At 70.1% G+C, this 227,360-nt stretch carries 204 protein-coding genes, 2 tRNA genes, 1 pseudogene and 1 riboswitch (2 of these 208 running past the window's edge); of the genes and pseudogenes, 115 read left to right on the forward strand and 92 right to left on the reverse strand.

Annotation, left to right across the window (positions count from 1 at the left end):
• The 3 genes in view from ASF28_RS13895 to ASF28_RS13905 are tightly spaced (at most 53 nt apart) and all read left to right on the forward strand, a layout consistent with a single transcriptional unit that may run on beyond the window.
• A protein-coding gene (locus tag ASF28_RS13895; protein WP_056093475.1) for an AMP-binding protein crosses the window boundary here: on the forward strand, positions 1–1,723 show its 3' portion. It extends 221 nt beyond the left edge of the window; 1,723 of the gene's 1,944 nt are visible here — the last part of the coding sequence; its start codon lies off the left edge, out of view; the stop codon is at positions 1,721–1,723.
• Between the two features lie 53 nt (positions 1,724–1,776).
• On the forward strand, positions 1,777–2,895 hold the full coding sequence (locus tag ASF28_RS13900; RefSeq protein ID WP_056093476.1) for an NADH:flavin oxidoreductase/NADH oxidase: 1,119 nt from the start codon (positions 1,777–1,779) through the stop codon (positions 2,893–2,895).
• Positions 2,896–2,897: 2 nt separating this feature from the next.
• Complete coding sequence (locus ASF28_RS13905) at positions 2,898–3,254, forward strand: hypothetical protein (protein ID WP_056093479.1); 357 nt, start codon at positions 2,898–2,900, stop codon at positions 3,252–3,254.
• A gap of 55 nt (positions 3,255–3,309) precedes the next feature.
• Here ASF28_RS13905 and ASF28_RS13910 read toward each other — a convergent pair whose 3' ends face one another.
• The gene (locus tag ASF28_RS13910; RefSeq protein ID WP_056093482.1) at positions 3,310–4,995 is read right to left on the reverse strand and encodes a methyl-accepting chemotaxis protein; all 1,686 of its coding nucleotides are present in this window, start codon (positions 4,993–4,995) and stop codon (positions 3,310–3,312) included.
• A gap of 526 nt (positions 4,996–5,521) precedes the next feature.
• Between ASF28_RS13910 and ASF28_RS13915 the strand changes: the two genes are divergently transcribed.
• The gene (locus ASF28_RS13915) at positions 5,522–6,484 is read left to right on the forward strand and encodes a hypothetical protein (protein ID WP_056093485.1); all 963 of its coding nucleotides are present in this window, start codon (positions 5,522–5,524) and stop codon (positions 6,482–6,484) included.
• A gap of 34 nt (positions 6,485–6,518) precedes the next feature.
• On the opposite strand, the gene ASF28_RS13920 is transcribed toward ASF28_RS13915, so the two are convergent.
• Together ASF28_RS13920 and ASF28_RS13925 are read right to left on the reverse strand one after the other, a co-directional pair.
• Entirely contained in the window at positions 6,519–6,758 is a 240-nt protein-coding gene (locus ASF28_RS13920; protein WP_056093488.1) for a hypothetical protein, read from the reverse strand.
• 105 nt (positions 6,759–6,863) lie between these two features.
• Positions 6,864–8,261, reverse strand: coding sequence for an MFS transporter (locus ASF28_RS13925; protein WP_200912676.1), 1,398 nt, complete (start codon positions 8,259–8,261; stop codon positions 6,864–6,866).
• A 298-nt stretch (positions 8,262–8,559) separates the two neighbouring features.
• Here ASF28_RS13925 and ASF28_RS13930 point away from each other — a divergent pair, with 298 nt between their 5' ends.
• From ASF28_RS13930 to ASF28_RS13940, 3 genes are all read left to right on the forward strand, one after another.
• Positions 8,560–8,847: a hypothetical protein gene (locus ASF28_RS13930; RefSeq protein WP_056093493.1), complete on the forward strand. Its 288-nt coding sequence runs from the start codon at positions 8,560–8,562 to the stop codon at positions 8,845–8,847.
• Between the two features lie 162 nt (positions 8,848–9,009).
• Entirely contained in the window at positions 9,010–10,326 is a 1,317-nt protein-coding gene (locus ASF28_RS13935; protein ID WP_056093495.1) for an MFS transporter, read from the forward strand.
• A 10-nt stretch (positions 10,327–10,336) separates the two neighbouring features.
• On the forward strand, positions 10,337–11,356 hold the full coding sequence (locus tag ASF28_RS13940) for a histone deacetylase family protein (RefSeq protein WP_056093497.1): 1,020 nt from the start codon (positions 10,337–10,339) through the stop codon (positions 11,354–11,356).
• A 25-nt stretch (positions 11,357–11,381) separates the two neighbouring features.
• On the opposite strand, the gene ASF28_RS13945 is transcribed toward ASF28_RS13940, so the two are convergent.
• Genes ASF28_RS13945 through ASF28_RS13965 form a run of 5 tightly spaced genes read right to left on the reverse strand, consistent with a single transcriptional unit; the run spans position 11,382 to position 17,005 of the window.
• Positions 11,382–12,128, reverse strand: a complete 747-nt coding sequence (locus ASF28_RS13945; RefSeq protein WP_056093499.1) for an ABC transporter ATP-binding protein — start codon at positions 12,126–12,128, stop codon at positions 11,382–11,384.
• Positions 12,125–13,111 (reverse strand): FecCD family ABC transporter permease, encoded by a 987-nt coding sequence (locus tag ASF28_RS13950; RefSeq protein ID WP_056093502.1) that lies wholly within the window; start codon positions 13,109–13,111, stop codon positions 12,125–12,127. Before ASF28_RS13950 ends, ASF28_RS13945 begins: the two co-directional genes overlap by 4 nt.
• Positions 13,108–13,989: an ABC transporter substrate-binding protein gene (locus tag ASF28_RS13955; RefSeq protein WP_056093505.1), complete on the reverse strand. Its 882-nt coding sequence runs from the start codon at positions 13,987–13,989 to the stop codon at positions 13,108–13,110. Before ASF28_RS13955 ends, ASF28_RS13950 begins: the two co-directional genes overlap by 4 nt.
• Positions 13,989–16,163, reverse strand: a complete 2,175-nt coding sequence (locus tag ASF28_RS13960; RefSeq protein ID WP_056093507.1) for a TonB-dependent receptor — start codon at positions 16,161–16,163, stop codon at positions 13,989–13,991. Before ASF28_RS13960 ends, ASF28_RS13955 begins: the two co-directional genes overlap by 1 nt.
• Positions 16,163–17,005, reverse strand: a complete 843-nt coding sequence (locus ASF28_RS13965) for a class I SAM-dependent methyltransferase (RefSeq protein WP_056093509.1) — start codon at positions 17,003–17,005, stop codon at positions 16,163–16,165. The genes ASF28_RS13960 and ASF28_RS13965 overlap by 1 nt, the downstream gene beginning before the upstream one ends.
• A 103-nt stretch (positions 17,006–17,108) precedes the next feature.
• Positions 17,109–17,321, reverse strand: a riboswitch (cobalamin riboswitch).
• A gap of 215 nt (positions 17,322–17,536) precedes the next feature.
• Here ASF28_RS13965 and purE point away from each other — a divergent pair.
• From purE to ASF28_RS13995, 6 genes are all read left to right on the forward strand, one after another.
• Positions 17,537–18,034, forward strand: a complete 498-nt coding sequence (purE, locus tag ASF28_RS13970; protein WP_056093512.1) for a 5-(carboxyamino)imidazole ribonucleotide mutase — start codon at positions 17,537–17,539, stop codon at positions 18,032–18,034.
• Positions 18,031–19,140 carry a 5-(carboxyamino)imidazole ribonucleotide synthase gene (locus ASF28_RS13975; RefSeq protein WP_056093515.1) on the forward strand — a complete coding sequence of 370 codons (1,110 nt, stop codon included), beginning with the start codon at positions 18,031–18,033 and terminating at the stop codon, positions 19,138–19,140. The genes purE and ASF28_RS13975 overlap by 4 nt, the downstream gene beginning before the upstream one ends.
• A 19-nt stretch (positions 19,141–19,159) precedes the next feature.
• Positions 19,160–19,594, forward strand: a complete 435-nt coding sequence (locus ASF28_RS13980; protein ID WP_056093518.1) for a GlcG/HbpS family heme-binding protein — start codon at positions 19,160–19,162, stop codon at positions 19,592–19,594.
• A 509-nt stretch (positions 19,595–20,103) separates the two neighbouring features.
• The gene (locus ASF28_RS13985) at positions 20,104–21,702 is read left to right on the forward strand and encodes a peptide ABC transporter substrate-binding protein (protein ID WP_056093520.1); all 1,599 of its coding nucleotides are present in this window, start codon (positions 20,104–20,106) and stop codon (positions 21,700–21,702) included.
• Positions 21,699–22,622: an ABC transporter permease gene (locus ASF28_RS13990; RefSeq protein ID WP_056093522.1), complete on the forward strand. Its 924-nt coding sequence runs from the start codon at positions 21,699–21,701 to the stop codon at positions 22,620–22,622. Before ASF28_RS13985 ends, ASF28_RS13990 begins: the two co-directional genes overlap by 4 nt.
• Entirely contained in the window at positions 22,619–23,710 is a 1,092-nt protein-coding gene (locus ASF28_RS13995; RefSeq protein WP_056093524.1) for an ABC transporter permease, read from the forward strand. Before ASF28_RS13990 ends, ASF28_RS13995 begins: the two co-directional genes overlap by 4 nt.
• On the opposite strand, the gene ASF28_RS14000 is transcribed toward ASF28_RS13995, so the two are convergent.
• Positions 23,694–23,948, reverse strand: coding sequence for a hypothetical protein (locus ASF28_RS14000; protein WP_056093527.1), 255 nt, complete (start codon positions 23,946–23,948; stop codon positions 23,694–23,696). The two genes, ASF28_RS13995 and ASF28_RS14000, sit on opposite strands and share 17 nt — an antisense overlap.
• 123 nt (positions 23,949–24,071) lie before the next feature.
• Here ASF28_RS14000 and ASF28_RS14005 point away from each other — a divergent pair, with 123 nt between their 5' ends.
• Together ASF28_RS14005 and ASF28_RS14010 are read left to right on the forward strand one after the other, a co-directional pair.
• The gene (locus ASF28_RS14005; protein WP_056093529.1) at positions 24,072–25,547 is read left to right on the forward strand and encodes an MFS transporter; all 1,476 of its coding nucleotides are present in this window, start codon (positions 24,072–24,074) and stop codon (positions 25,545–25,547) included.
• A 91-nt stretch (positions 25,548–25,638) separates the two neighbouring features.
• Positions 25,639–25,956: a hypothetical protein gene (locus tag ASF28_RS14010; protein WP_056093533.1), complete on the forward strand. Its 318-nt coding sequence runs from the start codon at positions 25,639–25,641 to the stop codon at positions 25,954–25,956.
• Between the two features lie 3 nt (positions 25,957–25,959).
• On the opposite strand, the gene ASF28_RS14015 is transcribed toward ASF28_RS14010, so the two are convergent.
• A complete protein-coding gene (locus ASF28_RS14015; protein ID WP_056093535.1) occupies positions 25,960–26,433 on the reverse strand; it encodes a nucleoside deaminase in 474 nt (157 codons plus the stop codon).
• Positions 26,434–26,592: 159 nt separating this feature from the next.
• On the opposite strand from ASF28_RS14015, the gene ASF28_RS14020 reads away from it, so the two are divergent.
• From ASF28_RS14020 to rsmD, 3 genes are all read left to right on the forward strand, one after another.
• Entirely contained in the window at positions 26,593–26,796 is a 204-nt protein-coding gene (locus tag ASF28_RS14020; protein WP_056093537.1) for a CsbD family protein, read from the forward strand.
• A gap of 190 nt (positions 26,797–26,986) precedes the next feature.
• The gene (locus ASF28_RS14025) at positions 26,987–29,269 is read left to right on the forward strand and encodes a pseudouridine synthase (RefSeq protein ID WP_244475019.1); all 2,283 of its coding nucleotides are present in this window, start codon (positions 26,987–26,989) and stop codon (positions 29,267–29,269) included.
• Positions 29,266–29,823, forward strand: coding sequence for a 16S rRNA (guanine(966)-N(2))-methyltransferase RsmD (gene rsmD, locus ASF28_RS14030; RefSeq protein ID WP_056093540.1), 558 nt, complete (start codon positions 29,266–29,268; stop codon positions 29,821–29,823). Before ASF28_RS14025 ends, rsmD begins: the two co-directional genes overlap by 4 nt.
• Positions 29,824–29,827: 4 nt before the next feature.
• Here rsmD and mutL read toward each other — a convergent pair whose 3' ends face one another.
• Positions 29,828–31,807, reverse strand: a complete 1,980-nt coding sequence (gene mutL / locus ASF28_RS14035) for a DNA mismatch repair endonuclease MutL (RefSeq protein WP_056093543.1) — start codon at positions 31,805–31,807, stop codon at positions 29,828–29,830.
• Positions 31,808–31,917: 110 nt separating this feature from the next.
• Between mutL and ASF28_RS14040 the strand changes: the two genes are divergently transcribed.
• The gene (locus ASF28_RS14040; protein ID WP_056093545.1) at positions 31,918–33,000 is read left to right on the forward strand and encodes a glycosyltransferase family 61 protein; all 1,083 of its coding nucleotides are present in this window, start codon (positions 31,918–31,920) and stop codon (positions 32,998–33,000) included.
• 2 nt (positions 33,001–33,002) lie between these two features.
• Here the strand turns inward: ASF28_RS14040 and ASF28_RS14045 are convergent, their stop codons facing one another.
• Positions 33,003–34,040, reverse strand: a complete 1,038-nt coding sequence (locus ASF28_RS14045; protein ID WP_056093548.1) for a KpsF/GutQ family sugar-phosphate isomerase — start codon at positions 34,038–34,040, stop codon at positions 33,003–33,005.
• Positions 34,041–34,302: 262 nt separating this feature from the next.
• Between ASF28_RS14045 and ASF28_RS14050 the strand changes: the two genes are divergently transcribed.
• Positions 34,303–36,012, forward strand: coding sequence for an outer membrane beta-barrel protein (locus tag ASF28_RS14050; protein WP_056093549.1), 1,710 nt, complete (start codon positions 34,303–34,305; stop codon positions 36,010–36,012).
• Between the two features lie 54 nt (positions 36,013–36,066).
• Here the strand turns inward: ASF28_RS14050 and ASF28_RS14055 are convergent, their stop codons facing one another.
• The 6 genes from ASF28_RS14055 to ASF28_RS14080 form a co-directional block, all read right to left on the reverse strand.
• Entirely contained in the window at positions 36,067–36,663 is a 597-nt protein-coding gene (locus ASF28_RS14055) for an AprI/Inh family metalloprotease inhibitor (RefSeq protein ID WP_056093552.1), read from the reverse strand.
• A 167-nt stretch (positions 36,664–36,830) separates the two neighbouring features.
• Positions 36,831–38,078, reverse strand: a complete 1,248-nt coding sequence (locus tag ASF28_RS14060; protein ID WP_056093555.1) for a cytochrome P450 — start codon at positions 38,076–38,078, stop codon at positions 36,831–36,833.
• Complete coding sequence (locus tag ASF28_RS14065) at positions 38,075–39,385, reverse strand: NAD(P)/FAD-dependent oxidoreductase (RefSeq protein ID WP_056093560.1); 1,311 nt, start codon at positions 39,383–39,385, stop codon at positions 38,075–38,077. The genes ASF28_RS14060 and ASF28_RS14065 overlap by 4 nt, the downstream gene beginning before the upstream one ends.
• The gene (locus tag ASF28_RS14070) at positions 39,382–39,588 is read right to left on the reverse strand and encodes a ferredoxin (protein ID WP_056094220.1); all 207 of its coding nucleotides are present in this window, start codon (positions 39,586–39,588) and stop codon (positions 39,382–39,384) included. The genes ASF28_RS14065 and ASF28_RS14070 overlap by 4 nt, the downstream gene beginning before the upstream one ends.
• A gap of 117 nt (positions 39,589–39,705) precedes the next feature.
• Positions 39,706–40,188, reverse strand: a complete 483-nt coding sequence (locus ASF28_RS14075; protein WP_443189739.1) for a GNAT family N-acetyltransferase — start codon at positions 40,186–40,188, stop codon at positions 39,706–39,708.
• A gap of 2 nt (positions 40,189–40,190) precedes the next feature.
• Positions 40,191–40,949 (reverse strand): DUF3750 domain-containing protein, encoded by a 759-nt coding sequence (locus tag ASF28_RS14080; protein ID WP_056093566.1) that lies wholly within the window; start codon positions 40,947–40,949, stop codon positions 40,191–40,193.
• Positions 40,950–41,124: 175 nt separating this feature from the next.
• On the opposite strand from ASF28_RS14080, the gene ASF28_RS14085 reads away from it, so the two are divergent.
• The 3 genes from ASF28_RS14085 to ASF28_RS14095 all read left to right on the forward strand — a co-directional run bounded on the left by ASF28_RS14085 (position 41,125) and on the right by ASF28_RS14095 (position 44,269).
• Positions 41,125–43,263 carry a TonB-dependent receptor gene (locus ASF28_RS14085; protein ID WP_056093569.1) on the forward strand — a complete coding sequence of 713 codons (2,139 nt, stop codon included), beginning with the start codon at positions 41,125–41,127 and terminating at the stop codon, positions 43,261–43,263.
• 104 nt (positions 43,264–43,367) lie between these two features.
• On the forward strand, positions 43,368–43,640 hold the full coding sequence (locus ASF28_RS14090; protein WP_056093571.1) for a hypothetical protein: 273 nt from the start codon (positions 43,368–43,370) through the stop codon (positions 43,638–43,640).
• Positions 43,641–43,654: 14 nt separating this feature from the next.
• Positions 43,655–44,269, forward strand: coding sequence for a zeta toxin family protein (locus ASF28_RS14095; protein WP_056093574.1), 615 nt, complete (start codon positions 43,655–43,657; stop codon positions 44,267–44,269).
• A 73-nt stretch (positions 44,270–44,342) separates the two neighbouring features.
• On the opposite strand, the gene ASF28_RS14100 is transcribed toward ASF28_RS14095, so the two are convergent.
• Positions 44,343–44,792: a hypothetical protein gene (locus ASF28_RS14100; protein ID WP_056093577.1), complete on the reverse strand. Its 450-nt coding sequence runs from the start codon at positions 44,790–44,792 to the stop codon at positions 44,343–44,345.
• A gap of 238 nt (positions 44,793–45,030) precedes the next feature.
• Here ASF28_RS14100 and ASF28_RS14105 point away from each other — a divergent pair, with 238 nt between their 5' ends.
• Both ASF28_RS14105 and ASF28_RS14110 read left to right on the forward strand, forming a co-directional pair.
• Positions 45,031–46,206, forward strand: coding sequence for a vWA domain-containing protein (locus ASF28_RS14105; protein WP_056093579.1), 1,176 nt, complete (start codon positions 45,031–45,033; stop codon positions 46,204–46,206).
• Entirely contained in the window at positions 46,203–46,676 is a 474-nt protein-coding gene (locus tag ASF28_RS14110) for a bleomycin resistance protein (protein ID WP_056093582.1), read from the forward strand. Before ASF28_RS14105 ends, ASF28_RS14110 begins: the two co-directional genes overlap by 4 nt.
• On the opposite strand, the gene ASF28_RS14115 is transcribed toward ASF28_RS14110, so the two are convergent.
• Together ASF28_RS14115 and ASF28_RS14120 are read right to left on the reverse strand one after the other, a co-directional pair.
• Positions 46,645–46,965, reverse strand: a complete 321-nt coding sequence (locus ASF28_RS14115) for a 2Fe-2S iron-sulfur cluster-binding protein (protein WP_056093584.1) — start codon at positions 46,963–46,965, stop codon at positions 46,645–46,647. The two genes, ASF28_RS14110 and ASF28_RS14115, sit on opposite strands and share 32 nt — an antisense overlap.
• A 196-nt stretch (positions 46,966–47,161) precedes the next feature.
• On the reverse strand, positions 47,162–47,473 hold the full coding sequence (locus ASF28_RS14120; RefSeq protein WP_056093586.1) for an Hpt domain-containing protein: 312 nt from the start codon (positions 47,471–47,473) through the stop codon (positions 47,162–47,164).
• 286 nt (positions 47,474–47,759) lie between these two features.
• On the opposite strand from ASF28_RS14120, the gene ASF28_RS14125 reads away from it, so the two are divergent.
• Positions 47,760–55,736, forward strand: coding sequence for a hypothetical protein (locus tag ASF28_RS14125; protein WP_056093589.1), 7,977 nt, complete (start codon positions 47,760–47,762; stop codon positions 55,734–55,736).
• A 51-nt stretch (positions 55,737–55,787) separates the two neighbouring features.
• On the opposite strand, the gene ASF28_RS14130 is transcribed toward ASF28_RS14125, so the two are convergent.
• Together ASF28_RS14130 and ASF28_RS14135 are read right to left on the reverse strand one after the other, a co-directional pair.
• Positions 55,788–56,228: a DUF1489 family protein gene (locus tag ASF28_RS14130; protein WP_056093592.1), complete on the reverse strand. Its 441-nt coding sequence runs from the start codon at positions 56,226–56,228 to the stop codon at positions 55,788–55,790.
• 78 nt (positions 56,229–56,306) lie between these two features.
• Positions 56,307–57,317 (reverse strand): hypothetical protein, encoded by a 1,011-nt coding sequence (locus ASF28_RS14135; RefSeq protein WP_056093594.1) that lies wholly within the window; start codon positions 57,315–57,317, stop codon positions 56,307–56,309.
• 154 nt (positions 57,318–57,471) lie between these two features.
• Between ASF28_RS14135 and ASF28_RS14140 the strand changes: the two genes are divergently transcribed.
• The 5 genes from ASF28_RS14140 to ASF28_RS14160 all read left to right on the forward strand — a co-directional run bounded on the left by ASF28_RS14140 (position 57,472) and on the right by ASF28_RS14160 (position 62,561).
• Positions 57,472–58,695 carry an MFS transporter gene (locus tag ASF28_RS14140; protein ID WP_056093596.1) on the forward strand — a complete coding sequence of 408 codons (1,224 nt, stop codon included), beginning with the start codon at positions 57,472–57,474 and terminating at the stop codon, positions 58,693–58,695.
• 46 nt (positions 58,696–58,741) lie between these two features.
• The gene (locus tag ASF28_RS14145) at positions 58,742–59,884 is read left to right on the forward strand and encodes an ABC transporter permease (RefSeq protein ID WP_056093599.1); all 1,143 of its coding nucleotides are present in this window, start codon (positions 58,742–58,744) and stop codon (positions 59,882–59,884) included.
• A 121-nt stretch (positions 59,885–60,005) separates the two neighbouring features.
• Positions 60,006–60,728 carry an ABC transporter ATP-binding protein gene (locus ASF28_RS14150; RefSeq protein WP_244475040.1) on the forward strand — a complete coding sequence of 241 codons (723 nt, stop codon included), beginning with the start codon at positions 60,006–60,008 and terminating at the stop codon, positions 60,726–60,728.
• A gap of 62 nt (positions 60,729–60,790) precedes the next feature.
• On the forward strand, positions 60,791–61,873 hold the full coding sequence (locus ASF28_RS14155; protein ID WP_056093602.1) for an MlaD family protein: 1,083 nt from the start codon (positions 60,791–60,793) through the stop codon (positions 61,871–61,873).
• 103 nt (positions 61,874–61,976) lie between these two features.
• On the forward strand, positions 61,977–62,561 hold the full coding sequence (locus tag ASF28_RS14160) for an ABC-type transport auxiliary lipoprotein family protein (RefSeq protein WP_056093604.1): 585 nt from the start codon (positions 61,977–61,979) through the stop codon (positions 62,559–62,561).
• Between the two features lie 117 nt (positions 62,562–62,678).
• On the opposite strand, the gene ASF28_RS14165 is transcribed toward ASF28_RS14160, so the two are convergent.
• The 3 genes from ASF28_RS14165 to thiE all read right to left on the reverse strand — a co-directional run bounded on the left by ASF28_RS14165 (position 62,679) and on the right by thiE (position 64,974).
• Entirely contained in the window at positions 62,679–63,308 is a 630-nt protein-coding gene (locus ASF28_RS14165) for a helix-turn-helix domain-containing protein (RefSeq protein ID WP_056093608.1), read from the reverse strand.
• A 108-nt stretch (positions 63,309–63,416) separates the two neighbouring features.
• On the reverse strand, positions 63,417–64,223 hold the full coding sequence (thiD, locus tag ASF28_RS14170) for a bifunctional hydroxymethylpyrimidine kinase/phosphomethylpyrimidine kinase (protein ID WP_056093610.1): 807 nt from the start codon (positions 64,221–64,223) through the stop codon (positions 63,417–63,419).
• A gap of 25 nt (positions 64,224–64,248) precedes the next feature.
• Positions 64,249–64,974 carry a thiamine phosphate synthase gene (gene thiE / locus ASF28_RS14175; protein WP_056093613.1) on the reverse strand — a complete coding sequence of 242 codons (726 nt, stop codon included), beginning with the start codon at positions 64,972–64,974 and terminating at the stop codon, positions 64,249–64,251.
• A 112-nt stretch (positions 64,975–65,086) separates the two neighbouring features.
• Here thiE and ASF28_RS14180 point away from each other — a divergent pair, with 112 nt between their 5' ends.
• The 6 genes from ASF28_RS14180 (at position 65,087) to ASF28_RS14205 (ending at position 71,195) form a co-directional block, all read left to right on the forward strand.
• Positions 65,087–65,653 carry a sugar O-acetyltransferase gene (locus ASF28_RS14180; protein ID WP_056093616.1) on the forward strand — a complete coding sequence of 189 codons (567 nt, stop codon included), beginning with the start codon at positions 65,087–65,089 and terminating at the stop codon, positions 65,651–65,653.
• Between the two features lie 101 nt (positions 65,654–65,754).
• Positions 65,755–66,735, forward strand: coding sequence for an NUDIX hydrolase (locus ASF28_RS14185; RefSeq protein WP_056093619.1), 981 nt, complete (start codon positions 65,755–65,757; stop codon positions 66,733–66,735).
• 133 nt (positions 66,736–66,868) lie between these two features.
• Positions 66,869–67,891: a quinolinate synthase NadA gene (nadA, locus tag ASF28_RS14190; RefSeq protein WP_056093622.1), complete on the forward strand. Its 1,023-nt coding sequence runs from the start codon at positions 66,869–66,871 to the stop codon at positions 67,889–67,891.
• Positions 67,888–69,432, forward strand: a complete 1,545-nt coding sequence (locus tag ASF28_RS14195; protein WP_056093623.1) for an L-aspartate oxidase — start codon at positions 67,888–67,890, stop codon at positions 69,430–69,432. Before nadA ends, ASF28_RS14195 begins: the two co-directional genes overlap by 4 nt.
• A 36-nt stretch (positions 69,433–69,468) precedes the next feature.
• Positions 69,469–70,332: a carboxylating nicotinate-nucleotide diphosphorylase gene (nadC, locus tag ASF28_RS14200; protein WP_056093627.1), complete on the forward strand. Its 864-nt coding sequence runs from the start codon at positions 69,469–69,471 to the stop codon at positions 70,330–70,332.
• Positions 70,333–70,526: 194 nt separating this feature from the next.
• Positions 70,527–71,195: a L,D-transpeptidase gene (locus ASF28_RS14205; RefSeq protein WP_056093630.1), complete on the forward strand. Its 669-nt coding sequence runs from the start codon at positions 70,527–70,529 to the stop codon at positions 71,193–71,195.
• Between the two features lie 64 nt (positions 71,196–71,259).
• On the opposite strand, the gene ASF28_RS14210 is transcribed toward ASF28_RS14205, so the two are convergent.
• Positions 71,260–71,604, reverse strand: coding sequence for a DUF6460 domain-containing protein (locus tag ASF28_RS14210; RefSeq protein ID WP_056093633.1), 345 nt, complete (start codon positions 71,602–71,604; stop codon positions 71,260–71,262).
• Between the two features lie 205 nt (positions 71,605–71,809).
• Between ASF28_RS14210 and ASF28_RS14215 the strand changes: the two genes are divergently transcribed.
• From ASF28_RS14215 to pdeM, 3 genes are read left to right on the forward strand one after another with little or no spacing between them, the layout of a single operon-like run.
• Positions 71,810–72,772, forward strand: coding sequence for an alpha/beta hydrolase (locus ASF28_RS14215; protein WP_056094225.1), 963 nt, complete (start codon positions 71,810–71,812; stop codon positions 72,770–72,772).
• Positions 72,769–75,420 carry a ligase-associated DNA damage response DEXH box helicase gene (locus ASF28_RS14220; protein WP_056094228.1) on the forward strand — a complete coding sequence of 884 codons (2,652 nt, stop codon included), beginning with the start codon at positions 72,769–72,771 and terminating at the stop codon, positions 75,418–75,420. Before ASF28_RS14215 ends, ASF28_RS14220 begins: the two co-directional genes overlap by 4 nt.
• 44 nt (positions 75,421–75,464) lie before the next feature.
• A complete protein-coding gene (gene pdeM, locus ASF28_RS14225; protein WP_056093636.1) occupies positions 75,465–76,178 on the forward strand; it encodes a ligase-associated DNA damage response endonuclease PdeM in 714 nt (237 codons plus the stop codon).
• A 23-nt stretch (positions 76,179–76,201) separates the two neighbouring features.
• Here pdeM and ASF28_RS14230 read toward each other — a convergent pair whose 3' ends face one another.
• Positions 76,202–76,639, reverse strand: coding sequence for a DUF3429 domain-containing protein (locus ASF28_RS14230; RefSeq protein WP_056093638.1), 438 nt, complete (start codon positions 76,637–76,639; stop codon positions 76,202–76,204).
• A 155-nt stretch (positions 76,640–76,794) separates the two neighbouring features.
• On the reverse strand, positions 76,795–80,118 hold the full coding sequence (locus ASF28_RS14235) for an SEL1-like repeat protein (protein ID WP_056093641.1): 3,324 nt from the start codon (positions 80,116–80,118) through the stop codon (positions 76,795–76,797).
• A gap of 292 nt (positions 80,119–80,410) precedes the next feature.
• On the opposite strand from ASF28_RS14235, the gene ASF28_RS14240 reads away from it, so the two are divergent.
• From ASF28_RS14240 to ASF28_RS14250, 3 genes are all read left to right on the forward strand, one after another.
• Positions 80,411–82,198: an acyl-CoA dehydrogenase C-terminal domain-containing protein gene (locus ASF28_RS14240; protein ID WP_056093644.1), complete on the forward strand. Its 1,788-nt coding sequence runs from the start codon at positions 80,411–80,413 to the stop codon at positions 82,196–82,198.
• A 160-nt stretch (positions 82,199–82,358) separates the two neighbouring features.
• Positions 82,359–83,567 (forward strand): acetyl-CoA C-acetyltransferase, encoded by a 1,209-nt coding sequence (locus ASF28_RS14245; RefSeq protein WP_056093646.1) that lies wholly within the window; start codon positions 82,359–82,361, stop codon positions 83,565–83,567.
• 107 nt (positions 83,568–83,674) lie between these two features.
• Positions 83,675–84,172, forward strand: a complete 498-nt coding sequence (locus ASF28_RS14250) for a hypothetical protein (RefSeq protein ID WP_056093649.1) — start codon at positions 83,675–83,677, stop codon at positions 84,170–84,172.
• A 92-nt stretch (positions 84,173–84,264) separates the two neighbouring features.
• On the opposite strand, the gene ASF28_RS14255 is transcribed toward ASF28_RS14250, so the two are convergent.
• Positions 84,265–85,053: an EAL domain-containing protein gene (locus ASF28_RS14255; RefSeq protein ID WP_082476586.1), complete on the reverse strand. Its 789-nt coding sequence runs from the start codon at positions 85,051–85,053 to the stop codon at positions 84,265–84,267.
• A 112-nt stretch (positions 85,054–85,165) separates the two neighbouring features.
• Between ASF28_RS14255 and ASF28_RS14260 the strand changes: the two genes are divergently transcribed.
• Positions 85,166–87,370, forward strand: coding sequence for a 3-hydroxyacyl-CoA dehydrogenase NAD-binding domain-containing protein (locus ASF28_RS14260; RefSeq protein ID WP_056093655.1), 2,205 nt, complete (start codon positions 85,166–85,168; stop codon positions 87,368–87,370).
• Positions 87,371–87,434: 64 nt separating this feature from the next.
• Here ASF28_RS14260 and moaB read toward each other — a convergent pair whose 3' ends face one another.
• The 3 genes from moaB to ASF28_RS14275 form a co-directional block, all read right to left on the reverse strand.
• Positions 87,435–87,992, reverse strand: a complete 558-nt coding sequence (gene moaB, locus ASF28_RS14265) for a molybdenum cofactor biosynthesis protein B (protein WP_056093657.1) — start codon at positions 87,990–87,992, stop codon at positions 87,435–87,437.
• A gap of 28 nt (positions 87,993–88,020) precedes the next feature.
• Positions 88,021–88,929: a KPN_02809 family neutral zinc metallopeptidase gene (gene ypfJ, locus ASF28_RS14270; protein WP_056093660.1), complete on the reverse strand. Its 909-nt coding sequence runs from the start codon at positions 88,927–88,929 to the stop codon at positions 88,021–88,023.
• 100 nt (positions 88,930–89,029) lie between these two features.
• Positions 89,030–89,884 (reverse strand): uracil-DNA glycosylase, encoded by an 855-nt coding sequence (locus ASF28_RS14275; protein WP_056093663.1) that lies wholly within the window; start codon positions 89,882–89,884, stop codon positions 89,030–89,032.
• Between the two features lie 211 nt (positions 89,885–90,095).
• Between ASF28_RS14275 and ASF28_RS14280 the strand changes: the two genes are divergently transcribed.
• From ASF28_RS14280 to ASF28_RS14290, 3 genes are all read left to right on the forward strand, one after another.
• Positions 90,096–91,757, forward strand: a complete 1,662-nt coding sequence (locus tag ASF28_RS14280) for an electron transfer flavoprotein-ubiquinone oxidoreductase (protein WP_056093667.1) — start codon at positions 90,096–90,098, stop codon at positions 91,755–91,757.
• Between the two features lie 139 nt (positions 91,758–91,896).
• Positions 91,897–93,738 (forward strand): tetratricopeptide repeat protein, encoded by a 1,842-nt coding sequence (locus tag ASF28_RS14285; RefSeq protein ID WP_056093670.1) that lies wholly within the window; start codon positions 91,897–91,899, stop codon positions 93,736–93,738.
• 80 nt (positions 93,739–93,818) lie between these two features.
• On the forward strand, positions 93,819–94,694 hold the full coding sequence (locus tag ASF28_RS14290) for a 4-(cytidine 5'-diphospho)-2-C-methyl-D-erythritol kinase (RefSeq protein ID WP_056093674.1): 876 nt from the start codon (positions 93,819–93,821) through the stop codon (positions 94,692–94,694).
• A gap of 76 nt (positions 94,695–94,770) precedes the next feature.
• On the opposite strand, the gene ASF28_RS14295 is transcribed toward ASF28_RS14290, so the two are convergent.
• The gene (locus tag ASF28_RS14295) at positions 94,771–95,790 is read right to left on the reverse strand and encodes a polyprenyl synthetase family protein (RefSeq protein ID WP_056093676.1); all 1,020 of its coding nucleotides are present in this window, start codon (positions 95,788–95,790) and stop codon (positions 94,771–94,773) included.
• Positions 95,791–95,981: 191 nt separating this feature from the next.
• Between ASF28_RS14295 and ASF28_RS14300 the strand changes: the two genes are divergently transcribed.
• The 3 genes from ASF28_RS14300 (at position 95,982) to ASF28_RS14310 (ending at position 97,940) form a co-directional block, all read left to right on the forward strand.
• Positions 95,982–96,206 carry a putative signal transducing protein gene (locus ASF28_RS14300; RefSeq protein WP_056093679.1) on the forward strand — a complete coding sequence of 75 codons (225 nt, stop codon included), beginning with the start codon at positions 95,982–95,984 and terminating at the stop codon, positions 96,204–96,206.
• On the forward strand, positions 96,187–96,969 hold the full coding sequence (locus tag ASF28_RS14305) for a tRNA1(Val) (adenine(37)-N6)-methyltransferase (RefSeq protein WP_056093682.1): 783 nt from the start codon (positions 96,187–96,189) through the stop codon (positions 96,967–96,969). Before ASF28_RS14300 ends, ASF28_RS14305 begins: the two co-directional genes overlap by 20 nt.
• Before the next feature lie 95 nt (positions 96,970–97,064).
• Entirely contained in the window at positions 97,065–97,940 is an 876-nt protein-coding gene (locus tag ASF28_RS14310; protein WP_056093685.1) for a S49 family peptidase, read from the forward strand.
• 17 nt (positions 97,941–97,957) lie between these two features.
• On the opposite strand, the gene ASF28_RS14315 is transcribed toward ASF28_RS14310, so the two are convergent.
• On the reverse strand, positions 97,958–98,197 hold the full coding sequence (locus ASF28_RS14315; RefSeq protein ID WP_056093688.1) for a hypothetical protein: 240 nt from the start codon (positions 98,195–98,197) through the stop codon (positions 97,958–97,960).
• A gap of 201 nt (positions 98,198–98,398) precedes the next feature.
• Here ASF28_RS14315 and ASF28_RS14320 point away from each other — a divergent pair, with 201 nt between their 5' ends.
• The 3 genes from ASF28_RS14320 to ASF28_RS14330 all read left to right on the forward strand — a co-directional run bounded on the left by ASF28_RS14320 (position 98,399) and on the right by ASF28_RS14330 (position 102,299).
• A complete protein-coding gene (locus tag ASF28_RS14320; protein ID WP_056093690.1) occupies positions 98,399–99,346 on the forward strand; it encodes a glycine--tRNA ligase subunit alpha in 948 nt (315 codons plus the stop codon).
• Positions 99,347–99,445: 99 nt separating this feature from the next.
• Positions 99,446–101,635: a glycine--tRNA ligase subunit beta gene (glyS, locus tag ASF28_RS14325; protein ID WP_056093693.1), complete on the forward strand. Its 2,190-nt coding sequence runs from the start codon at positions 99,446–99,448 to the stop codon at positions 101,633–101,635.
• 424 nt (positions 101,636–102,059) lie between these two features.
• Positions 102,060–102,299 (forward strand): hypothetical protein, encoded by a 240-nt coding sequence (locus ASF28_RS14330; RefSeq protein WP_056093695.1) that lies wholly within the window; start codon positions 102,060–102,062, stop codon positions 102,297–102,299.
• An 81-nt stretch (positions 102,300–102,380) separates the two neighbouring features.
• Here the strand turns inward: ASF28_RS14330 and ASF28_RS23400 are convergent, their stop codons facing one another.
• Together ASF28_RS23400 and ASF28_RS23405 are read right to left on the reverse strand one after the other, a co-directional pair.
• A complete protein-coding gene (locus ASF28_RS23400) occupies positions 102,381–102,878 on the reverse strand; it encodes a GNAT family N-acetyltransferase (protein WP_244475020.1) in 498 nt (165 codons plus the stop codon).
• The gene (locus ASF28_RS23405) at positions 102,875–104,437 is read right to left on the reverse strand and encodes a glucan biosynthesis protein G (RefSeq protein WP_056093698.1); all 1,563 of its coding nucleotides are present in this window, start codon (positions 104,435–104,437) and stop codon (positions 102,875–102,877) included. The genes ASF28_RS23400 and ASF28_RS23405 overlap by 4 nt, the downstream gene beginning before the upstream one ends.
• Before the next feature lie 671 nt (positions 104,438–105,108).
• Here ASF28_RS23405 and ASF28_RS14345 point away from each other — a divergent pair.
• Positions 105,109–106,275 (forward strand): type III PLP-dependent enzyme, encoded by a 1,167-nt coding sequence (locus tag ASF28_RS14345; protein ID WP_056093701.1) that lies wholly within the window; start codon positions 105,109–105,111, stop codon positions 106,273–106,275.
• Positions 106,276–106,403: 128 nt separating this feature from the next.
• Positions 106,404–106,967 (forward strand): GNAT family N-acetyltransferase, encoded by a 564-nt coding sequence (locus tag ASF28_RS14350; RefSeq protein ID WP_056093704.1) that lies wholly within the window; start codon positions 106,404–106,406, stop codon positions 106,965–106,967.
• Between the two features lie 17 nt (positions 106,968–106,984).
• On the opposite strand, the gene ASF28_RS23010 is transcribed toward ASF28_RS14350, so the two are convergent.
• Complete coding sequence (locus ASF28_RS23010) at positions 106,985–107,155, reverse strand: hypothetical protein (RefSeq protein ID WP_200912677.1); 171 nt, start codon at positions 107,153–107,155, stop codon at positions 106,985–106,987.
• 297 nt (positions 107,156–107,452) lie between these two features.
• Between ASF28_RS23010 and ASF28_RS14355 the strand changes: the two genes are divergently transcribed.
• The 7 genes from ASF28_RS14355 (at position 107,453) to ASF28_RS14385 (ending at position 113,917) form a co-directional block, all read left to right on the forward strand.
• Positions 107,453–108,898 carry a homospermidine synthase gene (locus ASF28_RS14355; RefSeq protein ID WP_056093705.1) on the forward strand — a complete coding sequence of 482 codons (1,446 nt, stop codon included), beginning with the start codon at positions 107,453–107,455 and terminating at the stop codon, positions 108,896–108,898.
• An 80-nt stretch (positions 108,899–108,978) separates the two neighbouring features.
• The gene (locus tag ASF28_RS14360; protein WP_056093707.1) at positions 108,979–109,545 is read left to right on the forward strand and encodes a Uma2 family endonuclease; all 567 of its coding nucleotides are present in this window, start codon (positions 108,979–108,981) and stop codon (positions 109,543–109,545) included.
• A gap of 72 nt (positions 109,546–109,617) precedes the next feature.
• Positions 109,618–110,181, forward strand: a complete 564-nt coding sequence (locus ASF28_RS14365) for a Uma2 family endonuclease (RefSeq protein ID WP_056093710.1) — start codon at positions 109,618–109,620, stop codon at positions 110,179–110,181.
• A 40-nt stretch (positions 110,182–110,221) separates the two neighbouring features.
• Positions 110,222–110,563: a hypothetical protein gene (locus tag ASF28_RS14370; protein WP_056093714.1), complete on the forward strand. Its 342-nt coding sequence runs from the start codon at positions 110,222–110,224 to the stop codon at positions 110,561–110,563.
• A gap of 25 nt (positions 110,564–110,588) precedes the next feature.
• Positions 110,589–111,437, forward strand: coding sequence for a DUF1206 domain-containing protein (locus tag ASF28_RS14375; RefSeq protein WP_056093716.1), 849 nt, complete (start codon positions 110,589–110,591; stop codon positions 111,435–111,437).
• 58 nt (positions 111,438–111,495) lie between these two features.
• Positions 111,496–113,511 (forward strand): SDR family NAD(P)-dependent oxidoreductase, encoded by a 2,016-nt coding sequence (locus ASF28_RS14380; RefSeq protein WP_082476565.1) that lies wholly within the window; start codon positions 111,496–111,498, stop codon positions 113,509–113,511.
• A 70-nt stretch (positions 113,512–113,581) separates the two neighbouring features.
• Complete coding sequence (locus ASF28_RS14385) at positions 113,582–113,917, forward strand: PepSY domain-containing protein (protein WP_244475021.1); 336 nt, start codon at positions 113,582–113,584, stop codon at positions 113,915–113,917.
• 70 nt (positions 113,918–113,987) lie between these two features.
• Here ASF28_RS14385 and ASF28_RS14390 read toward each other — a convergent pair whose 3' ends face one another.
• From ASF28_RS14390 to ASF28_RS14400, 3 genes are all read right to left on the reverse strand, one after another.
• A complete protein-coding gene (locus ASF28_RS14390) occupies positions 113,988–114,914 on the reverse strand; it encodes an NAD-dependent epimerase/dehydratase family protein (RefSeq protein WP_056093719.1) in 927 nt (308 codons plus the stop codon).
• 14 nt (positions 114,915–114,928) lie between these two features.
• A complete protein-coding gene (locus tag ASF28_RS14395; protein ID WP_056093723.1) occupies positions 114,929–115,933 on the reverse strand; it encodes a glycosyl transferase in 1,005 nt (334 codons plus the stop codon).
• A 240-nt stretch (positions 115,934–116,173) separates the two neighbouring features.
• The gene (locus ASF28_RS14400) at positions 116,174–118,219 is read right to left on the reverse strand and encodes a protein meaA (protein ID WP_056093726.1); all 2,046 of its coding nucleotides are present in this window, start codon (positions 118,217–118,219) and stop codon (positions 116,174–116,176) included.
• A 394-nt stretch (positions 118,220–118,613) separates the two neighbouring features.
• Between ASF28_RS14400 and ccrA the strand changes: the two genes are divergently transcribed.
• Positions 118,614–119,894: a crotonyl-CoA carboxylase/reductase gene (gene ccrA, locus ASF28_RS14405; RefSeq protein ID WP_056093729.1), complete on the forward strand. Its 1,281-nt coding sequence runs from the start codon at positions 118,614–118,616 to the stop codon at positions 119,892–119,894.
• An 11-nt stretch (positions 119,895–119,905) separates the two neighbouring features.
• Here the strand turns inward: ccrA and ASF28_RS23015 are convergent, their stop codons facing one another.
• Positions 119,906–120,073, reverse strand: coding sequence for a hypothetical protein (locus ASF28_RS23015; RefSeq protein WP_187272997.1), 168 nt, complete (start codon positions 120,071–120,073; stop codon positions 119,906–119,908).
• Positions 120,074–120,214: 141 nt separating this feature from the next.
• Between ASF28_RS23015 and leuD the strand changes: the two genes are divergently transcribed.
• Positions 120,215–120,817: a 3-isopropylmalate dehydratase small subunit gene (gene leuD, locus ASF28_RS14415; protein ID WP_056093736.1), complete on the forward strand. Its 603-nt coding sequence runs from the start codon at positions 120,215–120,217 to the stop codon at positions 120,815–120,817.
• An 80-nt stretch (positions 120,818–120,897) separates the two neighbouring features.
• Positions 120,898–122,088 (forward strand): lytic murein transglycosylase, encoded by a 1,191-nt coding sequence (locus ASF28_RS14420; protein ID WP_056093738.1) that lies wholly within the window; start codon positions 120,898–120,900, stop codon positions 122,086–122,088.
• Positions 122,089–122,647: 559 nt separating this feature from the next.
• Here ASF28_RS14420 and rplS read toward each other — a convergent pair.
• Complete coding sequence (gene rplS / locus ASF28_RS14425; RefSeq protein ID WP_056093741.1) at positions 122,648–123,103, reverse strand: 50S ribosomal protein L19; 456 nt, start codon at positions 123,101–123,103, stop codon at positions 122,648–122,650.
• 286 nt (positions 123,104–123,389) lie between these two features.
• Here rplS and ASF28_RS14430 point away from each other — a divergent pair, with 286 nt between their 5' ends.
• The 10 genes from ASF28_RS14430 (at position 123,390) to ASF28_RS14475 (ending at position 133,329) form a co-directional block, all read left to right on the forward strand.
• A complete protein-coding gene (locus tag ASF28_RS14430; protein ID WP_056093744.1) occupies positions 123,390–123,956 on the forward strand; it encodes a NifU family protein in 567 nt (188 codons plus the stop codon).
• Positions 123,957–124,143: 187 nt separating this feature from the next.
• Positions 124,144–124,821 (forward strand): tRNA (adenosine(37)-N6)-threonylcarbamoyltransferase complex dimerization subunit type 1 TsaB, encoded by a 678-nt coding sequence (tsaB, locus tag ASF28_RS14435; protein ID WP_056094238.1) that lies wholly within the window; start codon positions 124,144–124,146, stop codon positions 124,819–124,821.
• Positions 124,818–125,339, forward strand: a complete 522-nt coding sequence (locus tag ASF28_RS14440; protein WP_056093747.1) for a GNAT family N-acetyltransferase — start codon at positions 124,818–124,820, stop codon at positions 125,337–125,339. The genes tsaB and ASF28_RS14440 overlap by 4 nt, the downstream gene beginning before the upstream one ends.
• Positions 125,340–125,355: 16 nt before the next feature.
• Positions 125,356–126,231, forward strand: a complete 876-nt coding sequence (locus tag ASF28_RS14445) for a lysophospholipid acyltransferase family protein (protein ID WP_082476566.1) — start codon at positions 125,356–125,358, stop codon at positions 126,229–126,231.
• A gap of 85 nt (positions 126,232–126,316) precedes the next feature.
• Positions 126,317–127,657, forward strand: coding sequence for a tRNA (N6-isopentenyl adenosine(37)-C2)-methylthiotransferase MiaB (gene miaB / locus ASF28_RS14450; RefSeq protein WP_056093750.1), 1,341 nt, complete (start codon positions 126,317–126,319; stop codon positions 127,655–127,657).
• An 81-nt stretch (positions 127,658–127,738) separates the two neighbouring features.
• Positions 127,739–128,809, forward strand: a complete 1,071-nt coding sequence (locus ASF28_RS14455) for a PhoH family protein (RefSeq protein WP_244475041.1) — start codon at positions 127,739–127,741, stop codon at positions 128,807–128,809.
• The gene (gene ybeY, locus ASF28_RS14460) at positions 128,806–129,294 is read left to right on the forward strand and encodes an rRNA maturation RNase YbeY (RefSeq protein WP_056093753.1); all 489 of its coding nucleotides are present in this window, start codon (positions 128,806–128,808) and stop codon (positions 129,292–129,294) included. The genes ASF28_RS14455 and ybeY overlap by 4 nt, the downstream gene beginning before the upstream one ends.
• 36 nt (positions 129,295–129,330) lie before the next feature.
• Positions 129,331–130,440, forward strand: a complete 1,110-nt coding sequence (locus ASF28_RS14465; protein ID WP_056093755.1) for a hemolysin family protein — start codon at positions 129,331–129,333, stop codon at positions 130,438–130,440.
• An 82-nt stretch (positions 130,441–130,522) separates the two neighbouring features.
• Positions 130,523–132,130 (forward strand): apolipoprotein N-acyltransferase, encoded by a 1,608-nt coding sequence (gene lnt / locus ASF28_RS14470; protein ID WP_443189740.1) that lies wholly within the window; start codon positions 130,523–130,525, stop codon positions 132,128–132,130.
• 29 nt (positions 132,131–132,159) lie between these two features.
• Entirely contained in the window at positions 132,160–133,329 is a 1,170-nt protein-coding gene (locus ASF28_RS14475; protein ID WP_244475022.1) for an MFS transporter, read from the forward strand.
• 40 nt (positions 133,330–133,369) lie between these two features.
• Here the strand turns inward: ASF28_RS14475 and ASF28_RS14480 are convergent, their stop codons facing one another.
• Both ASF28_RS14480 and ASF28_RS14485 read right to left on the reverse strand, forming a co-directional pair.
• Positions 133,370–135,346, reverse strand: a complete 1,977-nt coding sequence (locus ASF28_RS14480) for a putative bifunctional diguanylate cyclase/phosphodiesterase (RefSeq protein ID WP_056093761.1) — start codon at positions 135,344–135,346, stop codon at positions 133,370–133,372.
• A gap of 558 nt (positions 135,347–135,904) precedes the next feature.
• Positions 135,905–137,494, reverse strand: coding sequence for a catalase (locus ASF28_RS14485; RefSeq protein WP_056093763.1), 1,590 nt, complete (start codon positions 137,492–137,494; stop codon positions 135,905–135,907).
• A 161-nt stretch (positions 137,495–137,655) separates the two neighbouring features.
• On the opposite strand from ASF28_RS14485, the gene ASF28_RS14490 reads away from it, so the two are divergent.
• The 7 genes from ASF28_RS14490 (at position 137,656) to ASF28_RS14520 (ending at position 145,214) form a co-directional block, all read left to right on the forward strand.
• Entirely contained in the window at positions 137,656–138,630 is a 975-nt protein-coding gene (locus ASF28_RS14490) for a LysR substrate-binding domain-containing protein (RefSeq protein WP_056093766.1), read from the forward strand.
• 39 nt (positions 138,631–138,669) lie between these two features.
• Positions 138,670–139,758 carry an AbrB family transcriptional regulator gene (locus tag ASF28_RS14495; protein WP_056093768.1) on the forward strand — a complete coding sequence of 363 codons (1,089 nt, stop codon included), beginning with the start codon at positions 138,670–138,672 and terminating at the stop codon, positions 139,756–139,758.
• 2 nt (positions 139,759–139,760) lie between these two features.
• Entirely contained in the window at positions 139,761–140,108 is a 348-nt protein-coding gene (locus ASF28_RS14500) for a diacylglycerol kinase (RefSeq protein ID WP_056093771.1), read from the forward strand.
• Between the two features lie 138 nt (positions 140,109–140,246).
• Complete coding sequence (locus ASF28_RS22870; RefSeq protein WP_162240006.1) at positions 140,247–140,522, forward strand: hypothetical protein; 276 nt, start codon at positions 140,247–140,249, stop codon at positions 140,520–140,522.
• Positions 140,522–141,163 carry a Shedu anti-phage system protein SduA domain-containing protein gene (locus ASF28_RS22875; RefSeq protein WP_056093778.1) on the forward strand — a complete coding sequence of 214 codons (642 nt, stop codon included), beginning with the start codon at positions 140,522–140,524 and terminating at the stop codon, positions 141,161–141,163. The genes ASF28_RS22870 and ASF28_RS22875 overlap by 1 nt, the downstream gene beginning before the upstream one ends.
• Positions 141,147–142,817, forward strand: coding sequence for a threonine ammonia-lyase, biosynthetic (gene ilvA, locus ASF28_RS14515; RefSeq protein ID WP_274533128.1), 1,671 nt, complete (start codon positions 141,147–141,149; stop codon positions 142,815–142,817). Before ASF28_RS22875 ends, ilvA begins: the two co-directional genes overlap by 17 nt.
• Before the next feature lie 246 nt (positions 142,818–143,063).
• Positions 143,064–145,214 carry a methyl-accepting chemotaxis protein gene (locus ASF28_RS14520; RefSeq protein WP_056093783.1) on the forward strand — a complete coding sequence of 717 codons (2,151 nt, stop codon included), beginning with the start codon at positions 143,064–143,066 and terminating at the stop codon, positions 145,212–145,214.
• An 81-nt stretch (positions 145,215–145,295) separates the two neighbouring features.
• On the opposite strand, the gene serA is transcribed toward ASF28_RS14520, so the two are convergent.
• From serA to trmD, 3 genes are all read right to left on the reverse strand, one after another.
• Complete coding sequence (gene serA, locus ASF28_RS14525; protein ID WP_056093786.1) at positions 145,296–146,888, reverse strand: phosphoglycerate dehydrogenase; 1,593 nt, start codon at positions 146,886–146,888, stop codon at positions 145,296–145,298.
• 203 nt (positions 146,889–147,091) lie between these two features.
• Positions 147,092–148,258, reverse strand: a complete 1,167-nt coding sequence (locus ASF28_RS14530) for a phosphoserine transaminase (RefSeq protein ID WP_082476587.1) — start codon at positions 148,256–148,258, stop codon at positions 147,092–147,094.
• 173 nt (positions 148,259–148,431) lie between these two features.
• Positions 148,432–149,139, reverse strand: a complete 708-nt coding sequence (gene trmD / locus ASF28_RS14535) for a tRNA (guanosine(37)-N1)-methyltransferase TrmD (RefSeq protein ID WP_244475023.1) — start codon at positions 149,137–149,139, stop codon at positions 148,432–148,434.
• A gap of 115 nt (positions 149,140–149,254) precedes the next feature.
• Between trmD and ASF28_RS14540 the strand changes: the two genes are divergently transcribed.
• On the forward strand, positions 149,255–150,004 hold the full coding sequence (locus ASF28_RS14540; protein ID WP_443189741.1) for a class I SAM-dependent methyltransferase: 750 nt from the start codon (positions 149,255–149,257) through the stop codon (positions 150,002–150,004).
• 69 nt (positions 150,005–150,073) lie between these two features.
• A complete protein-coding gene (locus tag ASF28_RS14545) occupies positions 150,074–150,862 on the forward strand; it encodes a bestrophin-like domain (protein WP_056093794.1) in 789 nt (262 codons plus the stop codon).
• 130 nt (positions 150,863–150,992) lie between these two features.
• Here the strand turns inward: ASF28_RS14545 and ASF28_RS14550 are convergent, their stop codons facing one another.
• The 12 genes from ASF28_RS14550 to ASF28_RS14605 form a co-directional block, all read right to left on the reverse strand.
• The gene (locus ASF28_RS14550; RefSeq protein WP_056093796.1) at positions 150,993–151,907 is read right to left on the reverse strand and encodes a GGDEF domain-containing response regulator; all 915 of its coding nucleotides are present in this window, start codon (positions 151,905–151,907) and stop codon (positions 150,993–150,995) included.
• Positions 151,908–152,585: 678 nt separating this feature from the next.
• Positions 152,586–153,272: a ribosome maturation factor RimM gene (gene rimM, locus ASF28_RS14555; RefSeq protein WP_056093799.1), complete on the reverse strand. Its 687-nt coding sequence runs from the start codon at positions 153,270–153,272 to the stop codon at positions 152,586–152,588.
• Positions 153,273–153,282: 10 nt separating this feature from the next.
• Positions 153,283–153,648 (reverse strand): 30S ribosomal protein S16, encoded by a 366-nt coding sequence (gene rpsP / locus ASF28_RS14560; RefSeq protein ID WP_056093802.1) that lies wholly within the window; start codon positions 153,646–153,648, stop codon positions 153,283–153,285.
• Between the two features lie 5 nt (positions 153,649–153,653).
• Complete coding sequence (locus ASF28_RS14565) at positions 153,654–153,989, reverse strand: chorismate mutase (protein ID WP_187273129.1); 336 nt, start codon at positions 153,987–153,989, stop codon at positions 153,654–153,656.
• Positions 153,986–155,539, reverse strand: a complete 1,554-nt coding sequence (gene ffh, locus ASF28_RS14570) for a signal recognition particle protein (protein ID WP_056093805.1) — start codon at positions 155,537–155,539, stop codon at positions 153,986–153,988. The genes ASF28_RS14565 and ffh overlap by 4 nt, the downstream gene beginning before the upstream one ends.
• 56 nt (positions 155,540–155,595) lie before the next feature.
• Positions 155,596–155,829 (reverse strand): hypothetical protein, encoded by a 234-nt coding sequence (locus ASF28_RS14575; protein WP_056093808.1) that lies wholly within the window; start codon positions 155,827–155,829, stop codon positions 155,596–155,598.
• 613 nt (positions 155,830–156,442) lie between these two features.
• Positions 156,443–157,525, reverse strand: a complete 1,083-nt coding sequence (locus ASF28_RS14580; protein WP_056093812.1) for a class I SAM-dependent methyltransferase — start codon at positions 157,523–157,525, stop codon at positions 156,443–156,445.
• Positions 157,522–158,388 carry a prolipoprotein diacylglyceryl transferase gene (gene lgt / locus ASF28_RS14585; protein WP_056093814.1) on the reverse strand — a complete coding sequence of 289 codons (867 nt, stop codon included), beginning with the start codon at positions 158,386–158,388 and terminating at the stop codon, positions 157,522–157,524. The genes ASF28_RS14580 and lgt overlap by 4 nt, the downstream gene beginning before the upstream one ends.
• Positions 158,389–158,842: 454 nt before the next feature.
• Positions 158,843–159,784, reverse strand: a complete 942-nt coding sequence (locus ASF28_RS14590; protein ID WP_056093817.1) for a VOC family protein — start codon at positions 159,782–159,784, stop codon at positions 158,843–158,845.
• Positions 159,781–160,683 (reverse strand): SMP-30/gluconolactonase/LRE family protein, encoded by a 903-nt coding sequence (locus tag ASF28_RS14595; RefSeq protein ID WP_056093820.1) that lies wholly within the window; start codon positions 160,681–160,683, stop codon positions 159,781–159,783. Before ASF28_RS14595 ends, ASF28_RS14590 begins: the two co-directional genes overlap by 4 nt.
• A gap of 10 nt (positions 160,684–160,693) precedes the next feature.
• A complete protein-coding gene (locus ASF28_RS14600; protein WP_056093824.1) occupies positions 160,694–161,140 on the reverse strand; it encodes a cupin in 447 nt (148 codons plus the stop codon).
• 12 nt (positions 161,141–161,152) lie between these two features.
• On the reverse strand, positions 161,153–161,617 hold the full coding sequence (locus ASF28_RS14605; protein WP_244475024.1) for a DoxX family protein: 465 nt from the start codon (positions 161,615–161,617) through the stop codon (positions 161,153–161,155).
• Between the two features lie 228 nt (positions 161,618–161,845).
• Here ASF28_RS14605 and ASF28_RS14610 point away from each other — a divergent pair, with 228 nt between their 5' ends.
• The 3 genes from ASF28_RS14610 to ASF28_RS23020 all read left to right on the forward strand — a co-directional run bounded on the left by ASF28_RS14610 (position 161,846) and on the right by ASF28_RS23020 (position 166,401).
• Positions 161,846–163,414, forward strand: a complete 1,569-nt coding sequence (locus tag ASF28_RS14610) for a GMC oxidoreductase (RefSeq protein WP_056093826.1) — start codon at positions 161,846–161,848, stop codon at positions 163,412–163,414.
• Between the two features lie 165 nt (positions 163,415–163,579).
• The gene (gene mtnA / locus ASF28_RS14615; RefSeq protein ID WP_056093828.1) at positions 163,580–164,674 is read left to right on the forward strand and encodes an S-methyl-5-thioribose-1-phosphate isomerase; all 1,095 of its coding nucleotides are present in this window, start codon (positions 163,580–163,582) and stop codon (positions 164,672–164,674) included.
• An 896-nt stretch (positions 164,675–165,570) separates the two neighbouring features.
• Positions 165,571–166,401, forward strand: a complete 831-nt coding sequence (locus ASF28_RS23020; RefSeq protein ID WP_200912678.1) for a hypothetical protein — start codon at positions 165,571–165,573, stop codon at positions 166,399–166,401.
• 11 nt (positions 166,402–166,412) lie between these two features.
• Here ASF28_RS23020 and ASF28_RS14620 read toward each other — a convergent pair whose 3' ends face one another.
• The 8 genes from ASF28_RS14620 to ASF28_RS14655 all read right to left on the reverse strand — a co-directional run bounded on the left by ASF28_RS14620 (position 166,413) and on the right by ASF28_RS14655 (position 172,093).
• Positions 166,413–167,408 carry a MaoC family dehydratase gene (locus ASF28_RS14620; RefSeq protein ID WP_056093831.1) on the reverse strand — a complete coding sequence of 332 codons (996 nt, stop codon included), beginning with the start codon at positions 167,406–167,408 and terminating at the stop codon, positions 166,413–166,415.
• A gap of 8 nt (positions 167,409–167,416) precedes the next feature.
• Entirely contained in the window at positions 167,417–168,514 is a 1,098-nt protein-coding gene (gene ychF / locus ASF28_RS14625; protein ID WP_056093832.1) for a redox-regulated ATPase YchF, read from the reverse strand.
• Between the two features lie 20 nt (positions 168,515–168,534).
• Positions 168,535–168,984, reverse strand: a complete 450-nt coding sequence (locus ASF28_RS14630; protein ID WP_056093835.1) for a PIN domain-containing protein — start codon at positions 168,982–168,984, stop codon at positions 168,535–168,537.
• Positions 168,974–169,207, reverse strand: coding sequence for a hypothetical protein (locus ASF28_RS14635; RefSeq protein ID WP_056093838.1), 234 nt, complete (start codon positions 169,205–169,207; stop codon positions 168,974–168,976). Before ASF28_RS14635 ends, ASF28_RS14630 begins: the two co-directional genes overlap by 11 nt.
• A gap of 85 nt (positions 169,208–169,292) precedes the next feature.
• Positions 169,293–169,751, reverse strand: coding sequence for a PIN domain-containing protein (locus tag ASF28_RS14640; RefSeq protein WP_210166745.1), 459 nt, complete (start codon positions 169,749–169,751; stop codon positions 169,293–169,295).
• Positions 169,752–170,016: 265 nt separating this feature from the next.
• On the reverse strand, positions 170,017–170,643 hold the full coding sequence (gene pth, locus ASF28_RS14645; RefSeq protein WP_056093844.1) for an aminoacyl-tRNA hydrolase: 627 nt from the start codon (positions 170,641–170,643) through the stop codon (positions 170,017–170,019).
• A gap of 102 nt (positions 170,644–170,745) precedes the next feature.
• Positions 170,746–171,432, reverse strand: coding sequence for a 50S ribosomal protein L25/general stress protein Ctc (locus tag ASF28_RS14650; RefSeq protein ID WP_056093847.1), 687 nt, complete (start codon positions 171,430–171,432; stop codon positions 170,746–170,748).
• A gap of 172 nt (positions 171,433–171,604) precedes the next feature.
• Positions 171,605–172,093 (reverse strand): pilus assembly protein N-terminal domain-containing protein, encoded by a 489-nt coding sequence (locus ASF28_RS14655; protein ID WP_056093848.1) that lies wholly within the window; start codon positions 172,091–172,093, stop codon positions 171,605–171,607.
• A 393-nt stretch (positions 172,094–172,486) separates the two neighbouring features.
• Between ASF28_RS14655 and ASF28_RS14660 the strand changes: the two genes are divergently transcribed.
• From ASF28_RS14660 to ASF28_RS14700, 9 genes are all read left to right on the forward strand, one after another.
• Entirely contained in the window at positions 172,487–172,660 is a 174-nt protein-coding gene (locus tag ASF28_RS14660; RefSeq protein WP_056093851.1) for a Flp family type IVb pilin, read from the forward strand.
• A gap of 250 nt (positions 172,661–172,910) precedes the next feature.
• Positions 172,911–173,429, forward strand: coding sequence for an A24 family peptidase (locus ASF28_RS14665; RefSeq protein ID WP_056093853.1), 519 nt, complete (start codon positions 172,911–172,913; stop codon positions 173,427–173,429).
• 142 nt (positions 173,430–173,571) lie between these two features.
• Positions 173,572–174,375, forward strand: coding sequence for a Flp pilus assembly protein CpaB (cpaB, locus tag ASF28_RS14670; protein WP_056093856.1), 804 nt, complete (start codon positions 173,572–173,574; stop codon positions 174,373–174,375).
• A 35-nt stretch (positions 174,376–174,410) separates the two neighbouring features.
• On the forward strand, positions 174,411–175,928 hold the full coding sequence (locus ASF28_RS14675; RefSeq protein ID WP_056093858.1) for a type II and III secretion system protein family protein: 1,518 nt from the start codon (positions 174,411–174,413) through the stop codon (positions 175,926–175,928).
• 65 nt (positions 175,929–175,993) lie between these two features.
• Positions 175,994–176,722: a CpaD family pilus assembly protein gene (locus tag ASF28_RS14680; protein ID WP_056093861.1), complete on the forward strand. Its 729-nt coding sequence runs from the start codon at positions 175,994–175,996 to the stop codon at positions 176,720–176,722.
• Between the two features lie 127 nt (positions 176,723–176,849).
• A complete protein-coding gene (locus ASF28_RS14685) occupies positions 176,850–178,094 on the forward strand; it encodes an AAA family ATPase (protein WP_056093865.1) in 1,245 nt (414 codons plus the stop codon).
• A 33-nt stretch (positions 178,095–178,127) separates the two neighbouring features.
• A complete protein-coding gene (locus tag ASF28_RS14690) occupies positions 178,128–179,573 on the forward strand; it encodes a CpaF family protein (protein ID WP_056093868.1) in 1,446 nt (481 codons plus the stop codon).
• A gap of 49 nt (positions 179,574–179,622) precedes the next feature.
• Positions 179,623–180,591: a type II secretion system F family protein gene (locus tag ASF28_RS14695; RefSeq protein WP_056093870.1), complete on the forward strand. Its 969-nt coding sequence runs from the start codon at positions 179,623–179,625 to the stop codon at positions 180,589–180,591.
• Positions 180,592–180,619: 28 nt separating this feature from the next.
• Positions 180,620–181,591, forward strand: a complete 972-nt coding sequence (locus ASF28_RS14700; protein WP_056093873.1) for a type II secretion system F family protein — start codon at positions 180,620–180,622, stop codon at positions 181,589–181,591.
• A gap of 332 nt (positions 181,592–181,923) precedes the next feature.
• Here the strand turns inward: ASF28_RS14700 and denD are convergent, their stop codons facing one another.
• The 5 genes from denD to ASF28_RS14725 all read right to left on the reverse strand — a co-directional run bounded on the left by denD (position 181,924) and on the right by ASF28_RS14725 (position 187,758).
• Positions 181,924–182,877, reverse strand: a complete 954-nt coding sequence (gene denD / locus ASF28_RS14705) for a D-erythronate dehydrogenase (RefSeq protein WP_056093876.1) — start codon at positions 182,875–182,877, stop codon at positions 181,924–181,926.
• Between the two features lie 525 nt (positions 182,878–183,402).
• Positions 183,403–184,659, reverse strand: coding sequence for a 3-oxo-tetronate kinase (gene otnK, locus ASF28_RS14710; protein ID WP_056093880.1), 1,257 nt, complete (start codon positions 184,657–184,659; stop codon positions 183,403–183,405).
• Entirely contained in the window at positions 184,656–185,447 is a 792-nt protein-coding gene (otnI, locus tag ASF28_RS14715; protein ID WP_056093883.1) for a 2-oxo-tetronate isomerase, read from the reverse strand. Before otnI ends, otnK begins: the two co-directional genes overlap by 4 nt.
• Positions 185,448–185,461: 14 nt before the next feature.
• A complete protein-coding gene (gene ltnD, locus ASF28_RS14720) occupies positions 185,462–186,382 on the reverse strand; it encodes an L-threonate dehydrogenase (RefSeq protein ID WP_056093886.1) in 921 nt (306 codons plus the stop codon).
• A 59-nt stretch (positions 186,383–186,441) separates the two neighbouring features.
• Complete coding sequence (locus ASF28_RS14725) at positions 186,442–187,758, reverse strand: MFS transporter (protein ID WP_056093889.1); 1,317 nt, start codon at positions 187,756–187,758, stop codon at positions 186,442–186,444.
• A gap of 189 nt (positions 187,759–187,947) precedes the next feature.
• Here ASF28_RS14725 and ASF28_RS14730 point away from each other — a divergent pair, with 189 nt between their 5' ends.
• The 5 genes from ASF28_RS14730 (at position 187,948) to ASF28_RS14745 (ending at position 194,696) form a co-directional block, all read left to right on the forward strand.
• The gene (locus tag ASF28_RS14730) at positions 187,948–188,958 is read left to right on the forward strand and encodes a LacI family DNA-binding transcriptional regulator (protein WP_056093891.1); all 1,011 of its coding nucleotides are present in this window, start codon (positions 187,948–187,950) and stop codon (positions 188,956–188,958) included.
• A 26-nt stretch (positions 188,959–188,984) separates the two neighbouring features.
• A complete protein-coding gene (otnC, locus tag ASF28_RS14735) occupies positions 188,985–189,644 on the forward strand; it encodes a 3-oxo-tetronate 4-phosphate decarboxylase (protein WP_056093894.1) in 660 nt (219 codons plus the stop codon).
• Positions 189,645–190,165: 521 nt separating this feature from the next.
• A complete protein-coding gene (locus ASF28_RS21900) occupies positions 190,166–190,735 on the forward strand; it encodes a hypothetical protein (protein WP_082476571.1) in 570 nt (189 codons plus the stop codon).
• Positions 190,736–191,071: 336 nt separating this feature from the next.
• Complete coding sequence (locus tag ASF28_RS14740) at positions 191,072–191,776, forward strand: TerC family protein (RefSeq protein ID WP_056093898.1); 705 nt, start codon at positions 191,072–191,074, stop codon at positions 191,774–191,776.
• Complete coding sequence (locus tag ASF28_RS14745) at positions 191,769–194,696, forward strand: PAS domain S-box protein (RefSeq protein WP_056093900.1); 2,928 nt, start codon at positions 191,769–191,771, stop codon at positions 194,694–194,696. The genes ASF28_RS14740 and ASF28_RS14745 overlap by 8 nt, the downstream gene beginning before the upstream one ends.
• Before the next feature lie 4 nt (positions 194,697–194,700).
• Here ASF28_RS14745 and ASF28_RS14750 read toward each other — a convergent pair whose 3' ends face one another.
• The 4 genes from ASF28_RS14750 to ASF28_RS14765 form a co-directional block, all read right to left on the reverse strand.
• Positions 194,701–194,952: a hypothetical protein gene (locus ASF28_RS14750; RefSeq protein WP_056093903.1), complete on the reverse strand. Its 252-nt coding sequence runs from the start codon at positions 194,950–194,952 to the stop codon at positions 194,701–194,703.
• A gap of 97 nt (positions 194,953–195,049) precedes the next feature.
• On the reverse strand, positions 195,050–195,529 hold the full coding sequence (gene rpsI, locus ASF28_RS14755; RefSeq protein ID WP_056093906.1) for a 30S ribosomal protein S9: 480 nt from the start codon (positions 195,527–195,529) through the stop codon (positions 195,050–195,052).
• Between the two features lie 2 nt (positions 195,530–195,531).
• The gene (gene rplM, locus ASF28_RS14760; protein ID WP_056093908.1) at positions 195,532–196,005 is read right to left on the reverse strand and encodes a 50S ribosomal protein L13; all 474 of its coding nucleotides are present in this window, start codon (positions 196,003–196,005) and stop codon (positions 195,532–195,534) included.
• Positions 196,006–196,335: 330 nt separating this feature from the next.
• Positions 196,336–196,776, reverse strand: coding sequence for a PaaI family thioesterase (locus ASF28_RS14765; RefSeq protein ID WP_056093911.1), 441 nt, complete (start codon positions 196,774–196,776; stop codon positions 196,336–196,338).
• Between the two features lie 30 nt (positions 196,777–196,806).
• Here ASF28_RS14765 and ASF28_RS14770 point away from each other — a divergent pair.
• Positions 196,807–197,247, forward strand: a pseudogene (locus ASF28_RS14770) (CoA-binding protein); the annotation flags it as partial.
• A 43-nt stretch (positions 197,248–197,290) separates the two neighbouring features.
• Here ASF28_RS14770 and ASF28_RS22610 read toward each other — a convergent pair.
• The 4 genes from ASF28_RS22610 to ASF28_RS14780 all read right to left on the reverse strand — a co-directional run bounded on the left by ASF28_RS22610 (position 197,291) and on the right by ASF28_RS14780 (position 200,865).
• Positions 197,291–197,836 (reverse strand): hypothetical protein, encoded by a 546-nt coding sequence (locus tag ASF28_RS22610; protein ID WP_157085594.1) that lies wholly within the window; start codon positions 197,834–197,836, stop codon positions 197,291–197,293.
• Positions 197,837–197,842: 6 nt separating this feature from the next.
• A complete protein-coding gene (locus ASF28_RS21910; RefSeq protein WP_200912679.1) occupies positions 197,843–198,766 on the reverse strand; it encodes an AAA family ATPase in 924 nt (307 codons plus the stop codon).
• 44 nt (positions 198,767–198,810) lie between these two features.
• Positions 198,811–200,079 (reverse strand): MFS transporter, encoded by a 1,269-nt coding sequence (locus ASF28_RS14775; RefSeq protein WP_056094255.1) that lies wholly within the window; start codon positions 200,077–200,079, stop codon positions 198,811–198,813.
• A 438-nt stretch (positions 200,080–200,517) separates the two neighbouring features.
• Complete coding sequence (locus tag ASF28_RS14780; protein WP_056093916.1) at positions 200,518–200,865, reverse strand: DUF3140 domain-containing protein; 348 nt, start codon at positions 200,863–200,865, stop codon at positions 200,518–200,520.
• A gap of 228 nt (positions 200,866–201,093) precedes the next feature.
• Here ASF28_RS14780 and ASF28_RS14785 point away from each other — a divergent pair, with 228 nt between their 5' ends.
• The 3 genes from ASF28_RS14785 (at position 201,094) to ASF28_RS14795 (ending at position 204,291) form a co-directional block, all read left to right on the forward strand.
• Positions 201,094–202,374 (forward strand): O-acetylhomoserine aminocarboxypropyltransferase, encoded by a 1,281-nt coding sequence (locus ASF28_RS14785; RefSeq protein WP_056094258.1) that lies wholly within the window; start codon positions 201,094–201,096, stop codon positions 202,372–202,374.
• A gap of 196 nt (positions 202,375–202,570) precedes the next feature.
• The gene (locus ASF28_RS14790) at positions 202,571–202,966 is read left to right on the forward strand and encodes a response regulator (RefSeq protein ID WP_056094261.1); all 396 of its coding nucleotides are present in this window, start codon (positions 202,571–202,573) and stop codon (positions 202,964–202,966) included.
• Positions 202,967–202,995: 29 nt separating this feature from the next.
• On the forward strand, positions 202,996–204,291 hold the full coding sequence (locus tag ASF28_RS14795; protein WP_056093919.1) for an O-acetylhomoserine aminocarboxypropyltransferase/cysteine synthase family protein: 1,296 nt from the start codon (positions 202,996–202,998) through the stop codon (positions 204,289–204,291).
• Between the two features lie 36 nt (positions 204,292–204,327).
• Here ASF28_RS14795 and ASF28_RS14800 read toward each other — a convergent pair whose 3' ends face one another.
• The 3 genes from ASF28_RS14800 to ASF28_RS14810 form a co-directional block, all read right to left on the reverse strand.
• A complete protein-coding gene (locus ASF28_RS14800) occupies positions 204,328–206,643 on the reverse strand; it encodes a putative bifunctional diguanylate cyclase/phosphodiesterase (protein ID WP_056093922.1) in 2,316 nt (771 codons plus the stop codon).
• Between the two features lie 119 nt (positions 206,644–206,762).
• The gene (locus ASF28_RS14805) at positions 206,763–207,500 is read right to left on the reverse strand and encodes an RNA methyltransferase (protein ID WP_056093925.1); all 738 of its coding nucleotides are present in this window, start codon (positions 207,498–207,500) and stop codon (positions 206,763–206,765) included.
• 4 nt (positions 207,501–207,504) lie between these two features.
• Positions 207,505–208,053, reverse strand: coding sequence for a formaldehyde-activating enzyme (locus tag ASF28_RS14810; protein WP_056093928.1), 549 nt, complete (start codon positions 208,051–208,053; stop codon positions 207,505–207,507).
• Between the two features lie 220 nt (positions 208,054–208,273).
• Between ASF28_RS14810 and ASF28_RS14815 the strand changes: the two genes are divergently transcribed.
• Positions 208,274–209,485: an NADP-dependent isocitrate dehydrogenase gene (locus tag ASF28_RS14815; protein ID WP_056093930.1), complete on the forward strand. Its 1,212-nt coding sequence runs from the start codon at positions 208,274–208,276 to the stop codon at positions 209,483–209,485.
• A 38-nt stretch (positions 209,486–209,523) separates the two neighbouring features.
• Here the strand turns inward: ASF28_RS14815 and ASF28_RS14820 are convergent, their stop codons facing one another.
• The 3 genes from ASF28_RS14820 to glgX all read right to left on the reverse strand — a co-directional run bounded on the left by ASF28_RS14820 (position 209,524) and on the right by glgX (position 213,910).
• Entirely contained in the window at positions 209,524–209,835 is a 312-nt protein-coding gene (locus ASF28_RS14820; protein ID WP_056093934.1) for a hypothetical protein, read from the reverse strand.
• A 25-nt stretch (positions 209,836–209,860) separates the two neighbouring features.
• Positions 209,861–211,486 (reverse strand): hybrid sensor histidine kinase/response regulator, encoded by a 1,626-nt coding sequence (locus ASF28_RS14825; protein ID WP_056093936.1) that lies wholly within the window; start codon positions 211,484–211,486, stop codon positions 209,861–209,863.
• Positions 211,487–211,633: 147 nt separating this feature from the next.
• On the reverse strand, positions 211,634–213,910 hold the full coding sequence (glgX, locus tag ASF28_RS14830; protein ID WP_056093939.1) for a glycogen debranching protein GlgX: 2,277 nt from the start codon (positions 213,908–213,910) through the stop codon (positions 211,634–211,636).
• A gap of 264 nt (positions 213,911–214,174) precedes the next feature.
• Here glgX and ASF28_RS14835 point away from each other — a divergent pair, with 264 nt between their 5' ends.
• The 3 genes from ASF28_RS14835 (at position 214,175) to ASF28_RS14845 (ending at position 216,640) form a co-directional block, all read left to right on the forward strand.
• A complete protein-coding gene (locus tag ASF28_RS14835) occupies positions 214,175–214,921 on the forward strand; it encodes an SHOCT domain-containing protein (RefSeq protein ID WP_056093942.1) in 747 nt (248 codons plus the stop codon).
• A 162-nt stretch (positions 214,922–215,083) separates the two neighbouring features.
• On the forward strand, positions 215,084–216,151 hold the full coding sequence (locus tag ASF28_RS14840) for a spore photoproduct lyase family protein (RefSeq protein WP_056093945.1): 1,068 nt from the start codon (positions 215,084–215,086) through the stop codon (positions 216,149–216,151).
• Positions 216,152–216,175: 24 nt separating this feature from the next.
• The gene (locus ASF28_RS14845; protein WP_056093948.1) at positions 216,176–216,640 is read left to right on the forward strand and encodes a nucleoside deaminase; all 465 of its coding nucleotides are present in this window, start codon (positions 216,176–216,178) and stop codon (positions 216,638–216,640) included.
• Between the two features lie 168 nt (positions 216,641–216,808).
• Here the strand turns inward: ASF28_RS14845 and ASF28_RS14850 are convergent, their stop codons facing one another.
• The 3 genes from ASF28_RS14850 to ASF28_RS14860 form a co-directional block, all read right to left on the reverse strand.
• Positions 216,809–217,120, reverse strand: a complete 312-nt coding sequence (locus ASF28_RS14850) for an ETC complex I subunit (RefSeq protein WP_056093951.1) — start codon at positions 217,118–217,120, stop codon at positions 216,809–216,811.
• A 41-nt stretch (positions 217,121–217,161) separates the two neighbouring features.
• A tRNA-Pro gene (locus ASF28_RS14855) sits at positions 217,162–217,238 on the reverse strand.
• Between the two features lie 63 nt (positions 217,239–217,301).
• Positions 217,302–217,535 (reverse strand): hypothetical protein, encoded by a 234-nt coding sequence (locus tag ASF28_RS14860; protein WP_056093955.1) that lies wholly within the window; start codon positions 217,533–217,535, stop codon positions 217,302–217,304.
• Between the two features lie 171 nt (positions 217,536–217,706).
• Between ASF28_RS14860 and ASF28_RS14865 the strand changes: the two genes are divergently transcribed.
• Entirely contained in the window at positions 217,707–218,411 is a 705-nt protein-coding gene (locus tag ASF28_RS14865) for a glutathione binding-like protein (RefSeq protein WP_056093957.1), read from the forward strand.
• Positions 218,412–218,414: 3 nt separating this feature from the next.
• Here the strand turns inward: ASF28_RS14865 and ASF28_RS14870 are convergent, their stop codons facing one another.
• Positions 218,415–219,284 carry an MBL fold metallo-hydrolase gene (locus ASF28_RS14870; protein ID WP_056093960.1) on the reverse strand — a complete coding sequence of 290 codons (870 nt, stop codon included), beginning with the start codon at positions 219,282–219,284 and terminating at the stop codon, positions 218,415–218,417.
• A gap of 104 nt (positions 219,285–219,388) precedes the next feature.
• On the opposite strand from ASF28_RS14870, the gene ASF28_RS14875 reads away from it, so the two are divergent.
• From ASF28_RS14875 to ASF28_RS14895, 5 genes are all read left to right on the forward strand, one after another.
• A complete protein-coding gene (locus ASF28_RS14875; protein ID WP_056093964.1) occupies positions 219,389–220,693 on the forward strand; it encodes a glycosyltransferase family 4 protein in 1,305 nt (434 codons plus the stop codon).
• 29 nt (positions 220,694–220,722) lie between these two features.
• Complete coding sequence (locus ASF28_RS14880; protein ID WP_056093967.1) at positions 220,723–221,046, forward strand: rhodanese-like domain-containing protein; 324 nt, start codon at positions 220,723–220,725, stop codon at positions 221,044–221,046.
• A 135-nt stretch (positions 221,047–221,181) separates the two neighbouring features.
• Positions 221,182–222,318, forward strand: coding sequence for an efflux RND transporter periplasmic adaptor subunit (locus ASF28_RS14885; RefSeq protein ID WP_056093970.1), 1,137 nt, complete (start codon positions 221,182–221,184; stop codon positions 222,316–222,318).
• A 291-nt stretch (positions 222,319–222,609) separates the two neighbouring features.
• Positions 222,610–225,819: an efflux RND transporter permease subunit gene (locus ASF28_RS14890; protein WP_056093973.1), complete on the forward strand. Its 3,210-nt coding sequence runs from the start codon at positions 222,610–222,612 to the stop codon at positions 225,817–225,819.
• Between the two features lie 197 nt (positions 225,820–226,016).
• Positions 226,017–226,093, forward strand: a tRNA-Pro gene (locus ASF28_RS14895).
• A gap of 143 nt (positions 226,094–226,236) precedes the next feature.
• Here ASF28_RS14895 and ASF28_RS14900 read toward each other — a convergent pair.
• A protein-coding gene (locus ASF28_RS14900) for a SpoVR family protein (RefSeq protein WP_056093976.1) crosses the window boundary here: on the reverse strand, positions 226,237–227,360 show its 3' portion. It continues 451 nt past the right edge of the window; the window shows 1,124 of its 1,575 coding nt (coding positions 452–1,575); its start codon lies beyond the right edge, outside the window — the gene reads right to left on this strand; the stop codon is at positions 226,237–226,239.

Below are 227,360 nucleotides of genomic sequence, written 5' to 3' on the forward strand. Positions count from 1 at the left end.
CCACGTCGCGGCCGGCCGGGGCGAACAGGCGGCGATCCGCTACGACTCGCCCGTCACCGGCACCCGGCGCACGATCACGTATGCGGCCCTCCTCGACGAAGTGGCGACCCTGGCCGGGTTGCTCGCCGATCTCGGAGTCGGCCGGGGCGACCGGGTGGTGATCTACATGCCGATGGTGCCCGAGGCCCTGTTCGGCATGCTCGCCTGTGCCCGCCTCGGGGCGGTCCACTCCGTGGTGTTCGGGGGATTCGCCGCCAACGAGCTCGCGATCCGCATCGATGACGCGGCGCCGAAGGTGGTGCTCGCCGCCTCGTGCGGGATCGAGCCGACCCGCGTCGTCGCCTACAAGCCGCTGCTGGACGCTGCCCTGGCGGCGTCCGCGCACAGGCCCGAGGCCTGCCTGATCCTCCAGCGCCCGCAGGCCGAAGCCACCCTGGTGGCGGGGCGCGACCGCGACTGGGCCGAGGCCGTGGCGCGGGCGAAGGCGGCGGGCCGCCGGGCCGGGTGCACGCCCGTGGCCGCCACCGACCCGCTCTACATCCTCTACACCTCCGGCACGACGGGCAAGCCGAAGGGCGTGGTGCGGGACACCGGCGGGTATTGCGTGGCCCTGGCCTGGACCATGCCCAACCTCTACGGCGTCGCCCCCGGCGAGACCTATTTCTGCGCCTCCGACATCGGCTGGGTGGTCGGCCATTCCTACATCGTCTACGGCCCCCTGCTCCACGGCTGCACCACGATCCTGTACGAGGGCAAGCCCGTCGGCACCCCCGATGCCGGCGCCCTGTGGCGGGTGGTCTCCGAGTACGGCGCCGTCTGCCTGTTCACCGCGCCGACGGCCCTGCGCGCCATCAAGAAGGACGATCCCCGCGCCGAACGGGTGGGGGATCACGACCTGTCCGGCTTCCGCAGCCTGTTCCTCGCCGGCGAGCGGGCCGACCCCGATTCCGTCGCCTGGGCCGAGCGGGCCCTTGCCCGCCCGGTCATCGACCATTGGTGGCAGACGGAGACGGGCTGGGCCATCGCGGGCAATCCCCTGGGGCTCGGCCTCCTGCCGGTGAAGCACGGCAGCGCCTGCGTGCCGATGCCGGGCTACGACCTCGCCGTGCTCGACGAGGCGGGAAAGCCCGTGCCCGCCGACACCATGGGGACCATCGCCCTGCGCCTGCCCCTGCCGCCCGGATGCCTGCCGACTCTGTGGGGCTCGGACGCGCGCTTCCGCGCCAGCTACCTCACGACCTATCCGGGCTGGTACGACACCTCGGATGCGGGCGTGGTCGACGCGGACGGCTACGTCACCGTTCTCGGGCGCACGGACGACATCATCAACGTCGCCGGCCACCGCCTGTCCACGGGCGGGATGGAGGCGGTCCTGGCCGGCCACCCGGATGTGGCCGAATGCGCCGTCATCGGCATCCACGACGCCCTGAAGGGCGAGCAGCCCTGCGGCTTCGTGGTGCTCAAATCCGGCGTTTTTCGCGATACCGGCGCTATCGAGGCCGAACTCGTCGCCCTGGTGCGCGAGCGCATCGGCCCCGTCGCCGCCTTCAAGCTGGCGCTCACCGTGGCGCGCCTGCCCAAAACACGGTCCGGCAAGATCCTGCGCGGGACCATGCGGCGCATCGCCGACGGGCAGCCCTGGACGGTGCCGCCGACCATCGACGACGCGGGCGCCCTCGACGAGATCGGCGCCAGCCTGAAGGCGCGGGGCCTGACGCCCTAGCCGGGGCGCGCCGGTTCGGCCAAAAGGGCGGGGATCGCCCGGGAGAGCCACGCATGACCGTCCGCCTGTTCGAGCCCCTGCGCCTCGACGACCTCGAACTTGAGAACCGCATCATCGTGGCGCCCATGTGCCAGTACTCGGCCCATGCGGGCCAGGCCGGCGACTGGCACCTCATGCACCTCGCCCAGATGGCGCAGTCGGGGGCCGGCTTGCTCACCCTGGAGGCGACGGCGGTCTCGCCCGAAGCGCGGATCTCGCCCACCGACCTCGGGCTGTATTCCGACGCGACGGAGCTGGCCCTCGGCCGCGTCCTCGACGCGGTGCGGGCCTACGCCCCCATCCCCATCGCGATCCAGATCAACCATGCCGGGCGCAAGGCCTCGAGCCGCGCCCCCTGGGACGGCGGCGCGCAGATCGACCCCGAGGCCCCCGACGGCTGGCGCACGGAGGCGCCCTCGGCGGTGGCCCACGGCGCCGACGAGGTCCCGCCCCACGCCCTTGATTCGGAGGGGCTGAAGCGCATCCGCGACGGTTTCGTGGCCACGGCCCGCCGGGCGCTCGCCCTCGGCATCGACGGATTCGAGCTGCACGGGGCGCACGGCTACCTCCTGCACCAGTTCCTGTCGCCCCTCTCCAACCGGCGCACGGACCAGTACGGCGGCGATCTCGCCAACCGCATGCGGTTTCCGCTCGAATGCTTCGAGGCCGTGCGCGACGCCGTGCCGGCGGGAAAACCCGTGTGGATGCGCGTCTCGGCCACCGACTGGGTCGAGGGCGGCTGGACCCTCGCGGAAACCGTGGAACTCGCCCACGCCCTCAAGCGCCGGGGCGCCGCCGCCATCCACGTCTCCACGGGCGGCCTCTCGACGGCGCAGCAGATCCCGCTCTCGGCCGGCTATCAGGTGCCGTTCGCCGAACGCATCAAGGCCGAGACCGGGCTGACCACCATCGCGGTCGGCCTGATCACGCAAGCGGCCCACGCCGAATCGATCCTGGCCGAGGGCAAGGCCGACGCCATCTCGCTGGCCCGCGCGTTGCTCTACGACCCGCGCTGGCCCTGGCACGCGGCCGCCGAACTCGGCGGCAAGGTGCGGGCGCCCAAGCAGTATTGGCGCTCCCAGCCGCGCCAATACAAAGATCTGTTTCTCGAGACCCGCCACGGACAGCGCTGAGCATGGACGACGACATCACCACCTTCTCGGTCCAGCGCGTCCGCTACGACGAGGAGAACGGCATCTGCCTCGTCTCCGGCGCCGATGACGAGGAGGAGCCGGCCGGCTACTTCATCATCCAGATCGAGAAGGGCGACCCCGACGGCCCCCTCATCGAGATTTTCGGGGAGGACCTGACCCAGGCCGACGGCGTGGTCGTCCTGGAGATCGGCCTGCGGTCGCTTCAGTTCACCTTCGACCCGAAGAGCCTCATCGGCGCGGAGATGCCGATGGTGCGGATCGAATCGCAGACGGAGATTCCGGAGCGGGCCCGCACGCGGCTGGCCGTGGCCTTCGGGAAGCGCGCCAAACGGGCGTGACGCGCGCTTATCGGGCGGGCGCATCCCCGTTCGCACGGCGATGCGCCCGAAGCCGTCACGCCGCGCGGACGCTGGCGAGGAAACGGGCCACCTCGGCGTCGAGATGCTCGGACTGGCGCGAGAGTTCGGAGGCCGCGCCGAGAACCTGGGCCGCCGCGGCGCCGGTCTCCTCGGCGGCCTGGGCGACGCCCGCCACGTTGCTCGTCACCTCGCCCGTGCCCGTCGCCGCCTGGGCGACGTTGCGAACGATCTCCTGCGTCGCCGCCCCCTGCTCCTCGACGGCCGCCGCGATGGCCGTGGCCGTGCCGCTGATGTCCTGAATCCGGTTGGTGATCCCGTCGATCGCCGCGACCGCCTGACCCGTCGCCGCCTGGATGCGGCCGATCTGGCCGCCGATCTCGTCCGTCGCCCTCGCCGTCTGGTTCGCCAGTTCCTTGACCTCGGCCGCCACCACGGCGAAGCCGCGGCCCGCCTCGCCGGCGCGGGCGGCCTCGATGGTGGCGTTGAGGGCGAGGAGGTTGGTCTGGCTGGCGATCGTCGAGATCAGGCCGACCACGTCGCCGATCCGGCTCGCCGCCTGGGCCAGTTCCTGGACGAGGGCCGCCGTGGCGCCCGCCTCGGTCACCGCGGCCTGCGCCATCTGCGCCGAGCCGCTGACCTGCCGGCCGATCTCCTGCACGGACACGCCCAGCTCTTCCGCGGCGGCCGCGACGGTATTGACGTTCACCGCGGCTTCCTCGGCGGCGGCCGCGACGGTGGTGGATTGCGAGGCGGTCTCCGCCGCCGTCGACGTCATGGTCTGCGCCGTGGCCTGCAGCTCCGTCGCCGAGGACGAGACCATGCCGATGATGCCGCCGACGGCCTGCTCGAACCGATCCGCCATCTGGCGCATGCCGTCCTTGCGCTGCTCTTCGGCGGCGAGGCGGGCCTGCGCCGTCTCGCTCTCGAGTTCGCGCGCGCGGATCATGTTGTCCTTGAACACCTGGACCGCCTGCGCCATGGCGCCGATCTCGTCCTCCCGCGTCCGGTGGGGAACGACGGTGGCGGTGTCGCCCGTCGCCAGGCCGCTCATCGCCCCGGTCATCGCCGTGATAGGACGGGAAATCCGCACGAGGCCGATCAGCATCGCCCCGAGGGCGACCAGGGCCGTCAGGACGATGGACACGATCGCGAGGAACGAGGCGGTGTCGACGGTGGCGACGCTCGCATCCGCGTCCCGCTGCGCGCCCTTGCGGTTCAGGTCGACGTTGCGGGCGAGCATCTCGCCGGCGTCGGAGTAGGTCTTGAGCAGATCGGGGCCGACGAGCTCCGCCAGGGCTTCGGCCTGGCGGCCGGACTCCATCAGGCCGACGAGGTGCTTGCTCGACTGATCGTAGTGGCTCCAGAGTTCGGCGAAGCGTCCGTACAGGGCCCGCTCCTCGGCCGAAGAGATCAGAGGTTCGTAGCGTTTGCGCGCCTCCGCCATGGTGACGGTCGCGGCCTCGTAGAAGCGCCGGTTCTCCATCGACGATTCTGGGCTCGTGGAGGCGGTGATGAGGCGGAACTGCCGAAGGCGCACCTGGCTGGCCGCGGCGTTGATCTCGTTGACCGTCGCGACGGAGGGCAGCCAGTTCGCCGCCACCTCGTTCACGCCGTGCCGGATCGTGGCGAGCTTCGAGATCGAGAGGATGCCCTGGCCCGCGACGATGAGGGCGACGCCCCCGAAGAGAGCGGCGAGGGTGGCTTTGAGGGTGATGCGCATGGGACGATTCGGCGCGTGAGGTGCCGGACGACGTGCCGCGCGCCGGTCGTCCAGGTCAGTGACGGGCGGATTGTCGCCGGCGGTGATGATTTTGGCGTTAACACCCAGGACCTTGGAGTATCCGGGGACTCGCTGCGTCGTCTTGCCGTACGATCGTCGGTACGGCGATGCACCGATCGGTGCGCAGTACGGGTGCATCCTCGACAAATAATCGTTGCGGTCGTGTTTTCGATCTTGGACCGCGAGCCCGCCGTCTCGCGGACGGAGCCGGGAAAGGCCGGCCTTCGACCGAAACGTCATCGGCCCATCCACGGTGTCGCCAGCCCGTATCTGTCGGCATGCGGCGCACCCATCGGAGTGCCGAATGCCCCATACGCTCTCCATAGGATCGAGCGATCCTTCGTTCGACGACATGCGATGCGACCCGAACTGGCGTTTCTGCGAGATGGCTGGCCGAAACCTTCGCGATGTCGTCCTGTAACCTTTGTGCATCAGCCACGGACGGACGCGCGGGCTAGCGTGCGCGATGGCTCAGACCGTCCGCACGCCGCGTCACCGCGCACCCCGACACGCCCGCGCGGCGGTCCTGGGCCTCGTCGTCGGTGCCGCGGCGCTCGCGGGGGCCGCCCGGGCCGAACCCGGACACGACCGGGGGAAGGGTGGCGAACCGGACAAGGTCGATTCCGAGAACCTGTTCGGGTTCACGGAGGGGACCGACACCGGCAAGAAGGGCGAGCAGGAGGTGGTGGTCGATGCCATCGGCCGCTTCAGCAAGCGGCGCGGCGGGCCGGGGGTCTCGGGATACGGCGCCGCGGAGCCCATCGTCAGCTATCAGGTCGATCCCACCGACAATTTCAGCATCGAGCCCGGCCTGCAGTTCGACACGCGGCGGAGCCGCAACATCGCGGGCGTGCCCGACAAGGCGTTCGCCACCGTCAACGGCGGCTCCCTCGAACTGAAGTACCAGGTCCTCAAGCGCACCGACGACCACCCCTTCGGCCTCGCCGTGCAGGCGGAGCCCCTGTATTCGCGGGTGACGCCCATCGAGGGCCGGGGCGCCGACGTGTTCAGCATGGACACCCGCCTCATGGCCGATGCGCGCCTCATCCCCGACAGGCTGTGGGTCGGCGCGAACCTGATCTACGATCCGTCGGTGGCGCGCCTCAAGGGCTCGGGCGAGGTCGATCGATCCTCCACCCTCGCCCTGTCGGGGACGCTGATGGCCCGGATGACCGAGACGCTGTTCCTCGGGCCGGAGATCCGGGCCATGCGGGCCTATGACGGCGCGTTCCTCAAGCGGTTCCTCGGGCACGCCGTGTTCCTCGGACCGGTGCTGCACTGCCAGGTCTCGGAGAAGGGCTTCCTCACGGTGGCCTACGCGGCCCAGATCCTCGGCCACGACCGCGATCCGGCCTTCACCGACCGGGCGTTCAACCTGACCCAGTTCGCCCGCCACAACCTGCGGGTCCGCTTCGGCGTCGAGTTCTGAGCGGGACCGTCGTCACGAGCCTGGGCATCGCCCCTCAAGCGAGGCTCGACGGCGCCTGCCACGCCACGCCGGCATGCTCGCGGATGTCGCCGTCCCGGGCGCCGGTATCCGCGTCGCTGGTCCAGTCGCTCGGCTCGGCCACGTCGATCACCTCGTCGTCGGGATAGGCGGCGGCGAGGAACAGGCGGGCCTCGCCCTCGGCGGCGGCGCGGACGGTCACGAGGGGCCGGGGGCCCTCGGCGGCGCGGATGTTGGCGATGAAGAGCTTCGTCATGTCGGTGTCCTCGGGCGTCGGTGACGGGGCGCCGGCGGGACAACGCGCCGGGGCGCCGGGCGTCCCATAGCGGGCGTCCCATGCCGGGCGTCCTATAGCGGAATCCTACGCGGGGCCGGCCGTCGTCCCGGGGCGAACCGCGAGACGCAAGAAGCTCACGGCGCTGGCGAGGGCGGCGAAGACGCCGCCGAGCCCGAGGGCGAGGGCCGGCCCATGGGCCTCCGTGACGAGGAAGCAGGCGGCCACGAGGGCCGCGCCCATGGTCTGGCCGAGGAGGCGGGAGGTGGCGACGATGCCGCTCGCGCCCCCGGACCGCGCGGCCGGGGCGCTCGTCATGAGGGCGCGCAGGTTCGGGGCCTGGAAGAAGCCGAAGCCGGCGCCGCAGATCGCCATGCGCCAGCCGATATCGATGACGCTCGGGCTCGCCGGCAGAGCCGCCAGCAGGCCCATGCCGACGGCGAGGCCGGCGAGGCCGATGCCGCCGAGCAGGCCCGGCGGATAGCGGTCCGACAGGCGTCCGGCGAGCGGCGCCATCACGGCGACCACGACGGGCCACGGCGTCATCAGGAAGCCGGTCTCGACCTGGCTGCGCCCGAGGGTGTGCTGGAACAGGAAGGGCAGCGAGACGAAGGCGAGGCCCTGGGCCGCGAACGAGCACACCGAGGTCAGGGCCGAGAGGGCGAAGAGCGGTCGCCGCAGCAGGTCGGCGGCGAGCATCGGCGCCGGGTGGCCGGCCTGCCGGCGCAGGAGCAGGGCGAAGCAGGCGAGCGACCCGGCGATCTCCGCCAGGACGTGCCAGAGGGGAGCCTCGTGGGCGGCCTCGCCGAGCCCGAGGACGAGGAGGGCGAAGGCGGCGGCGTTGAGGAACGCGCCCGGCACGTCGAACCGGTGGCCGGAGCGTCCGGTGTCCGGCAGCGCGGTCCAGGCCAGGGCCAGGGCGACGAGGCCGATGGGCACGTTGACGGCGAAGAGCCACGGCCACGGCGCGGCGACGAGGATCAGGGAGGCCACGGTCGGGCCGACCGCGAAGCCGACGCCGACCACGAAGGCGTTGAGCCCGACGCCGCGCCCGAGGCGGTCGGCCGGATAGATGAAGCGGATGAGCGCGATGTTCACCGCCATCAGGGCGCTCGCGCCGACGCCCTGGAGCACGCGGGCCGCCACAAGAGTGGGCAGGGACCAGGTCAGGGCGCAGACGAGGGAGGCCGCCGTGAACAGGACGAAGCCGGCGATGTAGATCCGCTGCTGCCCGACGATCTCCCCGAGGGCCGCGATCGGCAGCAGGGTCGCCACCACGGCGAGCTGATAGGCGTTCACGATCCACACCGAGGCGCCCGGATCGACGCCGAGATCGGCCGCGATGGTCGGCAGGGCGGTGTTGGCGATGGCGGTGTCGAGGGTGGCGAGCGCCACGCCCGTGAGCACCGCCACCATGGCCCGGCCGCGCCGGCCCGGCGGCAAGCCCTGGCCCGACGGACCCGGCGCCGGACTCGCGGGCGACATGCTCGAAGAAGACATTGGCGGGATGAACTCGCAGGCGCTTCAGGGGGAGCCGGACGTCCCTCGCAGGACGCCCGCCGCGCGGGTCGTGCCCGGAGCGGGGACCGGCCGTTTCGTGAGGCCCCCTGAATGCGTCCGCCGCACGGCCCTTGGCAAGCGCGGCGCCCGACCGTGTCGCCAACGGTTCGGGCGGCCCCGGCGAAGGCCGCGCCCCGCCTCCTGCGGTTCGTCCCTCGACCGGCGAACGAAGGCGGGCCGGGGCGCGTTTCCCGTCCATTCTCAGTCGAAACCCGGAGCCTTCATGCGCGCAACGACCTTCGCCCTCACCACCGCCCTGATCCTGTCGCTGACTTCGGCGGCTTTCGCGCAAGGTCCGGCGGATGGCGGCGCCGTGAACAATCCCGGCAGCGTCCAGAGCAACGACGCGAAGGCCGACACGCGGACCACGGGCTCGGCCGCCAACACGGACGCGAATCCCGGCGGCCGCCCGTCCGATCACAACGGCACGGCGCGGACGCTCGGCAAGAACGGCAGCACGAACAGCGGTGCCGGCGGCACGTCCGGATCGACGTCGGCGCCTCGCCCGTAGGCGGCCGGGTCTGGCGGGCGGAGCGGACGCGCCCGCCGCGTCCGGGCCTCGCCACCGGGGCGCCCTCGACGGATGCCGCGCCGTTCGGCAGGATCAGGCGATCGGGGCGAGCGAAGGGGCGCGGCGGCCCCGCGACGTCTCTGTCGGTGAGGATCTGGATCGATGACGGGCGACGGAACGGACATTCATCAGCCGGTGCGGGCCGGCATCGCCGCGTTCGTCGGGACCATGATCGAATGGTACGATTTCTTCATCTACGGAACGGCGGCCGCCCTCGTCTTCGGACGCCTGTTCTTCCCGCAGGTCGACAGCTTCTACGGGACGCTCGCCGCGTTCGGGACCTTCGCGGTGGGGTTCCTGGCGCGGCCCCTCGGCGGGGCGATCTTCGGACATCTCGGCGACCGCGTCGGCCGCAAGAAATCCCTGATCATCACCCTCGTCATGATGGGCGTGTCGACGGTCCTCATCGGCCTGCTGCCGACGCACGCCATGGTGGGCATCTGGGCGCCGATCCTGCTGGTGACCCTCCGGTTCGTCCAGGGCATCGCCGTCGGCGGCGAATGGGGCGGCGCCGTCCTGCTCGCCAGCGAGCACGCCCGCACCGAGGACCGCCGGACGTTCATGGCGTCCTTCGCCCAGCTCGGAAGCCCGGCCGGGCTGATCCTGTCCATGGTGATGTTCAAGTTCGTGACCCTCCTGCCTGAGGCCGATCTGCTGAGCTGGGGCTGGCGCGTGCCGTTCCTGTTCAGCGCCGTCATGCTGGTGGTGGGGTTCGCCATTCGCATGGGCGTGAAGGAATCGCCGGACTTCATCGCCGCGCGGCGGCGGCGCCTTGCCAGCCTGAAGCAGGATCAGGCCCCGCTCCGGGAGATCTTCGCCAACTCCAAGGGGCTGCTGATCGCCGCGATCTGCAGCAACGTCCTCGGCATCGCCGGGTTCTACTTCACCAACACGTTCATGATTTCCTACACCACGAGCTACCTCGGGCTCGCGCGGGGCACGATCATCGACTGCCTGCTCATCGTCTCGATCATGCAGTTCATCATCACGCCGCTCTCGGCCTACATCGCCGAACGGACCTCGGTGATCCGGTTCCTGGTCTGCACCGCCGCGTATTCCATCGTCGCGCCCTACGCCATGTTCACCCTGGTCGAGCAGCGCGACCTCGTCAGCGTCACCCTCGGGATCGGCATCGCCGTGGCGGGCCTCGGGGCGTATTACGCGGTCATCGCCGGCTACGTGAGCGCATCCTTCCCGACGCGGTACCGCTACACGGGGATCTCCATGGCCTATCAGCTCAGCGGCGCGATCTTCGGCGGGCTGACCCCCCTGCTCGGCACCATGCTGGCCCAGAAGGCCGACGGGAACTGGATGCCCCTGGCGATCCTGTTCAGCGTCATCGCGACCATCTCCCTCGTCTCCGTCCTGGCGCTGCACGCCCTGCGCGGCCGGACGGACGCGCGCCTCGAACCCGCCTGAGAGCCGTCCGATGAAGACCTTCTTCCATCGGGACCAGTCCCTGCACGAGCCCCGCACCTACTTCTCACGGGGCGCCATGCGGGCGCCGCAGGAGCTCCCGGCCCGCGCCGCCGCCCTCCTCGCCGCCGCGAGGGGTCTCGGATTCGACGTCGTCGAGCCGGAGGATCGCGGTCTCGCCCCCATCGCCGCCGTCCATGCCCCCGACTACCTCGCCTTCCTCCGGTCGGCCCATGCGGACTGGATCGCTGAAAGCGAGGATTGGGGCGACGAGGTGATGTCGAACATCTTCGTCCAGACCGCGAACCCCGTCGGCATCCTGGCGAAGGCCGCGTGCCACATCGCCGACGGGAGTGCGCCCATCGGGGCGCACACCTACCGGGCCGCCTACGCCTCGGCCCAGTGCGCCGTCGCGGGGGCCGACGCCATCCTGGGGGGCGCGCGGGAGGCCTACGCCCTGTGCCGGCCGCCGGGGCACCACGCCCGGCGCGCCGCCGCCGGGGGCTTCTGCTTCCTCAACAACGCCGCCGTTGCGGCCGAGCGCCTGGCCGGGCGCTTCGCGCGCGTCGCGATCCTCGACACCGACATGCATCACGGCCAGGGCATCCAGGAAATCTTCTACGACCGAAACGACGTCTCCTACGTCTCGATCCACGGCGATCCGACGAACTTCTATCCCGTCGTCGCCGGATACGCCGACGAGACCGGCCGCGGCGACGGTCTCGGCTTCAACCTCAACCTGCCCATGCCGCACGGATCGTCGGAGGACGTGTTCTTCGCACAGCTCGACATCGCCCGCGCGGCCCTCGACCGCTACGCCCCGGACGTCCTGGTCCTGGCGCTCGGGTTCGACATCTACGCCCACGATCCGCAGGCGAAGGTGGCGGTCAGCGCCGCGGGGTTCGAGCGCCTGGGACGGGCCATCGGGGCGATCGGGCTGCCGACCCTGATCGTCCAGGAGGGCGGCTACGCCATCGACAGCCTGTCCGACCTCGCGGGACGGTTTTTTTCGGGGTTTGCCGCCGGCCGATGAGCGCCGCGGCGGGCGAGACGCGGCTTCACCGATCCGGTCGGACGCCGAGGATCGACGCGTCGTCGGGGCCGATGGCGACGCGTCGGAAGCGGACGCCGAAGGTGGCGTCGAGCAGGGGCGAGGTGGCGACCTCATGGGCAGGGCCGTCGAGGACGAGGCGGCCCCGGTCGAGGAGCACGAGCCGGTCGCAATCGCGCACGGCGCGCTCGAGGTCGTGCAGGACGACCACCACCGTGCGGGTGCGGGCATAGGCGGCGAGGCGGCGCAGCAGGTCGATGCGGTGACCGATGTCGAGGCTGGCCCCGGGCTCGTCGGCCAGCAGCACGGGCGGCTCGGCGACGAGCACGGCGGCCAGGAGCGCGCGGGCGCGCTCGCCCCCGGACAGCCGCGACCACGGCCGGTCCATCAGGGCCGCGAGGCCGTGCGCCTCCAGGGCGGCGGGGACCCGCGGGGCCGCACCGGGCGCCCGGCTCGCGCCGAGTTCCACCACCGCCCGCACGGTGTAGTCCCAGGCCGGCTGGAAGCTCTGGGGCAGGTAGCCGATCCGGCGCCCGCGCTCGGCCGCCGGCAGGGCCGCGAGGGCAAGCCCGTCGAGGGTCACCGCACCGGAATCCGGCACGGCGAGGCCGGCGAGGCAGCGCAGGAGGGTCGACTTGCCGGCGCCGTTGGGGCCGATCAGCCCGACGAGGCGGCCGGGCTCGGCCCGGAACGACACGCCGTCGAGGATGCGCGCCGCCCCCACGACGAGGTCATCGGCCGCGAGGACGCTCATGCGCCCATCCGCCGGCGCAGGAGGACGAGGAAGAACGGTCCGCCCGCCGCCGCCGTGATGAGCCCGAGGGGGATTTCCGCCGGGGGCAGGACGGAGCGGGCGAGCCCGTCGCAGACGAGAACGAGGCCGGCGCCGATGCAGGCCGCCACCGGCAGCAGGGCCCGGTGCCGGGGACCGACCCACCAGCGGGCGATGTGGGGGGCGATGAGCCCGACGAAGCCCACGAGGCCGCCATAGGCCACGGCCACGGCGACCACGAAGGCCCCGACGAGGACGGCGCGGCGCAGGAACCGGCCGGTCTCCAGCCCGAAGGCCGCGGCCTGATCGGCGCCGAGGCCGAGGAGGTCGAGGCCGCGGGCGAGGGACAGGCTCGCGGCCAGGGCCATCGCCACGAGGATCGCCAGGAGGCCGAGGCCGGCCCAGGTCGGGGTCTGGATGCCGCCGAGCGTCCAGCTCAGGACCACCTGCAGGCTCACGCTCTCGTCGGACAGGGCCAGCATCAGGAACGATCGCACGGCCCCGAGCATCGCCGCGACGGCGACGCCGGCGAGGAGCAGCCCGGCGGTGTCGCGGGCGCCGTGCGCCACGGCCAGCACCAGCCCGGTCGCGGCCCAGGCCCCGGCGAAGGACAGGCCGCCGAGCGCCAGGCTGGAGGGAAGACCGAGGGGTACGAGAAGGGCGATGGTGGCGCCGATGGCCGCCCCTCCGGCGGAGCCCAGCAGGTAGGGCTCGGCCAGGGGATTGCGGAACACGCCCTGGAAGATCGCCCCGCCGAGGCCAAGGAGCGCGCCGACGAGGCCGGCGGCCAGGATTCGGGGCAGGCGCCACGCGACCAGCAGGCGGGCGCCGAGGTCGGGATCGCCCGCCAGCGCGCGGGCGAGGTCGAGGGGCCCGGCCCAGCGGTGCCCGGCGCAGGCCGCGAAGACGAGGCAGGCCAGAAGCGCCAGGGCGAGGAGGACGGGCCGTCCGATCCCCGCCGTCACGGGGCCTCGGCCGGATGGAGCAGGCCGGCGAGGCGCTCGATCCCCGCGATGGTGCGGGGACCGGGGATCAGGAACTCGGCGCGGGGCACGGCGTGGGCGTGGCCCGTGGTGACGGCGCGCATCCCGGAGAATCCCGGCCGCCCTGCCAGTTCCGCCATCTCGTCCGCCGAACCGGCGAGCAGCAGCACGTCGGGATCGGCGGCGAACACGGCTTCCGGCGAGACCTGGGGCACGCTCCCTCCGGACAGCGCGAAGCAGCCGCCGGCGCGGAGGATGGCATCGCCCGTATAGGTGTCGCGGCGTGCGCTCAGGAGCAGCCCGTTGCCGAGGCGCCCCGTCACCATCACCACCCGCCGGCAGGGACGGGCCGCGACCCGCTCCCGCACGGCCGCGAGGCGGGCGTCGAGACCGGCCGCCAGGGACTCGCCCCGCTCGGGCACGCCGGTGGCGCGTGCCAGCAGGCGCAGGTTCTCCACCACCTCCGCCACGGTGCGGCTCGTCAGCACCAGGGCCGGCACGCCGATCCGCTCCAGGGCGTCGAGGATCTGGTGCACCGCCTGCCGGGCCGGCGTCAGCACGACGAGGTCGGGATCTTGCGCGGCGATGGCCTCGACGGAGAAGCCGAGGCGGCCGCCGACCACCGGCTTGGCGGCTGCCTCCGGCGGGTAGCGGGTGAAGGCGTCGATGCCGACGATGCGCTCTGTGAGGCCGAGGGCCGCGACGAGTTCGGTGTTGGACGAGAAGATCGTGACGATGCGCCGGGGCGGCGCGGGCAGAACCACTGCTCGCCCAAGGGCATCGACCACCCGCACGGGCTCCGCGCCAAGGGGCCCGGCCGCGACCAGCATCGCGAAAAGACCGGTCGCGGCCGCGCGCATCAGAACCGCGCCTGGACGCCGACCTGGAGGTCGCGTCCCGGCGACGAGGTGCCGACGCTGCCGTTGTAGAACCGCAGGTCCGCGAGGGTCGGCGTCTGGCCGGCGATGGCGATGAACAGCGGGTGGTAGTTGGTGTCGAACACGTTGCGGACCTGGGCGAACAGCTTCACGCCGGGCAGGAGGTCGACCTCGCCGCGCAGATTGACGAGGACGAACGGGTCCTTGCGCCAGATGAACTCGCGGTAGGGCTCGGCGGCGGGGACGCGCAGGTTCTCTTCGGTGTTGTACCAGACCGGCCCGTTCAGCACCCCCTGGACCTGGACGGTCCAGGGATAGGGCACGCCGGCCTGGCCGATGCGGGTGCCGAGGGCCAGCTGGTACTGGTAGACGCGCTCGACCCGGTGGGTGTTGGCCGAGGCGACGGTGAGAGAGCCCTCGTCCTTCATGTCGAAGTTGTAGTTGCCGTTGGCAGTGGTCCGCCAGCGCCAGACCTCGGACTCCCAGCCGACGACCTTCAGCATGTCGGTCTCGAACTGCGCCTCCAGGCCCCGGATGACCACGTCGCCGCCGTTGTTGACGTAGTCCGAGGTGTTGGCGTTGGCCGAGCGCGCCCGGGTGATGATCCGGTCGGTGATGGTGTTCTGGAACAGGGCGAGGTCGAGGCGGGCGACGCCGTTGGTGAACGTCGTGCCGATCTCGATCTGCTCGCTGGTCTCGGGCCGGATGTTCGGGTTGCCGAAGATGCGCCCGCCGCCGAGCGTGTTGAAGTCGGCGGCGATCTCCGTGGCCGTCGGCGCGCGGAAGCCCGACGAGGCGCCGATGCGGAACGCGGCCCAGTCGGTGGCCCGGTAGGTGGCGCCGACGGAGTAGGTGGTGGCCTCGTAGGGGCGCGCGCCCGTCACCTGGGCGGCGAGGTACGGCGTCGGGTCGAAGCTCGTGGTGCCGTAGGTCTGGCGCACGCCGGCCCGCAGGGTCACCCGGTCGTCGAACAGGCGCTGGGTGTCCTCGAGGTAGAGGGCGTGGAACTGGTCGGTCTGGTTGTTGTCCTGGGGCGAGACCTGGGCCAGGGGATTGCCCGGCACGCCGACCCGGAACCGGTCCGAGCGCAGGCGGCTGGTCTCCCAGTCCCAGCCGAGCAGGAGGTCGTTGCCCGGCAGCAGGCGGGCGCGCGGCTGAAACCGGGTGCCCTGGATGTCGAGGAATCGGGTGTTGTAATCGGCCGCGGTTCCCGGCGCCGGCAGGTTGGTGCCGCCGCGCTGGACCGGAGAGGCCCACTTGAAGCGGTCCTCGTCGGTGACGCTGTAGGCCTGGGCGAACAGGCTGAAGCGGTCGTCCTCCGTCCGCCCGGTGTAGCTCGCGTCGAACGAGCCGTTGATGCGGTCGTCTTTACTGTAGAGGTTGCCGCCGGAGCCGCGAAAGCCGACGCCGTAGATGCCGTCCGTGCGCAGGCTGAAGTCCAGGCGCTGGTTCGGGTCGATCTGGAGGCCGAGCGCCCCGGTGATGCCCATGCGATTCCACTGGGTGTTGGCCATGCGGCCGCCCCCCGTCCCGGCGAAGTAGTCGTCCCGCTGCGCCCCCGACACACCGAGATAGTAGTCGATGGGCCCGGCCGTGCCGCCGGTCTGGGCGCGGCCCTGTCCGAGGCCCCAGACGCCGCCGATGCCCTCCACCAGGGTGCCGGGCGCCGTGCGGCCGGTCTTCAGGATGACGTTGATGACGCCGCCGATGTTCTGGCTGCCGTAGATCACCGAGGACGGCCCGCGCACGATCTCGATGCGCTCCACGTCGGCGATGGACAGCTTCGACAGGTTGGCGGTGCCGGCGCGCCGGCCGTTCATGAGGACGAGGACCTGGCTCTTGAAGTCCTTGCCCTGTCCGTCCGTGGCGCCGCCGCGGATGTTGATGGAGGTCTGGCCCGGCGTCCATTCCGAGAAGAAGCCCACGGCGTTCTCGGCCAGGAGGTCGGTGATGGATTTGGCCGTCGAGGTCTCGATCATCGCCCGGTCGATGACCTGGACGGTGCCGGCGATCTCGGAGCGCGGCTCGGGCCGGCCGGTGGCGGTGACCACGAGCTGGTCGAGGGTGACCGCCTGCTCGCCCTGCGCTTGGGCGAAGGACACGAGGGCGGTCCCGCCGAGGCAGGCGAGGACGAGGCGGGAGAGGACGCGCACCATCACGAGTGGGTCCTCCACACGAGGACGGCGGAGGTCCGGGCGACGGAGAGGCGATGACCATCGGCGACGGGCACGGCCCGGGCGGCGAGGTGGTCCCGCAACTCGGGTCTACGCGGATCGCCCGGCGGCCAGCCGAGGCGGTCGGCCAGCGAGAGCGCCGTCCGCGCCACGTCGGCGACGACGGCCGTGAAGGTCCAGGCGGTCTCGGCGACGATGGCCGGCCGCTCGGCCGCCGAGAGGCCGCGCAGGACGATGTCGACGCCGGGCGTCTCGTCCTCGCCGTGCCAGGCCTGCGGCAGGCAGCCGGCGAGGCAGATGCCGCGGGGACCGTGCTGGGCCGGGACGACCCAGACCACGCTGCGGCGCGCCCATGTGCGGCAGCGCGCCAGGAAGGCCGCCGGTTCGGTGAGGGGCGCCGGCATGTTGGCGGCGAGCACCGTGTCGGCGCAGGCGGTGGGCAGGCCCGCCGCCTTCCAGCCGCTGCGGACGAGGCGGGGGGCGGGATCGAGGGCCTGCAGACGGCTTTGCATCACGGGGGCGGGCTCGACGACGCTCCAGGCCCGGCCCGGCACCCGCAGGTGCGCACCGAGCTGGCCGCCGCCGGCCCCGATGTCGAGGAGGTCGCCGAGGTTCGGCACGGCGGCGCGGATCAGGGGGGCGACGCGGGCGACGTAGTCGGAGGTGTCGATGCCGGCGGCGTAGCGTTCGAGGGGGTCGACGCCGTCGGGCTCGGGCGAGGCGCCGCCCGATCCCGGCGGCGGCCCATGGTCGAAGCCTTGGGATTCGAAGCCTTGGGATTCATCGAGCCGGTTCGCCCCGGCGGCAGAGAATGGTGTCATCATCGGTCCTTCCCCGAACCTTGCGGGGCTGCCGATGAGGGGGCGCAGGCGCGCGCGGACGGGATGCCGCGCAAGGCATGCAACCCGTCAGGACACCCCGCCCACGAGATACGTTTCAGTCGAGGCAGGTCTCCTGGCTCGCGGGTCGGTGCCATCCGTCTGGTCTTCCCGGTGATGTCTCACCAGTGACGCTGATCGACGGGCGGCTCGCCGCTTACAGTTGCGGGGACAGCTTCGGCCTTGGTGCTCGCGCACCGCACCGAATTCCCTCTTCGCTCACCGTCTTGTGACGGCGAGAACCTTGACTGGCGTTCAAGTGCTGGCGCGGCCCCGTCGATGTCAACGGGCATGACGGGAACGGGATGCGGATAACCGTGATCGAGGGGCGACCGTGGCCGTTGGGCGACGATGGCCCGTGGGCGGTGGAACCGATGGGCCGGCGCCGCCTTGCGGCTCGGACGCGGCGCTTGTATGCGGCTGGATTGGGGAGCCGCGGGCTTCCCGCCCCCTGACTCCGAGAGGGATGGGACGACGATGGCGGGAGCCAATCCGGTCGCGATCATCATGGGCAGCCAGTCCGACTGGGCGACCATGCGCCATGCCGCCGAGACCCTCGACGCCCTCGGCGTCGCCCACACCGACCGCATCGTCTCGGCCCACCGCACGCCCGACCGCCTCGTCGCCTTCGCCAAGGGCGCCAAGGCCGAGGGTTTCCAGGTGGTCATCGCCGGCGCCGGCGGGGCCGCGCACCTGCCCGGCATGACCGCCGCCATGACCCCCCTCCCCGTCCTCGGCGTGCCCGTGGAATCGAAGGCCCTGTCCGGCCAGGACAGCCTGCTGTCCATCGTGCAGATGCCGGCCGGCATCCCCGTCGGTACCCTCGCCATCGGCCGGGCCGGCGCCGTCAACGCGGCGCTCCTGGCCGCCGCCATCCTGGCGCTCACCGATCCGGCCCTCGCCGGCCGCCTCGAAGCCTGGCGCGCCGCGCAGACCGCGAGCGTCGCCGACCATCCGCAAAGCGACCTCCCTTGACCGCCACACCAGAAGTCCAGCCCGGCTCCACCCTCGGTATCGTCGGCGGCGGCCAGCTCGGCCGCATGATCGCCCTGGCGGCCGCCAATTACGGCCTGAAGGTCCACGTCTTCGCCCCCGACGACGACAGCCCGGCCTTCGACGTCTGCGCCATGCGGACCGTGGCGGCCTACGACGACGTCGAAGCCCTGACGCGCTTCGCCGCCGGCGTCGATGTCGTGACCTACGAGTTCGAGAACATCCCGGCCGCCGCCGCCGAGGCGCTCGCCGCCAAGGCCCCCCTCCGCCCCAATGCCGGGGCGCTGGCCACGACGCAGGACCGGCTTGCCGAAAAGACCTTCATCAACGACCTCGGCATCGAGACCGCCCCGTTCCGCATCGTCGATACGCCCGACGACCTCGTGCGGGCCCTCGACGCCATCGGCCGGCCCGCGATCCTGAAGACGAGGCGCTTCGGCTACGACGGCAAGGGCCAGCGCATGATCCGGGCGGAGGGCGACGTCGACGCCGCCGCGATCCTGGCCGAGTTCGACGGCGCCCCCTGCATCCTCGAGGGCTTCGTGCCGTTCGAGGCCGAAATCTCCGTGGTGGCCGCCCGCGGCCCCGACGGGGCGTTCGCCGCCTACGAGCCCTGCGCCAACGAGCACCGCGACCACATCCTCGCCGTCACCCGCGTGCCCGCCCCCGGTATCGCGCCGCAGACCGAGGCCGCCGCCATCGGCATGGCCCGGCGCATCGCCGAGGCTCTGGACTATGTGGGCGTCCTCGCCGTCGAGATGTTCCTGGTGCCGCAGGGCGACGGCCCGGCCCGGGTGGTGGTCAACGAGATCGCCCCGCGCGTCCACAATTCCGGCCACTGGACCATCGAGGGCGCCATCACCTCGCAATTCGCCCAGCATGTCCGCGCCGTCTGCGGCTGGCCGCTCGGCGACCCCGCCCGCGTCGGCGGCATGGCTGTCGAGATGCACAACCTCATCGGCGACGAGGTGTCGGACTGGGCCGGCCTCCTGGCCCAGTCGAGCGCGCACCTGCACCTCTACGGCAAGGGCGAGGCCCGGCCCGGCCGCAAGATGGGCCACGTCACCCGCCTTCTTCCGAAAACCTGATCGTCTCGCGAGTGTCCTCATGACCGACCTCAGCCTTGCCGCCGCCCAGACCCTCGTCGCAAAGGCCCTGGAGGCCGGCCGCGCACACGGCCTGAAGCCCCTCGTGGTGGTGGTGTTCGACGCCCGCGGCGCCCTCAAGGCCCTGGCGGCCGAAGACGGCACGTCCCTGCGCCGAGCCGAGATCGCCATGGGCAAGGCCAACGGCGCCCTGGCCCTGGGCCTCGGCTCGCGCGCCATCGCCAAGCGCGCCGAGGCCGACCCGACCTTCATCGCCGCCGTGAGCCACCTCGTCGGTCCGGCCGCCCTGGTGCCGGTGCCGGGCGGCGTCCTCATCCGCCACGGCGACACGCTGCTCGGCGCCGTCGGCATCTCCGGCGACACCTCCGACAACGACGAACTCTGCGCCGTCGCCGGCATCGAGGCGGCGGGGTTTGTCGCGCAGACCGGCGCCTGAGACCGGCCGGCGATGCGCTCCGTGCCTCGCCGGACGATCCCCATCGAGCGGCCTGAACGTCGCATTCCGACCTGTTGGGGCGAGCGCTGGGCGTCTCTCCTTCTAGGGAGGACGATCGCTGATGAGGATGGCGGTCTACCCTCCGCAGACGCGCACCGTCGAAGGAGCGAAATTCCCGGTGCGCATCCCCTCTCCCCGCGTGCGGGGAGAGGGACGCGTCTCCCCCTCGTCGGGGAGCGCGTCGAGGCGGCAGCCGACGGTGAGGGGGCGCGTCCGGAAGAGTCTCATCCGACGAAGCCCCCTCACCCTCGCTCCGGCTTCGCCTGCGCTTGCCGCAGGCACGACGGGGTGCCTGCGGCCCTCTCCCCGCAGGCGGGGAGAGGGGGATGCGCGCCTGCGGTCCGCGCGACGGGCCGAGGGCTGATGCGAGCGCAATTCTCCATCTGTGACGGCATTACCCGGAAGGATTGGGGACGTGTCGCGCTCCGCCGTGTCTCCGCGAAGGCGGCATGACACCGGCCCCGCACCGCCGCCACTGCCTGGCGGGGCTCGCCGCCGCGGCCCTCGTCCGCCCGGTAGAGGCCGCGCCCGCCGGGCTCTACCGGCGCGGGAACGACGCCGATCCCGGAACCCTCGATCCGCACAGATCCTCGACGGTGGCCGAGGCGCACATCCTGCGCGACCTCTACGAGGGCCTGCTCACCTACGACAATCACGGCCGCATCGTCCCCGGATGCGCCGAGGCCTGGACCGTCTCCGACGACGGCCTGACCTACGGCTTCACCCTGCGCGAAGCCGCGCGCTGGTCGAACGGCGATCCGGTGCTGGCCGCCGACTTCGTGTTCAGCTTGCGCCGCATCCTCGATCCGGCCCTCGGGGCGAAATACGCCGAAATCCTCGCGCCGATCCGCAACGCCGTGTCGGTCAATGCGGGCCATGCCGCGCCCGACACCATCGGAGTCGCGGCGCCCGCCCCCCGCACCCTTGAGATCACCCTGGAGCGGCCGACCCCGTATTTCCTCGAACTCCTCACCCATTCCACCGCCCTGCCGGTCCATCCGGGCACGGTGCGGCGCTTCGGCGACGCCTTCACCCGGCCCGAAAACGGCGTCTCCAACGGCGCCTACCTGCTGCATGAGAGCGTGCCCAACGACCGCGTCACCCTGGCCCGCAACCCGCATTTCCACGCGGCGGCGGACGTCGCGATCCCCCGCGTCGCGTTCCTGCCGACGCCGGACCTCGCCAGTGCCGTGCGCCGCTACGCCGGCGGCGAGATCGATTCGCTGGCCGACCTGCCCGGCGACCAGATGGCCTCCCTCCGGGCGCGGTTCGGCGCGCAGGTGGTGCTCGGACCGTCGCTCGGCCTCTACGCCCTGGCCCTCGACACCCGCCGGGCGCCGTTCGACGATGTCCGGGTCCGCCGCGCCCTGTCCCTGGTCATCGACCGCGAGTTCCTGGCCCAGCGCCTGTGGGGCGAGACCATGGACCCGGCCTATTCCCTGTGCCCGCCCGGCCTCGACCACTACCGGACGCCGCCGGACCTCGCCGGCCGCGACGCCCTGCCCATCGACCGCGAGGACGAAGCCCGCGCGCTTCTCGACGCGGCCGGCTTCGGGCCGGGCAGGAAGCCCCTCGCCATCGAGTACCGCTTCAATGCGAGCGACAACAACCGCAACACGGCGGTGGCCATCGCCGAGATGTGGCGCGGCATCGGCGTCGAGACGCGCTTCACCTACACCGACGCCAAGACCCACTTCGCCTACCTGCGCGACGGCCGACCTTTCGGTGTGGCGCGAATCTCCTGGGTCGCCGACTATTCCGACCCCCAGAACTTCCTGTTCCTGCTCCAGGGCGGCAACGACACCCTCAACCCCGGCCACTACGCCAACCCGGACTACGACGCCCTCATGCGGGACGCCGCCGCCGAGACCGACCTCGCCCGCCGGGCCGACCTGCTGTTCCGGGCCGAGACCATCGTAGTGACGGACCTGCCGTGGATTCCGGTGATGCACACCCGCTCGAAGGCCCTGATCAGCCCGCGCCTCACGGGCTATCACGCGAATCTCCGCAACGCCGCGCCGACGCGCTTCCTGAGGCTGGAGGCGTGATCGGCTTCGTCCTGCGCCGGCTGCTGCAGGCGGTCCCGACCCTGTTTGCCGTGGTGACGATCAGTTTCTTCCTCGTCCGCCTCGCCCCCGGCGGGCCGTTCGACCTGGAGCGCCCCCTGGCCCCGGCCGCCATGGCGGCCCTGCGAAGGACCTACGGCCTCGATCAGTCCCTTCCGGTCCAGTATCTGCGCTACCTCGGCGCCCTGCTGCAGGGCGATTTCGGCCCGTCCTTCTCGTTCCGCGACCTCGGCGTCGCCGAACTCCTCGCCCGCGGCCTGCCCGTCTCCATGACTATCGGCGGCCTCGCCCTCGTGCTGGCACTGATTCTCGGCATCGGCCTCGGCACCGGAGCGGCGCTCCGGCCGGGCGGCGCCCTCGACCGGGTGGTCGGCTTCGGCGCCGGCCTCGGCCTCGCGGTGCCGACCTTCGTCGTCGCGCCCCTGCTCCAGATCGTGTTCGGCCTCGCGCTGGGCTGGCTCCCCATCGCCGGCTGGGAGGGCGGCGCGGCGCGCCACCTCGTCCTGCCGGTCCTGACCCTCGCCCTGCCCCAGGCCGGCATCCTCGCCCGCCTCACCCGGGCGTCCCTGCGCGAGACCCTCGCCCTGCCCCACATCCGGACCCAGCGCGCCATGGGCCTGCCGGCGCACCGCATCGCCCGCCATGCCCTGCGCGCCGCCCTGCTGCCCGTGGTGGCGATCCTCGGCTCCACCGCCGCCGCCCTGCTCACCGGCTCGGTGGTGGTCGAGACCCTGTTCGGCCTTCCCGGCCTCGGGCGCTACTTCGTCGATGGCGCCCTCAACCGCGACTACACCCTGGTGATGGGCACCGTGGTGCTGGTGGGCGTCTTCGTCGTGGTCCTCAACCTCGCCGCCGACGTCGCCTGCGCGTTGCTCGACCCGCGCCTGCGGACCGCCCCATGAGGCGGGTGGTTCAGCGCCTCGTCCGCGACCGGGCCTCCCTGGCCGCCCTCGGGTTCCTCGTCGCCATGGCCCTCGCGTGCCTCGTCGGTCCGAGCCTCACCGGCCATGCGCCGGGGCGGATCTACCCCGACCTCGTCGGCACCGCGCCGGGCCTCGCCGCCCATCCGCGCCCCGAGACGGTGCGGCCGGCCCTGGACCGGCTCGCGTTCCGCATGCGTGTGACGGTGGCGGCCGTCACGTTCCGGGATGGAACGGCGCGCGTGACACTCGACGCGCCGAAGCTCATCGACCCGCGCGTGCTGACCTACCTGCCCCGCTCCGACCTGTTCGGCCCGGCGACGATCCTCGAACGGTCCGAGGACGGACGCCGACTCGTCGTCGCCGCACCCGTGCTGCGACGGTTTTTCTTGCTCGGCACCGACGGCCTCGGGCGGGATCTCCTCACCCGCAGCCTCGTCGCCGGCCGGGTCTCCCTCGCCATCGGCCTCGTCGCCACGGCCGTCGCCCTCGTCATCGGCCTCGTCTACGGGGCCGTGGCGGGCTACGCCGGCGGACGCCTCGACGCCGTGATGATGCGGGCCGTCGACGTGCTCTACGCCCTGCCGTTCGTGTTCTTCGTCATCATGCTGCTGGTGTTCTTCCCCGCCGGCCTCGGCCTCATCCTGGTGGCCATCGGCACCGTCGAATGGCTCGACATGGCCCGCATGGTCCGGGCCCAGACCCTGTCCCTGCGCCGGCGCGACTTCGTCCGGGCCGCCGAGGCCTTCGGCCTGTCCGCCCCGCGCATCCTCGCCCGCCACATCGTGCCCAACACCCTCGGGCCCGTGGCCGTGGCCGCGACCCTGCTGGTGCCGCGGGTGATCCTGCTGGAGAGCTTCCTGTCGTTCCTCGGACTCGGCGTCCAGGAGCCGGAGACGAGCTGGGGCGCCCTCATCGCGGAGGGCGCGCGCGCCCTCGAATCCGCCCCCTGGATGCTCGCTGTCCCGGCGGCCTTCCTCGTGGCGACGCTCCTGGCCCTCAACGTCCTGGGCGATACCCTGGGCAAGGCCCTCGACCCGCGCCGCGACGGCCTCACCGCCCCGCCGTGAGCCCCGGATAGACCACCCGCACGGCGCGCCGCTCCCCCGGCGCTTCGGTCTGCGCATCCGCTCCGTCGCGCGATGCGCGCGGCGGCGTGCCCGTCGATCCCGTCGTGGTCACGTCGGTGGGGCGCAGGCGCCACCACTCGAACCCGGACCGGGCGAGGTCCTCCGCACCGGAGGACCGGGCGGACCCGACGAGAACGAGGGCGGCGAGGAGGGCGGCGAGGCCGGCACGGGAGATCATGGGGGAGGACGCATCCGGAACGAGGATGCCATTTCACCCGGCGGCGATGAAAGCTTGGCGGAACCGTTGGCGACTTCGGCGGATTGCCCACACCTGTCCCCCAATACGCTTAACGAGGTGTCGATGGCGACCAAGGCAGAGACCGCGTCCGGCGCCACGCCGGAGCGCGTGCCCATGGGCACCGTCATCGACACCGACATCGCCGCCCGCCTCGATCGCCTGCCCTGGGGCCGCTTCCACGTCCTCGTCATCGTGGCCCTCGGCATAACCTGGGTCCTCGACGGCCTCGAGGTGACCCTGGCCGGCTCCCTCGTGGGGGCGCTGCGCGCCGCGCCCATGAGCTTCACGGAGTTCGATATCGGCCTCGCGGCGAGCTCCTACCTCGTCGGCGCCGTCGTCGGTGCCCTCGGATTCGGCTGGCTCACCGATCGCATCGGGCGCAAGAAGCTGTTCTTCATCACCCTGGCCCTCTACCTCGCGGCCACCGCCGCCACGGGCCTGTCCTGGAATATCTGGAGCTTCTGCATCTTCCGCTTCCTCACGGGGGCCGGGATCGGCGGCGAGTACACCGCCATCAATTCGACGATCCAGGAGCTCGTCCCCGCCCGCGTGCGCGGCTGGACCGACCTCGTCATCAACGGCTCGTTCTGGATCGGCGCGGCCCTGGGCTCGTTCCTGTCCATCGCCGTCCTGCGTCCCGGCATGATCGACCCGGCCTGGGGCTGGCGCATCGCCTTCTTCGTCGGCGGCGGCATCGGCCTGGTGATCCTTCTTCTACGCACTTGGATCCCCGAGAGCCCGCGCTGGCTCGCCACCCACGGCTACGTGGCCGAGGCCGACCGCGTCGTCACCGGCATCGAGAAGCGCTTCACCGACGAGGGCCTGACGCTGCCGCCCGTCGATCCGAAGAAGCGCATGAAGCTGAAGACCCGCAGCCACACCCCCTTAAGCGAAGTGTTCGGCACCATGCTGGGCGGCCACCGCAAGCAGACTCTCGTCGGCCTCGCCCTGATGGTGGCGCAGGCGTTCTTCTACAACGCCCTGTTCTTCACCTACGCCCTCGTGCTCCAGCGCTTCTACGGCGTGCCGGGCGACCATGTCGGCTGGTACCTGCTGCCCTTCGCCCTCGGCTCCTTCCTCGGTCCGCTGCTCCTGGGGCGCCTGTTCGACACCTGGGGCCGTCGCCAGATGATCGCCTTCACCTACGGCATCTCGGCGGTGCTGCTCACCATCACGGGCTACCTGTTCAAGATCGAGGTGTTCGGCCCCGTCGGCCAGACGGCGGCCTGGATGGTGGTGTTCTTCTTCGCCTCCGCCGCCGCGAGTGCCGCCTACCTCACCGTGGCCGAGACCTTCCCCCTCGAGATCCGGGCGCTCGCCATCGCGGTATTCTATGCCCTCGGCACCGGCATTGGCGGCGTCTCGGGGCCGCTCCTGTTCGGGGCCCTGGTGGAGACGGGGTCCCGCGACAACGTCCTCATCGGCTACGCCATCGGCGCCACGCTCATGGCGGTGGCGGCCATCGTCGGCGGCATCTGGGGGACGGCGGCCGAGGGCAAGTCCCTGGAAGACGTGTCGAAGCCCCTGGCGGCGGCATGACGGCGGGCGGGCGGGTCGAAGCTGCAACCCGAAAGCATTCGACCCGTTGATCCCACGGAAAACCTTGGTTCATCGCAAGAGGACGTCCTTCATGCAGCGCTTCTTCCTGACCTCCGCCGCCCTCGTTCTGGCGACAGGCTCCTTCTCGACGCCGGCGCTGGCCCAGAGCGGCGGCCCCGCCGAGATCCGCCAGCCCGGACCGCCCCGGATCACGACGCCCGGAACCCCGGACACGTCCGTGGTGAAACCGGGCGGCATCGACAATGGCGGCCCCGGTTCCATCGGCTCGGTGGCCCCGGGCGCCACCGGCGCCGAGACCCGCTCGAACAATTCCGGCGCCAGCGGCAATGCCGAGCAGAACGCCAAGCCCATCGGCAACACCGGCGGCGGGGGCGGCGGCGGAAGCTGACGCCTACGTCTCGCGGCGTTCCGCGAAGAACGCCCGCAGCAATCCGGCGGCCTCGGCTTCGCGAAAGCCGCCATACACCTCCGGGGCATGGTGGCAGGTCGGCTGGTTGAACACGCGCGGACCGTGCTCGACCCCGCCGCCCTTGGGGTCGTACGCCCCGAAATACAGGCGACGGATGCGGGCGAACGCGATGGCGCCCGCGCACATGGGGCACGGCTCCAGGGTAACGTAGAGGTCGCAGCCGGTCAGGCGTTCGTCGTGCAGAACCGTGCAAGCCGCGCGGATCGCCAGGATCTCCGCGTGCGCCGTCGGGTCCTTCAGGGCCCGCGGCCGGTTGTGGGCGGTCGCGATGATGCGGCCATCCCGCACCACCACGGCGCCCACGGGGACCTCGCCGGCCAGGGCCGCGCGCCGCGCAGCCTCGAAGGCGCGGCTCAGGGGATCGTCGCTGGCGTCGGGCGGGGCGTGCGTCGGCATCGCTCCGTCCTAGTCGGATCGCCGCCCCCACGACAATCGCCGCCTCCCGGCGCGCCAGGGTGCCGGCCCATTGGGCAGGTTCCGGGGAACCACCCGCGAGGCGTGACCGTTTCATCTGCAACGCGGCCAAGGCCGCCCGTCTCACACGAGGATCTCACGATGAGCAGCACCACCGACAAGATCAAGGGCGTCGCCAACGAGGCCGTCGGCAACATCAAGCAGGGCATCGGCAACGCCACCGACAACGACAAGCTCAAGGCCGAAGGCAAGGCCCAGGAGCTGAAGGGCGAAGCCCAGAAGACGGTGGGCGATGCCAAGGACGGCGTGAAGAGCGCCGCCGATACGGTGAAGAGCAAGCTCTGATCTTCGTGTCCATGACAGGTCGCTGACGCACTTTCCCTCGCGGGACGTCGGCAGACTGTTCGGAAAGGCAGCCTCCGGGCTGCTTTTTTCGTGGCCGCTCCCCCGATGTCTCGGGCGCCATGCGCCGCGAGATGCTGGCTTCGGCGCGGGATATCTCGCAACGGCGCCTCCGCTCTGTTATGGGGCAGGCATGAGCGACAACAACGACGACAAGACGGGCGGGTCCGACGACGCGCCCGCCGCCCCCTCCGTTTCGAATCAGGCCGCCGCGCCCGCCCCCTGGACCCCCGCCACCGATGCCGGGGTACCGGGTCCCACGGCCGAGGAGCAGCCCAAGGTCCGCAAAGCCGCGATGCCGTCGCGCGGGGGGGATGCGCCCCTCCGGCGCAAAGCGGTTCCCCTGCCCAGACCCGTCGCCGAGCGGGCGCCGTCGGAAGCCGGCGAAGCGGACAAGGACGCGTCGGCCCACGAGGGCGACCGGATCGCCAAGGCCATCGCCCGGGCCGGCATCGCCTCGCGCCGCGACGTCGAGGTGATGATCGAGCAGGGCCGCGTGACCCTCAACGGCAAGATCCTGACCTCGCCAGCCATCAACGTGACGGCGGACGACGCGATCACCGTGGACGGCGAGCCCCTGCCCGAGCGCGAGCGCACCCGCCTGTGGATCTACCACAAGCCGCGCGGCCTCGTGACCACGGCCCGCGATCCGGAGGGGCGCCAGACGGTGTTCGAGGCCCTGCCCGAGGATTTGCCCCGGGTGGTGGCCATCGGCCGCCTCGACATCAACACCGAGGGCCTGCTGCTGCTGACCAATGACGGCGGCCTCGCCAAGGTCATCGCCCACCCGGATACGGGCTGGCTGCGGCGCTACCGCGTGCGGGCCCACGGCGACACCAATCAGGCCGAGCTCGACAAGCTGCGCAAGGGCGTCACCATCGACGGGATGGATTACGGCCCCATCGACGCGGTCCTCGACCGTGCGTCGGGCGACAACCTCTGGCTGACGCTCGGCCTGCGCGAGGGCAAGAACCGCGAGGTCAAGCGCATCCTCGAGCATCTCGGCCTCGCCGTGAACCGGCTGATCCGTCTGTCGTTCGGGCCGTTCCAGCTCGGCGACCTCGAGGCCGGGCTGACGGAAGAAATTCGCACCAAGGTGCTGAAAGAGCAGCTCGGGCCCGGCCTATCCGATCAGGCGGGCGTCGATTTCGAGAGCCCCGTGCGCGAGCCCATCGCGCCGTTCGGCTCCCCGAAGCAGCAGGCGAAGCAGCCGGCCCGCAGCGCCTCGGCGGCCCAGCAGCGCGAGCGCCGCGATGGCGACGACGGCGAGGCCCGGCCCGCGCGCGGGTCCGACCGGGGTCCGTCGCGGGGCGGCGACCGCCCCATGTACAAGCCGACGGCCCCCGCCCGGGTGCCCACCGGCGGCAACAGCGCCGGCCCGCGCCGCTCCGTCTGGCGTGCCGAGGAAGAGGCCCCGCAGGAGGACGGTCCACGTCGGGTCAAGATCCCGCGCCGGGGCGCCGATCCGAAGGCTGAGCGTGAGGCCGCCGCCGCGCGCGGCCGCGAGCGCGTCGGCTCCATCGGGACCGGCGACCGCCGCGTTCTCGTGGAGCGCCTGAAGGCGAGCCCGCAGGAGCCGGCGCCCGAGCCGCACCGTCGCGACCGCGGCGCCCGCCGCGACGATGCCAGCGCGGCCGAGCGTCCGGTGCGCACCGTCCGCCAGTCGGATGCCCGCGCCGCGCGCCAGAACGAAGCGGCCGCCCGCCCGAGCGAGGCGGCGCGCCCGCAGCAGCGCCGTTTCGACAACGATGCCCGTCCCCCGCGCCGGGACGACGCGCCGCGTGGTCAGGGCGCGCCGCGCGCCTTCGCGAAGCCGGACGGCGCCGAGCGGCGCGGTCCCCCGCGCGGCGGCGACGAGCGCCCGCGCAGCTTCAAGCCCCGCGACGGCGGTGGCTTCAACGACCGCGCCGAGCGGCCGGCCTTCAACCGCGGCGAACCGCGCGGCGACAAGCCGTCCGGCTTCCGGGGCGACAAGCCCGGCTTCCGGGGCGGCGACGACCGTCCCGGCGGTTTCCGCGCCGGCGGGGGCAAACCCGGTGGCTTCAAGGCGGGCGGCTTCAAGGCAGGTGGTTTCAGGGACGGCGAACGTTCGGGCGGCGGGGATCGCGACATCGGGGCCGAGCGCTCCGGCGCCGATCGCGGCGGCTTCCGCCCCGGCGACAAGCCCGGTGGATTCAAGGCCGGGGGCAAGCCGGGCGGGTTCGGCAAATCCGGGGGATTCGGCAAGCCCGGCGGATTCGGCAAGCCCGGCGGTGGCGGTGGCAAGCCGGGCGGCTTCCAGGACGGTGCAGCCGGTCGGGTCGGTGGCGCCAGGCCCGGCGGGGCCGGCGGTCGCGGCGGCGCGGGTGGCAAGCCCGGCGGTGGCTTCGGCAAGCCCGGCGGCGGCGCGGGCCGTCCGCCGCGCGGCGGCCGGTGAGGATCGTCGGCGGCGACCAGCGCGGTCGCCGCCTCGCCACCCCGAAGACCGACGCCATCCGCCCGACCTCCGACCGCCTGCGCGAGGCCGTGTTCAACGTCCTCGCCCACGCCTATGACGACGCGGCCGTCGGCGCCCGCGTCCTCGATCTCTTCGCCGGCACGGGCGCCCTCAGCTTCGAGGCCCTGTCGCGCGGCGCCGCCTACGCCCTCCTCGTCGACGAGGGGGCCGAGGCACGCGGCCTGATCCGCGAGAACATCGAGGCGTTCGGCGCCGAGGGGCGGACCCGGCTGTTTCGCCGCGACGCCACCCGCCTTGGGCCGGTGGGCACCAGCGGCACCTTCGGCCTCGTGTTCTGCGATCCGCCCTACGGACGCGACCTCGCCCCGGCGGCCCTGGCCTCGGCGGCCTCCGGCGGCTGGCTCGTGCCCGGCGCCCTCGTGGTGGTCGAGGAAACCGCGAGCGTCACCGTCGCGCCGCCGCCGGGTTTCTCGGAGCTGGAGCGCCGGGTCTACGGCGACACGGCCGTCGCGTTCGTTCGCTACACCGGCTGAGCTTTCAGCGCCGGCCGAACAGCCGCTCGATATCGGCAAGCTTCAGGGCGACGAAGGTCGGGCGACCGTGGTTGCACGTACCCGACAGGGGCGTCGCCTCCATCTCGCGCAGGAGCGCGTTCATCTCCTCCGGGCGCAGGCGCCGGCCGGCCCGGATCGAGCCGTGGCAGCTCATGCGCGACAGGATCGCGTCGAGGCGCCGGCTCAGGGGGCCGCCGCCCGCCTCCGGCCCGTCGAGGCTGCCCTCCTCCAGGCCGCTGCCCGCCAGGGCGTCGAGGATGTCGATGACCAGGGTCCGGGTCGAGGCGCCGGCAAGCGCCGCGGGCACCTCGCGCACCAGCACGGCGCCGGTGCCGAAGGCCTCGAGGGTGAGCCCGAGGCGCTCGAGGTCCCCTGCTGCGTCGAGGAGGCGCGCGGCGTCGTCCGGGGCCATCTCGACGACATCGGGAATCAGCAGGCCCTGGCGGGCGATGCCGCCCGCCGCGCGCTCGCGCTTCAGGCGCTCGTAGACGAGGCGCTCGTGCGCCGCGTGCTGATCGACGAGGACGAGGCCGTCGCGGGTCTGGGCGACGATGTAGGTTTCGTGGAGCTGGGCCCGAGCCGCCCCGAGGGGATGGTCGCCGGCCGCCTCGGTTGCGTCGTCTGGAGAACCGCCCTCCTGGCTCGGGTCGGCGTTCTGACGAAAATCGGCGCCGGGCGGGGCGAAATCGTGGGTGAAGGCCGCCTGGGGCGCCTCGTCGAAGCCGCTCCGCGCCGGGGGAAAGCGCCCCGGCGCACCGAACGAGGGCAGGCCGCGCGGCAGGGGCGCCGTAGTCGCGGGCCGCGCGCCCCACCCCGTATGGGCCTGCATCGGCCGGCCCCCGCCCGCCTCCGCGAAAGTATCCGGGACGCCCAGGGGCAAAATCTCTCCCCGCAGGGCGTCCAGGGTCCGGGCAGCGGTGGTGGTCGCCGTGCGGGCGCCGGCCCGGCGCAGGGCCTCGTGGATCGCGCTGACGATGAGGCCGCGCACGAGGGAGGCGTCGCGGAATCGCACTTCGGTCTTCGCCGGGTGGACGTTGACGTCGACGAAGGCTGGATCGCAGGTGATCGACAGGGCGAGCACGGGATGGCGGTCGGAGCTCATGGTGTCGGCATAGGCGCCGCGCACGGCGCCGAGCAGGAGGCGGTCGCGCACGGGCCGGCCGTTCACCGTGAAGTGGATCTGATTGGCGTTGCCCCGGTGATAGCTCGGCAGGCCGACATGGCCCGACAGGGCGAAACCCTCGCGCGCCATGTCGAGGGGCGCCGCATTGGCGCCGAAATCCGGCCCGAGCACTGCCGTCAGGCGTCGGAGCATGGCGGCCGGACCACCCTCGCCCTCGGCCGGGAACACCAGGGGGCTGCCGCCCTCGGACCGCAGGACGAGGCGGATGCCGGGCTCGGCCACGGCGAGGCGCCGGAGGCCATCGGCGATGGCCGCCGTCTCGGCCCGGTCGGATTTGAGGAACTTCAGCCGGGCCGGTGTCGCCGAGAACAGGTCGGCGACCTCGATGCGGGTGCCGCGCGGGCTCGGGGCGGGGCGGACCTCGCCGCGGATACCGGCGTCCACCATCAGGCTGTGGCCGGTCTCGCCGTCCGCCGTGCGGCTCGTGAGGGTCAGGTGCGCCACGGCGCCGATGGACGGCAGGGCCTCGCCGCGAAAGCCGAGGGTGTCGATGCGGGTCAGGTCGCCGCCGGGCAGCTTCGAGGTGGCGTGGCGCTCCACCGCGAGGGTGAGGTCGTCGGCATCCATGCCGGCCCCGTCGTCGACGACGCGGATGAGGCGCCGGCCCCCGCCCTCGACGGTAACCTCGATGCTCCGTGCACCCGCGTCGATGGCATTCTCCACGAGTTCCTTCACGGCCGAGGCCGGCCGTTCCACCACTTCGCCGGCGGCGATGCGATCGACGAGGATCGGATCGAGGCGGCGGACGGGTGCGGGGGGGCGGGATGGCGTGGACGGCATGACCGGACTATACGACCGCCGTCACGTCGCCGGAAGGCGAGGGGCCGGGGTCCGTTCGCGTCATCCCGTCCGCAACGGAATCGGGCCTGCCCCGGGGAACGAGCCGTGTCGTGACCGATCTTCTGGAGCGCTGCCGGGTGGTGTGGGGGCGGACCGACCGCATCGCCGCCCCGCCGGCCCTTCGTGTGGTGACCGACGCGGTCTACCGGCCCGCGACGGACACCGCGCCCTGGTCCGTGACCGGGCCGGACGGCACGCAGCTCGACGGTACGCACCCCGACGGCAATCCCCCGGACGTCGCCGCCGACGACCCGGTGGCGGGTGCGGAGCCGGTCCCGCACCTCTACCTCGGGCCCCTGGCACCCCATTACGGGCATTTTCTCGTCGGTACGCTGGGGCGCCTGTGGCCGCTCCTCGACTGGCACGGCCCGCCGCCGCGCCTACTCTACCGGGGCGACGCAGAGCCCGCCGCCCTGCCCTTCCTCGCTCCGATCCTGTCGGCCTTCGGCCTGACGCCGCGCGACATGGTACGGTTCGACCGTCCGACCCGGATTGCGTACCTCCTGTTGCCGGAGCCGAGCCTCGTGGAGCAGGCCTCCGCCCACGCCGTCCATGCCGACCTGGTGCGGACCATCGGACGCCCGTTCTGGTCAGGCGTGACCGTCGATGGCATCGAACGCCCGGCCTACCTGTCGAAGACGCGTCTCGCCTCCGGCATCTCGCGCCTGCGCAACGAACCGGACCTCGAAGCGGCGCTCGCCCGGCGCGGGGTCGATATCGTCCATCCGGAGGCCCTCGAACTGCCGGACCTGGTGCGGCTGTTCTCGGAGCGCCGGGTGGTGATGGGCACGACTGGATCGGCCTTCCACACCGCGGCCTTCGCCGCGCCCGGCCGGCGCATCCTCGGCCTCAACTGGGCGCGGCACCTCAACGCGAACTTCCCCCTGTTGGACGGCCTCAACGGCACGCAGGGGCGCTACTATCACCCGGCCGGGAGTGATACCGGGCCCGACGACGGCTTCCATTTCGGCTGGTCCGTGCCCGATCCCGAGGGGGTGGCGGAGGAACTGGTGCGTCGGGCTGCGGAGTTCGACGCCCTCGAAGCCTACGACGCCAAGCGGGACGCCGCACGGCGCCGGGCCGAGCGCGGGCCGCTCACGGCCCGGATCGGGCGCTGGCTCGGCCGCCCCTGACGTCAGGCGACTCCGGACCGCAGGAGGTCGTGGTAGTGGACGAGGCCCACGGGACGGCCGTCCTCGATCACCACCAGGGTGGTGATCTTCATGGATTCCTGGATTTCCAGGGCCTTCGCCAGCAGCGTTTCCGGCACCACCGTGCGCGGGGTGCCGCTCATCAGGGCCTCGACGGCGAGGCTGTCGAGGTCGCTGCGGAAGACGTTGCGGCGGAGATCCCCGTCGGTGACGATGCCGGCGAGGCGTCCGTCCGCTTCCACCACCAGCACGGAGCCGAAGCCCTTGGCGTCGATCTCGCGGATGGCTTCGCGCATGGGCGTACCGCGCGCGACCACGGGCAGGCGCTCGCCCGTGTGCATCACCTCGCGCACCTGACGCAGGGACGCGCCGAGGCGGCCGCCCGGATGGTAGATGCCGAATTCCCGGGCCGAGAAACCGCGCGCTTCGAGGAGTGCGACGGCGAGGGCGTCGCCCAGCGCCAGCTGCATCGCCGTCGAGGTGGTGGGGGCGAGGCCGTTGGGACAGGCCTCGCGGGCTTTCGGGAGGGTCAGGCAGACATCCGCCTCCCGTCCCAGGGTCGAGCCCGGATTGGCCGTGATGGCGATGAGGCCGACGCGGTAGCGGCGGGCGTAGCCGATGATGTCGGCGAGCTCCGTGGTCTCGCCCGACCACGACAGCGCCACCACCACGTCCTCGGGCTGGATCATGCCGAGGTCGCCGTGGCTCGCCTCCGCCGGGTGGACGTAGAGGGCCGGGGTCCCCGTGGAGGCGAAGGTGGCGGCGATCTTGCGGCCGATATGGCCCGACTTGCCCATGCCGGTGAGGATCGCCCGGCCCCGGGCGCGGCTGAGATGCGCCACGGCCGCCGTGAAAGCTGCGCCGAGGTCGTTCCCCCCGACACCGCTGGCGATGGCGTCCATGAGGCAGGCGAGGCCGTCCCGCTCGGTTCCGATGGTGCGCAGGGCCGAGGCGACGGCCGGTGTCGGGTCGGAGGCCGTGTCGCGTGCCGCGACGCCCAGGGCCGTGTTCGCTGGAGCCATTCCGCCCCGTCTCCTCGTATGAAGTCGCGCCCGATCGAGCCCGTGTGGAGGGCTCATGGCGCGGGCGATGGTGCGCCTATGGCGCCGGAATGTGGTCGCACGGCGGCCCCGCTCGGTCGGGCCCGCAAGTCCGTTGACGGCGCATTAACCCTGCCGGTTGTAGCGCTCTTAACCATGATCCGCCGCCCGCCGGGCGGTTCGTTCCTCGAGTCCGGGGCGCCCACGGCGCCGCGCCTCCCCTGCGAAGGACAACAGGTCCGTGATGCGTGTGCGGCCGACGGGCGAGTGGCGGAACCGAAGCCTCGGCGGCCTCACCCTGACGGCCGTCCTCCTCCTGCCGGGCGCCGCCGACGCGCAGGTGTCGTTCCAGAGCCAGCGCAGCCAGGCCCCGAGTTTCGGCACCACCGCCCAGGCCGATCCCCTCGCCGACGCGACGGGCGGCGACACCGCGCCGTCGCGCGTCACGGGGAACGGCGCCACGGATACGGGAGCGGGCCTGCCCGCGAGCGGCGACACGTCCGGCGGCGAATCGGGGGCCGGGGCCAGGGCGCCGACCCGCGCGGTCATGGCGTTGCGGACCTCGAGCGCCCCCAACAACCGCGCCCTCGGCCCAATCCTGCGGCGGCGGGCGGCGCCGCTCCGCCGCTCCGGGTCGCCCACGATCCGGGCCACGCGCCAGATCACCCAGGCCTCGCCCACCGACCTGCGGCTGACGCCGATCGTCCGCAGTGCCGTGATCGGCGTCCCCGGGCCGCCCCTGCTGCCGCTCGCCGGCATCCAGACCACGGGGTTCCTGTTCGGCGGCGGCCTGCGCCAGCCCCTGTCCATCGATCAGGCCTACGCGCCCCTCGGGATCAAGGTCGGGACCTTCACCTTCCTGCCGAGCTTCCAGCAGAGCATCGGCTACGACACCAATCCGGAGCAGATCACCCGTGTGGCGGCCAAGCCGTCGATGGTCCTGCGCACGGAAGCGGATCTGGCCTTCCGCAGCGACTGGTCGGCGAGCGAGCTCAGCGGCGAGCTGCGGGGGGCCTATCTCGACTACCCCGACAACCAGGCGGCAAGCCGTCCCAACGGCGCCGGCGTCACCCGCCTCCGGATCGACGCCAACCGCGACACCCGCATCGATGTCGAGGGCCGTTTCGCCGTCGACACCCAGCGCACCGGCACCCCCGACCTCAATGTCGGGGCGGCGACGCGCCCCCTCGTCATGAGCTACGGCACCACCGTGGGCGTCACGCAGGTGTTCAACCGCCTCCAGCTCTCCCTGCGCGGCCTCCTCGACCGTTCGCAGTTCGAGGATGCGCGCCTCGGCGACGGAACCGTGATCGCCCAGGGCGACCGCAACCTGAACCAGTACGGCCTGCAGCTGCGGGCCGGCTACGAGGTTTCGCCGAACATCGTGCCGTTCGTCGATGTCCTGGCCGATACGCGCGTCTACGACGTGCGCGTCGATTCATCCGGCATCCGGCGCGATTCCGACGGACTGACCCTATCGGCGGGGGCCACCATCGCGTTGACCCGGTTCGTCTCGGGCGAGGTCTCGGCCGGCCTGCAGCACCGCACCTACAACGACCCGACCCTGCGCAACCTCACGGCCCCGGTGATGAGCGCGTCCCTGATCTGGACCGCGAGCCCCCTCACCACGGTCCGCCTCAACGCCACGGCGGGTGTCGTCGAGACGTCCGTGCCGGGCTCCAGCGGTGTCCTGACCCAGGCCGTCACCCTGGAGGCCCAGCACGACCTCCTGCGCAACCTCTCGCTCATCGGCGGGATCACCTACGTGACCAGCGACTACGACCGGGTGAACATCTCCGAGCGCGGGTTCTCCGCGACGGCGCGCCTCGATTACCGATTCAACCGCTGGCTCTCCGTGCGCGGCAGCTACATCTATCAGCAGGTCGACAGCTCCGTCGCCACGGCGAGCTTCCGCTCCAACACCTGGCTGCTCGGCCTGCGGGTCAGTCCCTGACGCATCCTCCGCCGGGGCCGGTTCGGCGAGCGAAGATGGGTGCGGTCCCTCCCCTCAGCGCACCATCGCCAGGGACGCGCCGGACTTGGACAGCGCGCCGTCGAGGGCGCCGCCGCCCTGGCGCAGGCGGGCCGTGACGGTGCCGCCGGGCTGGTAGAGGTAGACTTCGCCGTCGCGGTAATCCCAGGCCGTGACCTTGGCGAGGTCCTTGTTCGGGCAGGCGGCGGCATTGGCCTTGTACAGGTCGAGGGCCGGCGCGCTCGACAGGGCGACCCGGCAGGTCGCACCGGTGGCGTCCTTGGCCGTCCAGCTGCCGACCACGGAGGAGCGGCCGGAGGCCACGACCACGGGGGGCGGGGCCGGCGGGGCGATGGCCGCGACGCTCGGCTCGGGGGCGATGACGGGGGTCGCCGGGGCGACGGCGACATCGGCCCCGATCGGCGCGTCCACGGGCGCGGCGGCGACGCCCGGCGGGGGCGCCAGGGGTGCCGAGGTGATGGGGGCCGAGGGCATGGCCGGCACCACATCGAGGGCCGCCTGGGGACCGGGGCCACGGCCGCGGACGGGACCGTCGAGACGCGACGAGGCGCAGGCGCCCAGGCCGGCGGCGAGCGCGAGGAGGGCGACGGTCGTCAGCAGCGGACGCGGCATCTGTGGCAAATCCCGAACACGTCGGGGTCGTGGGCACGACCCTCGTGCGGGCTGCCTCACCGCCAAATGCGATGGCCGCAAGGCAGGGCCGGCCGCGTCCTGGGGATTCCCGTGCGGGCCGGTGACTTTGCGCTCCGGTGTGGCCGGAACGCCGCAAACCGGCCGGATCAGGCCTTTCTGATGCCGTCGACGGACAGGCGCAGGTGCTTGGGGCCGCGCAGGGCCGAACCGGGCCGATACGGCGGCGGATCGGCCTGGAGACGCGGGTTGTCGAGGCGCCGGGCGAGGGCGGTCAGGGCCACCTCCGCCTCGAACCGGGCGAGGGGCGCACCGACGCAGTAATGCAGGCCGCCGCCGAAGCCGAGGTGGCGGATGCCGCCCCGGTCGGGGTCGAAGCGGTCGGGGTCCGTGAACACCGCCGGGTCGCGGTTGCCGGAGGCCAGGAGCAGGATCACGTCCGCGCCTTCGGGAATCGTGACGTCGCCCATGGGGATATCCGCCAGCGCCCGGCGGGTGCGGAACTGGACCGGGGGATCGTAGCGCTGCACCTCTTCGATGAGGCGCGGCGCGAGGAATGGATCGTCGCGCAGGCGGGCGAACTCCACCGGGTGGCGCATCAGCGCCAGCATGGCGTTGGCGATGAGGTTCACGGTGGTCTCGTGGCCGGCCACCAGCATCAGGATCGAGGTGGCGATGAGGTCGTAGTCGCCCATGCGCGGGATGCCCGGCACGCCGTCCACGGCCAGCCCCGACAGCATGTCGTCCTTCGGGTGCCGGCGCTTCTCCTTGATGAGACCGGTCATGTATTCGGAGATGGTCTCGAAGGTCCGGCTGTTCTCCGATCGCTTCTCAGTGTCCGCCATGGTGTCGGGTTCGAGGGCGGTGGCGAGCTGCGTCGCCCAGCCGTGGAACTGCGGCTCGTCCTCCGTCGGAATGCCGAGCAGCTCGCAGATGATGGTTACGGGAAGCGGATAGGCGAGGTCGTCAACGATATCGAAGCTCGTCGAACCAGCGTGCTTGTCCAGGATCTCGTCCACGAGGACGTGCGAGCGCTCGCGCAGCAACTGGACACGCTCTTGCGTGAACTCGTGCATCACCGCCTTGCGCAGGGCGTCGTGATCGGGCGGATCACGAAAAATGAACGGCCGGTGGGTGTCGGTGATCCGGTCGCGGATCGGCTTCACGATCCAGTCCGAGATCGGGTTGCCGGTCTTCGGACGGTCGGCCGGCGGCAGGGTCTCGGAGCTGATGCGCGGGTCGTGCAGCAGGCTGCCGATCGCCGCGTGCGTCGCGGCGACGTAGGTGCCGTCGGACTGGCGGGACACGGGCGTCTCGCGCAGGCGGGCGAAGAGGGGATACGGATCGACGCGGTTGGCCTCGTCCTTGACCTGCTCGAACAGGGTCGCGTCGCTCATCGCTCGTCCTCTTTCGGAAACCCGGGCGGCAGCACCGTCAGGCGGCCCTGGTCCACGGCGCCCCGGATCGGCGGGAACGGCGCGCCCTCCGCCACCATCGCGGCATAGGCCGGCAGCCAGCGCACGGAATCGAACGAGACGGCGGCGACGCAGCGGCCGGCACGGCCGTAGAGGGCGAGGAACCGCCCGGTCTTCGGATCGCCCTGGGCGATGACGAGGGCGTCGGCGCCCTCCGTCAGACCCACCATCTTGAGGGTGATCCCGCCCTGCGACGACCAGAACGCCGGCACCTCGGCATAGGCTCGCGCGATGGAATGACCGGCGAGCAGGCGCCCCGCATGGGCGCCCTGCGCCACCGCGTGGCCCCAATGCTCCAGGGCGACGCGACGTCCGTCGTAGAGGGGATGGGGAAACCGCGCCACGTCGCCGGCGGCCGCGATGGTTCGGTCGGGGCGCCCGTCCGTGTCGAGGACGTGACCGTCCGCGTCGCACTCGACGCCGCCGTCGTCGAAGGCGAGGCCGGAACCGTGGAGCCAACCGGTGTTGCGGACCGCGCCGAGGGCGACGACCACGCACGTCGTCGCGATGGTGCGTCCGTCGGCGAGGCGGGCGCGGACCACGTGGCCGGTGCCGTCATCCTCGAGGGCCTCGACCTTGGCGCCGAAGCGCAGGTCGACGCCGCGTGCCGCGTGCAGGGCCGCGACGACGGAGCCGAGATGGCTGCCGAGCACCCGTTCGAGCACCGTCGAACCGCTCTCGACCAGGGTGACGGGCAGATCGAGATCGCGGCAGGCGGCGGCGACCTCGCAGCCGATGAAGCCGCCACCGATGACGAGCACCCGGCCGGGCTTGGTCGCCAGCGACGCCCGCAGGGCCGCCGCATCGTCGCGACTTCGCAGGGTGTGGACGCCCCCGAGCCGGCCCTCGGCCGCATCCGGCCAGGGCCGCGCCCGCGCGCCGGTGGCGATGAGAAGGCGATCGTAGGCGATGCGCTCGCCGCTCTCCAGGATCACGGCCCGTCCGGACCGGTCGAGACCGGCGGCGGCCGAGCCGAGGCGCCACTCCGCATCGAGGGGTTCGAGGTTCGGCAGGGTTGTGGCCCCGGGTGCGACGCCGCCGGTCAGGACCTGCTTCGACAGGGGCGGCCGGTCGTAGGGCCGGTGCGGCTCCGCGCCGACGACAGTGATGCGACCGGTGAAACCGGCCTTGCGGGCGGCTTCGGCACCGCGCAGGCCGGCGAGCGAGGCGCCGACGACGACGAGGTGGTCGTGAGCGGGGCGGCCATGAGAGGGATGGTCCTGGCTCACGGCCGTCCGTTTCCCGCATCCTCGACCAGGATCGCCTGGACCGGACACGCGACGCGGGCGCGCTCGATGGCGTCGCGCGCCGCCGCCGTCGGGGCGGGATCGTAGTGCAGCGCCTCGGCCCCGTGCAGGACGAAATGGTCCGGCGCCGCGTAGCAGCACTGGGCATAGGCCTGGCAGCGGTTGAGATCGACGGAGACCCGCAACCCGCCGGCGGCGCGCGAAAAATCGGGGCTCGGCGATGGACCGATGCGGTCGGGGTTCGGGTCAGGCATGGAGGCGGAATGTCCGCGGGGTCCCGGCGGTTCCGCACCGCACGCGCGTCACAGGGTCCGGTGCATCACCAGGGCATCGACGAAACCGTGGATTGGATGGCGGAAGGCCCCCGGCAGGCGCCCGACAACCGCGAATCCGAGGCGCTGCCACAGGGCGACGGCGCGGGTATTGGTGGACACGACGAAGTTGAACTGCATGGCGGCGAATCCCGCATCCCGGGCAGTGTCCAGGGCGTGCCGGCCCATGGCTCCGGCGATGCCGCGTCCACCCGCATCCGGATGGGTCATGAACCCGGCATTGGCGACATGGCCGCCGCCGCCGGGCTGGTTCGCCCGCAGCAGGGAGGTGCCCCGTACCACGCCCTCGCTCACGGCCACGAAGACACGGTTGCCCGGTGTGAACCAGTAGGCGAGCATGGCCGCGCGGGTGCCATCGCGGGGCAGCGCGTAGGTCTCGCCCGCGCGGATCGTCGGTTCGAGGACCGCCCACAGGGCGTCGTGATCCTCAGGCTCGGCGGGGCGAATCGTCAAAGTCATGCGGCGATCCCCGTCATGCCGATGCGGCCCCACCCGGGCAGCTTCACCGCCGGCCGGCGCAGGTCGATCCCGGCGACCAGACCGAGAAGATTGACCTCGATGCCCTCGACCCAGCCGAGGGTCACGCCGGCATAGCCGTAAAGGCCGATGCGAAGACCGGTCCCGCTCGGCGTGCGCTCGACGAACCGTCCGGGCGGCGTCCAGTCCTTGCCCAGGGCCGTGGGCGGGAGGGTCGTGGCGATGCCGGGGATGCGGGCCATCACGTGGGCCGCGAAGGTGTTGGAGTTCGGCCCCGGCCAGACCGTGTAGGAGCCGAGCGCCCGGTGCGGATAATCCGCCACCGCAGCCCGCACCGCCGGGATCGCCGCCTCGGCCGAGGCCCCGTCGAGGGTCAGGATGGTCTCGGGCGGGTTGCCGAACCACAGGCCGTCCGCCGCCCAACCGTCCGTCCGCACGGGCAGGCCCCATCCGACGACGTCGTAGCGGGTGTAGCGGGGGGCGCCGGCGGCCTTGACCACGATCCAGCTGTGGTGGGCGAAGATCCCGCGCCAGCGCCCGACCCGCGCCGCATAGACCCGGACGAGGGCCGGATCGTCCGGCTTCGGCCGCGCCAGGAGGCCGGCGCTCGACCAGCTCGGGGCCGCGTCGGCCCGGGCGAGCCACCACAGGGCGTGGGTCCCGAGGGGCAGGAGGAAGCCGAGCAGGACGAGGAGGGCGAGCCCGCGCAGGATCGCCAGGAGGGAGACGGAAATCATCGGATCGGGACTTCGGCACGGCGGGCGGCGCCGGCAAGGCCCGCCGCCCCCGTGCCGGACCGATGCGCCTGCGCAACAGGGCCGCACCATTGACCGGCCGACCGGCCAAGGACCTTGTTACATTATCATGTTTGTCGGATGAAACATTATAACGTCTGTTGGGTGGGGTTCGACGATGCGCGTCGGTTTGGCGAAGGGACTGCTGGCGGGGACGGTCCTGGCCGGGGCCGGAGCGATGTCCGTGGGCGCGCGGGCGCAGGAGGCGGAGGCGACGCTGTCCGAGCTCAGCGTCACCTCGCCGAGTCCCATCGTGCCGTTGCGCGGAAGCGGCGTGGCGAGCGCCCCGGCCGCCGGCATCCTGCCGGTGGCCATCAACACCTTCTCGCCCGTCACCGTGGTCACCGCCGACCAGATCGCCCGTGAGCAGCCGCGCACCCTCGGCGACGCCCTCGCCGACCGTCCGGGCATCTCGGCCTCGACCTACGCGCCCGGCGCCGCGAGCCGTCCGATCATCCGCGGCCTCGACAACAGCCGGGTCCGCATCCAGGAGAACGGCGTCGGCATCCAGGACGTGTCGGAGCTCGGCGAGGACCACGGCGTCCCCATCAACCCGCTGGTCGCCAATCGCATCGAGGTGATCCGGGGACCGGCCTCCCTGCGCTTCGGCTCCCAGGCCATCGGCGGCGTGGTGAGCGCCGAGAACAACCGCGTGCCGACCTTCATCCCCGAGCGCGGCATCTCGGGTTCGGCCACCACGGGGTATTCCACCGTGGACAACGGCCGCCTCGGCGCCGTGACGGTGGATGCGGGCGCGGGCAACGTCGCGGTCCATGCCGACGGATTCAAGACGGCGGCCGACAGCTACGCCACGCCCCTCGGGATTCAGCGCAATTCGGCCAACGAGTCCCAGGGCGGTGCCGTCGGGATGTCGTTCATCGGCGACCGCGGCTTCGTCGGCCTGTCCTACAGCCACTACGACGCGCTCTATCAGATCCCCGGCGGGTCGGCGGCGGAGAACCGCACCCGCCTCGACCCGCGTCAGGATCGCCTGCTGGCCCGCGGCGAGTTCCGCCCCCTCGACGGGCCCATCGCGGCGATCCGGTTCTGGGCGGGCGGCTCGGTCTACCGCCACGACGAGACCGGGATCGGCGAGGACGGACAGGACGGCATCCGGGCCACGTTCAAGAACCGCGAGGCGGAGGCCCGCGTCGAGTTCCAGCACGTCCCGGTCTTCACGGCCCTCGGCACGCTGACGGGCGCCCTCGGCCTGCAGGCCGGCCGCCGCACCCTCGGCACCGCCGGTGAGGCGGGTGGTCTGCTGGCGCCGACGGATTCCCGCAGCAACGCCGTGTACCTCTTCGAAGAACTGGCGGTGGGAGGCGGCCTGCGCCTCCAGGCCGCCGGCCGCATCGAGGGGGACCGCTCCACCGGCACGGCGACGCTGTTTCCCGGCGACTTCCTACCCGTCGAGGGCGAGGACCCGTTCTCCTACGGCCGGCGCCGGCGGTTCGCCCCGAAGAGCATCAGCTTCGGCGCCCTGCAGGATCTGCCCAATGGTTTCGTCGCCAGCCTGAACGGCAGCTTCGTCGAGCGCGCGCCCACGGCCTTCGAGCTGTATTCGCGCGGCGCCCACGACGCGACGGAGACCTTCGAGATCGGCAACGCCGCCCTCAAGAAGGAGCGGGCCCGCACCATCGAGGCCAGCATCCGCCGGGCCGAGGGGCCGCTGCGCCTCGACGCCACCGGCTACTACACCCGCTACACCGGCTTCATCTTCAAGCGGGATACGGGTCTCCGGTGCGGCGACGATTTCGCTTCCTGCGGCAGCGACGACGAGTTGCAGCAGATCGTCTACTCGCAGCGCAACGCCACCTTCTACGGTGCCGAGATCGGCGCGCAGCTCGATCTTCTGCCCGTGGGCAACGGCTGGGCCGGCCTCGACGCGCAGTACGACTTCGTCCGCGCCCAGTTCGACGACGGCACCTTCGTGCCGCGCATCCCGCCTCACCGCGTCGGCGGCGGCCTGTTCGTCCGCGCCGACGGCTGGTTCGCCCGGGTGAACCTGCTCCATGCCTTCGCCCACACGGAGATCGCCCCCATCGAGACGGTGACCCCTGGCTTCGACGACCTGCGCGCCGAGGTCAGCTACACCAAGCCCCTCGACCCCGTGCTGTACGGCGCCTCCGAAGTGACCCTCGGCCTCCAGGGCCGCAACCTCCTGAACGACCAGATCCGCAACTCGGCCTCGTTCAAGAAGGACGAGATCCTCTTGCCGGGCCGCAACGTGCGGGTGTTCCTGACGGCGCGGTTCTGAGGGCGCGCCGGAGGCTGGAGGCATGCAGGCGATGCGACAGGCCCGTCGATGTAGGCGGCTGGCGGCTCCCTTCAAATCTGACTTGGACGTGCTACAGTCTCGCCATGACACGCGCGATCACCGATCTGTCCTGGCACGAACTGAGCGCCATCGCCGAGCATGCCGGTGCGGTCGCGATCGAAAAGGCACATGATGCCGGCCTATCGACCTATGGCCTTCTGGAAGGGCACGCGGTCATCGTGTCGCCGGCCCGGAAGATCCGCTCCCTCGAGCCGGCGGTCCTTGCCGCCGAAGACGCGGCGACTCGGACGAAGGACGCGGCTGCCGGCGCGACGGCTTCTCCGCCAGCCAAACCGTTGCAGAAGTCTCACGCCTGATCGACTGAGCCGGCGTGCCTCAGCCGTTCTTCATCATGGTGGCGGGGCCGAACGGGTCCGGCAAGACGACCCTCACGGATGAATTGCGGCGGCGCGAGATCGATCTCGGCGCCTACATCAATGCCGACGAGATTGCCGGCCGGTTGACGTCTGGATCGGACGACGAGCGGGCCTTGGCAGCCCAGGCGGAAGCCCTCGCCAGGGTCGAGGCCAGCCTTGCTGCCACGCTCAGCTTCACGTTCGAAACCGTCATGTCTCACGTGAGCAAAATCGACATGCTCCGGCGAGCGAGGGCGTCGGGCTTCGACACGCGCCTCTTCTTCGTGAGCACGGAGGATCCGGCGATCAATATCAGTCGCGTCAGGACGCGGGTGGAACTCGGTGGTCATGCGGTGCCGGAGCGGAAGATCATCGACCGGTATGACCGCACGATGCGCCAGTTGCGCGAGGCGGTTCGGAATACCGATTCCGGCGCCCTCTTCGATAACACCAGTCCGATCGCGGTCGAGGGCGAGATCACACAGCCTTTGCAGATGGTAGCTTCGTTTCGGAACGGCACGGCCGGCATCGAATGGACATCTTACGTCAAGACCCTTCCGTATTGGGTGATCAAGTACGCGTCTGACTGATGCAAGCCGGTCATCTCACGCGATCGATTGATCCGGACGTCTCCGCAGGCACGCGCGATGCGGCAGCTCCGCCTCAGAGCAGGCGCCCCTGGCCCTGGTCCGGCATCGTCGGCCGGCTCGCGAAGGCGTCGCGCGCGGGCGGTCGCGGGTCGGGCTCCATTTCGGCCAGCACGTCGGGCGCGTCGGTGTCGTGGGAGACGCTGCAGCGGTAGACGATCTCGTCCGGCGGACCGAGGCCGGTGTCGAGGGGGATCGCGACGGTGTCGTCGGAAAAGCGCCACTTGCGGGTGCCGCGGTCCCAGTAGAGCCAGACCGTCGTCGGATGGCCCTGCACGCCGAACACCGCCGCCTTCTTCGACAGGGCCTGGACCGTGCGGGGGGCGTACATGCCCTTGCGCCGGTAGGCCTCCTGATAGGCGGGCCCCTGCCGTTCGATGAAGGTGTTGCGCACGACCCGGATCGTCGCGCCGGGCTTGGCGAGGAACCGTTTGAAGTCGCTCAACGAGCGCAGGACGAGTGCCATGCCGGTCACCCTCAATGAAGTCGTCGATCGGTCGCTCCGACATCACGTCTGAACTTGTCGAAGAGCCTGCGGGGCAAGTGTTCGATTTCGATGACACCGCCGTCGACGCTCCCCAGGCGAAGGACGGGGATATCAACAGGAATCTCGGGTTATACCCAGGCCATGTCGGATCGCCCGGCATTCCCGCGGCCGTGGCCGGTCCCTTGACCCGGACCGCGTCGTGCCGCGTTGTCGGCCCATGCTGCTTCAGTTCTTCACCGCCCTGCGCGAGGCCAAGGTCCCCGTCACCCTGCGGGAATTCCTCACCCTTCTGGGGGCCCTCGACCGCGACCTCGCCGGCAAGCGCGTGGAGGAGTTCTACCTCCTCGCCCGCACGGCCCTGGTGAAGGACGAGCGCCACCTCGACCGGTTCGATCGGGTGTTCGGCACGGTCTTCAAAGGTCTCGAGACCGTGGGCGAGGCGACGGACCCCTCCGCGATCCCCGAGGAATGGCTGCGCAAACTCGCGGAAAAGTACCTTACCGACGCGGAGAAGGCGGAGCTGAAGGCCCTCGGCTGGGACAGGCTGTTCGAGACCCTGAAACAGCGCCTCGCCGAGCAGAAGGAGCGCCACCAGGGCGGCTCGAAGTGGATCGGCACCGGCGGCACCTCGCCGTTCGGCGCCTACGGCTACAACCCGGAAGGCATCCGCATCGGCCAGGACGGCAACCGCAATTTCCGCGCGGTGAAGGTGTGGGACAAGCGCGAATTCCGGGATCTCGACGACGGCGTCGAGCTCGGGACCCGCAACATGCGGGTGGCCCTGCGGCGCCTGCGCCGCTTCGCCCGCACGGGGGCGGCCGAGGAACTCGACCTCGACGGCACGATCCGGGAAACGGCCGCGAAGGGCTACCTCGACGTGAGGCTGCGGCCCGAGCGGCGCAACGCCGTGAAGGTGCTGCTCTTCCTGGATGTCGGCGGGTCGATGGACTGGCACATCGGTCTTGCCGAAGAGCTGTTCTCGGCGGCCCGGTCCGAGTTCAAGCACGTGGAGCACTACTACTTCCACAACTGCCCCTACGAGGCCGTGTGGAAGGACAATCGCCGCCGCCACGACGAGACCCTGCCCCTGCTGGAGGTGCTGCGGACCTACCCGTCGGACTATCGGGTGGTGATCGTCGGGGACGCCTCCATGAGCCCCTACGAGATCGCGACGCCGGGTGGCTCCGTGGAGCACTGGAACGAAGAATCCGGGGAGGTCTGGCTCGGACGCCTGCTGGAGCGGTTCCCGAAGGCGGTGTGGCTGAACCCCGTCTCCGCCGATCACTGGGGCTACACCCAGTCCATCGCCATGATCCGCCGGATCGTCGGCGGGCGGATGTATCCCCTCACCATCGAGGGCATCGACGCCGCCATGCGCGAACTGGTGCGATGAGCGGCGACCGTCTGCCCGCCGGCGGTTTCGCCGCCCTGGTGCCGGAGCTCGACGTGTTCGATCTCGATCGGAGTCTGGCGTTCTGGCGCGACGGACTCGGCTTCGCCGTGGCCTATGCCCGGCCCGAGGACGGCTTCGTCTACCTGGAGCAGGACGGCGTCCAGGTGATGCTCAACCGGGTCAACGGCAACTGGTCCGTCGGTCCCCTGGAGCCGCCGCTGGGCCGGGGGCTCAATCTGCAGATCACCGTCGCGACCCTCGAACCGGTGCTGGCGGCCCTCGCGGCCCTGGACTGGCCGCTGTTCCGCGACGTCCACGACGCCTGGTACCGCGTCGGCGCCGTGGCGGTCGGCGTCCGTCAGGTCCTGGTGCAGGACCCGGACGGTTATCTCGTCCGTTTCTGCGAGGCCCTGGGAACGCGTGCCCGCGACCCTGCCCTCACCCCTGGCGGGCCGGCGTCGTCACCGTGAGGCCGTCGAGCTCGGGCTTGATGCGGATCTGGCAGCACAGGCGCGAGGTCGTGCGCACATCCGAGGCGAAATCGAGCATGTCCTGCTCCATGTCCTCGGCCGGGCCGACGATGGCGGCCCACGCATCGTCGACGTAGACATGGCAGGTGGCGCAGGCGCAGGCGCCGCCGCATTCGGCATCGATCCCGGGGACGTTGTTGCGGATCGCCGCTTCCATCACGGTCGATCCCACGTCGGCGTCCACGGTCCGGGCCGTGCCGGCATGGTCGACGTAGGTGATCTTGGGCATCGATAAGGGCTCCGGGCTCGTACAACGGGTGTGTGGCCGGTTGTGCGGCGCGAGGTCTGCCTTGAAGGGGCAGGCCCCGGAAAGCAAGCGTTCGCCGCCGCGCGACGGGCATTCCTGCGCTGACGCCGGCAACCCATCCCTTACGCGGGACACGCCGCGCCGTTCCCTCCCGGCCACTGCGGCGGGTTCGCCCCGGTCACCCGTGCGGGATCGCCAGCAGGGTCGCGGCGACGGCGTGCGCCAGGGCGTCCGTGCCCGGCTCTCGGCCGGCGCGCAGGGTGTCCTCCACGGCGGCGCTCGCCGCCGCCACGGAGCCGGCGCCGACCCCGAGGGCCGAGCCCTTCAGGGTGTGGGCGAGGTCCGCCCGCTCGGCCGGGGGCAGGGCCGGATCGCAGATCCCCGGCAGGAGGCGCCGGCATTGACCGGCGAACAGCGCCAGGAGGTCGCGGGCCAGTTCCGCGTCGCCGAAGGTCTGCCGGGCGAGATGGTCGTGATCGATGGGGGGCACGGGTGCTTTTCGGGGGGGCTCGGGGGGCGGTGTCGGGAGGGCCCTATCCACAGGCGCGGCGCCGCCCTTGGTTTGCGTTTAAGCATTGGGGCCCCATGGATAAAGCCGACGGCGGAGAACCGAGCCCCGGGCTTGGTAACCATTCCGTTAAGGTTTTTGCGGCGGACGCGCCGGGTCGGGTATCCGGCCTCCGTGGCGATGTCTAAAGTTCGTTTGGTAAATTGGTAAAATGATCTCCTTCGCCGGGTGCGGCCGATGGCGGAGATCGCGCGTAACGAGGCGTTGCATGGCCACGGAAAAGAAGCTCAAGGACCCGGCGGAGGCAGCTCTGTCGGCGATCGAGCAGGCTCTCAACCTCGACATGCTCACGCCCGACGCGTCCGAATCCCGCGTCGAACCGCGGCTTCCCGATGTCGGCGACGGCGATCCGCTCCTCGATCCGAGCGGCCGCACCCCGCCGCCCCGCCTCGACGAGCCCCTGGCCTCGGACCTGCCGCCGCCGGACCGCGCCCGCCCGCGCCGCGAGGGTGGATTGCTGCCGCCCGACCGCTCCCTGGTCGCCAACGACGACCGCCAGAACATCGGTATCCTGCAGCAGACCCTGCGGGTGCGGCCGTCGCCCCTGCCCTACGCCGTCGCGGCCGTGGTCTCGGCGGTGTGGTTCGCCTGCCTCCTGGGGCTGGCCTGGAGCCAGTCCGGCGGGGACCTGAAGACCTACGTGCAGGGGCTCACGGCCCTGCAATCGGCCGTGGCGGCCACCGCCCTCCTCGGGCCCGTGGTGCTGTTCCTCATCATGGCGATGCTGGCCGTGCGCGCCCAGGAGATGCGCCTCGTCGCCCGCGCCGTCGGCGAGGTCGCCATTCGCCTGGCCGAGCCCGAGAACTTCTCCACCGACGCCGTTCTGACCATGTCGCAGACCGTGCGCCGCGAGGTCGCCGCCGTCGGCGACGGCGTCGAACGGGCCCTCGCCCGGGCCGGCGAGCTCGAGACCCTGGTGCGCGGTGAGATCGCCACCCTGGAGCGCGCCTACTCGGAGAACGAGATCCGCATCCGCTCCCTCGTCGACGAACTCGTCGCCCAGCGCGAGTCCATCGTCGCCAACGCCGAGCGCGTGCGCGGCGCCATCACGGGCTCCCACCAGAACCTGACGCAGGAACTCGACGGCGCCGCCGAGCGCATCGTCGCGGCGATGACCGGTGCGGGCGAGCGCGTCACCGGCGCCCTCGACGCGCGCGGCGAGGCCATCACCACGGCCCTGGGCGACCGGGGCGACGCCATTACCGCGGCCCTCGCCGAGGCGGGCGACCGGGTCGTCGGCCTGGTGACGGACCGGGGTGACGATCTCGTGCAGCGCCTCGCCGCCACCAGCGAAGGCGTGCGCGGCAGCCTGACGGAGGTCGGCACCGCCCTCACCCAGTCCCTGGAGAGCCGCGCCGAGGAGGTGACCCAGGCCTTCGAGCGCACCGGGGGCCTCCTCACCACCACCCTCGCGACCAACGCGGGCGACGTCGCCCGCACCCTCGCCCAGACCGGCGCAGAGGTGATCGAGACCCTCAACCGCGAGGGCAGCGCGGTCCGCAAGACCTTCGAGGACTCCGCCCGCGGACTCGAGAACGCCTTCCTGGCGCGGGGCGGCGAACTAACGGCGCAGTTCTCGACCACCGGCGGCGAGATCACCGCCCGCTTCGCCGAGACCGGCGATGCCCTGCGCGCGCATTTCGCCGCCACGGGCTCGACCCTGACCCAGGACATCGCCACCGTCGGCGGCGGCGTCTCCGACGCCATCGTGGCGCGGGGCCGCGAGGCCGAGGAGCAGCTCGCCCGGGCCGCCGGCGGCGTCATCGAGGATTTCGGCACGCGGACCGATGCCCTTCGCGAAAACCTGATGCGCTCCGTCGAGGAAGCGGCCGCCCTCGTCGATCGCAACGGCGGCGCCCTCGCCGACCGCATCGAGACCGTGACCGGCCGCCTGCACGAAACCATCACGGTCCAGGGCGGCGGCATCGCCGACCTCATCGAAGCCCGTGGCCGCGACGCCCAGGCCGGCTTCGCCCTCACGGCGAGCGGTCTCATCGAGACCCTGGATTCCCGCGCGGAGGCCGTGCGCGAGGGGCTCACCCGCTCCGTCGCCGACATCACCAGCGGCATCGACAGCAGCGGCGGCGCCCTGGCGTCGCGCATCGAGGCCCTGGCCGGCCAGTTGCACGAGACGGTCACGGTCCAGGGCGTCGGCCTCGAAAGCGCCCTCGCCGTCACCGGCGACCGCGTCGGCGGCCTGATCGCCGAGCGGACCCGCGAGGCGACGGCGCAGGTCGATCGGCTCCTGTCCGATCTCGGCCACGCCCTCGAGGCCCGCACCGGGCAGACGGTCTCGACCCTCGAGGCCACCGCCGCGACCCTCGACGGCCAGTTCGGCGCCCGGACCCTGGAGGCGACGGAGACCCTGCGTCGCAGCGCCGAGGAGATCACCGTGGCCCTCGGCGCCTGCGCGGCCGAGGCCGCCCAGTCCCTGCGCCGCTCGTCGGCCGGCGCCACCGGCGAACTCGAAGCCCGCACCGTCGAGGCCGTCGAGATCTTCGAGCGGCGTCTCGCCGCCACCGCGAGCGAGCTGTCGAGCCGCACCGAGCAGGCCGCCGCCCTGCTGCGCCAGCTCGCCGAGGGCGCCGGCGGCGACGTCGCCGACCGCACCGAAGCCTCCGTCGTCGCCCTGCGCCGGACCCTGGAAGAGATCAACGCCGAGCTGGCCGTGCGCGCCGGCGAGGCCGCGGGCGTCATCGACCGCGCGGCGCAGGGGATCGGCGGCGCCCTCGACGCCCGGGTCCGCGACGCCGAGGCGGTCCTCGGCGACCACGGCCGCACCCTCGGCGACCTCATCGCCGCCCACACGAACGACGCCCATGCGCAGCTCGCGACGGCCGGGCGCGACATCGTGCTGGCCATCACGGCGCAGGGCGCCCGGGTCAGCGAAGCCCTCGGCGCGTCCGGAGAGCGCTTCAGCGAGACCACCCGGACACGGGCCGACGCCATCGAGACCGTCTTCACCGATCGCCTCGCCGCGCTTCACGACACCATCGCGCGGGGCGACATCATCGCCGAGCGCATCGCCCGCGATACCACCACCCTCACCCAGGCCGTCGGCGGTCAGCTCGAGGAGATGGATCGGATCATCACCGTGCGCGGCCAGGCCGTCGCCGAGACCATCGGCGAGCGCACCCGCGAGGCCCGCGAGGCCGTCGAGTCCCAGCTCGGCGCCCTCGAGGAGCGCGGCGCGAAGCGCACCGCCGAGATTGGCGAGACCTTCTCGAACCTCGTCACCCATATCGACGGCCAGCTCGGCTCGCGCGCCACGGCGCTCAACGAGGCCCTGATCCTGCGCACGGCGGAGATGGCCCGGATCATGACCGAGGGCGGACGCGACCTCGTCGAGGCCCTCGATTCCCGCGCCGACACCATGGCGCAGGACATCGCGACCCGCAGCCTCAGCCTCGGCGATGCCCTGGGCGCCCGCGCGGCCGAGATCACCGACCGCCTCGACGGCCAGACCCGCGACCTCGCCCTGCGCCTCGACGAGGGCGCCGCCCGCTTCGATACCGGCATCCTGTCCCGCCTGGAGACCATCGGCGTCACCCTCGACGAGCGCAGCCGCCTCATCGACGAGAGCTTCGGCAACCGGGCCCTGGAAGCGATCCGCCTCATCGAGAGCCGGACCCGCGCCGTGGACGAGGATCTCGCCGCCCGCACCCGCGAGCTCGTGGATCTGATCGTCGAGCGCACGGGCGGGGCCAACGCGGCCCTGTCGCAGCAGGCGCAGGGCATCCGCGACGCGTTCTCCGAGCGCGCCGACCACCTCGGCCGCCTCATCGACGAGCGCACCGCCGCCATGGGCAACGAGCTCGACGAGAAGGGCCGCGCCGTGTTCGGCGCCCTCGGCACCCGGATCACCGAGCTCGCCCGCCTGCTCGATTCCGGCAGCAACGCCCTCGGCACCCTGCTGGAGACCCGCGGCGAGACCATCCTGACCCGCCTGCGCGAAGTGGTGGCCGAGGCCGACCGCCTGCTGGGCGAGGGCGAAGGCCGCCTCGGCCGCACCCTCGACGGGCGCACCTCGGACATCAGTTCGCTCTTGGACGAAGGCGTCCGCACGGTCCACCAGCTCCTCGACGACCGCACCGGCGAGATCCGCGCGCTGCTCGACACCCACGCCCAGACCCTCGGCACCAGCTTCGAGGATCGGCTCGCGCCGCTCCAGGACAACCTCGACCTGCGCGGCCGCCGCTTCGTCGAGACCATCGAGGCGAGCCTCGGCAGCGCCGTCGGCGCCGTGGATGACCGCACCCGGGCCCTCGCGGCCCTGTTCGACGAGCGCATCGGCCAGCTCGACGAGGTCGTCGAGCAGCGCGGCACGGGTCTCGCCGAGGCCGTGGAGGCACGCACCCACGCCCTGTCCACCCTGTTCGACGCCCGCATCGGCGAGCTCGACAGCCTCGTCGAGCGCCGCAGCGGCGGTCTCGCCGAAGCCGTGGACGGTGGCGCCCGCAGCCTCGCCGCCCTGTTCGATCACCGCATCGGCCTGCTCGGACAGGTCGTGGAGGGACGCGGCGCCCAGGTCACCGATGCCATCGACGCGCGGACGACCGCCATGGCGACCCTGCTGGACGAGCGTCTCGGCAGCCTCGACGCCCTGGTGGACGGACGTGGCTCGGAGATCGGGCGCGCCCTCGACGAGCGCACCCGCGCCCTGGCTGGCCTGTTCGACGAGCATCTCGGCGGCTTGTCCGCCCTCGTGGACGGTCGCAGCCAGCAGATCGGCCAGGCCCTCGATACCCGCACGGAAACCCTCGCCGCCCTGTTCGACGCGGGCCTCGGTCGCCTCGACGCGGTCGTGGACCGGCACGGCTCGGGCCTTCACGATGCCGTGGAGACGCAGACCCGGGCCCTCGCCACGGCGTTCGACGCCCGCATCGGTCAGCTCCATGCCCTGGTGAACCAGGACGGCGGCGGCTTCGCCACGGCCGTCGAGGAGCGCATCCGGGCCCTGTCCACCCTGTTCGACACCCGCATCGGGGAACTCGACAGTCTCGTCGAGCGCCGGAGCGGCGGTTTCGCCGAGTCCGTGGACGGCCGGGCCCGCAGCCTCGCCGCCCTGTTCGATCACCGCATCGACCTCCTCGGCCAGATCGTCGAGGGACGCGGCGCCCAGGTCACCGATGCCATCGACGCGCGGACCCAGGCCCTCGCGAGCCTCTTCGACGAACGCCTGAAGCACCTCGACGACCTTGTTGAGGGACGCGGCGCCGGCCTCGTCCGGTCCGTGGAGAGCGGGACCGAGGGCCTGCGCGCCCAGTTCGACGCCATGCTCACCGCCATCGACGGGCTCATGGACAGCCGGACCGACGCCCTCGCCGACCGGGTCGACGCGCGCACCAGCGCCCTGACGACCCTGTTCGACGAGCGCCTCCAGGCCCTCGACAGCCTCGTTGAGGGACGCGGCACGCGCCTCGCCGAATCCGTGGACAACCGCACCCAGGGCCTGCGCGTCCTGTTCGACGAGATGCTGACGGCCCTCGACGGGCTCGTCGACAGCCGCGCCGAGACCCTGACCGACCGGGTCGACGCCCGCACCCACGCCCTCGTCGCCCTGTTCGACGAGCGCCTCAAGGTCCTCGACGCACTCGTCGGCGACAGCGCCGGCTCCCTCACGGACCGCGTCGAGGAGCGCACCCGCACCCTCGCCACCCTGTTCGACGAGGGGCTGGCCCGCCTCGACGGGATCGTGGACAGCCGCTCGGGCTCCCTCACCCATCAGGTTGACGCGAAGACGCAGGCCCTCGCCACGGTGTTCGACGAGCGCCTCGGCGCCCTCGACGCCCTCATCTCCGGCCGGGCGGCCGGTCTCGCCCGGACCATCGAGGCCGAGGGTACCGCCCTCACCCAGGCCGTCGATGCCCGCAGCGAGGCCTTCACCAGCCGCATCGACAGCCGGATGAAGGTGTTCGCCTCCCTCGTCGCCTCGCGCGGCGATGCCCTTGCGGCGGCCTTCGACGACCGCCAGGACGCCTACGTCAGCCTCGTCGACGAGCGCAGCGCCGCCATGCTGTCGGCCTTCGACGAGCGCGTCGGCCGTCACGCGGCCCTCGCCGAGGCCCATGCGGCCGCCCTCGCAACGGCCCTCGACCAGCGCAACGAGGCCGTGGCCAGCCTCATCGACGGCCGAAATTCGGCGATGACGGAGGCGTTCGACCGCCGCTCCACGGCGCTCGCCGCCCTGGTCGAGGCCCGCGGCCACTCCCTGGCCCAGCGTCTGGCCGAGAGCGCCGAGACCATCACCCGCGCCATCGAGGAGCGCGGCGGCAGCCTCGTCGAGACCCTCGACGGACGGGGGTCGGACGTGGTCACGGCCATCGCCGCGCAGTCCGAACGCCTGCGTGCCGTGGTCGACGGCCCGGCCGCCGACCTGGTCGAGGCCCTGGCCGAGCGCGGCCATGCCATCGAACGGGCGTTCGCCGAGACCGGCGCCCCCCTGGTCGAGGCGATCCGCCAGCGCACCCTCGAGCTCGAGGCCCGGTCGCAGGCCTCCGCCGAAGCCCTGCTGGCGGCCATCGACGGGGGCGCCTCGCGCGCCATCGCCACCCTCACCCAAGCCAACGACGCCCTGCGCCACGATGTCGGCGGCGTGCTCCAGCGTGTCGAGGGCGCCAATGCGGCGCTCACCGAGCTCCTGGCCGGTGCGGGCGACAACCTCGGCAGCATCGAGACGGGCCTCGCCGCCCGCATCGAGCAGGTCCAGGAGGTCCTGGGCTCCATCGCCAGCGAGACCGAGCGGGCCAGCCGTGGCGTCGCCGAGCAGGTCGGCCAGCTCAAGGCGGTGGCGCAGGGTGCCCTGCGCGAGGCCGCCGAACTCGCCGCCTCCCTCAACGCCAGCGGCCGGAGCCTCGGCGACCTCGGCCGGACCCATGCGGCGACCCTGACGGGAGCCGCCGGCTCCCTGGCGACGGCCGAGGGCCGCCTCTCCGAGGTCCTGGCTGCCCGCGGCGGCGCCATCGAGGGCGTTCTGGCGCGCATCGACGAGCGTTCGGGCTCCCTGGAAGCCGAGACCGCGCGCTTCGACGCGATGATCGAGAAGACCCTGCGCACGGCCGAGGACCGGGCCCGCACCATCGGCAGCGGCCTCGCCGAGACCGCACAGGGCGCCGGTGCCCGCGTGGTCGAGGCGTTCGAGGGTCTTCGCTCGGGTGCCGACAGCGAGGGCGAGCGGACGGCGCAGGCCGTACGCGTGGCCATCGACGAGGCGTCGCGCCAGATGATGGCGGTGTTCGAAACCGCCTCGGGCCGTTTCGGCGAATCCGTCACGGGCCTGCGCGAGATGGCGACCGAGATCCGTCGCGAACTCGACGCCACCCGCGCCGAGATCCAGCGCGGCGTCCTCGACCTGCCGCGCGAGACCCAGGACGCCACCGGCGAGATGCGCCGGGTCGTCTCCGACCAGATCAAGGCCCTGGGCGAACTGACCACCCTGGTGGCCCGCACCGACCGCAGCGTCGATCTCGCACGCCCGTCGGCGACGCCGCCGAACCCGGACCCGGCTCCGTCGCAGCCGGCCTCCGCGCCGGTGGCCAAGGCCCCCGTCCGGGCGCCCGCCCCGGCGGCGCCGAAGCCGTCCCAGTCGATGACCATCGTCCCGGCTCCGGCCGGGCGTCCGGCCAATGCGGCCGCCCGCGCGGGTGAGGCCCCGCGTGCCCAGGCCGCCGGCGGAAAGGCCGGAGACCGCGGCTGGCTCTCCGACCTCCTGACCCGCGCCTCCCTCGACGACGACGGCGAGGCCGCCGAGGCCGGGCCGCAGGCCGCCACCGCCCCCGTCGCCAAGGCGGCGGCCGAGGCGAAGACCCCTGCGGATGCCAAGGCGGCGGCCGAGCGCGGGCGCACGGCCCTGGAGACCATCTCGGCCGATATCGCCAAGATGATCGACCACCGCACCGCCGTGGACCTGTGGGAGCGCTACCGCCGGGGCGAGCCGAACCTGTTCGATCGCCGCATCTACACGGCGCAGGGTCGCCAGACCTTCGAAGAGGTGCGTCGCCGCTACACCGGGGACGCCGATTTCCGCCGGACGGTGGACCGCTACGTCGCCGAGTTCGAACGCCTGATGGCCGACGTCTCCCGGAACGACCGCGATTCCAAACGCGCCGACGCCTACCTCACCTCGGAGACCGGCAAGGTCTACACGATGCTGGCCCATGCCAGCGGCCGCTTCGAAGGCGCGTGAGCCCGGAAGCGCGGCTCCCCCCTGCGAGGGGGGAGCCGGCGCGGGGACGGATCAGATGAGTCCGAGGCCGGCGAGTTCGCGGCGCAGGGATTCGGGCATCTCCGCGAGGTCGCCGGCGGTCGCGCCGTCGAGGTCGGCCGGGGCGTCCTCGGCCTTGAGGTAGCGCCAACCCTGGAACGGGCGGCACGGGCGCGGCGCGACCGGCACCACCGCGGGATCGAGGACGAGGCGGCAGCGGCCGATGCCGTCTGTGCCGGTGAACGGCGTGATGGCCGCGATGGTCTGGCGGCAGATGAGCGTGCCCTTGATCACCCAGTAGATCGAGCCGCCGCCGACGATCTCGCGCAGCCGGGTCGGCACCATGCGGGTGACGTGGGAGGGCGGGGCGTCGCGCCCTTGGGCCAGGGCCTCGGCCCGATTCTGGGCGATGCGCACCTCGAGGTCCGCGATCGTCGCGGGGCCGACGCACAGCTTCAGGAGATGCAGAGCCATGACCGCTCTCCTAGTCGGTTCTTCCGCACGGCGAACCTGGGGCCCGGAGGGAAACCCCCGAGCCGCGACGCCGCACCCTCACGAGAACAGGGCGAGCTTCTCGTCTTCCGAGAGAGCGTCGATGTCGGCGAAGGCGGCGGCGATGTCTTTCTTCGGCGTAACGTCCTGCTTCGGCGTGACGTCCTGCTTCGCCGCATCGTCCGGCTCGGCATCGGCCCCGTCGGCCGGAATCGCGGCATCCGTGGCCGCCGGCGTTTCGGCCCCGGCCTCTTCGGAAGACGGCATCGACGGTTCCGTCTGCGAAACGGCCTCCGGAGCGGGCGGGACCTCCGATTCTGTCTCCCGGAAATCCACCGTCTCGTCGTCGAGGACCAGGGACGCCACCGTCGCGACGGATGTCGCCGCGACGGGTGCGGCCGCGTCGATGAAGCGATCGACGTCGCTCTGGGACAGGTCGACCGCGTCCGCCGACGCGGACTCGCCGGGTGCGGGCGGCACCGTGTCGAGGCTGTCGCCCCAGATCGCCATCATCGAGGCGACGCGCTCTTCGAGGTAGCGCAGGGTGTGGATGATGCGCGCGGTGCGCTGGGCCGTGAGGTCCTGGAACGAGCACGCCGTGTAGATCTCCGTGGCGCGCTGATCGAGGGCATCGCACAGGGCGGCGTCGGAGCCGGATTCGCGCAGGGTCCAGGCGGTCTCCTGCACGTCCTCGGCCGCGCCGAGGATGTCGGAGGTCGCCCGCTCCGTGGAGCGCACGATGGCGTCGAGGGCCATGGAGGCCCCGCCGAGGCGGCTGTTCTCGTGATCGGGCGTGCCAAGGGCCGCGATCTCGGCCTTGGTGCGGGCGATGGCGTTGGCCATGTCCATGAGGTCGCCGCGCATGCGTCCGACGTGGGAGCCGTCGCGCTCGCTGGTGACGACGGTTTCGAGGCGGGCGATGGCGCTCAGGACCGTCTGCGTGTCGTCGGCCCGGGTGCGCCGGGCGTATTCGTCGAGGAACCAGCGCCCCCGTGCGCTCTCGGACATCGCGGTCTCGATGCGATCGTATTCCGAAACGTCGATGGACGTCAGCGAGCGGGAACGCGACATGAAGATCCGGGTCCTCGGGTTGCCGCGATCCCCACTTGGGGGGACCGCGCGCATTCCGGATGATTGACACGATGGTTTTAACGCGGGCTTTACGGGTTCGACCTTCCCCCGGGCACGTCCCGCCCCCGCCCCGCTCGCTCAACCCCCGATCGACGTGTCCCACGCCGCCTCACCACCCGAGCCGAACCCGTTCCGGCTCGCGAGCCTCTACGCCGTCGTCTTCGTCGAGATCGGCATCGCCATGCCGTTCATGCCGGTGTGGCTGAACGCCCTCGGGCTCGAAGCCGGGATCATCGGCGTGCTCCTGGCCCTGCCCATCGCGGTCAAGATCGTCGCCACCGCCCCCCTGGTCGGCCTCATCGACCGGGGCGTCGGCGCGCGCGCCCTCCTGGTCACCGGAAGCCTCGCCCTGGCGGCCACCTACGCCCTGATGCCGGCGGGCGCGGCCCTGGGCTGGCCGGTCCTGGCGCTCCTCATCGCCCTCAACGCCGCCGCGGGCGCGCCCCTGGTGCCGAGCATCGACTACCTGACCCTCGCCGCCGTGCGCCGCAGCGCCCGCCTCGACTACGCCCGCATCCGCATGGCCGGCTCCATCGCGTTCCTGGCCGCGAACCTCGCCGGCGGGGCGGCCCTGGGACTGCTCGGCGAACGCCTCGCCGTGCCGCTCCTCACCACGGCCCTCGCGCTCGTGGCCGCTTGCGTCTGCGCCGGCGTCCGGCTGGAGCTTGCCGCCACGACCGTCCCGGCCACGAAGGTCGCCCGTGCCTCCCTGCCCCGGATTCTCTGGTTCACCATCGCGGCCGGGGCGGCGATCCAGGCGAGCCACGCGGCGCTCTATGCCTTCGCCTCCATCCACTGGAGCCTCCACGGCTTCTCCGCCCCCTGGATCGGCGCCCTGTGGGCCATCGGGGTCCTGGCCGAAATCGTCCTGTTCGCCGGCATCGGCCTGTGCCCGGCCTCCTGGCGCACGCCGTTCCGCCTCCTCGGCCTCGGCGCGGTGGCGGGCGCCGTGCGGGCCGTAGGCATGGTGTTCTACGGCGATTCCCTCGGCGCGGTCCTCGTCCTGCAGACCCTCCACGGCTTCAGCTTCGGGGCGACCCAGCTCGGCGCCATGGCGGCGGTGTCGCGGTTCGCCCCCGAGGGCGCCCGCGGACGGGCCCAGGGGACCCTGAGCGCCACCAACGCCCTCGCCTCGGCCGGCGCGACGCTCATGAGCGGCCTCGCCTACGGCCAGGGCGGCGGCCCCCTCGCCTTCGGCCTCATGGCGCCGCTCGCCGTGCTCGGCCTGTGCCTGACGGCACGTGCCGCGCGCCTGGCGCGCACGGAGCGTCTTCACAGCGCCGCCTTTGTCCCGCAGCACCCGAATACGATTGCGTAACCCTAACCTGTGAGGAAAGGGAACGCGTGGAACGGAGTGGCGTGTCGTGCCGACCGCTGAAACCCTGCCGAATCCGGATGCCGCCGACGCCTCCGCCCCGACCGGCGGACGCATCGCCCTGCGCGGACGCTGGACCGTCGACCAAGGCAACGCCGTCGAGGCCGCCGCCGCCGGGATCTTTCGCGATGCCGAGCGGGGCGCCGTCGTCGTCGACCTGACGGGGGTGACCCGCCTCGACACCCTCGGCGCCTGGGTGCTGGAGCGGACCCGGGCGGACATCGAGGCCGCCGGTGGCCGGCTCGCCTATGCGGGCGCCTCCCCCGAGCACCGAATCCTGCTGGGCGAGGTCAAGCTGCCCCCGGCCGAGCCCGGCCCGGCGCCGCGCGGCCGGATGATCGGGTTCCTGCACGACCTCGGCGTGCGGGTGGTCGGGGCCCGCTCGGACCTCGTCACCGGCCTCGCCTTCTTCGGAGAAGTGGTCACCGCCTGCATCCGCGTCGCCGCCCGGCCGGGCACCTTCCGCGGCACGGCGTTCGTCAACCAGCTCGATCAGGTCGCCTTCCGGGGCGTTCCCATCATCGTCCTCATCTCGTTCCTCGTCGGCGGCATCGTCGCCCAGCAGGGCATCTTCCAGCTCCAGCGCTTCGGGGCCCAGAGCTTCGTCGTGAACCTCATCGGGCTCCTGATCCTGCGCGAACTCGGGGTGCTGCTCACCTCGATCATGGTGGCGGGCCGCTCGGGCTCGGCCTTCACCGCCGAGATCGGCTCGATGCGCATGCGCGAAGAGGTCGACGCCCTGCGGGTCATGGGCCTCGACCCCATCGAGATCCTCATCGTCCCGCGCATCCTCGCCCTCGTCGTCGGGCTGCCGATCCTCGCCTTCCTCGCGTCCCTCGCGGCCCTCGCCGGCGGCGGCCTCACGGCGGCCCTCTACGGCGGCATGACCACGGAGGCGTTCCTGGCGCGGCTTCAGACGGCGGTGTCGTTCCACCACGTCGCCGTGGGCCTCATCAAGGCGCCGTTCATGGCGCTCATCATCGGAATCATCGCGACCATCGAGGGTTTCGCCGTGAAAGGCTCGGCCGAATCCCTCGGGCGCCACGTCACCGCCTCAGTCGTGAAGTCTATTTTTATGGTCATCGTGCTCGATGGACTCTTCGCTGTCTTCTTCGCGGCAATCGATTTCTGACCCCGTGCAGACCGAACTCGCCCAGGCCGAGCGGCCGACCCGTGAACACAGAGCCGGCAACGAGCCGGACGCGATCATCCGTGTCCGCGACCTCGTGGTCGGCTTCGGCTCGAAGATCGTGATGAAGGGCCTCGACCTCGATATCCGCCGAGGCGAGATTTTGGGCTTCGTCGGGCCGTCGGGCCAGGGCAAGTCGGTGCTGACCCGGACCATCCTCGGCCTTGTGCCGAAGCGTTCGGGCCAGATCACCGTGTTCGGCGAGGATGTGGACGGCCTCACCGTCGCCCGGCGCCGGCAGATCGAGCAGCGCTGGGGCGTGCTGTTCCAGCAGGGCGCCCTGTTCTCGGCGCTCACCGTCAAGCAGAACATCCAGATGCCCATGCGCGAGCACTTGAACCTGTCCGAGCGCCTGCTCGACGAGTTCGCGCGCCTCAAGATCGAGATGGTCGGCCTCAAGCCCGACGCCGCCGACAAGCTGCCGTCCGAACTCTCCGGCGGCATGATCAAGCGCGCGGCCCTGGCCCGGTCCCTGGCGCTCGATCCCGAAATCCTGTTCCTCGACGAGCCGACCTCGGGCCTCGATCCCATCGGTGCCGGCGAGTTCGACGAGCTCGTCGCCACCCTGAAGCAGACCCTGGGGCTGACGGTGTTCATGGTCACCCACGACCTCGACAGCCTCTACACCGCCTGCGACCGCATCGCCGCGCTCGGCGACGGCCAGATCATCGCGCAGGGCACCATCGAAGAGATGCTCGAGAGCGACCATCCGTGGCTGCGCTCCTACTTCCACGGCAAGCGCGGCCGCGCCGTTGTCCCCAACGGCACGCGCCATGCGACGGCTTAATCCTTCCCCTCGTGTGGTGACGCACCGCGCGTCCGCCACGAACCCGGGCAATCGCTGATCCCATGGAGACTCGTGCGAACTACGCCCTGATCGGCGCCTTCACGCTGGCCGTGCTCGTCGCGGCCTTCGGCTTCGTGTTCTGGCTGCAGGGCGGCTCGCGCAGCCAGGTCCGCCAGGCGGTGCGCATCGTCTTCTCCGGCAGCGTCGGCGGCCTCGCCAAGGGCTCGACGGTGGCGTTCAACGGCATCAAGGTCGGCGAGGTGACGGATGTGCGCCTGCTGCCGCAGGACCCGCGCCGGGTCGTCGCCGTGGTCGAGGTCGAGCGCACCACGCCGTTGCGGGCCGACACCCGCGCCCGCCTCGATTCGGCGATGCTGACCGGCGTCTCCACCATCTCGCTGTCCGGCGGCAACGCCGACGCGCCAGTGCTCGGCACCGGCACCGGTGATCAGATGCCGACGATCTTCGCCGATTCGTCCGACATCCAGGACATGATGGCGGCGGCGAAGCAGATCGCCCAGCGCGCCGACGACGTGCTCCAGCGCCTCGACAAGGTGGTGGCCGGCAACGAGGGCGCCATCACCCGGACGCTCGCCAATGTCGAGGCGTTCTCGAAGACCCTGGCGGAGGCCGGCCCGGCGGTGAGCGGCCTCGTCAAGGCCATCGACGGGCAGAAGCTCAACCACGTCATCGACAACGCCGACCGATTCTCCGCAGCCCTGGCCGCCGGCAGCCCCGACATCGAGGGTGCCCTCAAGGACGCCCGCGGGATGATGGCGAAGCTCAACGCCTCGGCCGACCGCGTCGATGCCGTGCTGAAGGGCGCCGAGGGCTTCCTGGGCTCGGCCTCGGGCTCGGCCGGCACCAGCACCTTCACCGAGGTGCGCGAGGCCGCCATCTCCGTGCGCGATGCCGGCAAGGCGTTCCGGACCCTTTCCGAGAACCTCGACAAGCGGACCTCGAACATCGCCACGAGCTTCAACCGCCTGAGCGGGACGGGACGGCGCGAGGTCGAGGCCCTGTCCACGGACGGGCAGCGCACCCTCAACACCCTCAACCGCACGGTGAAGAATCTCGAGCGCGACCCGAGCCAGGTGATCTTCGGCGGCAAGCCGTCGTTGCCGGAATACAACGGTGGCCGCTGAATGCGGTTTGGCCGGGATGAGGGTGTCCCGGCGCACGGCACGAAACCAGCTTTGCCGTAGTTTACCGTTCGCAGCCCGTCGCGCTGTGAAGTCCGGATTGCGTATGACCCACTCCACACCGGCCCTCGCCCTCGGCGTGAGCCTGCTCGCCGCCGCCCTCGGGGGCTGCGGCGGCGCCGTTCCCCTCACCTTCGACCTCGCCGCCCTGCCGCCCACGGGCCGGACGAGCGCGTCCGCGCGTTCCGTCACCGTGGCCGAGCCCGTCGGCATTCAGCCGTTCGAGGCGGATCGCATCATCGTGCGCGAGCCCGGCGGCGCCCTGTCCTTCCTCGGGGGCGCCCAGTGGGCCGACCGCCTGCCGCGCCTGATCCAGACCCGCCTGATCCAGAGCCTGGAGAATTCCGGCCGCCTGAAATCCGTGAGCCGGCCGGGCGACAAGATCGTCTCCGACTTCCAGCTCATTTCCGAGATCCGCGCCTTCGACATCGCCGCCGGGTCCGGCGAGGCCGTGGTCGACCTGTCGGCCAAGATCGTCGCCGAAGGCACCGGCAAGGTCGTGTCCGCGCGGGTGTTCACGGCACGCATCCCCGTGGCGAAGGTCGATGTCGCCTCCGCCGCCGTCGGGCTCGATGCGGCCCTGGCCCGGGTGCTCGGCGAGATGGTGGTGTGGGTGAATTCCGGCCGCTGAGATCCGCGGCCGTCATACCAACGCCGGTCGATCCCTTCGGGATGGCGGGGTCGGGCTTCGCTCAAGCGCCGCGCGGGCTGCCTGATGCGGGTTCCGGTCCATCGACCGGAGCGCGGATCATTCCATCACGGCGGCCTTCATGATCACCACCATGATCGCCTTGGCCGGGTCCGGGCCGATGCAGCGCACCGTGTGGGGCCGGTCGCAGCGATAGCGCAAGGTCTCGCCCGTCCGCGCCCGCTGGACCGTACCGGCGACTTCGACCTCGAGCTGGCCGGCGGTGACCGTGACGGATTCCACCGAGCCGCGCTGGTGCGGATCGGAATCGAGGATGCCGCCCGGATCGGCCGTGACCTCGTACCATTGCAGCCACTCGACGGTCTTGATCCAGCCGACGATGGCGAGCCGCACCTTGCCGTCGTCGGAGACGAGGATCGGCGTATCGGCCCGCGAGGTCTTCTCGATGAAGGGTTCCTCGTCGCTGGTGGCCAGGACCCGCTCGATGGACACGTCGAGGGCCTGGCTCAGGCGCCAGATCGTGGCGAGCGTCGGATTGGTTTCGTTGCGCTCGATCTGGGAGATGATCGACTTGGCGACCCCGGACTGCTCGGCGAGCTCGGAGAGCGAGAGATTGTAGGCCTTGCGCAGGCGCTGGATGGTCTTGCCGAGCTGCCCCGACAGGACCTGGGCCCCCGTCAAAATGTCCCGCTGCCGCCCCCGCTCGGGCATCGTCACCTGATCGTCCATGGTCCCTGTCATCCGGCGGATCGTTCCGTACATCGAACGAACGTGCGGTACTTCAAACGCAATTTCGGAAGGGGCGCAAGCCGAGCGTCGGTCTCGACGCCGGCCGCGTCACCGCCAGAGCGCGTGGAAATGGTGGACCGGTCCATGGCCGCGACCGACCGGCACGGTATCCGCGGCCTGCAGGGCCGCCGTGAGGTAGCGCTTGGCCGCCGCCACCGCCTCGACGAGGGGGAGCCCCCGGGCGAGGCCCGCCGCCACCGCCGCCGACAGGGTGCAGCCGGTGCCGTGGGTGTTGCGGGTGGCGACGCGGGGGGCCGCGAACCGGCGCAGCGTCCCGTCTGCGCAGAGGAGGTGATCGACGCTCTCGTCGCCCTCCCCGTGGCCGCCCTTCACCAGCACCGCCCGCGCGCCGAGGGCCAGGAGCCGGCGGGCCTGGGCGACGGCCTCGTTCTCGCTCCGCGGTGCCGCGGCTCCGATCAGCGTTCCGGTCTCGGGCAGATTGGGGGTGACGAGGTCGGCCAGCGGCAGGAGCAGGCGGCGCAGGGCCTCGACGGCGTCCTCCGAGATGAGCCGGTCGCCGCTCGTCGCCACCATCACGGGATCGAGCACCACGGGAATGCCCCCGGCATGCCGGCGCAGGCCCGCCGCCACGGCCTCGATGGTGGCGACCTGCGACAGCATCCCGATCTTCACCCCCGTGACGGTGAAGTCGCCGAACACGCTGTCGATCTGCGCCGCGACGAAGCCCGCCGGCACGTCGTGGATGCCCTGGACGCCCAGGGTGTTCTGGGCCGTGAGCGCGGTGACGACGCTGGCGCCGTAGACGCGCAGGGCCGCGAAGGTCTTCAGGTCCGCCTGGATGCCGGCGCCCCCGCCCGAATCCGAACCCGCGATGGTGACGGCGATGGGGGTCATGGCGTGTCTCTCGGTTGGGCTCAGTCTATCGGGTGATGCCGCGCCCGGCGAGGGCCGCATCCACACGGTGGCGCAAGTCGCGCGCCCGCGCCTCCACACCTTCCCCGGCGAACAGGGCGGAGATGACCGCGACCCCGTCCGCCCCGGCACCGATCACCGCCGCCGCGTTGCTCGAATCGATGCCCGCGATGGCGCCGATGGGGAAGCCCTGCCCGCGCGCGAGGCGGCCCCGGAACAGGATGCGGCCGAGGCCGTCGAGGCCCACCGGCGGGTCGGGATTGTCCTTGCTGGCGGTGGCGAACACGCCGCCGATGCAGGCGTAATCCACCGGCAGACGGTAGGTTTCATCGGCCTGGGCCCCGGTCTTCAGGGTCAGGCCGACGATGGCCCCGCGCCCGAGGAGGCGCCGCGCCTCGGCGGGATGCAGGTCGGACTGGCCGAGATGCACGCCCTCCACGCCCGCCGCGAGGGCGAGGTCGACCCGGTCGTTGACGAGGAGGGGCACGCCGCTGCCGGCGAGCGCCGCGTGGATCGTCCGGATGCGCGCCAGGGCGGCGCGGGCGTCGGCGATGGTCTTCTCGCGGTACTGGAGCAGGGTGCAGCCGCCGCGCGCCGCGCCGGCCGCCATGGCGGCGAGGCGCGCCGGATCGGTGCCGCAGACGCCGGTATCGAGGATGCCGTAAAGGCGCAGATCCACCGGCACCGTTCGCTCCTGCGCCTCGTCCCGTCCGATCACGTCGTTCTCCCCCATCGCCCTTTCCGTACCGTCTTACGGGCACGGACCCGGACCGCAAAGGCACACGGACGGGAGCTTGGCCGACGGGAGGGCGTTGACCCAGCGAAGGGGAGAGGATCGGACCGAGATGGAACGCACGCCAAAGCAGAAGATGCTCGCCGGGGAACTCTACCACCCCGACGACCCCGAGATTCAGGCCGACGCCCATGCCTGCAAGGGCTGGATGGTGCGCTACAACGCGGCGCTCGGCCTGTCGCCCGCCGATCGGCGCGTTCTGCTGCGCGAGATTTTCGCCGGCGTCGGCGACGACACCGTCGTCCGGCCGCCCTTCCACTGCGATTACGGCCTGCACATCACCCTCGAGGACCATGTCTTCCTAAATTTCGGCTGCGTGATTCTCGATTGCGCGCCGGTCCATATCGGTGCGCGCACCCAGATCGGCCCCGGCGTGCAGATCCTGACGGCCGACCACCCCCGCGATGCGGCGTCGCGGGAGGCCGGCCTCGAATTCGCGCGGGCGATCCACATCGGCCGCAACGTCTGGATCGGCGGCGGCGCCCTGATCCTGCCCGGCGTGACCGTGGGCGACCACGCCATCATCGGGGCCGGGAGCGTGGTGACGCGGGACGTCGCCGAGGGCGACACCGTGGTGGGCAACCCCGCCCGGCCCCTGCCCCGGCGTGGCGAGGCCTGAGCCATCGGCCGCGCCGTTTGGCCGTTCATCACGGCGGCGCGATATGCCATGAGCACGGGGTGCGAGACCGAGGGGCGGATACGGTGACGACGGCGAAGGACATGCAGGGGCGCGACGGCGCCGCGCTTCCCAACCCGTCCGCCGTCGGGCTCGTCGCCGTCATCGTGGCGGCCACGGACGGGGAGCCGCGCGCCCTCACGGTCCAGGTCGAGGGCCAAGCCGCCGGCCGCTCCGTCGGCCTGCCCGCCGGCCCCCTGGTGCCGGAGCACCCGACCCTGGAGCGGGGCCTGCGCGCCTGGGTGGAGCGCCAGACCCACCAGCGCCTCGGCTATGTCGAGCAGCTCTACACCTTCGGCGACCGCGACCGGCAGGGCGATGAAGCCCAGGGGCTGCATTCCCTCTCCGTGGCCTACCTTGCCCTCGTGCGCGAGGTCCGGCCCGCCGGCCTCGCCGAGGCGTCCTGGCGCAACTGGTACCGCTACCTGCCCTGGGAGGATTTTCGCGAGGGCCGTCCGGCGGCCCTGGCCGAGATCGAGCCGAAGCTCCTGGCCTGGGCGGGCGAGACCGGCGATCCGAAGCTGAAGCGCCGGCGCGAGGACCGCCTGAGCCTCACCTTCGGCCTGTGCGACGGCGCCTGGAACGAGGAGCGCGTGCTCGAGCGCTACGAGTTGCTGTTCGAGGCCGGCCTCATCCCCGAGGCGCAGGGCCAATCGGGGTCGGCGAGCCCCGCCGACATCGCCGTGACCGGCCAGCCCATGGCGTTCGACCACCGCCGGGTGCTGGCCACCGCCATCGGGCGCCTGCGCGGCAAGATCAAGTATCGCCCCGTGGTGTTCGAGCTGATGCCGCCGACCTTCACCCTGTTCCAGCTCCAGCGCACGGTGGAGGCCCTGTCGGGCACCAACCTGCACAAGCAGAACTTTCGCCGGCTCGTCGCCCAGCAGGGACTGGTGGAGGAAACTGACGGCGTCACCAGCGGCGCCACCGGCCGGCCGGCGCGCCTCGTGCGGTTCCGCCGGGAAGTCCTGCTCGAACGCCCGGCCCCGGGATTCCGTTTGAGACCGGCGAAACGGCCCGCCTGACAATCGCGGCGCACCATCGAGACGTGCGCCGCAAAACAATTATGCTCAAGTCCAGCATATCTGGACAACGGGGCACGGGACCCCTACGTTAGTCGGCACAATGCTCACTTTGAGCATAAGTGAGGACGCATCCATGGCGGCCACCAGTTTCCCGATCTCCCCGGCGCCCGCGGCGTATCCCGGCCTGCCCCTGCCCGACATCTACGCGCGGGTCAGCCGGCACGTGCCCGCCATCGAATGGCCGGCCCTGGCCGAGGACGTGGCGGCGATCCTGGAACTGAAGAAGACGCGAAACGCCGTCATCCTGGCGCACAACTACCAGGCGCCGGAGATCTTCCACACGGTGGCCGACATCGTCGGTGACAGCCTGGCGCTGGCCCGCGAGGCCGTGACGGTGGATGCCGACGTCATCGTGCTCGCCGGCGTGCACTTCATGGCCGAAACCGCCAAGCTCCTGAACCCGGGCAAGACGGTGCTCATCCCGGACATGCGCGCCGGCTGCTCGCTGGCCGATTCCATCACCGCCGCCGACGTGCGGGGCCTGCGGGAGAAGTATCCCGGCGTGCCCATCGTCACCTACGTCAACACCTCGGCCGCCGTGAAGGCCGAGTCGGACCTGTGTTGCACCTCGGGCAACGCCGTCGACGTGGTGCGCTCGCTCAACGCCCCCCGCGTCCTGATGATTCCCGACGAGTTCCTGGCCCAGAACGTCCAGGCCCTGGTGCCCGAGGTCGAGATCCTGACCTGGGCCGGCCATTGCGAGGTGCACGAGCAATTTACCCCGGCCGACATCCACGCCGTGCGCGAGAGCTACCCGGGCGTCACCGTCATCGCCCACCCGGAATGCCCGCCCGATGTGGTGGCCGAATCGGATTTCTCCGGTTCGACCGCCATGATGATGAACTTCGTCACCGAGAAGCGCCCCCGGCAGGTGGTGCTCGTCACCGAATGCTCCATGGGCGACAACATCGCGGCGGCGAACCCCGACATCGAGTTCATCAAGCCGTGCAACCTGTGCCCGCACATGAAGCGCATGAGCCTGAAGAACATCCGCCATGCCCTGGAGACCCTGACCCACGAGGTCACGGTGGAGCCGGAGCTCGCCGACCGGGCGCGCCTGGCGGTGGAGCGCATGCTTGCGGTGCGGCCGCGATGAACGCGCACGCGCCTTTCTCTTTCGCGACGCCCGACCGCGTCGTCGTGATCGGCGCCGGCGTCGCCGGCCTCGCCACGGCGCTTCGCCTCGCGCCCCGACCCGTCACCCTGGTGACGGCGAGCCCCCTCGGGTTCGGCACCGCCACGGGCTGGGCCCAAGGCGGCATCGCCGCCGCCATGGGCGCGGACGATGCGCCGTCGCTGCACGCCGCCGACACCCTGGCGGCGGGCGCCGGCCTGACGGAACGGGATGTCGCCGAGCGCGTCGCGGCGGCCGGCCCCGGCCTCATCGACTGGCTTGTCGCCCTCGGCGCACCCTTCGACCGGGATGCGTCCGGCGCCCTCGCCCTCGGCCTCGAGGCCGCCCATTCCCGGCGCCGCATCGTGCGGGCCGGCGGCGATTCCACGGGACGGCTCGTGCTCGAGACCCTGGTGCGGGCCGTGGCCGCCACCCCCTCCATCGACGTGGTGGTGGCCCATGCCCGCGGCCTCCTGCGCGACGCCCACGGGGCGATCGCGGGTGTGGTGTGCGAGCGTGACGGCACGCGCCTGCGCCTGCCGGCCCGCGCCGTGGTCCTCGCCACCGGCGGCCTCGGTGCGCTCTACGCCTCCACCACCAACCCGCGCGGCGCCACCGGGGCCGGCCTCGCCCTGGCGGCCCGGGCGGGGGCCACCTTGCGCGACATGGAGTTCGTGCAGTTCCACCCCACCGCCATCGCCGTCGGGGCCGATCCGATGCCGCTGGCCACCGAAGCCCTGCGGGGCGAGGGTGCGCGCCTCGTCGACGCGGACGGGGCCCCGATCATGGCCGGCATCGCCGGTGGCGATCTGGCGCCGCGCGACGTGGTCGCCCGGGCGATCTTCCAGGCGCAGGGCCGGGGTGCCAGCGTCTTCCTCGATTGCCGGGGCGCGCTGGGCGCCCGGATGCCCGCGCGCTTCCCCACGGTGGCGGGCCTGTGCGCGACGGCCGGCATCGACCCGCAGCGTCAGGCAATCCCGGTGCGGCCGGCGGCCCACTACCACATGGGCGGCGTGAAGGTGGATGCGGCCGGGGCCAGCACCGTTCCGGGCCTGTTCGCCTGCGGCGAGGTCGCCTCCACCGGCCTGCACGGCGCCAACCGCCTCGCCAGCAATTCGCTTCTGGAGGCCATGGCGTTCGCCCCCTGGATCGCCGAGGCCGTCGCGGCCGTGCCGGTGCCGGGACCCGCCCAGCCCGAACCCGAGCCGACGCGACCGGCGACGGATCTATCGGCCATCCGCACCATCATGGAGACGCGGGTCGGCGTCGTGCGCGAGGCCGACGGCCTCGCGCAGGCGGTCCGTCGCCTCGCCCCCGCCGCCCGGGCCGGTTGCGACGCCGCCCTCGTCGGCCTCGCCGTCGCCACCTCGGCCCTGTCGCGCCGGGAGAGCCGGGGCGCCCATTGGCGCAGCGACTGTCCCGATCAGGCGACGCCCCGCCATACGGAGACGACCCTGGCCGAAGCCTTGGCACTGGCCGAAGCCTTGGCGTTGACCGAGACCGCCACGCCCGCCCTCGCCTGATCCGGCCCGCCGCCAGACACGCCCGGGAGGGCAGCCATGACCGACGACCTCCACCTCGTCCCCCTGCCCCGCCTGATGATCGAGCCCATCGTCAGGGCGGCCCTGATGGAGGATCTCGGGCGGGCCGGCGACATCACCACCGACGCCATCGTGCCGGCCTCCCTGACCATGAATGCCGTCATCGCCGCCCGTCAGGACGGCGTGATCTCGGGGATCGATGCGGCCGTCATCGCCTTCGGACTCATCGACCCCACCGTGGCGGTGACGGTGGTGCGGGGCGATGGCGCCCGCGTGACGCCGGGCGACGTGGTGATCCGCCTGTCGGGGCCGGCCCGCGCCATCATCACCGCCGAGCGCGTCGCCTTGAACCTCCTGTGCCGGATGTCCGGGGTCGCCACCGCCACGGCGTCCCTGGTCGATGCCGCGCGGCCCCACGGCAAGGCCCGCATCGTCTGCACCCGCAAGACCACCCCGGGCCTGCGCGCCCTGGAAAAGCACGCGGTGCGGGCCGGCGGCGGCTCGAACCACCGCTTCGGCCTCGACGACGCCGTGCTGATCAAGGACAACCATGTGGCGGTCGCCGGCGGCATCGTCCCGGCCATCACCCGGGCGCGGGCCTATGCCGGTCATCTCGTAAAAATCGAGTGTGAGGTCGATACCCTGGTCCAGCTCGAGGAAGCCCTGTCCGTCGGCGCCGACGCGGTGCTGCTCGACAACATGAACCCGGATCAGCTGCGCGAGGCCGTCCGGATGATCGACGGGCGCGCCATCGCGGAGGCGTCGGGCCGGATCACCCGCGAGACCGTGGGCGCCGTGGCGGCGTCCGGCGTCGATCTCATCTCCTGCGGCTGGATCACTCACAGCGCACCGATCATCGATCTCGGCCTCGACGACGCCTGAATTTCGGGCCTGAACCGGGAACGTTACGGCCAAGGCGCCACAGTGTGGCCACGGAGTCACGACGTCGCGGCAACCGATGGTGCAGCGCGGATAGCGCTTGGCTTTGCACGGCCAGCGTTTACGTCTTGGGCATGCTTCGCGCGGTACCGTGCGGCGAGCTGATCACCACTTCCGACTGCCCTCGAGAGGCCCCGATGCGCCGTTTCGCCCCCGCCCTCACCGGGCTCGCCTGCGCGCTTGGCGCGTGGGCCTCGCCCGCCGCCGCGTACGAGATCGACCCCCTCACCCGCCAGCCCCTCGACAACGCCCTGGTGCTGCGCGTGCGTCCGCAGGCCGAGCCGGTGGCCGCCGTCGCGGTGCCGACCGCCAACGCCTCGCTCTCGCCGGCCGACCCCATGGCCTCGGCCGTGCCGCAGATGTCGGCGATCCAGCGCGAGCAGGTGGCCTATGCGGGCAACTACGCCCCCGGCACCATCGTGGTCTCCACCGCCGAGCGCCGGTTGTACTACGTCCTCGGTGACGGTCAGGCCCTGCGCTACGGCGTCGGCGTCGGTCGTCCGGGCTTCACCTGGGGCGGCGTGCAGACCATCACGATGAAGCGCGAGTGGCCCGATTGGCGTCCCCCGGCCGAGATGCTGCGCCGCCGTCCCGACCTGCCGCGTTTCATGAAGGGCGGCATCGAGAACCCCCTCGGCGCCCGCGCCATGTACCTTGGCAACTCGATCTACCGCATCCACGGCTCCAACGAGCCGGAGACCATCGGCACCGCCGTGTCCTCGGGCTGCATCCGCATGACCAACGAGGACGTGAGCGACCTCTTCACCCGCGCCAAGGTCGGCGCGAAGGTCATCGTGGTGCGCTGAGCGCGCCGAGCGAAATTGAGCTGCTGAAGGGCCGGTGGAGACACCGGCCCTTTCGCGTTGCGGCCTACTTCGACACCGCAAAAAATCGCGACAGCAGCCACAGGGGCACCACCACCACGGCGCCCGCCAGGATCCAGCGGCCGAAATCGTGGAACGTGTCGAGGCCGAGATCGACCAGGGCGCGCACGGCGTCGTAGGCGTGCCAGAACAGCAGGCCCGGCGTCACCCCGAGCATCGCCATCACGGCGCCGACGAGGATCGACAGGAACAGCAGCTTGGCGAACACCGCGGCGGGCGAGCCGCCGAGGAAGCGGCGCAGGGTCGAGCGGCGCGCCGGCTCCGCGTAGCCGCCCGCATAGGGCTGGCCGGGAAAGGGCTGCGGGCGGCGCGGGTCGTTGTCGATGCTCATCGGATGAAATGTCCTTGCGGCGCGCGGCCTGTGGTCTCTCTCAACCCGCCGAAGCCGGCGGAAGCGTGACCGAATCGACACACCCCGTCGAAACCGGATCGGCGCTCGGGCGTTAGGCGGGTTGCCGCCGACGGCGCAGGTGGCAATGCGCGCCGCGGGGTCCAAGTTGGTGCGACCTGATTTTTGTCATGAAACGAAGCGACCCATGATCGACCACGCCCTGTTCGACCCGGCGACGATCGATCCGGAGACCAAGCGGCTCAACGCCGAGATCATCGCCGCCCATGCGGCGCAGGCCGATCCGTGGTCGATCCCCATCGCCGAGGTCCGTGAACGCCGCCGCCAGGGCACCAAGGCCTCCCCCGCCATGCCCCGCAGCGCGCGGGCCGAGATCGTGACCATCGACGGGCCCGGCGGCCCCCTGTCGCTCAGGATGATCCGCCCCGACGCGAAGAAGTGGGCGAAGACCCGCGGCGCCTATCTCCACATCCATCGCGGCGGCTGGGTCTGGGGGGCCGCCGACGAGCAGGACCCCTGGCTCGAGCGCATCGCCGACACCTGCGGTTTCGTCTGCCTCTCCGTCGAGTACCGTCTCGCCCCCGAGCATCCCTACCCGGCGGCCCTTGAGGATTGCGAGGCCGCCGCCCTGTGGCTCGTCGGGCCGGGTCGGGCGGAGCTCGGGATCACCGCCCTCACCATCGGCGGCGAATCGGCCGGCGCGCACCTCGCCGTGATGACCCTCCTGCGCCTGCGCGACCGGCACGGCCTGCCCCGCGCCTTCCGGGGCGCCAACCTCAATGCCGGGTTCTTCGACCTCGGCCTGACCCCGAGCGTGCGCAACTGGGGCGACGAGCGCCTCGTGGTGAACACCAAGGATCTCACCACCTTCGCCAACGACTACGTCCGCGACGGCATCGACCGGCGCCGTCCCGACGTGTCGCCCCTCTACGCCAACCTCGCCGGCCTGCCCCCGGCCCTGTTCACCGTCGGCACCCACGATCCGCTCCTCGACGACACGCTCTACATGTCGTCGCGCTGGGCGGCCGCCGGCAATGGCGGCCACACGGCGATCTATCCCGGCGGCTGCCACGTCTTCGTGCGCTATCCCGGCGCCATGTCCGAGCGCGCCCTGGAGCTCATCGACCGCTTCCTGATGGCCCTCGCCTGAGCCCGCCTCCCCCGGACCACGCCCTGCCCGAACGGTTCGCGGCGTGGTTCTCCGCGCGGGGCTGGACGCCCCGGCCGCACCAGCTCGATCTGCTCGCCATCGTGCGGGCGGGTCGCTCCGCACTCCTGGTCGCCCCCACGGGGGCCGGCAAGACCCTGGCGGGCTTCCTGCCCAGCCTCACCGCCCTTGCCGATCGCCCCCCCGCGAAGACGTCGCGCGGGCTGCACACCCTCTACATCTCGCCCCTGAAGGCGCTGGCCGTCGATATCGCCCGCAACCTCGAGGCGCCCATCGCCGAGATGGGCCTGTCGATCCGCGTCGAGACCCGCACGGGCGACACGCCCTCGCACAAGCGCACCCGGCAGGTCGAGCGCCCGCCCGACATCCTGCTGACGACGCCGGAGCAGCTCGCCCTGCTCATCGCCCACCGCGAGGCATCGGACCTCTTCGCCAACCTGTCCTACGTCGTGCTCGACGAGCTGCACGCCCTGGTGACCTCGAAACGCGGCGACCTCCTGTCCCTGGCGCTCGCGCGGCTGCACCGCCTGAGCCCCGGTCTCACCGCCATCGGCCTGTCGGCGACGGTGCGCGAACCGGACGACCTGCGGCGGTATCTGGTGCCGCAGCGCTCATTTGGGTCGGACATGCGCGGGTCCCCTCTCCTGGAAGGAGAGGGACAGGGTGAGGTGTGTGCCCCATCCGAAAAGGTCGCACACCTCACCCCAGCCCTCTCCTTCCAGGAGAGGGAGCACCGTGGCGACGACGCCCTGGTGCCCGGTCCGATGCCCATGGCCGACCTCGTCGTGGTGCGGGGCGGTGCGGCCCCCGACCTCCACATGCTCGACACCGGCCTGACCCTGCCGCTCGCCGGCCACACCGCCTGGCAGGCGATGCCGGCGATCTACGATCTCATCGGGCGCCACCGCACGGTACTGGTCTTCGTCAACACCCGGCTTCAGGCGGAATACACCTTCCAGGAACTCTGGCGGATCAACGAGGAATCGTACCCCATCGCCCTGCACCACGGCTCCCTCGACGCCTCCCAGCGCCGCCGGGTCGAGGCGGCCATGGCGGCGGGGCAGTTGCGGGCCATCGTCTGCACCGCCACCCTCGACCTCGGAATCGACTGGGGCGACGTCGATCTCGTGGTCAATATCGGCGCGCCGAAGGGCGCGAGCCGGATCATGCAGCGCATCGGCCGCGCCAACCACCGCATGGACGAGCCCTCGAAGGCCTACCTCGTGCCGGCCAACCGCTTCGAGATCCTCGAATGCCAGGCCGCCCTCGACGCCGTCGAGGCCGCCGCCCAGGACACGCCCGATGCCCGCCTCGGCGCCCCGGATGTCCTCGCCCAGCACATCCTCGGCATGGCCTGCGCCGACGCGTTCGATCCGGTGCAGCTCTACGACGAAATCGTCTCGGCGGCGCCCTACGCCACCCTCAGTTGGGAGGATTTCGAGGCGGTGGTCGATTACGTCGCCACGGGCGGCTACGCCCTGCGCGCCTACGAGCGCTTCGCCAAGATCCTGCGCGGCCCCGACGGCCTGTGGCGGGTGCGCGATGCCCGCACGGCCCAGCAGTACCGGATGAATGTCGGCACCATCGTCGAATCAGCCAAGGTGAAGGTCCGCCTCGCCAGGGCGAACCGGGCGCGGCCGGGGGCGGTACTGCCCCGGGGCGGCCGGGTGCTCGGCGAGATCGAGGAGGATTTCGCCGACACCCTCACCCCCGGCGACACCTTCCTGTTCGCCGGCGAGGTTTTGCGCTTCGAGGGCCTGTCCGAGGACGAGGCCCTGGCCACCCGCGCCGGTCCCGGCACCGACCCGGCGATCCCGTCCTACGCCGGCGCGAAGTTCCCGATCTCGACGTTCCTCGCGGCGCGGGTGCGGGCGATGATCGCCGATCCGTTCGAGTGGGACCGCCTGCCGAAGCAGGTCTCCGACTACCTCGTCCAGCAGCGCACCCGCTCGGTGCTGCCCGGCGCCACCGGCCTCCTGGTCGAGACGTTTCCGCGGTCGGGGCGCTACTACCTCACCGCCTTCCCGTTCGAGGGCCGCCTCGCCCACCAGACCCTGGGCATGCTCCTGACCCGGCGCCTCGAACGCGCGCGGATGCGGCCGCTCGGCTTCGCCGCCAACGATTACGGCATCGCCATCTGGATGACCCGCGATCTCTCCGCGCGCATCGCCACCGAGCCGGAGTTCCTGGATGCCCTGTTCGCCGAGGACATGCTCGGCGACGACCTCGAAGCTTGGCTCGACGAATCGGCGATGATGAAGCGCACCTTCCGGCAATGCGCCGTCATCGCCGGGCTCATCGAGCGGCGCTATCCGGGCCAGGCCAAGACCGGGCGCCAGGTCACCATGTCGACGGACCTCGTCTACGACGTCCTGCGCAAGCATCAGCCCGACCACCTGCTCCTGCGCGCCGCGCGCCAGGATGCGGCAACCGGACTCCTCGACGTGAGGCGCCTCGGTGTGATGTTGAGGCGCGTCCAGGGACACATCGTCCACAAGGCCCTGGACCGCGTCTCGCCCCTGTCCGTCTCCGTCATGCTCGAGATCGGGCGGGAGAAGGTCTACGGCGAGGGCGCGGACGAGATTCTGGCCGAGGCCGAAGCGCAGCTTCTCGAAGAGGCGCTGGGGTAACGAAGCGCGGCGACGCGCCCCCTTTCAACAACGAGGATGCGGTTTTGGCGCTCGGCGTACGACTCGAGAAGACCACGAAGGCGCCCGGCCTGACCCTCGCCGGCGAACACCTCACCCTCGACCTGTGCGGCGGCCTGTGGCTGGCCGCCCATCGCACCCTGGTGGTGTCCGATCTCCATCTCGAGAAGGGCTCGGCCTTCGCGGCGCGCTCGGGCCAGTTCCTGCCGCCCTACGACACCCGCGAGACCCTGGCCTGCCTGCACGAGGTCGTCGCCCGCCTCGATCCGGCCCGCGTCGTCGCCCTCGGCGATTCGTTCCACGACGCGCGCGGACCGGACCGGATGGAGCCCGGCGACCGGGCCATGGTGGCGGCCCTGCAGGAGGGGCGCGACTGGGTCTGGATCGCCGGCAACCACGACCACGCCGTCACCGAGGGCGTCGGCGGGCGCTACGCCGAGACCCTGACCGTGGGCGGCCTCACCCTCCGGCACGAGCCCAGTCCCGAGGCGGAGGACGGCGAGGTGTCCGGCCACCTGCATCCCTGCGGCAAGGTCGCCATGCGGGGCCGCGCCGTGCGCCGCCGCTGCTTCGTCACCGACGGGCGCCGCCTCATCATGCCGGCCTTCGGCGCCTATGCGGGCGGTCTCAACGTGCGCAATCCGGTGTTCGAACCGCTGTTCCCGGCGGGCTTCACCGCGCATCTTCTCGGGGATGGCCGCGTCTTCGCCATCGGCCGGGCCATGCTGGCGAAGGATTAGCGACCTTCTTCGCCGGCCTGCCGTCAGGCCGCCACGAGGAGGGACGTGCCCGCCACCGCCGACAGCACCAGCCGCAGCCGCCCGAGCCACACGGGCACGAGACCGCGGCGGGGCAGGTCCTGATCGACGAAGCCCCAGGACAGGACGAGGCAGCCGAGCATCCGCAGGTCCCACGGGGCCGGGACCGCGAGGGCCGCCCAGGCCAGGAGCGAGGGCACGATGGCGATGGCGTAGTCCGCCCCGCCGCCGCCGCGGGCCGCAGCGGCGCCCCAGCGGATGCCGCCGAGGAACGAAGCGACCACCGCCCCGTAGGTCGAGAGCACGGTGCGCGGACTCAAGCCGATGGTGCTGAGGCCGGCATCGCCACCGCTGACCGACAGGAAGGCGAAGCCGAGGAACGGAATCAGGCCGGCGATCCCGAGAATCAGGGCCGCCGGCGGTACCGTCGTCACGCGCGCCATCGGGTCTCCGGTCGTCCAGGAATTCACGTTCCGGCCGGCCCATGCCAACCCGGAAGGAATCGTCCCCTATCAAACGCCTCGGAGCGTCCGGGGAAAGGCGGCACATACCCGCAGCGCCGCGAGCCTATCCCCTATCGGGGGCCGGGCCCGCGGCCTCAGCCGCGTCGCGGCGGAACCGAGACCGGGACCGGCGGTGCCGCGCCGAGCAGGCTCATGGTCCGGGGGGCGATGGCGGGCGCCGGGGGCTCGTTGTGGGCGGGGTCGGGCGTCTTGGCCTTGAAGGCCGCGACGAGGCCGCGCGCCGCGGCGAGATCCTTCGGCTCGAGTTTGGCGGCGACGTCGTCGCGCTTCTTGGCAGCGTCGGCATCGCCCTGCGCGCCCGCGGCCGAGAACCACAGGTAGGATTGCCCGAGGTCCTGCTGCACGCCGAGGCCCCGGGCGTAGAGCACCGCGAGGTTGTACTGGCTGTCGCGCAGGCCGTACTCCGCCGCACGCCGGAACCACTGCGCGGCCGTGGCGTAGTCGGGCTTGCCCGACGCCGTGGGATTCTCGGCGTGGATCACCGCGAGGTTGTGCATGGCGCGGGCGTTGCCCTGGTCGGCCGCGCGTCCGTACCACAGCTTGGCCTGGGCCAGATCGCGGGGCGCGCCGAGGCCCTTCTCGTGCAGGCCGCCGAGCTTGTACTGGGCCGGCGCGTAACCGGCCTGGGCGAGCTTGTCGTAGAGCTTGCGCGACAGGGACAGGTCCCGCGTCACCCCGCGCCCGTCGGAAAACCGGGCGGCAAGGTCGTAGATGGCCGCGCCATCCCCGTCCAGGGCCGCCTGACGGAGGGGGGCGAGGGTCTCGGGGATCGCGGCGAGGTCCGCCGACAGGGCGGCCATCTCGGAAACCTGCGGCATCCCTCGGGTGGCGCCGGCCTTCGCAGTCTCGGATTTCGGGGTCTCGGCTTTCGGAGTCTCGAGCTTGCCGGCCACGGGTTTCGCGGCCTCGTCCCGGATGACGGCCGGATCGGCGAGGGCCTGGGTCGTGACCGGATCGGGCACGGCCGCCGGCTGGGGGCTCTCCGGCACGGCCACCGCTGCGGTCTCCTGGACCGGACGGTTCGTTCCGATGGCCTGGAGGGCGCCGAGCGCCAGGATGATGGCGGCGAGCCCGAGGAGCAGGGGCTTGCGCCGGCGGTCGATCTCCCTGCGCAGGCGGGCGAGCGGACCCGGTGCCGGGGCCTCGTCGCCGACGGCCGCTGCGGCGGGACGACGCTCGCTCAGGTTCGTCCCGCTGCCGTTGGCCTCGGCCTGCGCCACCTGGGCCGCACGCCGGGCGGCGGCGATGAAGCTGGTCTTGATGTCGCCATCGGAGACGACGGGTGCCTGCGGGTCCGCGTCGTCGCGAAGCGGCTCCCGGCCGGGCCGCCGTGTGCCGGGCTCCAGGGGAAGGTCGCCGAGGACGGCGTCGGGGCGCGGCCGCTCGACCTGCGGGTCGGCGCGACGGGCGGCGCCCCTGGCAGCCGGATTGATCGCAGTCTTGGGGATCGTGGGCTTGGGGATCGTGGGCTTGGGGATCGCGGGCTTGGGCATCGCGGCAGCGGCGTCGGCCGGCGGTATCGCGGCGGTGGCGAGCACCCGTTCCGTCGCCGCGCGCATCTCGAGGGGGCCGTTTGCGGTCTCCGTCGGGACGAACCGTCCGGCGAGGCGCTCGAGGACCGTATGGACGCCGGTCAGGGTCGATTGCAGGCGCTTCTCGGACGCCGCCTGCTGGTCGCGCAGGTCGGCGAGGCCGGCCTGGAGTCGGTCGAGGTCGCCGCCGCCGACGGTCTCGGCCATGGCGTGGCGGGCCGCCCGCTCGGACAGCGGCGCCTCCTCGCGCAGGGCGGAGACCTGGGCGAGGAGATCGCCCATGGTCCGCTCCAGCCCGACGAGGGCCGGATCTGAGTCGCGGGTATCGATGCGGGCGGCGAGCGCCAGGACCTGATGCTCAAGGGCGTCGAGCCCCTCGGCCGAGACGGTGTCGGAGGTCCCCATCCGGTCGACCTTGACCGAGAGGTCGTGCAGCATGCCGTGGATGGCGGCGAGATCGCCGTCCGGCACCACCGGCCGGCGCAGGCTCGCGCCGAGGCCTTCCAGGCGCTCGATGAGATCGCCCACGGGATTGATGTGGACGCGGTCCACCTTCTCGGACAGGGCGTCGATTCGATGGATGATGGCGGCCGAATCGGGGGCTTCGGTGACGACGGAAACGTCGCGCAGGGCGTCGAGCTTGGCCGCCATGGCGTCGATCCGGGCCTCGAGGCCGCCCTGGGCGGGGCGTTCCAGGCCAGCCCGGATTTCCTCCAGCAGGGGACGCAGGGAGGCCACGTTCGCCTGGGCGCCGGCCTCGGTCCGGAGGCGCGCGATCTCGGCGCTGATGGCCGCGACGCCGGAGGTCAGGACCTCGATGCGCTCGGGCGCCGCCAGTCCGGCGATGGCACCGCGGATCTCCTGCAATTCGCGAAACAAGCCGTCGAGGGCTTCGCGGTCGGCGAAGGCTTCGGGACCGCTGCGCAGCACCGTATCGACCCGCGCACCGAGGCTTTCCAGGTCGGCGGCGAGGCGGGTCTGGACCTCCCGGGCCGTGTCGCCGCACAGGCGATCGACCTCGGCGCGGATGCGATCGAGGGGGCCGGTCACGGCCGAGAGATCGGCCTGGGCCGGAGACCCCTCGACGCCCGTGGCGAGGGCGTGCATCGCCGCCTCCAGGGCGCCGACCTCGCGGCCGGTGGCCAGACCGTCGAGGGAGGCGCGCAGGCGGATGGTTTCGCTGCGCAGGTCGCCGATGACCGTGGCGGCGGGTGCCGGGTGCGCGTCGAGCTCGCGCTGCCGCTGGCGGATCTCGCTCACGGCGTCCCGGACTTCGACGGCCGCCGAGCGGCCCCGGCGCCCGATGGGCCGGGGCGCCGTGATCTGCTCGCCGAGTTCGGCCATCCGCCGCTCGAGTTCGGCGAGGGTGCGGGCGGCCGCAGCCTGTGCGGCCGTGTGCTCCCCGGCGATCCGCTCGTCGATGGCATCCAGGCGCTGCATCATCCGCGCGAGGGCCTGCGCCATCGGGTCCGGCATCGCCGGCACGGGTGCGGCCGGGACCGGCGCGAGGGCGGGTTCGGCGGCCGGACGGGCGTCCCCGGCCACGAAAGCCGGCGCCGCATCGGGCAGCTTCGGCTGCGCCGGGGCCTTCCCCGCCTTGGCTGAGTTCTCCTTGGGGGGATTTTCCTTGGGGAGATTTTCCTTGGGGAGATTTTCCTTGGGGGGATTTTCGCGCGGCGCGGTCGACGACGGCTTGCGGGGCGGGGCAGATTGGGACTTGCGGGGCGGGTCGGCGACCTCGTCCGGGGTGACGATGGAGGCGATCCAGGTCTCCACGGGAACGCCGGCCCGTCGCGCCACGTCGCGCGCCGCATCGAGGATGTCCGGATCGAAGCCGTCGAGGTCGATGGGGGCGGAGCGGGTCATCGTCAAACCTGATGGGGCGAGGTCCGGTCTCGATGCGCGGCGCCGAACCCTAGCAGACGACGGCTCGGGTCGATGTCGGATCGTCTCACCCGACCTTTAACTTTCTTGGTAAAGAGCTGGTTAATCGCGCCGAGATTCCGAGTCTCCGTCGTGCCGCCCAAGGTATCGGGTTTCACGCCGAGGCCCCTTTTCGCTCCGCCCGAGATGGTTTAGATATGAACCATCCAGGGAGCGGCGCCGTGATCCGGGCAGGACCACGAGGGTCGCCCGGCCGTGGGAAGGACGCTGAGAAATGCCGAGCTACAAGGCGCCGGTCGAGGACGTTCTGTTTCTCCTGAACGACGTGCTCGGGTTCCAACGCTACAGCAATCTCCGGGGCTTCGCCGACGCGTCGCCGGACGTGGTCGAGGCCGTGCTGACCGAGGGCGCCAAGCTCGCCGAGGAGGTGCTGGCGCCCCTCAACGCCATCGGGGACCGCGAGGGCTGCACCCGGGCGGCCGACGGCAGCGTCGCCACGCCGAAGGGCTTCAAGGCCGGCTACGACACCTACGCCCGGGGCGGCTGGATGGGCCTGTCGGTGCCTGAGGCGTTCGGAGGCCAGGGCCTGCCCCACACCCTCAACACGGCGATCTCCGAGTTCGTCTCGGGCGCCAACCTGGCCCTCGGCATGTATCCGGGCCTGACCCAGGGCGCCATGGCGGCGCTCCTCGTCCACGGCTCGGACGAACAGAAAGCCACCTACCTGCCGAAGATGGTGGAGGGCGCCTGGACCGGCACCATGAACCTCACCGAACCGCATTGCGGCACGGATCTCGGCCTGCTCAAGACCAGGGCGGCGCCCAACGGCGACGGCTCGTACAGCCTCACCGGCACCAAGATCTTCATCTCGGCCGGCGAGCACGACCTCTCCGAGAACATCGTCCACCTCGTCATCGCCCGCATCGACGGGGCTCCGGCCGGCACCAAGGGCATCTCGCTGTTCGTGGTGCCGAAGTTCCTGGTGAATGCGGACGGGTCGGTGGGGGCGCGCAACGGGGTGTCCTGCGGCTCCCTCGAGCACAAGATGGGCATCCACGGCAATTCCACCTGCGTCATGAACTACGACGGCGCCACGGGCTGGCTCGTGGGCCAGGAGAATCGCGGCCTCGCCGCCATGTTCGTGATGATGAACGAAGCCCGCCTCGCGGTGGGCGTCCAGGGCCTCGGCCAGTCCGAGGTCGCCTACCAGAACGCCGTGGCCTACGCGCGTGACCGGCTCCAGGGCCGGTCGCTCACCGGCGCCAAGGCCCCCGACAAGGTCGCCGATCCGATCATCGTCCACCCCGACGTGCGCCGCACCCTCATGGGCATCCGCGCCTTCAACGAGGCCGGACGCGCCCTGGTGCTGTGGACGGCGCTTCAGGCCGATATCGGCCACCGGTCCGAGGATGCGGCCGAGCGGCAGCGCGCCGAGGACCACATGGGTCTGATGACCCCGGTGGTGAAGGGGGTGCTCACCGACCGCGGCTTCGCCCACGCCGTCGAGGCCCAGCAGCTCTTCGGCGGCCACGGCTACATCGAGGAATGGGGCATGTCGCAGTTCGTGCGCGATGCCCGCATCGCCATGATCTACGAGGGCGCCAACGGCATCCAGGCCATGGACCTCATCGGCCGCAAGCTGCCGAAGGACGGCGGCCGCGCGATGATGGGCTTCCTCGCCGAGGTCCAGACCTTCTTGAAGGATCACGGCGAGGACGAGGGGATGAAACCCTTTGTGGCACCGCTCCAGGCCGGGCTGAACGACCTGCAGGGCGCAACGATGTGGTTCATGCAGAACGCCTTCTCGAAGCCCGACAATGCGGGCGCGGGGGCCACGGACTACATGCACCTCCTCGGCCTCGTCGCCATGGGCTACATGTGGGCGCGCATCGCCAGGGCGGCGCTGGCCAAGCAGGCTGAGGCCGCCTCCGACCGGATGGCCGACAAGCTCGTCGTCGGCCGGTTCTACATGGAGCGGCTGCTGCCCGAGACCGCCCTGCGCCTGGTGCGGATCAAGGCCGGGTCGGAGACGACCATGGCGTTGAGCGCGGAGGCGTTTTAGACCGGACGCCGCCAGGGGCCGAGCGCGCGCGGAGCTCCCCTCCCCCGGGGGAGCCGCGCCGGATCGGCCAGGCATGGGATCGTATGGACGGACCCGCACGGGGTTCGTGTCGTTCTGCCGCCCGGCCTTCCGCGAAGGCCTGGGAATCCGGAGAAGTGAAATGCCCGAGGCCTACATCTACGATCACGTCCGCACCCCGCGCGGCCGCGGCAAGCCCGACGGGTCGCTGCACGAGGTGACGGCCCTGCGCCTCGCCGAAGTGGCGCTCCGCGCCCTCAAGGACCGCAACGGCCTCGACACCAGGCGGGTCGACGACGTGATCCTCGGCTGCGTCGATCCCGTCGGCGAGGCCGGCGGCGACATCGCCCGCGCCGCCGCCCTGGTGGCCGATTACGGCACCCATGTTCCGGGCGTGCAGATCAACCGCTTCTGCGCCTCGGGTCTCGACGCGGTGAACTTCGCCGCCGCCCAGGTCATGGCCGGCCAGCACGACATGACCATCGGGGGCGGCGTCGAATCCATGAGCCGCGTCGGCCTCGGCGCCTCGGGCGGAGCCTGGCCCGTGGACCCGGCCATCGCCATCAAGTCGTGGTTCATGCCCCAAGGCGTCTCGGCCGACCTCATCGCCACGAAGTACGGGTTCTCCCGCGCCGATTGCGACGCCTACGCCGTCGAATCGCAGAAGCGCTCCGCCGCCGCCTGGGCCGAGGGCCGGTTCGGCGGTGCGGTGGTACCCGTGCGCGACATCAACGGGATCACCTTGCTCGCCACCGACGAGCACATGCGGCCCGCGACCGACATGCAGTCCCTCGGCCAGCTCAAGGCCTCGTTCGTCCAGATGGGCCAGATGGGCGGCTTCGATGCCGTCGCCATCGACGCCCACCCGGATGTCGAGGCGGTGGACCACGTCCACCATGCCGGCAACTCGTCGGGCATCGTCGACGGCGCCGCCGCCGTGCTCATCGGTTCGCGGGAGGCCGGCAGCGCCGCCGGGCTCAAGCCCCGCGCCCGCATCCGCGCCTTCGCCAACATCGGATCGGACCCGGCCCTGATGCTCACGGGCCCCGTCGACGTCACCCGCAAGGTGCTGGCGCGCTCGGGGCTCAGCCTGTCGGACATCGACCTGTTCGAGGTCAACGAGGCCTTCGCCGCCGTGGTCCTGCGCTTCCAGCAGGCGTTCGACCTCGATCCGGCCCGGGTCAACGTCTGCGGCGGCGCCATCGCCATGGGCCATCCGCTGGGCGCCACCGGGGCGATGATCCTCGGCACCGTCCTCGACGAGCTGGAGCGCACCGGCAAGGAGCGCGCCCTCGTCACCCTCTGCATCGGCGCGGGCATGGGCACGGCGACGATCGTCGAGCGGGTCTGAGGCCGCGGCCACGGGGCGACAAACCCTTCGAAACACTGGTAGACGGCGGCGCCCGTCGCGTTTTTCGCGATGACGCCCAGCCGAGAAGAATCGGGAGAAACGCCACCATGACGCGCCTGCTCGCCACCCTGTGCCTGACCACCGCCCTGTGCCTGCCGCTCACGGCCCGCGCGGACGACGCCTCCGACCGTGTCGGCGTCGCGAAGGACCTGGTGCAGAAGACCCTGATCAAGAACCTGGAGACCGGCTTCACCGGCGCGTTGGAGAAGACCGTCGCGTCGATGCCCGAGGACAAGGCCGACGCCGTGCGCAAGGAGGTGCGGGCCGAGTTCGACAAGCAGCGCGAGGTGATGATTGACGGCCTGTCGAAGGCCTACGCGGAAAAGTTCACCCTCGACGAGCTGAAGCACCTCAGCGGCATCTACGATGACAAGACCTATCAGAAGTTCCAGGCGGTCAATGCCGACCCGGCCTCCAGCGTCACGGCGATCTCGCAGGCGTCGGTGACGAAGCTCCTGAACATGCTCGCCATCGCCCAAGCCGGCGACAGCAAGGCCGGCGAAGGCAAGGCCGGCGCGCCGCCGCTGCCGATGCCGGCGCGCTAGGACGCGTCCGCCCCGTGCCGGCCTCGCCCATGATCGAGACCCGCTGCCGCGCGCGCGATTCGGATCGGGCCTTTCCGATCCGAGCCGTCGGCCTAGGCGACCAAGGTCTGGGCGAACACGGCCGGCGCTGGGAAGCCGGCCACGGCCGGGAGCTGTTCGAGGTGGGGCCGCGCAAAGTAGTAGCCCTGAAACAGGGTTGCGCCGAGGTTACGCAGGGTCGCCAGTTCTTCCTGCGTCTCGATCCCCTCGGCGATCACCGCGAGGCCGAGGCCCCGCGCGATCCCGATGAGGCCCCCGACGATGGTCTGCCGGCGCTGGTCGCTGTCGATGCCGCGCAGCAGGTCCATGTCGATCTTGATGAGGTCCGGCTGGAAATTCGCCAGCAGGCTCAGGCCGGCGAAGCCCGCGCCGAAATCGTCGAGGGCCGTGAGGAAGCCCTGCTTGCGATATTCGGCGACGATACGGGTGACGTGCGCCGTATCGCGGAACTTCTCGTTCTCGGTGAACTCGAACATGATGCGGTCGTGGGCGAAGCCGGCCCGGCGTGCGGCCTCCAGGGACGAACGGATGCAGGCCGCGGGCTCGTAGACCGCGTTCGGCATGAAGTTGATGGACAGCTTGGTCTGATCGCCCGTCGGGAACAGGCGTCCGGCCAGCTCGATCGCCTTGACCCGTGCGGCCTGATCGAAGCGGTAGACCGTCTCGGGGGTCACGCGGTCGAGGATGGAGCCGGCGGATTCGCCGCCCGTGCCGCGGACCAGGGCCTCGTAGCCCCAGACGCGCTCCGTCACGATGTCGAGGATCGGCTGGAATGCCATGGTGAAAGTAAAGTCGAGTTCGACGCCATCGCGGCAACCCTGGCAGCCGATCCGTCCCGTCATCGTCATCCCTTGAACGTTTGCTTGGGGGCCCGTCTCTCCCCGATGCACCCGTAAGTTTTGATTTTGGCTTAAGGCATCCGGCCCGAGGCCGCCCCGAACCCGAGGATCAGCCATGGATCTCACCAATTTCCGCTTCGAGACCGATGCCGACGGTATTGCGCTGGCGACCTGGGACATGCCTGGCCGGTCCATGAACGTCTTCACCAACGCGGTGATGGACGACCTGCACGCCGTCATCGACGCAGTGGTGGCCGATCCCGCCATCAAGGGCTGCGTCGTGACGTCGGGCAAGGACAACTTCTCGGGCGGTGCCGACCTCACCATGCTCCAGGGCCTCGGCCGCGCCTTCGAGGCGCTGAGGGCCGAGCGCGGCGAGGAGGAGGCCATGCGCCACTTCTTCGAGGAATCGCGAAAACTCACCCTGCTGTTTCGCAAGCTCGAAACCTGCGGCAAGCCGTTCGCCGCGGCCGTGAACGGCATCTGCCTCGGCGGCGCCTTCGAGCTCGCCCTCTCCTGTCACCACCGCGTCCTGTCCGACGACCCGAAGACCCGCGTCGGCCTGCCCGAGATCAAGGTCGGCCTGTTCCCGGGCGCCGGCGGCACCCAGCGCGTGCCCCGCCTGATGCAGACGGGCGATGCCCTGCAGATGCTGTTCAAGGGCGAGCAGATCCCGCCGCTCATGGCGAAGAATATGGGCCTCGTCCATGAGGTCGCGCCGAGGGACGAGATCGTCGCCAAGGCCAAGGCCTGGATTCTCGGCGGCGGCTCGGCCGTGGCACCGTGGGACGTGCCGAAGTTCAAGGCTCCCTCCGGCAAGGTCTATTCGCCCGCCGGCATGATAACCTGGCCGCCCGCCAACGCCATCTACCGTCGCGAGACCCACGACAATTACCCCGCCGCCAAGGCGATCCTGGGCGCGGTCTACGAGGGCCTGCAGCTCCCCATGGACCTCGCCCTCCGGGTCGAGAGCCGGTACTTCGCCAAGATCCTGCGCTCGACGGAGGCGGCGGCGATGATCCGCACCCTGTTCCTGTCCATGGGCGAGCTCAACAAGGGCGCGCGCCGGCCGAAGGACGTGCCACCGACCTCGGTCAAGCGCGTTGGCGTCGTCGGCGCCGGCTTCATGGGCGCGGGCGTCGCCTACGTCTCGGCCCAGGCCGGCCTCGACGTCGTGCTCGTCGACCAGTCCGTCGAGGCGGCCGAGAAGGGCAAGGCCTACGCCCACAAGCTGGTCACCGACCAGATCAACAAGGGCCGCGCCAAGACCGCCGACCGCGATGCCCTGCTCGCGCGCATCACCACGAGCGCCGACTACGCCGCCCTGTCCGCGTGCGACCTCGTCATCGAGGCGGTGTTCGAGGACCCGGCGGTGAAGGCCGAGGTCATCGGCAAGGTCGAGGCCGCCATTCGCCCGGACGCCATCTTCGCCTCCAACACCTCGACGCTGCCCATCACGGGCCTCGCCAAGACCTCGGGCCGGCCGGAGAATTTCGTCGGCATCCACTTCTTCTCCCCCGTGGAGAAGATGATGCTCGTCGAGATCATCAAGGGCGATCAGACCGGCGACACGGCGCTCGCCACCGCCCTCGACTTCGTCCGCGCCATCAAGAAGACCCCCATCGTCGTCAACGATGCGCGCGGGTTCTTCGCCAACCGCTGCGTCGGCGCCTACCTGCTCGAGGGCCACACCATGCTCAACGAGGGCATCCCGGCGGCGATGATCGAGAATGCCGGGCGCCAGGCCGGCATGCCGGTGGGGCCCCTGTCGCTCACCGACGAGGTCGCGGTCGACCTTGCCCTAAAGATCGTCAAGGCGACGGAGGCGCAGCTCGGAGCGCACGCCATCGATCCGGCGCAGAAGGCACTTCTCGTTCGGTTGGTCGAGGGCGAAGGCCGGCTCGGGCGCAAGAACAAGCGCGGCTTCTACGACTATCCCGAGGGCGCGCCGAAGCGCCTGTGGCCCGGTCTGCAGGATCTGCAGGCGACCCGCGTCGATCCGGAGGACGTGGATTTTTCGGAGCTGAAGCAGCGCCTGCTGGTGGTCCAGGCCCTGGAGGCGGCCCGCACCGTGGGCGAGGGCGTCGTCACCGATCCGCGCGAGGCCGATGTCGGCTCGATCCTCGGCTTCGGCTTCGCCCCGTTCACGGGCGGCGCCCTGTCCTACATCGACTTCATGGGCGCCAAGGCCTTCGTCGCCCTGGCCCAGGGGCTGGAGGCCAAGCACGGACCGCGCTTCGCCGTGCCGCGCACGCTCCTCGCCATGGCCGAGCGGGGTGGGACGTTCTACGGCGACGCCGCCGCGCGCAAGGCGGCCTGAAAACGCCGAAGGGCGCGCATGGAGATGCGTGCCCTTCCATGCAGGTTCCGGCGGACGACCGGCGTCACACCTCGATGGACGCTCCGCGACGAAGATGCTCGTCGAGGCGCGGCATGATCTCGACGAAGTTGCAGGGGCGGTGCCGATAGTCGAGCTGGGCGGCCAGGATGCCGTCCCAGGCATCGCGGCAGGCGCCCGGCGAGCCCGGCAGGACGAAGACGTAGGTGGCGTTCACCACCCCGGCCGTCGCCCGGGACTGCAGCGTCGAGGTGCCGATCTTGTCGTAGGAAATCCGGTGGAACACCGCCGAGAACCCATCCATCCGCTTGTCGAACAGCGGCTCGATGGCCTCCGGCGTCACGTCCCGGCCGGTGAAGCCCGTACCGCCCGTGGTGAGGACCACGTCCACGGCCGGATCGCGCGACCACGCTTCCACCTGCCCCCTGATCTGGTCGACCTCGTCCGGCACCACGGCACGGGCGGCGAGCGTATGCCCGGCGGCCGTGAGGCGATCCCGCAGGGTGTCGCCGGAGCGATCCTCGTCGAGGGAGCGGGTGTCCGACACCGTCAGCACCGCGATGGCGAGGGGGACGAAGCTGCGGGTCTTGTCGGATGCGACCATGGCGTTCGGACCCTTACGGTGACGCGGTTCAGTTTCCGGCGGCGCGGAACGTGTCGCAGGACTTGGTCTGGCCGCTCTTGTAGCCGGTCATGAACCAACGCTGGCGCTGGGCCGACGAGCCGTGGGTGAACGAATCCGGCACGGCGTAGCCCTGCGACTGTTTCTGGAGCTTGTCGTCGCCGATGGCGCTGGCGGCGTTCATGGCTTCCTCGATGTCGCCGGGCTCGAGGGAATTGTACTTGTCGTTGGAGTTCTTGGCCCAGACGCCGGCGAGGCAATCGGCCATGAGCTCGACGCGCACGGAGAGCTGGTTCGATTCGACCTTGCTCGACGCGGCCTGCTGCCGGCCCTGGACCTTGCCCAGAATGCCGAGTTCGTCCTGCACGTGGTGGCCGACCTCGTGGGCGATGACGTAGGCGTAGGCGAAGTCACCCTTCACCCCGAACTTCTGCTCCATCTCCTTGAAGAACGACGTGTCGAGATAGACCTTCTTGTCGAGGGGGCAGTAGAACGGCCCCATGGCGGCCTGGGCCGAACCGCAGCCGCTGCGGGTTCCGCCGGTGTAGAGCACCATGCCGGTCGGGCGGTATTGCTTGCCGGTCTGATTGGGAAGGATCTCCTTCCAGACGTCCTCGGTGTTGCCCAGGATGGCGGCGGCGAACCGCCCGCTCTCGTCCGTCGGCTTGGTCCTGCGCTGGGCCTGCGTCTGCGGATCGGCCTGCTCCTGGCGCGGCCGTCCGCCGCCCGTCATCTGCTCGGCGCCGCCGATGAGGATCGCCGGGTTGATGCCCGTGACCCAGCCGATGATGCACAGGACGACGATGGCGCCGATGCCGAGACCGCCGGCACCGCCGCCCGGAAACCCGCCACCACCGCCACCGCCCTCACCGCGGCGATCCTCGACGTTGTCGGAACTGCGGAAATCTTCCCAGCGCATGTGCTCGTCACCACTCGTCCCGGAACGCGGACCGACGCAATCGGTCCGAAGTAATCTCCGCGCGCGTCGTACGGTTCCGCTTGGCCGTTCCCTACCGGCCTCAGGCCTTGCCGTCGAGGGCGGCCCGGAGCGTGCGGAAGTCCCGCCAGGCGAGGCGCTTCTGCAGGGGCTGGCGCAGGAGATAGGCCGGATGCAGGGTCGCGAGCGCCCGGATCTCGCGGTCCCCCACCCGGTAGGGGTAGAACCGGCCGCGCGCCTTGAGGATGCCGTCCTTGGTGCCGGTGATCGCCTGCGTCGACGGGCTGCCGAGGCAGACGATGAGGTCGGGCGCCGCGAGCTCGATCTGCCGTTCGATGAACGGCTTGCAGATCGCGACCTCCTGGGGCGTCGGGTTGCGGTTTCCCGGCGGGCGCCAGGGGACGATGTTGGTGACGTAGGCGCTGGTGCGGTCGAGGCCGATGGCCGCCATCATCCGGTCGAGGAGCTTGCCCGAGCGGCCCATGAACGGCTTGCCGATCCGGTCCTCGTCGGCACCCGGGGCCTCGCCGATGAACATGAGCTTCGCCGCCGGGTTGCCGTCGGCGAAGACGAGGTTCTTCGCCGTGAACTTGAGGGGGCAGCCGTCGAAGCCGGCGAGCAGGGCTTCCAGCTCGTCCAGGGAGTTCACGTCCTTGGCCCGCGCCCGCGCGTCGCCGGCGGCCTCGCCCGGCCGGGCGGCCACCGACGCGCCGTAGGTCCGGGCCGGGGCCGGGGTTTCCCCGCGCGGCGGCAATTCACGGCGGGGTGGCGGTGCGGCGATCTCCGGCTCCGGCAGAGGCGCTGCCGGACGCGCCGGCGCATCCGCCTCCGAAAAACGGTCGTGGGGATGCTCGTCGAGCATGAGGTCGACCCCCGCCGCGACATGGAAGTCGAGGGCGGCGATGAGGTCGCGCCGGCTGTCGTCACTCGCAGTCATGGAACCAGATGTGGCGCGTTCGCCGCCTGTGGACAACGGGGTCGCGTCGTTCCACTCGACGGATCGCGCCCTTTCGTGCGGCGCGACTCTTCATCACGACGGCCGTCATGGAACGGAGGCCGCTTGCGTTCCTATCTTGGAATCGGTTGAGAGTGATCCGAAGCAATTCACGGACCCCGCCCCGCGGCGGGCGTGACAGGAGGATGACGGAATGGCGCTGCCCGAACGCGAGGGGATGGATTTCGACGTGGTGATCGTCGGCGCCGGGCCGGCCGGCCTCGCCGCCGCCATCCGCCTCAAGCAGCTGTCCTCTGACGTCAGCATCGTCGTGGTCGAGAAGGGGTCCGAGGTCGGCGCCCATATCCTGTCGGGCGCCGTCATCGACCCGGCCGGCCTCGACGACCTCGTGCCCGAATGGCGAACCGACCCCGACCGTCCCCTCAAGACGGCGGTGGAGCGCGACGAGTTCATGTTCCTCACCAAGAACAGCGGCGTGACCATGCCGAACCTGTTCTTCCCGAAATTCATGTCGAACCACGGCAATTTCGTCGGCTCGCTCTCGAACGTCACCAAGTACCTCGGCGCCCGGGCCGAGGCCCTCGGCGTCGAGATCTATCCGGGCTTCCCGGCCGCGGAGGTGCTCTACGACGATCGCGGCGTCGTGGTGGGCATCGCCACGGGCGACCTCGGCATCGGCCGCTTGGGCGAGCCGCGCGACGACTACACCCGCGGCATGGAATTGCGGGGCAAGTACACGATCTTCGGCGAGGGCGCGCGCGGCTCACTCACGAAGACCCTCATCGACCGGTTCAAACTCAACGCAAACAGCGACCACCAGAAATACGGCCTCGGCGTCAAGGAAATCTGGCAGCTCAGCCCCGACAAGTTCCAGGCCGGCCTCGTCCAGCACACCATGGGCTGGCCCCTACCGAACAAGGCCGGCGGCGGCTCGTGGCTGTACCATTTCGACGACCATCTGCTCTCGGTGGGGTTCGTCACGCACCTGAACTACGAGAACCCGACCCTGTCGCCGTTCGAGGAGTTCCAGCGCTTCAAGACCCACCCGATGATCCGGGAGACCTTCGAGGGCGCCAAGCGCATCGGCTACGGTGCCCGCGCCATCATGGAGGGCGGCTGGCAGTCGGTGCCGAAGCTCGTCTTCCCCGGCGGCTGCCTCGTCGGCGATTCCGCCGGCTTCGTGAACGTGCCGCGCATCAAGGGGTCGCACAACGCGGTGCTCTCGGGGATGCAGGCGGCGCAGGCCATCGCGCAGGCCCTGGAATCCGGCCGCCAGGGCGACGAGCTGACGGCCTACGAGAACGGCTGGCGCGACAGCGCCATCGGCCAGGACCTCAAGCGCGTCCGCAACGTCAAGCCGCTGTGGTCGAAGTACGGCACCCTCGTGGGCGTCGGCCTCGGTGGGGCCGACATGTGGGCCAACACCCTGCTCGGCACGTCGCTGTTCGGCACGCTCAAGCACGGCAAGCCCGACTACGCCTGCACCAAGCCCCTCGCCGAGGTGACGCCCATCGTCTACCCGAAGCCGGACGGCAAGCTGACCTTCGACCGTCTCTCGTCTGTGTACCTCTCGAACACCAACCACGAAGAGGACCAGCCGCCTCACCTCAACGTGAAGAACCTCGACCTGCAGAAGGCGTCCGAGCACGACGTCTACGGCGGCCCCTCGGCGCGCTACTGTCCGGCCGGCGTCTACGAATGGGTGGCGGACGCGACCCAGGGCGACGGCGTGCGCTACCAGATCAACGCGCAGAACTGCGTCCACTGCAAGACGTGCGATATCAAGGACCCGAACCAGAACATCAACTGGGTCACGCCGGAGGGGCCGGGCGGTCCGAACTACCCGAACATGTGATGGGGTCCGGGCGGGGGGTGGCGAGGCCTTGCGTCGCCGTCCTTACGCCTTGCGAGGAGGGCGGGAAGAGTTCAGTGTCCCGCCCGATCGAGCGTCGACCCCCGATCGGGTCGGTGCGCAGAAGCCCTGAACGGTGCCCATGAACGGAAACGCCGCGACCCGCCGAGCCCTGTCGGCCCTCGCTTTCTGCCTCGCGGCGACCCTGCCGTCCCAGGCGGCGCAGCCGCGGGAATCGACCCCGCTGCCCGAGTTCGAGCCCGCCGAATCCCTGGAGGGCAACTTCCTCGCGGCCTACATCGCCGGGGCCTCGAAGGACACGGCCGCCGCCGCGAGCTTCTACCGCGAGGCGGTGAAGGCCGACCCGCGCAACGCCGAACTGCTCGAGCGCGCCTTCGTCTCCCTGCTGGCCGACGGCTCCCTGCCGGACGCGTTCCGCGCCGCCGAGCGCCTGACCACCCGCGACGGTGCCAATGGCCTGGCCCAGCTCGCCCTCGGTGTCCGCCAGATCAAGGCCGGCCAGTTCGCCCAGGCGCGCCAGAACTTCGCCCGCAGCGGCCGGGGCGCCGCCGCCGACCTCACCGCCACGCTGCTGACCGCCTGGACCTATGCCGGGTCCGGTGACGGCAAGCGCGCCCAGGAGACCATCAACAAGCTCAAGGGCGAGCGGACCTACAACACCTTCCGCGATTTCCACGCCGGCCTCATCGCCGCCCTCGTCGGGGACCAGGCCGAGGCCGAGCGCCGCCTCAAGGCGGCCTACGACGGCGACCGCAACACCCTGCGGGTCGTCGACGCCTATGCCCGGTTCGAGGCCCAGGCCGGCCGCACCGATCTGGCGATCCAGGCCTATACCGACTTCGACAAGCTGCTGCCGCGCCATCCCATCGTGCGCGACGCCCTGAACAAGCTCAAAGAGGGCAAGCCCCTCACCCGCCTCATCAACACGGCGCAGGAGGGCGCCGGCGAGGTGCTGTACGGCCTCGGTTCGGCCGGCTCGACGCAGGGCGACGAGCTGCCGGCGGTGGTCTACCTGCGCCTCGCCCTCTATCTCGCGCCCGAGCATGCCCTCGCCCGCCTGACGCTCGCCGACATCCTCGACCGGATGAAGCAGCCCGAGCGCGCCAACGAGGCCTACGCCCAGATCCCCGCGACCTCCCCCCTGCGCCTCAACGCGGACGTGCAGGTCGGCCTCAACCTCGAGCAGATGGGCAAGGGCGACGAGGCGATCCAGCACCTCGACGCGGCCATGAAGGCCCATCCCAACGACATCGACGTGATCACGGCGCTCGGCAACGTCCAGCGCTCGCGCAAGAAGTACGAGGAGGCGGCCGAGACCTACAGCCGCGCCATCGCCCTCATCGGCGACCAGCCGGCCTCGAACTACTGGACGACGTTCTACTTCCGCGGCACCGCCTACGAGCGCGCCAAGCAATGGGCCAAGGCCGAGGCCGACCTGAAGAAGGCCCTCGAACTGGTGCCGCCGTCGCAGCCCGGCGCACGTGCGCAGGTGCTGAACTACCTCGCCTATTCGTGGGTCGATCAGAACATCAACATCGACGAGGCCTTCACCATGCTCAAGCAGGCGGTGGATGCGAGTCCCCGCGACGGCATGATCATCGACAGCCTCGGCTGGGCCTATTTCCGCCTCGGGCGCTGGGAGGAAGCCATGCGCGAGTTGGAGAAGGCCATCGAGCTCAAGCCCGGCGATCCGACCATCAACGACCACCTCGGCGACGCCTACTGGCGCGCCGGGCGCCGCCTCGAAGGCAAGTTCCAGTGGCAGCACGCCAAGGATCTGAACCCCGAGCCGGAGGAGCTGGAGAAGATCAACGCCAAGCTCAAGGACGGCCTGCCCGAGCTCGACAAGCCGGCCGCCACCGCCGAGAATCCGCCCGACGCCAAAGCCAACCCGGAATTGCCGAAGGGCGCCCCGGCCCCGAGCGAGCCCCCGGGCGCCGCCGACAAGAAGAGCGGCGGCTGATCCGCTCGGCCCGGGCTTGACGCGGGCGGGGAAGCGGGGCCAGACCGGCGCCCCGATCCCCCAAGAACCGCCGAGAGCCCGTGCCAATCCTCGTCACCCGCGCTCCGGCGAAGATCAACCTGACCCTCCACGTCCTCGGCCGCCGCGCCGGGGACGGCTACCACGAGCTCGAAAGCCTCGTGGCGTTCACGGGCGCCGGCGACACCCTGTCGCTCACGCCGGGTGCGGATCTCGCCCTGACGGTGTCGGGTCCGACGGCCGGTCCCGCCGGGCCCCTCGACGACAATCTGGTGATCCGGGCCGCTCGCCACCTCGCCGCGCGCCGTCCGGGCCTGCGCCTCGGCGCGTTCCACCTCGTCAAGCGCCTGCCCGTGGCGGCGGGTATCGGGGGCGGCTCGTCCGACGCCGCCGCCGCCCTACGGCTGCTCGGCCGGAGCAACGGGCTCGATCCGGCCGACCCCGTTTTGCTGGAAGCCGCGCGTACCACGGGCGCCGACGTGCCCGTCTGCCTCAATCCCCGGGCCCGGATGATGCGGGGCGCCGGCGAGACCCTGGGCCCTGTCCTCGACATGGCCCCCCTCCCCGCCGTGCTGATCAATCCCGGCGTCCCCGTCGAGACCGCGCCGGTGTTCCGGGCGCTGGGGCTGGCGGCCGGTCAACGCCATCACCCGGAGCCGCATCCCGCGATTCCCGACGGTGCCGATGGCGCGGCGGTGCTGTCGCTCATCCGCCCGGCGCGCAATGATCTCGAAGCGCCGGCCCGCGGCCTCGCGCCGGTCATCGACGCGACGCTCCGGGCGCTCGCGGCACAGGCCGGATGCCGGCTCGCGCGGATGTCGGGTTCGGGCGCGACGGTGTTCGGCCTGTTCGCCGATCGCCGGAGTGCGGTGCTCGCGGCCCGTCACATCCGGGCGGACCATCCGGGCTGGTGGGTGAAGCCTACCTTACTGCGCTAGCGCACCGGTCCCGCATCCCTGCGTTGTACGGTCGACGCGTGAGGGATCAGCGTCTTCCGCGTCGCCCCCAGAACCCTCAGTGGGCGCGGGCGATGCAGAAATCGACCACCTGGAGCAGCGCCTGTTTCATCGGGCCGTTGGGAAACAGACCCAGGGCGTCGCGGGCCATGGCGCCGTAATGGCGCGCCCGTTCGATGGTGTCCTCGAGGGCCCGGTGCCGGCGCAGGATGGCGAGGGCCGTTGCGAGGTCGTCCTCCGACACGTCGCCATCCTCGAGGGCCCGCTTCCAGAACGTCCGCTCCGCGTCGGTCCCGCGCCGGAACGCAAGAACGATGGGGAGCGTGATCTTGCCCTCGCGAAAATCGTCGCCGACATTCTTGCCGAGGCTGGCGCTGGTCCCGCCGTAATCGAGGACGTCGTCGATGAGCTGGAAGGCGACGCCGAGGTTCATGCCGTAGGCGCGGCAGGCGGCCTGCTCGGCCTTGGGGCGCTCGGCGATGACGGGCCCGACCTCGCAGGCGGCGGCGAACAGCTCGGCGGTCTTGGCACGGATGACGGCGAGGTACTCGTCCTCCGTCGTCTCGGTGTTCTTCGCGGCGGAGAGCTGCATCACCTCGCCCTCGGCGATCACCGTGGCGGCGGCCGACAGGATGTCGAGGGCTTTGAGCGACCCGACCTCGACCATCATCCGGAACGCCTGGCCGAGGAGGAAATCGCCGACCAGCACGCTGGCCTCGTTGCCCCACTTGATCCGCGCCGCCACCGTGCCGCGCCGCATGTCGCTCTCGTCCACGACGTCGTCGTGCAGGAGGGTCGCCGTGTGCATGAACTCGACGCTGGCGGCGAGCTTCACCGCCCCGTCGCCCGCGTAGGCGCACAGGTCCGCCGTGGCGAGGGTCAGGATCGGGCGCAGGCGCTTGCCGCCGGACGCGATGAGGTGGTTGGCCACTTCCGGGATCATCTGCACGGACGAACCGGTGCGCGACAGGATGGTCGCGTTGACGCGCTCCATGCCGGCGGCCACCAGGGCCACGAGGTCCGTCAGGCTCGCCTCCGGATCGGGGCGGCTCTCTTCCAAGGGTACTACGACGCCCAAAACCCCGCTGCCTCCCAACCGACGGGTCTGGTGCGGGTCCGCCGGAACCGGCCGACCCGAATGCCACAACCTCGTCTTGCGCGATCGACTTCCGTGCGGCACCCCATCGCATGGGCTCGGAGGCGCTGCAACACGCACCATGCCGCAAGAGTCGCGTCCGGGGGCGAAACCTCCACCGCGTCGGAGGGACGATGAACGAACTCATCCGCAGCAACGACATCGTCCTGATCGGCTTCGCCGAGTCCCTCCTGACGGGTGCCGAGATCCCGGTTTTCGTCGCCGACAACCACATGAGCGGACTCGAAGGGTCCATCGGCGCCTTCGCGCGGCGGCTCCTGGTTCCGGCGGACCACGCCGCGCAGGCCCGCCGCCTGCTGACGGAGGCGGGCCTCGCCCATGAACTGCGCGACGCCTGAACCGCGTTCCGCCGACGCGTTGTTCGGCGGCCGCCTCCGCCTGCAACAGCCCGAGCGCGGCGCCCACCGGGCCGGGACGGATGCGGTGCTGCTGGCAAGCCTCGTCCCGCCCGCGCCCGGAGCGACGATCTGCGATGTCGGTGCCGCGGCGGGGGCGGTGGGGCTCGCCCTGGCCCTGCGCGCGCCGACCTGCCGCGTCGTCCTCGTCGAGGGCGATCCGGCCCTCGCCGCCCTGGCCCGGAGCAACGCGAGTCTCAACGGCCTGAGCGCACGCGTCGAGGTCGTCGAGGCGGACGTCCTCGCCCGGGGTGCCGAGCGCCGGACCGCCGGCCTCGTTCCGGGGCTCGCCGACCTCGTCCTGACCAATCCGCCGTTCTTCGAGGCCGGCCGCCACCGGGCCTCGCCTGTCGCCGGCAAGGCGTCCGCCCACACCTTCCCGGTCGGTGGCCTCGACGGGTGGCTGCGCACCTGCGTCGAGCTCCTGCGCCCGCGGGGGTGCCTCGGGATGATCCACCGGGCCGATGCCCTGCCCGCCTGCCTCGACGCCCTGCACGGACGCTTCGGCGCCATCGCCGTCCGTCCGGTCCAGGCGCGGGCCGGGGCGGCGGCGATCCGGGTGCTCGTCACCGCCGTCAAGGGAAGCCGCGCGCCGTTCGCCCTGCTGGCGCCCGTGGTGCTCCACGAGGCGGATGGCGCGTTCACGCCGTTCGCCGCGGCCCTGAACGCCGGAACGGCCTGGATCGGGCCCGACGACGCACCGTGACCGCGCTGGCGAAGCGGGCGCCGCGCCCCATCTAGATCGAGCGATCGCGCCGCGTCGTCGGCGCGCCGACCCTATCCTCCCTCGAGCGAGACCCGATGGCGTTCACGATCCCGGCCTCCCTGCGCGCGCTCCTCCCCGCACGGTGGCGCCGGCGCAAGCCGCGCGTCGCCGTCGTGCGCTTGAGCGGCGCCATCGGGGCGGCCCCGCCGTTCCGGCCGGGCCTGTCCATCGCCGGCCTCGCCGGCCCCCTGGAGCAGGCCTTCGCGACACCGCACATCGCGGCCGTAGCCCTCGTCATCAACTCGCCGGGCGGCTCGCCGGCCCAGTCCCACCTCATCCACCGGCGCATCCGGGCCCTCGCGGCGGGGAAGAAGCTGCCGGTCTACGCCTTCGTCGAGGATGTGGCGGCGTCGGGCGGCTACATGATCGCCTGCGCGGCCGATGAAATCGTCGCCGACCCGACCTCGCTCATCGGCTCCATCGGCGTCGTCTCGGCGGGATTCGGCTTCGACCGCCTCATCGAACGCCTCGGCGTCGACCGCCGGGTCCACACCCAGGGCGAAGCCAAGGCGATGCTCGACCCGTTCCGGCCGGAGAACCCCGACGACATCGTCCGCCTCAAGCAGATCCAAGCCGACGTGCAGGATCTCTTCACCACCCTCGTGCGCGGACGGCGCCCAACCCTCGATCCGAACGGCGAAAACCTGTTCACCGGCGCGGTCTGGACCGGACGTCAGGCCCTGCGCCTCGGCCTCGTCGATGGGTTGGGGGACGCGCGTTCGACCCTGCGGGCGCGCTTCGGCGACGAGGTCCAGCTCGTCATGGTCGCTGAGAAGCGGGGTTCGCTCGTGGCGCGCCTGCTGCGGCGGGCGAACCCAGGGAGCACCGCAGGGCTTGCCGGTGCCGGCCTTGCCGGCGAGGCCCTGGCGGTCATCGAAGAGCGCGCCGCCTGGGCGCGCTTCGGTCTTTAGATCATCGGGCGCAGGACTTAGCGGGCACAGGACTCGCCGCCGTAGCCGGCATAGACCACCCGCACCTTGCGGGTGCAGGTCTCGGCCGCGGCGGGGGCCGGCACGGTGACGACGTCGATGGGGGTCACCACCGCCGGCATGGTGACGACGTTGGCGGGCTCCTGCGTCGCGAGGGCGTTCGAGGCGCCCATCACCAGGGGCGTGGCGGCGAGGGAAGCGGCGGCGAGGGCGGCGAAGACTGCGAAAGACGAGCGCATGGCGCGTTGATCCAAATGGTCGCCCGTCGCTCTGCGACGGCGAAGACTGCCTGATTGTCGGATAAACTTGGCAGGGAGCGTGACAGTTCCGGCGGCCCGGCGGAATTGGGGCGAAATTGCGTGCGCCCGCGCACCGGCTTCGCTTGACACCCCCGACCCGGCTCTTAAACGCTGGCCGCCCCTCCACGGACCGGATTGCCCATGTCGAGCGCCCTCCCCCTGTCGAGCGCCGTCGATCTCGCGCCCTATACCTCGTTCCAGGGCCTGATCCTGACGCTGCAGCGGTTCTGGGCGGCGCAGGGCTGCGTGATCCTGCAGCCCTACGACATGGAGGTCGGCGCCGGCACCTTCCATCCGGCCACGACCCTGCGGGCCCTCGGGCCCAAGCCCTGGAAGGCGGCCTACGTCCAGCCGTCCCGCCGCCCCAAGGACGGGCGCTACGGCGAGAACCCCAACCGGCTGCAGCATTATTACCAGTTCCAGGTGATCCTTAAGCCGAACCCGCCGAACCTCCAGGAACTCTACCTTGCGTCGCTGGACGCCATCGGCGTCGACCTGAAGCTCCACGACATCCGCTTCGTCGAGGACGATTGGGAGAGCCCGACCCTCGGCGCCTGGGGGCTCGGCTGGGAGTGCTGGTGCGACGGCATGGAGGTGAGCCAGTTCACCTATTTCCAGCAGGTCGCCGGCGTCGAATGTTCGCCGGTGGCGGGCGAGCTCACCTACGGCCTCGAGCGGCTGGCCATGTACGTCCAGGGCGTCGAGAACGTCTACGACCTGAACTTCAACGGCGGCACGGGCGACGACAAGGTCACCTACGGCGACGTCTTCCTGCAATCGGAGCAGGAATACTCGCGCCACAACTTCGAGGCCGCCGACACCGCGATGCTGTTCCGCCAGTTCACCGATGCGGAGAAGGCGTGCCGGACCTACCTCGACGCCGGCGCGCCGGAGACCGAGTCGGGACGGCACCGGATGGCGCAGCCGGCCTACGACCAGTGCATCAAGGCGAGCCACGTCTTCAACCTGCTCGACGCGCGCGGGGTGATCTCCGTGACCGAGCGGCAGAGCTACATCCTGCGGGTGCGCGAACTCGCCAAGGCCTGCGGCGCCGCGTATCTGAAGACGGCCGGCGGCGGCGCGGCCTGATCCGAGGGCCACACTGCGACTTGGCCTCTCGACGTCGATGGCACCCCCCGCCGCGCCAGCGACACCCCGGAAAAATCATCTCGGACGCCGCCTGATCCCATGCCCGACCTGCTCCTCGAACTCCGCTCCGAAGAGATCCCGGCCCGCATGCAGCGGCGCGCGGCCGACGACCTGCGGAAACTCGTCACCGACGCCCTGGTGGAGCGTGGCTTCCTCTACGACGGCGCCAAGGCGTTCGCGACGCCCCGCCGCCTCGCCCTCCATGTCGCCGGCCTGCCGGCCCGCGGCAAGGACGTGCGCGAGGAGCGCAAGGGCCCCCGCGTCGGCGCCCCCGAGGCGGCCGTCCAGGGCTTCCTGAAGAGTGCGGGCCTCGCCAGCCTCGATCAGGCGACCATCGTCTCCGACCCGAAGAAGGGTGAGTCCTACGTCGCCATCATCGAGCGGCCCGGCCGCGACACGCTCGACGTCCTGGCCGAGATCCTGCCCCAGATCATCCGCAGCTTCCCGTGGCCGAAATCCATGCGCTGGGGCCAGGCCTCGGCCCAGCCCGGCAGCTTACGCTGGGTGCGTCCGCTCCAGTCCATCGTCGCCACCTTCGGGCCCGAGACTGAGACGCCCGACGTGGTGCCGTTCGGCGTCGACGGGATCGCGGCCGGCACCACCACCTACGGCCACCGCTTCCTCGCGCCCGACGCCATCGAGGTCCGTCGCTTCGACGATTACGTCGCCGCCCTGGAGCGCGCCAAGGTCGTCCTCGACGCCGACCGCCGCAAGGACATCATCCTGCACGACGCCCGCGACCTCGCCTTCGCGCGCGGCCTGGAGCTCGTCGAGGACGAAGGCCTGCTCGAAGAGGTCGCCGGCCTCGTCGAATGGCCCGTGGTGCTGCTCGGCACCTTCGATCCCGCCTTCCTCGACATCCCGGCCGAGGCCATCCGCGCCACCATCAAGGCCAACCAGAAGTGTTTCGTCCTGCGCGAGCCCGGCGCCGAGCGCCTGGCGCCGGCCTTCATCCTGACCTCGAACCTCGTCGCCAGCGACGGCGGCCTCGCCATCACGGCGGGCAACGAGCGGGTGGTGCGGGCGCGGCTGTCCGATGCGAAGTTCTTTTGGGAGACCGACAAGGCGATCCGGTTGGAAGACCGGCTGCCGAAGCTCGATTCGATCGTGTTCCATGAAAAGCTCGGGACGCAGGGCGAGCGGGTCGAGCGGATCGCGGCCCTGGCGCGCGAACTCGCGCCCCTGGTCGGCGCCGATGCAGATTTGGCCGAGCGTGCCGCCCGCCTCGCTAAGGCCGATCTGGTGACCGAAATGGTCGGGGAGTTTCCCGAGCTTCAAGGGCTCATGGGCCGGAAGTATGCAGCGTTGCAGGGCGAGCACCCGAGCGTCGCTGCGGCGATCGAGGACCATTACAAGCCGGTCGGCCCCTCGGACCGCGTGCCGACCGATCCGGTCGCTGTCGCAGTGGCACTCGCCGATAAGCTCGACACCCTCGCCGGTTTTTGGTCCATCGATGAGAAGCCGACCGGGAGCAAGGACCCTTACGCCCTACGCCGGGCCGCCCTCGGCGTGATCCGGCTTAGCTTGGAGAGGGAGATCCGGCTCCCCCTCTCCGATGCGGTCTTGCCGAGCGCGTTCGATGCGCTGCCCGCGGGCCGACGCGTCGTGGCCATCGATTTTTCGGCCGGTATGGAGCAGCTCGAAGCCGAGCTCATGGCTCTTCCCCCCGACACCGACCTTTTTGCAAATCCGCTGGTAATCGATCTTCTTGCGTTCTTCGCCGACCGCCTGAAAGTCTACCTCCGCGACAAGGGCGCCCGCCACGACCTCATCGACGCCGTCTTCGCCCTGCCGGGCCAGGACGATCTCCTGATGGTGGTCCGCCGCGTCGAAGCCCTCGGCAAATTCCTCGAGACCGACGACGGCAGGAATCTGCTCGCCGGCTACAAGCGCGCGGCCAATATCCTGCGCATCGAGGAGAAGAAGGACGGGCGGTCCTACGAGGCTGCGCCCGATGCTGCGCTTGCCGCGCGGGGCGAGCCCGAGGAGCGGGCCCTGTCTGAGGCCCTCGTCACCGCCCGGGCGGCGGCCTCGGCCGCCGTCGAGCGGGAGGATTTCGCCAGCGCCATGCAGGCGCTCTCGACCCTGCGCGCACCCGTCGATGCCTTCTTCGAAAAGGTCACGGTGAACGCCGAGGACCCGGCGCTCCGCGAAAACCGCCTCGCGCTCCTCAACGCCCTGCGGGCGGCGACGCGGGAGGTCGCGGATTTTTCGAAGATCGAGGGCTGATACGGTTTCCGCCTGATCCGTTCGGGGACGCGGTGCCATGCGGGTCCCCTCCTCCCCAGGCGCGGGTCCCCTCTCCTGGAAGGAGAGGGACAGGGTGAGGTGTGGGACTCATTCGGAGAGTTCGCACACCTCACCCCAACCCTCTCCTTCCAGGAGAGGGAGCACCCGTGGGCCTCACGCCCACATCCGGATGCCGTCAGGGGCCCTGTCTCTGCATGGAATCGGCCCATTCGCAGTTGTGTGAATCCGGTAGCCCAAACAGGAGAGGGGGCCCGTCGCGGCTGCTCAATCCGAAGTGATCAACCGGAGCTGGTATGAGACGCACGGGCGCCTCGGGAGATTTGCGCAGGACCATTGGGAAAGTCTGGAACCGTCTGGCTCGGCGTGCCGTTGGATGCCGACGTTTCAATACGGAGGTCTCCCCATGCGCAATCCCCTACTCGCCGCCGCCACCCTGGCGCTCCTCGTCGGTGCTCCGGCCCTGGCCCAGGCCGAGACCACGATCATTCGCCGCGATGCGCCGGACGTGGTCGTCGAGCGGCCCGCGAGCGAGCGCAAGACCGTCGAGACCCGCGAGACCGCCGATGGTTGCGCCACCAAGACGGTGACGAAGGAAAACGACGTCGGCGACCGCAAGACGGTCACGAAGGAAGTCTGCGATTGATCCGTCCGCCCCGGCGCAATGCCGGGGCATGACGAGTCCACGACGCCCGTCCCGGCTTTCGCCGGGGCGGGTTTTTTACGCCTACGCCAGCGCCTTGACGTAGCGCCACGCCTCCATGCCATCCTCGTAATAGTCCGCGATCACGGCAAAGCGCGTGTAGCCGCGGCGCTCGTACAGGCGGATGCCGGCGCCGTTGTCGGCGCGGACTTCGAGGCGCAGGTGCGTGCAGCCATGGGTCCGCGCATCCGCCTCGGCCGCGTCGAGGACGAGGCCGCCGAGCCCGAGCCCGGCGCGGGCGGGCGAGACGGCGATGGAGGAAAGCCGCGCGTTGCGGCTGCCGCGCCGCCGCTCCAGGGTGGCGGCGCCCACCAGAATCTCGCGCCCATCGCCGTCGTCGGCGAGCGCCACCAGCACCGTCATGCTCGCCGAGCGAATGGCGTGGCGGATCGCCCTGCGTTCCGCCCGGTCGATGGAGAACGCGGCGTGCTCCAGGGCGACGAGGGCGTCGAGATCCTCGATCCGCGCCGGGCGGATGGCGATGGCGGGAGCGGCGGCGGGCTGCTGCAAGGCCGCGCTCACGCGGCGGTCCAGGGATAGACCCAGGTTTCCGAGAGCGCCCGCCCGCCGGCCCGCAGGAAGGCGCGCAGGTCCGTCGTCTGTCCGGGCGCGGAGACCGTGACGTCGATGGCCGCGCGCAGGCCGCCCGTATGGGGGTTGGCGACGAGGGACGTCGCCGTGACGCGGGCGTCCGAGGCGCTGGCGACGATTTCGACCCGGGCCGGGTCGGCGCGGTAATAGGCCAGATCGCCGCCGGCGAAATCCACGAGGAAGCGGCGGCTGAGGGCGCCCTTCGCCTCGTCGGCCTTGGCGGTGCCGCTCGCCAGCGCCGCAGCCCCGAAGGTGTTCACCACGCGGGCACCGGGATGGAGAACGTCGCCGCCGACGCTGCGGACCCGGTAGGACAGGCGCACCGCCTCGCCGGCCGGGTAGGGCTGGCGCGGTCTCCAGCAGGCGACGACATTGTCGTTGGTTTCCGTGTCGGTGGGCAGTTCCATCAGCGTCACGGCCCCCTCCCCCCAAGCGCCATCGGGCTCGACGAAATAGCCGGGCCGGCGCTGGTACGAGGCTTCGAGGTCCTGATAGGACTCGAAGCTGCGGTCGCGCTGGAGCAGGCCGAACCCCTTCGGGTCGGTGTCGGCGAAGTGGGAGATGCGACGGCCCTTGGGGTTGTCGAGGGGACGCCACAGCCATTCGCCGCTGCCGGCCGCGATCTGGAGCCCGTCCGAATCGTGGAGTTCGGGCCGGTAATCGTCGGAATGGCGCCGGTCGTTCTCGCCGATGAAGAACATCGACGTCAGGGGCGCGAGGCCGAGGGTCGTGAGCTCCGTGCGCGGATGCAGGGTGGCCTGCACCGCCACCGAGGTCTCGTCGCCGGGGTGCACCGTGAAGCGGAAGGCCCCGGCGAGACCGGGGCTGTCGAGGAGCGCATCGACGACCAGGGCATCGGCGTTCGCCTCCGGCATGGTCACCCAGAACTCGCGGAACACCGGAAATTCCTCCGGCCCGCCCTGCCCCTCGACATTCACCGCCAGCCCGCGCGCCGACAGGCCGTAGAGTTCGTCGCGCCCGAGGAAGCGGTAGTAGCTCGCCCCGAGGAAGACGATGAGTTCGTCGAGGAGGCTCGGGCTGTTGAGGAAGGCATGGATGCGGATGCCGGCGAAGCCGAGATCCACCGGCAGGGGCTTGTCGACCTTGGTCCGGCCCATGTCGAACAGGCTCGCCTGATAGGCGATGGGCGTCGCGACCCCGCCGCGCACGAGGTTCACGGTCACCGGCCGGTCGTAGAGGAAGCCGAGGTGGAACAGCTGCAGCCGGAACGGGCTGCCCTCGGCGCCGAGGAAGGCTTTCTCGGGCTTGAACCGGATGTCCCGCCAGGCATCGTAGTCGAGCTTGGCGATGGGGGCCGGCAGGCTCGGCGCCTTCGCGGCGTAGGGGACCTTCGCCAGGGTCTCGGCCCGCCGCTCGACATCGGCGAAGGCGAAGGGTTTCGGACGCCCCTCCTGTCCCGCGGCGGAGCCGGCGAGCAGGCTGGTGAGGGCGAGGCCCGTGACGACGGCGCGGCGGTTCGGTTCTGTCATGATCCTGCGCCCTGGTGGAAACCGTCGATCGGCGAATCGCCCGCTTGATGGCGCGTCCGTCCGGGCTTGGAAAGGGGCCGCGCGTGCCGGCGCGGTGTTTCTGCAACAATCCCCCCGGTGCGGCATCGCGGAGCGGGGAAAATCCGCGTTTTTCCTTGTGGCGGGAAGGCCCTGGGCGTATAGCGCCCTTGCCCAATTTCGCACGTGCCTGTGGCCGCGTGTCGGTTGGTGGGCATCCGGCCAACTGCCGGACAGCCGCCAGGGGTCTTAAAGGATCGATGGTCGACAGGGTGGATTCCCTCCGGCCGGCATCCAGGTGGCAACACCGGACCCCGACAACAACCGGCAGCCGGAGGCGAAACCGGCGAACCCCGCTCTCCACGGGGGACGCAGCTTAAAGCAACGACGAACGGGCTTTTTTGGTCTCGTCGGCCCTCCAAAGGCCGGCACCGAAGAGGCTTGTTTCTCTTTGCCCGGCGTGCGGTGGGGATCCCCCTTCCAATCCAAGGCAGCTTCCGGGTGCAGTCCGCGCCCACAACGCCTTCGCGTGTCTCCAAAGCACGCGGTGCGTCGTGGCGCAGCGCCCCCAGACGCCGGACGGCTCACGTCGTCCTGACATTCGACAGCGCGCCCCAAGACGGGCGCTCGCGAACCTGTGGGTTGGAAACAGCATGACCGATCGCATCCGCGACTTCCTGCGCGCGCGCCGTGACATGGGCCAGGACGAAGGCCCCGTGATGGTCCTCGACCTCGATGTCGTGCGCGACAACTACACGGCTTTCGCCCGCGCCCTTCCGGATACGCGGGTGTTCTACGCCGTGAAGGCGAACCCGGCACCGGAAGTCCTGCGGCTGCTCGCCGAGATGGGCTCGTGCTTCGACACGGCCTCCGTGGTGGAAGTCGAGATGGCCCTCGCCGCCGGCGCCACCAGCGACCGCATCTCTTTCGGCAACACCATCAAGAAGGAGCGCTGCATCGGCCGCGCCCTCAAGCTCGGCGTGCGCCTGTTCGCCGTCGATTGCGCGGCCGAGGTCGAGAAGATCGCGCGGGCCGCCGCCGCCGCCGGGATCGAGGCGGCCGAGGTGCAGGTGTTCTGCCGCATCCTCTGCGACGGCGCCGGCGCGGAATGGCCCCTCTCGCGAAAATTCGGGTGCGTGCCCGAGATGGCCGTCGACGTGCTGGAGCATGCCTGCCGCCAGGGCCTGCACGCCTACGGCGTGTCGTTCCACGTCGGCTCGCAGCAGGGCAACACCGAAGCCTGGGACGGCGCGCTGGCCTCGGCGTCCACCATCTTCCGCGACTGCGCCGACCGGGGCATCGCCCTTTCCATGGTCAACCTCGGCGGCGGCTTCCCCACCCGGTACCTCAAGGCGGTGCCCGGAGTGGAATCCTACGGCGACGCGATCTTCCGCGCGCTGACCAAGCATTTCGGCAACCACCTGCCCGAGACCATCATCGAGCCGGGCCGCGGCATGGTCGGCAATGCCGGGATGATCGAGGCCGAAGTCGTGCTCGTCTCGAAGAAGTCGGAGGCCGAGGACGAGATCCGCTGGGTCTACCTCGACATCGGCAAGTTCGGGGGGCTCGCCGAGACCATGGACGAGTCGATCCGCTACGCCATCCGCACGGATCACGACGGGGATCGCACGAGCCCGTGCGTGCTGGCCGGTCCGACCTGCGATTCGGCCGACGTGCTCTACGAGAAGGTGCCGTATCCCCTGCCCGTCTCCCTCTCCATCGGCGACAAGGTGCTGATCGAGGGCGCGGGCGCCTACACCACCACCTACGCGGCGGTGGCGTTCAACGGTTTCCCGCCCCTTCAGCAATTCGTCATCTAGTTCGGCTTACGAGCAATCCCCGCAGGACCGGACACCGGTCCTGCCAGCAGATCCATCCCGGACCGAGGGCCAGCGCCCGACGCGAGGATCGTTCGTCCCCCGCCCAAGCTTCGGGAAAGGGTGTGGCCTTGGTTGAGATCCGTCACGAACGTCCGGGCGATATCGTCGCCCGTGAGCATCTGCTCGACCTGTGCTTCGGGGAGGGCCGACGCCTGAAGACGTCCGAGCGCCTGCGCGAGGGACGGCTGCCCGCCGAAGGCTTGGCCTTCACGGCGGAGCAGCGCGGCCGCGTCGTCGGGACCGTCCGGCTCTGGCACGTCGAGGCCGGCTTTCGTCGCCCGGCCCTCCTGCTCGGGCCCCTGGCCGTCGATCCGGAGTGCCAGGGCCTCGGCCTCGGCGCCGTCCTGATGCGCCATGCCCTGGCCTGGGCCGGCGCCCTCGGTCACGGCGGCGTGCTGCTGGTCGGCGACGCGCCGTACTATGCGCGGTTCGGCTTTACGCGAGATCTGGTGGCCGGATTGTCCATGCCGGGCCCGTTCGAGCGCGAGCGCTTCCTCGGCCTCGAGCTCCGGGCCGGCTCCCTCGACGGCGCGCGCGGTATCGTGCGGGCCACGGGGGCGTGGGACGAGGCGGACAGGCCGCTCGCGGCCTTCGGCGACGTCGGTGCAGCGTCGCGACGACGGGTAGCCTGACGGACTCGGTGGTCGCCTCAGCGATTGGGGTTGGTCTGACCGGCGAGATCGCAGCGGCGGCGGAAGGCGGCGTCCGTGTGGCGATTCAGGGCCCGCAGCATCGCGGCGGCGAGGGTGATGATGCCGGGATCGCGGTCGATGGGTTCGTCGGTCTGGGCAGGCCGGTTCGTGGCGAAGATGGCGAGCATGGGCTTCAGGTCCTTGGCGTCGATGGGTGGCGGGTCCTCCGGCTTTGTTGCAGTGCAATATCGGCCTCACCCGAGGCCCCCGCAATCCCGTTGGCTGGGATGCAAACCTGCTCTGAGGGCATGGGCGCGTTCACGCTCCCTTAGCCTCCGGCCCTGCGGTGGCACCCCGGCGGTTGACCCGCCGGACGCCAGCCGTCACTGGAGCCCGTCGCGTGCGCGTCATCTTGGCCGGCTAGGTGCGTCGGCCGCACGCGCGCACGGCGCGACGTCCGACCCGTTGTTAGGAGTGCCTGTCCCATGACCGAAGCCGCCACCGCCTGGCCCGTCCACGGCCGCATCACCGGCCCCATCGTGATGATCGGCTTCGGCTCCATCGGACGCGGCACCCTGCCGCTGATCGAGCGCCACTTCGCGTACGACAAAAGCCGCTTCACCGTCGTCGAGCCCTCCGACGCCCACAAGGCCCTGGCCGACCAGCACGGCCTGCGCTTCGAGCAGGTGGCGCTGACCCGGGAGAACTATCGCGAGATCCTGACCCCCCTCCTGACCGAGGGCGGCGGCCAGGGCTTCTGCGTCAACGTTTCCGTCGACACCTCGTCGCGCGCCATCATGGAACTGTGCCGCGAACTCAGCGCCTTCTACATCGACACCGTCGCCGAGCCGTGGCCGGGCTTCTACTTCGACAAGTCGAAGAGCCAGGGCGACCGCACCAACTACGCCCTGCGGCAGGACATTCTGGATGCTCGGACCGCCAGCCCCGGCGGCACCACGGCCGTGTCGTGCTGCGGTGCCAATCCCGGCATGGTGTCGTGGTTCGTTAAGCAGGCGCTCCTCAACGTCGCCAACGACATCGGCCTCGCCGCGGCCGAGCCGAAGGACCGCGCTGGCTGGGCCAAGCTCATGCGCGAAGTCGGCGTCAAGGGCATCCACATCGCCGAGCGCGACACCCAGCGCGCCAAGAACCCGAAGCCCCGGGGGGTGTTCGTCAACACCTGGTCGGTGGAGGGCTTCGTCTCCGAGGGCAACCAGCCGGCCGAGCTCGGCTGGGGCACCCACGAGACCTGGCGTCCCGACAATGCCCGCGATCAGGAGAAGGGGTCGCGCTGCGCCATCTACCTGCTGCAGCCCGGCGCCGACACCCGCGTGCGCTCGTGGACGCCGACGGCCCAGGCGCAGTTCGGCTTCCTCGTGACCCACAACGAGGCGGTGTCGATCTCGGACTACTACACCGTGCTGGAGGGCGACCGCGCCGCCTACCGTCCGACCTGTCACTACGCCTATCACCCGGCCGACGACGCCGTGCTGTCGCTCCACGAGATGTTCGGCAAGGCGGCCGTGGTGCAGGAGACGCACCACATCCTCGACGAGACCGAGATCGTCGACGGCATCGACGAGCTCGGCGTGCTCCTCTACGGCCACGAGAAGAACGCCTACTGGTTCGGCTCGCAGCTCTCCATCGAGGAGACCCGCCGCATCGCCCCCTACCAGAACGCCACCGGCCTTCAGGTGACCTCGGCCGTCCTCGCCGGCATGGTCTGGGCCCTCGAGAATCCGCAGGCCGGCATCGTCGAGGCCGACGAGATGGACTTCCGCCGCTGCCTCGAAGTGCAGATGCCGTATCTCGGGCCCGTCGTCGGCGTCTACACCGACTGGACCCCGCTGACCGGCCGCCCGGGCCTGTTCCCGGAGAACATCGACGAGACCGATCCCTGGCAGTTCCGCAACGTGCTGGTCCAGGGCTGATCATTGGGCGACCGACGCCGCCCGCGATTGCGGGCGGCGTTCGCGGTGGTACCCTGCGACCGCCCCCCGGAGGTCGGACGATGGTGCCTCCTGCCCGCTGCCAAACCCGAATGCGCGTCGAGGACTTCCGGGCCTGGGTCGAGCATCGGCCGGGTGACGGGCGCTGGGAACTCATCGACGGCACACCGGTCCCTCAGTCCCCGCAGACGAGCCGACATCAGCGCATCGTCGCCAACATCTGTTGCAGACTCGACGCGTTGGGCGAACGGCGCGACGGCCATGCCCTCCCGGGCCTCGGCGTGCTCAGCGCGGCCATGGAGGACCACGCACCGATCCCCGACGTCGTCGTCACCTGCGGCCCCCTCGGGGCGGACGGCTACACGAGCGACCCTGTGCTTCTCGCCGAAGTACTCTCCCCGTCGACCCAGCAGACCGACCTCGGCGCGAAGACGAGGTTCTACCGCACGGTGCCGAGCCTGCGCGTCTTCCTCATGGTCCATCAGGAGACGGCGCGGGTCGAAGTCTGGCGCCGCGGCGACGCGGGATGGAGCATGCGCGGGGTCGGGCCCGACGACACCGTCGACCTGCCCGAACTCGACGGAACCCTAGCCGTCTCCGAGATCTACGCCCGCGCCGGGATCGTTTGAATCGGGCGCGCGCCGCCGTTGCGGGCGCGCGCCAGGATGCTACCATCGGGGGGTCGATCGGGAGAGACCGCCATGGCCGTCGCGGCACGACGCGAGACCCGCATGTGTGTGGCCGAGTATCGCGTCTGGGTCGAGGACCGGCCGGACAGCGAGCGCTGGGAACTCATCGACGGCGAGCCCCTGCTCATGTCGCCGCCGCGCGAGCGGCATCAGGCGATCGTGGCGAATTTCATCGTGAGTCTCGCGGGACTCGCGCAGGAGAAGGGCTGCCGCGCCCTGCCCCGCCTCGCCGTCCTCAGCGCCGCCATGGACGATTTCGCGCCGATCCCCGACGTCATCGTGCGCTGCGGTCCCCTGCTGCCGGACGGGTACTCGTCCGATCCGATCCTGGTGGCCGAAGTGCTCTCGCCCGGCACCATGAGTCTCGACCGCGGCCGCAAGACCGACTTCTACCGCAGCGTTTCGAGCCTCCACCGCTTCCTCCTCGTCTCGCAGGACGAGGCGCGGATCGAGGTGTGGCGCCGTGCGGCGGAGGGGTGGGCCATCGACATCCTGTACGGTGGCGGGATCCTCGATCTGCCGGAGCTCGGCGGATCGGTTGCGGTCCGGGACCTCTACACCGACATCGTCTTCTAGAATCGCCCGCCGTCCGGCGCGCCCATCCAAGGTTTCGCCCTTGCCTCATTTCGAAGATTTCTACGCCGACAAGCTCCGCGGCTCCCTCGGCGTCACCGACGCCGAATCCGTTCTCGACCTGCGCGGCACCAACCGCCCGACGGCGGAGGCCTCCCTCGCCGACATGCTGGAGCGCAGCCGCTTCGGAAAGGGCAAGACCGTGGCCATCCGCCTCGATCCGCCGCCCGAGGGCGGGGGCGAGACCCTGTTCCAGCCCACCGGCCGCCTGCTCCTCGACGCCAAGCGCAAGGGGCTGGTCGAACGCCTCCAGACCCTGCCGGCCGGGGACGGTCTCGGATTCTACGTGGCACTCACCGGCAAGGCCGCGCGTTCGGTGGAGTGATCTCCTCCGGACGTCAGGCAAATCCGTGCATCTCCTCGGCCGAAACGTCATCGAACGCCTTGCCCGCTTCGGCTACGGCGCGCGCGGAATCGTCTACTGCATCGTCGGCGGCCTCGCGCTCCTGGCCGCCCTCGGGCGCGGCGGCCGGGCCGACGACAGCGAGAGTGCGATCCGCTGGGTTCTCGCCGGACCGTTCGGGGCCGTCCTCGTCGGGATCATCGCGGTGGGCCTCCTGGGCTTCGCCCTCTGGCGCTTCGTCGAGGGCCTGACCGACGCCGACCGGCGCGGTACCTCGGCGAAGGGCCTCGTGGTCCGGGCCGCCCATGTCGGCAGCGCGGTCATCTACACGGGTCTCGCCATCACCGCCGGCAGCCTCGCCCTCGGTCTCGGCCGTCGCTCGGGGGGCGGCGATGGGATGCAGGACTGGACCGCCTGGCTTCTTTCCAAGCCCTTCGGCCTGTGGCTCGTCGGTTTCATCGGCGTCGGGGTGATGGGCGGGGGCGTCGCCTTCCTGGTCAAGGCGGCCACCGGCAAGGTCACGGACCGGTTGAAGCTCGCCGGAAGCCAATGCTGGTGGGCCAAGCCCGTGGGCCAGTTCGGTTACGCCGCCCGGGGCATCGCCTTTCTCATCATCGGCGGGTTCTTCATCGCTGCGGCGTGGTACCAGGCCTCGTCGGAGGTGAAGGGCCTCGCCGGGGCCTTCGCCGCCCTGCGGGCGCAGCCCTACGGCTGGGTCCTGCTCGCCATCGTGGCCGCCGGCCATTTCGCCTTCGGCGCCTTCGGGCTGATCCAGGCGCGGTTCCGCCACATCGACGCGCCCGACATCGACGAGACCGACGATGCGGTTCTGAGGGCGATCCGCCCCAACCCCTGAGGCCGGTGCGTTGACAGATCCGGGATCGGCGCCGATACCCCGCTTCGGCCCGGAACCCATGCAGAAGCGCACCTACAAGAACGCGGTGATGGTGGTCCACGATTGCGTGGCGACCGCCCTGGCCGTGATCCTCACCTTCGTCTTCCGCTTCAACGGCGATCCCCTCGCCGAGCGGCTGCACGCGCTTCCCCTGCTGCTGCCGCCCTTCGTGCTGTTCGCGGCCCTCGTCTACGCGCGGTTCCGGCTCTACCGGACCAAGTGGCGCTTCGCCTCCCTGCCGGACCTCGCCGGAATCGTGCGGGCGGCGAGCGTCCTCGCCCTGACGCTGCTGGTGCTGGACTACGTCCTCGTCTCATCGACGATGTACGGCTTCTACTTCTTCGGCAAGATCGCCATCGGACTGTACTGGGTGCTGCAGATCTTCCTGCTCGGCGGCCCGCGCCTCGCCTTCCGCTACCTCAAGTACACCCGCTCGCGGCAGAGCCAGGCCCGCGCGGCGACGACCCCGACCCTGCTGCTCGGGCGCGGCAGCGAGATCGAGATCCTGGTGCGGGCCATCGAATCCGGCTCCGTGCGGCGCCTGGCCCCCAAGGGCATCCTGTCGCCGCGCGCGGACGAGACCGGCCAGACCATGCGCGGCGTCCCCGTCCTCGGCTCCTTCGCCGACCTCGAACGGGTGGTGGCCGATCTCGCCCGCGACGGGACGCCCGTGCGCCGCCTCGTCGCCGTGCCGAGCGCGCTCGCGCCCGAGGCCGAGCCCGACGACCTCATCGCCCGTGCCCGCCGCCTCGGCCTGCCCCTGTCGCGGGTGACGAGCCTCGGCGAGAACATGCGCGACGCCGGCCTCGCGCCCCTGGAGATCGAGGACCTGCTCCTGCGCCCCACCGTCGCCATCGACCGGCCGCGCCTGGAGCGCCTGCTCACGGCCAAGCGGGTGATCGTGACCGGCGGCGGCGGCTCCATCGGTTCGGAGATCTGCGCCCGGGCCGTGGCGTTCGGCGCGGCGGCGATCCTTGTGGTCGAGAGTTCGGAGCCGGCGCTCCACGGTATCCTGAGCCAACCGGATCTCGCCGAGGCCGACGTCACCGGCGTCCTCGCCGACATCCGCGACCGCGACCGGCTCCATGCAGTCTTCGCCGAATTCCGGCCGGACTACGTCTTCCACGCCGCCGCCCTCAAGCAGGTGCCCTACCTCGAACGCGACTGGACCGAGGGCATCAAGACCAACGTCTTCGGCTCCATCAACGTCGCCGATGCGACGTTGGCCGTGGGGGCCCGGGCGCTGGTGATGATCTCCACCGACAAGGCCATCGAGCCGGTGTCGCAGCTCGGCGCCACCAAGCGCTTCGCCGAGATGGTGGCCCAGGCCTACGATGCCGCTCAGGGCTGCGCGGCGGACGCGGTTCCGACCCGGCTCATCGCCGTGCGCTTCGGCAACGTGCTCGGCTCCGTCGGCTCCGTCGTGCCGGTGTTCAAGGCGCAGATCGCCCGGGGCGGCCCGGTCACCGTCACGGACCCCGAGATGGTGCGCTACTTCATGACCGTGCGGGAAGCAGCCGACCTCGTGCTCACCGCCGCTTCGCACGCCGACCGGGAGGCCCGCGCCGCCACCTGTGCGGGCGGTGTCGATCAGCGCGCCGCCGTCTACGTGCTCAAGATGGGCCAGCCGGTGCGGATCGGCGACCTCGCCGAGCGGATGATCCGCCTCGCCGGCTTCGAGCCCGGCATCGATATCGACATCGTCCACACGGGCTCGCGCCCCGGCGAGCGCCTCAACGAGATCCTGTTCGCCCGCGAGGAGCCCCGCGTCGCCCTCGACGGAATCGACGGCGTCATGGCGGCGCGCCCGGTCTTCGCCGACCGAACCGTGCTCGACGGCTGGATCGCGCGCCTGCGGGCGGCGGTCGCGTGCCAGGACCGGGCGGCGGCGGAGACGGTGTTCGAAGAGGCGATCCCCGATTTCCGCAATCGGCCGAAGACGACGCCGCCATTGCCGGCGACGGAACCGGACCAGCCGTTTCCTGTTGGTCCCTCACCCAAATCACGGGAACCAACGGCAGCGTTTCGTCATTGAGGCGCTGATCCGAATGGTAGATGCCGTACCGGATTTCATCGGCGCGGTCGGACGATCCGAGGAGAAGATCTTGCAGAGTGTTTCGAAGCTCCTGGCAGGCAGCGTGTTCGCGATGGCCCTCGGCCTCACCGCCGCACCCGCCTTCGCCCAGGGTATCTCCATCGGACCGGGCGGCGTCCAGGTCGATCCGGGCTACCGGCGCGGCTACGACGATCGCGGTCCGCCGCGCAGCGAGCTTAGCCGCGGCGAAGCCAGCCGCATCGCCCGCCGCGAGGGCCTCGTCGACGTGGACGGCGTCGATCGCCGCGGCCCCCGGATGATCGTGCGCGGGTCCGACCGCCGGGGCGACGACATGACCGTCGTCCTCGACAGCCGCTCCGGCGACGTCATCGACGTCCGCCGCTGAGCCGCCTCCCCGTTTCGTCTTCCGAGGGTCCGGCGCCATGCGCCGGGCCCTTTTCCATGCGGTCTCGGTCTCATGCGGTCTCGGCGCGGGCGAAGCGCGCGAGTCCGTCCCGCGTCGGGTGTGACGGCGTCCAGCCCAGGGCCGACAGGCCGTCGGTCCGGACGACGAGGTTCGTCGAGAGCCGGGCGTAGGCCTCGTCCCGTCCCGCGAGCCGGCAGGCCAGGCCGATGAGGCCCGTGGGCACGGCGACGAGCTTCGGCGCGCGGTCGAGCCCGAGGCGCAGGGCGCCGATCATCTCCGGCAGGCTCAAGGGGTCGGGCTCGGCGACGACGAGGGCCCGGCCGATGGGGGCTGGCGCGGCGAGCGCCGTGGCGACGGCCGCCGCGAGGTTGTCCACCGACACGAGGGAGCGCCGCGCCGTGAAGCCCGCGAGGGGCAACGGATAGGGCGTGCGGGCGAGGCGCAGCAGCGCGGCCATGTTGCCCTTCACCCCGGCGCCGTAGACGAGGACCGGCCGCAGGGCGACCCAGTCGAGGCCGATCTCGGCGAGCGCCGCTTCCGCGGCCAGTTTCGAGCGGCCATAGGCGTCCGTGGGCACGGGCGCATCGGTCTCGGACAGGGTGCCGGCGGCACCAGGGCCGGACTGGGCCCGGATCGAGGACAGGAACACGAAGCGGCGCACCCGCGCCCGGGCGGCGCATTCGGCCAGTCGCCGCGTGGCTTCGGTGTTGGACGTGCGAAAGTCGTCCTCGGGCGTGCCCGACATGGCGTGCGCCAAGCCGGCCGAATGCACGATGGCGTCGACGCCGGCAAGCGCCGCCGCCATGTTCATGGGGCGGCTGAGATCGCCCACCACGGCGCCGCTCGCGCCCTCCGGCACGGCGACGGGCCGGCGCAACAGGACGCGCACCCGGTAGCCCCGGGCCGACAGGGCGCGGAGGAGGTGGCGGCCGATGAAGCCCGTGGCCCCCGTCAACGCGATGAGCTGTCCGCCCAAGGTCCCCTCCTGCCTCAACCGATGGTCCGGCGCCGCGCGAAGGCGTGCAGGACGCTTGCCACCAGGGCGATCCCCGCCCCGCAGGCCAGGACGGTGACGGGCCAGGACGGCCAAAGCAAGGTCGCACCGGCGAGCCCCGCCAGGGCGAGGTTGAGGAGGAAGACCCGGCCCACGACGGCGATCACTGGGAACCCGTTGTCGGTGGCGCGCTGGTACCAGTGCGAGCGATGGGCCTGCCAGACCGGCTCGCGCCGCAGGAGCCGGCGCCCCAGGGTCAGGGTCGCGTCGGCGAGGTAGTACAGGGGCAGCAGGATCGCGGCGGCGAGCCCACCCGCGACGGCGAGGCGATAGAGCAGCCATGCCCCGAGCAGGCCGAGGGGCAGGGAGCCGACATCGCCGAGGAACAGCCGCGCCACGGGCCGGTTGAACGGCGCGAAGCCGAGGAGCCCCCCGAGGAGCGCGGCGGCGACCAGGGTCGGCAGGAACGGCAGCCCCCCCGAGGCGCCGAGGAGCAGCAGGGCGGCGGTGAGGGGCACGAACGCGGCGACGGTCATCCAGTCGAGCCCGTCCATGAAGTTGACGAGGTTGACGAACCAGATCCCGGCGAGGATCGCCACGGCGCGCTCCACCGGCACCGGCACGCCCGGCATCAGGCGCCCGCCCACCGCCATCACCAGCCCGGCGACGACGACGGCCTGCACGCCGAGGCGGAGCGAAGCCGGCAGCGGGCGGATGTCATCGACGGCGCCGAGGATCGCTAGCGCCAGGGTCGCATGGGCGAGGATGAGGGCCTCGAGGGCGTCGAGCCCGGCCCCGCGCAGGGCCAGGACCGCGCCGACGCTGGCGAGCACCGCCAGCACGATGGCGATGCCGCCGCCCTGCGGCGTCGGCACCGTGTGGCTGGAGCGGGCATTGGGGCGGGCCAGGGCGTAGCGCTGGAGCAGCGGACGCAGGGCGAGGATCAGCCCCGCGCTTAACCCCGCGGCGAGGGGAACGGCGGCGAGGGGCGCGAGGACCATGGCGTGTTGATACCGAATACGCTTGATCGCATTGGATCGTGCGGTCGCGACGGGCTCCCTCTGCTGGAAGGAGAGGGTTGGGGTGAGGTGTGTGGATTCTCCGGAAAGGTCGCACACCTCACCCTGTCCCTCTCCTTTCAGGAGAGGGGACCCGAGCAGCCCGCGAGATCAGCCGAGGCAACGGTGCCCGATCGAACGAGTGGGTTTCGCTTGCCGTAGCGCCCAGTCCTTTTAGCCCCGTCAGAACACCTTCTCGGCATCCTTGCGTTGGCTCACCCCATCGGCCTTGTCGGCGGCCTGCTTGTCCAGGGCCCGGTTCACCACCTTGGCGAGGCCAACCATGATGGTGTCGAGGATGTAGTCCTTCGGGGTGTAGACCGCCGTGACGCCCATGTTCTTCAGCACCAGCTCGTCGTCGGGGGAGATGATGCCGCCGACCACCACGGGGATGTGGTCGAGGCCGGCTTCGCGCATCTTCGCCTTGACGTCGCGCACGAGCGGCACGTGCGAACCTGAGAGGATCGACAGCCCGACCACGTGGGCGCCGGTTTCCTTCGCCTTGGCGACGATCTCGGCCGGGGTCTGGCGGATGCCGTCATAGGTCACGTCGAAGCCGACGTCGCGGGCCCGGAGCGCGATCTGCTCGGCGCCGTTGGAATGGCCGTCGAGGCCGGGCTTGCCGACCACGAGCTTCGGGGTCTCGCCGAGGCGCTCGCCGAGATCCGCGATGAGGAGCTTGGCTTCCTCGGCCGCCCCTGACGACACTGTCTCCAGGGTGACGCCCGTGGGCGCGCGGTACTCGCCGAACACCTCGCGCAGGCGCGTGCCCCACTCGCCCGTGGTGACGCCGGCCTTGGCGGCGGCGATGGACACCGGCATGATGTTGGCGCCGGAGCGCGCCGCCGTTTCCAGATCGGCCAGGGCCGCCTCGACGGCCTTGCCGTCCCTTTGCGAGCGCCAGGCGCGGATGCGCTGCTCGGCCTCCATCTCCACGGTCTCGGACACGGTGAAGATCGCGCCCTCCCCGGCGGTGAGCGGCGAAGGCTCGCCGGCCTGGAACTTGTTGACGCCGACCACGACCTGATCGCCGGCCTCGATGGCCGAGATGCGCTTGGCGTTGGATTCCACCAGGGCGCGCTTGAGGGCGCCGGTCTCGACGGCGGCCACGGCCCCGCCGATGCCGCCGATCTCTTCCAGGGCCTTGCGGGTCTCGGCCTTGAGGGATTCGACCTTGGCGTCGATGACCGTCGAGCCGTCGAAGATGTCGTCGTATTCGAGCAGATCGGTCTCGAAGGCCAGGATCTGCTGCATCCGCATGGACCATTGCTGGTCCCACGGGCGCGGCAGGCCGAGCGCCTCGTTCCAGGCCGGCAGCTGCACGGCCCGCGCCCGGGCGCGCTTCGACAGGGTCACCGCCAGCATCTCGATGAGGATGCGGTGGACGTTGTTCTCGGGCTGCTGCTCGGTCAGGCCGAGGGAGTTCACCTGCACGCCATAGCGGAAAATGCGCTTCTTCGGGTCGGTGATGCCGTAGCGCTCCTGGGCGATCTCGTCCCAGAGCTCCGAGAATGCCCGCATCTTGCAGATCTCGGTGACGAACCGCATGCCGGCATTCACGAAGAACGAGATGCGGCTGAACACGTCGGCGAAGCTGGCCTCGTCGAAATCGGGGTCGTCCCGCACGGTGTCGAGGACCGCGATGGCGATGGCCAGGGCGTAGGACAGCTCCTGCACCGGCGTCGCCCCGGCCTCCTGCAGGTGGTAGGAACACACGTTCATCGGGTTCCACTTCGGCACCGCCTTGGTGGTGAACAGGATGACGTCCTTGGTCAGCCGCAGCGAAGGCGCCGGCGGGAACACGTAGGTGCCGCGCGACAGGTACTCCTTGATGATGTCGTTCTGCGTCGTGCCCTGGAGCCCGGAGAACGGCGCGCCCTGTTCCTCGGCCACGGCGAGGTAGAGCGACAGCAGCCACGGCGCCGTGGCGTTGATGGTCATCGAGGTGTTCATCTGCTGCAGCGGAATCTGATCGAACAGGGTCCGCATGTCGCCGAGATGCGCGATGGAGACGCCGACCTTGCCGACCTCGCCGCGCGCCAGTTCGTGGTCGGGGTCGTAGCCCGTCTGCGTTGGCAGATCGAAGGCCACGGACAGGCCGGTCTGGCCCTTGGCGAGGTTGCCCCGGTAGAGCTCGTTCGACTCCTTGGCATTGGAATGCCCGGCATAGGTCCGGATGATCCAGGGCTTGTCGCGCTTGACCTCGGCGACGGTCGCGTTCGCGCTCATTCCACTCGACTCCGTTCCATTGTGTGTCGCGCTTGGCCGCGCGTCTTGCGCGGCACCCTAACCAAGCGATGCGCGCGCGTCATCTGGCCGAAGGTTCGGCGGGCGGGTGTCGCCGTGCAAACCCTTGGAAAAATTCTAGATGCGCGGCGCAAGCGAATTGAACGGCGGATCGCCGAAAGGAGGCGCCGCGCTGGACCTAAGCACCTGAGATACCGGCGAGATACGCGTTCGGATCGCGTAGATGAGCTTTGATGAATATTGAATACGAATACTGACCGCGGCGCGATCGGCGATTCGCCCACAAGCGCGGCGCCATCATGGCCTTTGTGGGGCCTTGGAGCGGTCCGGGTTCGCCGATATAGGGTCGCTCAGAACAAGATAAGGGAGAGCCAGGATGGCCGCGAGCGCTGCGTCGAGCACCACTGAAATCAAGGACTTGTACGAGATGGGCGAGGTTCCGCCCCTCGGTCACGTGCCGGCGAAGATGTACGCCTGGGCGATCCGTCGCGAGCGCCACGGACCGCCGGAGCAGTCGCACCTCCTCGAGGTGCTGCCGGTGTGGGACATCGGCGACGACGAGGTGCTGGTCTACGTCATGGCCGCCGGCGTCAACTACAACGGCGTCTGGGCCGGCCTCGGCGAGCCGATCTCGCCCTTCGACGTGCACAAAGGCGAATACCACATCGCCGGCTCCGATGCGTCGGGCATCGTCTGGAAGGTCGGCGCCAAGGTGAAGCGCTGGAAGGTCGGCGACGAGGTCATCGTCCACTGCAACCAGGACGACGGCGACGACGAGGAGTGCAACGGCGGCGATCCGATGTTCTCGTCGTCCCAGCGCATCTGGGGCTACGAGACCGGGGACGGCTCCTTCGCCCAGTATTGCCGGGTGCAGTCGCGCCAGCTCATGGCCCGCCCCAAGCACCTCACCTGGGAAGAGGCGGCCTGCTACACCCTGACCCTCGCCACCGCCTACCGCATGCTGTTCGGCCACGCGCCCCACACCGTCCGGCCCGGCCAGAACGTGCTGATCTGGGGGGCAAGCGGCGGCCTCGGCGTGTTCGGCGTCCAGCTCTGCGCCGCGTCCGGCGCCAACGCCATCGCGGTGATCTCCGATGAGTCGAAGCGCGACTACGTCATGAGCCTCGGCGCCAAGGGCGTCATCAACCGCAAGGAGTTCGATTGCTGGGGCCAGCTGCCGAAGGTGAACTCGCCTGAGTACAACACCTGGCTCAAGGAAGCCCGCAAGTTCGGCAAGGCGATCTGGGACATCACCGGCAAGGGCAACGACGTCGACATCGTGTTCGAGCACCCGGGCGAATCGACCTTCCCGGTCTCGACCCTGGTGGCCAAGCGCGGCGGCATGATCGTGTTCTGCGCCGGCACCACCGGCTTCAACATCACCTTCGACGCCCGCTACGTCTGGATGCGCCAGAAGCGCATCCAGGGCTCGCACTTCGCCCACCTCAAGCAGGCCTCGGCCGCCAACCAGTTCGTCATGGATCAGCGCATCGACCCGTGCATGAGCGAGGTGTTCCCCTGGGAGAAGATCCCCCAGGCCCACACCAAGATGTGGAAGAACCAGCACCCGCCCGGCAACATGGCCTGCCTCGTCAACGCCCCCCGCGCCGGCCTGCGCACGGTGGAAGACGTGATCGAGGCCGGCCGCAAGGGCTGAGCCTCACCCCCTCACCTGCCCTTCTCGGAGGGCAGGTGCTTGGCGTAGTCCTCGCGCTCCTCTTTCTGCTTGATGAGGTCCGCATAGGCCTGCCGCATCTCGGGCGAGACGGAGACGGAGCGGGTCTTCTCCTTCTTCCGCTTGGGCGCTTTCTTGAACTGGTTGGCGGTCTCGGTCATCGGCTGGTTCCGGATGGGTCGCGTCGCCCCGAGCATAGGCCAGGCAGGCGACGTTCGCGAGACAGGAAGGGCGAATGGTTCCGGTCGGCCCCGCGCACTGATAGAGACGGTCCAACACGATTTCCGGACCGGACGAAACAAATGGACAAATTCACCACCCTGGAGGGCGTCGCGGCGCCCATGCGGATCATCAACGTCGACACCGATCGGATCATCCCCAAGCAGTACCTCAAGACCATCAAGCGCACGGGCCTCGGCAAGGGCCTGTTCTCGGAGATGCGCTACCGCGACGACGGCTCGGAGAATCCCGACTTCGTCCTGAACAAGCCGGCCTATCGCAACACGAAGATCCTCGTCGTCGGCGACAATTTCGGTTGCGGCTCGTCGCGCGAGCACGCGCCCTGGGCGCTGACGGATTTCGGCATCCGCTGCGTGATCTCCACGAGCTTCGCCGACATCTTCTTCAACAACTGCGCCAAGAACGGCATCCTGGCGATCACGGTCTCGGCGGAAGACCTCGAAAAACTGTTCGAGGATGCCGAGCGCGGCGCCAACGCCACCCTGTCGGTGGATCTGGAGGCCCAGACCATCAAGGGGCCGGACGGCGGCACCCTGCATTTCGACATCGATCCGGGCCGCAAGGAGAGCCTGCTCAACGGCCTCGACGAGATCGGCCTGACCCTGAAGCGGGCGCCGTCCATCGACGCCTACGAGCAGAAGATCGCCGCGCGCGGCTGGGCCTGAGATCCCGCGTGCTCATGGTTCGTTTACCATGGGCACGCCTTAAGGGTGGGTAGACCCGAACCCGCTCCGGAGACCGCCCCATGACGCCGCGCGCGACGCTCACCGCCCTCTTCTGCCTCGCCGGCACGGCCGCCGCGCCGGCGGCCCGGGCCGACTTCCAGGATTGCCTCGCCGGCCTCCAGTCCCAGGCCGCCGCGCAGGGGATCTCGGCCCAGGCGTTTCGCGCGGCGACGAACGGCATCGCCCACGACCCCAAGGTCCTCGAACTCGCCGGGGCCCAGCCCGAGTTCAAGACGCCGATCTGGGATTACATGGCGGCCCTCGTCGACGAGGAGCGCGTCGACGACGGCAAGGCGGCCATGAAGCAGCATGGCCAGGCGTTGGCGAACGCGGAGAGCCGCTACAGCGTCGACCGCTACACCATCGCGGCGGTGTGGGGCGTCGAATCGAACTTCGGCAAGAACCTCGGCAAGATGCCCCTGGTCCAGTCCTTCGCCACCCTGATCTGCGCCAACCACCGCCGGAAGGACTTCTTCAAGGGCGAGCTCATGGCGACCCTCAAGATCATCGAGCGCGGCGACATCGACCCCTCGCGCCTCAACGGCTCCTGGGCCGGCGCCTTCGGCCAGACCCAGTTCATGCCCACCACCTACCAGCGCCTCGCCGTCGACGGCGACGGCGACGGGCGCCGCGACCTCGTCGATTCGGTCCCCGATGCCGTCGCCTCCACGGCCAACTTCCTGCGCGTGGCGAAGTGGCAGAACGGTCAGCCCTGGGGCTACGAGGTCCGCCTGCCGCGCGGCTTCAACGCCGGGGCCGCCGGCCGCAAGAACCGCCACGCCGTGTCGCACTGGGCGTCCCTGGGCGTGACCCGCATCGACGGGCGTCCGCTGACGGGTGATGCGCCCATCGGCATCCTCATCCCCGCCGGGGTCAACGGCCCCGCCTTCGCGGTGACGAAGAACTTCGACGCGCTCTATTCCTACAACGCCGCCGAATCCTACGGCCTCGCCATCGCGGTCCTGTCCGACCGCCTGCGCGGGCGCCCCGGCATCCAGGCCGAGTGGCCGACGGACGATCCGCCCCTGTCGCGGGCCGAGCGCCGCGACCTCCAGACCCGTCTGGCCGCCCGCGGCTACGACGTCGGCGAGCCCGACGGCAAGGTCGGGTCCAAGACCCGCGACGCCATCAAGGAAATCGAGCGCAGCCTCGGCATGCCGCAGACCGGCCGTCCGGGCGCGAAGGTGCTGGAGGCGCTGCGGCGGGGGTGAGCGGGCGGCGGGGATCTGCTCGCCGCATCCCATCCACCGCCTCGGGATGAGAGCTACGGCCTTCACCCGTCTGCGTTTTTGGAAGCGGAACGCGTCCCTCTCCCCCTTGCGGGGCTACCGGATTCACACATCCGCCTGGTGGCTGATATCGAGTGCCACAATGAGCCGGCATCAAGCGCGACAGGCCCCCTCTCCTGAAAGGAGAGGGTTGGGGTGAGGTGTGCGAACTCTCCGTAGAATCCACACACCTCACCCTGTCCCTCTCCTTCCAGGAGAGGGGACCCGTGCTGCCCGCGAGATATACGAACGCCGTAGCTTGCGGGGAGAGGTTAGGAGTGGGGGTGGTCGGGTGACCCTCGCCCGGCGGAGGCTGGCGGAGCCACCCCGACCTCCAACTCCTTGCCGCAACCTCCAACTCCTTGCCGCAAGGGGAAAGAGGGCCGCGTGGCGTTGAAATGTATGAATCCGGCACCGATGAGGAAGCGGGTCGGGGCGACGGACAAACGAAAAAAGCCGGGCAATCGCCCGGCCTTCCGCATTGGTCCAAATCCGAAAAAACTTACTCGGCGGCGGTCTTCGCGGCGGACTTGGCGGCCTTCTCGGCCTTGCGGGCGTCCTTGTTCGCCTTCGAGGCGTCGGCCTTGGCGGCCTTCTCGGCGGGGCGGTCGGCGCGCTCGACGATGCGGGCGGACTTCCCGCGACGGTCGCGCAGGTAGTACAGCTTGGCGCGACGCACCTTGCCGCGACGGACGACGGTGATCGAATCGATGAGCGGCGAGTAGAGCGGGAACACGCGCTCGACGCCTTCGCCGTAGGAGATCTTGCGGACGGTGAAGCTCTCGTTGAGGCTGCCGCCGGAGCGGGCGATGCACACGCCCTCGTAGGCCTGCACGCGGGTGCGCTCGCCTTCCTTCACCTTGACGTTCACGATGACCGTGTCGCCGGGCTGGAAATCGGGGATGGTCTTGCCGAGCGAAGCGATCTGCTCCTGCTCGAGCTGCTGGATGATGTTCATCGGTTACGTCCTGCCGGTGCGCGCCCGGGGTCCCCGGATGGGACCGCGTGCGTCAGGATTTCGGCATCCTGTTTTGAGTTGAGGCGGGCCTTACACGAGGGGCCCGGACTTGTCCAACGACCGGTCTCGCTCACTCTCCCCTTGGAACCGGTCGAGCCCGCCTCCCATCCGCGGCGTGCGGTTGAGAAAATCCGCCGCACGGTCCACATGAGGACGGTGCCGGGTTCTCCCGGCATCATTCCCGGCCGGCCTTGAACCGGCGCAGCGGACGAGGATTCTCGCAGCCATGTTCATCCAGACCGAAGCCACCCCGAACCCCGCCACCCTGAAGTTCCTGCCCGGCCGCGTGGTGCTGGACAGCGGCACCTTCGAGGCGCGCGACTCAGAGGCCGCGACCCGCTCGCCCCTGGCCCAGCGCCTGTTCGACGTGCCGGGCGTCGCCGGGGTCTATTTCGGCCACGACTTCATCTCCGTCACCAAGGCCGAGGACGAGAACCTGTGGCCGCAGGTGAAGCCCGCCATCCTCGGCGCGATCATGGAACACTTCCAGTCCGGCGCCCCCGTCCTCGCCGAGGGCACCAGCTCCGCGGACGACGACGCGGAGGAGTTCTTCGATCCGGCCGACGCCGACACGGTGGTCACCATCAAGGACCTGCTCGAGACCCGCGTGCGCCCGGCCGTGGCCGGCGACGGCGGCGACATCACCTTCCGGGGCTACAAGGAGGGCGTGGTCTACCTCGAGATGAAGGGCGCCTGTTCGGGCTGCCCCTCCTCCACCGCGACCCTGCGCAACGGCGTCCAGAACCTGTTCCGCCACTTCCTGCCGGAAATCCGCGAAGTCCAGGCCATCTGAGTCATCGCGGCGGCGCCATCTCCGGCGCAAAGCGGCAACACTGCACCGCGAATCTCGCCGATCCGGCCGCTCCGCACTCACGGGGCGGCCGTTTTTGTCCTACCATCCAGTCCCCGGCGGGCTGGCATTCAAGGCCCCGGCGGGAGCGTGATCGGCTCGAGCGGGCCGGGGCACATCGGGAGTGACGTTGCGTATCCTGGCCATCGACACGGCGCTCGACGCCTGCTCCGTCTGCATCGCGACGGATGCGTCCGACGATCTCCTCGCCCACGAGTCGATGATCCTCGGGCGCGGCCACGCCGAAGCCCTGCTGCCCATGGTCGAGCGCGTGGTCTCGCGCGTGGATGGCGGCTTCGAAGCCCTCGACCGCGTCGCCGTCACCGTCGGTCCCGGCAGCTACACCGGCCTGCGCGTCGGCCTGTCGGCGGCCCGCGCCATCGGCCTCGCCACGGGCATTCCCGTCGTCGGCGTCACCACCCTGTCGGCCCTGCTCGCCCCCCTCCTGGCCCTCAACGGCGCCGGTCTCATCGTCGCCGCCGTCGATGCCCGCCACGGCGCGGTCTACCTCCAGGCCATGAGCATGGCCGACGGCATCGTCGTCCCACCCAGTTTGCTGCCCCTGGAAGAGGCCGCCGCCATGCTCGACGGCACCGTGACCCTGGTCGGCTCCGGCGCGCCGGCGCTCGCCGCCCTGCTGAAGGCGCGCGGCCTCGACGTGCAGCTCGCCGGGACGGGACCCGCCGACATCGCCTGGATCGCCTCCCTGGGCATGCTGGCCGACCCCGCCCAGGCCCTGCCCCGCCCGCTCTACCTGCGCGGCCCCGACGCCCAGCCCCAGGATCACGCGAGGCTCGCCCGCCGATGACGCGACCGATGACCCCGTTCTGGCCGTTCGAGATGTGGTCCGCGTGGTGGGAGGCCTGGGGCGGGGCGCCCTACGTCGCCATCCTGCGCGATTCGGGTCAGGCCCGGGCCCTCGCCCGCCTCCACGCCACCGCCTTCGCCCGGCCCTGGGACGCCCACGAGTTCGAGCGCATGCTGTGCGAGCGCTCCACGGAGGCCCACGCCCTGTGGAAGGGCGGCACCATCCAGGGCTTCGTCCTCTCGCGAAAGGCCGCGGACGAGGCTGAGATCCTCACGGTCGTGCTGGCGCCGGGCATGCGTGGCAACGGCCTGAGCCGCAAGCTCGTGGCCGACCACCTCGCCCACCTCGCGTTGAGCGGCGTGCGCCGGGTCCACCTCGAAGTCGACGAGGGCAACGCGCCGGCCCTCAAGCTCTATGCCCGCCACGGCTTCCGGCAGGTCGGCGAGCGCACGGGCTACTATGCCCGCGCCGACGGCGGCCGCGCCACCGCCCTCACCATGACGGCCGAGCTGGCGTGAGGCGCCCGGCGGCCCGATGACCCGCGTCGGTACGATCCTGCGCCTTGCGCTCTGCGCCCTCGCCTTCGGGCTGATGGTCGGGCCCCATCTGCTGAGCCGGCGCTACGGCCGCGGGCGCCTGGCCGGCGACCTGCCGACGCGGTTCCACCGGACCTTCCTGCGCCTGTTCGGCGTGCGCGTGACCCAGAGCGGCACCCCGCCGGCGCCGGGCGAGCCGGCTTTGGTCCTCGCCAACCACATCTCCTGGCTCGACATCCTCGTGCTCGGGTCCCTGCGCCCCCTGTCCTTCGTGGCCAAATCCGAGATCGCCGCCTGGCCGGTCATCGGCACCCTGGCGCGGCTGCAGCGCACGGTGTTCATCGACCGGGCCCGGCGGGCGGCCACGGCGGACGTCAATGCCACCGTCGCCGACCGCCTCGCCGGTGGGGATCTCATCGTGCTGTTCGCCGAGGGCACCACGGGCGACGGCACCCGCCTGCTGCCGTTCCGATCGTCCCTGGTGGGCGCGGCCCGCGCCGCCATCGACGGAACCGGACCCGAGCGCATCCGCCTGCAGCCCCTCGCCATCACCTATCCGCGCCGCAACGGCCTGCCCCTGGTGCGGGCCGAGCGGCCGGGCATCGCCTGGTACGGCGACATGGAGCTCGCGCCCCACCTGTCCGACTTCTTCGCCAACGGCCCCGTCGACGTGCACGTGGTCTGGGGCGCCCCCATCGCCTTCGAGGCCGGCACCGACCGCAAGCGCGCGACGGCCCTGGCGCAAGCCTCCGTCCGCGACGCCCTCCAACGCGCGGTCACGGGCCGGCCGCCGAAAGGCGCGGTCTGGAGCGGCACGCGCCGCCTGCCCGACACGGCGTCCGACGGGACGGCCTCCGGCATACCCGCCCTCTGAGGCGTTTGCGCCCGCCCTGCCGGTCGCGACGCCGCGCGGGAACCGTGCTAAGGGCTCGGGCGAAACGCGGGTCGGGACCGGACTGTTGAAGAAAGCCTTCGTCAAATCCTACGGCTGCCAGATGAACGCCTACGACGCCACCCGGATGGCGGACGTGCTCGGCGCCGAGGGCTACGTCGCGACGGAGACGGTGGAGGAGGCGGATGTCGTCATCCTCAACACCTGCCACATCCGCGAGAAGGCGGCCGACAAGGTCTATTCCGAACTCGGGCGCCTGCGCGTCCTCAAGACCGAGCGCGGGGCGGCCGGCCACGACACCCGCATCGTCGTCGCCGGCTGCGTCGCCCAGGCCGAGGGCGCCGAGATCCTCTCCCGGGCGCCGAGCGTCGACGTGGTCGTCGGCCCGCAGAACTATCACCGCCTGCCCGACCTGCTCGCCCGCTCGCGGACGAAGCGCGTCGTCGACACGGAATTCCCCATCGAGGACAAGTTCGACCACCTGCCGGCACGGCGCACCCTCGGGGTCACGGCCTTCCTCACGGTGCAGGAGGGCTGCGACAAGTTCTGCGCCTTCTGCGTGGTGCCCTACACCCGCGGCGCCGAGGTCTCCCGCTCCGTGGCGGCGATCCGGGCCGAGGCGGAACGGCTGCTCCAGGGCGGCGCCCGCGAGATCACCCTCATCGGCCAGAACGTGAACGCCTATCACGGCCTCGGCCTCGACGGCGGCGCGGCGTCCCTGCCGGACCTCATGCGCACCATCGCTGGACTGCCGGGGCTCCTGCGCCTGCGCTACACCACGAGCCACCCCAACGACATGGCGCCCGACCTCGTAGCGGCGCACAGCAGCCTGCCGGCCCTGATGCCGTTCCTGCACCTGCCGGTGCAGTCGGGCTCGGACCGGGTGCTGAAGGCGATGAACCGCAAGCACACGGCGGAAGCCTACCGCGAACGCATCGCCGCGGTGCGGGCCGTGCGGCCCGACATCGCCCTGTCGTCGGACTTCATCGTCGGCTTTCCCGGCGAGACCGAGGCGGAGTTCCAGGAGACCATGAGGCTCGTCGCCGACATCGGCTTCGCCAGCGCCTACTCGTTCAAGTACAGCGCCCGCCCCGGGACCCCGGCGGCGGAGTGGGCCGACGCGGTGCCGGAGGACGTGAAGACCCGCCGTCTCCACGCCCTCCAGGCCCTGCTCGATGCCCAGCGCCACGCCTTCAACGCCTCCTTTGTCGGTTCCGTCGTGGAAGTGCTGGTGGAGAAGGCCGGGCGCCACGCGGGTCAGGTCGCGGGCAAGACGCCTCACCTCCTTCCCGTTCAGTTCGACGCGCCCACATCCACCATCGGCACCCTGGTGCCCGTGCGGATCGTCCGGGCCGGCTCCAACAGCCTGTTCGGCGAGGCCGTGGCCGACGCGGCGGTCGCGGCGTGAGCCGAGCGATCCCGTTCCGTGTGATCACCATCGAAGGAAACCGGCGTGGCAGCATCTGACGGGATCGGCCGGGGCGGCCCCTTGCGCGGGCGCGGCCCGGCGGCGCGCACGGGCGAGATCGTCGAATCCCTCGAGGCGTCCCTGACCTTCGACGACAACCGCCTCGCGAGCCTCGTCTTCGGCCAGTACGACCAGAACGTCGCCCATATCGAGCGTCGCCTCGACGTCGTCGCCACGGCTTTGGGCAACCACCTCGTCATCAAGGGGTCGCCCGAGGCGGCGGAGAAGGCCCGCAAGGTGTTCGAGCGCCTCTACGCCCGGGTGCGGGCGAGCGGCACCGCCCTGACCCTCGGCGACGTCGACGGCGCGATCCAGGAGACGACGCAGCAGGGCACCCTGTTCCCGGCGGCCGAGGTCAGCGCCGAGCCCGACCGGCCGGTCTTCGACCAGATCGCCACCCGCCGGCGCGGCGCCGTGCGCGCCCGCAATCCGGCCCAGGACGCCTACATCAAGCTCCTGCGCACCCGCGAGCTCGTCTTCGCCGAGGGTCCGGCCGGCACCGGCAAGACCTGGCTCGCCGTGGGCCACGCCGTCTCCCTGCTGGAGCAGGGCCATGTCGAGCGCATCATCCTGTCCCGCCCCGCCGTCGAGGCCGGCGAGCGCCTCGGCTTCCTGCCCGGCGACATGCGCGACAAGGTCGATCCGTACCTGCGCCCGATCTACGACGCCCTCTACGACTTCATGGAGGCCCGCCACGTCGATCGCGGCCTCCAGACCGGGATCATCGAGATCGCGCCCCTGGCCTTCATGCGCGGGCGCACCCTGACCAACGCCGTGGTGCTCCTCGACGAGGCGCAGAACACCACCTCCATGCAGATGAAGATGTTTCTGACCCGCCTCGGCGAGAACTCGCGGATGATCATCACGGGCGATCCGAGCCAGGTCGATCTGCCGCCGGGCCAGCGCTCGGGCCTCGTCGAGGCGGTGAACATCCTCGACGGCGTCGAGGGCATCGGCCGCGTCACGTTCCGCGACGTCGACGTGGTCCGCCACGACCTCGTCCGCCGCATCGTCACCGCCTACGAATCGGCCGCCCACGGCGAGCACGATTCCGATCGCAACCCGAACCCGCGCCGCCGGCCGAGCGCATGACCGTCGAGAACGAGATCGACGTCGCCGTCGAGGACGAGCGCTGGGAAGGCGTGACGCCCGACCTCGAAGCCTTCGTCGTCCGCGCCGTGGAGGCCGGCCTCGCCGTGGCGCCGGACTTGCCCGAGGGGGCGGTCGAGGTCAGCATCCTGCTCACCACCGATGCGGCCGTGCGGGCGCTGAACAAGACCTGGCGGGCCCAGGACAAGCCCACCAACGTCCTGTCGTTTCCAAGCCCCCCGCAGCCCCCCCATGCGGGAATGGCGCGGCCCCTGGGCGATGTCGTTCTTGCGTATGACACGATGCTGCGCGAGAGTGCGGAGCAATCGAAGCCGCTCAGCCATCACCTCGCGCACCTCCTTGTCCATGGCACCCTCCACCTCCTCGGTCAGGACCACGAGACGGGCGACGCGGACGCCGAGGCCATGGAGGCGCTCGAAGTCGCGGCCCTCGCCACCCTCGGCGTGCCCGATCCCTACGCCGATTGAGCGGCAGCAACGCCGGCCATCCCAGATCAGAGAGACATGACGAACGATCGAAGTCGCGGCGCGGCCCAGGCCGCGCCCAGCGCACATGACGGTGAGGCTCAGGCCCGCGAGCCCTGGTACGACCGCCTGCTGCACGTGTTCCACCTCCGGCCGCGCGATTCGTTGCGCGACGACATCGAGGACCGGCTGGCCGAGCCCGATTCGGGCGAGAACGCCTTCTCGCCCATCGAGCGGGCCATGCTCAAGAACGTGCTCGGCCTGCACAAGGTGCGGGTCGACGACGTGATGATCCCGCGCATCGACATCGTCGCCGTGTCCATGGACACGAGTCTCGGCGAACTGCTGAAGCTGTTCCGCACGGCCGGGCATTCGCGCCTGCCCGTCTACGGCGAGACCCTCGACGACCCCAAGGGCATGGTCCACATCCGCGACTTCGTCGATCACATCGCCGCGCGGGCGGAAGCCGGTTTCCGGCGCCCGGGCGCGTCGCCCGTCGAGACCCCGGACGAGGCGCCGCCCCCGCGTCCCCGCCGGGGCGCCCGCGCCCTGCGCACGCTCAACCTCGGCAACGTCGATCTGTCGGCGACCCTGGCGTCCACCCGCATCCAGCGCCCGGTCCTGTTCGTGCCCCCCTCCATGCCGGCCATCGACCTCCTGGTGCGGATGCAGGCGACCCGGACCCACATGGCCCTCGTCATCGACGAGTACGGCGGCACCGACGGCCTCATCTCCATCGAGGATCTCGTCGAGATGGTGGTGGGCGACATCGAGGACGAGCACGACGTGGCCGAAGGGCGCCTCGTCCACCGCGTCGAGGGCGAGGGCGACGTGTTCGTCGCCGATGCCCGCGCGGGCCTCGCCGAAGTGTCGGAGGCCAGCGGCGTCGACCTCGTCGCGGCGGTCGGCGACATGGCCGAGGAGATCGACACCATCGGCGGTCTCATCGTCACCCTGGCCGGCCGCGTGCCGTCGCGGGGCGAGTTCATCGCCGGTCCGGGCGACCTCGAATTCGAGGTGCTCGACGCCGACCCGCGCCGGGTCAAGCGCCTGCGCCTGCAGCGCGGCGACGCGCGGATCACCGCGGTGGTGCCCCTGGCCCTGCCGCCGCCCGCGCCCAACCCGAGCCTCGAAGCCCCCGCGTCGTGACGGCGCCCCTCGCGTCATGAACCGCAGCCGCGCCGACGCCGTGCCGGCGGCGGGGCCCCTCGCCGTCCTCGCCCAGTGGGTGATGCTGAGCGCGGGGTGGCACCGGTTGCTCCTGGCCTATTGCGCCGGTGCCTTCGGGGCCCTGGCGATGCCGCCCTTCGGGGCGCTTCCGGCCCTCGCCGTCGCCCTCGCCGTCGGGGTCTGGCTCCTGGACGGGGCCGCGACGGGCCGAAGCGCCTGGCGCACCCTCCGGGTCGCCGGGCTCATCGGCTGGGCCTGGGGCTTCGGCTACCTCACGGCCGGCCTGTGGTGGCTCGGCTCGGCCTTCCTCGTGGAGGCGGAGGACTTCGCCTGGGCCCTGCCCCTCGGGGTGATCGGCCTGCCCGCCGTCCTCGGCCTGTTCTACGGGCTCGGGTTCGCCCTCGCCCGCCTCCTCTGGTCGCCGGGCGCGGGGCGGCTTCTGGCCCTCGGCTTCGGCCTCGCCACCTGCGAATGGCTGCGCGGGCACCTCTTCACCGGGTTTCCCTGGAACAGCCTCGGCATGGCGCTGGGCCAGAACCTCTGGCTGATGCAGTCGGCCGCCGGCATCGGCCTCTACGGCCTTACCCTCCTCGCCGTCCTCGTCGCCGCCGCGCCCGCGACCCTCGCCACGGGTGCGACCCGATCCGGGCGCCTCGTCCCGACCCTCGCGGCGGGCCTGGTCCTCGCGGCCATGGCCGTCCTCGGCGCCGCGCGCCTGCCGGCCGGTCCGGACGCCACGGTGGCGGGCATCCGCCTGCGCCTCGTTCAGCCGAACCTCAACCAGGACGCCAAGTTCCGCCCCGAGAACCGCGCGGACATCCTTGACCGCTACATCGAACTCAGCGACCGGGCCGCCGCCCCCGACCGTTCGGGGATCGCCGACGTCACCCACGTGATCTGGCCGGAATCGGCGTTTCCCTTCCTGATCCAGCGCGATCCGGAAGCCCTGGCGCGCATCGCCGCCGCCCTGCCGCCGGGCACGCAGCTCATCACCGGCGCGGCCCGCGCCGACACGCCGGCCGAGGGCGAGCGCCCGCGCTTCTTCAATTCGATCCTCACCCTCGCGGCCGGACCGAAGCTCGGCGACGTCTACGACAAGGTCCACCTCGTCCCCTTCGGCGAGTACCTGCCCGGCCCCCTCGACGCCACCTTGCGCGCCCTGCGCATCCGGCAGTTCGTGGCGATCCCCGGCGGCTTCACCGCAGGAGACCGGGCGCGTCAGCGCATCCTGTCGGTGCCGGGCCTGCCGCCGGTGGCCGCCACCATCTGCTACGAGGCGATCTTTCCCGGTGCCATCGTGCCGGAAGCGACGCCGAGCGGTCCGCCGCCGGTGCCGGGGCTGATCCTCAACCTCACCAACGACGCCTGGTTCGGCGACACCCCCGGCCCCCGCCAGCACTTCGCCCAGGCGCGCCTGCGCGCCGTCGAAGAGGGGCTGCCCCTGGTGCGCGACGCCAACACCGGCATCTCGGCCGTGGTCGATGCCCATGGGCGGATCACCGCGAGCCTGCCCGTCGGGGTCGAGGGCGTCCTCGACGCCGATCTTCCCGTACGCCTGACCCAGCGCACGCCCTATGCCCGTTTCGGCGATGCGCCCTTCGCCCTGATGCTGGGCCTCGCGTTCCTCGGGGCGCTGGCCGTGCGGCGCCGGTCGCCCGGGGCCGCATGACGAGGGCCGCACGACGGGGACCGCGTGACGTGAGCGGCCCGGCCACCCTCCACCCCGCCCTGGTCGGCGTCGGGATCATGCTCGTCGCGTTCAACCTGCGCCCGGCCCTGACCACGGTCGGTCCCCTCCTCGAGGCGATCCGGGCGACGACGGGACTGAGCACCGCCGGGGCCGCTTTCCTCAACACCCTGCCGGTCCTGTGCATCGGCCTCGCCTGTGCGCTGGGACCCGTGGTGATCCACCGCCTCGGCGCCGACCGGGGCGTGCTCCTCGCCGTCGCCGTCGTGGCCCTCGGCTCGGGTTTGCGCGGCCTCGGCGGCCTCGCGCCGCTCTTCGTCGGCGCCTGCCTCGCCGCCATGGGGATCGGCCTCGCCGGCGTCCTGCTGCCGGGCCTGGTCAAGCGTGATTTTCCGGCCCGCGTCGGCCTGATGACCGGGCTCTACACAATGGTCCTGTGCCTCGGCGCCGCCGCCGGGGCCGGGCTCAGCGTCCCCCTCGCCCAATCCGTCGACGGGTGGTCCCCGGCCCTCGGCCTCTGGGGCGTGCCGGCCCTCGTCGCGACCCTGGCCTGGCTGCCCTTCGCCCGCAGCGCCGACCCGGCCGCGCCGTCCGTGCGGCGGCCGCCCCTGTGGCGGGACACCCTCGCCTGGCAGGTCACCGGCTTCATGGGCCTGCAATCGTCCCTGGCCTACATCATGTTCGGCTGGCTGCCGGTGCTGCTGCACGATCGCGGCCTGAGTGCCGTCGATGCCGGGTTCGTGGCGTCGCTGATGAGCCTCGGGCAGGCGCCGGCCGCCCTCCTGGTGCCCACCCTCGCCGCCCGCGCCCGCGATCAGCGCCCCTTCGTGGCCGGCCTCCTCGCCGTGGCCGTCGTCGCCCTGCTCGCCCTCGCCATCGGCCCCGTCGACCTCGTGCGGCCCTTCGGGATGGTGCTCGGCTTCGGCATCGGCGGCCTGTTCGGTCTCGGGCTCACCCTCATCGTCCTGCGCGTCCGCGACGCCGCCGCGACGGCGTCCCTCGCGGCGATGTCGCAGAGCGTCGGCTACACCCTCGCCGCCCTCGGGCCCCTGGGCTTCGGCCTCGCGCACGACCTCACCGGGCGCTGGGGCGCCTCCGTCGGCCTGTTCTGCGCCATCGCGTTCGGCGCCCTGCTGTTCGGCCTCGGGGCCGGCCGCGACCGGAAGGTCGGCGGCCCCTGACGGCCGCGCCGCGCGTCGCGATGGCGGACGCCCGACGCGCTCAGGCGATCGCCCGCATGGGCGGGTGGTACACCGTCATGCCGGCCGCGGGGCGCGACGCGGTGAGGCCGTTCTGCATGATCCAGGCGAGGGTCTGCGCCTGGGGCATGGGCCGCGCGAAATGGTACCCCTGCAGGATGGGGCATCCGAGTCCGACCAGGATGTCCGCCTGCGCCCTGGTCTCGACGCCCTCGGCCACCACGTCGACGCCGAGGGATTGGGCGAACGCGAAGATCGCGCCCGTCAGCCGGCGATCCTTCTGCACGTCGCCCAAATTCTGGATGAAGCTCTTGTCGATCTTGATGCCGTCGAAGTTGATGGTGCGCAGGGAGCCGATGGACGAATAAGCGACGCCGAAATCGTCGACGATGATGCGCACGCCCATCCGCCTCAGGGCGGCGAGATCGGCCCCGCCGCGCTCGGTGGAGTACACGGCCTCTTCGGTGATCTCGATGGCGATGGCGGTCGGCGCGACGCCGTGGGCCGTCAGCTCCCGGGCGATCATGTCGGCGACCCGGTAGGTGCCGAACTCGTCGGGCGAGACGTTGAGCGAGACGACGATGCCGGGGCGTCCGAGCTGTGCGAGCTTCTGGGCCATGCGGCACACGCCCTGGACCACCGCCCGGGTGAGACGCTCGGACTGCCGCGTGGCGGCGGCGGCCCTGACCACGTCCGGCGGCGACAGCCATCCGAGTTCCGGATGGTTCCAGCGCAGGAGGGCCTCCAATCCGCAGACCTCGCCGGTCCCGCTCTCGACCTGCGGCTGGAACCACACTTCGATCCCGCCCCCGTCCACGGCTTCGATGAGGTCCCGGCCGATCAGCTGGCGGATCACCGCCCCGCGCCGCATGTCGTCGCCGAACGCGCGCCACGTCGCGCGTCCCTCCGACTTGGCCCGGTAGAGCGCGAGATCGGCGCAGCCCTGCAGGTCCTTCACCGTGACGCCGTCCGTGGGATAGCGCGCGAAACCCACGCTGGCGCCGGTCTGCCAGGCCCGGTCGGAGAGCAGGAACGGTTCGCCGAGCCGCCTCACGATCCTCTCGGCGATCGCTTCGTCCTCCGCCGCCATCGTGGGCCGGAAGATGAGCGCGGCGAACTCGTCGCCGCCCAGGCGCGCGATGAGATCGTCGGGCCCCAGGAGGTCTTTCAGGCGCCGGGCCACTTCCATCAGCGCCGCGTCGCCCTCCGCATGGCCCAGGGTGTCGTTGATCTCCTTGAAGCGGTCGAGGTCGATCAACATGACCGTCAGGTCACCCTCGCCCGAGGCGGAACGGGCCAGGAACTGGTCGAAGGCCCTCTGATAGGCGACCCTGTTGGCGAGTCCGGTGAGATGGTCGTGGGTCGCGACATATTCCAGGCGATGGACGGCCTGCGTCGCAACGTCGTTCGCGGCCTGCAACGACGCGGCGAGGTGGGTGGCTTCGTATTTCAGCCGTGCGGCGTGCTTGAACTGCTGCTCGGTCTTGGTGGACGCCTTGATCATCATGACGGCGAGCAGGAACAGGTTCAGGGCGATGATCCGCGACTCGATGGGATCGGCGGTCGCGAGGAGCAGGATCAGCACGAGATTGTGCGGGCCGACGAAGGCGAGGACGACCCCGCGGTGTGCCGTCGACTGGATGGCGGCACCGGCGGTGATCCCACAGAAGGCCAGGCCCGTGCCGATGGTGAAAGCCTGCCCCGCGACGGCGACCCCGATGAGGCCCACCGCCCAGCAGAAGCCGGAGAGAAACGCGCCGAGCGTATAACCGACGAGTATTCGAGCGGGCTCTCTCTCCGACCTTCCCGTCTTCCACCAGTAGGAGGCCAACGTCAGGCGCGTGACATTGATGACGGCATTGGAACCGACCCAGGCGAGCAGGAAACCATGGTCGACGCTGGGCCACATCATGATGGCGAACGAGCAGGACACGAAGACGTTCGAGATCAGCGCCGGGAGCAGGGCATGATGGACGGCGCTCAATTGATCGCGCGTCACGAGCGACTCGATCGTCTGCGGCCCTCTACGCATCGCTTGCTCAACTTTCCCGCCGAACCAGCACAAACATCGCACCTTCGGATGTTGGCATAAGGCAGCGAGAAACGTGAAAAATATCTTGCTGGAGGGCGACTCCGACGAGTGGAGGAGACTATTCCTGCCTCATAAATCCAGAATAGACCATATCGTACAGAGTTCTGTCGGCCTCGCGATCCTGTTTTGCTCGAAGTCGACAGTCGAATTTCCCTGGATTTGATTCATGGCGAGATTTGTATTTCGACGATGCGTGGTCTGCCCGCAAGCATCGGGGTATTCCAGCGCAAGTGGTGGCAGCCATGACGCATGATATCCCAGGACGCGCCGACTTCCGTTTCGTCCCTCGACGCGCGAACGTCGTGTCGCTTGCGCCGCGTCGTCTTCCGACATGTCTCGCGGTGCATGACGGTCGCGGCCAAATCCATCCGCGACCGGCGACGCACGGCCTGCGCGCAAAGAAAAGCCCCGCAGGGTCGGACCCTGCGGGGCTTCTAGCCGCGCACGAACGCTGCGGGTCTCAGGTCACTCGGCGGCGACGCGGTGGGCCTGGCTGCCATCAGTGTAGGTCTCGGCCTGGAGGCGCTTGCCCGGGGCCGCGCGGCCCGGCAGGGGCGGCAGGGTCAGGGCCTTCTGCAGGTCGATGCCCGCACCCTCGGCGACGCGGCGGCCGTAATCCGCATCCGCGTGCGAGAAGTGCCAGACCATCCGGAGCTGGATCGCCTCGGGGCACTGCTTCATGTCGCCGACGAGGTTGGCGATGAGGTCGTCCCGCTCCCAATCCTGGAACGAGCGGTAGCGCACGCCGGCCTGGGCGTAATCGTCCTCGGTGCGCGAGGTCTGGTAGCGGCCGAGCTGGCCCTGCACCGGCTGGTGATAGTCCTTCGCGGGCTTCGGCGCTTCGGCGAGGCCTTCGCCGAGGGTCGAGGGCTCGTAGTTGATGTGCCGGTTCGGGCCGGTGCCGTCGACGCCGTAGGTCATCTGGCCGTCGCGCTGGTTCGAATAGACCTTCACGCCGGGCTGCGGCGCGTTGATCGGCAGCTGCAGGTAGTTGGCGCCGACGCGGTAACGCTGCGTGTCCGAGTAGGACAGAGTGCGCCCCTGGAGCATCTTGTCGTCCGAGAAGTCGATGCCGTCCACCAGAACGCCGGTGCCGAAAGCAGACTGCTCGACTTCCGCGAAGAAGTTGTCCGGCACGCGGTCGAGCACCATGCGGCCAACGGGCAGGAGCGGGAAGTCCTCCACCGGCCACAGCTTGGTGTCGTCGAGGGGATCGAACGACAGGTGGTCGTTCGGGCCGTCGGGCATGATCTGCACGCAGAATTCCCACTCGGGAAAGTTGCCCTTGGAGATGTTGTCGTAGAGGTCGCGGGTGGCGTGGCCGACGTCCTTCGCCTGGATCTCGGACGCCTGGGCCGAGGTCAGGTTGCGGATGCCCTGCTTCGGCTCCCAGTGGAACTTGCAGAGCACGGCTTCGCCCTGGTCGTTGACGAGCTTGTAGGTGTTGACGCCCGAGCCCTCCATCTCGCGATAGTTGGCCGGAATGCCCCAGGGCGACTTCAAATGAGTGACCATGTGGATGGCTTCGGGGTGCTGGGCCACGAAGTCGAAGAAGCGCCACGCCTCCTGGCGGTTCGTCACCGGGTCGGGCTTGAACGCGTGGATCATGTCGGGGAACTTGATCGCGTCGCGGATGAAGAAGACCTTGAGGTTGTTGCCCACCAGATCCCAGTTGCCGTCGACGGTCTTGAACTTCACCGCGAAGCCGCGCGGATCGCGCTCGGTCTCAGGCGACTCCTTGGCGCCCGCGACCGTGGAGAAGCGCACGAACATCGGGGTCTTCACGCCGGTCTCGTTGAGCACGCGGGCGCGGGTGTACTTGGACGCCGGCTCGTTGCCGATCTTGCCGTAGGCTTCGAAGTAGCCGTGCGCGCCGGCGCCGCGGGCATGGACCACGCGCTCGGGGATGCGCTCACGGTCGAAATGGGTGATCTTCTCGATGAACTGGTAGTTCTCGAGGGTCGCCGGACCACGCTCGCCCACCGTGCGGGTGCTCTGGTTGTCGCGGACCGGGTGGCCCTGGCGGGTGGTCAGGATCGGGCGCTGTTCGGTCATCGGGCATTCTCTCCGAGAGGTTGTGTCGGGCCAGGGGACGATTCGGGAGCCGGACGGCTCGAAAAACACATCGACCCTGGAATAGTTCTGAGACAGCTTTATGAACCCTCCCCGGGCGTTTGGCCAATGCATCGTGGCAAACGTTCTGATAGGCGTAGCCTATGAACCTGTCCGGCCTGTCCCTGCGCGACCTCGAATATGTGGTGGCCGTCGCCGAGGAATCGCATTTCGGCCGCGCCGCCGAACGGTGCAACGTCAGCCAGCCGACCCTGAGCGTGCAGGTGCGCAAGCTCGAGGAAGCCCTGGGCCTCGTCCTGTTCGAGCGCGGCAACCGCAGGGTGATGCTCACCCCCGCCGGGCAGGGCATCGTCCGCCAGGCCCGCACGGTCCTGGCCGAGGCGCAGCGCCTGCTCGTCCTGGCGAGCGAGGGACGCGGGGCGCCCCTCACCGGCCGCCTCGTGCTCGCCGCGATCCAGACCCTGGGACCGTACCTCTTCCCCCTCGTCCTGCGCAGCCTGCGCCAGGAGTTTCCCCTGCTGGCCCTGGCGCTCAGCGAGGCCCGCACGGCCGAGATCCTGGAGGGGCTCCGCGACGGGCGCATCGATGCCGCCCTGCTGTCCCTGCCGGTGCCGTCGTCGGGACTGACGCTCTCGCCGCTGTTCATCGAGCCGTTCCTCCTCGCCTGCCCGGCCGATCACGCCCTCGCCCGGGGCGGAGCGCTGCGGGCCCGCGACATCGCCGGGCCGGACCTCCTGCTCCTCGACGAGGGCAACTGCCTGCGCGACCAGACCGTGGCGGCCTGCGGCGCCGGAAGTGCCGCGGGCCGCCACGCCACGAGCCTCGAGACCCTGCGCTCCATGGTGGCGGCGGGTGCGGGCTACACCCTGCTGCCGGCGCTGGCCGTGCCGACCAGCCCCGATCCCAGCGGCTTGACCGTGACGCGCGGCTTCGACGTCGACGGCCCCGGCCGCACCATCGCGCTCGCCTGGCGCGCCAGCGATCCGCGCGGCGCCGGCCTGTCGCATCTGGCCGCGTTCTTCCGGGCCCACGCGCCCATGGGGACCGCCGCCTGCCGCGACGACGGTGCCGCCCGCCTCCCACGGGCGCGCCGTGACAGCGTGGCCGATCCGGTGTAGCGCGCAGGCCTCCGTCCCCCCTGCCCCCGGCTCTCGACTTTGCTCCCTTTCCGGTCCCTCGGCCTCTGGACGGCCCTCGTCGCGGCCTCGGGCGCCCTCGCGTACGGCCTCGCCGCCGCGCATTTCCCCGCCGCCCTCCTGCTCGGGCCGATGCTCGCCGCCATCGCGTTCGGCGTCGGCGGCGCCGGGCTCGGGGTCCCGAAACCCGGTTTCCTCGCGGCGCAGGCGATGATCGGCTGCCTCGTGGCGAAAGCCGTCACCACGGAGATCGTCGCCACCATTACGGAGGACGGTTGGCTCATCCTCGCCGTGGTCCTCGTCACCGTGGTGGCGGGCGCCGTCGTCGGCTGGGCCCTGACCCGCCTGCGCATCCTGCCCGGCACCACCGCCGCCTGGGGGTCCTCGCCCGGCGGCGCCGCCGCCATGGTGGCGATGTCGGAAGAGTACGGCGCCGACCCGCGCCTCGTCGCCTTCATGCAGTACGTCCGCGTCGTCGCCGTGGTGCTGTCGGCCTCCGCGGTGGCGCGCCTGCTCACCGATGTCGCCGCCCCCGCCGCGCCCGCGCCCGATGCGACGCCGCCGCTGGCCGTGCTGGCGACCCTCGCGGTGGCGGCGGCGGGCTTCGGCCTCGCGTCCCTCCTGCGGATGCCGGCCGCCGCCCTCATCGGGCCGATGCTCCTCGGCGCCCTGCTGCACGCCCTGGGCCTCGTCGGCATGGCCCTGCCGATGCCGCTCCTCGACCTCGCCTACGCGACCATCGGCTGGTACGTCGGCCTGCGCTTCCGCCGCGAGACCCTGCGGGAGACCGTCGTCGCCCTGCCGGGTATCCTCGTGGCGACGGTGGCGGTCATCGCCCTCTGCGCGGTCTGGGCCTACGGCCTCACCCGCCTGCTGCCCATCGATTTCCTCACGGCCTACCTCGCCACCAGCCCCGGCGGCCTCGATTCCGTGGCGATCATCGCGGTGGGCTCGAAGGCGGACGTGTCGTTCGTCCTCGCGGTGCAGACCCTGCGGCTGTTCGTGGTGCTGCTCACCGGACCGCTTTTGGCCAAGTGGATCGCCAGGGGCGCGCCGGACAAGGGCACGCTGGACAAGGGCACGCTGGACAAGGGCGCTCCGAAGGCCTGACCATGCGCGCGCTCCTCATCGCCTTCCTCAATTCCTGGCGCGGCCTCGTCCACGGCGCCCGCACGGAGCGGGCGGTGCGCCTCGAACTCGCGCTTCTTCTGCTCGGCCTGCCCCTGGCGATGGTGCTGGGCGCAACCCTCTGGGTCCGCGTCGCCCTGCTCGCGAGCCTGCTCCTGATGCTGGCCGCCGAGTTCCTCAACACGGCCGTGGAGAAGCTCTGCGACCATCTCCACCCGGGCCATCACCCGAAGATCGGCATCGTCAAGGATCTGGCCTCGGCCGGCGCGTTCCTCGCGCAGGGGATCGCTGCGCTGATATGGCTCGCGGCCCTCGTCGAGCGGACCGGCTGAGGCCGAACCCGCCGCTGGAGCGATCGCCCGGATCGCTGACGCTTGGAGCCGGCGGGCTTGCGTCGCACGCCACGGTGGACGACGATACCGGCGACCCTTACCGTTCCGGTCGCTTTACCAAGGGCAGGGGAGCCGACGATGACGACGCCACGCCAGCAGGAGAGGGTCTCGATCCGTCGCCGCGTGCTCGTCAGCAATACGGCAGCGAACATGATCGCGTCGCTGTATCCGTTCAACAAGACCAAGGCGAACGCTGCGTTGGCGGCGATCAAGGCGAGTGTGCTCGACTCGGACAAGGTCAGGAAGATCGTCGGCGTCGAGAATGCGTTCGTCGCGCGGGCCGGCGATCTGCGGGTGGTCTTCAAGAACGAGGGCGATTCGGTCGTCATTACCTCCGTCCTCGCGCAGGTCTGATGGCGAAGCCCTACTTCGACGCGCACGTGTTTCGCCTGATCGATGCCGAAGCCGAGCTCGTCGAATTCAAGACCCTCCTCGAGACTAATGTCGATCTCGCCGAGCGTGAGCAGGTGCTTGCGCGTTTCAGGACGTGCCCCAATCTCTGCGCGATGATGGGACAGTACAATGTCCGCCTGGGGATCGGCGATCTGATCAAGCGCGAGTTTCGGATTCTCCCGCATTTCCGGACCGATCTCACCGTCCGCCGCGCCGGCACCGACAACATCTGCCTGATCGAGTTCGAGGGTGCGTCCGAACGGCATATCTTCGAAGACAGCCAGCGCGGCGTCGACACGTGGGCGCGCGCGTTCGAAAAGGGGTTCAGTCAGGTCGTCGACTGGACGTGGGCGCTCGACCATTACCGCAAGACCGGAGATTACGTGGACGCCTTCGGCGGCGACCGACCCAATATCGTCGGCGTGCTTGTCATCGGACGCTCCACCGCGCTGTCGACGACGGTCCGCAAGGATCGGTGGGAGTGGCGTCGAAACAAGGTCAAGGCCGACAGCTTCACCCTGACCCTGGTGACCTTCGACGAACTCTATCGGGACTTCGAAATGTGGCTCGGCCTGAGAAGGATGGATGCCGCGGCCTCCTGAGGGGCGGTTTTTGTGGACGCGCCGCGCGACCAGCGGCCTCCCTCGCTTCTTGCGCCCCGAGGGCCTATGTGCGGGCAACAGTCTTCCGCACCGCACCACCGCCGGAGCCCGTGTCTCCTTGACCGACTATATCCGTAAAATCCTCACCGCCCGCGTCTACGACGTGGCCATCGAGAGCCCGCTGGATCCGATGCCGCGCATGTCCGCGCGCCTCGGGCGCCCGGTCCTCCTGAAGCGCGAGGACCTGCAGCCGGTGTTCTCGTTCAAGCTGCGCGGGGCCTACAACAAGATGTCGGGCCTCTCCGCGGAGGTGTTGTCGCGGGGCGTCGTCTGTGCCTCGGCCGGCAACCACGCGCAGGGGGTGGCGCTCGCCGCCGCGCGCCTGAACGTCCGCGCCGTCATCGTGATGCCGCGCACCACCCCGGCCATCAAGGTCGATGCCTGCCGGGCGCGCGGCGCCGAGGTGATCCTGTTCGGCGACGCCTTCGACGAGGCCCTGGGCCACGCCCGCGAACTGGAGGCGGCCCAGGGCCTGACCTTCCTGCACCCGTTCGACGATCCCGACGTGATCGCCGGCCAGGGCACCATCGGCATGGAGATCCTGACCCAGCATTCCGGGCCCATCGAGGCGATCTTCGTGCCCATCGGCGGCGGCGGCCTGGCGGCCGGCATCGCGACCTTCGTGAAGTACCTGCGGCCCGAGACCAGGGTGATCGGCGTCGAGCCGGACGACGCCGCCTGCATGGCGGCGGCGCTCGCCGCGAACGAGCGCGTCATCCTGCCCACCGTCGGCCTGTTCGCCGACGGCGTCGCCGTGCGCCAGGCCGGCGCGGAGACGTTTCGGCTCTGCCGCGAACACCTCGACGGGGTCATCACCGTCGACACCGACGCCATGTGCGCGGCGGTCAAGGACATCTTCGATGATACCCGCGCCATTTCGGAGCCGTCCGGCGCCCTGGCGCTCGCCGGGGCCAAGGCCTACGCGGCGCGCGAAGGCGGCGGCACCGGGACGCTGGTGGCGATCTCCAGCGGCGCCAACCTCAACTTCGACCGCCTGCGCCACATCGCCGAGCGCGCCGAGCTCGGCGAGCAGCGCGAGGTCCTGCTCGGCGTGACGATCCCCGAACGGCCCGGCGCCTACCGCGCCTTCATCCGGACCCTGGGCCCGCGCGCCATCACCGAGTTCAACTACCGCTACGCGCGGGGCGGCGACGCCCAGATCTTCGTCGGCATCAACCTGCCCGGCGGCGCGCCGGAGAAGCGCGCCCTCATCGCCGAACTGGCGGCGGCCGGCTACCGCGCCCTCGACATGAGCGACAACGAGATGGCCAAGGTCCATATCCGCTACATGGTCGGCGGCCGGGCGACGGGTCTCGCCGACGAGCGCCTCTGCCGCTTCCAGTTCCCCGAGCGGCCGGGCGCCCTGATGAAGTTCCTCGACGGCCTCGGCGACGGGTTCGACATCACCCTGTTCCACTACCGCAACCACGGCGCCGATTACGGCCGGGTCCTGGCCGGCATCGCGGTGCCGCCCGCCGAGCGCGCCCGCTTCGACGCCGCCATCGACGCGCTGGGCTATCCCTGCATCGACGAGACCGACAATCCGGCCTACCGGATGTTCCTCGACGACGGGACGGCGGCGACGCACGCTTGAACGATCGGTCGCCCGCGGCTGGGTTCTCCGCGTGCGGCCGCTTGTTTCCGACAACGCGAATTGTGGAACAAAAACAAAACTTACGGTTGTTTACTGAGGCAACACTAGCAATAAGATCAGGATTCAAACCTATTATAGGGACTTATCTGGACTTGATCGGACGATCGTCCTGCGTGCACGCGCCTTAATAAGAGATTCTTAGAGTTCTTTCGGCAGAGGAAAGGCCCCTTCTCGTGGTGCCGCCGAATGTCCGCTTTCGCCAGTCTCAAGGTCCGCCTCCCCGCCATCACCGTCGGCCTCGCCCTCGTCAGCGCCACGGCCATGGGCGGATTGAGCTGGCACTTCGCCCGGTCCGGCCTCGTCGAGGGCGCCCAGAACCGGCTGGAACTGGCGGCGGACGCGCGCAAGATCGGCATCGAACTCGTGGCGGAGCGGGCCGCCGGCGATCTCGCCACCACGGCGGCCAACCCGCAGGTCGGCGGCAACTTCGCGGACCTCGTCGAAGCCCTCGATCCGGCCAAGGCCGACTTCGCCCAGATCGTCCAGGCCTACACGTCTTCGGCCAGACCCGAGGATCGCCTCGCCGCCGAGGCGACGGGCACCATGTACGGGCGCCGTCACGGCAAGGTGCAGGAGGTGGCGCGCAAGCTCGTCGAGCGGCGCGGCTACGCCGACCTCATCTTCGTCTCCGAGGACGGGCGCCTCGTCTACACCACCACGAAGGGCGCGGATTTCGCCCATGCCCTGTCCGAGCGCGCGTTCGCCGAAACCGGCCTCGCCCGGCTGGTCCAGCGCCTGAAGGCGGGCGAGGCGGACGCGACCCTGTTCGAGGATTTCGCGCCCTACCCGGCCGAGGCCGGTCCCTCCGCCTTCCTCGGGCGGTCCATCGCGCGCCGCGCCAACGTCGCCATGGGAACCGGCCAGGCGGCCGAGCGCGTCGGCTTCGTGGTGATGCGCGTCACGCCGGCCCTGTTCGACCGGACCCTGTCCGATCGCGGCGGCCTCGGCGACACCGGTCAGGTCGTGGCGGTCGGCGCCGACGGGCGCCTGCGCAGCAATGCCCCCCTGGGTGGCGGTGCGACGGCCGGAACCGAGGCCGCGGGGTTCGGCCTGACGCCGGCCCTCCTCGGCACCGGCCACGCCTTCGGCTACGCGGCCGGCGACGGCGAGCGCATGGCGGCGACGGCCAAGGTCTCGGTCATGGGCGCGCCCTGGACCCTGGTCGCCACGCAATCCGACGACGAGATCCTCGGCGCCGTGGCGACCCTCACCCGCGCCCTCGCCCTGGCGGCCCTCGGCGTCCTCGCGGCCACGGCGCTCCTCGGCCTGCTGTTCGCGCGCTCCATCGTCCGTCCCCTCGGCGCCCTCACCCGGGCGCTGGACGCCCTCGCCCGCCGCGAGACCCTGGCCGACGTGCCCGGCGCCGGCCGCACCGACGAGATCGGCGGCATCGCGCGCGCCGTCGTCACCATCCGGGACATCTCCCTCGAGGACGCGGCCCGGCAGCTCGAGACGAATGCCGCCGCGCGGATGCGCGAGGAATCCGATCGGCGCGCCCTGCTCGCCGACCTCGCCGACGGCTTCGAGCGCTCGGTGGGCCGCATCGTCGAGACGGTGTCGCAGGCGGCCTCCGGCCTCAACCACGCCTCGGACAGCATGATCAGCGCCGTGGCCGGGACCGCGCGGCGCTCCGGCACCGTCGCGGCGACGGCGCACGAGACGGCCGGGAACGTCGACGCCGTCGCGGCGGCGGCGGAGGAACTCGGCGCGACGGTGGAGGAGATCGGCCGTCAGGTCGAGCAGGCCGCCGACATGTCGCGCAATGCCGTGGACGAGGCGAGCCGCACCGCCGAGACCATGCGCCGGCTCTCGGCCGCCGCCGCCCGCATCGGCGACGTCGTCGGGATCGTCTCGCAGATCGCCGGCCAGACCAACCTGCTGGCGCTCAACGCCACCATCGAGGCGGCCCGGGCCGGCGAGGCCGGGCGCGGCTTCGCCGTGGTCGCGGCCGAGGTGAAGAGCCTGGCCGAGCAGACCGCGCGCGCGACCACGGAGATCGGCCAGCAGGTGGAGGCGATCCAGGCCGCCACCGGGGAGGCCGCCGGCGCGATCCAGGGCATCGTCAGCCGCATCGAGGGTATGAGCCAGGTCACCGGCAGCATCGCGGCGGCCGTCGAGGAGCAGGGCGTCACCACCCAGGAGATCGTCCGCAACATGGGCCAGGCCTCGGCCGGTACCGGGGCGATGACGCAGGACATCGCGGCGGTGGCCCGATCCGCCGACGAAGCCGGGACCTCCGCCGGACAGGTCCAGCAGGCCTCCGCCGACCTCGCGCGCCAGTCCGAGAGCCTGCGGGCGGAAGTCGACGGGTTCCTCGCCACCGTGCGGGCCGCCTGAGTCGGCTTCCCACCGATCGGACGATCCCGGCCCGATCCGGCGCTCGGGATCGCCCGAGCGTCGCACCCTTGCCGAGTCGTCTCAGAAGCTCACCGCCCGGACCCGGCGCACCTGCGGGATCGCGTCGATCTGCTTCACCACCGCCTCCGAGACCGGCGCATCCACCGCGCAGAAGCAGATGGCGCTGCCGCCCTCTTCCTCGCGGCCGAGGTTGAACGTCGCGACGTTCACCCCGGCGTCGCCCAGGATGCTGCCGAGCCGCCCGATGAAGCCCGGCTTGTCGTGGTTGCGCACGTAGAGCATGTGGCGCGCGAACGCCGCGTCGATGGCGATGGAGCGGATCTCGATGACGCGGGGCTTGCCGTCGTGGAACACCGTGCCGGCGGCGTCGCGCGGCATGTCCTCGGCGTCGACGGTGATCCGGATCACCGATTCGAAGTCCGTGGCCGCGCCCTCGCGCTTGATCTCGTCGACGACGATGCCGCGCTCCCGCGCCAGTGCCGGCGCCGACACCATGTTGATGTCCTGGAGGAACGGCCGCAGCACCCCGGTGATGGCCGCGGACGTCAGGGCGCGGGTGTTCATGGCGGCCACCGCCCCCTCGTAGGTGATGCGGATGCCCTTGATCGGCGCCTCCGTGAGCTGGCCGAGGAACGAGCCGAGCTTTTCCGCCAATGCGACGAAGGGTTTCAGGCGCGGCGCCTCGTCGGCGGAGATGGACGGGAAGTTGATGGCGTTGGTGATGGCGCCCTGGAGCAGGTAGTCGGACATCTGCTCGGCCACCTGCAGGGCGACGTTCTCCTGCGCCTCGTTGGTGGAGGCGCCGAGATGCGGCGTGCAGATGACGTTCGGGTGCCCGAACAGCGGGTTCTCCCTGGCCGGCTCGGTGACGAACACATCGAGGGCCGCGCCCGCCACGTGGCCCGAATCGAGGGCGGCGCGCAGGGCGACCTCGTCGACGAGGCCGCCGCGGGCGCAGTTGATGATCCGCACCCCGCGCCTGGTCTTCGCCAGGGCCTCGGCCGACAGGATGTTGCGGGTCTTGTCCGTCATCGGCACGTGCAGGGTGATGATGTCGGCCCGCGCCAGCAGGGCGTCGAGCTCTACCTTCTCGACGCCGAGTTCGACGGCGCGCTCCGGCGACAGGTAGGGGTCGTAGGCCACGACCTTGAGCTTGAGGCCGATGGCCCGGTCGGCCACGATGGCGCCGATGTTGCCGCAGCCGATGACGCCGAGCGTCTTGGCCGTCAGCTCCACGCCCATGAAGCGGTTCTTCTCCCACTTGCCGGCCTGGGTCGAGGCATCGGCCTGGGGCAGCTGGCGGGCCAGCGCGAACATCAGCGCGATGGCGTGCTCGGCGGTGGTGATGGAATTGCCGAACGGCGTGTTCATCACGATGATGCCCCGCGCGGTGGCGGCCGCCACGTCGACGTTGTCGACGCCGATGCCGGCCCGGCCGATGACCTTGAGGCGGCCCGCCTCGGCGATGACCTTGCTGGTGACCTTGGAGGCCGAGCGGATGGCGAGGCCGTCGTAATGGCCGACGATCGCCGCGAACGCCTCCTTGTCCTTGCCGAGGTCGGGGATGAAATCGACGTCGATGCCGCGATCGCGAAAGATCTGCACGGCGGCGTCGGAGAGGGCGTCGGAAATAAGCACCTTGGGAGCAGCCATGACGGCCTCCGGGATTTTGGGGAAAAGGGGATTTTGGGTGACGCGCAGGGCACCTCACCCCCTCCTGCGAATGACCGCCTGCACACGGGGCGCGGGCAGCGCGGGTTCCCTCTCCTTCCAGGAGAGGGAGCCCGTTGCGCCTTACGCCGACACATCCGTCGGTGGGAGGGCTGCCTTATGGGGGCAGGAAGCGCGCCGCAGTCCTACGCGGCCTGCGCGAGCTTCGCCTTCTCGGCGGCGAACGCCCAGTCGAGCCACGGCATCAGGGCTTCGAGGTCGGACGCTTCCACCGTGCCGCCGCACCAGATGCGCAGGCCCGCGGGGGCGTCGCGGTAGGCGCCGATGTCGTAGGCGATGCCCTCGCGGTCGAGGGTATCGGCCATGCCCTTGGCCACGGCCTCGACGGCCTTGTCACCCTTGGCCAGCACGTCCGGATCGGTGATGACGAGGCACACGCCGGTGTTGGTGTAGGTGGCGGAATCCGCGGCGAGATGGCCGATCCAGGGCGTGCGGGCCACCCAGTCGTGGACCACTTTCGCGTTGGCGTCGGCCCGCGCGTGGAGCGCGTCGAGGCCGCCGATGCCTTTCGCCCATTTCAGGGTGTCGAGGTAATCCTCCACCGCCAGCATGGACGGCGTGTTGATGGTGTCGCCCTTGAAGATGCCCTCGATGAGCTTGCCGTCCTTGGCCATGCGGAAGACTTTCGGCACGGGCCAGGCGGGGGTGTTGCCCTCGATGCGCGCGACGGCGCGGGGGGAGAGCACGATCATGCCGTGCGCGGCCTCGCCGCCCATGACCTTCTGCCAGGAGAAGGTCACGACATCGAGCTTGTCCCAGGCCAGCGGCATGGCGAAGGCGGCCGAGGTGGCGTCGCAGATGGTGACGCCCTCGCGGTCGGCGGCGATCCAGTCGCCGTTCGGCACGCGCACGCCGGCGGCGGTGCCGTTCCAGGTGAAGATGACGTCGTTGTGCCGGGTATCGACGGCCGCGAGGTCCGGCAGGATGCCGTAGTCGCCGACATGGACCTTCGGCGCGATCTTGAGTTCCTTCAGGGCGTCCGTGACCCATTCGAGGCCGAACGCCTCCCAGGCCACGACCTCCACGGTCTTCGGCCCGAGCATCGACCACATGGCCATCTCGACGGCGCCGGTGTCGGAGGCCGGCACGATGCCGATGCGATAGTCGGCCGGGACCTGCAGCACCGCGCGGGTGAGGTCGATGGCTTCCTTGAGCTTGGCCTTGCCGAGGGCGGAGCGGTGCGAGCGCCCGAGGGCGGCGCCTTCGAGGGCCTGGAGGCTCCAGCCGGGGCGCTTGGTGCAGGGACCGGACGAGAAATTCGGCACGCGGGGGCGCGTGGTGGGTCGGCTCATGGTGGTCATCCTTCCAGATGAAAGCTCCTCGTTGGGGAGGAGTGGCCCGCCCGGAGCGATGCACCGCGACCCACCCGAAGGCAAGTTTCTTTTTGTGAAGATCAGTCGGCGTTCGACGAATGCCGTTTGAGGCAGCCTACAGGCGGCGCGTTCACTGCATCACGACTTGTGGATCAGGACTCGGGCGCATCCAGCAGGTCCGGCCGGCGGGCGCGGGTGAGGCGCAGGGATTCCTCCGCCCGCCACCTGGCGATGGCCCCGTGGTTGCCCCCGGTGAGCACGTCGGGAATCGTTCGCCCCTCCCAGTCCCGCGGCCGGGTGTAGTGCGGGTATTCGAGGCGGCCGCCCTCGAAGCTTTCCTCGACGCCCGACGCCGCCTTGCCCATGACGCCGGGCAGCAGGCGCACGCAGGCGTCGAGCAGGGTGAGCGCCGCGATCTCGCCGCCCGACAGCACGTAGTCGCCGATGGAGATTTCCTCCAGGCCGCGGCCTTCGATGACGCGCTCGTCGACGCCCTCGAACCGGCCGCAGACGACGACGACGCCCGGCCCCTCGGTCAGGGCGCGCACGCGGGCCTGGGTCAGGGGTTTTCCGCGCGGGCTCATGAGCAGGCGCGGGCGCAGGTCGTCCGCGGGCGCCGCCGCGTCGAGGGCCGCCGCGAGCACGTCGCAGCGCAGGACCATGCCGGCGCCGCCCCCGGCCGGGCTGTCGTCGACGGCGCGGTGGCGGCCCAGCCCGTGCTCCCGGATCTGGCGGGCCTCTAATGCCCAGGTGCCCCGCGCCAGGGCCTCGCCCGAGAGGGAGTGGCCGAGGGGCCCTGGAAACATCTCCGGGTAGAGGGTGAGGATCGTGGCGTGCCAAGCCATGCTCGTCGGAGTCATGCTGTTGGAAGTCATGCTTATCGAAGTCATGCTGCTCCATGACGCGGGCCGGGCCGGCGGGTCAACGCGCCATGGCCCGGCACTTCCGCGGGGCGGCGGCGGTTATCCCGCCATGATGCGCCTCGTCCCCTTCGCCGTCGCCCTTGTCGCCGTCGCCCTTTTCACCTTGCCGGCCCTCGCCGCCGAGCCCCTCGGGCCGCCGGGCGCCCCGGCCGCCGCCTTCCCCAAGCCCGACCGGCCGGTGGCGGAGATCATCGCCCCGCTCTGGGCGCTGGAGGGCCAGCGCGACCGCGTCGACGAGGTCGGGCAGGTCGCCCGCCTGATGGGGATCGCGCCGGGCCAGACCGTGGCGGATATCGGCGCCGGGAGCGGCTACTACACCGTGCGGCTGGCCGAGCGCGTCGGCCCGCAGGGCCGTATCCTCGCCGAGGACGTGACCCCGTCCTACCTCGCCGACCTCGAGCGCCGGGTGGCGAACCTCCCCAACGTCACGGTTGTGCGGGGCGAGCCGCACGATCCCCGGCTTCCCCCGGCCTCCGTCGATGCCGCCGTCCTCGTCCACATGTACCACGAGATCACCCAGCCCTTCGGCCTCCTGCACAACCTGGCAGCGGCGATGAAGCCCGGCGGCCGGGTGGGCATCGTCGACGCCGACGCGATCCCGTCGCGGCACGGCACGCCGCCGGCCCTGCTCCGCTGCGAGCTCGCCGCCATGGGCTACCGCGAGACCGGGTTTTCGGTCCTCGACGGCGGCGTCGGCTACCTCGCGATCTTCGAGGCCCCCGCCGTGGCGGCGCGGCCGGAGCCGGCGGCGATCCGGACCTGCCCGGACACGGCGACGCGGGCCGCCCCGACCCGCCGCTGACGGGCTTCACCCTTCGGTAGTGGCCGGCGCCCTACGGTTCCGTCGGACCTGTTCGACGGGAGACGCAGCGTGATCCTCGGCCTGTGGCTCGACCTTCCGGTCTGGCTGATCTTCACCACCCTCGCCGGCGTGTTCGCCGCCGCCACGGGGCTGTTCGTGCTCCTGAGCAACCTGCGCTGGACGCGGCCCGCCGTGCTGTTCGTCGGTACCGGCGTGATCCCGGCCTACTTCACGGCGATCTCGGTGCTGCTCGCCCTGCTGACGGGGTTCGTCGCCAACGACGCCTGGGAGCGCCAGCGCCAGGCGGCGCGGGTGGTGCAGAACGAGCGCTCGAACCTGCTCGCCGTCCACGACCTCAGCCTCGCCACCGTGTCGGACATGCGCGAAATCCGCACCGCACTCGTGGCCTACGCCGACGCCCTGATCACCGACGAATGGCCGAAGATGACGGACGGGCTGTCGTCCCTGGAGGCGGGCGCGGCCCTGGGGCGTCTCATGGCGGTGGCGGCCGACCCGAAGCACGACGTCGCCGGACAATCTGCCCACGCCCTGCTGCTCGACGCGGTGATGAACCTGCGCACGGCCCGGGGCGAGCGCCTCGCCCTCAGCGATGCCCAGGGCGACCAGTCGAAATGGCTGACCCTGATGGTGCTCGCCGGGCTGACCCTCGTTTCCATCGGCCTCGTCCACCTCGAACGCCCCATGGCGCAGGTGACGACCCTGACGCTGTTCTCCGTCGCCATGGTGACGACCCTCGGGGTCATCGCGCTCCACGAGCGCCCCTTCGACGGCCCCATGGCCATGAGCCCGACACCCATCGAGCGGGCGAAGGCGGTGATGCTGGAGGGGCGCGGGTAGCTGTCGGCGAAGCTGCTGCCTGTTTGACCCCGGATTTGGTGGAGCGGGTTGGACCCGGCTTCGCGCGACGGACGTGCTCGAACGCGGCCGTGCCGTTCGCCCGGGACGGGGCTCAACCGAGCGCGTCGTGTCAGCCGATGCATTCGATGAACGCGTCGTTGGCCATCATCGACACCCGGTCCCGCCCGCCCGCCTTGGCCGCATAGAGGGCCACGTCGGCCCGCCGCATCACGCCGTCCATCCCGTCCCGGCCCGACCATGTCGCGACCCCGATACTGACCGTCAGGCCCACGCGTTCCTCCCCCGGCGTGGGCACCCGCAACGCCGCGCAACGCCGCCGGACATTGTGTGCCACCACCGCGGCCGCCCCCGGTCCTTGCCCCTCGACCAGCAGCGCGAATTCCTCGCCGCCCCACCGGCACGACAGCGCCCCCGTCTCCCGCAGGACCCCCGCGACCGCCCGGATCGCCGCATCTCCCACCGCGTGCCCATGGCGGTCGTTGATGGTCTTGAAGTGGTCGATGTCGATCAGGAGCGCCGTCATCGGCGCCTCCGGGGTCGTCCCGTCGACCAGCCGCTCGGCGAGATGTTCGGCCCGCCGCAGGAAGGCACCGCGATTCAGGAGTTGCGACAGGTGGTCGGTGTCCGCCTGGCGGATCAGCTCCCGCTGCAGGCCGAGCAGGCGCTCGGTGGCGCGCAGGCGCGCGATCAACTCGTCCCGGCCCGGAGGTTTTGACATGAAGTCGTCGGCCCCGCTGTCGAGCACTTCGCCCAGGCTGCGGCTGCCGTGGGCCGAGGACATCACCAGGATGGCGAGCGGCCGGGGTGCGTTGGCCAGCAGACGCAGCTGCCAGCACAGTTCGAACCCGTCGAGCGGGTGGGTTTCCAGGCTGGTCAGGACGCAGGCCACGGTCTCGTCGGCGGCGACGCGGGCGAGCGCTTCCCCGGCATCGGTGAAGCACAGGGCCTCATGGCCGCTCGCCGCCAGAATCTCGGTCACGGACCGATGGATGACCCGGCTCGGGTCGACGACGACGATGCGCAAGGTTGTCCTCAGCCGGGAGATCGATGGCGGAAAGCGAGGGGGTGGAGTTTCCCAAACTGGCAGGGCCGCAGTCCCGCCGAGGATCTGAACGTGCTGTAAACCATCACGGTGCGCGTCGCAGCCCGTGGATCACGATTTGTCTATACCATCTCGAATTCGTGAGGCGGTTGTATCGAATGCGATGGAAATTCCTATCGGCATGTATCGGTGCGCAATGCTTCTTGGGGGCATCGGACGGGAAACGACCGTTTCGGCGGTCGACGTCCTTCGAATCCCTTTCCCAGGAAGCCCAGACCATGTTCGTCCGCACCCTCGATTTGCTGTGCCTCCGCGTCCTGGGTTCACCGGCCCTCGGACGGGGGGTGCGCGCGGTCATCGTCGGGGCAGCACGACAGACCCCTCCCCGCACGGAGACCGCCGACGGTCGGGCCGGCACGATGGTCCCGGTCCGCTAGTCGGAGGGATCGCCAAGAGGCGGAGCGAGCATCGCCCCGGACCCTCTCACCCTGGCGAACGAAGGGATCGGCGCGCCGGGAACACCTGCGTCCGCGGCTTGGTCACGGCTTGGAGTGGGGCGACGGCGGCGTTCGCTTCGAGGCCATTGCCGCTCGGAGGCGCAGGGGCGCGGAGCCGACACGACACGGACGCCCAGGGCCATCGCCGGGCGTCGGAGCCCCCCTAGACCGGCTCGTCGGGCGGGCGCGGCCCGGCCGGGGCGAACAGGTCGTCGGGGGGATCGATCACGACCCGGCCACCGGCGATGTCGAGCTCCGGCACGAAGGCCTTGGTGAAGGGCAGGAGGGCGGTGGCGCCGCCGAGGGCCGGCTTGATCTCCAGGAGATCGCCGCCGCCGTAATTCGGCACGTCCGCGACGGTGCCGAGGCGGGTCCCGGCGGTATCGACCACGTCGAGGCCGACGAGGTCGGCGGTGAAGAACTCGTCTTCCGCCTCGACGCTGCCGAGGCGCTCGCGGGGGAGATAGAGCGCGAGGCGGTTCAAGCCCTCCGCACCCGTGCGGTCGGCCACACCCTTGACGCGGACCACCAGCAGGTCGGGCGAGGCGCCGCCGGCCCGGCGCACCTCGGTGAATTCGATGCGGCGCCCGTCGGCCCCGATCAGGGGTCCGTAGGACGCGATGGCCTGCGGGTCGCCGGTGTAGGATTTGAGGCGGATCTCGCCGTTGAGCCCGTGCGCACGGCCGAACTCGCCCATCTGGACGAGGCTCGGATCGGTGGTGGGCAGGGGCGCATCGGCGTCGGGGTTCGGCCGGTGGGCCGAGGTCGGGACGCTCGCGCCGATGCGTCCGGGACGCGCGCGGCGTCCGCCGTCCCCGTGGGGCGTGTGACCGGGGGGACGGCGGGCCATGCGCTGCGCCTCAGGCCGCGGCGTCTTCGGCCGGCGGGGCGGCGGCCTTCTCGGCGCGCTTGGCGGCGCGCTCCTTGGCCTTCTCGCCGGGCTCGGCCTTCTGCGGGTTGTTGCGCGCGGGGCGCTTGGCGAGGCCGGCGGCGTCGAGGAAGCGCAGGACGCGGTCGGTGGGCTGGGCGCCCTTGGCGAGCCAGGCCTGGATCTTGTCGGACTCGAGCACGATGCGGGCCGGATCGTCCTTGGCCTTCATGGGATCGTAGACGCCGACCTTCTCGATGAAGCGGCCGTCGCGGGGGGCGCGGGCGTCGGCGACGACGATGCGGTAGTACGGGCGCTTCTTGGCGCCGCCACGGGTGAGACGGATCTTGAGGGACATGGTTTCTACTCTCTGTTTTCGATCGCGTTGTGGTTGGCCGCGATCGTCTGGTGGTGCCGGATCACTTCCTTGACCACGAAGGCCAGGAAGGTCTCGGCGAAATCGGGATCGAGCTTGGCGTCGATCGCGAGCCGGCGCAGGCGGGCGATCTGCATCGCCTCGCGCCCGGGGTCGGAGGCGGGCAGGCCTTTGCGGGCCTTCAGCTCGCCGACCCGCTGGGTGCAGCGGAACCGCTCGGCGAGCAGGTAGATCAGGGCCGCATCGAAGTTGTCGATGCTCTCGCGCAGGCGCACGAGTTCGGGGTCGATCCCCTGCGCCGCCATGGTCTCGGGGCCGCTCATTTCTTCTTCCCCGGCAGGAAGCCGCCAAGGCCGGGCAGACCCTTGCCGCCGAGACCCGGAAGCCCCGGCATCTTGCCGCCCAGGCCCGGAGGCATGGGGGGCAGCTTGCCGCCGAACTGCTTCTGCATGTCGGCGATCATCTCGGGCGTCGGCTCGGGCATGCCCGGGGGCAGGCCGGGCATCCCGCCCGGCATCCCGCCACCGCCACCCATGCCGAACATCGAGCCCAGCGCCTGGCCGATGCCGCGCTTGCCCGAGCCCATGGCCTTCATCATGTCGGCCATGGTCCGGTGCATCTTGAGGAGCTTGTTCAGCTCCTCCACCTTCGTCCCCGAACCCGCCGCGATGCGCTTCTTGCGGGAGTTCTTGAGGAGGTCGGGATTCTTGCGCTCCTGGGCGGTCATCGACGAGATGATGGCCCGCTGGCGGGCGAACATCTTCTCGTCGAGGTTGGCGTTCTCGACCTGCTTCTTGATCTGGCCCATGCCCGGCAGCATGCCCATGAGGCCGCCGATGCCGCCCATCTTCTCCATCTGGGCGAGCTGCATCGACAGGTCGTCGAGGTCGAACTTGCCCTTGCGCATCTTCTCCGCGGTGCGGAGCGCCTGCTCGTGGTCGATGGTCTCGGCCGCCTTCTCCACGAGGGAGACGATGTCGCCCATGCCGAGGATGCGGTTGGCGACGCGGGAGGGGTGGAATTCCTCCAGGGCGTCGACCTTCTCGCCGGTGCCGACGAGCTTGATCGGCTTGCCGGTGACGGCGCGCATGGACAGGGCCGCGCCGCCGCGCGAATCGCCGTCCATGCGGGTGAGCACGATGCCGGTGACGCCGAGGCGCTGGTCGAAGGCGCGGGCGGTGACGACGGCATCCTGGCCCGTGAGCGCGTCGGCGACGAGGAGCACCTCGTGCGGGTTGGTGGCGGCCTTCACCTCGGCCGCCTCCTGCATCAGCGCCTCGTCGAGGGTGGTGCGGCCGGCGGTGTCGAGCATCACCACGTCGAAGCCGCCCAGCCGCGCCGCATCCATGGCGCGCCGGGCGATCTGCACCGCCGACTGGCCGGCGACGATGGGCAGGCACTCGACCTCGACCTGCTTGGCGAGAATAGCCAGCTGCTCCATGGCGGCCGGGCGGCGGGTGTCGAGGGAGGCGAGCAGGACCCTGCGCTTGTCGCGCGACGCCAGCCGGCGGGCGATCTTGGCCGTCGTCGTGGTCTTGCCCGAGCCCTGGAGGCCGACCATCAGGATGGCGACGGGGGCGGGGGCGTTGAGGTCGATGAGCCCGACATCGGAGCCCAGCATCGCCGTCAGCTCGTCGTTGACGATCTTGACGACCATCTGGCCGGGGGTGACCGACTTGACGACGACGGCGCCCACCGCCTTCTCGCGCACCTTCTCGGTGAAGTCGCGCACGACTTCGAGGGCGACGTCGGCCTCGAGCAGGGCGCGGCGGACCTCACGCAGGGCGGCGGTGACGTCGGCCTCGGTGAGGGCGCCGCGGCGCGTCAGCCCCGAGAGAATGCCGGACAGGCGGTCGGACAGGCCTTCGAACATGCGTCAGGCTCCCTGGGCCAGGATCGTCAGGACACGTCTCGTCACGGCGAACAGCATCACTGGTTGATGCCCGCGCTCTCGGCCCGGCGCGCCTGGAGGGCGTTCTCGAAGCTGCGCACGGCGCGGGCGAACTTGTCCCGGCACTCCGGATTGCAGAAACCCACGACGGCGCCGTTGTAGAGGGTCAGCGAATCGGCCGCGATGGGCTTGCCCGACCACGGGCAGACGTCGTTGACCGCATCCGCGATGTCCAGCGGCGTGTTCGACGTGAGGGGCGTGGCGTGGGGCATGCGGCCTTCGAACGAGTGTGCGATCGACGCCCTGTCCCCAACGCGAAGCTCGCCCGAGGGCGCATCGCGCTGTCGGGCGTTGACCTCCGGCCTCATGGGACCGGTCGGCGTTCGTGCTGACGATCGGATCGTCTGAAAGATGAAGGGTCGGTTAGGACGAGAATGCGGGGGAGTCAAGTTTTCTGGCCGGCGGGCCGGGTTGTGACTTTGACAGGGGTTCGCATCCAAAGCGATCATCGCGAGGCAGACTTCGCGAGGGGCGATGAGCGATACGGACGACGCCCGAGCCCGACTCATCTCGAACGAAAGCACGAAGTTGACGGCGACCTATGTCAACGGCGTCGCCATCGCAGTGCTCGCCATCGGAGGCCTGGCCCCGCTTTTTTCCCAGGATGTCTCTGTGCCGACGACGCCCAACCGCCCTTCGCTAACGCCGGGCATTTCCCTTCTTTGCTTATGCGTCAGCAGCACCCTACATTGGGTTGCCAGAAGTCTTCTCCGGGAGTTGCGGTAATGGACATCCACACCCTGACCCTCCTGCTATACCCGTTGGGCGCCTTGCTACTCGGCCTTGGAACCGTATGGCTCGCCCGCCGCGCGCACTGAAGCAGCGTCAACGGCCTTCGGCCGAAAGCCCCGGCAAATCCTGCAGGGCCGGGTCCGACAGCGCCATCACCTTGAACAGGCTGCCCATGCCGCGCCGGGCCGGATCGGTGAGGCGCGACACGGCCGTGGCGATTCGTAACGCCTGCTGCGGCGTGGCGTTGGCGCTGAGGCGTTCGGCGCGCGCGCGCAGACCGAGCGCCTGGAGGAAGTCGCGCTGGTCGATGGGGCCGTGCACCCGCGCGCCCGCACCGGCGGCGGCCCGTGCCAGGGCCGAAAAATCCACGTGGGTGGTCAGATCGGCCTCCCCCGGCGCCTCCAGGGGATCGACGAAGCGGTGCCCCGCCACGGCCTGGAGCGAATCGCCGAAGCCCGGCCGGGCGTGACCGTAATCGATGGCGAGCATCGCGCCGCCGTCCCGCACGAGGCGCCGGGCGAGGTCGCGGACGGTGTCGAGGGCGGCCCCCGGCAGGGTCAGGGTCGCGCCGACGGGCGCCGGCGCGTCGATGCGCGGATCGGGCTCGGCGGCGAGGCCGAAGACGAGGCGGTCGGCGTCGGGCGACAGGCCGATGCAGCGCTCGAACCAGCCGCGCGCCGTGCGCTGGAACTGGCGCACGGGCAGGGCGTCGAAGAACTCGTTGGCGACGACGAGGGCGGGCCCCGGCGGCAGGGTTGCGAGGCCCTCGTGCCATGTCGGCGCGAAGCCGGAGAGCCGCTCGGCCTGCGCGGCCCGCAGGACCGGGCTGGTCTCGACGAGGTGGAGGGCGGGGCGCAGGGTCGGCGCGGCGCGGGCAAGCGCTCTCAGCGCGTCGGCCATCAGGGTGCCGCGTCCGGGGCCGAGTTCCACCAGGGCGAGGTCGGCGGGCGCCCCCATGGCGCCCCACGCCGCCGCGATCCAGACCCCGATCAACTCGCCGAACATCTGCGAGATTTCCGGCGCAGTGACGAAGTCGCCCGCCGCCCCGAGGGGATCGCGGGTGCGGTAGTAGCCGTGGACCGGATGACCGAGGCAGAGGTCCATGTAGCGCGCCATCGGGATCGGCCCCGTCGCCAGAATCTCATCGCGCAGCAGCGTGAAAAGCGGCGTCGTCACGGGGCGTCGGCCCGGTTCGTCCTGGCGATGCCGCCGCGCGCCGCCAGTACGATGGTGACGAGGCCGACGAGCGCCATGGGCAGGCAGAGCAGCATCCCCATGGTGATGCCGCCCGTGGGCCAGCCCTCGGTGCCGAACAGGTAGCCGAGCTGCCGGTCGGGCTCACGGAAGAACTCGCAGAACGTCCGGGCGAGGGCGTAGCCGAGGACGAAGACGCCGCTGAGCAGACCCGGCTTGCGGAAGCCGAACACCCGCACGGCCACCGCCATCACGCCGAACAGCAGGGCGCCCTCGGTGGCGGCCTCGTAGAGCTGGCTCGGGTGGCGCGGCAGGGGGCCGCCGGACGGGAACACCACGGCGTAGTCGAAGTCCGGGGCGATGCGGCCCCACAGCTCGCCGTTCACGAAATTGGCGATGCGGCCGAAGAACAGCCCGATGGGGACCGTGACGGCGGCGAGGTCGAACAGGTTGAAGGCGGCGAGTTTTCGCGAGCGCGCGAACAGGGCCATGGCCAGCACGGCCCCGAGGAAGCCGCCGTGGAACGACATGCCGCCGTTGCGGATGGCGAGGATCTCGAGGGGGTCGTTCAGGTAGAGCGGCAGGTTGTAGAACAGAACGTAGCCGATGCGGCCGCCGAGGACGACGCCGAGGGCCACCCAGACGATGAGGTCGTCGATGTCGTTCAGGCTCGGCCGCCGGCCCGCACCCCAGAGCCGGTCCGTGGCGACGAGGCGGCGGGCGTAGAACCAGCCGCCGAGCAACCCGGCGATGTACGACAGGGCGTACCACTTGATGGTGATCGGCCCGATGGCCACCGCCACCGGATCGATGGCGGGAAACGGCAGGGCGAGGAGCGGTGGCATCGGCGGGCGTCCCGGTCTGATACGGTTTCCAGTTGATCGGTTCGGTTGAACCGGCCGATCGCTGAAAGAGGAAGTGAAGCGCGGGTCCCCTCTCCTGGAAGGAGAGGGACAGGGTGAGGTGTGTGACCTATTCAGAGATGTCCCACACCTCACCCCAACCCTCTCCTTTCAGGAGAGGGAGCCTGTCGCGCCTGATGCCGGCTCATTGTGGCTCTCGATATCAGCCACCGGGCGGATGTGTGAATCCGGTAGCCTTCCAAGAGAGGGAGCGGGAAGCGACCGCTCGATCCGAAGCGGTCGAACAGCGGCGGGTTGAGTGTCTCTCACGAAACGCCCGCTGCGCCGGTCTGCCGAATCACGGAGCCGGCGCCCATCGAAAACTCCGTAAAGCCCTTCGAGTCCGGGCATTGGACGCGCGGGGCCCGACCCGTCAAGGCCGAGCCCTGCGCGGGGATCATGCCGGCCCGACCGCGCCCCCGTCCGTGTCCCGTCGCGCCATGAGCAGGATGCCGTGTCCGTCCGGCCCCGTCAGGCCGGCCATGTGGCCGTCCCCGGACCGGAGGACGGCGTGTTCGGGCCGGGCTTCCGCGAGCCGGGCGAGGAGGGCGGGCAGGTCGTCGATGCCGAAGCAGAGCCGGGAGGTCGCCCGGTCGCGGGCGGTGAGCGGCAGGGGGGCCGCCGGCGCGGGGGGCGTGCGGTAGTGCAGGAGTTCCACGTGCGGGGTCGCCACCCCGGAGGGGCTGAGGGCGATCACATCCACCACCGGATCGGGCAGGCCGTCGAGGGTGGCCTGCTCGGGGCCCGCGTTGAGCCCCCGCGCCGTCAGCCGGAGGCCGAGGCCATCGCGAAAGAATGCCAGACTGGCCTCGATGTCCGTGACCGCGATGGCGGAATGGTCGAGGCCGGCGAACAGGCCGAGGGCCCGCGTCCAGCGCCCGGCGCCGCCCTCGGGAAACGCAATGAGTTCGAGGGGATGCCCATCGGGGTCGCGGAACTTCCAGGCGGTGACCCCGCCGGACGAGGGCGGCAGGACCTGCGGGCCGCCGCGTGAGATCGGCACGGGCCCGAGCGCTTCCACGCGCGCAAATGCCCGGTCCATGTCCGAGACCACGATGGCCGCGTGCTGGAACCACGGATCGTTGGCGCCGGCGCCGACGGGATAACGCTGGCCGGGCACGTCGAAGGCCAGGAACTCGATGCTCTGCCGCCCGAGCCCCATGCGCAGGCGCCCCCCGCTGGCCTCGGGGAGCCCGAGGGCCTCCAGCATGGCGGCCGGGATGCCCTCGACGGGACCGAGGCGCCGGAAGCCGAAGCCGTCGCGGTAGAACGCCTCCGTCCGGGCGAGGTCCGCCACCGTGCGGCTGATGGCGACGAGGCCGTCGACGCAGGCCCTCAAAGCAGTTGGGCTCCACGCCGGTTGACGTAGATCGCCATCAGCGTCCGGCCTGCGCAGAGGAACAGGCGTGAGCGTTCGCGTCCGCCGAAGGCGAGGTTGGCGACGGGGCCGGGCGTGAGGATCTTGCCGAGCAGGATGCCGGCGGGATCGATGCAATGGACCCCGTCGCCGGCGCTCGACCACAGGTTCCCCTCCGTGTCGCAGCGGAACCCGTCGGCGAAGCCCGGCTCGACCTTATGGAACACCCGTCCGCCGGACAGGCTGCCGCCGGCGCCGACCACGAAGACGCGCAGGTGCCGGGTCGGTTCGGCCGCGAATTGCAGGCCGCTCTCGGCGACGTAGAGGCGGCTCTCGTCGGGCGAGAAGCACAGGCCGTTGGGGCCCTCGAAATCGTCGGCCACGATGGTGAGGTGGCCGGTGCCCGGATCGAGGCGATAGACCCGCGCCGGCAGTTCGGAAGCCTGCTTGCCGCCCTCGTAATCGGTCTGGATGCCGTAGGGCGGGTCGGTGAACCAGATCGTCCCGTCGGACTTGCAGACGATGTCGTTGGGCGAGTTCAGGCGCCGTCCCTCGTAGCGATCGGCCAGCACCGTGACGGTGCCGTCGAGTTCGGTCCGGGTGATGCAGCGTCCCCGATGCGAGCACGACAGCAGCCGCCCCGCGCGGTCGCGGGCGTGGCCGTTCTCGAAGCGACTCGGCGAGCGATAGACGCTCACGCCGCCGTGCTCGCTCCAGCGCATGACCCGGTCGTTGGGCAGGTCGCTGAACAGGAGTTCGTCCCGGTCGCCGAACCAGACCGGCCCCTCGCACCAGCGGAACCCCTCCGCGAGGGTCTCCAGGGGGGCGTTCGGCAGGATGAAGGCGGCAAAGCGCGGGTCGTGGATCTCGAAGCCGTCCATGGCAGCCCCCTCAGGTGAAGCGTCCGGGCTGGTTCACCGTCGGGGTCACGTCGAGGCCGACCACCATCATGGTGCAGGGCTCGTCGCCGACGGTGCCGGAGAGGTGCCCCTTGCGGCCGTCATGGGCCCGCGTGTTCTGGTCCTCGCCGAACATGAGCTCGCCCGGGCCCATCTCGACGCGGTGCCCGTCCATGGTCTCGACGAACCAGCGGCCCGTGAGCACGGCGATCCACTGGGGCTTCGGGTTCTCGTGCCAGTCGCCGACCCAGCCGACGGGGAGCACCGTGAAGGTCACGCCGGATTTCGCCGGGTCCTGCTTGTCGTTCCATTGCGGCGCGACGTCGGGCCCGACGCCCTGGAACCGGAAGTTCGACAGGGTGAAGCGCTCCTGCCGGCTGATCCCGTCCGTGTCCGTGTAGACGTGCCAGTACGGCATGCTTGGCGTGATCTCGGCCATGGGGGGCTCCTGTCAGGGTTGGGTCGGGGCGGCCTGCGGGCCGCTCGCGAGGGGGTGGCGGACGACCTCCGAGGCGGGGGCGTAGCCGCCGCCGATCACCACGAGCAGCAGGCCGCCGACGAGGCCGAAATTCTTGAAGAAGTCCCAGAAATGAGCCCGGCCTTCGCCGTCGCGCGACCAGAACCGGGGAAATTCCCAGAAGCGGTGGAACAGCACCGCCGTCACGGCGCAGAAGCCGGCGAGCACGAAGGCGCCGGCCCGGTCGTACCAGCCGGTGACGATCATCACCGGCGTCACCGCCTCGACGACGATGCCGAGCACGAGGAGCAGGCCCGGAAACGGTAGGGGGCCGGTGGCGGCCTGGGCCCTGGCCTCGTCCCAGTGAACCACCTTGTCGTAGGCGCTCAGGGGAAACATGCCGACGAGGCAGACCTTGGCGAGCAGCGGCACGGCCACGAGGTCGAGCCAGCTCAACACCGGGCCTCCGGCGTGCCCGACGCGGGGGGTGAGGCGGACGGTTCGATCATCGGGGCCTCGGCGCGGGTGACGGAGCACGCGGGCGTGCCGTCTTCCCTCAACGCCGCGCCGCCGGAGCGGTTGCGCCGCCTCGCGCCTCCGTGTGCAATGCAGCGCGGAACGGGCCGGAGGGGCTTACGTTGGCCGTTTCGAACACCCGCTCCCGATGCCGCTCCGGCAAGGCTCCCCATGTCCCAGGATCGTTACGACGTCATCGTCATCGGCAGCGGTCCCGGCGGCGGTTCGCTGACGGCGCGTCTCGCCCGAACCGGCAAGCGCATCCTGCTCCTGGAGCGCGGCGACTACCTGCCCCGCTCGCAGGCGAACTGGAGCGCCAAGACCGTGTTCGTCGACGGCGCCTACCAGGCCAAGGAGACGTGGTACGGCGGCGACGGGCGCGCCTTCAGCCCGGCCCTGCACTACTATGTCGGGGGCAACTCGAAGGTCTACGGCGCGGCCCTGCTCCGGATGCGCGAGCGCGACTTCGAGGCCGTGCGCCACGTCGACGGCGTCTCCCCCGCCTGGCCCCTGGGCTACGACGCGTTCGAGCCGTACTACACGCAAGCCGAGCGCCTGTTCGCCGTCCACGGCAGCCGGGGCGAGGACCCCACCGAGCCGTGGGCGAGCGCGCCCTACGACCATCCCGCCGTCTCCCACGAGCCGCGCATCCAGCAGCTCTCGGACGATTGGGCGAAGCACGGCCTCCACCCGTTCCACCTGCCGCTGGGCATCAAGCTCGACGAGCGGAACGGCCGCCCGACGCCGACGAGCACCTGCATCCGCTGCGACGCCTTCGACGGGTTCCCCTGCCTCCTCAACGGCAAGGCCGACGCCCAGGTGATGACCGTCGACCCGACCCTCGCCGCCCACGACAACGTCACCCTCCTGGTCAACGCCTACGTCTCGCGCCTCGAGACGGATGCGTCGGGGCGCCGGGTCACCTCCGTCCACGTCACCCGCGACGGCGCGGAGGAACGCTACAGCGCCGACATCGTCGTGGTGGCGTGCGGGGCCCTGTCGTCGGCCCTGCTGCTCCTGCGCTCCCATTCCGATGCGCATCCGAACGGCCTCGCCAACGGCTCGGATCAGGTCGGACGCAACTACATGCGCCACAATATGTCGGTGCTGATGGCGCTCTCCAAGGAACCCAACGACACGGTGTTCCAGAAGACCCTGGCGGTGTCGGACTACTACTTCGAATCGAAGGCCTGGGAGTATCCCATGGGCCTGATCCAGATGTGCGCCAAGACGCAGCCCGACCAGATCCGCGGCGAGGAATTCCCGAAATGGACCGGTTTCCTGCCCGACGCGCCGTTCGAGATGGTGGCGCGCCATTCCATGGATTTCTGGCTGCAGAGCGAGGACCTGCCGCATTCCGACAACCGGGTCAGCCTCGACCGGGACGGCCGTGTGATCCTCGACGTCAAGGAGACCAACCGCGCGGCCCACGACCGCCTGCGCGACACCCTGGAGGGCCTGCTGCAGCCGGCCGGCGCCTACACCTACCTGTTCGAGCGCTCCCTCTACCTCGGCAAGAACATCCCGCTCAGCGGCACCGCGCACCAGTCCGGCACCCTGCGCTTCGGCACCGATCCGCGATCCTCGGTGCTCGACCTCGACTGCCGGGCCCACGAGGTCGACAACCTCTACGTCACCGACGCGAGCTTCTTTCCCTCGATCAGTGCGGTGAACCCCACCCTCACCATCGTGGCGAACGCCCTGAGGGTGGCGGCGCACCTGGAGGAGCGCTTGGGCTGAAGCTTGGACGCGCCCGCGTCCCGGGCGGCTCTTCGCAGCGACGGACCCGATGCGGGGCTCGACGGACACGCACCGCGCCGTCGTTCGCCGCCCGGCTGGCCTCGCCGAGGCGTTCTGACGTAAAGGCTCGGGTGACCCCGGCCCCTCCCCGCTCGGACGCGTTTCATGAAGATCGACGGCCAGCCCTACCGCACCATCTTCCCCGATGCCGACGGCGTCTCCGTGCGGGTCATCGACCAGACCCGCCTGCCCTTCGCGTTCGAGCTGAAGCGGCTCGGCTCCATGCACGAGGCCGGCACCGCCATCCGCACCATGGTGGTGCGCGGCGCGCCCCTCATCGGCGTCGCGGCGGCCTACGGCCTGGCCATGGGCTTGACCGAGGATTCCTCGGATGCCGGCATCGAGCGGGCGGTGGAGTTTCTGGCTGACACCCGTCCGACGGCGATCAACCTGCGCTGGGCCCTCGACCGGGTCGCGGCCAAGCTCCGCACCGTCCCGGACGTCGAGCGCGCCGCCTTCGCCTTCGCCGAGGCCGGGCGCATCGCCGAGGAGGACGTGGAGAGCTGCCACGCCATCGGCGTGCACGGCGCGAAGATCCTCGCCGACCTCCACGCCGGGACGGGCCGGACCGTCAACGTCCTGACCCATTGCAACGCCGGCTGGCTCGCCACCGTCGATTGGGGCACGGCCCTCGCGCCCATCTACGTCGCCCACGATGCCGGCGTGCCGGTCCACGTCTTCGTCGACGAGACCCGGCCGCGCAACCAGGGCGCGGCCCTCACCGCCTTCGAGCTCAACGCCCACGGCGTGCCCCACACGGTCATCGCCGACAATGCCGGCGGCCACCTCATGCAGCACGGCCGCATCGACCTCTGCCTCGTCGGCTCGGACCGCACCACGGCGTCCGGCGACGTCTGCAACAAGATCGGCACCTATCTGAAGGCGCTTGCCGCGTCCGACAACCGGGTGCCGTTCTACGCCGCCCTGCCGTTCTCGACCATCGACTGGACCCTCGACGACGGCGTGGCGCAGATCCCCATCGAGGAGCGCGACGGCCGCGAGGTCTCGCACCTCACCGGCCGCCTGCCCGACGGCGCCTTCGCCACCATCGAGGTGGTCTCGCCCGGCAGCCCCGTGGCGAACCCGGCCTTCGACGTGACCCCGGCCCGGCTGGTGACGGGCATCATCACCGAGCGGGGGGTGGCGACGGCGAGCGCGGACGGGTTGCTGTCGCTGTACCCGGAGCGACGGGCGAACTGATCCAAATCTTTGTCATTCCATGAAAACAGAATTTTAAATCGGGAGTAGGAAATTTCCAGACTCTCTTAATTTACGAGTTGAGTTCGCCGTTCAGTTGATACACTCTAGAGCTGCTCCCGCTGTCTTTGGACGGTATGTTAAGCTGCTGCAGGTTATTCAGTATAATGGTTGACCAAGTCAAATTGAACCGCTTGCGAGAGGTTATTACTGAGAATCTCCGAGTTCAAAGGGGTAGCGATGAAATAGACTATGTCAATGTCGGAACTGCTCTGCAGGATGCTTGTTCAAAGCAAAATCATGCAATCTTCGCATGACGAGGATGCGGGAAAACTTTACTATTACATCAATCAAGTCGGAGTCTAAAATTAGACACCAAATCGGTATATCTTAATTGTGAAGATTTCAAAAAGCACACGTTCCCGAATGTTTTAATTGAAATTCTTTCGGCTGTTTTTCGTGAAATAAACCGTAATCTTAGCGGCTGGTTCGGGCGGAAGCGGCAGTCTAAGATTATTATTGAAAATATCATCGCTAAACTTAATGATCTTCAAAAAGCAGCAGATACTCATGATGCGGACATTAAAAAGAAAAATCAGAACGAAATCAGCACAGGTTTAGAAGTCTCATCGGGCGTAGACGTCGATAAACTCAACCTCAAATTTGGCGCAAAAGACGAGGCAAAATCAAAGGTAGAAATTGAGCAGTCTTTTAAGATTCACCGAGAAAAGCTTCAAGAGTTAGACCAATGGCTTCCAAGACTCAAAGAAAGCATAAGAGAATTTTTCAATGCCTCGCCAAAAACCAAGGGTATAATAATTCATATTGATGATCTATATCACCTTAAGAGGACAGATCAAGCATTTGTCGTAGACTATATTCACCGCTTATGTAAGGATGTGCCTCTATTTTTCAAAATTGCGACGCTTCGTCATGCATCGACACTATATGCGGATCGTGACGGTCAGCCCATTGGCATACAAGAGCGCCACGATTTTCAACCCATCAACATTGACTACACATTCAGCGATTTCAAAAAAACCGCAAACCAAAATTGGCAAATACTAGAACAATTTGGGGCAAAAGCTGGCCTTTCAAAGGCTGAGGTTCAATCATTATTCAAAGGCGAAGGCTTCGATAGACTAATTATGGCAGGCGGAGGTGTTCCTCGAGATGTTCTCTCTTTGTTTTTAGAAGCTCTCTCGACAGTTAATGCAGGTGACGGAAACAAAATCGGAAAAGACGACATTCGTGTAATGTCGAGATCGAATTTCGAAAGAAAAATTGACGAGTTGAAGCAGGACTCCAAAGGAGACGAACAAGATGATCTACTCAAAGGAATTTATATTATTCGAGAGTTTTGCTTAGAGAAAAAGACAAATTTATTTCTTGTTCAAGAGCGTATGCTGCAACAAAATGATGAATGGCGAGCGCTTTTCAATAGATTGCTTGATTACAGGATAGTCCATAATTGTGCTACAGCCTTAACTCATAAATCCCAAGAGGGTACATACCAAGCTTTTGCAATAGATATTGGCTCATATGCACATTTCCGAAAACTACAAGATCGGTTTAACGAAATTGACGTGGCCGAGAATGGCGTCAAAGAAAAAATGCGATCCTCGCCGATATTAGACGCCGCAAAGTTGAATATGATGTTCAAATCGGCGCCGGAAAATGCAGAATCTATACTACTGCAAACAGACGACATCAAAATATCGCCAAATTAGCAGAAATTTTGTTAAAGATTGCTCGCCCACTGCCAGAACACCGACCCGGTGAACTCAAAAACCTTCGTGCCGTGCTGGTTCACGGCCTCGTTGTGGTGGGTGGCGACGCCCCAGCCCGGGCGCGAGGTCGATTGGCGCTTCTCGGTGAGGGCGCAGGTGTAGCGCAGGGTGTCGCCGGCATAGACCGGGGCGAGCCAGCGCAGGTCGCGGAACCCCGGCGAGGGCCCGAGCTGCGGCACGGGTCCGGAGGCCGCCGTCAGGGCGATGTCGCGCTGCCGGGTGATGTGGAGGCGCTTCATCCACACGGCCGCCGTGTGCCAGCCCGAGGCGCACAGGGCCCCGAAATGGCTCGTTCGCGCAGCCTCCGCGTCGAGGTGGAAGCTCTGGGGATCGTAGGCGCGGGCGAAGGCGGTGATGCCCTCGGCGGTGAAGACGTGCCGGCCGAGGTCGCGCGGGGCGCCGATGACGGCGTCCTTGAGGAACAGCAGGCGTTCGGCGTCGGTGCCCTCGGTGACGGGCACGGGGTGGCTGAGGTCGACGGCGCGGGGCGGCAGGGGCGCCGCGTCCCGGCGCGGGAACATCACCGAGAAGGCCTGGCTCATCACCGCCTCGTCGCGGCCGTTGAGCAGGGTCATGGCGAAGCGCACGAAGCCGCGATCGGGCTTCGTGTTCGAGGCCCGGCAGCTCTCGACCTTCACGGAGATGCGCAGGGTGTCGCCCGGCACCACCGGGCGCAGCCAGCGCAGCTGCATCACGCCCGGCGAACCCATGGAGGTCGCCCCCCGGAAAACGTCCTTCTGCAGAAGACGCATGCCGAAGCCGGCGCTCTGCCAGCCCGAGCCGATGAGGTGGCCGACGAAGGTCGCCTCCGCCGCCGCCTCGTCGAGGTGGAACGGCTGCGGGTCGAACTCGGCCGCGAAGGCGACGAGCTCGTCCCGCGTCACGGTGATCGGCCCGCCCGCGATGACGGTGCCGGGCAAAAAGTCCTCGAAGGCGATGCCGGTCATGCGCGCACTCAGTTGGCGAAGCGGAAATGCAGCACGTCGCCGTCCTGGACCACGTACTCCTTGCCCTCGAGGCGGAACTTCCCGGCCTCCTTGGCGCCGCTCTCGCCCTTGAGCGCCGTGTAATCGGCGAACGCGATGGTCTCGGCCCGGATGAAGCCTTTTTCGAAATCCGTGTGGATGACGCCGGCGGCGGCGGGGGCGCGGGTGCCCTTCTCGATGGTCCAGGCGCGGGCCTCCTTCGGGCCCACGGTGAAGTAGGTGATGAGGCCCAGAAGCTCGTAGCCGGCGCGGATGACGCGGTTGAGGCCGGGTTCGGCCAGCCCCACGGCCTCGAGGAAATCGCCCTGGTCGGCCTGCGGCATCACGGCGATCTCGCTCTCGATCTTGGCCGAGACCACCACGGCCTTGGCGCCCTCGGCCTTGGCCTGGGCCAGCACCGCCTCCGAATAGGCGTTGCCCTTGTCGGCGTCGCCCTCGTCGACGTTGCAGACGTAGAGGACGGGCTTGGCCGTCATCAGGCCGAGGGTCTGGAACAGGGCCTCCTCCTCGGGCTTGCGGGGCACGAGGCGGGCCGGCTTGCCCTCGCGCAGGAGCGGCAGGGCGCGGTTGACGAGGTCGAGGACCTCCTTCGCCTCCTTGTCGGCGCCCTTGGCCTTCTTCTCCAGGGCGAACAGGCGCTTCTCCAGGCTGTCGAGGTCGGCGAGCATGAGCTCGGTCTCGATGGTCTCGATATCGGCCTTGGGATCGACCTTGCCTTCCACGTGGGTGACGTCGCCGTCGGTGAAGCACCGCACCACGTGGGCGATGGCGTCGACCTCGCGGATGTTGGCGAGGAACTGGTTGCCGAGGCCCTCGCCCTTCGAGGCGCCGCGCACCAGCCCGGCGATGTCGACGAAGGTGAGCCGGGTCGGGATGATCTCCTTCGAGGCGGCGATCTTCGCCAGATCGTCGAGGCGCGCATCCGGCACCGCCACCTCGCCGACATTCGGCTCGATGGTGCAGAACGGATAGTTGGCCGCCTGCGCCGCCGCCGTCTGCGTCAGCGCGTTGAAGAGGGTCGACTTGCCGACGTTCGGCAGGCCGACGATACCGCATTTGAAGCCCATGGGTCTGTCCTAATGCTCGCCTAATGCTCGGTCATGACGGCCTCGGGGCCGACGGTGAAAGGGTTGAGGATGGTCGTTCCGCGGACCGTTCTGCCGTGCTGGTAATCCTCCGACAGGAGGTAGCGGCACCCGGCTCGGATCGCGGCGGCGAGGATCACGCAGTCCCACCATTGGAAGGTGGTCTCCTTCCGGATCTTCCACGCCTGCGCGATGAGGTCGAGATCGGTGGCGCCGTGCGAGAAGGGTTGAAGGGCGGCGGTCATGCGCTGCATCTCTCCCTCGTCCAGGCCGACCTTGCCCCGCAGGATGGCGTTGTGGAGCTCGCCGAGAATCTGCGGACTGACGATCAGGGCGTCGCGATGCGCGAGCATCGCGAGCCAATGCGCGGCCGCCCTCTGCTTGTCGGGGTAACGATCGTCGCGGGCGTAGAGGAGGACGTTCGTATCGACGAAGACCAGCTCAGTCGTCATCGTAGAGCTGCGCCGTCGTCGGGGCCTTCCCGTTCTCGTCCAGCACGTGAAGCGGCGGCCCGGCCAGGAAGAGGTCGAGCGCCTCGCGCTGGGTCAGGGGCCGGCCCACCCGCTGCTCCACGGCCTCGGCGACGAATTTCGACAGGCTCTTGCCGTCCCGCGCGGCCGCGACCCGCGCCCGCTGCAACAGCGCCTCGCTCATGGTCACGGTCACGTTCTTCATCGCTGCCTCCGCATCGCCCCCGATATCGTGTCCCCGTGTTTTCGTGTCAATTCCTGACTGAACGACGCCCGTGATTGCGTGTCCGTCAGGTGAGGGCCAGCGTGGCGCCGGCGTGAGGTGTGAAGGGATCGACGATGGTGAGCGTGTCGAAGGTCTGGCCATCGCCCAGATCCTCCGACACGAAGTACCGGCATCCGGCCTGGAGCGCCGAGGCCACGGCGAGACTGTCCCACCACGATAGGCGGTACCGTGCCTCGACGGCGATCGCCGCCCGGTGGGTCTGGGCGTCGAGGGGCGCCGTGCAGGCCGGATACAGGGTCGCGAGATAGGAGGCCGCCTCGAGGGCCGACACGAGCCGCCGCTTATGCACGAGGACGGCGTAGCACTCGTTCAGGATCTGGGGGCTGATCACCATCCGGCCCTGCCCGAAGGCCCGCTTCAACAGGTGCGCGCTCGCCGCCCGCTTCGTCGTGTCCCTCGGGTCCATTCCGTAGACCAGCAGGTTCGTGTCGAAGAACAGCCGGTCGGTCATACAGCGCCTCACGTAACGGCAGATTCTCGGCGACGCCCGGCCATCCGGGGCCGTCGAGGAACGCGCTGAAAGCCGCCAACTGGTCGGCCGCGTCCGGCGCCCGGCGCTCGACGAGGGCCTCACTGACGAAGCGCGACAGGCTCTGCCCGCGCTTGGCCGCCTCGACGCGGGCCCAAGCGAAGAGATCGTCTTCGAGGGTAATGGTGAGGTTCTTCATGGCCGATCCTCGCGAGACCCGAGATATCCTGTCCCCGTGTTTTCGTGTCAATTCTCGAACTCAACCGGGCTTGCCCGACCCGGCCCCCTCGCCGACGCCCTTGACGTCGTCCCAGCCGCGCCCCGCCATGGCGAGGTGGACCTTGTTCTGGAAGCTCGCATCCTCGCCGGCCGCGAGCAGCGCGATGTGGTCGGCGATGGCGCGGTCGAGGTCGTCGACCCAGGCGCCCTCGCCCTTGCCGAAATCGTTGAGCACGTAGGCGTGGACCAGGGCCTTGTCGCCCGGATGGCCGATGCCGAGGCGGACCCGGCGATAGTCGTTGCCGCACTGGGCCGTGATCGAGCGCAGGCCGTTATGCCCGGCATTGCCGCCACCGAGCTTCACCCGGAGCTTGGCCGGGGCGAGATCGAGCTCGTCGTGGAGCACGATGACGTCGGCCAGCGCGATCTTGTAGAAGCGCTGCGCTTCCGCGACCGAGCGGCCGGACTCGTTCATGAAGGTCTGGGGCTTCAGGAGGATCGCGCGCTCGGGGCCAAGAGCCACCTCGGCGATCTCGCCCTGGAACTTCTTCCGCCACGGCCCGGCGCGATGGACGCGCGCGATCTCGTCGACGGCCAGGAAACCGATGTTGTGGCGGTTGCGGGCGTAGCGGGAGCCGGGATTGCCGAGGCCGACGATCAGGCGCATGGCGCGAATGTTCCTGCCGGAAGGGGGGCCTGGAAACGGGAATGCCCCGGCCTGACGGCCGGGGCATCCTCAGGGACGTGAAACCGGGGGGTGCCCCGGGTCTCAGTCCTCCTTCTTCTCGTCCTCGGCGGCCTCGGCGGCCTCCTCGATCTTCTCATCGGCGGCTTCGGCCGACTGGGCCTCGGCGATGGCGGCCTCCTCGGCCTCCACCTCGGCGCCGAGCACCGTCGGCGGCACGACGTTGGCGACGGTGGCATCCGGCTCGCCCGTGAAGGTGGCGCCCGCGGGCAGCTTCACGTCGGCGATGTGGATGATGTCGCCGATCTCGCGACCGGTCAGATCGACCTCGATGGCCTCGGGGATCGCGTCGGGGGCGACCTCGAGGGCGAGGGTGTGGAGCACGATGTTGAGGGTGCCGCCGCGCTGCTTGATGCCGGGGGCCGCCTCGTCGTTGATGAAGTGCACCGGCACCTCGACGGTGATGGACTGGCCGGCGACGACGCGCAGGAAGTCGACGTGCAGCGGCACGCCGTTCACCGGGTCGAGCTGGAAGTCGCGGGGAATCGCGCGGGTCTTCTTGCCGCCGGCGTTGATCTCGAACAGCGTGGTCTTGAACCCGCCGGCGTAGATCAGGGTGCGGGTGCGGATGAGGTCGATGGCGATGGCCTGCGGGGCCTGGCCGCCGCCGTAGATGACGGCGGGAACTTGGCCCTGGCGACGAACGGCCCGGGCGGCCCCCTTGCCGACCCGGTCGCGTGCCACGGCCTCAAGCGTCTTGACTGCGCTCATGGCGTGATCCTTCAAACGTTGAAAACAAGCCGGGGAACAACGAAAAGCCGCCCGAAACGGACGGCCACACCGAACCCCGATTCGCGCCCGTGCCTCCAAGGGTGTCTGGCGGGCGCGGGTTGCCTATAGCCTGCGGGACACCCTGCGGCAACCCGGCGCGACGCCCCTCCCCCTACTTCCCCCCCACCGCCATGGCGCGGCGGGACTCGGCCTGGCCGCTGACCTCGCCGAAGTAGCGGCTCGAATCGCCGAGCTGCACCGAGGGCTGGCAGTTCGGCGTGCACGAGTAGGATTCGCGATCGAGGCCGCGCTGCACCGTCACGACGGCGGCCTGGGGCGCCTGAACCCGGATGGTCGATTCGGCCAGCATGTTGCCGCCCCGGTCGAGGGCGATGAGGTTGGTGGAGCCGAAGCTCTTGCCCGTGAGGATGAGGACACCGTTCTTCTGCAGGGCCACGTCGGCGATGATCGGATTGCCGACGATCACCGTCTGGGTGGTCTCGGGCAGGCGGATCACCTTGGCGTTGTCCACCGTCACGGCGACGATGGTGGGGGCCTCCTGGGCCGTGGCCGGCGCGAGGGCCCCGCCGAGCGCGAACGCGGCGAGGAGCAGGCCCGCGGCTCCGGCGGCGTTCCGGGATAGTGCTTTGCGCTCGTCCATGGGGGGATCACTCGTGGCTGCGGACCCGCGCGGGCTGGGACGGCGGTCAAACGCCTTCGTCGAACTGACCGGGACCCAAGCACGACAATGGTAAACGGCGCCCTAAGTCCCGGCTCCGGACCACCCGCCGCGCCCGCGATGATCGGGGCGGGAGCCGGTGGCGGCCGGAGCGTCATCGGACACCGGCGAGACGACGGCGGGCCGCCCCCGGAAGAGCCTGACCTTCACGTTGCTTTTACCATGGGAAAATTGCCTCAAATGCCGCCGCGTTTCAGCGGCGCGTTTAACCCAATTGCAATGTGGCCCCGGCAATCTCCGTCCTGTCGCCGGACGGAACAAGTTGATCCTCGACGGCACCGCTTTTCCACCTGGTCGAACGAAGGATCCAAGACCATGACGAACCTCTTCAAGCGCTTCGCCTCCGATGAGTCCGGCGCCACCGCCATCGAGTACGGCCTGATTGCCTCGCTCATCGCCGTTGCGATCATCGCCGCGTTGGGTAGCGTGTCGACGTCGCTTAAGAACTCGTTCACGAACATCGCTGGCAAGCTGGATGCAGCGCGTTAATTGCCGTAATTTGCTTGGCGATTGCGCTAAAACCGTCAATCGAGACATGGATTTTAACTTCCGTGGCATCAAGCAAAGATTTTGAAGGGTTTGCTGGGGGCGTGACGACCGGTCACGCCTCCTGCCTTTGTCGTTTGCCGCCATGCGGAGGCTTTTACATACCTTTCGCAGCACCACCGTGGCCCTCAAATTTTGAGAACTGGCGGTGATGAACCGTTCTCTAAAACATCCTTAGCTCGGAAGCTTCACCATGGCCGCCGCGAGTGTTCTCATCGTCTTCCCGTTTCTGATGGTCTACGCCGCTGTCAACGATCTGCTGACGATGCTGATCCCGAACCGGATCACCCTCGCCCTCGTCATCGGCTTCGCCGTCGTCGCGGCGAGCTTCGGGTTGGGATGGACCGAGGTGGCGTCCCATGCGGGGGCCGGTGCCCTGGTTCTCGCCATCACCTTCACCCTGTTCGCCCTCGGGCATATCGGCGGCGGCGACGCCAAGCTTGCCGCGGGCACCGCCCTGTGGATCGGCTTCGATCACCTCCTCGACTACCTCACCCTCGCGGCCCTGGCCGGCGGAATCCTCACCCTGGCGATCCTGGCCCTGCGCGCGCAGCCCCTGCCCATGTTCATCGGGCCGGCCCTGCCCCGGTTGCCGTTCCTGCTGCACCTCCACGACACCCGCACGGGCGTGCCCTACGGCATCGCCCTCGCCTTCGCGGCCGTGCTGGTCCTGCCCGAGACGGCGATCTGGTCGCGGGCCCTCAGCCTGTGATGCGACGGCGGAGTCGATGCACCCTCGCCACCGGCAGGGCGAGGCGCGCAATTCGTCAGAAAGTCTTAACCCTAATTTGAGGAATCCAGGGGCATCCTGATCGGGCGCGGCGCTCTGCCGCCCCACAGGTTCATCCCCGGCAATGAAACCCGCCCGCCTTGCCGTCCTCGCCATCGCCCTGGTCACCGGCGGCCTCGCCGCCTTCCTGATGAGCGGCGACGACAAACCCCCGGCCCCCGTGGTCGAGGCCGCCCTGCCGCCGCCGGCCCTGCCGACCACCGACGTCCTCGTGGCCGCCGCCGAGCTGCCCATGGGGCAGAGCCTCCAGGTGGCGGACCTGCGCTGGCAGGCCTGGCCCGATCAGGCGGTCACGGCCGGCTACATCACCCGCACCAATCGGCCCAAGGGCCTGGAAGACATCGCGGGCTCCATCGCCCGGTCGGCCTTCCTCTCGGGCGAACCGATCCGGCCCGAAAAGCTCGCCCGCTCGGACGGCGGCTTCATGGCCGCCATCCTGCCCTCCGGCATGCGGGCGGTGGCCATCGTCACCGACACCCGCGGATCGAGCTCCGCCGGCGGCTTCATCCTGCCCAACGATCACGTCGATCTCATCCGGACCTTCCGCGACGAGGAGGCCATGCAGGCGGGCGCGACCGAAACCCAGATCTCGGAGACCGTCCTGACGGATATCCGCGTGCTGGCCGTCGGTCAGATCGTGCAGGAGAAGAACGGCGCCAACGTCGTCACCGGCGAGACCGCGACCCTGGCCCTCACCCCGGCGCAGGCCGAGATCGTGACCCTGGCCCAGAAGGTCGGCCAGCTCTCCCTGTCCCTGCGCAGCCTCGCGGATGCCGGGCGGGGCACGGACCCGGCGCCCGAGGCCCGGGCCGATGCGGGCGTGACGGTGGTCCGCTTCGGCGTCTCCAAGCAACAGTCGCGGCGCTGATGGCTCCGGCGAACGCGATGACAGGGGTTTCATCCATGACCATCCGATCCCGGAGCGGCGCCCGCCACCTGCCCGCTCTCCTCAGTGTGGGCGCCTGCCTCCTCGCCGGTCCCGCCGCGGCCCGGCCCATGGCCGAGCTCGCCCCCGCGCCGGTCCTCGCCGTCGGCTCGAACGAAGCGGCGACCTCGCGCAAGATCGAGCTGACCATGGGCCGCTCCATCGTCATCGACCTGCCGCGCGACGCCAAGGAGGTGTTCGTCGCCAACCCGAAGGTCGCCAACGCCGTCGTGCGCTCGACCCGCAAGGTCTTCGTCATCGGCATGGAGGACGGGGCGACCTCGATCTTCATCATGGACGGCGAGGGCCGCCAGATCACCGCCCTCGACGTCACCGTGGCCCGCGACCTCCAGCTCGGCGCGCTGCGCCAGATCCTGAGCCAGAGCATCGCGGGCGCCCGGTTCGACATCCGCACGGCGGGCAGCTCGATCATCCTGTCGGGCAGCGTCGCCTCGGCGGCGGAGGCCTCCCAGGCCATCGACATCGCCAACGCCTTCGTCGGCCAGTCCGGGTCGGCCGGGGCGGGCGGCGCGGCGATGGGCGCCGCCGCCGGCAGCACCCCGACCCGCGGCACGGTGATCAACAACATCACCATCCGGGGCCGCGACCAGGTGATGCTGCGCGTCACCGTGGTGGAGGTGTCGCGCACGGTACTGAAGCAGTTCGGCATCAACATGAGCGGCAACTGGTCGGGGTTGAACCTCGTCAACAACGCGCCGTTCGCCCTGAACGGTAGCGCCTTCCCGAACGGCAACGTTCTGAGCGGCACCGTTTCTGGTACGGGTGGCGCGAGCCTCACGGCAACACTCCGGGCCTTCGAGCAAGCGGGCGTCTCTCGGGTGCTCGCCGAACCAACCCTCACGGCGATTTCCGGCGAATCGGCGAAGTTCACCGCGGGCGGACAGATTCCGGTCCCGGCCAACCTGTCATGCGTGCAGAATGTTGGCGTTCAAACCTGCACGCCGTCCATCTCGTTCAAGCCTTACGGCGTCAGCCTGACGTTCACTCCCGTGGTGCTTGCCGAGAACCGGATCTCCGTCCGTGTCGGTACCGACGTGACCGAGATTGACCAGACGAACGCGATCAACCTTGGCCAGGGTGGCACCAGCTTTCCCGTCCCGGGCTTCACCGTGCGCAGCTCGGAGACCACCGTCGAGCTCGCCTCCGGCGCCAGCATGATGACCGCCGGCCTGATCCAGCAGCGCAACAAGGCCACCATCTCGGGCCTGCCCGGCCTGATCAACCTGCCGATCATCGGCGCCCTGTTCCGGTCGCGCGACTACCAGCGCCAGGAGACGGAGCTGATGATCATGGTCACGCCTTACATCGCCAAGCCCATGGAGGCGCGCCAGCCCGCGCGGCCCGACGACGGCTTCGTCGATGCCCAGGACGCGCAGGGCATCCTGCTCGGCCGCCTGAACCGCCTCTACGGCGTCGCCGGCGCCAGCCCCCTCGGCCCGGCCTATCGCGGCCGCGTCGGCTTCATCACCGACTGAGCCTGCGCGTCCGACGCAAGCCCGCCCGACACAGACCCGGCCCCCGTTCCGCCAGGACCCCCACCATGCTCCCGTCCCCCTCGCCCAAAACCCTGGCCGCCCTCGCCGCCCTGGCGGCGCTCCTGGGCGCCTGCCAGAACCGCGCCCCGGCGACGACGGGCTCGCTCTACCCCACCGACTACCGGGCCCGGCACCCCATCGCCCTCGCGGACGCCTCGCGCAGCCTCGACGTGTTCGTCATCGGCACCGGCCATATCGATCCGCGCCAGGCCGCCGACATCGACGCGTTCCTCCTCGAATTCCGGCGCTACGGCCGCGGCACCCTGGTCCTCGACCTGCCGCGCGGGGTCGCCCCGGCCGTGGGCGCCGCCGTGGAGCGCACCGGCGCAGCGATCCGCCGGATGGGCATCGAGAGCGGGCTCGCGCCGGGCCAGGTCGTGGTGACGAACTACCTCGTGACGAGCCCGTCCCTGGTCGCCCCCCTGCGCCTGAGCTTCCAGCGCATGGAGGCCAAGGTCGCGAGCCAGTGCGGGCTGTGGCCACAGGATCTCGGGGTCGGGGATGCCGGCTTCACCGGGCGCAACGAACCCCATTGGAACCTCGGCTGTGCCACGCAGTCGAACATCGCCGCCCAGGTCGCCGATCCCATCGACCTCGTCCGGGGCCGTCCCGAGGGGCGGATCGACACCATCCGGCGCACCAAGAACATCGAGAAAATGCGTAACGGAAATGATCCGTCAATTCCCTGGCGCCAGGATGGCAAGGCCGACGTGAAATCCCAGCTCTCCCAGTAGGGTTTCCCCGGGCGTCCCCGCCCCGGGGGCACTTTCCAGGGACTTGGTGCCAAGGACTTGGCGCCCCGACCGAACACCGCGAGCCCGATGCGCGCCCCCCGGGGCAACCTGAACCGGAACAAGAGCCATGGTCGACCCGAACCAGACACCCGAGCGCCTCATCGCCCCGGTGCCGCGGATCACGATCCAGGCCTTCTGCGAGACCCAGGACACGGCGGCCGTGATCGAGGCCGCGAGCTCCGACCGCCGGATGCAGAAGGCCCACGTGAAGGTGCAGATGGGCGGGGGCGCCGCCGCGGTGGAAGCCTATCGCCATGCTCCGACCCCGAACGTCATCGTCATCGAGACGCAAGGGGCGAAATCGCGCCCCATCGAGTGCCTCGATTCCCTGGCGGAGGTCTGCGACCCCGGCACCAAGGTCGTCGTCATCGGCCACGTCAACGATGTCCTGCTCTATCGCCAGTTCATCCAGCGCGGGGTGAGCGAGTACCTCATGGCGCCCGTCGATCCCATCGCGCTGATCCAGGCGGTGTCGGACCTGTTCACCGCCCCCGGCGCCAAGCCCGTCGGCCGCACCATCGCGGTGGTGGGGGCCAAGGGCGGGATCGGGGCGTCGACCCTGGCCCACAACCTCGCCTGGACCATCGCCCGGGAGCAGGACACCGCCACTGTCATCGCCGACCTCGACATCGCCTTCGGCACCGCGAGCCTGAACTTCAACCAGGACCCGCCCCAGGGCATCGCCGAGGCGGTGTTCGCGCCCGAACGCCTCGACGCGAACCTCCTCGACCGCCTGCTGTCGAAGTGCAGCGACAATCTCAGCCTGCTCGCCGCACCCGCGACCCTCGACCGGACCGTGGACCTGTCGGAACAGGCCTTCGACGCCGTCATCGACCTCCTGCGCGGCACGGTGCCGTGCGTCGTCCTCGACGTGCCGCATGTCTGGTCCGCCTGGACCAAGCGCCTCCTCGTCTCGGCCGACGAGATCCTGATCGTGAGCGCGCCCGAACTCGCCTCCCTGCGCAACACCAAGAACATGCTCACCCTGCTGCAGCAGAACCGGCCCAACGACCGCAAGGCGCGCGTCGTCCTCAACGGCGTCGGCATGGCCAAGCGCCCCGAGATCAGCGTGGCCGAGTTCGGCAAGGCCCTCGACATCCCCATCACCGCGAGCCTGCCGTTCGATCCGGCCCTGTTCGGCACGGCGGCGAACAACGGCCAGATGATCGCCGAGGTCCAGGCCGGGGCGAAGGCCACGGACGTGCTCTCGGACATCGCCGCCATCCTCGTGGGGCGTCCCGAGACCAAGCGGTCGCGCAGCACCCTCCTGGAGCCGCTCCTGTCCCGGCTCCAGCGTCGCAAGGCCTCGTGATGCGCGTGACCGACCCCACGGCAGGAGGACGCCATGTTCGGTAGGCGTCAGGGTGCGGCGGCCGCGCAGGTCGCCCCGATGCACCTCGCCCCGCGCGCGGCGACCCCGCAGCCCGTCTACGAGGAACCGGCGGGGCGCCCGCGCGTCGAGGCGCCCAAGCCGGTCCAGCCCGTGGCGGAGGCGGCGCGGTCCGACGACTATTTCCGCACCAAGAGCATGATCTTCGGCGCGCTGATCGAGGCCATCGACCTCGCCCAGCTCGCCCGCCTCGACGCGGAATCGGCCCGCGAGGAAATCCGCGACATCGTCTCGGAGATCATCGGCCTCAAGAACATCGTCCTGTCCATCAACGAGCAGGAGGACCTGCTCGACGACATCTGCAACGACGTCCTCGGCTACGGTCCCCTCGAGCCGCTGCTCATGCGCGACGACATCGCCGACATCATGGTCAACGGCGCCAACCGGGCCTTCATCGAAGTCGGCGGCAAGATCCAGCTCACCAACGTGCGGTTCCGCGACAACCAGCAGCTGATGAACATTTGCCAGCGCATCGTCAGCCAGGTCGGGCGCCGGGTCGACGAGGCCTCGCCGATCTGCGACGCGCGCCTCCCCGACGGCTCGCGCGTCAACATCATCGCGCCGCCGCTCGCCATCGACGGCCCGGTCCTGACCATCCGCAAGTTCCGCAAGGACAAGCTCACCCTCGACCAGCTCGTCACCTTCGGGGCGATCTCGCCGGAGGGCGCGCGCATCCTGCAGATCATCGGCCGGGTCCGCTGCAACGTCGTCATCTCGGGCGGCACCGGCTCGGGCAAGACCACGCTGCTCAACTGCCTCACCGCCTATATCGACCACGACGAGCGCATCATCACCTGCGAGGACGCGGCCGAACTGCAGCTCCAGCAGGCCCACGTGGTCCGCCTCGAGACCCGCCCCCCCAACATGGAGGGCTCGGGCCAGGTCACCATGCGCGACCTCGTCAAGAACTGCCTGCGCATGCGCCCCGAGCGGATCATCGTCGGCGAGGTCCGCGGCCCGGAGGCGTTCGACCTGCTCCAGGCCATGAACACCGGCCACGACGGCTCCATGGGGACGCTCCACGCCAACTCGCCGCGCGAGGCCCTCAGCCGCCTCGAATCCATGATCACCATGGGCGGCTTCACCCTGCCCTCGCGCACCCTGCGCGAGATGATCTGCGGCTCCATCGACATCATCGTCCAGGCGACCCGCCTGCGCGACGGCTCGCGGCGCATCACCCACATCACCGAGGTGATGGGGATGGAGGGCGACGTCATCATCACCCAGGACCTGTTCCTCTACGACATCCTCGGCGAGGACCAGAACGGCAAGCTCATCGGCCGCCACCGCTCCACCGGCATCGGCCGCCCCCGGTTCTGGGAGCGGGCGCGGTACTACGGCGAGGAAAAAGCCCTGGCCGCCGCCCTCGACGCGGCCGCCGAGCCGGAGGCCGACCTGTGACCGCCGCCCGGATGCGCCCCCTGCCCCGCGCCGTCGCGCCGGTGGCGCCATGAACGCCAACCTGCCGCTGGCCGCCGGACTCGCCGCCGTGGCCGCCGGCGCCGTCGCCTGGGCCGTGCTCACCCCACTCCTGTCGGGGGAGAAGCGCGTGAGCCAGCGCCGGAGGGCCGTCAGCGTCGTGACGCAGGCCGGCAGCGCCCGCGCGGTGACCACCAGCCGCCGCGAGCAGGTCGCGAAGAGCCTGAAGGAGATCGAGGCGAAGAAGGCCGGCACCCGCGTCACCCTGGACCTCAAGATCGCCCGGGCCGGCCTGAGCTGGACCAAGGAGAAGTACTACGTCATCTCCGCCGTGCTGGCCTTCGTCGTCGGCGCCGTGGTCTTCCTCGGCACGGGCAGCATTCCGGCGGGAATCGCGGCGGTGTTCGCCGGCGGGATCGGCCTGCCGATGTGGTTCCTCGCCCACTGGCGCAAGCGCCGCATGGCGCGCTTCATCGACGAACTGCCCACCGCCATCGACATCATCACCCGCGGCGTGCGCTCCGGCATCCCGGTGGGCGACTGCTTCCGCATCATCTCGCGCGAGGCGGAAGAGCCGATCCGCTCGGAGTTCCGGATGGTGGTCGAATCCCAGACCCTCGGCCTGTCGATCAGCGAGGCCCTGGTGAAGATGTACGAGCGGGTCCCGGTCTCCGACGTGAACTTCTTCGCCATCGTCATCGGCATCCAGGCCAAATCCGGCGGCAACCTGTCGGAGGCCCTGGCCAACCTCTCGCGCGTCCTGCGCGAGCGCAAGAAGATGGCCGGCAAGATCCAGGCGATGAGCATGGAGGCCAAGGCCTCGGGCGGCATCATCGCGGCTTTGCCCTTCGTCGTCGCGACCATGACCTACATCGCCAGCCCCGACTACATCTCCCTCCTGTGGACGACGGATATCGGCAAGCTCGGCCTCGTCGCCTCGGCGATCTGGATGTCGCTGGGGATCTTCACCATGAAGAAGATGATCGCCTTCGACTTCTGACCCGCGCGCGACTTCGCGAAAGCCCACCATGCTGGACACCCTCGCCACCAAGATCACCGACCCGCGCGTCCTCGGAATGGCGCTCAGCGGCATCGCGGCCGCGGCCACCGCCTTCGCCCTGCTGCAGCCGCTGTTCGAGCCGGACCGCCTCGGCCGGCGCATGAAGATGGTGGGCGAGGAGCGCGAGGAGCTGCGCCAGCGCGAGCGCGACCGGCTGTCGAACACCGCCGCCAAGGCGACCCTGCGGGTGGCGCCGAAGGCCTACATGAAACGCGTGGTGGAGCAGTTCAACCTCGGCCGCTGGCTCGGGACAGAGACGGCGCGCCAGCAGCTGCTCATGGCCGGCTACCGCTCGCCCGGCGCCGAGACGGGGTTCCTGTTCTTCCGCATGGTGACGCCCATCGGCATGCTGGCGGCGGCGATCCTCTACCTGTTCGTCCTCAAGGTCATCGACCAGCCCGTGGCGATCCGGACCATGATGGTGATCGCCGCCGTGCTCTTCGGGATCAAGCTTCCCGAACTCTACCTCCACAACGCCACCAAGAAGCGCCAGACCGAGATCCGCAGGGCCTGGCCCGACGCCCTCGACCTCAGCCTGATCTGCGTCGAATCGGGCATGTCCATCGAGAACGCCTTCCGGCGGGTCAGCACGGAGATCGCGACCCAGTCCATCGTGCTGGCCGAGGAGCTCGCCGTGATGACGGCCGAGCTGTCGTTCCTGCCCGACCGGCGCCTCGCCTTCGAGAACCTGGCCAGCCGCACGGGCCTCGACCCGGTGAAGGCGGTGACCACCGCCCTGATCCAGGCCGAGCGCTACGGCACGCCCGTCGGCCAGGCCCTGCGCGTGCTCTCCCAGGAAAGCCGCGACACCCGCATGAACGAGGCCGAGAAGAAGGCCGCCGCCCTGCCGCCCAAGCTCACCGTGCCGATGATCCTGTTCTTCCTGCCGGTGCTGTTCGTCGTGATCCTGACCCCGGCGATGATCCAGGTATTCAAGTAGTCACAGCCCCTACGGCGGAACGGCTCGGTCGCGCTTGCGTGTCGCGAAAGAGAAAGGCGACGCGCGGGTCCCCTCTCCTTCCAGGCAGGGCGATCGCAGATGACCGCCGGTGTCATTCCGGGGCGCCGCAGGCGAACCCGGAATCCAGAGCCGCCGACAGCGCAAAACTTTGCAAAACCGGTGTATCTGGTTCCCGGGTTCCGCTGCGCGGCCCCGGGATGACAAAGCGTTGCGGGCGTTCTCAAGGTCCTAAACGCCATCTGCGATCGCCCTGCCTTTCAGGAGAGGGCACACCGCCGCGACCCCGCGATTCGATGCGGCCCCGCGAAGGGTCACAGCCCCGTCTCGGCGATGTGCAGGGCCACCAGCTCGTCGAACGACGCGTCGCCGGAAAAACCCAGGGCCAGGGCGCGCTCGGTGGCGAAGGCTTCGGGCCAGGTCTCGACGATGGCGCGGATCGCCGGATCGGGCTCCCGCCGGATCAGCGCGACGGCCCGGTCCCCGGCGGCCCGGCGCAGGGCCTCGATGGCTTCCGCCACGGTGACGGACAGGCCCGGCATGGTCAGGTTTCGGCGGGTGCCGAGGGCCGAAAGATCGAGGCGTGCGGCGTGGAGCAGAAAGTTCGTGGCCGCGCGCGGGCTGGCGAACCAGTGGCGCACGGTGTCGGGCACGGGCAGGATGGCTTGCCTGCCCGCCAGGGGCTCGCGGATGATGCCGGAGAAGAAGCCCGAGGCGGCGCGGTTGGGCAGGCCCGGCCGCACGCAGATGGTGGGCAGGCGCAGGCCGATGCCGTCGATGATGCCGCGCCGGCTGTAATCCGACAGCAGCAGCTCGCCCATGGCCTTCTGGGTGCCGTAGGAGGTCGCCGGGGTCAGGATCATGTCGTCGGGGATGACGCCCGGCAGGGGCGGCCCGAACACGGCGAGCGACGAGGTGAACACCACCCTGGGACGGTAGCCGTCGCCGACGCGCCGGACGGCGTCGAGGAGCAGGCGGGTGCCGTCGAGGTTGACCCGGTAGCCCTTCTCCAGATCGGCCTCGGCCTCGCCCGAGACGATGGCGGCGAGGTGGAAGATCACGTCCGGCCGCCCGGCGACGGCGGCCTCGGCCCCGCCGGGGGCCGACAGGTCGGCGGCGGCGCAGCGGGCCACGCCGCTGAAGCCGTCCGGGTGTTCGGGGGCTGCGATGTCGACGAGGGTCAGGGCGTCGAAGCGGCCTTCCGCCACCAGGGCGGCGGTGAGGCGGCGGCCGATCATGCCGGCGGCACCGAGGATCAGGGCGTGCATGGGGCGTTCCTTTCGCGGTCGCTGGGGGTCAAGTGAAATTCGTTCGATCGCCCCGGATCGCGTGGTCGCGACCGGCCCCTCCCCCGGGAGAGGCAGGATGATCGCAGATGAAATTCGCGGTCTGAGATCGCCGCAGAAATTCGTTGTCGAAGAAGCGGAGTCCTCGGTGCGCATCCCCTCGCCCCGCGTGCGGGGAGAGGGCCGCGACGACCCCGTCGTCGGCGCGGCGAGGCGGCAGCCGACGGTGAGGGGGCCAATTCGGATGAGGCTCCTCCGACAAAGCCCCCTCACCGTCGCTGCGGCTTCGCCTGCGCTCGCCGCAGGCACGGCGGGGTGCCTGCGGCCCTCTCCCCGCAGGCGGGGAGAGGGGGATGCGCGCCGAGCGCTCCGCCCGACGGGCCAAGGGCTGAGGCACCCGCAAGCGTTCATCTGCGATGGCCCCGCCTTCCAGGAGAGGGGACCGGCGCGGTCCCGCGTCCCTCAGCGACACGCATGATCGATCGAACCGGTGACGTGGACACCGCGTCAGTCCATCAGCGCGAGGGCCCGAACAAAGAAGTCCGGGCCGCCGAAATTGCCGGACTTGAGGGCGAGGCGCATGGGTGTCGCCCCGCCCAGGGTGCGCAAGACCGGGACGCCGGGGGCGATCTCGGGGCCGAGCAGGAAGGCACGCAGGCCCAGCCGGTCGACCACGGCGCCCGAGGTCTCGCCGCCGGCGACGACGAGGCGGCGCACGCCCCGCGCCACCAGGGCCTCGGCGAGGGCGGCCAGGGCCGCCTCGATGGCATGGCCCACGGCCTCGCCGCCGTGGCGGGCCTGGAGGGCGCGGACGGTGGCCGGTTCGGCGCTGCTGGCGATGAGGACGGGGCCGGCCCCGATCCGCGCCCCGGCCCAGGCGACGGCGTCGGACACCGCTCCGGCTCCGGCCAGGATGCGCTCGGGATCGAGGCGCAGCACCGGCATCACCGCTTCGGCCGCCGCGATCTGGCCCAGGGTCGCCTGCGAGCACGAGCCGGCAAGGCAGGCGGCGTGACCGCCGACGGGGGCGTCCGCGTCCGTGCCCCTCCCGCCGCGCCCGGCCGCCACCAGGGCACGGGCGAGGCCGAGGCCGAGGCCGGAGGCGCCGACGGAGAGGGGATGGCGCAGGGCGGCCTTCCCGAGGGTTTCGAGGTCGGATTCGAAGACCGCGTCGGCGATGGCGGCGCCCATGCCCTCGGCCGCCAGGGCGTCGAGGCGGGCCGCCACCGCCGCCGGTCCGGCCGCGACAATGGGCAGGTCGACGAGGCCGACGGGCGCCGTGCTCTGCCGGGCGAGGACCCGCACGAGGTCGGCGTCCCGCATGGGGTTGAGGGGATGGTCCTTGAGCGGGCTCTCGTTCAGGGGCACGCCGCCGACGAAGAGGTGGCCCTGGTAGACCGTGCGGCCCGTCTCCGGGAAGGTGGGGGTGACGAGGGCGATGCGCCCGGCCCTGAGGGCGTCCATCACCGGGCCGATATTGCCGGCTGGCGTCGAATCGAAGGTCGAGCAGATCTTGAACAGGACGTGCCCGGCCCCGCGCGCCCGCAGCCAGGCTTCGGCCGCGCGGGACCGCGCCACGGCGTCGGCGGCCGGGATCGAGCGGCTCTTCAGGGCCACCACCACGGCATCGACCTCCGGCAGCACGAGGTTGTCCGCCGGGATGCCGATGGTCTGGACCGTGCGCAGGCCCGCCCGGGTCAGGGTGTTGGCGAGGTCCGAGGCGCCGGTATAGTCGTCGGCGACCGCTCCGAGGGCGAGGCTCATGCGCCGCCCCCCTGGCCGGCGCGGTAGGGGGCGAACCAGCTCAGGCCCTCGCGGGTGCCGGCGGCCGGGTTGTACTCGCAGCCGACGAAACCCGCATAGCCGAGGCGGTCGAGCTCGGCGAACAGGAACCAGTCGTTCATCTCGCCGGTGCCGGGCTCGTTGCGGGCGGGCACGCTCGCGGTCTGGACGTGGCCGACCATCGGCATGAGCTCGCGCAGGCGGGTGGTCACGTCGCCGTGCAGGATCTGGCAATGGTAGAGGTCGAACTGGAGCTTGAGGTTCGTCAGGCCGAGGTCGCGGATGAGATCGGCCGCCATCCCGAAATCGGCGAGGAAGTAGCCCGGCATGTTGCGGGCGTTGATGGGCTCCAGCACGAGGTCGAGTTTTTCACGGGCCAACCGCTCGGCGGTCCAGGCGACCGCCCGGCGGTAGGCGTCCCGTGCCCGCGGGTCGCGCGGATCGGCCATGCCGGCCATGAGGTGAAGCCGGGCGACGCCCGTGGCTTCGGCGTAGCGCAGGCCCGTCTCGACGCCCGCCTGCACCTCCGAAAACCGGTCCGGCAGGGCGGCGAGGCCGCGCTCGCCGGCAGCCCAGTCGCCCGGCGGCAGGTTGAACAGGGCCTGGGTCAGGCCGTGCCGGGCGAGGCGCTCGGCGATGGCCTCGGGGGGATGCTCGTAGGGAAACAGGAATTCGATCGCCGTGAAGCCGGCCTCCGCCGCCGCCGCGAAGCGGTCGAGGAACGGGACTTCCGTGAACATCAGGGTCAGGTTGGCGGCAAAACGCGGCATGGTTCGGGGCTCCCTCAGGCCTTGGCGGTCGGCAGGGTGGCGCCCGCCACCCGGGCGTAGAGGCGGGCGACGGAGGCGTCGTCGTCGCCCCCCATGCCGGAGCCCGACGCCATCAGGAACATCTGCAGGGCGGCGGCCGCCACCGGCACCGGGTATCTTTCGGTTCGGGCCATGTCCTGCACGATGCCGAGATCCTTGACGAAGATGTCCACCGCGCTCTTCGGGCTGTAATCGCCGTCGAGGACGTGCGGCATCCGGTTCTCGAACATCCACGAATTGCCGGCGGACGCCGTGATGACCTCGTAGACCTTCGCCAGATCGAGGCCCTGCTTCGCCGCGAAGCTCATGGCCTCGCAGGCGGCGGCGATGTGGACGCCGGCGAGCAGCTGGTTGATCATCTTGAAGGCGGCGCCCTGCCCGGCCGCGTCGCCGAGCTCGTAGAGCTTGCCCGCCATGGCATCGAGCGCCGGCCGGGCGGCGGCGAAGGCCGCCGGCGTGCCCGAGGCCAGGAAGGTGAGCGTGCCGTCGAGGGCGCGGGCGGCCCCGCCGCTCATGGGCGCGTCGAGGTAGTGGCGCCCCGTCGCCTCCAGGCGCGCGCCGAGGCGCCGGGCGATGGCCGGGTCCATGGTGGCGGACGACACGAACACCGCGCCGGGCGCCATGGTCTCGGCGGCCCCGCCGGGGCCGAACAGCACGGCTTCCGTCTGCGCGGCGTTGACGACGACGCAGATCACCACGTCGGCGCCCCGCGCCGCGGCGGCGGGATTGGCCGCCGGCTCACCGCCGAGGGCGGCGAAGCGCGCCACCGCGTCGAGGTTCACGTCGCAGGCCGCGACGGTGAAGCCGGCCCGGAGCAGCGAACCGGCCATGCCGGCGCCCATGGAGCCGAGGCCGATCACCGCCGCGCGGCTTTTGTCCTGTGTGTCGAGGCTCATCGAAGACCTGTCGGATGGGGTGTCGGAAGGACTATTGAGGGGGGACGGCCGCCCCGATGTCAGCGGTTGACCACGTGCTTCGGGGTGACGAACACGCAGACGGAGCCGATCACCAGCATGGCGGCCAGCGCGTACATGCCGGCGGCGGTGGAGCCGGTGAGGTCGCGCAGAATGCCGATGAGGTAGGGGCTGGCGAAGCCCGCGAGGTTGCCCACCGAGTTGATGAGGGCGATGCCCGCCGCCGCCCCGGCGCCGCTGAGGAAAGCGGTGGGCAGGGACCAGAACAGGGGCGCGCAGGTGAGCACCCCGCCCGCCGCCACGGCGAGGGCCGCGATGGCCACCACCGTGCTGCCGGCGCTCGCCGCCACCACGAAGCCGGCGGCGCCGCACAGGGCCGGGACGATGAGGTGCCAGCGGCGCTCGCGCATCCGGTCGGCGCTGCGGCCGAGCCCCACCATCACGAACACCGCGAACAGGAACGGGATCGCGCTGACGAGGCCGATGTTGAGGTTGCCCTGGACGCCGGACGCCTTGACGATGGTCGGCATCCAGAAGGTCAGGCCGTACTGGCCCGTGACGAAGGCGAAGTAGATCAGGCTCATGAACCAGACCTGGCGGTTGCGGAACACCGTGGCGATGGAGTGCGGGCTCCGCTCCTTGCCGGCGCCGTCGGCGGCGATGTCGCCCTCGATGACCGCCTGCTCGGCCGGGTCCAGCCATTTCGCCTCGGACGGGCGGTTGTCGAGGTAGAAGAACACCGCGAGGCCGACCAGCACCGCCGGCACCGCCTCGATGAGGAACATCCACTGCCAGCCCGACAGGCCGTGCGCGCCGTGGAACGTGTCCATGATCCAGCCCGAGAGCGGGTTGCCGAAGATGCCCGAGACGGGAATCGCCGCCATGAACACGGTGATCACCCGGGCGCGGCGATGGGCCGGAAACCACGTCGTCGTGTAGAGGATCACGCCCGGATAGAAGCCGGCTTCGGCGAGGCCCAGCAGGAAGCGCATGAGGTAGAACGTGGTCGCCGAGTTCACGAACATGAACCCGGCGGAGATGAGCCCCCAGGTGATCATGATGCGGGCGATCCAGACCCGCGCCCCGATTCGGTGCAGGATCACGTTCGAGGGCACCTCGAACAGGAAGTAGCCGATGAAGAACAGGCCGGCGCCGAGGCCGTAGACCGTCTCGCTGAAGCCGAGCTCCTGGGACATCTGCAGCTTGGCGAAGCCGACGTTCACCCGGTCGAGATAGGCGACGACGTAGCAGAGCATCAGGAACGGCACGAGGCGCCAGAACACCTTCCGGTAGGTCCGGTCGACGAAATCGGGCGCGGACGTCGCGACGCCCGGCGCGGCTCTGGCCTGCACCGTCATGGTTTCCTCCGATCGGCACAGTCGTTGCGCTGCACCATTTAGGGCGGCCCCGTACTGTTCGTCGGCGCTCGAATCATTGAATACCGAATTTTGGCAGCGCTGCCAATCTGATTGTTGCCCACGCCTAACCTTGCTATGGGCTTGGAGACGGGAACGACAACGAGGGAATGGGGACCGCGCCGCGTGACCATGCATGACCCCGACCACCGCGCCGTGACCCTGGCGGACGTCGCCCGCCTGGCCGGCGTCGGCGAGAGCACGGTGTCGCGGGTCCTGCGCAACCAGGGCTCGTTCTCCAAGCGCACGCAGGCGCAGGTGGCGGAGGCGGTGGCCAGCCTCGGCTACGTGCCGAACCGCCTCGCCGGCATGCTCGCCGGCGCGCACGGCACGGCGGGGGCCAAGCTCGTCGGCATCGTCATCCCGTCGCTCGGCAACGTGGTGTTTCCCGACCTCCTGAGCGGGGCGGCCTCGGTCCTCGACCGCGACGGCTTCCAGAGCGTCATCGGGGTGAGCGACTACGATCCGGCTCGCGAGGAAGCGCTCATCGGCGCCCTGCTGTCGTGGCGCCCGGCCGGCCTCATCGTCACCGGCCTCGAGCATACGGACGGCGCCCTGGCGCGCCTGCGGGCATCGGGCATCCGCGTCGTCGAGATGATCGACACGGACGGCCCCGGCCTCGACATCGTCGTCGGGTTCTCGAACCGGGCCGTGGGCCGCGACAGCGCCCGCCACCTGCTGGCGCGGGGCTACCGCCGCATCGGCTACGTCGGCCACGACGTCACCCGCGACCTGCGGGCGGGCAAGCGCCTCGCCGGCTTCACCGAGACGCTGACCGAGGCCGGGATGCCCCTCCACGACCGCGAGATCGCGGCCGGCGCCTCCTCGGCCGCCGCCGGGCGGGCCGCCCTCGACCGGCTGCTCGCCCGCACCCCCGGCCTCGACGCGGTCTACTTCTCCAACGACGACATGGCGCTCGGGGGCTACTTCCACTGCCTCGCGGCCGGCCTGGCGATCCCCGACCGCCTCGCCCTGTTCGGCTTCAACGCCCTCGACATCACCGCCGCCATGCCCCAGCCGCTCGCGACGGTCCGGACCCCGCGCCGGGCCATCGGCGCCGTGGCGGCGGAGCGCCTCGGAGCCGGCGGCCCCAGGGAGGTCGTCGACCTCGGCTACGATCTGATCCCGGGCGCCACCGCCTGATTGTTTCGCCCGATAGGAGGCATTCCATGAGCGACGCGGCATTGCGGGACCAGATTTGCCGGTTCGGCCGCTCCCTGTTCGAGCGCGGCCTGACGCCGGGCTCGTCGGGCAACATCTCGCTCCGCCTCGACGACGGCGGCTGGCTGGTGACGCCGACCAACGCCTCGCTCGGCTTCCTCGACCCGGCGACCCTCGCGCGCCTCGACGCCGCCGGCCGCCTCGTCTCGGGCCACGCGCCGACAAAGGAGATCCCGCTCCACGCCGCCCTGTACGACAGCCGGGCCGACGCCCGCGCCATCGTCCACCTGCACTCGACCCACGCGGTCGCCGTCTCGATGCTGCCGGAGATCGACCCGAGGGCGGTGCTGCCGCCCCTGACGCCGTACTACCTCATGCGGGCGGGGGCGACGGCCCTGGTGCCGTATTACCGCCCCGGCGACCCGGCGGTGGCCGACGCGATCCGGGGTCTCGCCGGCCGCTACGCCTCGGTGCTGCTTGCCAACCACGGCCCCGTGGTCGCCGGCACCACCCTGGAGAACGCGGTGTTCGCCACGGAAGAGCTGGAGGAGACGGCCAAGCTCTACCTGTTGCTGCGCAACCTCAACCCGCGCCACCTCAGCCCGGCCCAGGTCCAGGACCTCGTCGCGCATTTCGGCCTGACCCTGCCGGAGCCGCACGACCACTGAGACGGCTTTTGCGCGACCGCTTCGGATCGAGCGGCCGCGACGGCCCTTGCCGCTTCGTGCAGACCGTCTGCGCGCATCCCCCTCTCCCCGCCCGCGGGGCGGGGCGATTGCAGATGAACACCGGTGTCATTCCGGGGCGCCGCAGGCGAACCCGGACCCGGAGGGCCGCGCCGGAGGCGTGCAATCCAGAGCCGCCGACAGCGCAAAGCCTTGCCAGATGCGGGGAGAGGGGATGCGCACCAGGGGCTCCGCCTCGTCGACACCGTGTTCAGCGGCGGTTTCTAACCGCGACCCTCGGCACACCACCGCCCCGCATTGTAATGTTGGAAATCTGACGCGTGGCACCGGCCCTGCACCTCCGTGCCGGGTCGAGAGCTTTCGGTCCGCACAGGGATGAGGAATACGAAAGCTTCCATTTCCCGACCTGTTAGGCGGTTAAAGGATGCCTCCAGGAAAGCAGCGACGGCACGGCACGTGCTCATCTTCGATGTTTACCACCGCTGATTTTGCAGGGGCGAACGATGGCATTGATCGATCGATACATCCCAAACCCAAAGTACCGAGAGCATCACAGCGCAACAGTGAAAGCGTCTGCCGAAACTGTGATTGCCGCCGCAGCGGCCTACCAAACAGAAAGCGATCCGTTCTTTCGACGGATGATCACCCTGCGTCAGCTGCCAATGCGGGCTGAGGCATTTTTCAAGCGTCGGCCAAGGGAGGCTCTGCCACCGTTTGGTCTTGATAACTTCACTCTGCTTGAGCGTAGCGAAAGCGAGATTGTGTTTGGCTTGGCTGGCCGTTTCTGGCGGCCTGACTTCGATCTGGCACCCCTAAGCGGTAGGCATGATTTCCTCGATCTGAATGAGCCCGGGATCGCGAAACTCGCCTTCAACTTCGCGGTGCGGGCCCGTGGGGCGGGAGTAACGATCCTTTCAACGGAAACGCGCGTCTTATGTGTGGACCGGGCTGCGAGCGTTAGATTTGCGCCCTACTGGTATCTCATCCGTCCAGTGAGCGGCCTGATCCGTCGCCGCACTTTGATCGTCATCCGGCGAACGTGCGAGAACGACTCCGAACGGGTGCTAGAGTAAGCGTTTGCTGTCCGTTTTCGAGCAGGATCGGAGACGATTTAGATGTCTCAGTAGGATCGAGAGCGGTCGGGACCACGCGCCAGGGTCCGACCCCTGGGACAGAGCCCCGCGCTTGCCCGAAGCGGCCAAACCCACAAGCCGGACGGACGGCCCCGATCGCCGCACTGCTTACGGCAATTCCGCGGGCCGCCCGACGAAACGCCGCCCCTCCCGGAAACCCCCGCTGTCCACACCCAAGTCCCGCGCAAGACCGCGGGCGCGGCTCACCATTCAGTCGCATTCGCGTAGGACAAGGCGGCGCCGCGCACTCCGCGCCGGGTCCGTCTCAAGGCAGCGATGATCTCCCTCGACACGCCGTTTCTCGTCTCGGTGCTCCAGATCGTCTGGATCGACCTGCTGTTGTCCGGCGACAACGCCGTGGTCATCGCCCTGGCGTGCCGGGCGCTGCCGCCGCGCCAGCGGCGGATCGGCATGCTGCTCGGGGCCGGCACGGCGGTGGCCCTGCGCATCGTCTTCGCCCTCGTGGTGTCCTGGCTCCTGGCCGTGCCCCTCCTGCGCGTGGTCGGCGGCGGGCTGCTGCTCTGGATCGCCGTGAAGCTGGCGCTGGGCGAGGACGAGGATGCCCACGCCGTCGACGAGAGCACCTCCCTGTGGCGGGCGGTGCGGACCATCGCGGTGGCCGATGCGGTGATGAGCCTCGACAACGTCGTCGCCATCGCGGCCGCCGCCAAGGGCCATGCCGAACTGTTCGTGTTCGGGCTGCTGCTGTCGATTCCCCTCATCGTCATGGGGGCCGCCCTGATCACCCGCCTGCTCCAGAGATTTCCCGCCATCGTCTGGGCCGGGGCCGGACTGCTCGGCTGGATCGCCGGCGAGATGATCGCCACCGACCCCCTGTTCGCCGGGGGGCTGGCGGGCCTGCCCCATGCGGCGACCTGGGCCGCCGCCGCCGGCGCCATCCTGGTGGTCGCCGTCGCCGCGCTCCTGACCCGGCGGCGCACGGTCCGGACGCGGGCCTCGGACGCGGTCCAGCGTGGCTGATTTCTTCTCAGGGCGTCCGCGCCCGGCCTTCGCCCCGTGGGGCGCCGGTCTCGCCGCCCTCGTCGTCCTGATCCTCGGGGGCTGGCAGATCGGCCGCCGGATCGGTCCCGCGGGGGCGGAGGCGTGGGCGCTCGACACCGCGATCCCGGCCGGCCTCGTCGGCGTGGCCGTCTGCGCCCTCGTCGGCCTCGCCCTGGCCCTGGAGCGGCAGCGCCGGTCCCTCGCCGCCGAGGGGGCCCTGTTCCTCGGCCTGTTCGAGGCCGCGTCGGCCCCCCAGATCCTCGTCCGCCTGGCGGCGGACGGCAGCCCCCGGATCGTGCGGGCCAACGCGGCCGCCCGTCTCGCTGCGGCGCTGCCCCCGGACCGGCCCTTCGCGGAAGAGATCCCGCCGGGCGAGGCGCAGGCCATGCGTCCCCACCTCGCGCGGGCCGTCGCCACCGGCCAGCCGGTGCGGGTCGAGGGACAGATTCTGCCGCTGTTCGGCCTCGGCGGCGCCGACGTCCTCTACGTCCCCGTGCGCGGGCCGGGCGCCCCCACCCTGGTCTGCGTCACCCTGCACGACCTCGCCCGCCTCAGGGGCGCCGAGGCGGAGGCCCGCGACGCCACCCGCCTCCTCGCCATGGCCGAGCAGGTCGCCCATGTCGGCCACTGGCACGTCAGCCTGGCGACGGACGCGGTGATCTGGTCGGACGAGGTCTACCGCATCCACGGCCTCGATCCGGCGCACTTCACCCCCACCCTCGCCACCGGAATCCGCGCCTACCATCCCGACGACCGCGCCCGCGTCGAGGAATGCATCACGGCGGCGATCCGCGACCGGACCGGCTTCGAGATCCGCCTGCGCATCGTCCGGCCCGACGGCGACGTGCGCGACGTGTTCGCCCGCGGCATCTATCAGGCGGCGGGGGCGGAGGGCGGCGATTCGCTGTTCGGGGTGTTCGCCGACCTCACCGACCGCAAGCAGGTCGAGCGCGCGCTGGCGGACAAGTCGGCGCTTCTCGAAGCGACCCTCGAGAGCATCGACCAGGGCCTGATGCTCATCGCCGCCGACGGGACCGTGCCGGTGGCCAACCACCGGGCCATCGAGATCCTGCGCCTGCCCCCCGGCATGATCGGCCAGCGCCCCGATTACCGCGCCGTGCGCCGGCACTGCCGGGCCACGGGCGCCTGGGGCGTCCTGATCCAAGACCCGGCGCACTGGCACCTCGACGGCGAGCGCCGCACCACGGACCTGCGCTCGGAGCGCCGGCGCGACGACGGCAGCGTCATCGAGATCCGCTCCCTGCCGATCCTCGACGGCAAGGGCCACGGCAAAGGCTACGTCCAGACCCTCACCGACATCACCGACCGGCGCCTCGCCGAGACCCGCCTGCGCGACAGCGAGGCGCGCTACCGGCTGCTCGCCGACCACACCTCGGACCTCATCCTCCTCGACGACCCCAACGGGCGCCACCTCTACATCTCGCCCGCCATCACCCCCATGCTGGGCTACAGCCTCGACGAGGCCAACGCGGCGGGCCTGCGCACCCTCGTCCACCCGGAGGACATCGCCAACCTGTCGGCGACCCTGCACGCCCTGGCGCCGGCGCGCCCCACGGGGTCGGCGGTCTACCGCCTGCGCCACAAGGACGGGTCCGACATCTGGGTCGAGGCCGCGTTCCGGCGCATCGAGGAGCACGGCAACGTCCAGATCATCCACGCCATCCGCGACGTCACCGAGCGCCAGCGCCAGGAGCTCGACCTCGAGCGGGCCAAGGTGGCGGCGGAGGCCGGCGCCCGGGTCAAGGCCGAGTTCCTCGCCAACATGAGCCACGAGCTGCGCACGCCGCTCACCGGCATGCTCGGCGTCCACGACCTGCTCATGGGCGACGCAGCCCTGAGCGTCTCGCAGAAGCGCCTCCTCGGCCTCGCCCAGGAATCGGGGCGCTCGCTCCTGACCATCGTCAACGACATCCTCGACTTCTCGAAGATCGAGGCCGGCCAGCTCGCCGTCGAATCCCTGCCCTTCGGCCTGCGCGCCCTCCTGGAGGGGTGCCGCGAACTCTCCGTCGAAGCGGCGCGGGGCCGCGCCGTCACGGTGTCCGTCGAGGTCGCCCCCGACATGCCGGACTGGTTCATCGGCGACCCGACCCGCCTGCGCCAGGTGGTGCTGAATCTGGCCACCAACGCCATCAAGTTCACCACGGACGGGGGCGTCACCCTGCGGGCGCGCTGCAGCGGCGCCGGCGCCGTCCCGCTGGTGACCATCGAGGTCGTCGACACCGGCATCGGCATCGCGCCCGACGCCCTGCCCCACCTGTTCGAGCGCTTCGCCCAGGCCGACGGCTCGATCTCGCGGCAATACGGCGGCACCGGCCTCGGCCTCGCCATCAGCCGGCGCCTCGTCCGGCTCATGCGCGGCGAGATCGGGGCGACGAGCCGGATCGGCGAGGGCTCGACCTTCTGGTTCACCCTGCCCCTGCCCCTGGCGCAGGCCACGGAGGGCGGGTCCGGCCGCACGGCCCTGACGGCGCCGGCGCCCCTGGCCCGGCGCCTGCTGCTCGCCGAGGACAACCCCATCAATCAGGAGATCATCGGCACGGTGCTGCGCCAGAAGGGCCACGCCGTCACCGTGGTCGGCGACGGAGAGCGGGCGGTGAGCGCCGTGGCGACGGAGCCGGCCTTCGACCTCGTGCTCATGGACGTGCAGATGCCGGGCCAGGACGGGCTGGCGGCGACGCGGGCGATCCGTCAGGCCGAGGCCGACGAGGGCCGGCGGCGGCTGCCCATCGTGGCGCTCACGGCCAACGCCATGGCGGAGGAGATCGCCCGCTGCCGGGCCGCCGGCATGGACGCCCACGTGGCGAAACCCGTGGACTGGACCCTGCTGTTCGCGGCCATCGACGGGTTGCTGTCGCGGGCGGGCGACGCGCGCCCGTAGGCGGTCAGCCCTGCAGCTCGCCCCAGGACGGCTTCCACACGGAGCGGGGGTCGATCACCACGATCTCGAGGCCGCCCTCGTTGGCGACGTGGACGGCGATGCCGAAGGCCTCGTTCACCGGCAGGGTTCCGGTGGTGCTGAACAGGGCGCCGTCGGCGAGCTTGACCTCGCCGACCACGGCGCCGCCCGTCCGGTCCAGGCACAGGGTGACCGCGCTCGCCACGGGGGCGGTGACGCGCCGGAAGGGTTTTGCCATCGGGGTGCGGTCTCCGATCGAAGGGACAGTAACGCGGTCGCGCAAAAGAAAAGGGCGGCTGTGACGCCGCCCTTCTCGCAAGTCCGTGGTGGGCCGATCAGCGCTTCGAGAACTGGAAGCTGCGGCGGGCCTTCTTGCGGCCGTACTTCTTGCGCTCGACCACGCGGCTGTCGCGGGTGAGGAAGCCCTCGCGCTTGAGCGGCGAGCGCAGCTCGGGCTCGTAGTAGGTCAGGGCCTTGGACAGGCCGTGGCGCACGGCGCCGGCCTGACCCGAGAGACCGCCGCCATGCACCGTGACGGTGATGTCGTACTGGTCGACGCGGTTGGCGATGGTGAGGGGCTGGCGCAGGATCATGCGCAGCACGGGGCGGGCGAAGTACACCTCGACGGCGCGGCCGTTGACGATGACCGTGCCGTTGCCGGGCTTGATCCAGACGCGGGCGACGGCGTCCTTGCGCTTGCCGGTGGCGTAGGCGCGGCCCTGGGCATCGAGCTTCTGCACGTGGACGGGGGCGGCGTCCTCGGGGTTCTCGACGTTGCCGCGGGTGAGGTCGGAGAGGGACTGGAGGGTCGCCATGATCAAGCGCTCACGTTCTTGCGGTTGAGGCTGCCGACGTCGAGCGCCTGCGGCTGCTGGGCGGTGTGGGGATGCTCGGAGCCCTTGTAGACCCGGAGGTTGCCCATGATCTCGCGGAAGAGCGGACCGCGCGGGAGCATGCGCTCCACGGCCTTCTCGACGATGCGCTCGGGGAACCGGCCGTCGAGGATAAACTTGGCCGTCCGCTCCTTGATGCCGCCCGGATAGCCGGTGTGGTGGTAGTACACCTTCTGCTCGCGCTTGCGGCCGGTGAACTTCACCTTCTCGGCGTTGATGACGATGACGTTGTCGCCGCAATCGACGTGGGGCGTGTACGAAGCCTTGTGCTTGCCACGCAGGCGCATCGCGATGATGGAGGCGAGCCGGCCGACGACCAGGCCCTCCGCATCGACGATGATCCACTTCTTGTCGACATCGGCGGGCTTCAGCGAAAAGGTCTTTTGCGCGCTGCTCATCCCGTGACGTTCCATACTGATCTTGAAAAGGGCGCGCCGCCACGTGCAGGACGCGGCGGCGTTGGTGCGGTCTCTAGGGGGTGATCGGCGCGGCGTCAAGCCGGAATGCGGTTTCGGGCCTCGAAATGGCGAAAACCGCAATGTTCTGAGCGGGTTCGCAGAAGTGGTATTGGAGTACCGCAAGGTGCGCATCCCCTTCTTCCCCCTGCGGGAGAAGGTGGCCCGCGTCAGCGGGTCGGATGAGGGGTGTGACCGATCCGGAAGCGTCGCTCCCCTCTCCCGCCTGCTCCGCAGGCACCCTCCCCCGCAGCGGGGGGAGGGTTCGCCGTGCTACCGCTCCGGCGGGATCGAGTACGTCCCGGTGGCGTGGCACACGAGCTCGTTCGAATCGGGCGCGGTGATCGCCACCTCGCCCACGGCGAGGCGCCGCCCGAGCTTCAGCAGCCGCGCCTCCGCGAAAAGCCCGTTCGGACCGGGCCTGCGCAAAAAGTTGAAGTTGAGGCTCGTGGTGACGGCCAGCGCCACGGGGCCGATGTTCGACAGAATCGCCGCGTAGAGGGCGTAATCGGCGAGCGCCATCATGGACGGGCCCGAGACCGTGCCGCCGGGGCGCAGGTGGCGGTCGTGGTGGTCCATGCGCATGGTCGCGCGCAGGGGCCCGACGCCGACGAGGTGATAGGTCCGCCCGCCCGCCGCCATCTGCGGAAACGCCGCGTCGAGGAAGTTTCGGGTCTCGGACAGCGACAGGGCGAGCGGCGGGGTGTCGGACATGCGGGCGGGTCTCCGTCTCGACCTTGCAGCATGCCGGGCCATGCCCGACAAGGGGCCGGCATGCCCAGCCACGACGCCTACGACCCCGCCCTGATCCGCCGGGTCCTCACCGAGACCCGACACATCGCCCTGGTCGGCGCCTCGGCCAACCCGGCCCGGCCGAGCCACCACGTCATGGCGTTCCTGCTCGGGCGCGGATATCGCGTCACCCCGATCAACCCCGGCCTCGCCGGGCGGACGCTTTTGGGTGTCCCCGTCCTCGCCCGCCTCGCCGACCTGACCGAGCCCGTCGACATGGTCGAAATCTTTCGCCAGTCCGACGCGGCGGGTGGGGTGGTGGACGAGGCGCTGGCCCTGCCCTGGCTGCCGCGCTTTGTTTGGATGCAGGTCGGCGTGCGAGATGACGCCGCCGCCGCAAGGGCGGAGGCGAAGGGGTGCGTGGTGGTGATGGATCGGTGTCCGAAGATCGAACTTAAATTATAAAATTACATATTAGCAAGTTAAATTAATCGACTTACTTGTCTTTCGTATGTTCATCAGAAAGATTGTTATTCACTTGTAAAGGCCTAATCGATTTGTTTGCTTCTCGGATAGCGTCCGACAAGGGACCAAGTTGAGTTAATCCATACAAAGGCAACTCTTCCAGCACGCTTCTGAGCTTGTCTTCTGGCATATCTTTTAGCACATTTGCAATTATGCGGAAAGAGTCTGGGCGGTGCTTAAGATTTTCTGAGTAAACACCGAATTTTCCCAAGAAATGCTGTATATCTGATAGGCTTGTTAAGAACTCTTTTTTCTCAAAACCGTCGGCAATTCGATACAAAATATTTTTCTGCTGATCTGTCGCCTGAATCTTGTCAATATAATCTTTCGGTAATAGCTTTCTTGCAGGTTTTCTATTCTGAAAGTTTTTTTCGCCAGAAACATTTCGATTTTTGTTTGACCGATCAAGAGTTCTACTCTCAATTTTGCTGAGCTTTTCATAGACTTCTTCAAAACCCCACTCATTGACTAAAGTGGAAAGCAAGCTGATCAAAAGTTTGTCTGGATCATTTTTCATGATCTATCAAAGTCCAATAGAGTTGAAAAACTCTTTTGCGAAGCGAGGAAAAATGGCAGCGTTTCCTGAATAACTTTGGTCACCACGCATCAGTTTTGGAAAACCTCGCGAGAAAGGAAGTTCTGTTCGAAAAATCGGCCAATCGTTTTTGGCAGCTTCCGCGCGAATTTCCAACATAGCTCTTGTTTTTTCAGGGCCGCCATTGTTTCCGCCGTCATAAAACGCGTTATTAACAACAACGCCTGCTACATCAATTCGATTACCTCGATTAGCATTTCGAAAGTTTACCAATGATTGTTGAAGTAATGGAAATCCGATAGTAGCAAAAAATTCTGGTTTGACTGGAACCAAGACCAGACCGCTGGCATGATAGGCAGCCTGTGTGAGCACCGATTCTGTTGGAGCACAATCTATAATTATAAGATTTTTATTGCGAAACTCCGTAGATAAAAACCGGGCTAAGATTTTTGGGTCAGGCGGTATAGCATTGGTAAGATTGTCGGAGAAATCAAATCGGGAAGGTATTACATCTAAACTATGGTTTTCAAAGGTGATGACCGGTATTGCTACTTCAGAAGCGTTTAGTGGGCCACTTGCCTGTGAACTGGCAGACGGTGGCCGGTATCCGTTGAAAATTTCCACGATGGAGGGGTCTCCCTGCGATAGGAACCGATTGTATGTCCCCCTCATCAAAGCTTGACTAAGATTCGCTTGAGGATCTAGATCCACAGCAAGAACGTCTTTTTGCAAATAAATGGATGCGTGCCTACACAATAACGCTGAAATTGTTGACTTTCCGACCCCGCCTTTGAGATTGATTACGCAAACGACGAGTGGACCATTAGGTCTTGACATATGATTTTCTAAAAAATCGAACGAAACGTAAAACAGCAATTTAGATAAATTCCGACCAATGATACGAATCCTCATGCTGTTGTCAAATTTTTAATTAAACCGGGGCGACCATCAAATGTTTATATTGGTTTTCGTCTAGTCTCCTCCATCAACCACACAGCCCAAAAACTAACCCCAGCCGCCACAGCCAGATAAAGCCCCACCCAACCCACACCACCCCACTCACTCAACCGCTGCGCCAGGTACGGCGCAGCGGACGCCCCCAAAATCCCCGCAAGGTTGTAGGTCACCGACGCCCCGGTGTAGCGCACCCGCGTCGGGAACAGCTCGGGGAGCAAAGCCCCCATGGGGCCGAACAGCCAGCCCATGGCGAACAGGCCGAGGCACAGGAAGCCGAGCACGAGGCCGCCCTGGCCGCTGCCGAGCATGGGGCCCATGAGCAGGCCGAGGCTGGCCGTGAAGGCGAGGCCGGAGAGCAGGACGGGGCGGCGGCCGTAGGCATCGGCGGCCCAGCCGGAGAGCGGGATGCCGAGGGCCATGAACAGCACGGCGACGCATTCGAACAGCAGGAAGGTCGGCCGGGTGAAGCCGAGGGTCGAAACGCCGTAGCTGAGGGCGAACACCGTGGAGAGGTAGAACACCGCGTAGCAGGCCACCATGGCGAAGGTGCCGAGCAGAGTCGCGCGCAGGTACTTCGAAAAAATCACCGCGAGCGGCACGCGCTCGGGGGCGGCCTGTTCGAGGGCGGCCTGGAACACCGGGGTCTCGGTGAGCTTCAGGCGGACGTAGAGCCCGACGCCGACGAGGGCGGCGGAGGCCAGGAACGGGATGCGCCAGCCCCAGGCCTGGAAATCCTCGGGGCTCAACGCCAGGGCCAACCCCAAAAACCCGAGATTGGCGGTGATGAAGCCCACCGGCGCGCCGAGCTGCGGAAAGATGCCGTAGAGGGCGCGGCGGCCCGGCGGCGCGTTCTCTACGGCCAGCAACGCCGCCCCGCCCCACTCGCCGCCAAAACCCAGGCCCTGGCCGAAGCGCAGGACGCAGAGGGCGAACGGCGCCCACCACCCGGCGGTGGCGTAGGTCGGCAGGCAGCCGATGAGCACCGTCGACAGGCCCATGATCATCAGCGAGGCCACCAGGGTGGCTTTCCGCCCGACCCGGTCGCCGAAATGCCCGAAGAACGCCGCCCCCAGGGGCCGGGCGATGAACGCGATGGAGAAGGTCGCGAACGCCGCGAGCGTCTGCACCGCCGGATCGCCCGGCGGGAAGAAGATCGGCCCGATCACCAGGGCGGCGGCGGTGGCGTAGACGTAGAAGTCGTAGAACTCGATGGCCGTGCCGACGAAGCTGGCGACGAGAATCCGCGCGGCGGAGACGGGTGGGCTGATGGAGCGCATGGCCGCCGCTGTAGCGAAGCTTTCGGGGGGTGCCTAGGGACGGATTGCGGGTGATGTCATCGGGTACTGGCGGACGATCTTACGCCATTGCCGGCGGACCACGCCTTCGGGCTGAACGGATGCACGCATCCCCTCGCCCCGCCTGCGGGGAGAGGGACGCGTCTCCCCCTCGTCGGGGAGCGCGTCGAGGCGGCAGCCGAGGGTGAGGGGGCTTTGTCGGAAGAGGCACTTCCGGAATCGCCCCCTCACCGTCGCTGCGGCTTCGCCTCCGCTCGCCGCAGGCACGACGGGGTGCCTGCGGCCCTCTCCCCGCAAGCGGGGAGAGGGGATGCGCGCCGGCGCTCTGCGCTAGGGGCTGACGCACGCGCAAGCATCCATCTGCGAATGCCCGGTCCTGCGGGGTAGGGAAAAGCGCACGCGACACCCGCATCAATCCTTCAGCGGATCATGCCCCCAGTTCATCAGCGACAGGCGCCAGGGCGAATCCTTCACGGCGTCCTTGTCGTCGGGGCCGCCCTGCTTGAGGTGGCGGTGGACGTAGCTGACGACCTTGCGCATGTGGGCGTAGTCGTCCTCGGTGAGATCCGCTTTCTTGGTGTGGAGCAGTTCGACGATGCGGCGGCCGGAGGCGTGGCCGGTGGATTCGCCCTTGCCGTTGGATTTCTGGCCGACGGCATGGCTCTCGTCGGTGTCGAGAAACTTCTCCAGGGCTGAGGCGGTCATGTTCATGGCCGCCTTGAAGTCCGTCCACGTGGTCTCGTCGTCATGCTCGGCCATGGCGAAAACTCCCGGGTTCGTGTGTCTGCCGATCGATCACGCATACGGGGGTGGGCCGGTTCCGGGCCGTGGCCGCGTGCCCCAGGGCTCGCGCTTGACCTCGGGCGCTCGTCCGCTACAAAGAACGGATGTTCGTTTAAGCGGAACAGGGCCAGGGGGGCCCTTCCGCTGACAACGGTTGGCGCTAGAACGGTGCCGATGTGGGCCCGCCGGCCCCTGGAGGATTCCATGACCGACCGCCTGCCCGGCTTCAACACCCTGGCGATCCACGCCGGCGCCGCCCCCGACAAGTCCACGGGCGCGCGGGCGACCCCGATCTACCAGACGGCGTCGTTCGTGTTCGACGACGTCGACCACGCCGCGTCGCTGTTCGGCCTCCAGGCCTTCGGCAACATCTACTCGCGCATCACCAACCCGACCAACGCCGTGCTGGAGGAGCGCATCGCCGCCCTCGAAGGCGGCACGGCGGCGGTGGCCGTCGCCTCGGGCCACGCCGCCGAGTTCCTGACCATGAACGCCCTGATGCAGCCGGGCGACGAATTCATCGCGGCCGACAAGCTCTACGGCGGCTCCATCAACCAGTTCAACCACGCCTACAGGAACTTCGGCTGGAACGTGGTCTGGGCCAAGACCGACGACCCGTCGTCGTTCGAGCGCGCCATCACGCCCCGCACCAAGGCGATCTTCTGCGAGTCCATCGCCAATCCGGGCGGCGTCATCACCGACATCGCGGCGCTGTCGGCCATCGCCAAGCGCCACAACATTCCCCTCGTCGTCGACAACACCATGGCGACGCCGTACCTCATCCGCCCGTTCGAGCACGGCGCCGACATCGTGGTGCATTCGGCGACGAAGTTCTTAGGGGGCCACGGCAACTCCATCGGCGGCCTCGTGGTCGATGGCGGCACCTTCAACTGGGCCGGCGACAACCGCTATCCGGCCCTGTCGCAGCCCCGGCCGGAATATGCCGGGATGGTGCTGTCCGAAAACTTCGGCAACTTCGCTTTCGCCATCGCCATCCGGGTGCTCGGCCTGCGCGACCTCGGGCCGGCCCTCGCGCCGTTCAACGCCTTCCTCATCCTCAACGGCATCGAGACCCTGCCGCTCCGGATGCAGCGCCACTGCGACAACGCGCTCGCCATCGCCACCCACCTTTCGGGCCATGCCGCCGTGGACTGGGTCAGCTATCCAGGCCTGGAGAGCGACCCCTACCACGCCCTCGCCCGGCGCTACGCGCCGCTGGGCTCCGGCGCCGTCTTCACCGTCGGCCTCAAGGGCGGCTACGCGGCCGGCGTGAAACTGGTGTCGAACCTGCAGCTGTTCTCGCATCTCGCCAATATCGGCGACACCCGCTCCCTGGTGATCCACCCGGCCTCCACCACCCACCGCCAGCTCACCGATCCCCAAAAGATTTCGGCCGGGGCCGGGCCGGAGGTGGTGCGCCTGTCCATCGGCCTCGAGGACCCGGCCGACCTCATCGAGGACCTCGACGCGGCGCTGTCGGCGTGACCGGCGCATCGGTACGGCGCGCCGGCGCGCGCCGGGGCGTGGACCGGACCGGGCCTCGGCGCACGAGGCCGTGCGCCGGCGCGCCGCGTCATACCCGCGCCGGTGAAACGAAGGCGGTCCGGGCCCCGTTGTTGACGGCATGGGTGGCGGGGAATAGGCCCCGACCATCCCGTTGCGCGAGATCGTCCGGCCGCCGATGACGCACTCCCAAGACCTCTCCCGAGACCTCTCCGTCGTGCTCCTCGTCGAAGACGACGGCCTGCTCCTGATGGAAGCGGCCGACACCCTGGCGGATGCGGGCTTCACCGTGGTGGAGGCGAGCCACGCCGACAAGGCCTTGACGGTGTTGGAGAATCGCGACGATGTCGGCGTGCTGATGACCGACGTCGACATGCCGCGCGGCTCCATGGACGGCTTCGCCCTCGCCCGGCTCGTCGCCCATCGCTGGCCGGCGATCCCCGTCCTCGTCGTCTCCGGCATGGGGACCCCCGGCCCCCACGACATGCCCGACGGGGCTCGGTTCATCCCGAAGCCCTACGAACCCTCGACCCTCGTGCGGACCCTGCGCGCCTTCGTGCACCGGGCCGCCTAACTCCCTGTCAGACTTCGAGAAAAGGCCCCATGGCCACCGAGACCAGACCCCAGCGCTTCGCCACCGCCGCCATCCATGCCGGCGCGGCCCCCGACCCCGCCACCGGCGCCCGGGTCCAGCCGATCTACTTCACCAACGGCTTCGTGTTCGAGTCGACGGAGCAGGCGGCGGACATCTTCGCCATGCGCCGCACGGGCTTCTCGTACTCGCGCGGCTCGAACCCCACGGTCGCCGCCCTGGAGCGCCGCGTCGCCGCCCTGGAGGGGGCCACCTCCGCCGTGGCGGTCTCGTCCGGCCAGTCCGCCCTGCTGCTGATCCTGATGACCCTGATGCGCAGCGGGGACGCCTACGTTGTCTCGCCGCGCCTGTTCGGCGGCTCCCTCGGCCTCATCAACCGCCTCGACGGGCGCTACGACCTGAAGGCCCTCTACGCCAAGGGTCTCGACCCGGCGGATTTCGAGGCGGCGATCACGCCCGAGACGAAGGCCATCGTCTGCGAATCCATCGTCAATCCGTGCGCCACCGTCATGGATCTGGCGGGCATCGCCGCGGTGGCGCGGCGCCACAAGCTGCCGCTCATCGTCGACAACACCCTGGCCTCCCCGGCCCTGATCCGGCCCATCGAGCACGGCGCCGACATCGTCATGCACTCGACCTCGAAGTTCCTCGGCGGCTCCGGCCAGACCATCGGCGGCGTGATCTGCGACGCCGGCACCTTCGACTGGGCGGCGGCGCCCGACCGCTACAACCTCATCGCCGAGCCGTGGGAAGACTACGACGGCCTCGTCATCACCGAGCGCTTCCCCGATTTCAGCTTCGCCGTGGCCTGTCGCCTGTTCGGCCTGCGCGAGCTCGGGCCCGGCCTGTCGCCGATGAACGCCTTCCTCACCCTCACGGGCATCGAGACCCTGCCCCTGCGCATGGCGCGCCACTGCGCCAACGCCCGGACGGTGGCGGGCTTCCTCAAGGATCACCCGGCCGTGGCGTGGGTGAGCTATCCCGCCCTGCCCGGCCAGCCGGGGGAGGCCCTCGCGGCGCGGTACGTGCCGGACGGACCGGGCTCGATCTTCACCTTCGCCCTGAAGGGCGGCGAGCCGGCGGCGATCCGGTTCATCATGGGTCTCAAGCTCGTCTCGCACCTCGTCAACATCGGCGAGATCAAGTCCCTGGCGATCCACCCGGCGACGACGACGCACCGTCAGCTGCTGCCGCACGAGAAGCAGGCCGCCATGGTGGGACCCGAGACCGTGCGCCTCTCCATCGGCCTGGAGAACGCCGAGGACCTCATCGCCGACATCGAGCAGGCCCTGGCGCAGGCGGGCTGAACCGCCTTTCGAGCGGTACGCCAGCACCGTCCGGCGTCAGGCGCGAACCGGGACATCTCCGGTGTTCGGGGTCAGGAAACCCGGCACCCGCTCGGCCGGCATCGGCCTGCCGTAGAGGTAGCCCTGGACGTAGCCGCAGCCCTCCGCCAGGAGGACCCGCGCCTGCGCTTCGGTCTCGACGCCCTCCGCCGTGACGTCGAGGCCGAGGCTGCGTCCGAGTTGGAGGACGGCGGTGACGATGGCGGCGTCGTCCGAGTCGCGCTCGAGGTCCTGGACGAAACTGCGATCGATCTTGATCTCATCCACCGGAAAACGCTTCAGGTGCGTGAGAGAGGCGTACCCCGTCCCGAAATCGTCCAGGGCCACGCGGATACCGGCGGCGTGCAGGGCGTCGAGGACGGGCCCGACCCGATCGCCGTTCCCGCCCAGGAGCACCGTCTCGGTGATTTCGACGCCGATCCGGTCGCGGGCGAGGCCAACCGCGGCGATATCCGCCAGGAGCGCCTCGGCGAGGTCGCCTTCGCCGAACTGCGCCGAGGACAGGTTGAGGAACACCCGCCCCGGATCGTGGCCGCCATCGATCCAGCGGGTGACGTCGGAGACGATCTGTCGGCGCAGGACCCGACCGACCCCGATTCCGATCTCCGGATCGTCGAACACCGCGGCGAAGGCGGCGGGTGCGAGCAAACCGCGGGCCGGATGCCGCCAGCGCGCCAGGGCCTCGAAACCGACCACACCGCCCGTCGCGAGATCGACCTTGGGCTGATAGAACGGGACCAATCCACCCTCTTCGAGGGCCACGCGCATCTCACGGATGAGGGTCACGCGATCTTCGATGATCGCGCGAAGACTCGGCACGAAGCGCATGGCGCGATTCCGCCCCGCCCCCTTCGCCGCGTAGAGGGCGAGATCCGCGTCGGTGAACAGGTCGGTCGAACTCTTCGCGTCGGCGGGATAGACGGCGATGCCGAGACTGGCACGCGGGGCGACGATGCGGCCGCCGATGGCGGTGGGTGGTCGAAGGGCGTCCAGGATCACGTCGCTCAAGGCGTCGAGGTCGCGAGGCCCTGCTTCGCCGACAGGTCCGCACGGTGCGATGACGACGAACTCGTCGCCGCCCAGGCGTGCCACGAGGTCGCTCGGTTGCGTCACGTCGTTCAGCCGCCGGGCGACTTCCTTGAGCAGGGTGTCGCCGGCATCGTGGCCGAGGGTGTCGTTGACCTCCTTGAAGGCGTCGAGATCGATGAGGATCAATCCGACCTCGCCACCCACGACCCGGGCGTGCGCCAGGGCGTTGTCGAGGGTCGCCTGGAACAGGGCGCGATTGGGCAGTCCGGTGAGAACGTCGTGGTTGGCCGCGATCCGGATGCGCTCCTCCACCGCCTTGCGGCTGGTGATGTCGACGAGGCTTGAGACGATGTACGGTACCCCGTCGGCCTGGACCGTCTCCATCGACAGGAGGATGTCGCGCCGGGCTCCGGCGAGGGTCGTGATGCTCGACTCCTGGTCGCGGGTCGATCCGTGGGCGTCGAGAAGCGCCTGGAGGCGGCGTCGCTCGCTCGAATCGACCACATCGCGCGTGGTGTAGCGGACGATGCTCGCCCGGTCCGGAATTCCGAAGAACGCCAGGCCGGCGTCGTTCACGTTCACGAACCGGCCGTCCGACTGGCATGAGACCACGATCGGCACGGGCACGGCCCGGAACATCGTCTCGAACAGCCGGCGGCTGTCGGCGAGCTCGTCATTGGCACGCTGCGCCGCCCGGACCGCCGTCCACTCCAGCCGCCGCAGGCGGTTCCAGCGAACGACGAAGAGGAGGATCGGCACGTTCGACATGGCGGTCGCCATCACGATGCCCAGGGCCGTGGGGGGAACCGGCGCCGGGAGCAGGTACCCGCAGAGCAGCACCACGGTGCAGAAGTTGCCGGAGATCAAGGTCCAGCGGAAACTCGTCGGCACCACGAGCATGTAGACCGCGGGGAGCATCAGCAGGACGAACAGCGCGATGTCCGACCGCGTCGAGCACAGATACCCCACCGCAACGGCACTGACGAACTGCCATCCGATCATCACCCGTTGCAGGGCGGGAAACCCGTCGACGGTCCGCACGGCCCGGTAGGCCACGTAGGACACCACGATGACGGTGAGCCGTGCGGTGATGGCCGGGAGGAAATGCGCCTGTCCGTAAAAGCGCGCGTCGCTCAACAGGAACAGGCCGTTGAGGACGACGGCGAACAGGAAGATGAGGCGGGTGTGCCGGATCGTTTCCGGCAGCCGCTCGGCCTGGAAAGCGGCTTCGCGCTCGGGGACGGCGAACTCGCCGCCGATGGGGTGGAGACGGTTGCTCGGCATGGCACTCCGCCCTTTGCACGAGAAAGCTGGCGCAGAGCTTAAGGGGCCGCACGAAAAACCTGTCGCCGTCGGTCATCGCCCCGAGCACGAGGGCACCACGGGAGTTTCACGGGAGGCCGTCACGAGGTGCTGCGATCACCCCGCGGGGGCCGCCGGAGGGCGCGCAGGGCGCCGCGCAGGGTGCGCACGTCCTGTTCCGTCATCGCCATGCGGTGGAGCATGTCGCGCATGTTGCGGGCGATGATATCGCGCTTCTCCGGCGGGTAGAATCCGGCCGTCGCCAGGCTGTCCTCGAGGGCTCCGACGAGGGAGGCCATGGCCTCGCGGGTCGCGGGCGGCGCCAGCATCTCGCCCGAGAAAGGCAGGCGCGCGAGTCCCGCCGCCCGGCGCCACTCGTATCCGACGAGGAGAACCCCCTGGGCGAGATTGAGGGAGGGGAACTCCTCCGTCACCGGAAAGGTCACGATGGCGTCGGCGAGCGACACCTCTTCGTTGCTCAGGCCAGCCCGCTCGCGCCCGAACAGGATGCCGACCCTCTGACCGTCCCGGACGACGACATCGCGCATGGCGTCGTCGGGACCCATCACGCGCTTCATCTGCCCGCGCTCGCGCGCCGTCGTCGCAAGGACGTAGTGAAGGTCGGCGATCGCCTCCGCGACCGTGGCGAACACCGTCGCGTTGTCGAGCACATGGGTCGCGCCCGAGGCCGCCTCGCGCACGCCCTTCTTCGGCCAGCCGTTCTTCGGGGCCACGAGGCGGAGTTGGGACAGACCGAAATTGGCCATGGCGCGCGCGACCATGCCGATATTCTCGGCCAGCTGCGGCTCGACGAGGACGACGACGGGCGCGCTCGGCATGGGCCTAGATCTTTCCGTCGAGGCCCATCTGGTAATATTTGTGGATGATCTTGTCCTGGTTCTCCAGCAGCCAGTCGATGGACGGCTCGTTGGTCATGGCCTTGCGGATGGCCTCGGTCATGCCCTTCCGCTGAATCTCGAACAGGGCCTTGTGGTCCACGGTCTCGGCCTCGATCACCCCGGGGCTGAGCCAGACCGAGCAGATGATGCCGAGGTCGTTGGCCTTTTCCTTGGGGATATAGCCCAGCCGCACGGCGTCGAGGACGCCGTTGGCGATGGCGAACTGCACGGTGCCCATGAGAATCGAGGTGTACTTCGACTCGGTCACGCTCACCTTGGAGACGCACAGGGTCACCGGGCGGACCATGATGTCGGTGTTGAGCAGGGCGAAGACGCGGCTGTGGCCGACCACCTGATCGCCCGTGAGGGTGGCGAGCGCGATGCCGACAGGTCCATCGAGTTCGCCGATGATGACCTCCGGCTCGGCGGCCGTGTTGGGCGGGCCGCCCGCGACCAGGGCCTCGCCGGCCCGCAGGATGATGCGTTCGCTCATGGTTTTTCTGTTCCGTCCCACTTCGTGATGGGAGCCAGATCCCCCCTCGCGCCGCGAATGTCCAGAGGCGCGGTGGCCCTGACAGATGCCGCTGCCTGTCACGGCGCCAGAGGTCCCGTCCGCCTTCCGTCGCTGCGACGCCCGCGCTATGACCCGCCCGCGGGGCCGCACGGCATTTGCATGGGGCCCCTCGGAATCTTTGCGGAAGGCCTGACACGCGATGGATAAGATCAAGGTAGCCAAGCCCGTCGTCGAACTCGACGGCGACGAGATGACCCGGATCATCTGGAGCGAGATCAAGACCAAGCTCATCCACCCCTATCTCGACCTCGACCTCGAGTATTACGATCTCGGCGTCGAGCACCGCGATGCCACGGGCGACCGGGTGACCGTCGAGGCCGCCGAGGCGATCAAGCGCCACGGCGTCGGCGTGAAGTGCGCCACCATCACCCCCGACGAGCAGCGGGTGAAGGAATTCAACCTCAAGGAAATGTGGAAGTCGCCCAATGGCACGATCCGCAACATCCTCGGCGGCGTGATCTTCCGCGAGCCGATCATCTGCAAGAACGTACCCCGCCTCGTTCCGGGCTGGACCCAGCCCATCGTCGTCGGGCGCCACGCCTACGGCGACCAGTACAAGGCAACGGACTTCAAGGTGCCGGGCAAGGGCCGCCTCACCATCAAGTTCGAGGGCGAGGACGGCACCGTCATCGAGCGGGAAGTGTTCAACTTCCCCTCCCCCGGCGTCGCCCAGGCCATGTACAACCTCGACGATTCGATCCGCGACTTCGCCCGTGCCTCGATGAACTACGGTCTCAACCGCAAGTACCCGGTCTATCTGTCCACCAAGAACACCATCCTCAAAGCCTATGACGGCCGGTTCAAGGACCTGTTCGAGGAGGTGTTCCAGAACGAGTTCAAGGCCAAGTTCGACGCGGCCGGCATCACCTACGAGCACCGCCTCATCGACGACATGGTGGCCTCGGCCCTCAAATGGTCCGGCGGCTACGTCTGGGCCTGCAAGAACTACGACGGCGACGTGCAGTCCGACACCGTCGCCCAGGGCTTCGGATCGCTGGGCCTGATGACCTCCGTGCTCCTCACCCCCGACGGCCAGACCGTGGAGGCCGAAGCCGCGCACGGCACGGTGACGCGCCACTACCGCGAGCATCAGAAGGGCAAGGAGACCTCGACCAACTCCATCGCGTCGATCTTCGCATGGTCGCGCGGTCTCGCCCACCGGGCCAAGCTCGACGGCAACGCGGATCTGGCCAAGTTCGCCACCACCCTGGAGACGGTCTGCGTCGATACCGTCGAGGCCGGGTTCATGACCAAGGACCTCGCCCTCCTCGTCGGCCCGGACCAGAAGTGGCTCTCGACGACGGGCTTCCTCGACAAGGTCGATCAGCACCTCAAGGCCGCCATGGCCTGAGACGGAGGACGCGGCTTCGTCGGGGGCGGGGCCGCACCTCAAGCCTTGGCGGCGTTGCGCCTGCGCGTCTCGGCGGCCTTCTTCGCCGAGGCCGAGCGCTGTTCCGGCGTGCGGGCGGCGGAGGCCTTGCCGCCGGCCTCGCCACCCGCATGGGCCGCCAGGTGGCCGGTCGATCGACCCCGGCCCGATCCGCCGGGTTTCTTCCCGCCGCCGTCATCCTTGTTGACGGTGGCCCAGGCGCGCGCCTCAGCAGCTTTTTCCGGAACGCCACGGGCCTCGTAAGATTCGGCGATGTGCTCGGCCTTGCGCACCTGCTTGTCGGTATAGCGGGACTTGTCGCCCTGCGGCATGGTCGGTCTCCCGTTCGCTGCCTCTTCAGCTCATCCCCATCGGCCCGTCGAGGACGGACCGGACCCGCCGGATCAGCTCCGTGCGACGGTAGGGCTTGTTCAGAAGTTCGAACTCGTTTCCCCCCGCATCGGTTCGCTCCAGGCTCGCCTCGGCGTAGCCCGTCGTAAGCAGCACCTTGAGGCAGGGCCGCCGGTCGCGGGCCGCGCGGGCCAGGACGATGCCGTTCATGCCGCCGGGCATGATCAGATCCGTGAACAGGAGATCGATGGTCGCGGCACTGTCCACGATCTCGAGGGCTTCGCGTCCGTTGCGGGCCATCAGAATCGTGTAGCCGAAGTCCCTCAGGATGGTGCGTGCGAGTTCCGCCACGTCCTCGCGGTCATCGACGATGAGCACCGTTTCGGTCCCGGGCGGCTCGACGGGCGGAGGATCGATACGGGGCGCGGCCCGCGTCTCGCCCTCTCCTCCCGCCGGGAACGACAGGCTCACGGCCGTGCCCTCGCCGACCTGTGAGGTGATCTGGGCAGCCCCCCCCGATTGCTTGGCGAAACCGTAGACCATCGATAGGCCGAGGCCGGTGCCCTTGCCCTCCTCCTTGGTGGTGAAGAACGGGTCCATCACCCGCGCCAGCGCAGTGGACGGGATGCCGACGCCGGTGTCGACGATGCTGACGGTGACGTAACGCCCGGGCTGAAGCGGGCCGCCATGGGCGTCGTGGCCGGGGCCGACCTCCCGGTTGCACGTGGCGATAGTGACACGGCCGCCGTCCGGCATCGCGTCGCGGGCATTGATGAGGATATTGAGGAGCGCGACCTCAGTCTGGGCCGGATCGACCCGGCAGGTCCAGAGGTCGGGGGCGAGGCGCAGGTCGATGGTCACGGCATCCCCGAGGGTCCGGTCCACCCTCTCGCGCAGGTCGGTCACCAGGCTGTTGAGATTGACCGCGCGGCCCTGGAGGCGCTGGTTGCGCGCGAAGGCGAGGAGTTGCTGTGTCAGGATCGTGGCGCGTTCGGCGGCGACGCGGATGTTCTCCGTGGCCCGGCGTAGGCGGCCCGTATCCGGCTCCGGCCGGTCGAGCCCCGCGCTGAGGATGTCGACGTAGCCGACCACAACCTGCAGCAGGTTGTTGAAGTCGTGGGCGATCCCGCCGGTCAGCTGACCGAGGGCCTCCATCTTCTGTGCCTGGCCGAGGGCGTCCTCGGCATCGCGGCGGCGTGACACGTCGAGCTGGGAGGCGAAGAAGTACACGAGCTCGCCCGCGGCGTCGTAGACCGGCGAGATGAAGAGCGCGTTCCAGAACGTCGAGCCGTCCTTGCGATAGTTCAGGATCTCCGTGGCGAAGTCCTCGCGCGCGGCGATGGCGCGGGAAATTGCCGCCACGAGCTTTCGGTCGGTCTCCGGACCCTGGAGAAACCGGCAGTTGCGGCCCACCACCTCGTCGCGGACGTAACCGGTCAGGTCTAGGAACGCCTGATTCGTGAAGATGATCGGATTGTCGTCCTGCCCCGGATCGGTGACGACCATGGGCATCCGCGTCGAAGCGATGGCGGCGAAGAAGAGATCACCGTGACGGTCGGTTCCGCCGGAGGCCGATCCGGTGGCCACCCGCACTCGCACACCCGTCGGCGGGGTTTCAGGCGTCTGGTTCATGCGGGTCCGCTTCAAAGGAGCGTCGAACGGAGGGCGCGGTTCACGAGACGGCAACGGCCGAACCCGCTCCCGTATCCCTTCTTCAGCCGTCTCGGCCCACGCCTTCGAGGCAGGGACGATGCCGGACCGGCACCGTCCCTGCGACGGTCACTCCTTACGGGCGCCGAAGCGGACGTTGTCGATGTTGGCGCGCTCGAACGCCTGCATCACGTGCTGATACGACCGCTCCATCTCCGTCACCTCGCTGTCCTCGACTTCCTCGGGCTTGAGCACGAACATCAGCATCGACCGTCCGGTGACGTCGTAGCGCTCGCCCACGGGCACGCTGACGACCTCCTGGCTGTCGGGCAGGTTGGTGTCGAGGAGGCGCGTCCAGGCCGTGGCGCCGACGGTAGCCGGCAGGGTGAACGAAACGAGGTCGTGGTAGGCGTTGTAGAGCAGGAGCAGGGTCGCATCGCCGCCCCGGCGCTGGATGCCCGAGACCTGCGCCCGGCCGTCGAGGACCACGGCGAGCGACCGCGCATCGCCCTGAGACCAGTTCTCGGGCGTCATCTCGGTGCCGTCGGGGGTCAGCCATGTGACGTCGCGAACCCCAAGTTCCTCGTCGAAATCGCCCGTGAGGAAGCGCCCCCGTGTGAGAATAGGCAGCGATTCGCGAAGGATCATCAGGCGCTGGGTGAACTCGGTGAGATCCCGTTCCTCCGGGCCGATGGCGCCCCAGTCGAGCCAGGAGATCTCGTTGTCCTGACAATAGGCGTTGTTGTTGCCGTTCTGGGTCCGGGCGAACTCGTCACCCGCAAGCAGCATCGGCGTTCCACGGGACAAGAACAGGGTTGCCAGCATGTTGCGCATCTGGCGCAGGCGCACGGCCCGGATCTCGGGATCATCCGTCGGTCCCTCGACGCCGTAATTGTTCGAGAGATTGTGCGAATGGCCGTCGCGGTTGTTCTCGCCGTTCGCCATGTTGTGCTTCTCGTTGTACGACACCGTGTCGTTCAGCGTGAAACCATCATGGGCGGTGAGGAAGTTCACGGACGCCCAGGGCTTGCGCCCGCGCTTGTTGAACTTGTCGGCCGACCCCGTGAGGCGCGACGCGAGGGAGGGAAGCAGCCCCTCGTCGCCCCGCCAGAATCCGCGCACGTCGTCGCGGTAGCGGTCGTTCCACTCGGCCCAACCCGGCGGGAAGCCGCCGACCTGATAGCCGCCCGGTCCGCAATCCCACGGCTCGGCGATGAGCTTGACCGAGTTGAGCACCGGGTCCTGCCTGCAGGTGTCGAGGAAGCCGCCGCCCTCGTCGAAGCCGTGCGGCTCGCGGCCCAGGATCGTCGCGAGATCGAACCGGAAGCCGTCGACCCGCATCTCGGTCGCCCAGTAGCGAAGCGAGTCCGTCACGAGCTGCAGGACGCGGGGGTGCGACAGGTTGAACGTGTTCCCCGTGCCCGTGTCGTTGATGTAGTAGCGCGGCTCTTTCGGCATCAGCCGGTAGTACGAGGCGTTGTCGACGCCCTTGTAGGACAGGGTCGGCCCCTTTTCGTTGCCCTCGGCCGTGTGGTTGTAGACCACGTCGAGGATCACCTCGAGGCCGGCGCCGTGCATGCGGGCAACCATCTCCTTGAACTCGGAGAAGGCGAAGTCCGGCACGGCCGCGTAGCGGCGGGCGGGCGTGAAGAACGAGATGGTGTTGTAGCCCCAGTAATTCACCAGGTCCTTTTCCTGCAGGTAATCGTCCTGCACGAAGGCATGGACCGGCAGGAGCTCGACGGAGGTGACCCCGAGGCTCTTGATGTAGTCGAGCACCGCCGGAGTTCCGAGGCCCGCATAGGTGCCACGCAGCTTCTCCGGCACGGCCGGGTGCAGCTTGGTGAAACCCTTGACGTGGGTCTCGTAGAAGATCGTCTTCTCCCACGGCACGTGGGGCTTGCGGTCACGTCCCCAGGTGAAGGCCGGGTCGATGACGCGGCTGCGCCGGGTGAACGGCGCCGAGTCGCGCTCGTCGAAGGTCAGGTCGTCGCCCGTCTCCATCTGGTAGCCGAACAGGGCCGGATTCCAGGTGATGGAGCCGACGAGACCCTTGGCGTAGGGATCGATGAGCAGCTTGTTCGGGTTGAAGCGGTGGCCGGCCTTCGGCTCGTAGGGACCGTGCACGCGGTAGCCGTAGATGGTGCCGGGGCGCGCATCGGGCAGGTAGCCGTGCCAGATCTCATCGGTGTATTCGGGCAACTCGATGCGCTCGAGTTCCTCCTCGCCGGCATCGTCGAACAGGCACAGTTCGACCTTGGTGGCGTGAGCCGAGAACAGGGCGAAGTTGACGCCGAGCCCGTCCCAGTTGGCGCCGAGGGGATAGGGCGAGCCTTCCTTGATGCGCGATCGCCGCGCGGAACCCTGCGCGGACGCCCTGCCGGTCTGAGAAAAATCGTCTGCCATAACTGCTCCAGGGACGGTGCCGGACCCGGTGTGGCGCAAACACCGGGCGTCACGGCACGCCAAAACCGCTACGGCAACGCTTACGCTTGGGTTGAAGGTCCCCCGTGGCGGAAAACTTTTTGCGGCGCGAAGTGAGGTCGGCGACCCTTGGCGGGGAGCCAAAGGCACGACACCTGCCCCCTGTCCGTGGCACGATCCCACGGCATGGGCGTTGCGACGTGATCCGCGCCGTTCGACAGACACCATTCCGCGCGAGGCATACCGATGACCGACCAGCCCAACGGCCTCCAGAACATCGCGGACCGGCACGGGGTGAGCCTCGACGCCGTGCGCCACCTCGTCCGTGCCCTCGAGGCCGGGCACGGCACCATGGCCCAGTTCAACCATCCGGAACTCGGTGGCTTCGGCCAGTGGTCGTCGGGGGGCATGACGATGATCGGCAACATGTTCGATTCCGGCCTCAAGGCCCGCGTCGCCGCCTTGTGCGGCGCCCTGGCCGACGCCTTGCCGCCGGCGGGGTTCGCCGAACGGGACGGCGTCTCCGGCGCGTGGTGGCCGCGAGGCCTCGGACGACCGGCGACGTCCGGAGCTCAGAACGGCCAGCGCTACGCATACTTCCCGCACGCACAGCGCGTTGCCGTCGAGGCGGACGGGCAGGTCGCCGTCTACGACACGGAAGGCCACCACATCACCGGTGTTTCGCAGCAGCAGGGTGGCACCCGCAGCCTACGCTTCTCCGGGCCCGATGGAGTCATCGACCTCGAGACCCTGCGCCGGATCGATGGCGACGCGGCGGGGCAGGACGAGCCGAGCACCCCCGAACCGACCCCGCAGCCGAAGCCGTTCACGCCCGAGCCCCTGCAACGCCCGGAGCCGGCAGCACCCCGCCCGCCATCGTCGGCCGACGATGTGCTCGCGACCCTGGAACGCCTGGCGGAACTGCAGCGCAAGGGCGTCCTGACGGAGGGGGAATTCGCGGCCAAGAAGGCCGAGCTTCTGGCGCGTCTCTGACGAGACGGCGACGGGGCTTCGCGTCCCGCGCGAAACGCCCGGTCGTTGTCGGATTTCACCCCGGGAACGACAACGCCTCCGAACTTCCCGACAACCCCTCATCCACAACGCGAAAGCCGCACCTGCCTCGCCGCAGGCGGCGAGAGTCCCATGTCAGGCGGCATGGGACTCTCGCGCGACCTCATCGATATCCGGACGATCTATCACGAGCCGGCGGTCGCCGGGTTTTCGCGGGGCCGGGCGATCCTCGATCGCTTCCCGGACGCCGAGCGCATCCCGGTTCCCTCGCACTGGAACATCCCCGCCCTGCACGGCAACGCCGGATCGGTGGAGGATTGGGTGCGGATCAAGCGCTCCACCCTCGTCCTCGGGGTGAAGAAGGGACTGACCATGCGGCCCAACGGCCGCAGCGCCCACTTCATCGCGCCCTCGACCTCCAACGGCTGCGCCATGGCCTGCGCCTATTGCTACGTGCCGCGCCGCAAGGGATTCGCGAATCCGATCTCGCTGTTCGTCAACGTCGAGGCGGTCTGCGCCGCCATCCGCCGGCATGCCGACCGGCAAGGCCCCCTGCCCGAGCCGGACAGCGTCGACCCGGCGCTCTGGGTCTACGACCTCGGCGAGAACGGCGACCTCTCCGTCGATGCCGCGATCAGCGATACGGTGCGCGACCTCGTCGGCCTGTTCCGCACCCTGCCCAACGCCAAGGCCTCCTTCGCCACCAAGGCGGTAAACCGCGATCTCCTGACCTACGACCCGCAGGGCAAGACCCGCATCCGGTTTTCCATGATGCCGGAGCGCATCGCCCGAGTCGTCGATGTCCGCACGAGCCCGATCCCCGAGCGGATCGCCGCCATCGACGACTTCGTGGCCGCCGGCTACGAGGTCCACCTGAATTTCTCGCCGGTCATCCTCTACGAGGGCTGGGAGGCGGACTGGGCCGAGCTGTTCGCGGCCATCGACGCCGGAATCGGGGACGCGGCCCGGGCTCAGGTCAAGGCCGAAATCATCATGCTGACCCACAATGCCGATCTGCACGCGGTCAACCTCGGCTGGCACCCGAAGGCCGAGGATCTCCTGTGGCGCCCGGACATCCAGGAAGCCAAGGTCTCGCAGGGCGGAGGGGCGAACCTGCGCTACCGCACGGGCTGGAAAGGTCGCTGGCTCGCCCGCTTCACCGCGCTTCTGGCCGAACGGATGCCCTACTGCACCGTGCGTTACGCATTCTGACCCTCGTTTGGAGACCGGCCGTCCATGAGCCACGAAACCCATCTGCACGACGCCGTCGCCCTTGCCCACAGCAACGTCCTGTCGGGGGGAAGGCCCTACGGCGCCGTGATCGTCCGCGACGGTGCGGTGCTGGTCCGCGCCGTCAACCGGACGGCGGAGACCAACGACCCGACGGACCATGCCGAGATGGTGGCGATCCGCGAAGCCAGCCGACTGCTGGGCTCGTCGAAGCTCGACGGTTGCGTCGTCTACGCGAGCGGACGCCCCTGTCCCATGTGCCACGCCGCCATGCGGCTCTCGGGCATCCGCGAGGCCTACTTCGCCTACACGGCGGAGGATGGAGAAGCCTACGGCCTCATCGGCGCCGGCATCTACGCGGAATTGTGCCGTCCCCTCGACGAACAGCCGATGCGGGTGAGCCACCACCCGGTGACGGCGGAGGAGCATCCCTACGCGGCTTGGCGCGCTCGCGAGAGCGGCGAGGCTTGAGTGATTGGCTTGGGCGCGATCCGACGCTAGCCTCGCACGATGACCGAGAACGACCTGCGCGAATCACGCGCCGCCCTGATACTCCTGGCCGTGACGGTCGCCTCGGTGCTGATCTTCGGCGCGGTCACGATCCTGATTCAGCTCTGACGGGGGCGTGCCCCGGCGGGATCAGTGCGTCCAGGGTGCCGTGCGGTTGAATTTGAAGTTGTCCGAGTAGGACAGGCCCTTGCGGACGATGGGCCGGTGCGGCTCCTCGACCCGGTAGGACAGGCGGGCGCGGGTGGCGTAGGCGATGGCCTCGTCGCGGGTCTCGAATTCCAGGCGCACCTGCTGCAGCATGTCGGAGGAGCCGGTCCAGCCCATGAGCGGATCGGTCTCGCGCGGGGTGCTCTGGTCGAATTCGAGGACCCAGACCTTGGTGCGCGCCATCCCGGACTGCGATGCGTCCTTGGCGGGCTGGTAGATCCGGGCGCTCGACATCGGACGGTTCCCAACGGTCACGGGGTTTGCCGGTCGAGAGATGGTCGGGGCGATAGGATTCGAACCTACGACCCTCTGGTCCCAAACCAGATGCGCTACCAGGCTGCGCTACACCCCGACGCGTTCTCGACGCCCCACGGCTCATAGGAGCTTTGCGGGGTCCGGGCAAGGATGGATGCGCTCAGGCGAGGATGTCGAGGACGCGTTTCTCCATGTCCAGGGCGGTGCGCAGCATGGCTGCGTTGAGGCTGACATCGGTCTTGGCCTCCATGAGGTTCAGGGCCGTGCTCGACAGATCGACCTGGGTCGCCGCCGGCAGGCTGGTGCCGATGGTCGCCACGCCTTCGGCGGCCTGGGCGAATCGCTGCGTCGCCGCCGCCATCCCGCCGCTGCTGATCGACACTGCGCTGATCATGGGCCGTCTCCCTCACCCGCTCCGACGAGAAGAGCACGCAACCCGTTAAGCGAAGGGCGCGCGAACCCGTCGCATTCGATCGAACCCGGACCGGGCGCTTGAACCCGGCCCACCCCGGCGCCAACTCGGCCACAGCGGCCGACGCGACGGCTCGCCCGTATGAGGTGTCCGATGATCGATCTGCATTACTGGCCGACGCCGAACGGCCACAAGGTGACGCTGTTCCTCGAAGAGGCCGGCCTGCCCTACGCGATCAAGCCGGTGAACATCGGCGCGGGCGACCAGTTCAGGCCGGACTTCCTCGCCATCGCCCCCAACAACCGCATGCCGGCCATCGTCGATCACGCACCGGTGGACGGCGGCGAGCCGGTCGCCATGTTCGAGTCCGGCGCGATCCTGCTCTACCTCGCCGAGAAGACCGGCCGGTTCATCGCTCAGGATCTGCGCGGCCGCGCCGAGGTGCTGCAATGGCTGTTCTGGCAGATGGGCGGCCTCGGGCCCATGCTCGGGCAGAACCACCATTTCAGCCAGTACGCGCCCGAAAAAATTCCCTACGCCGTCGACCGCTACGTCAAGGAGACCAACCGCCTCTACGGCGTCCTCGACCGGCGTCTGGCCGACCGCGAATTCGTGGCGGGCGCCGATTACTCCATCGCCGACATGGCCGCCTATCCCTGGATCGTGCCGTACGAGAAGCAGGGCCAGACCCTGTCCGACTTCCCCCACCTCGCACGCTGGTTCACCGCCATCGCCGAGCGTCCGGGCACCAAGGCAGCCTATGCCCGAGCCCCGGAGGTCAACCCCGACCATGGCAAGACCATGAGCGAGGATGCCAAGCGGGTGATGTTCGGCCAGACCGCGAAGGGCCGGGCCTGAGCGTCAGCGCCCCAGCGAGTCGAGCGGTACCGGAGCGGCGTGCGGGCGGGTCGCCAGCATGCCGTCGAGGAGGGCCAGCACCTCGGGCCGTCCGCAATTGGCGGCCGGCTCGAACGGAGTCCAGGTCTGGGTGAAGTCGAGGGCGGCGAACACGTCGCGGTAGCGCCGCAGCTCGTTCGTCGTGAGCGGCACCCCGCGCACGAACGCCTTGTGGGCCGAAATCGTCGTGGCCCGGCGAAAGTCCTTCGGGTCGAGCTCGAACTTCAGGGCGTCGCCGCAGAACAGGATCTTTCGCGCGCGATCGAACAGTACCGCGTGGCCATCGAAATGGCCGGCGGTACGATGGAGTTCGAGGCACGGCAGCGGTTCGAGGAAGTCGTCGTAGGGCCACGACACCTGGAGCGCGGCGCTCCAGATGAAGTCGGCCGCCGGCAGGCACACCTCCGGGTCGAAGCGATCCTGCAGCTGCACCAGCGCGCCGTAGGCATGCGGGTGGGAGGACGACAGCACCTGCATCCCGCCGAGGGTCGCGATGTGCCGGAGCGCCGCTTCGCTGAAGACCGGGCAGGCTTCGAAGCCCATGTTCCCCTGCGGTGTCTGGATCAGGTACGCGCTCGGGCCGATGCCCGAGACGGGGTCGTTCCAGAAGCGCCAGACCCCCGGCTCCAGTTCTTCCCAATGGCAGGGGAAGCGCTCCTGCGCCTCGGCCTCGGTCCAGAACTGCCAGCCGTTCTGCGGCACCACGTGACGCGCATCGAGACACATGGGGCAGGACGCCGGCACCGTGAAGTGACGCTGCCAGAAGCCGCAATTGTCACAGGTGTAGGCGGGCAGATCGAGGGCGCCCGCGAAGGGCAGGTAACCGGGAGACACGGGCGTTGCTCGGGTTCGGGTGGCGTTGCGGGATCGCGCCAAGCATATAGGCGGGATCGCCGCCGCTTCGATACGATGGCGAGGCTGAACGCAACCGGAGGATCATGCCCGTCCCCTCGATCGCCTTCGATCTCACCCGCCTGATCACGCGGCTTCGCCACGCCAGTCCCAGCGGAATCGACCGGGTCGACCTCGCCTATGCCCGCCACGTCCTGGCTCAGGACGGCGCGCGCTTCGGGCTCGTTTCGACGGCCCTCGGCCCGAAGGTGCTGGAGCGGGCGGAGGCGCTGCGGATCGTCGAGGCGGTGGCGGCGGGCTGGGTCGAGGATCGGACAGCCGAGGACGATCCGGTCTATCGCCGTCTCGCCGCCGCCCTCGGGGCGCCGACGCGCGAGACGGCGAGCCGGCCTCCGCGCTCGGATTCGCAGGCGCGCCGACGCCTCCAGGCCCGCACGGCGTGGACGGTGCTGCGCGCGCGCGGCCCCGACCGCCTGCCCGCCGGAACCATCTATCTCCACACCTCGCACCTGCGCCTCGACCGGCCGGAGCGGTTCGACTGGCTGTACGACCGACGCGACATCCGCCCGGTCTTCTTCGTCCACGACCTCATCCCTATCGCCTATCCGGAATACGGCCGGCCCGGCGAGGCGGAGCGCCACGCGGTGCGCATGGGCACCATCGCGGCCCATGCCGCCCATGTCCTCGTGAACTCGGCCGACGTGGCGGCGCATTTTTCGGGATACCTCGCGGCCCGTGGCCTGCCCGGACGTCCGACGACGGTGGCCTGGCTCGGCGTCGAGCCGGTGTTCCGGCCGGCTCCCGGCGCGCCCGCCCTGGTGCCCGACCGCCCAACCTTCGTGGCCTGCGGCACCATCGAGCCGCGCAAGAATCACCTCGGCCTGCTCAACCTCTGGCGCGACCTCGCCCAGCGCCGCGGGCCGGCGACCCCGCGCCTCGTCCTCGTCGGCCGGCGCGGTTGGGAGGCGGAGAACATCATCGACATGCTGGAGCGCTGCCCGGCCATGCGGGACCACGTGATCGAGGTCGGCGGCCTTTCCAGCCACGGACTCGCCCGCCTGCTCCAGGGCGCGACCGCGCTCCTGATGCCCTCCTTCGCGGAAGGGTACGGCCTGCCCGTCGTGGAGGCGGCGGCCTGCGGCCTGCCGGTGGTCGCCTCCGACCTCGCCGTCCACCGCGAGATCGGAGGCGGGTTCGCCCACTTCCTCGATCCCCTGGATGGGCCGGGCTGGCGCGGGGCCATCGAAGCGCTGAGCGCTTCCGCATCCCCCCTGCGGGCGGACCTCGTGGCGCGCCTCGACGGCTACGCGCCGCCGGACTGGACGGCGCATTTCGCGCGGGTGGATGCGGTGCTGACCGAACGCGTTGCGGCCACGCCAGCACGCGCCTAAAGGAGGATCAGGACAGCGGGGATACCGGCATGAACGTGGTCGATCTGGACCGGGACGCGATCAAGGCCGGCCTCGCCGACGGGACGCTCCTGCTCATCGACGTGCGCGAGGCGCACGAATTTGCCGGCGGCCGCATTCCGGGCTCGATCACGCATCCCCTGTCGACCTTCGATCCGGACACCATCGCCGCCCTCGTATCCGAGGATGGGCGACGGCCCGTCTTCTCCTGCGCCGCCGGAATCCGCTCGGTGCATGCGTTGGCGGCCGCCCAGCGGGCCGGCCACTCCATCGACGGGCACTATGTCGGTGGATTCAAGGATTGGTACGCAGCCGGCGAAGCGATCGAGCGGTGACGGCCGACCATCCGGCATTCCGTCGCCGTGATTTCAAATAGCGGGACGGCTGCGACGGGGCGGACGATCATGTGCGACAGCGCACAACAAGGTCGATGCCAGACCTCTAGCTCGCAGGGCATAGGGATTATCGATATGCGCAGGCGCCTGCTCTTCCGCTTCCTTCCGGCCCTCGGCCTCGCGCTAGCGGGACTACCGGCCCTCGCCCAGGCGCCCGGCGGGCCGCCGCCGAAGGTGACGACGGCGAAGCCCGTGGTGCGCGAGATCGTCGAGACCGACATGTACACGGGCCGGTTCGACCCCGTGGAGATCGTCGATGTCCGCGCCCGCGTCACCGGCTATCTCGAGAAGCTGAACTTCCAGGACGGTGCGACGGTGAAGAAGGGCGACCTGCTCTTCGTCATCGACCGGCGCCCCTACAAGGCCGCCCTCGATCAGGCCCAGGCCGCCCTGGTTTCGGCCAAGGCCCGCCTCAACTTCTCGCAGACCGATCTCGACCGCGCCCAGACCCTGAGCCGCTCGGGCAACATCTCCGAGCAGGTGACGGACCAGCGTCGCCAGGCCTCGCAGACGGCCCAGGCCGACGTCGACAGCGCCGATGCGCAGCTGCGCCAAGCCCAGCTCAACTACGACTTCACCGAGGTGAAGGCCCCGATCTCGGGCCGCATCAGCCGGCGCCTCGTCACCGAGGGCAACATCGTCATCACCGACCAGACCCTGCTGACCACCATCGTTTCCCTCGACCCGATCTACTTCGGCTTCACCGTGGATGAGCGCTCCTTCCTGAAGTACCAGGGCGCCCTCGGGATCGGCATGGGCCAGACCCAGAAGGGCAAGGGCGTTCCGATCCTCATCGCACTCACCGGCGAGGAGAAGCCGACCCGCAAGGGCGTCCTCGATTTCGTCGACAACCGCGTCGACAACGCCACCGGCACGGTCCTGCTGCGGGCCACCGTCGAGAATCCCGACGGGTTCATCAAGCCGGGCCTGTTCGGCATCGTGTCCCTGCCGGCCACCAAGCCCTACCAGGGCATCCTGCTTCCGGACGACGCCATCTCGGCCAACCAGGACAAGCGCGTCGTCTACCTCGTCGCCGACGACGGCTCGGTCGCCTCCCGGGAGGTGAAGCTCGGGCCGAAGGTCGACGGCTACCGGGTGATCCGCGACGGGCTGAAGGGCGACGAGAACGTCGTGGTCAACGGCCTGTCCCGCGTGCGGCCCGGCGCCAAGGTCACGGCCGAGTCCTCGACGCTGCCGGCGAGCAAGAGCTGACGGGGACGGCTGAGGACAGGATGCGCGGCCCGGATCATCCGGTCCCGCGCCCGTGTCTCGAACAGGATCAGGGGTCGTGTGCAGGCGTCGCTTGAGACCGGCACACGACCCGAACCGTTCACGGCGCGCCGGGTGGGGGCAAGGCGCGCCATGAACGAACGGTCGGCGAAGCGCCGGCCGTAGCCGAAATGAACGTGCGCCCGGATCGTCCACGATCCGCGTGCCCGACCGCAGACGACAAGACGGTCCCGTTCGGGTCGCACGACCCCGGAACGGCGAGAGGTTCACCCGATGCGTTTTGCCCACTTCTTCGTCGATCGACCGATCTTCGCGTCCGTCACGTCGATCCTGTTCCTGATCATCGGCTACGTGGCCTACGAGTCCCTGCCGGTCTCGCAGTATCCCGAGATCGTGCCGCCCACCGTGGTGGTGCGCGCCTCGTATCCGGGCGCCAATGCCGAGACCGTGGCGGCGACCATCGCGACGCCCATCGAGCAGGAGGTGAACGGCGTCGACAACATGCTCTACATGACGTCGTTGTCGACCAACGACGGCAACATGCAGCTCACCGTCACGTTCAAGGTCGGCACCAACCTCGATATCGCCAACGTGCTGGTGCAGAACCGCCTCTCGGTCGCCCAGCCGCGCCTGCCGCCGGACGTGCGCAACCTCGGCGTGACCGTCCGCAAGGCCTCGCCCGACCTGATGCTGGTCGTGCACGTGCTCTCGCCCGACAACACCTACGACCAGAACTACCTCTCGAACTACATCTATCTCCGGATTCGCGACGAGCTTCTGCGCCTCGACGGTGTCGGCGACATCACGGTGTTTGGCGGCAGCGAGTACGCCCTGCGCATCTGGCTCGACCCCAACAAGCTCGCCGCCTACGGTCTCTCGACCACCGACGTGCTGACCTCTCTGCAGGAGCAGAACGTCCAGGTCGCCTCGGGTGCCCTCGGGGCGCCGCCGGCGCCCGCCTCCAATGCGTTCCAGCTCGTGGTCCAGTCACAGGGCCGCTTCCAGACGCCGGAGGAGTTCACGGAGGTCATCGTCAAGGCCGCCGACGGGCGCCTCGTGCGCATCAAGGACATCGGCCGGACGGAGATGGGCCAGAAGGACTACACCACCCAGTCCTTCCTCAACGCGACCCCGGCGGTGGGCGTCGGCGTGTTCCAGCGGCCCGGCACCAACGCCCTCGAGGCGGCGAGCCAGGTGCGCCAGACCATGGACACCATCGCCAAGAACTTCCCGCCCGGCGTCGAGTACAAGATCGCCTACAACCCGACGGAGTTCATCGAGGAGTCGGTGCACGAGGTCTACAAGACCCTCTTCGAGGCCGTCGTCCTCGTGGTCATCGTGGTGCTGGTGTTCCTCCAGAGCTGGCGCACGGCGCTGATCCCGGTGATCGCGATTCCCGTGTCGCTCATCGGCACCTTCGCGGCCATGGCGGCCTTCGGCTTCTCCGTGAACAATCTCACCCTGTTCGGACTCGTCCTCGCCATCGGCATCGTGGTCGACGACGCCATCGTCGTGGTGGAGAACGTCGAGCGCAACATGGCCGAGGGGCTCTCGCCCGGCGACGCCGCCCACAAGACCATGGACGAGGTCGGCGGCGCCGTGGTGGCCATCGCCCTCGTGCTGTCGGCGGTGTTCATCCCCACCGCCTTCATCCCGGGCATCTCGGGTCAGTTCTACAAGCAGTTCGCGCTCACCATCGCGGCCTCGACCATCATCTCGATGTTCAACTCGCTGACCCTGTCGCCGGCTTTGTGCAAGCTGCTGCTGAAGCCCCACCACGAGCACAAGCCGCCGAAGTTCTTCCTCGCGCGGTTCATCGCCTGGTGCGCCAACACCTTCAACCGCGGCTTCGACGCCCTGTCCAACGGCTACGCCCGGGTGATCCAGTTCCTCACCGGGCGGGTGATCGGCCTCTTCGGCATGCTCATCGTCTACGGCTGCGTCCTGGCCGGTACGATCCACCTCGTCACCACCGTGCCGACGGGCTTCATCCCGCAGCAGGACCAGGGCTACCTCATCGGCGTCGTCCAGCTTCCCGCCGGGTCGGCCCTGGAGCGGACCACGGCGGTGGTGCGACGCGCCGCCGAACTCGCCCGCAAGGTCGATGGCGTCGCCAACGCCGTCATCATCTCGGGCTTCGACGGCGCCACCTTCACCAACACCACCAACGGCGCGGTGATGTTCCTCACCCTGAAGGGGGCCAAGGAGCGGGCGACGACGGGCCGCTCGGCCGCCGCGATCACGGGTGACGTGTTCAAGGCCACCGCCGAGATTCAGGAAGCCCGGGTCCTGTTCATCCCGCCGCCACCCGTGCGCGGTCTCGGCAACGGCGGCGGCTTCAAGATGCAGATCGAGAGCCGCCAGAGCTCGGCCATCGGCCCGCTGCTGGCGGCCGCCAACGAGGTGCTGAGCCAGGCCAACCAGAGCAAGGAGGTGCAGCGCGTCTTCACCACCTTCGGCAACGACACGCCGCAGCTCTTCATCGACATCGACCGCACCATGGCGCGGATGCTGAACGTACCCCTCGCCTCGGTGTTCGCGACCCTTCAGGCCAACCTCGGCGGCGCCTACGTCAACGACTTCAACGCCTTCGGCCGCATCTACCAGGTCCGGATGCAGGCCGACGCAGCGTTCCGCCTCGAGAAGCGGGACATCGAGCAGCTGAAGGTCCGCTCGTCCACGGGCGCCCTCGTGCCCATGGGAACGCTGGCCTCCATCCGCGAGATCAGCGGACCGCAGATCGTCCAGCGCTTCAACCTGTTCTACTCGGTGCCGATCCAGGGCGACGCCAAGCCCGGCATCTCCACCGGACAGGCCCTGGAGGCCATGGAGAAGATCGCCCAGACCATGCCGGAGGGGTATTCCTACGACTGGACCGAAATCGCGTTCCAGCAGAAGGCCACGGGCAACACGGCCGTGTACGTCTTCGCCCTCGGCGTGCTCCTCGTGTTCCTCGTCCTCGCCGCCCAGTACGAATCCTGGGCGCTGCCGCTGGCCATCATCCTGGTAGTGCCGACCGGCGTCCTCGCGGCCCTCGCGGCGGTGCAGTTCCGGGGGCAGGACAACAACATCCTGACCCAGATCGGTCTGATCGTGCTCGTGGGCCTGGCCGCCAAGAACGCCATCCTCATCGTCGAGTTCGCCCACCAGCTCGAGGAGACGGAGCACAAGGGGCCCGTGGCCGCCGCCGTCGAAGCCTGCCGCCTGCGCCTGCGCCCGATCCTGATGACGGCCTTCGCCTTCATCCTCGGCACCGTGCCCCTGGTCATCGCCACGGGTCCGGGCGCCGAGATGCGTCAGGCCCTCGGCACCGCCGTGTGCTTCGGCATGATCGGCGCGACCCTGTTCGGCCTGTTCCTCACCCCGGTGTTCTACGTGGTGATCCGGAACCTTCTGATCTGGATCGCGAAGAAGCGCGGCAAGTCCCCGGACAACACCACGCCCGACAAGCACGATCCCCACGCCACCCCGTCGCACGCCTGAGGAATCGGTGGCATCGACCATCGAGACTCGGTGTTCGATGCCACCTTAGGGGTTGCGTCCCGGAGGGTGGAAAGCTAAGACGCCTCCACCCCCCCAAGGGGTGTCGCACCGTCGACCGACCCGGTTGATCGCACCTCCCCCAGGGATGCGTGTCGGGGTTCGGGACGATGGGAACGACGGACTACGGAGCGATCCGACGGAGTATAGCGCAGCCCGGTAGCGCACCTGTCTGGGGGACAGGGGGTCGCAGGTTCAAGTCCTGCTACTCCGACCAATCACAGCCTGAGGATCAGCCCCGTCGCTGGTCCCGCCGCTCCGGGAAAAGGCCGAGGTGCTTTGCACCTCGGCCTTTTTCATGTCGGCTCGCGCGTTCCACAGCCGCCGCCCATCCCGCAGGACGAGCGACAAACGTGGCGATCAGAAAAAGATCGGCCGGGCCGTGGCGTGGTGCTCGGCGAGCACGTCGTCGGTCGCCGGATCGATCTCTTTCAGAACCGCATCGTAGCCCCAGAGATCGGCCAGGTGCTGGAGCACGCGCTTGGCGTCGTCCTTCTGCAGGGTGATGCGGTTGAGCGCCTTGTGGTGGACGATGAGGCGGCGATCGCCCTCGAGGTCCACGTCCATGACCTCGATGTCGGGATCGAGCCAGGCGACGTCGTACTGGCGGGCGAAGGAGCGGCGCATCTTGCGGTAGCCACGCTCGTCGTGGATCGCCTCGACGCGAAGCTCCGCCTTGTCGGGATCGTCGACCACGTGGAACAGGCGCATGTCGCGCATGAGCTTGGGGGAGAGGAACTGCGCGATGAAGCTCTCGTCGCGGTAGTTCGCCCAGATGTCGCGCAGGGTCGCCATGGCGTCGCCCGTGCCGGCGATGTCGGGGAACCACGCCCGATCCTCCTCGGTGGGCTGCTCCACGATGCGGGCGATGTCCTGCATCATGGCGAACCCGATGGCGTAGGGGTTGTGGCCGTTGTAGCCGCGCTCGCTGTAGTTCGGCTGGCGGATGACGTTGGTGTGCGAGGTCAGGAACTCGAGGTAGGCCGCCTCGCCGATGAGCCCCTTCTGCGACAGGGAGTTCATGATCCGGTAGTGGCAGTAGGTGGCGCAGCCCTCGTTCATCACCTTGGTCTGCCGCTGCGGGTAGAAATACTGCGCCACCAGGCGGACGATGCGCAGGAGTTCGCGCTGCCACGGCCTGAGGCGCGGAGCGGCCTTCTCGAGGAAGTAGAGCAGGTTCTCCTGGGGCAGTTCGAGGAGCGCCTTGCGGCGCTCGACGGCGAGGTCGGGCCGCGCGCCGGCGATCTTCTGCGGCAGGGTGCGCCAGAGGTCGTTGTAGACCTGCTCGCCGTGCTCGGCCCGCTCGCGCTCGCGGCGCTGCTCGGAGGCGAGATCCGGCCGCTTCTTGCGGGGATAGCGGTGGACGCCCTGGTTCATCAGGGCATGGGCGGCGTCGAGGACCGATTCCACGGCTGCGTGGCCGTAGCGCTCCTCGCAGCGGGTGATGAAGCCCTTCGCGAAATCGAGATAGTCGAGGATGCCGT

The organism is Methylobacterium sp. Leaf99 (genome assembly GCF_001422375.1).
Lineage (GTDB): Bacteria > Pseudomonadota > Alphaproteobacteria > Rhizobiales > Beijerinckiaceae > Methylobacterium.

Coding starts and splice junctions, on each gene's coding strand:
- ASF28_RS14090 (WP_056093571.1), top strand. CDS start 43,368: ATGACACGCGCGATCACCGATCTGTCCTGGCACGAACTGAGCGCCATC.
- ASF28_RS14110 (WP_056093582.1), top strand. CDS start 46,203: ATGAGCGGCGACCGTCTGCCCGCCGGCGGTTTCGCCGCCCTGGTGCCG.
- ASF28_RS22870 (WP_162240006.1), top strand. CDS start 140,247: ATGACGACGCCACGCCAGCAGGAGAGGGTCTCGATCCGTCGCCGCGTG.
- ASF28_RS14005 (WP_056093529.1), top strand. CDS start 24,072: ATGGCGACCAAGGCAGAGACCGCGTCCGGCGCCACGCCGGAGCGCGTG.
- ASF28_RS14620 (WP_056093831.1), bottom strand. CDS start 167,408: ATGACCGGCATCGCCTTCGAGGACTTTTTGCCCGGCACCGTCATCGCG.
- ASF28_RS14860 (WP_056093955.1), bottom strand. CDS start 217,535: ATGATCAGCGCAGTGTCGATCAGCAGCGGCGGGATGGCGGCGGCGACG.
- ASF28_RS14780 (WP_056093916.1), bottom strand. CDS start 200,865: ATGGCCGAGCATGACGACGAGACCACGTGGACGGACTTCAAGGCGGCC.
- ASF28_RS14125 (WP_056093589.1), top strand. CDS start 47,760: ATGGCCACGGAAAAGAAGCTCAAGGACCCGGCGGAGGCAGCTCTGTCG.
- ASF28_RS14160 (WP_056093604.1), top strand. CDS start 61,977: ATGACCCACTCCACACCGGCCCTCGCCCTCGGCGTGAGCCTGCTCGCC.
- ASF28_RS14595 (WP_056093820.1), bottom strand. CDS start 160,683: ATGGACGGCTTCGAGATCCACGACCCGCGCTTTGCCGCCTTCATCCTG.
- ASF28_RS14650 (WP_056093847.1), bottom strand. CDS start 171,432: ATGAGCGCAGTCAAGACGCTTGAGGCCGTGGCACGCGACCGGGTCGGC.
- ASF28_RS14105 (WP_056093579.1), top strand. CDS start 45,031: ATGCTGCTTCAGTTCTTCACCGCCCTGCGCGAGGCCAAGGTCCCCGTC.
- ASF28_RS14600 (WP_056093824.1), bottom strand. CDS start 161,140: ATGGCCGAGATCACGCCAAGCATGCCGTACTGGCACGTCTACACGGAC.
- otnK (WP_056093880.1), bottom strand. CDS start 184,659: ATGAGCCTCGCCCTCGGAGCGGTCGCCGACGACTATACCGGCGCCTCG.
- ffh (WP_056093805.1), bottom strand. CDS start 155,539: ATGTTCGAAGGCCTGTCCGACCGCCTGTCCGGCATTCTCTCGGGGCTG.
- ASF28_RS14520 (WP_056093783.1), top strand. CDS start 143,064: ATGTCCGCTTTCGCCAGTCTCAAGGTCCGCCTCCCCGCCATCACCGTC.
- ASF28_RS14380 (WP_082476565.1), top strand. CDS start 111,496: ATGCAGAAGCGCACCTACAAGAACGCGGTGATGGTGGTCCACGATTGC.
- ASF28_RS14875 (WP_056093964.1), top strand. CDS start 219,389: ATGCCCGTCCCCTCGATCGCCTTCGATCTCACCCGCCTGATCACGCGG.
- ASF28_RS14485 (WP_056093763.1), bottom strand. CDS start 137,494: ATGACCGAACAGCGCCCGATCCTGACCACCCGCCAGGGCCACCCGGTC.
- ASF28_RS13900 (WP_056093476.1), top strand. CDS start 1,777: ATGACCGTCCGCCTGTTCGAGCCCCTGCGCCTCGACGACCTCGAACTT.
- trmD (WP_244475023.1), bottom strand. CDS start 149,139: ATGACTCCGACGAGCATGGCTTGGCACGCCACGATCCTCACCCTCTAC.
- ASF28_RS14865 (WP_056093957.1), top strand. CDS start 217,707: ATGATCGATCTGCATTACTGGCCGACGCCGAACGGCCACAAGGTGACG.
- ASF28_RS14155 (WP_056093602.1), top strand. CDS start 60,791: ATGGAGACTCGTGCGAACTACGCCCTGATCGGCGCCTTCACGCTGGCC.
- ASF28_RS14015 (WP_056093535.1), bottom strand. CDS start 26,433: ATGCCGACGCACGCCCCGCCCGACGCCAGCGACGATCCCCTGAGCCGC.
- ASF28_RS14300 (WP_056093679.1), top strand. CDS start 95,982: ATGAACGAACTCATCCGCAGCAACGACATCGTCCTGATCGGCTTCGCC.
- rplM (WP_056093908.1), bottom strand. CDS start 196,005: ATGAGCAGCGCGCAAAAGACCTTTTCGCTGAAGCCCGCCGATGTCGAC.
- ASF28_RS14785 (WP_056094258.1), top strand. CDS start 201,094: ATGACCGACCGCCTGCCCGGCTTCAACACCCTGGCGATCCACGCCGGC.
- ASF28_RS14245 (WP_056093646.1), top strand. CDS start 82,359: ATGCCCGAGGCCTACATCTACGATCACGTCCGCACCCCGCGCGGCCGC.
- moaB (WP_056093657.1), bottom strand. CDS start 87,992: ATGGTCGCATCCGACAAGACCCGCAGCTTCGTCCCCCTCGCCATCGCG.
- ASF28_RS14395 (WP_056093723.1), bottom strand. CDS start 115,933: ATGGTCCTCGCGCCCCTCGCCGCCGTTCCCCTCGCCGCGGGGTTAAGC.
- ASF28_RS14355 (WP_056093705.1), top strand. CDS start 107,453: ATGACCGAAGCCGCCACCGCCTGGCCCGTCCACGGCCGCATCACCGGC.
- ASF28_RS14025 (WP_244475019.1), top strand. CDS start 26,987: ATGAGCGACAACAACGACGACAAGACGGGCGGGTCCGACGACGCGCCC.
- ltnD (WP_056093886.1), bottom strand. CDS start 186,382: ATGAGCCTCGACACACAGGACAAAAGCCGCGCGGCGGTGATCGGCCTC.
- ASF28_RS14000 (WP_056093527.1), bottom strand. CDS start 23,948: ATGATCTCCCGTGCCGGCCTCGCCGCCCTCCTCGCCGCCCTCGTTCTC.
- mutL (WP_056093543.1), bottom strand. CDS start 31,807: ATGCCGTCCACGCCATCCCGCCCCCCCGCACCCGTCCGCCGCCTCGAT.
- ASF28_RS14205 (WP_056093630.1), top strand. CDS start 70,527: ATGCGCCGTTTCGCCCCCGCCCTCACCGGGCTCGCCTGCGCGCTTGGC.
- nadA (WP_056093622.1), top strand. CDS start 66,869: ATGGCGGCCACCAGTTTCCCGATCTCCCCGGCGCCCGCGGCGTATCCC.
- ASF28_RS14280 (WP_056093667.1), top strand. CDS start 90,096: ATGGCGCTGCCCGAACGCGAGGGGATGGATTTCGACGTGGTGATCGTC.
- ASF28_RS14400 (WP_056093726.1), bottom strand. CDS start 118,219: ATGAGCGCGAACGCGACCGTCGCCGAGGTCAAGCGCGACAAGCCCTGG.
- ASF28_RS14215 (WP_056094225.1), top strand. CDS start 71,810: ATGATCGACCACGCCCTGTTCGACCCGGCGACGATCGATCCGGAGACC.
- rpsI (WP_056093906.1), bottom strand. CDS start 195,529: ATGGCGACCCTCCAGTCCCTCTCCGACCTCACCCGCGGCAACGTCGAG.
- ASF28_RS14815 (WP_056093930.1), top strand. CDS start 208,274: ATGGATAAGATCAAGGTAGCCAAGCCCGTCGTCGAACTCGACGGCGAC.
- ASF28_RS14725 (WP_056093889.1), bottom strand. CDS start 187,758: ATGACGGTGCAGGCCAGAGCCGCGCCGGGCGTCGCGACGTCCGCGCCC.
- rpsP (WP_056093802.1), bottom strand. CDS start 153,648: ATGTCCCTCAAGATCCGTCTCACCCGTGGCGGCGCCAAGAAGCGCCCG.
- pth (WP_056093844.1), bottom strand. CDS start 170,643: ATGCGCCTGATCGTCGGCCTCGGCAATCCCGGCTCCCGCTACGCCCGC.
- ASF28_RS14675 (WP_056093858.1), top strand. CDS start 174,411: ATGACCATCCGATCCCGGAGCGGCGCCCGCCACCTGCCCGCTCTCCTC.
- ASF28_RS14695 (WP_056093870.1), top strand. CDS start 179,623: ATGAACGCCAACCTGCCGCTGGCCGCCGGACTCGCCGCCGTGGCCGCC.
- ASF28_RS13905 (WP_056093479.1), top strand. CDS start 2,898: ATGGACGACGACATCACCACCTTCTCGGTCCAGCGCGTCCGCTACGAC.
- ASF28_RS23015 (WP_187272997.1), bottom strand. CDS start 120,073: ATGACCGAGACCGCCAACCAGTTCAAGAAAGCGCCCAAGCGGAAGAAG.
- ASF28_RS14885 (WP_056093970.1), top strand. CDS start 221,182: ATGCGCAGGCGCCTGCTCTTCCGCTTCCTTCCGGCCCTCGGCCTCGCG.
- rplS (WP_056093741.1), bottom strand. CDS start 123,103: ATGAACATCATCCAGCAGCTCGAGCAGGAGCAGATCGCTTCGCTCGGC.
- ASF28_RS14530 (WP_082476587.1), bottom strand. CDS start 148,258: ATGAGCCGACCCACCACGCGCCCCCGCGTGCCGAATTTCTCGTCCGGT.
- ASF28_RS14085 (WP_056093569.1), top strand. CDS start 41,125: ATGCGCGTCGGTTTGGCGAAGGGACTGCTGGCGGGGACGGTCCTGGCC.
- ASF28_RS14275 (WP_056093663.1), bottom strand. CDS start 89,884: ATGACTGCGAGTGACGACAGCCGGCGCGACCTCATCGCCGCCCTCGAC.
- ASF28_RS14835 (WP_056093942.1), top strand. CDS start 214,175: ATGACCGACCAGCCCAACGGCCTCCAGAACATCGCGGACCGGCACGGG.
- ASF28_RS14685 (WP_056093865.1), top strand. CDS start 176,850: ATGGTCGACCCGAACCAGACACCCGAGCGCCTCATCGCCCCGGTGCCG.
- ASF28_RS14825 (WP_056093936.1), bottom strand. CDS start 211,486: ATGAACCAGACGCCTGAAACCCCGCCGACGGGTGTGCGAGTGCGGGTG.
- ASF28_RS14235 (WP_056093641.1), bottom strand. CDS start 80,118: ATGACCCGCTCCGCCCCCATCGACCTCGACGGCTTCGATCCGGACATC.
- ASF28_RS14165 (WP_056093608.1), bottom strand. CDS start 63,308: ATGGACGATCAGGTGACGATGCCCGAGCGGGGGCGGCAGCGGGACATT.
- ASF28_RS13925 (WP_200912676.1), bottom strand. CDS start 8,261: ATGTCGCCCGCGAGTCCGGCGCCGGGTCCGTCGGGCCAGGGCTTGCCG.
- ypfJ (WP_056093660.1), bottom strand. CDS start 88,929: ATGCGCTGGGAAGATTTCCGCAGTTCCGACAACGTCGAGGATCGCCGC.
- ASF28_RS14820 (WP_056093934.1), bottom strand. CDS start 209,835: ATGCCGCAGGGCGACAAGTCCCGCTATACCGACAAGCAGGTGCGCAAG.
- ASF28_RS14240 (WP_056093644.1), top strand. CDS start 80,411: ATGCCGAGCTACAAGGCGCCGGTCGAGGACGTTCTGTTTCTCCTGAAC.
- ASF28_RS14315 (WP_056093688.1), bottom strand. CDS start 98,197: ATGCGCTCGTCTTTCGCAGTCTTCGCCGCCCTCGCCGCCGCTTCCCTC.
- ASF28_RS14100 (WP_056093577.1), bottom strand. CDS start 44,792: ATGGCACTCGTCCTGCGCTCGTTGAGCGACTTCAAACGGTTCCTCGCC.
- ASF28_RS14665 (WP_056093853.1), top strand. CDS start 172,911: ATGGCCGCCGCGAGTGTTCTCATCGTCTTCCCGTTTCTGATGGTCTAC.
- ASF28_RS14135 (WP_056093594.1), bottom strand. CDS start 57,317: ATGTCGCGTTCCCGCTCGCTGACGTCCATCGACGTTTCGGAATACGAT.
- denD (WP_056093876.1), bottom strand. CDS start 182,877: ATGCACGCCCTGATCCTCGGTGCCGCCGGCATGATCGGCCGCCGCCTC.
- ASF28_RS13955 (WP_056093505.1), bottom strand. CDS start 13,989: ATGCGCGCGGCCGCGACCGGTCTTTTCGCGATGCTGGTCGCGGCCGGG.
- ASF28_RS13965 (WP_056093509.1), bottom strand. CDS start 17,005: ATGATGACACCATTCTCTGCCGCCGGGGCGAACCGGCTCGATGAATCC.
- ASF28_RS14365 (WP_056093710.1), top strand. CDS start 109,618: ATGGCCGTCGCGGCACGACGCGAGACCCGCATGTGTGTGGCCGAGTAT.
- ASF28_RS14890 (WP_056093973.1), top strand. CDS start 222,610: ATGCGTTTTGCCCACTTCTTCGTCGATCGACCGATCTTCGCGTCCGTC.
- ASF28_RS13910 (WP_056093482.1), bottom strand. CDS start 4,995: ATGCGCATCACCCTCAAAGCCACCCTCGCCGCTCTCTTCGGGGGCGTC.
- ASF28_RS14420 (WP_056093738.1), top strand. CDS start 120,898: ATGACGCCGCGCGCGACGCTCACCGCCCTCTTCTGCCTCGCCGGCACG.
- ASF28_RS14305 (WP_056093682.1), top strand. CDS start 96,187: ATGAACTGCGCGACGCCTGAACCGCGTTCCGCCGACGCGTTGTTCGGC.
- ASF28_RS14680 (WP_056093861.1), top strand. CDS start 175,994: ATGCTCCCGTCCCCCTCGCCCAAAACCCTGGCCGCCCTCGCCGCCCTG.
- ASF28_RS13915 (WP_056093485.1), top strand. CDS start 5,522: ATGGCTCAGACCGTCCGCACGCCGCGTCACCGCGCACCCCGACACGCC.
- ASF28_RS13935 (WP_056093495.1), top strand. CDS start 9,010: ATGACGGGCGACGGAACGGACATTCATCAGCCGGTGCGGGCCGGCATC.
- ASF28_RS14285 (WP_056093670.1), top strand. CDS start 91,897: ATGAACGGAAACGCCGCGACCCGCCGAGCCCTGTCGGCCCTCGCTTTC.
- ASF28_RS14310 (WP_056093685.1), top strand. CDS start 97,065: ATGGCGTTCACGATCCCGGCCTCCCTGCGCGCGCTCCTCCCCGCACGG.
- otnI (WP_056093883.1), bottom strand. CDS start 185,447: ATGCCGCGTTTTGCCGCCAACCTGACCCTGATGTTCACGGAAGTCCCG.
- ASF28_RS14050 (WP_056093549.1), top strand. CDS start 34,303: ATGCGTGTGCGGCCGACGGGCGAGTGGCGGAACCGAAGCCTCGGCGGC.
- ASF28_RS14500 (WP_056093771.1), top strand. CDS start 139,761: ATGCGCGCGCTCCTCATCGCCTTCCTCAATTCCTGGCGCGGCCTCGTC.
- ASF28_RS14445 (WP_082476566.1), top strand. CDS start 125,356: ATGACCCGCGTCGGTACGATCCTGCGCCTTGCGCTCTGCGCCCTCGCC.
- ASF28_RS14130 (WP_056093592.1), bottom strand. CDS start 56,228: ATGGCTCTGCATCTCCTGAAGCTGTGCGTCGGCCCCGCGACGATCGCG.
- ASF28_RS14805 (WP_056093925.1), bottom strand. CDS start 207,500: ATGCCGAGCGCGCCCGTCGTCGTCCTCGTCGAGCCGCAGCTGGCCGAG.
- ASF28_RS21910 (WP_200912679.1), bottom strand. CDS start 198,766: ATGAGGATTCGTATCATTGGTCGGAATTTATCTAAATTGCTGTTTTAC.
- ASF28_RS14115 (WP_056093584.1), bottom strand. CDS start 46,965: ATGCCCAAGATCACCTACGTCGACCATGCCGGCACGGCCCGGACCGTG.
- ASF28_RS21900 (WP_082476571.1), top strand. CDS start 190,166: ATGGCATTGATCGATCGATACATCCCAAACCCAAAGTACCGAGAGCAT.
- ASF28_RS14795 (WP_056093919.1), top strand. CDS start 202,996: ATGGCCACCGAGACCAGACCCCAGCGCTTCGCCACCGCCGCCATCCAT.
- ASF28_RS14150 (WP_244475040.1), top strand. CDS start 60,006: ATGAAGGGCCTCGACCTCGATATCCGCCGAGGCGAGATTTTGGGCTTC.
- ASF28_RS14880 (WP_056093967.1), top strand. CDS start 220,723: ATGAACGTGGTCGATCTGGACCGGGACGCGATCAAGGCCGGCCTCGCC.
- ASF28_RS14740 (WP_056093898.1), top strand. CDS start 191,072: ATGATCTCCCTCGACACGCCGTTTCTCGTCTCGGTGCTCCAGATCGTC.
- ASF28_RS14850 (WP_056093951.1), bottom strand. CDS start 217,120: ATGTCGAGCGCCCGGATCTACCAGCCCGCCAAGGACGCATCGCAGTCC.
- ASF28_RS13980 (WP_056093518.1), top strand. CDS start 19,160: ATGACCGACCTCAGCCTTGCCGCCGCCCAGACCCTCGTCGCAAAGGCC.
- ASF28_RS14845 (WP_056093948.1), top strand. CDS start 216,176: ATGAGCCACGAAACCCATCTGCACGACGCCGTCGCCCTTGCCCACAGC.
- ASF28_RS13945 (WP_056093499.1), bottom strand. CDS start 12,128: ATGAGCGTCCTCGCGGCCGATGACCTCGTCGTGGGGGCGGCGCGCATC.
- ASF28_RS14660 (WP_056093851.1), top strand. CDS start 172,487: ATGACGAACCTCTTCAAGCGCTTCGCCTCCGATGAGTCCGGCGCCACC.
- cpaB (WP_056093856.1), top strand. CDS start 173,572: ATGAAACCCGCCCGCCTTGCCGTCCTCGCCATCGCCCTGGTCACCGGC.
- ASF28_RS14210 (WP_056093633.1), bottom strand. CDS start 71,604: ATGAGCATCGACAACGACCCGCGCCGCCCGCAGCCCTTTCCCGGCCAG.
- ccrA (WP_056093729.1), top strand. CDS start 118,614: ATGGCCGCGAGCGCTGCGTCGAGCACCACTGAAATCAAGGACTTGTAC.
- glyS (WP_056093693.1), top strand. CDS start 99,446: ATGCCCGACCTGCTCCTCGAACTCCGCTCCGAAGAGATCCCGGCCCGC.
- rimM (WP_056093799.1), bottom strand. CDS start 153,272: ATGGCCCGCCGTCCCCCCGGTCACACGCCCCACGGGGACGGCGGACGC.
- purE (WP_056093512.1), top strand. CDS start 17,537: ATGGCGGGAGCCAATCCGGTCGCGATCATCATGGGCAGCCAGTCCGAC.
- ASF28_RS14465 (WP_056093755.1), top strand. CDS start 129,331: ATGACGAACGATCGAAGTCGCGGCGCGGCCCAGGCCGCGCCCAGCGCA.
- ASF28_RS14320 (WP_056093690.1), top strand. CDS start 98,399: ATGTCGAGCGCCCTCCCCCTGTCGAGCGCCGTCGATCTCGCGCCCTAT.
- ASF28_RS14330 (WP_056093695.1), top strand. CDS start 102,060: ATGCGCAATCCCCTACTCGCCGCCGCCACCCTGGCGCTCCTCGTCGGT.
- ASF28_RS14575 (WP_056093808.1), bottom strand. CDS start 155,829: ATGCCCCACGCCACGCCCCTCACGTCGAACACGCCGCTGGACATCGCG.
- ASF28_RS23010 (WP_200912677.1), bottom strand. CDS start 107,155: ATGCTCGCCATCTTCGCCACGAACCGGCCTGCCCAGACCGACGAACCC.
- ASF28_RS14730 (WP_056093891.1), top strand. CDS start 187,948: ATGCATGACCCCGACCACCGCGCCGTGACCCTGGCGGACGTCGCCCGC.
- leuD (WP_056093736.1), top strand. CDS start 120,215: ATGGACAAATTCACCACCCTGGAGGGCGTCGCGGCGCCCATGCGGATC.
- ASF28_RS14020 (WP_056093537.1), top strand. CDS start 26,593: ATGAGCAGCACCACCGACAAGATCAAGGGCGTCGCCAACGAGGCCGTC.
- ASF28_RS14060 (WP_056093555.1), bottom strand. CDS start 38,078: ATGAGCGACGCGACCCTGTTCGAGCAGGTCAAGGACGAGGCCAACCGC.
- otnC (WP_056093894.1), top strand. CDS start 188,985: ATGAGCGACGCGGCATTGCGGGACCAGATTTGCCGGTTCGGCCGCTCC.
- ASF28_RS14655 (WP_056093848.1), bottom strand. CDS start 172,093: ATGGACGAGCGCAAAGCACTATCCCGGAACGCCGCCGGAGCCGCGGGC.
- ASF28_RS14840 (WP_056093945.1), top strand. CDS start 215,084: ATGGGACTCTCGCGCGACCTCATCGATATCCGGACGATCTATCACGAG.
- ASF28_RS14540 (WP_443189741.1), top strand. CDS start 149,255: ATGCGCCTCGTCCCCTTCGCCGTCGCCCTTGTCGCCGTCGCCCTTTTC.
- ASF28_RS14690 (WP_056093868.1), top strand. CDS start 178,128: ATGTTCGGTAGGCGTCAGGGTGCGGCGGCCGCGCAGGTCGCCCCGATG.
- ASF28_RS14010 (WP_056093533.1), top strand. CDS start 25,639: ATGCAGCGCTTCTTCCTGACCTCCGCCGCCCTCGTTCTGGCGACAGGC.
- ASF28_RS14080 (WP_056093566.1), bottom strand. CDS start 40,949: ATGATTTCCGTCTCCCTCCTGGCGATCCTGCGCGGGCTCGCCCTCCTC.
- ASF28_RS14345 (WP_056093701.1), top strand. CDS start 105,109: ATGACCGATCGCATCCGCGACTTCCTGCGCGCGCGCCGTGACATGGGC.
- ASF28_RS23405 (WP_056093698.1), bottom strand. CDS start 104,437: ATGACAGAACCGAACCGCCGCGCCGTCGTCACGGGCCTCGCCCTCACC.
- mtnA (WP_056093828.1), top strand. CDS start 163,580: ATGAAGATCGACGGCCAGCCCTACCGCACCATCTTCCCCGATGCCGAC.
- ASF28_RS14195 (WP_056093623.1), top strand. CDS start 67,888: ATGAACGCGCACGCGCCTTTCTCTTTCGCGACGCCCGACCGCGTCGTC.
- lgt (WP_056093814.1), bottom strand. CDS start 158,388: ATGCCACCGCTCCTCGCCCTGCCGTTTCCCGCCATCGATCCGGTGGCG.
- ASF28_RS14810 (WP_056093928.1), bottom strand. CDS start 208,053: ATGAGCGAACGCATCATCCTGCGGGCCGGCGAGGCCCTGGTCGCGGGC.
- ASF28_RS14630 (WP_056093835.1), bottom strand. CDS start 168,984: ATGACGACTGAGCTGGTCTTCGTCGATACGAACGTCCTCCTCTACGCC.
- ASF28_RS14185 (WP_056093619.1), top strand. CDS start 65,755: ATGCAGGGGCGCGACGGCGCCGCGCTTCCCAACCCGTCCGCCGTCGGG.
- ilvA (WP_274533128.1), top strand. CDS start 141,147: ATGCCGCGGCCTCCTGAGGGGCGGTTTTTGTGGACGCGCCGCGCGACC.
- ASF28_RS14635 (WP_056093838.1), bottom strand. CDS start 169,207: ATGAAGAACGTGACCGTGACCATGAGCGAGGCGCTGTTGCAGCGGGCG.
- ASF28_RS14055 (WP_056093552.1), bottom strand. CDS start 36,663: ATGCCGCGTCCGCTGCTGACGACCGTCGCCCTCCTCGCGCTCGCCGCC.
- ychF (WP_056093832.1), bottom strand. CDS start 168,514: ATGGGCTTCAAATGCGGTATCGTCGGCCTGCCGAACGTCGGCAAGTCG.
- ASF28_RS14790 (WP_056094261.1), top strand. CDS start 202,571: ATGACGCACTCCCAAGACCTCTCCCGAGACCTCTCCGTCGTGCTCCTC.
- ASF28_RS14490 (WP_056093766.1), top strand. CDS start 137,656: ATGAACCTGTCCGGCCTGTCCCTGCGCGACCTCGAATATGTGGTGGCC.
- ASF28_RS13930 (WP_056093493.1), top strand. CDS start 8,560: ATGCGCGCAACGACCTTCGCCCTCACCACCGCCCTGATCCTGTCGCTG.
- ASF28_RS14700 (WP_056093873.1), top strand. CDS start 180,620: ATGCTGGACACCCTCGCCACCAAGATCACCGACCCGCGCGTCCTCGGA.
- ASF28_RS14610 (WP_056093826.1), top strand. CDS start 161,846: ATGTCCCAGGATCGTTACGACGTCATCGTCATCGGCAGCGGTCCCGGC.
- nadC (WP_056093627.1), top strand. CDS start 69,469: ATGACCGACGACCTCCACCTCGTCCCCCTGCCCCGCCTGATGATCGAG.
- ASF28_RS14230 (WP_056093638.1), bottom strand. CDS start 76,639: ATGGCGCGCGTGACGACGGTACCGCCGGCGGCCCTGATTCTCGGGATC.
- ASF28_RS14800 (WP_056093922.1), bottom strand. CDS start 206,643: ATGCCGAGCAACCGTCTCCACCCCATCGGCGGCGAGTTCGCCGTCCCC.
- thiD (WP_056093610.1), bottom strand. CDS start 64,223: ATGACCCCCATCGCCGTCACCATCGCGGGTTCGGATTCGGGCGGGGGC.
- ASF28_RS13960 (WP_056093507.1), bottom strand. CDS start 16,163: ATGGTGCGCGTCCTCTCCCGCCTCGTCCTCGCCTGCCTCGGCGGGACC.
- thiE (WP_056093613.1), bottom strand. CDS start 64,974: ATGGGGGAGAACGACGTGATCGGACGGGACGAGGCGCAGGAGCGAACG.
- ASF28_RS14430 (WP_056093744.1), top strand. CDS start 123,390: ATGTTCATCCAGACCGAAGCCACCCCGAACCCCGCCACCCTGAAGTTC.
- ASF28_RS13920 (WP_056093488.1), bottom strand. CDS start 6,758: ATGACGAAGCTCTTCATCGCCAACATCCGCGCCGCCGAGGGCCCCCGG.
- ASF28_RS14180 (WP_056093616.1), top strand. CDS start 65,087: ATGGAACGCACGCCAAAGCAGAAGATGCTCGCCGGGGAACTCTACCAC.
- ASF28_RS14565 (WP_187273129.1), bottom strand. CDS start 153,989: ATGAGCGGCCCCGAGACCATGGCGGCGCAGGGGATCGACCCCGAACTC.
- lnt (WP_443189740.1), top strand. CDS start 130,523: ATGCTGAGCGCGGGGTGGCACCGGTTGCTCCTGGCCTATTGCGCCGGT.
- glgX (WP_056093939.1), bottom strand. CDS start 213,910: ATGGCAGACGATTTTTCTCAGACCGGCAGGGCGTCCGCGCAGGGTTCC.
- ASF28_RS22875 (WP_056093778.1), top strand. CDS start 140,522: ATGGCGAAGCCCTACTTCGACGCGCACGTGTTTCGCCTGATCGATGCC.
- ASF28_RS13995 (WP_056093524.1), top strand. CDS start 22,619: ATGAGGCGGGTGGTTCAGCGCCTCGTCCGCGACCGGGCCTCCCTGGCC.
- ASF28_RS14750 (WP_056093903.1), bottom strand. CDS start 194,952: ATGGCAAAACCCTTCCGGCGCGTCACCGCCCCCGTGGCGAGCGCGGTC.
- ASF28_RS14255 (WP_082476586.1), bottom strand. CDS start 85,053: ATGACGGGACGGATCGGCTGCCAGGGTTGCCGCGATGGCGTCGAACTC.
- ASF28_RS13940 (WP_056093497.1), top strand. CDS start 10,337: ATGAAGACCTTCTTCCATCGGGACCAGTCCCTGCACGAGCCCCGCACC.
- serA (WP_056093786.1), bottom strand. CDS start 146,888: ATGGCTGCTCCCAAGGTGCTTATTTCCGACGCCCTCTCCGACGCCGCC.
- ASF28_RS14260 (WP_056093655.1), top strand. CDS start 85,166: ATGGATCTCACCAATTTCCGCTTCGAGACCGATGCCGACGGTATTGCG.
- ASF28_RS13985 (WP_056093520.1), top strand. CDS start 20,104: ATGACACCGGCCCCGCACCGCCGCCACTGCCTGGCGGGGCTCGCCGCC.
- ASF28_RS14765 (WP_056093911.1), bottom strand. CDS start 196,776: ATGTCCGACACCCCGCCGCTCGCCCTGTCGCTGTCCGAGACCCGAAAC.
- ybeY (WP_056093753.1), top strand. CDS start 128,806: ATGACCGTCGAGAACGAGATCGACGTCGCCGTCGAGGACGAGCGCTGG.
- ASF28_RS22610 (WP_157085594.1), bottom strand. CDS start 197,836: ATGAAAAATGATCCAGACAAACTTTTGATCAGCTTGCTTTCCACTTTA.
- ASF28_RS14250 (WP_056093649.1), top strand. CDS start 83,675: ATGACGCGCCTGCTCGCCACCCTGTGCCTGACCACCGCCCTGTGCCTG.
- ASF28_RS14045 (WP_056093548.1), bottom strand. CDS start 34,040: ATGGCTCCAGCGAACACGGCCCTGGGCGTCGCGGCACGCGACACGGCC.
- ASF28_RS14440 (WP_056093747.1), top strand. CDS start 124,818: ATGACGCGACCGATGACCCCGTTCTGGCCGTTCGAGATGTGGTCCGCG.
- ASF28_RS14360 (WP_056093707.1), top strand. CDS start 108,979: ATGGTGCCTCCTGCCCGCTGCCAAACCCGAATGCGCGTCGAGGACTTC.